This window comes from Gimesia sp., assembly GCF_048262075.1.
Lineage (GTDB): Bacteria > Planctomycetota > Planctomycetia > Planctomycetales > Planctomycetaceae > Gimesia.
The window spans coordinates 1-230686 of record NZ_JBLXFK010000006.1 but is presented as its reverse complement, the minus strand read 5'-3'; the positions used below and the strand labels follow the sequence as shown (position 1 = coordinate 230686).

The following is a 230686-nucleotide window of genomic DNA, read 5'->3' as shown; positions in this document are numbered from 1 at the left end:
ATGCTGCTACAACACGATTGCGAAATGAGGGATACGCTCGTCCCATCATCGCGCTAACCGCACATGCGATGGCAACAGATCGAGAGAAATGCCTCGAGAGCGGCTGTGATGATTATACCATCAAGCCCATTGATCGTAAAAAACTGATTCGGTTGGTTGCTCAATACGCTTTTCAGGACGGACTTCTCAGAGACAACACTGACCCGGGAACGTAAGCGCAAAGGGCTTGTCTCACGAATTCGGAGTCGTCCTTTTTAAGATAATGCAATCGCCAGGTTCTATCTTGAAAAGACGCCTGTCGCTGCAAGTGGTTTAAAGGCGATTCGCTTCGTTTCTCTCTGCTTGAACGCATCACAGTTTAGCATCGGGTCTTTCATGCGGTGCTGCTCGGTTCCAATACCGCTGGAGACGTTCTCAACAGCGTAGACCTGACAGTCAAACGCAATCTGCGTGTGACGACTCTGTGAGAGTTTGATTAATCTTGAGATGGTTCAACGAATCATTTTCTTTTTTCTGTAAAAAATATGGTAACATAACTCCGGTTTTTTCGCTCTGTCATGCAGGAGCGAGTTCAGCAGGGCTACTCGTTTTCTGCCAATCCAAACGGCTGTCATTCCCAGAATCATCAAGAAAGGAATTTACAATGTGTAACAACTGTAATCTGAATATCGATGCGGAGCGAACCGACGAATTCGGACAGAAACTGCTGCAGATCGTCAATCACAGTGCGCTCTCATTCATGCTCTCCATTGGTCACCGGGCCCGGCTGTTTGACATCATGAGTGAGATGGAGCACGCCACCAGCGAGGCCATCGCAGAGCAGTCCGGCTTAAATGAACGCTATGTTCGCGAGTGGCTGGGGGCAATGGTCACCGGTGGAATTATGGAATACGACCCGGTGTTGAAGACCTTTTTTCTTCCCGCCGAGCATGCCGCATTGCTGACCCGTGCCGCTGGTTCAAATAATTTTGCCACCACGATGCAGTGGTTTTCCGTGCTCGGCTCCGTGGAGGATCAAATTGTCGATTGTTTCAGTGAAGGGGGCGGAGTGCCTTACACCGAGTTCTCCCGCTTCCACGAAGTCATGGCCGAAGAGAGTTATAATTCGGTCGTGTGTGGCCTGTTCGAACATATTCTGCCACTGGTCCCGGGGCTCGAAGACAGGCTGAAAGCAGGCATTGATGTGCTGGATATCGGTTGTGGCAGTGGTCTGGCGTTGATTGAAATGGCCGCTACTTTCCCTCAAAGTCGCTTTACTGGTTTCGATATCTCCGAAGAATCGATCGGACGGGCCCAGGAGTCAGCCACGAAGCGGGGTGTCTCCAATGTGACTTTCCGGGTGCAGGATGTTTCCCAGATGAACCTGACCGACACCTTTGATCTGATTACCGCCTTCGATGTGATTCACGATCAGGCCAAACCGGATCAGGTTCTCCGCGAAGTGAATGCGGCTTTGAAACCGGGGGGCACCTTCCTGATGCAGGACATTGCCGCCTCCAGCAATGTGGAGCAGAATATCTCAAATCCACTGGGGCCGATGTTCTATACCATCTCGACGATGCATTGTATGACCGTCTCTCTGGCCCAGGGCGGGGCGGGGCTGGGGACTTGCTGGGGCAAAGAACTGGCGTGCTCAATGCTGGAAGAGGCGGGCTTCAATAATATTGATGTTCAGGAGCTGCCTCACGATATTATGAATTATTTTTACACAATGACGAAAATGAGTTGAACGGGTTGCTGTGAATCGTGTCTCTACAGGGAGTGGGAACCCATCGGTTTCTACTCCCTGTTTTCATTGTACTTAGGGCAAATGATTACGTTGACCTTAATCTGAAATCAGCCGGGGAATTAAAACAGGATATCCGGGTTTAATTTAAGTTGGATGACAGGAAAGGCTGCCTATAATTTGATAGGAGTGCTGGTCTGCTTGCATCTCATGAGAGAAAATCTGAAGAATCAGCAAAGAATGTGATGTTTAAGGCCTTTCCAAGTGTTGAATATAGTGCAAAAATGCCGATTATAAGGAATAAATCTGTTGCGTTGAGTTTGCCGTTCAAGGGAGTGGTGGTAAGCAGGCCGTGATGGAAAGCACGGATGTCTGGGGCCGGAACTTCAATGCTCGCAAGGGATTGAACGGAATCGCCCGACAGACAAACTGATGCATGTAAATTGTGAAAACCAAGTGTTGCCTACTCCTGCGTCTTTCCCTCCTGCTTGAGGGTCTGAAGCAATTCAGTCCCGAACCATGTCTGAGAGAGCACATCGCGTTTTCCACGGTTTCAACTTTTCAGTGATGAAGTGTCTGGTTTTTCGATTTCGAAGAACAAGATCAGGCCCGCAAATCCGTCTCTTATTCGGACGGCTGTTGCGATCACCGGGAAGACAGACCATTAAAATATTTTTTCATTCAACTGAGATTGTATCGCCTGAACCCAGGCGACTACCGGGGAGTAAACAAAAGAATGTCGACCACTGATGTGTCTGGTGCTAATGGCAAGATCAGCGAACAACTGGATGCTGTTGTTATTCGTTTTTGTGGTGATAGTGGCGACGGAATGCAGCTGGCCGGCACGCAGTTCACGAATGTGTCCGCTGTATTTGGTAATGATGTGAAAACATTACCCGACTTCCCAGCAGAAATCCGCGCACCCGCCGGGACGCTGGGCGGCGTGAGTGGCTTCCAGATCTGTTTTTCCAGCAGCGATGTTTTCACACCCGGTGATGAAGTCGATACACTGGTTGCCATGAACCCGGCTGCCTTGAAAACCAATGTGGCAGACCTGAGACGTGGCGGTACGCTGATCGTCAATGAAGACGCCTTTGAAAAAAGCAACTTATCAAAAGCCGGCTACGACAGTAATCCGCTCGACGACGAAGAAGCACTCGCTGCCTACCAACTGCAAAAAGTACCGATGACCAGCCTGACACGGGATGCCGTTGCGGAACTGGGACTTTCGCCGCGTGAAGCCGAACGCTGCAAAAACTTCTTCGCGATGGGACTGGTTTACTGGCTCTATCAGCGCGATGCTACGCCGACAGAAGAATGGGTCAAATCCAAATTCGCCAAGAAACCCGAACTGGTGGAAGCGAACCTGAAAGCGTTACACGCCGGTTATAACTATGGCATCACCACTGAAGCGATTACCGTACATTACCGCGTTGATCCAGCGGAATTGCCTCCAGGAAAATATCGTAAAGTTACCGGAAACGAAGCTTTGGCCTTTGGTTTTGTCACCGCCGCCAAGCTGGCCGGCAAGCAACTGTTCTATGGCGGTTATCCAATTACCCCCGCCAGTGATATTCTGCACGAACTTTCCAAACTGAAAAATTTCAATGTCGTCACCTTTCAGGCGGAAGATGAAATCGCCGCGATCACCAGTGTCGTCGGTGCCTCTTACGCCGGCGATCTGGCGATTACTGCCAGCAGTGGTCCCGGCATCGCCTTAAAAGGCGAAGGCATAGGACTGGCAGCGATTATGGAATTGCCGCTGGTCGTGGTCGATGTACAACGCGGCGGACCCAGTACGGGGCTGCCCACCAAAACCGAACAATCAGACCTGTATATGTGCATGTTCGGCCGCAACGGTGACTGCCCGATGCCTCTTATTGCACCTGCAACACCAGCAGACTGCTTCGAGATGGCACAGGAAGCTCTGAGGATCGCAGTTGAATTCATGACTCCCGTGCTCTTGCTCAGTGATGGTTACATCGCCAACGGAGCCGAGCCCTGGAAAATTCCGGAAATTTCCAGCTTGAAGCCGATTCCGGTTTCTCATGAGAATAAGCAGGGTGATGAACCCTTTATGCCTTATCTGCGGAATGAAAAGAAGACCCGTCCCTGGGTCGTTCCCGGCACACCCGGTTGCGAACATCGTGTGGGCGGCCTGGAAAAATCGGATGTGACCGGAAATGTGAATTACTCACCCGAAAATCACCAGTTTATGACAACACTCCGGGCAGAGAAAATTGCCGGGATTGCAGACTTCATTCCCGAACAGACCGTCGAAGGTCCTGAATCAGGCGAACTGCTGGTAATCAGCTGGGGGGGAACATACGGGGCGGTTCACACAGCCGTGAAACAGTCGGTCAAGGAAGGCTTGTCGGTGGCGCATGCCCATATTCGCTATCTGAATCCGTTCCCGAAAAATCTGGGCGATCTGATCAAGCGATATAAGAAAGTCCTGATTCCCGAGTTGAACACCGGGCAATTACGGATGATCATTCGTGGTACTTATCTGGCTGATGCGGTTGGCTTGAATAAGGTCCAGGGAAAACCGTTCCTGATCAGTGAAGTCAAACAGAAAATCAGAGAGATGCTTGACGAGAAATAATTTTCCAGCTCCCTCTGTTTTCCAATTTAATAATCTACCATTTTAAGAAACAGCAATTGCGTTTAAGGATAGAAATAAATGAGCGTTGATATCCCACTGCCTGTCCTCTCGCCAAAAGATTTCGCCAGTGATCAGGAAATTCGCTGGTGCCCACGCTGTGGCGATTACTCCATTCTCGCCCAGATGAAAAAAGTGCTGCCGACTTTGGGGATTCCCAAAGAGAAGTTCGTGTTCGTTTCGGGAATTGGCTGCTCCAGCCGTTTCCCGTATTACATGGACACCTACGGCATGCACAGTATTCACGGTCGGGCTCCTGCGATTGCCACCGGCGTCAAACTGGCCAATCCGGATCTGCAGGTCTGGGTGATCACCGGTGATGGCGATTCGCTGTCGATTGGCGGGAATCACTTCATGCACGTACTGCGTCGTAACGTGGACCTGAAAGTGATCATGTTCAACAACCAGATTTATGGTTTGACCAAAGGTCAGTACTCACCTACCAGTCCAACCGGAACGAAAACGAAAAGTACGCCCTTCGGTTCGGTCGACCGGCCTTTGAATCCACTGTCGGTTGCCATCGGTGCCCGGGCCACATTTGCCGCCCGTTCGGTTGATGTCGACGTTAAGCATCTGTGTAGCGTGCTCGAACGTGCTGCCAAGCATAAAGGCTCCGCTTTCGTTGAAGTCTATCAGGACTGCAACGTGTTCAACTCCGGTGCATTTGAGTTTGCCTCCAAGAAAGGCAAGAAAGAAGAGAATTTGATCTACCTCGAACACGGCAAACCGTTGATCTTTGGTAAAGAGCGGGATAAAGGAATCCGGCTCAATAGCCATGATCAACCGGAAGTGGTCGAACTGGGTAAAGGGGTCTCAGAAGATGATCTGCTGTTCCATGATGAAAAGTCAGAAGATATGAATCTGGCGTTCCTCCTGGCAAGCATGCGGCATCCCGAAATGCCCGAGCCGATGGGCGTCTTCCGAGCCGTTGATCATCCAACCTACAACGAAGCCGTCTATCAGCAGGTGGACGCTGCCACCGAACGTAACGGCGAAGGGGATCTGGAAGCACTGTTCAGCACCGGTGATACCTGGACCGTATAAGCAGCGGGAGTGGATCACATATTAGCATCGCGTCTCCAGGGCTGTTTGGCCCGAGTAGATTAGATTGAGAGACGCTTTCGTAACAGTGACACAGCCTAAGATTCGAAAAAAGAAAGGCGTTACAGACTCAACTGTAACGCCTTTTTATTTTTTAATGGCTTCTGTTTTTTCAATCGAAACAGATTACTGCGAGGCTTCTTCGCCGAAGGAGAGCCGCATCTGGCGCGACTCCGCCGGGTCCAGTTCTTTGAACAGCAGGCTGGGTTGAATGCCTTTGTTGTTCTGGTACTTGTCACTATTGTATTCGACGATTTCTCCGATCGCCGTATTATAGATAATCTGGCAGATCGCGACGCCGGCGTAAACCCGAACCGGCTGCGCTACCGTGATTTCCAGAGTCCAGTAACCGCAAAAACCGATATCACCCACACCTGCCGTGGCGTGTACGGAAATTCCCAGACGCCCGATGGAAGAGCGTCCTTCCAGCAGGGGTACCAGATTGTGGGTTTCAGTCCGTTCGATGGTTCGACCCAGGTAGAGTTGACCGGGATAGAGCACCATGCCTTCTTCAGGGATGACATATTTGCCCAGTCGATTCGGGCGGGCCATATCCAGTACGATTTCCTCGTAGACCATCAACTCGTTATGCAGGCAGAGGTTATAGCTGTTAGGGTTCAGATATTTTTTATGATAGGGTTCAATGACAATATCTGTTCCCAGGCGTGATTCAATTTCTTTCCCGGTCAGGATCATTGGCTTCTCATTATTGTGAAGGATGGAAAAAGACTCTGCATACTGGAACCATAAACCGACGCGTACCGGCTTTCAACGGTTCGGGCAAACCTTTTCGGAAACAGAGCCAAGTACCAATACTCCACTGGTGAAAAGCGTTCACTCTGTCAGCGGCTTCAACCCGATCCGCGGGCAGATTTTCAGCAGACTACATTCCGTGCAGCGGGGTCTGCGGGCTACGCAGGTGGCGCGACCGTGCAGGATGACCCGATGGGAAAAGTCGATCCATTCTTTTTTCGGCAGGACCTCTATCAAATCGCGTTCGATGATCTCGGGGTTCTTACTGGCGGTGAGCCCGAAGATGTTGCAGATGCGTTTAACGTGCGTATCCACCACCACGCCGCTGGGAATTCCGAATGCGGTTCCCAGAACCACATTGGCTGTCTTGCGCCCTACCCCTGGTAATGCCACCAGTTCTTTGAGTGTGCGGGGAATCTCGCCCTGGTGTTCTTCCGTGACTGCTAGTGCCATCTTGCGGATGTTTGTAGCCTTGGCCCGAAAAAAACCGAGTGGATAGACAATCTTTTCGACATCTTCCTGCTTACTGATCGCCAGTTTTTCCGCGGTCGGATATTTTTTGAACAGGGTCGGCGTGGTTGCATTCACGCGTTCGTCGGTGCACTGTGCAGAGAGAATTGTCGCGACGAGCAGTTGAAACGGCGAATCATGGATCAATGCACATTCGGGTTCCGGAAACAGACGTGCCAGTCCCCTTGCGATTTTGCGGGCATGTTTCTTTTTGTCATCAAGTGAGTCGCTATAACCGGAACCTGCTTCGACTTGCGATTTTTTTTTAGCCATATTCTGCGTGACAATTCCCAAAATGGAGTGCTACTCTGGCTGACATAATTTGAACCAGACAGCTGAGTTTCATGAACGGACTCAGTATGGGGGACTCGGAATGGTTTTTCAATGTACGGAATTGGAATATAAATAATGCTAACAGACAACGCAGTGATTGAGCAGCAGCTAAAGACCATCTCCGGAATGGTTCCCGTCTTGAAGCTGGAAGAATGCATACTTCTGCCACATGCGGTCATTCCACTCCGCCTCACTGATCCCGCTGACTGTCAGTTGGTTGACGAAGCACTCGAGACCCATGGTATCATTGCCGTCGATCTTAAACAGACGTGTTCCGCTACGGGAACCGAACTTTCTACTGAATCCCAGATTCGCACTGTTTGCGTCGCTTCTGTACTGACACCGTATCAACTGCATTCGGGAGCCCGCTCGATTCTACTGCAGGGCCTGTGTCGCGCACAGATGGTCGTCTTGCAGAAATCAGAGTTGCCTTATCAGAAGGCGCTGCTTGATCTGAAAGCAGATTATTATGCGGATCAGCCTGTCATTCACCGCGAACATCGTCAATTGGAACTGCTCGAACACTTCTCTCGCATTTATATGGATAACGCTTCCAATCCGACGTATTACCATCAGTTGCACTGCGAAGTCAGCCTGGGAACACTTTGTGATACACTGGCCGGTACGATTAGACTGGAACCGGCATTAAGTCAGATGCTCCTGAACGAACGGGATGTCGATCTCCGCAGTGATCTTTTGTTGAGATTCCTTAAAAACAGGCACCGCGAACGGCAGCAGAACCCCGTTGCCTGTGGTCTTTCGACAGACTTCAGTTGTAACTGAGTCGCGCGGGCCATTCTTTCTTGAGGCTGCTTCTCTGGTCGCGTAAGATAAATGATCCATCTTACAGTCGTCACTGCTTCCACCCTGGATAGCTCTACCGGAGAACAGTTGAAATGAAAACCCGTTTGACCGCAGTATTATACCTGTTGCTTTTCGGAATGCTCTGCACCGGAGTTGTCAGAGCAGAGTCGAACGTGGCGGAAGACAGCCGTCCGAATATTCTGTTCTGTATCGCCGACGATGCCTCGTTTCCTCATATGGGCGCGTATGGCTGTTCCTGGGTCAAGACGCCCGGCTTTGATCGGGTGGCGCGGGAAGGATTGCTCTTCACCAACGCTTATACGCCGAATGCCAAGTGTGCGCCTTCACGGGCCTGCATTCTCACCGGTCGCAATTCGTGGCAGCTGAAAGAAGCCGGCAATCATATGGCGTTTTTCCCTCCGGAGTTTAAAACCTACGTCGAATCACTGGCAGACGCCGGTTATGCAGTGGGTAAGACTGCGAAAGGCTGGGCGCCGGGTGTCGCCGTCGATGCGAACGGCAAACGCCGCGATCTGGCAGGACCCGCGTATAATCAGAAACGCACAAAACCGCCGGCGAGCGGAATTTCACCCATCGACTACGCTGCCAACTTTGAACTGTTTCTCAAGCAAAGTGCTGCAGAGAAGCCGTGGTGTTTCTGGTATGGCGGATTCGAACCGCATCGAGGTTATGAGTACGGGGCAGGCATTAAGAAAGCCGGTAAGAAACTGACAGACATCGATCGTGTTCCCGCTTACTGGCCTGATAATGAAACCATTCGCACGGACATGCTCGACTATGCTTATGAGATTGAACACTTCGACCAGCATCTGGTGCGCATGCTGAATCTGTTGGAGCAACGCGGCGAATTGGATAATACGCTGGTGGTTGTGACCGCCGATAACGGAATGCCGTTTCCCCGGGTCAAAGGGCAGGAATATGAACGCTCCAACCATCTGCCGCTGGCCATCATGTGGAAGCAGGGGGTTCTCACCGGGAACCGGGTGATCGAAGATTATGTCAGTTTCATCGACTTTGCTCCGACGTTTCTGGAAGTCGCGGGTCTGACTGTGAAAGAAGCAGCCATGCAGCCGATTACCGGACGCAGTCTGACGGATATTTTCCATTCAGAAAAATCTGGCATAGTGAATCCAGAGCGGGACCATGTATTGATCGGTAAAGAACGCCATGATATCGGCAGGCCCCATGACCAGGGATATCCGATTCGGGGTATCGTTAAGCAGGGGATGCTCTATCTCAAAAATGACGAACCCGGACGCTGGCCCGCTGGTAATCCCGAAACCGGTTATTTGAACTGTGATGGCAGCCCGACCAAGTCGGTCATCCTGCAACTGCGTCGCGACGGGAAACAGGAAGAATTCTGGCAGTGGGCATTCGGCAGACGACCAGCAGAAGAACTTTATGCCATTAGTGAGGATCCGGAATGCATGCAGAACCTGGCAACTCTGCCCGCACATCAGAAGATTAAGAATTCTCTGAAACAGCAACTGCAGGACGAACTGGCGGCGCAGAAAGATCCGCGGGTTCTGGGAAACGGTGCGCTCTTCGAGAAATATCAGTACTCCGATCCCCGCACGCGCAGCTTTTATGAACGCTTTATGCAGGGAGAAAAGATTAAGGCAGGCTGGGTAAACGAAACGGACTTCGAGTCGCAGCCACTTGACTGACAGCGCTGATTATGGCTCGTCTTTGTCCGCCGACAGATAACCGGCGGAAGACTGGAAGTATTTCTGACGACGTCGATTTGAATCCTGAGAGGCCGCGGAGAGCCCCGCTTTCAGGTCTTCCAGATTCGCCTCGCAGTAACGACAGCCGGTTTCCGTTAAATGGAACTCGATAAATTCGTGATAATCGGGGGGCAGTGTTTCCAGCAGATAACCTCCCAACTGGCTGCGCGAAGGGCAGCTCAACCGATTTCGCCTCCAGATCTCGCCCACCGAATGCACGCCATCATTCCGCTGTCGTAATAAGGAAGCCAGGCGGACCCGCAGTGAGTCAGACTGGCGCAGTGCCTCTTCGATCTGAGACACGAGTGCTACCGAGAGATTTTCATCCAGGTAGGCCAGCAGTTCCTGGTCTGTAAACGGTTTTTCTGGCATGACTTGAGAGTCTCACTCCTGATGGGATCTGCACTGATTTGGCTGAGAGAACTTTTTCTATTATGAGTGAAGCACCACAGGCTTTAAAGACTATTCGTGTAAACAGTTGTGTATTTCAGAGAAAACGGAGACAGAACTGATCCCGGATGAAAGTTCGAGGAGAGATTTGTGAATTTAACGAAAAACAGGGTCAGGTAAGCTCTTTTTCCAGTTCGTCAAACGGGTTTCTCCTGCTGGAATGGTTGTCGCTGGCAGCTTTGCTCGTTAGCATACGCTTAATACATCGACGCGCTTAGGTTGCGCCTGGTGGCGCGTGAATGCTGTCGCCGCTCAAATCTATGGTTACCCGGTTTCAGCACCGCACTTCTTCTGTCATGTAAAGCCAGTTCATCAGTTTACAGGCTGAAGGAAGATAAGTCGGTTGAGAGCGGGGCAACTTTTTGTCTGTCTTGAAGAATTGAAGGAAACACAGTGGCTGCTCAAGCAAATGCCTTATCATTGGAAGAGTTGAAGGAAAAAGGGAAAGTCCTTCGTCGTCTGATTATCCGTATGACCACTGAAGCGGGCAGCGGACACCCCAGCAGCAGTCTGTCTGCTGTGGAAGTTGTCAACGCACTCTGGTTTGGTGGTTTCATGAAATACGATCCCGCAAATCCGACCTGGGAAGCCCGCGATCGTTTCATTCTGAGTAAAGGTCACGCCGTTCCCGTGCTGTACGCAGCGATGGCAGAAGCAGGTTACTTCTCCGAAGACGATGTGATGACCCTCCGCAAACTGGGCAGCCCCTTTGAAGGTCACCCCAACATGAAACGTCTGCCCGGAATTGAAGCCTCAACAGGCTCACTGGGACAGGGGCTTTCTCTGGGAATCGGGCAGGCCCTCGGCGCGCGTTTAAACGACAATGGTTCCAACGTCTTCGTCGTCATTGGTGACGGGGAGATGGGAGAAGGTCAGGTCTGGGAAGCATTAGCTGCTGCCGAAAAGTTCAAGTTGGGTAACCTGACTGCGATTATCGATCAGAACGGATTTCAGCAGACCGGTGCGACGCACGATGTACTCGATCTGGGTTCCTTCCAAGAAAAAATTGCAGCGTTCGGCTGGTATACACAAACGATTGAAGGCAACGATCAGGCAGCGGTTGTCGAAGCTCTGGAAAATGCAGCCAAGGTCACAGATCGTCCCAAGGCGATTATTTCAAAGACGAAAAAAGGTTATGGAATTCTCCCCGTCCTGGAAGAGACCGGCGATGTGAACTATCACGGAAAGCCGCTTTCACCGGAACTGGCTGAAAAAGCTCTGGCGTTTCTTGCTTAGAACCTCTGCCAGCAGGTGTCCCTGAATGGAAACGGTTCCAGGCAGTCGAACACCGCTGGAGGATCGAATCAAATAACATCTAAAGTAAACATATACTAAAAGAGACAGATTATTATGTATTTAGGCGAACTGAGTGGATTGAAAATCGGACAAGCCACCCGCGATGCGTTTGGTGATGCATTGAAAGAGTTGGGTGATAAATTTCCGGGAATCGTGACGGTGGACGGTGACGTCGGGAACTCAACCCGCACAGAAGTCTTTGCCAACGCCTATCCGGAACGGTCCTTTAATGTCGGGATTGCAGAAAGCAATATGGTCAGTGTAGCCGGCGGTCTGGCTTCAACAGGACATATCCCGGTGGTCGCCAGCTTTGCCGCATTCCTGCTATGTAATGCCTACGACCAGATCAGAATGTCTATTTCCTTCCCTAACATGAACGTCAAACTGGTGGGAACCCACGCCGGTATTTCCATTGGTGAAGATGGCCCTTCACAGATGGGGATCGAAGATATTTCCCTGGCCTGTAGCCTGCCGGGCATGGTGGTGATGGTCACTGCCGATGCCGTTTCTACCAAAGCAGCAACTGCTGCGATGCTGGAATACGATGGACCTGTTTACCTGCGTCTGGGACGCCCCAAAGTATCTGAGATTTATAAGGAAGGTGATACCTTCGAAATCGGTAAAGCCAATACGGTTCGTGAGGGTGACGATGTCACCATTATCGCGAACGGCCTGATGGTCGCCGGTGCGATTGATGCTGCTACCAAACTGGCTGAAGAAGGTGTCAGTGTACGTGTTATCGACATGCATACTGTTAAGCCACTGGATGTGGAAGCCGTTCAGAAAGCAGCTCATGAAACCGGCGCGATTGTCGTAGCAGAAGAGCATCTTGCACACGGCGGACTCGGTTCTGCCGTCGCCATGGCGGTTTCACAGACGAATCCGGTTCCCATGGCGTATGTCAACGTGGGCGACTGTTTTGCAGAAAGTGGAGATCCCCAGGGGCTGCTGGACAAATACGGTCTGACTGCTGCTGCGATTATTGAAGCTGTTAAAAAAGTAAAATAAGGAATCAGCAAGCCCTCTTGGGATTTCGCAAGAGGGCTTTTTCTATTCCTGTTTCAGAATATCTGATTCTAAGTCCCGTTCACATATTGTGAGAGAACTTTGTGACTGAGTTTCGCGCGTTTCATAATACCGACCCACCGCAGCTGCTGAAATTATGGCATACTGCAGGACTGGGTAGAGGGGCCGCGGAATGTCTCAGCAACGATGCCTTCGAAGTTCTGATTTTCTCGCAACCCTACTTCGATCCCGATGGTCTGATCATTGCAGAAGAGGATGGCGAAAGGGTCGGGTTTATTCTTGCCGGTTTTGCCGCCAATGAAGCAGGGTCTGCGCTGGACTATACCCAAGGCGTGATCTGTGCTGTCATTGTTCACCCTGATTACCGCCGCCGGGGAATCGGTCGCGAACTGGTTCGACGGGCAGAGGAATATCTCAAATCCAAAGGTGCCACGGAAATTACAGCGGGACCTTCCGGACTGCGTTCCCCTTATCTGGTAGGCCTGTATGGGGGAACCCGACCCTCTGGTTTTCTGCTGTCAGATCCACTGGCGGCTCCCTTTTTTGAGTCAATTGGCTATGAAGCGATTGGCTCAACACGCATTTATCAACGCGATCTATTGGGGCAAAAACCCCCGATTAAATTTCATCTGGTAAATATCCGCCGCAAAATGCAGTTGAACATTTCCGATGATTTCCAGGCACCCAACTGGTGGTGGCTCACCCGGATGGGACGACTCGAAACGCTGCATTTTGAACTCGCAACCAAAACAGGTGAGCCGGCAGTCGCCTCTGCCACCATCGTCGGGCTGGACCTCTATATCCCCAAATGGGAAGAACGCGTAATCGGACTGACCGATGTTTACGTAAAAGAAGACGAACGAGGCAAAGGGTACGGTCAGTCATTATTGCTGGAAATCGCCCGCCGACTGCAGGATGAACTGATCACCAAACTCGAACTGCATGTCGATGAATCCAATACGGTTGCCTGGAATGTCGCAGAGGCGGTTGGCTACTATCAGGTTGATACTGGTATTGTATATCAACTGATTTCACGTTAGCGTGTAATAAGATAGTGATGTCGACTTTTCAGGACGACATTCTGGGAATGCACCAGCGATTTTTAAACTTGCAAGGGTAACCGTACATGGCGGCACTGTATATCACCGAAGATGACGTTCGTTCCCTGATGGACATGGAGAAATCCATCCTGATTACTCACAAGGTATTCAAGGAACTGGCAGCGGGCCGCGCAAAAAATGAGCCCCGGCAACGAGTCAAAGCTCCCGGGATCATGCTGCATACCATGTCTGCCTCCAGTGAATATCTGGGTTATGTTGGCTGGAAAGCCTACACGACCACCAGAGAGGCTGCCCAGTTCCACGTTGCCATCTATGATCAGGAAACTGGTGAAATGAAGGCTTTGATCGAAGGGGATTTTCTCGGTCAGCTTCGCACCGGCGCTGCCAGTGGAGTGGCAACCGAATATATGGCGCGACCCGATTCCAAAGTGGTCGGTCTGTTCGGCACAGGCCTTCAGGCACGCACTCAGTTACAGGCGGTCTGTTTGACCAGAAAAATCGAATTCGTTTCAGTCTACTCGCGGAACTTTGAGAACTGCAGCCGCTTCGCCGAAGAAATGACCGAGCTATGCGATGTTGAAGTCACCGCCTCACACTCTCCCGATGAGACGGCTGCGGAAAAAGATATTGTCATCTGCGCCACCAGCAGTAAAAACCCCCTGTTTGACGGGCGTGTACTTGATGAAGGTACGCATCTCAATGTGATCGGGTCCAATCACCGCACGCGACGGGAAATCGACCGCACCACCATTAAACGGGCGGATGTGATCGTTTGTGATGACATTGAACAATGCAAAATTGAAGCAGGCGATTTTCTGCAGCCCGTCGACGAAGGCATTACCGACTGGCGGTTAATGCATAACCTGTGTGAGATTGTCGCAGAACGTGAAACCGGCCGGGCCACCGATGATCAGGTCACCCTGTTTAAATCAGTGGGGCTGGCAGTCGAAGATGTTGCCATGGGCGTGAAAGTTTTTGAGCTGGCACTTGAGGAAGGACTGGGAATTGACCTGCCATTTTAATCACATGATTACTGCTGGCAGGTCAAAGTATCAGGAGTTCTGCTTTTCCTGTTGCTTGACCGACTGATAGATCTGCTCCATTTCCTGCAGCGATGCTTCCTGGATGGAACCACCATGACGCTCCAGTTCCTGTTCAATTTTCTGCACACGCTGCTGGAACTTGCTGTTGCTTTTACGGAGTGCTTCCTCGGGATTGATCTTCCAGCGGCGGGCGATATTCGCAACCACAAACAGGATGTCTCCCAGTTCCCCTTCCACCCGTTCCCGCAGTTCCGGATCAGAGAGTTCCGTATCAGCAACAATGTCTGCCTCAACCGTTGCCCGTGTGTGAGGAATCTGACCATCGGGGAAAATTTCGTCCGCCAGTTCCTGAATCTCTTCCCGCAGTTTATCAAACAGCATATCACGATGCGGGAAATCGTATCCCACCTTGGCTGCTTTCTCTGCCACACGGGAAGCGCGGGCCAATGCCGGTAGCGCGACAGGCAGCCCGTCAAAGATCGAACGCCGCTGCTTTTCCTGCTCCTTGATCTGGTCCCAGTTGCGACGCACCTCCTCGGGGGTCTCCGCAGCGACGTTGCCGAATACATGCGGATGGCGTTCAATCATTTTCTGAGTGAGTCGATCAACGACATGCGTCAAATCAAATCGACCTTCATCGGCGGCGATCTGTGCATCGAGTACAATCTGCAGCAGAAGATCTCCCAGTTCTTCAATGATATGCTCATCATTGCCCGAATCGATGGCTTCCAGCAGTTCGTAGGTCTCTTCCAGTGTATAAGGCTTGATTGTTTCCAGAGTCTGCTCCCGATCCCACGGGCAGCCTTCCGGTGAACGCAGACGGGCGATTACATCACAAAGCTTTTCAAAAGCAGGGGTTAAGATGTTATAATCAGGGGGAGTTCCCGGCAGCGGTGATTTCGCGCCGGTCGTTTCAGGAGGCTGTGATTGCTGATCAGATTCTGTCATATCTTCGACCGGTTGATTCACCTGTGAGTGGTTATCGTGTAGGATTAAGGTATCGTAGCGAATTCACTTCGTTCTGAAAATTCACAAAGAAAATGAGAGGCCGAAATCATGAGTTTTCTCAAGAAAAGTTTTATGACAGCGTGTGTACTGTTGCTGGCAGCTGTGACGGTATCTGCGGCTCAACAGGCTGAGGAGAAGGAGGCAGACGCAACCGCACAGGCGAAACTGGAACAAAAGCTGGAACAGCAGATGAGTGGGGCAACGCTCGTGGGGCATTTTAGCGTCGATGGAAAACAGAACGGCAAACCACCCCGCGAAGAACGCTATGAAATCGCTTCCATGAAAAAAATGCAAGGGGATCAGTGGCTGATTACTGCCCGCATCAAATACGGCGAGAATGATGTCAACGTCCCGATGCCTCTGAATGTCTTCTGGGCAGGGGATACTCCCGTCATTTCTCTGACCAACATGACCATCCCCGGACTGGGTACGTTCACTTCTCGTGTGATGTTCTTCGAAGGTCGTTACGCCGGTACCTGGCAGCATGGTAAAGTAGGCGGAAACCTCTGGGGCCGAATTGAATACGCCGACCAGAAATCAGAATCGCAGGAAGAGAAATAGTAACTGTGTTGTATCAAAGAACTGAGGAAACTGCATCCATGTCAAAATTCGTATTGTTTTTTTTCTTCGTGTCAGGAACCTGCTTCTTGAATCCGGAATGCCTGTCAGCAGCAGAAAAAGTCGCTGAAACGAAACAGAAACCGGCAAAGCCGGGGCTCATCCAGGTCAAAAGCAGTCTGGATCAGAGTCTGCAACCCTCTCTGCTCTGGGCTCCCGCTGCGGCGAAGACGACTCCGACTCCCCTGTTTGTCTTTCTGCATTCCTGGAGTGGCAATTATAAGCAGAATAATGCGAAGTGGTTGAAAGAAGCCAAACAGCGCGGCTGGATTTATCTGCACCCTGATTTTCGGGGCGTCAACCAGCAGCCCGAAGCCTGTGGTTCTCAACTGGCACGACAGGATATTCTGGATGCCATTGATTATGTCATCCAGCACTACAACGTAGACCAGTCACGTATTTACCTGGCTGGTTCTTCGGGAGGCGGGCACATGACGATGTTAATGGCCGGTCATCATCCAGATCGTTTCTCTGCTGCTTCCGCCTGGGTCGGTATCAGCGATCTGGCTGAGTGGTATCGCTTTCATCTGAAAGACGGTGTACCCCAGAATTATGCCCGCATGATCTTAAAATCTTTGACGGACAAACCCGGTTCCTCTGAAGCCATTGATGTGCAATACCGCGATCGCTCCCCTTTATACTGGATCGGAAATGCGACGGAATTACCCCTCGATCTCAATGCCGGCGTGACGGATGGTAAAACCGGTTCGGTCCCCTTCGCGCATACGATTAATGCCTTTAATGTTCTGGCGAAAAAGAACCAGACGACTCCTGTGTCTGAGGCCGAGATTGAACAGTTGTGGGAGCTGGGAACACTGAAAAACCCTCAGCCCACTGATCAGGTGACCGATGAAACCTACGGACGGGATATCCATCTCAGGCGAAAATCGGGCAATGCACGCGTGACGATTTTCCAGGGAGGCCATGAAGGCTTGCCGGAACCCGCCTGTGAGTGGTTGTCAAAACAGTCACGCGATACTTCTGGTTTCAGTAAGAACGCTGCAGAACCGCGATAAAGCGAATGGTATCTGGCTTTCTGGTGAAGCGGTGTTAGCCGGGTAGAATGAGTAAAGGCTGTGGGCTGCGTGTATTATAAGGATTCTTTCACAGCGGCAATTGAATCAAAGGCTCACAGCCTGATTCGGTCGATTGAGTATTCAAACAGGGTACTTCAATCGCATACAATGGAGCCTGCCTCAAAAACTTTTGATGTGCGTGCGAATATTTCAACCTGAGAGCCAGTAACTTTGGACCGTCAACAGCAACGAATTGCAGAAGATCTTTCCAGTCTGATTGCAGGTGATGTGCGATGCGATCCCGTTGCGTTGTCAATTTATGCCAGTGATGCCAGCCTGTACCAGGTGCCTCCACTGTGTATTGCCGCTCCCCGTGATCGTAATGACCTGATCTCAATTGCCCGCTACGCTTCTGAAATGAATGTCCCCATGATTCCGCGCGGGGCAGGGACCGGTCTGGTTGGTGATGCCATCGGCAGCGGAATTGTCATTGACTGCGCACGCTACATGAATGCTTTTGAGTTGATCAGCGATAATCTGGTCCACGTTCAACCGGGGGTGGTGCACGCACAACTCAATCGTTACCTGAAAACACAAGGCCTCTATTTTCCTCCCGATCCCTCCAATACCGAAGTGACGACGCTGGGCAGTATGCTGGCGATCGACGCTGCCGGATCTCGTGCGATTCGTGTTGGATCAACCCGGGACTATGTCAATCGACTGGAATTGATTCTGGCAGATGGAACCTGTTTCGAAGCCGGAAATGAAAGCCTGTCGATTCTGAACCAGCCTTCTCCCATGGGGTCCGGGACCTCACTCCTGAGCGAACCGACTCCTGAAGCACGGGGAGAACACGCCAAGCGTACGATTTTGAGCAGACTCTCCAAGCTGTTGACTGATCACGCCGCATTGATTCAGGAAAAACAGCGGTCCGGGATCCCCAACTGCAGTGGCTATTTTCTCAAAGGAATTAAAGGTCGACAAAATCTGAATCTGGCGCGGATGCTGGTGGGATCGGAAGGCACACTGGCTCTGTTCTCCTCGGCCCTGGTACATGTCTCCCCGTTGCCCGCGCATCGGGGCGTGGCGCTCCTGCTGTTCGGAGATCTGGCCTCCGCCATCAAAGCCGTACAGACGATTATTCCCGAACAGCCATCGGCCTGTGATCTACTGGATCGGCGGCTGCTGTCGCTGGCACGCGACGCGGATCCTCGCTTCGCTTCCCTGATCTCCCCGGCAGCCGAAGCAGCATTGCTGGTCGAGCAGGTGGGCTTCAGTGATACCCAGGTGCAACAGCGACTGCATAATGTGATCCTCGCTGTCAAAAATATCAATTCCCGTGTGGTCGTCGCCATGGAGTCGCATCAGCCGGACGAGGTGGACTTTCTCTGGTCATTGCCACAGAAAGTGGTTCCCTCTCTCAGTCGCCTGTCAGGTGAATCTCGGCCTCAACCGTTCGTCGAAGATATCGCTGTCCCCCCCGAATGTCTGTATGAATTTTCGCAAAAGGCCCAGAAGGTCTTTCAGAAACATCAGGTCACAGCGACCTTATATGCCCATGCCGCCTCCGGGCAGATCCACTTGCGTCCCTTTTTACCAGAGTTGACTGATCGGAATGCACCTATCCTGGAAACCATCGCCCGCGAACTCTACCAGACGGTATTTGCTCTGAATGGCACGATCAGCGGTGAGCATGGCGACGGATTGGCACGGACTGCGTTTATTCGTTCTCAGTACGGCGATCTGTATCGCGTGTTTCGTGAGGTCAAAGATATTTTTGATCCGCACAATCTACTCAATCCGGGCAAGATTATCAGCGATGATCCGCATGTCACTATTCGAAATTTAAGACCGATTCCGGAAAAGTTTCCCGAACTGGTCGATCTTCAGCTTGCCTGGTCACCACAGGAACTGCAGGACGAGGCGTCACGCTGTAACGGTTGTGGTTCCTGCCGCCGACAGGATGCCGGCTCGCGGATGTGTCCGATCTTTCGGATTGCCCCTGAAGAAGAGGCCTCGCCCCGCGCCAAAGCGAATCTCTTCCGCGGACTGCTTTCCGGTGCACTGCATCCGAATGAACTCTCCTCGGCAGAAACCAAACATCTGGCAGATACCTGTTTCAACTGCAAGCAATGCCAGCTGGATTGTCCTTCATCCGTTAATATTCCTCAGATGGCAATTGAGGCTAAAGCCGCTTATGTCTCTGCAAATGGGTTGGATCATACCGACTGGATCTTGTCGCGGGCACATTCGTTCGGCGCATTCGGCAGTACACTTTCGATGGCCGCGAACTGGGCGATCAATAATACGACTGCGCGTTGGCTCATGGAAAAAATGATGGGTATTCATCGCGATCGCAAGCTCCCTTTCTTTTCGCGGCGGTCATTCTTGAGATCAGTCCCCAAGAAATATTTGAAACGGCCGCGTCCAGGCAGTGATCCGAATCTGGTCATCTTTTTTGTCGACTATTATGCCAACTATCATGATCCCGAACTGGCACATGCGATGCTGGCAGTCTTACAGCACAATCAGATTCCCGTGTATGTCCCTCCCCAGCAGCTGGCATCGGGAATGGCGATGGTTTCCGCCGGCGATTTGATCGCGGCTCGCAGCTTTGCGCAAGAGAACATCAAGATTCTCGCGGAATTTGCCAAAGAAGGGCATCAGATTATCTGCACAGAACCCGCAGCAGCAATCTGCCTGAAGCAGGAGTATCCCATGCTGGTACCCGGGGAAGACAGCCAGATTATTTCCGAACAGGTCAGTGAAGCGGGCGCGTTCCTCTGGCAACGATATACAGAACAACGTTTAAAGACCGATTTTGGGAGACTGGATCTGGAGTTGGACTATCATACACCCTGTCATATCAAGGCATTATCTTCCCGTTCGGCTTTAAATGCGCTTCTCGCTTTGATTCCTGAGCTGCGGGTGAATACAATTGAAAAAGGTTGTTCGGGCATGGCCGGTACCTATGGTCTGGCCCGCGACACCTTTGAAACCTCTAAACAGATCGGTCGGGAGCTGATCGATCACATGAAAACAACAAACGTTCATGCGGGTGTGACTGAATGCAGCAGTTGCAAAATGCAGATGGAGCAGGAAAGCCGGATTCCCACCATCCACCCTCTCAAATTACTGGCACTCTCTTATGGACTGATGCCTGAACTGGGACGGGCATTGCAGCCGCAAAAGAAAAAACTGGTAGTGTCATGACAGTCCAGCAGATTCAGGTCAGGTTATTTGCCCGGGCTCGCGAACTGGCAAACAGCGATTTGATTTCGGTCCAGGTAGGGGAAGGCACAACGGTAGCCCGTCTGCGACAGGCGATCGCCGAACAGGTTCCCCAGTTACAACCATTGAGTGGACAGCTCTTAATCGCCGTCGACAACGCCTACGCCGGGGAAGACCAGTTGCTGATGGCTTCACAGGAAGTGGCCTGCTTTCCTCCGGTCAGTGGTGGCTGAATTGAATCTTACAACCAGGTATTTTGGTTTCCAATCATGAAAACAGACTCCATTTCCATTACAGATCAACCAATCGATTACGCCGCCATTACCGAGCAGGTGCGTTCCAGGGAATGTGGCGCCGTGGTCCTGTTTATGGGGACTGTTCGTGAAATGACTGCAGGCAAACAGACCGTGGCATTGGACTACGAAGCCTATCCGGAGATGGCCGATCAGATGATGCAGCAGTTAATCGACGAAGCACGCGACCAGTGGGACGTCCACGGGATCGCCATTGAGCATCGGGTCGGGCATCTGACGCTGGGAGAAATCAGTGTCGCCATCGCCGTCAGTTCCGCGCATCGAACAGAAGCCTTTGCAGCAGGACGTTTTCTGATTGATCGTCTCAAGGAGATTGTGCCCATCTGGAAAAAAGAGAACTGGTCCGATGGCACAACCGAATGGGAGCATCCGGAAATCAAAGCAAAATAAAGCAGTCTCTGTTTTAGGACTGCCTATAATAGAGGTCGAGAACCAGCGGGATGCAGCAGACTGGCATTCCCACTTTGATCGTAAGAGGCACTGATGGAAAATCTGACTCAACTGATTGATACCTTTGGACGTGTGCATAATAATCTGCGCATCAGCGTAACCGATCGCTGTAATATTCGCTGTTTTTATTGCATGCCTTCCGAAGATGTGCAGTTCGTGCATCGCAGTAAGATTATGTCGTTCGAGGAGATCGTCCGCTTCATCCGCCTGGTGGTACCGTTGGGGGTCGACAAAATTCGTCTCACCGGCGGAGAACCCCTGGTTCGAAAAAACATTCCCGAACTGGTGAAAATGATTGCCGACATTCCCGGTATCAAGGATATTGGCATTACCACGAACGGGATCCTGCTGCCAGGGCAGGCACAACAGCTCTATGATGCCGGCTTGAGACGGATCAACATCAGCCTGGATGCGCTGAATGCCGCCAAATTCAAACAGATTACTCGTCGCGACGATTACGAAAAAGTACTGGCTGGCATTCAGTCTGCCCATGACGCCGGCTTTGATCCCGTGAAAATCAATGCGGTTTCTATTCGCAATCTGACGGAAGAAGAAATCGTTCCCTTCGGAAAGCTGGCCCGGGAAACAGGGGCCGAAATTCGTTTTATCGAATTCATGCCTCTGGATGCTGATAACCAGTGGGAACGTGAAAAAGTACTGTTCGCCCATGAAATTCAGGAGATCCTTTCGCAGGGGATTATGCCTCTGGTATCTGAGGAACAGCCTGATAAGAGTGCACCCGCTTCCAATTTTGTTTTCGAGGATGGCGTCGGACGGATTGGATTCATCTCCTCCATCAGTGCCCCGTTCTGTATGAGTTGCAATCGCTTTCGCTTAACCGCTGACGGGAAACTGCGCAACTGTCTTTTCAGCCTGGATGAAACGGATATCCGTGGACTGTTCCATGCGAATGCTCCCGACGAGGAAATCATCGCGGCAGTACGCAGCAGCATTACCGCGAAAAAAGAGGGGCATGAGATCAACACAGCACGATTCATTCAGCCGGATCGCCCGATGTATTCCATCGGTGGCTGAAAACCGAAAGTGGATTGAGTCTGAAACATGAGTAAGCGACCATTGATTTATCTGGACAACGCAGCCACCAGTTTTCCCAAGCCAGATTCCGTTTACGCGGCGATGGATCATTATCATCGGAATATCGGTGCCCCCGTTGGTCGGGGAGCGTATCGGAAATCCATCGAACTGCAAACATCCATTGATCAATGTCGAAAACTCGCTGCCAGGCTGCTGGGGGCAGCGCGTCCTGAAGAGATCGCCTTTACCTTCAACGGAACAGACAGCCTGAATACGATTATTCACGGCGTGTTGCAGCCCGGGGACCATGTCATCACTTCGGATGTGGAACACAATTCAGTACTCAGGCCGCTTCAGACTTTAAAAGACCACTGGGGGCTGGAGACCACAGTCATTCCCGCTGATCAGACTGGACTGGTCGAACCGACGGCATTCCGGGATGCAATTCGAAAAAACACGCGACTTATCATTCTCAATCATGCTTCAAATGTGACGGGCACCATTCAACCCGTGAATGAAGTCGGCGAAATCGCGCGGCAGGCGAAAGTGCTCTTTCTGGTCGATGCCGCGCAGACAGCCGGCCATCTGCCTTTGGATGTGTCTAACATGCCTGTTGATTTTCTGGCGTGTCCCGGCCATAAAGGACTGCTGGGCCCGCTGGGGACAGGGTTGGTCTATCTGCGTGCGGAGCTGGCCGATCAGGTCGAGAGCTTACGCCAGGGGGGAACTGGTAGTCAGAGTGAAGAAGAAACACAACCAGATTCCATGCCTGAAAAATTCGAATCAGGAAATCACAACGCCCCGGGACTGATTGGATTGCGCGCCTCCCTTGAGTATGTGCTCGAACAGGGTGTCTCTTCACTCCGTCAGCATGAGCAGCAATTAACCGCACAACTTCTGGAAGGTCTACAGCAACTTCCCGGGTTTCAGTTGCCCGGGCCCCCTGCGGTCGAAAACCGGGTGGGTGTGGTCAGTCTGGTAAGTGAATCCGTTGAACCACAGGTGCTGGCCTCTATTCTGGATGAGAATTTCGGGATTCAGGTCCGGGCTGGTTTACATTGCGCGCCACGAATTCATACCTGTATTGGCTCAAAAGAAGCCGGGGGAACACTGCGATTCAGTCCCGGGCCTTTTTCAACAGTGGAGCAAATTGACACAACTGTTGTTGCCATGCAGGAGCTGGCACACTCCTTTTCGGGATGAGTTTTCAGAGACAGTAACTTCGGCAGCAGAGATCCTGCTGTAAAGGGGGAATGTGAAAACTCTCTCAAGTATTATCAGTATCGTGATTTACATCCTTGACACCCTTTGGCGTCTACCTCAAAATTAAAATAGACTGTTCTGGTTGATTATAGAGTTTCCCGTCAACGCGATTCAAAACGTGTTTCCGGGAAGTTGCTCTTTTGGCTCAGGGCACGTTGAACAATTCTCGCTCGACATTTCTAACGTCTTATTTCCCCAATCGTGCATTGGAAAATCAGAAAGCATTCGACTCCGTTGATATGAGTATGTCGAACGGTTTCAGCAGGAAAGGGGACTGCTGAATGGTGGAATGCCGCCTGGAGTTCATATAATTTTCATAAACCAGATTTGACCGGAGTCTTGATTCCAGCTGATTGATATGGGAAAAACAGACTCCTCGCAGTTTAAAACTGATTCTATTCCGTGGAGAAATTGAATGGCCGATGATTGGATGCAGCAGTTAGTAGATGATGGGTTTCTCGGTCCGGCGCAGCTGGATGAAGCCTCGAGTCTGGCCGGCTCTATGGGAATTTCCCCCGGAGAAGCACTTGTCAAGTTGGGATATGTAGGAGCCGAAGTCATTGCACAGGCTCAGGCGTCCATGTATGGATATGAGTTCGTCGAACTGGAAGGACTCGAAATACCCCAGTCCGTGATTGAACTCGTACCGGAATCCATGGCGCGGGAAAATACCGTGATTCCCGTGGGGATGGATGGAGATTCGCTGCAGATTGCTTTGCATGACCCGATGAAATACGAAGTACTCGATAAATTGCGGTTCATTATTAACCGTGACATTGATGTGGTCATGGCGCCGATTGAGTCGATTCAGGCCGCGATTAACCGACATTATGGTCAGAGTGAAACCGAGTCGGTCGACACGATGTTAAAGGAGTTTACGGAAACTGCCATTGATATCACCGCGACCGAACTTGCTTCCTCAGATAACGTTGCAGAAGAAGACGACAGCGCCCCTGTGATTCGGCTGGCAAACCTGATCATCAGTGAAGCTGTTAATATGCGGGCCAGTGATATTCATGTTGAGCCCTTTGAAGACCGGATTCGTATTCGTTACCGGATTGACGGTGTACTGATTGAACGTGACAGTCCTCCCCGCCGCCTGCTGATGGCACTTGTCTCCCGTTTCAAAATTATGGCGACCATGGACATCGCTGAAAAACGTCGTCCTCAGGATGGTCGAATTAAAACCACAATTGCCTCTAAGGATTATGACTTACGAGTCAGTATTCTGCCGACCAACCATGGGCAGGCAGTGGTCATGCGTATTCTGGACCGAGATAATATTAAGGTTGGGATTCGTAACCTCGGCTTTTCGGAAGAGAATTATCGACGCTTCCAGACAATCATTCGTCGACCAAACGGTATCTTCCTGGTGACCGGTCCCACGGGGTCTGGAAAAACGACTACTTTGTACAGTGCCCTCGGTGAGCTGAACCGGCCGGACCGCAAGATTATCACGGCGGAAGACCCGGTCGAATACTATCTGCCCGGTATTAATCAGGTGGAAGTAAAGCATAATATCGGGCTCGATTTTTCTCGTATCATTCGTGCGATGTTACGACAGGCACCGAATGTGATTCTGGTAGGTGAAATTCGAGACAAGGAAACGGCAGAGATGGCGATTCAGGCATCTTTGACAGGACACTTGGTATTCAGTACGCTACACACGAACGATGCGCCCGGTTCTATTACACGATTGATCGATATGGGGGTACAACCGTTCCTCGTTGCTTCTAGTGTAATGGCAGTAATGGCGCAACGTCTGGTGCGTGTTGTTTGTGGTAAATGTGTGGAAACTTATGTCCCTGATCCTGGCGAACTCGAGTACCTCGGGTTTTCCGAAAGTCAGCTTGCGAATGCCATCCATCATCGAGGCAAAGGATGTAACACCTGTTCACACACTGGGTACAAGGGGCGTAAAGCCGTTTTTGAGTTGATGATGATGAATTCCGCTATACGTGAAATGACTTTCCGCAGTGAGGCCGCACAGAACATCAGGAGACAGGCCCGACTTCACGGCATGAAATCGCTGGCTGAGGATGCAGCCGACAAAGCCCTGCTCGGCATCACGACTCTGTCAGAAGCAATGAAGCTGGCGAAGGGGTTGGAAGGGTCATAAACAGGGGAGAAGAAGCGAATTCAATTGGTTTCGTTCAGGGGGAACACTGGAAAAACAGCCTCTGTTTTCATGTGAAGACTTTGATCTATTTTCGTGCATTTGTTGAGTTTTGCAGCAGAATACCGGATAATTACGTCAGGAACGCCAAATGAGCGGCCTGATTTCATATTACATTTCTAAATTGTCTTATCTTTATTTCTCTAGTTTTACTGATTTTCGTTTCACTAAATTCTTGTTGGACCCGGTTGTTCAGGGAAAAGATCCAGGAGCTGATTCGTTCTGGGAAATGGAATAACTCAAATCGAAGAATGATGCAGACTTCTGGCGCAAATCCTCGTTCCCGCGAACTATCGGTGACCGCTCACTTTTCAATCAAAGAGTTTTCAGAAAGTACTTTGGATGGCAACAGTTCAGATTGACAAACTGCTGGAGACGGTCGTTAAAGAAAAGGTGAGTGACCTGCATATCACCACAGGACAGCCCCCCGTTGTTCGCGTAGGTGGACACATGGTGCGTCTTGAAACCAAAAGCCTGGAGCCCGATGATACCGTCGCCCTGATGAAGAGTATCACACCCGAACGAAACCAGCAGGAACTGCAGGAGGTCGGGGGGACTGACTTCGGGTTTGCCTTTGGTGAAAAAGCCCGCTTTCGGGTTTCGGTCTTCAAACAGCGCGGCCAGATCGGCATGGTGTTACGCCGAATCCCCAACGAGTTTCTGACATTCGAGCAACTGGGCTTGCCTTCGGTGATTTCCGATCTGCTCGAACGCCCGCGTGGCCTGTTCCTGGTAACAGGACCGACGGGTAGTGGTAAGACAACCAGTCTGGCCAGTATGATCAACCACATGAATAATACGATGGACCATCATATCATCACGATGGAAGACCCCATTGAATATTATCATCAGCATAATAAATCCACGATCAACCAGCGGGAAATTGGCGTCGATGTACCTACATTCCCCGAAGCGTTACGGCGTGCTCTGCGACAGGACCCCGATGTAATCCTGGTGGGGGAAATGCGTGACCTGGAAACCATTTCCGCTGCGATTACTGCGGCGGAAACCGGGCACATCGTGTTCGGGACATTGCATACAACAGGAGCCCAGGGGACGGTTGACCGTATTATCGACGTGTTTCCCACCAGTCAGCAGGACCAGATTCGAACTCAGCTCTCCTCGTCTATTATCGGCATTCTCAGCCAGGCTCTCATGCCGAAAAAACCAAAAGGCCTGGTGGCCGCGTATGAGATGCTGGTAGTCACACCGGCGATCGCCAACCTGATTCGTGAAGCCAAAACCTATCGTATTAACTCCAGTATTCAGACCGGACGAAAGTTCGGTATGCAGCTGTTGGATGACGCGCTGTTTAATCTCTGGCGCGATGGGCTCTGCGAGGAAAAAGATGTCGTGATGCGGTCGAATAATCCCGGCGAGCTCAAAGCCAAAATCGCCATGGCCAAGAAGGGACTGCTCGAAGATGAGGATGAAGATGAGGATGATGATTTTGAAAATTAATGATCGGGAGCAGGGATGCACCAGGTCGCGTCAGTCATTTCGGAAAGAAAAATCAAACTGAAAAGGTAGGCATACATGGCAGCGAGACGCCTTGGTCAAATCATGGTCGATCTGGGATATATTTCAGAAGACCAGTTATGGGATATCCTGGAAGAGCAGAAGCAGAGCCCGGGTGAGGTCATCGGTCAGGTCGGCATCCGCATGGGGCTGGTGACTGATGAGCAGGTCACGCAGGCACTCGCTGAGCAGTGGGGGATGCCCGTCATTGAGCTGGAAGAGACCAACATCCCTTCCAAGGTGCTCGAGCTCGTGCCCGAAACGATGGCTTCCATCTACAAGATTATGCCGGTTTCGCTGAAAGATGGCGTACTCACCGTCGCGATGGCAGATCCCCAGAATGTAGCTGCGCTGGACGACCTGCGTAATTTTCTCGGGTATGATGTCCGGGGCGCCGTTTCCAATCTGAAAGATGTGGAAGAAGCGATTACCCGCCACTACGCGGAGCATCAGGACAGCATTGAAGATGTCATCGGTGCCATGGAAGACGAACTGGGGGAGCATAAAACAAAAAATGTTTATGACCTCTCTTCTTCTGAAGAAGTTGCCGACGCCGCTCCTATCCGAAAACTGTTGAACATGGTAATGCTGCTGGCGATTAAAGACCAGGCAAGCGACATCCACCTGGAACCCTTCGAAGACGAATTCAAGATTCGCGTGCGTGCCGATGGCGTGCTCTATGAAATGGTGCCACCACCACGCCACCTGGCCAATGCCATTGTCTCGCGTGTGAAAATTATGGCTGACCTGGATATTGCAGAACGCCGTATGCCGCAGGACGGTCGTATCGAACTGAACGTTGGTGGTAACCCGGTTGACTTGCGCGTCAGTGTGCTGCCTACCCTCTTTGGCGAAGCGGTTGTTATGCGGGTGCTGGACCGAACCGTGGTGCAGCTGGACCTCAATAAGATCGGCATGGATCCCACCACTCTGTCACGCTTCCGGGAAATGATTCACCGCCCCAACGGGATTGTACTGGTGACCGGACCCACGGGAAGCGGCAAGACCACAACCCTGTATTCCGCTTTGAATGAACTCAACGTCATCGAAGAAAAAATTATTACGACCGAAGATCCCATCGAATACGATATCGATGGTTTGATTCAGGTTCCCGTGAATCCCGATATTCAGGTCACCTTTGCTTCTGTTCTGCGGGCAATTTTGCGACACGATCCCGACCAGATTCTGATCGGCGAAATTCGCGACTTTGAAACCGCAGAAATCGCCGTGCAGTCGGCTCTGACAGGCCACCTGGTATTCAGCACGCTGCATACCAACGACGCGCCCTCAGCAATTACACGTCTGCGCGATATGGATATTCCCAAGTTCCTTATCACTGCAACCGTGGAAGCCATTCAGGCACAACGCCTGGTGCGTACGATCTGTAAGGAATGCCGGACCGAATTTGAACCCAGTGATGAGCTGTTGATGGAACTGCAGCTCCCGATTGAACAGGCCCGCCAGTACAGCTTCTATTATGGCAAAGGTTGTGCGACCTGTAATAACTCGGGCTACAAAGGTCGTACCGGCCTGTATGAACTCATGGATGTCACCGATGAAATTCGCGACCTGATTACCGAAGATGCTTCGGTGGATGATATACGCAACATGGCCCGCAGCCAGGGGATGACCACTCTCCGTGAAGCGGGGCTGAAACTGATTTTTGACGGCGTCACCACGATTGACGAAGTGGTCCGCGAAACCGTGGTGGAAGACATCGCATAATCGAGAGCCATCTGGCTCAGAAACAGAACAAACCATTTTTTAAGACGACTTTTGACGGAGTAACGCCATGCCGGTTTATCAATATGAGGCCATGGACAATACTGGACTCGAAGTGAAAGACACGATCGAGGCCCCTTCTGAAGCTGATGCGCAGACACTCATTAAAGAGAAGGGCTTTTTTGTTACTAAAATTGCCGAAAAAGGTCGCGGGAAGAAACAGAAAAAAGGAGCCGGCGGAAAAGCAGGCGGCGGTGCAGCAAAAAAAGCCAGTGCCAAAAAAGGGGGCTTCTCCATCGGGGGTGTGCGGCCTAAACAGCTCTGTACTTTTACCCGTCAGTTGTCGACGCTGCAGGACGCTGGTCTGCCGATCCTGCGAAGTCTGCGAATTCTGGAAGCACAGGCTAAACCCGGCCCGCTCAAAGCGTCTCTGGATGGTGTGATCGAAGATATTGAATCAGGAAACACGCTCTCCGAAGCAATGGCCAAACAGCCGAAATGTTTTGATAATCTCTACGTCAACATGGTGAAAGCCGGGGAGGCCGGTGGTGCTCTCGAAGTCATTCTGCAGCGTCTGGCTGAGTTCAAAGAACGTGCCCAGAGTCTGAAGAAAAAGGTGCAAGGTGCCATGATCTATCCAGTCGCCGTGATCACGGTGGCCGGCCTGATTGTCGGTTTCATCATGTACTGGATCATACCCAAGTTCAAAAAGATCTTTCTGGATTTCGGTACCGAACTGCCCGGGATTACCCTGTTGCTGATGTCGGTTAGTGATATCGTCGTCTCCTACTTTTACCTCTTCCCGGCGATACCGCTGGCCTTTTATATCTTCATTAAGATTGTGAGGAAGAATAAGAAGGGGGCGTTCGTGGTCGACTGGATATCGCTGCGCATACCGTTATTAGGGAAGATTATCAGTAAGTCGGTGACGGCACGTACCTGCCGTACCCTGGGGACACTGATCGCCTCCGGGGTTCCCATTCTGGAAGCGATTATCATCGCCCGTGATACCGCAGGAAATATGGTCTTCCAGCGCGCGTTCGATACCATTTACGCCGCGATCCGTGAAGGGGAAACGATGGCGGTTCCCTTAAGGGAAGCGAGAATCGTCGATGACATTGTGGTCAATATGGTGGACGTCGGTGAAGAGACCGGTGCACTCGATAATATGCTCTATAAAGTCGCCGACGTGTACGACGAAGAAGTAGCCGTCCTCGTAGACGCCCTCGTGAGTCTGCTCGAACCACTGATGGTCATCGTGCTGGGGCTGATTGTGGGTTTCATCGTGATTGCCCTCTTCATGCCCTTAATTAAGCTATTGAACGATCTTTCGTAGTGTTTTGGATAAGGTGTTGCAAAATAATACAGTATTTTCCAGCAAAATCACCTGTCTGTAACGTAATGAAATAGCAATATAGTAAGCAGTCACAACAGGTTACGTTTATCATGGATATCAAGGCATGAAATTTGCCTCTAATATAATGTAGAAAACTCTCTGCTGAAATTACTCTCAAGCACTGGCAGACAGGGTTTTCCAATCTCAAACTGTTGTTCCGTAAAGAGTTAGGAGTAAACAATGAAACGTCGGCCGCCAATTACCCTCTCGGCGTCAAAGTACAGCAGGCGTGCGTTCACTTTAATCGAACTGATGATCGTAATTGTCATCATCCTGATTCTGCTCGGCCTGATCATCCCCGCCATCGGATCTGTCCGCCTGCGGGCACAGCAGGCACAGGTGCGTGCGGAAATCGGAAACCTGGAAGCATCAATAACCGCCTTTAAAGCCGACTTCGGCATGGATCCACCCAGTGGAATTATCCTCTATGAATCTGGTTCCGCTTCTTGGGATCAGCGCAGTAAAGGACTGATTCGCCAGTTGTGGCCCCAGTATAATTTCTCACTTTCCTGTGACATTAATGGTGATGGCGATACCTCGGATACAATTCTGCTGAATGCCGGCGAATGTCTTGTCTTCTTTTTGGGGGGAGTCTATGAAAAAACCAGTGATGGGAAATTCCGGGTTTATGGTTTCTCTAAGAACCCCGCACGTCCTTTTTTGAATCCAGGACATGCTCTGGGCGATCCAGGTTATTCTGCTGGGGACGGATTGTCAGCGACAAACTCCGGTCGTCAGGGGCCCTTTTTTGAATTTGATATCAGTCGCTTCGTCGATACTGATGGTGATAATGCACCGGAATATTTAGATTCCTTTCCCAGTCAGCAGGTGCCCTATGTTTATCTCAGCAGTTACGGGGGGCGCGGATATCGCTCGGGTGAATATAATACCATTCTGACTGACATTTATCGCTTGGGAGACCCGGCTACTACACCACCTACAAGTGATCCCCCATACAAGCCCAAGTCATTTCAGATCATTTCACCAGGCGCTGATTATCAGTTAGGAACTGGTGGTAATTATACTCCTGGTAAAAACCTGCCGGGCAACCGCAGTGTAGAAGCGGATAACATTACGAATTTTGTCAGCGGGTCTCTGCAGTAATCACGGTTTGTTTTTAAGAAGTCAGGTTTTTTAAAATGCGACGTTTAACAGCTCCACAATCTGTTCGATCTCAGCGCGGCGGTTTCACCATCGTCGAACTGTTGATGGTCGTCGGCATTCTGCTGTTTCTGATTGCCACGTCTGCGTTCGTGGTGCGTAACATCGGCAACAAGGCCCGTGAAAAAGCAACCATGGCGACCATCGTTAAGGTCAATGGCCTGATGCTGAATCGCATCGAAGCCATGCGGAAAGCGCTCGACGCTTCGAAGAATCAACATCAGCTCGAATCGCTGGTCGGGCAGAAATATACAGCGCTGGTGAATAATGATGGAAAATACCGCGGCCTGCCCAGACCCGTCGTGGAAATTCTGGTGCGCAAAGATATTTTCCGCGAGAACCTGCCGCAGTACATCGCTGAGAATTCCGATATCAATGCCGCCATGGATGCCCAGTCTGGTGTTTCCCCGGGAACCGCAGGAAGTCTCGGCTCCGACGCCGGTGCCAGTATCAGTTCAGAATACCTCTACTATGTTTTAACGAAACATGAAACTTATGGCGTGCCGCCTGTGGGGGAAGATTCCTTCACCACAAATGAAGTCGCCGATACCGACGGCGATGGCCTGAATGAATTTGTGGATGGCTGGAGAAAACCACTCCGCTTTTACCGCTGGCCCACGCGCCTGATCAAGCCGGATGGTTCAACTATCAACCGCACCGTTGCCGGTTATTTCTTTAGCGGGCTGCCTCCTGTACCCGCTTCCGACTTCAATGAAGCCGATCCATTAAACGTCGATGCAGATGATCCACAGGGGCGGCTTCAACACGAAAATGACCGTTCGGGGAGTATCTTATCTCCTCTGTTTAACAATAATTCTGTTTACACTACCGGGCAATATGCCACGATGAATACCTTTTGGATGCCTCTGATCATTTCTGCCGGGGAAGATGGTGTTCTTGGGCTGTATGAGCCGCACGATGAAACCAACAATGGGGTCTTGGCACAGCCTGTTCTCCCTATTGTGGACGGCGTATTCGATAACATCACCAATCACAATCAACGAGCCGGAGGAAGGTAAACTTATGCCAGCCTTTCACACGAACAATCAGTTCACTCAGCGATCTTCGCGTCGGCCCGGCTTTACGCTTGTCGAGTTGCTGGTCGTGATTTCGATTATGGCAATCCTGGTTGTCATGACGGTGTCTTCGATCAACTTCGCACTCACCAGCGACGTCACCCGTGGCGCCTCACGCCAGGTGCAGTCGTACCTCGCAGGAGCCCGTGACCGCGCCATCTACGCCAAAGAGCCGCGGGGTGTCCGCTTTCTGGTGGATCCCAATAATCCGACCGCTGTCACCAGCATGATTTACATCGCCCCCAGCCCCGACTGGAATCAGGGAGTCATTCGCCTGGAACGTATTGATACGAATTCAGACAGTGTTCCGGATACCACCCTGCATGTCCGTGGCGAAGGAACTGACTGGAGGTTCCTCTATACCCGCGGGCAGTTGAAAAATGGCGCACGCATTAAAATACCCGGCGATGAGAGTGGTTCCTGGTACACCGTTGATCTGGACAATTCACCGGTTTCCGAACCCGTTCCCCTTATCCCTTCATCTCCTGCACCGAATGAATATAATTACAAAACCGATGTTGTACTGCGGCTGACCACAGCCTACCGTGATCCGGGAACGTCCGATCCCAGTCAAGTCGTGGCATTCGCACCCGGCAGTGGACCTTCCACTTATCTGCTTGAACTGCCTCCCGTGGTACTGTCAGGCGAAGAGCCCACACTTCTGCCCAACAACGCCGGGATTGATCTGGATCGTTCCTATCTGCCCGTCAGTTGGAGGGTAACCGGAGTTTCAGAAGGCGAGGATGGTTCCCCCGGTAAAGCCGGTATCGATGATGACAGCAGTGGAGGTGCCGACGATGACGGCGAATTACTCTGGCCAGGCACCGATGACTATCGCCTTTATTCCAGCCATTTAGATCTGATGTTTTCTCCTCGTGGTACCGTATCCGGCAGTGAAGCAGGAGGCGGCAAAATTCACTTTGTCGTTGATACACTTGAGAATATTCGGTCGGGCTGGCGTCGTGGCGTCAACTATGCAGACGGGGATCGAGTTCTGCTCCCCGCACGAGGAACTTACGAGTTCACCCCCTACGATCGAGCGTTTGTATGTACTACTTCGGGACAAAGCGGTGCTGATCCCTCTGTCTTTCTGACAGCAGCTGCGAGAGTAGAGGGAGCAACTGTAACAGACAATGGTGCTGTCTGGAGAACAGAGCTGAATACGACACCTTCTCTGTTAACAATCTTTACGCGAACCGGGAATGTCAGTGCCTATCCCCTCCACTTCGATCAGCCAGGGATTGTTTCCCCTGATGTGTTCTACTATGCAGAAACAGGGGAGACAGCCAAATGAAAACATTTCGTCTGAAAACCTGCAAGACACCTGTTGGATTTCTGTCCGTTTCGCGGGCCGGTGTCACCCTGATGGAAGTTCTCATGTCTGTCATGATCATGAGCATTGGCGTCGTTTCACTGGCGTCCCTGTTCCCGATTTCGATTGTTCGGGGAATACAGGCAACCAAGCTCACGAACGCAACCGTACTGCGTTATAATGCCGAAGCGTTGATCGATGCGTTCCCGCAGCGTTTTGTATTTGATCCCGATGGCACCTTAAATGCTGATGGACAAATCGCCCATCAGCGCAGAAACCGGAAATACATCGTCGATCCCATCGGCAGCTATTACGCCTCATCGGATGGTACCGGACTGGAAGGCAGCTTCGGTAACGACGGTTCCAGCAGTCCGGTGACCCGCATTCCCCGCTATGACGCCGGCCTGACTTCGCAATTACAGGCGACCAATTTCTTCTCACAGCAGGACAACTGGTCTCTGTTGTTTGAAGGGATTCCTAATAGTATCAATGGTGTAGGAGATACGATTACCATTCCTGATGCTGATTTTAATTACGGCGATAACCCCACCGGTACTAATACCTTGGCAGAATTGCAGGCCACTCTGACAGATGCTGCAAGTGGGAGCCGGATTCTGATTTATGATACTACAGGCAAGCAGGTTCAGACGCGTACGATTACCGGTGTGAGTAGGAACTCAGGGTCTAAGACTTTCGATGTCAGTTTCAGTCCTCCACTTCCCGATAACGGGCTCTATACCAGCATCGCCAAATTTCGGATTGAAGTACTGAGTACACAATATTCCTACCTGTTAACCGTCCGTCGTTCGATTGCTACCGATGTCGCTTCTGTTGATGTTGTGGTGTTCCACCGTCGTAATTTTTCTCCGGAATCTGAAGCCATCCATCAGGTTGAAAACTTTGTGGCGGAATGGCTCCCTGGTGCGGATGGTGCCTGGGGATTTGCTGGCGTAGATGACGACGGGGATAAGGACGATGGTGGTAACACCGATGAATATGCAGGCGAAGCAGGCTGGCCCGGGTCCGATGACTATCGGCGGCGTGCCTTCAAGCTACGTTACAATACCAATGTCGATAGACCAAACCTGAAAAAGGGAGGGTACGTCTTCGACGCCATCAATGCCCGCTGGTATCGGATTCAGCAGATTGTCGATGAGGAAGCAGCCGAGGCCCCTGGTGCCACCACTGCCGACTTGATTCTGGATCAGCCCATTATCCAGTCCATCAACAATCCCAGCAGTGCTGACACACCCGTCGCTGGCCTGATTGTGATGCCGAATGTCGTACAGGTTTATCCCCTGGGAAACAAAGCAAGATAAACAACAGGTAACATCTCCCGGGCCGTAGTAAAGTGAAGTGTTTTATGAAACCGAAAACATCAAATCGAATCCAGAACAGGCAGTCTGATCGCAGTTCCGCTGCGTTCCACACTGGTTTTACGCTCATTGAAATGATCGTATCCGTGGCCCTGGTTCTGCTCATGATGCTGATGTTTACCGAGATCTTCCAGATTTTGTCCGGTTCGATGACCACCCAGCGGGGGATTTCCGAAAACGATCAGCGCGAACGTCTGCTGGTCACTGTTTTACAGGCCGACTTGGATAACCGTTCGTTTCAGTACCTGCTCCCCTTTGCGAATGACGTATCATTTATACCGACACCAGATGATCCCCGTAATCCGGCTTTTCATGAAGAAGATCGACGAGGCTACTTTTATATTTCAGAGAACGATCCCAACGATGACACGGATGATTTTCTGCAATTCACAGTCTCGCGTTTTGCCAATCCGGATCAGGGAGATACCGAAGATTTTTACTACGGTCGGGCTACCGATCTCAGTAGCCGCACACTGGATAGCGGGACCCTGCTGCGCAATCATCCCAATCAGCCTGAAGCCGACGATGGACGCATCACCGCTGATGGAGCATCACAGTCTTCTGCAGCGGAAGTCTGTTACTTCCTGCGAGGCAGTAACCTCTATCGTCGTATCATGCTGATCCGCGAACCGTTAGCACTCTCCAGTACACAGAACACGCAACCCATCTCTTCTGACTCAAGCAGTTCACCGTTTTTTCAGCGGACCGGTAGTCCACCCAATCCGCTCTACGGAGAAAGTTACAGCGTCGATGACAATTTCTGGCGCGACTTTGATTTCTCCGCTTTTATTGACAACAGTGGGAATGTTTATGCCCGCTTCCACGACCTGAATGATTTGAATAATAATGATACCAGTGTACTGTTCCCTCTGGGAATACCCAAATATCGTTTCGGGTTTAATCACGATGATACCCTGGGGGGGCTTTCGCGGGAATTTGTTCCCAGCTCTGCAGATTCCACCAAGCAGCTGTTTCTCGGCCGATTTACACATGAAGAAACTTCACACCGTAATTTTAATTATCCACACAATTCTATGCATTCTTCTATTGGCGGAGGCGGTAATCCCATGGATCCTGCCGGTCCCAGCCTGCTGCTTAATCAAGAGGACCGCGTAGTCGATTTATTACGCAACGGCACGCGTCGCTCCGAAGACCTGGTACTCTCCAACGTGCGTTCATTTGATATCAAACTCTTTGATGACGGGGCCCAGGATTTTGTGGACATTGGGGGTTCCGCCGCAGTCCGCTTCGCAGCGGGAGCCAAACAAAACGTGGAACACGGAAACAATGTCTGGAAAAATGTGTTTGATACCTGGCATGTCCGGGCTGAATCCGCAGGCGGGGATGGAGATCCACCTTATCCGATGTTGTCAGATAAATCTGTTTTAGAATACTTAGCACAGACACCGGAGTATGATGTTGTGAATCAAAGCCCGGTTCCACGTGCGTCACCATTATCAGCCATTCGCATTTTAATTCGCTATGAAGACCCGACTTCCGGTCAGGTCAGACAAATGACACTGATTCATCCACTCAGAAATAAGAGTGACGAATAAACGTTTAAGATACCACAGCAGGCACTTTTCCCCATTGTGCCGGACCGGGCCACGGCCATTGGTCACACTGGGAGACTTTGAAATGAAATTCACTTGTATGAAACAGACCACACTCAATGACAGTCGGTTACAGCAGCTGCAGCAGTCGCGACGCGGTTCGACGTTGCTCATTGTCATTGCCTTACTGGCGATGCTGTCGTTGCTGGGGGTCGTCTTTTATACCTTTGCCTCTCAGGAAGAACGCAGCGCGCAGTACTTTGCCGAAGCCGCCGTCAACGAAGCCGACCCCGGTCTCGATGCCGACGTGCTGTTCAACTGGGGACTGCGCCAGCTGATCGTCGGCCCCGATGACGGCCTCTACAACAGTGCCCTGCATAGTAAAAAACACTCCCTGTTATCAACCATGTTTGGCAATGACATCCACCCGTTCAACGGGCAGGGTATAAATGTGTTGATGGACTCTACAGGTAAAATCGGCGTCGATCAGGATTATGACGGTTCTTTTGATGGGGACCAGAACCTGCTGGCATTAAACTACAGTCGTGCCGCTCACGGTGGTACTCTGCCATCAATTCTGCAGGAGGGCAACCGACCGCTACCGGACGTTGATTATACCGCACCCGATATTAATAATCTGTTTCTGGCCTACAATGGCTACACACTTGAGGGGACTACTCTCAGACGCGTTGTCATTCCTTCATTCCTGCGACCTCAGCACTTAAGAGATGCCAATACGGGAGTTCATATCCCTGACTGGTATGAGAACGATGGCAGCATTGTTCCAGAAAAAGATACTCGCACCATGGTACTCAGGCCACACCCGGCGCACGTATTTGTCGATCCGGGTGGAACCGCATCTACCACTGCCCGCTTTACGAGTTCGTTCCCGTTCCAGCCCACAACGAACCCCAGTGGAAATGCAACGAACCATGGGGAATTAGGGATCTTTACCAACTCCTTTAATTCCGGTGCGCCGATTGTGGAACTGGATGTGGATAATGATAATGACGGCCTGGTCGAAGGGATCTGGATGGATCTGGACTTTCCTCCGGTCGAAAATCCCAATGATCCAACCAAATTCATTCTGCCGCTCTTTTCCTTTACCGTCTACGACATGGACGGTCTGATCAACCTCAATGCCAACGGTAACATGCGGCGACCCGATGACATTAATCTGAATTACAATTCCAGCAACAATTTTTTCGGAGAAGATGATTCAGACTTTACCGACAAGTACCTGTTCCTGTCCCGTTCCAATATGGGGCTCTCCTCACCGGGAGAAATCAACCCGCAGTGGGCGCTGAACGCACGACCTGAGAAAGTGGCCTCCGGTGGAGACATGGTCGATTCCGCCAGCGCCACCAGTGTGCTGCTGCAGCATCGTATCTTTTTCGGCGACTATCCTTATCCCTATGGCGCGATCGGCGCACCTCGGACTTACGGGGGAGCCGGTGATTTCAAGGACGCCTATGAAAGCACAGTCGCATGGCGGGAAACTTCCAACATGGAATATTTCTTCCTGAACTTTGGTCGCCCTGAATTCCGTATTCCCAGTCCTCTGGCTAACGGGACTCAAAGTGATATTACCGACCTCTATCCCGGTCGCTGGGGCGAACCGAATCTCCTGTATAATTCCCAGCGGGTTAGTTCCTCAGATCTCATCTATCTGCTCGAACAGGTTGCCGAACCCACGAAATCGTTTCCCCGTCCCGGACAGACCCTGGTGGACGATAACGGGAACCGCTACGAAGGAGGTACCCTCAGTGGCTCACTGTCAGGAAACCGTTCCAACGTGCATTCCTTCATGCATCCCCTGTCTCACAATGGAGCTGGCCGCACAAATAAAACCGGTACCAACTACCGATTGCCTTCGATTGGATATAATGGTTGGAAAGGTTACGAAGATTTTGAGTTTGCCGGTACGCCTCGCTATAACGGCGGCCTGACCTTCTTCAAAAACCCGATTAATACTGTGACTGCTGTGGATGGATCGCGCGGGACTCTGGTGGACGAAGCCGACGAGATGACTGTCGACCTGGAAAAAGTCCAGCGTCCCTATGATGAACCATTTACTGCGGCTGACCTGGCCTTTCTGCATATGTCGCAGTCCGATCAGGATGATACCGGCATCAATTCGCGACTCGAAAACCTGCTCCCCTTTAACTTCGGGCGTGCTTCAACCGTCAATGCCCGCGGTAATTCGATCCGCAAAACATTTACCACGATGAGCTGGGGACGCAAGCAGTTCAGCCTGCCTACCATTCAAAACTTCCGTACCTGGGAGACGGGAAATGGAAATGAATTTCCTCCGTTTACTTCCTATCCTGCGAATACGAATCCATTCAGACCGGCATTAAAGACACTCCTGACGGTCAAATTTGGAAATACCACTTCACCTCAGTTGCAGATGAAATTGAGCCTGAATGAACTGTTGGTGTTCGACCAGACAGGCACGGGTAAGACAGTGACCACACGTACGCTCACTCCCCATCCCGGCGAAGATGTCGATGATGATGGTGTGCTCGATCCCGGTGAAGACTTGAACGGGAATGGCGCGATCGATAGTTTAACCTCCACTGTGATTAATACTTCGTGGAATGGTACCGGTGTTAACTCATCGACGGCAAACAGCGTGACGTACCCCAACCTGCCGAGCTATCCTCCCACGACAATGGAGCAGCAGGAGTTCTGGGCACGCTATGATCGTCAGTTGAAAGCCCGTGATATCTACGTACTGCTTTACACATTAGGGGGTGGAAATGACGCCCTCGATTATGGCGGTGATAATTCGGCAAATGTTCGCTATAGCAATACCCAAATGAAAGAGATGGCACAGTTCGCAGTCAACCTGGTCGATGCTCTCGACCCTGATGATGTGATTACCCGTTTTGAGTATGACACTAACCTGGGCAACGGCTGGGATCTGGATGACAACCCTTATACGACCAGTGACAGCGATCGGGCAGAAGTCTTTGGTGTCGAAGCCCAGAAGCTGACGCTCAGCGAATTCCTGGCGATCAAAACCACCAAGGTCGAAGATTCTTCGATGAATGAGGTGAACCACGATGCCACTGAATACAACGATGAAAAGGCCCGTTATTTCTCGTTTATCGAACTGCGAAATGCCAGCCACCAGACGGTCAGCTTTGCCAACGATGCCTGGCAGATTCGACTGGAACCACGGACTGATGCTTCCGGAATCAGCGGTGATTATACAAATCTGGATAACCTTGATGTTTCACATCCAGAACCAACTTTGAATGATACGCATAAGCGGCGTCTTACATTGCGGAGTGGTTCTGTTGGAGGAGGGGGGATTTTCAATATTCGCTCCGCCGGCGATAATGAGAATACCGATCCGATGACGTCGATGCCCCGTCCCAGTTATTTCCAGGTCGATCCAAACTTTTCCGGGGGAACGCCCGCCTATACCAGGATTGCACCTCGGGATATATCCACACCTGCCATCGATCTGATCACTGATGATGATACCACTGACTTCCTGCTGACATCGGAAGCAGACACGATCACACCGATCTCGACGCGGGGTGATTTCCTGAATGATTCCAATACAGATCCGTCAGGTACTCCTTTTGGAACTATGTCTTTCATTGTCAGATTAATGCGACGTGCTCACCTGGGACGGAACAAACCGTCAATGAGTAATGCCGTGGATAACGCAGATAACCCCTGGGTGGAAGTCGACAGCATGGTCGTGACTGGCATGAATGAGTTCGAACTGCAGGAATCGAGCATGTCTGCCACTATTCAGTCTCAATTGAACCAGTTGCAGAGCTTGGAGCGCGAGCAACCACTGTATGCCCGTGGTGCAGGTGAAGCAAAACACGCCGCCGGTAACGCTGGTACCAGTTATCGCGCCAATACCGTCGGCACGATCAACTCCAAGACACGTAATAAATACAAGGGATCCGATCTGGCCATCTTGCAGGGCCCAGATGGCGCTCCAGGGATTACCGGCGTCAATGATGATAATGCTGGTTCAACAGATGATGTAGAAGAGGCAGGTTGGGCGTTCTCTGACGACCGCCCCCGCTTTGATATCTGGCAACCGCATTTCGATCGTGACTTCGCATCGAAGGTTGAGCTCCTGAGCATTCCCCTTGTCGGTCCCAACCGGATCACCCGTGATCTGGCCACCGAAGATGGTGTGCAATCTCGTACGGACACCTCGACGACTACAATTGATCGTGCGAACGATGTTCGCTTTGCCGGCGTTCAGAAATTCCTGGATCCCAGTGGGCCTGAGGAAAGTGTGAATACGGATGATAACCGCTGGTATCGTCTGCTGGAATTTGTCGAAGTGCCTACTCGATCTCATCGACAGTTAGGGAATCCACTGAATGACCCTCGAGTTCCGGGACGCATCAATTTGAATACGATTCGGCATCCCTCCGTCCTGGCAGCATTGCTGGATGACTCCGATGCTTTCACAATGGACATGAGTGGCAGTGCCGTTCATCCTCAACTGGATGCCCCTCACCTAGGTGGTGGAAACTGGTGGCAGGAATTTATCGACTCTCGTGATGCGAAATGCTATGGGATTCCTGGAGTGACACTTGGAGATGAGCCAAGAATTCCCGGGAACCCCAAATCGACTGTGACTACAGATTATCCCTCACAGCCGTTCCGCAGTCTGCATACCAATGTGCCCACGAGCAGCTCGGCTCAGGTTCGTGACCTGCGTGAGAAGACGATCTTCCGCAGTCTGCCTTATGATGTACTAAACATTTCGGTTAACAATCCGCGTCTGCTGTTTGAATTGACTTCCAGTGCCGAGCACCAAGGGACGGCTGGTCTTAATAATGTCGACGTACATACCCGCAATCGGATCTTGTCGAAAATCGAAGCCAATACAACGACGCTCAGTAACACATTCGTCGTCTTCATGTCGGTGGCTTACTTTGAAGCTTCCGGTGATGGGACAACCGTCTATGGCGATCCTGTATCGATCGGGGAACGGATGTCACCGGAAGACCCGGCTCGGACAGCCAATCAACCGGATTATCGAGGATTTTTTGTAATTGACCGGACTCGAGCCGAGCAGGCATTTGAACCAAGTACGGGACAATTTGACCACTGGAAACGTCTGGTTCGTTATCGCCATCAAGTGCAATAAGTGATATCGGCCGGGAAAACTCGACAGCATTGTTTTACCTGACCAGCATAACTGGACAATCGGGTATAATGGTTAATAGTGACACAGGAATGAAGGGGATCGACATGTAGCCTAAGTAACCAGCTCTGGTCGCGGGCCTGTGAGTAGAGTCTGTGGGACATGGACGATTGAAACGTCTATTCCTGTAGAGTGGATTAGTCCGGGAATCCTCTGGTTTCCTGTGGAGTTGAGATGTTTTTGAGTTTGTTTTTGATACTTGACCACAAGTAATATATAATCTGTTTGAACCGTATTTCTAAGTGAGGAGAATGACATGAATACACGAAAAATGAAACAAAAGCTGCAGAAGCGTAAAGGGTTTACGCTGATCGAACTGCTGGTGGTGATCACCATCATCGGCATCCTGGTGTCGCTGACCCTGCCGGCCATTCAAAGTGCCCGTGCGTCAGCGAGAAAACTGTCCTGTCTGAACAACATGCGAAACGTCGGACTGGCCGTCGTCAACTTCTCCTCCGGTGCCAACTCACAGTTGCCACTGCTCGTGGATCCCAACATTGAAACTGGACATACCAATGCCAGCAATGACGATCTGTCATGGTGTACCACATTGTTACCCTTCCTGGATAACGTTGGTTTCCGTCAGCGTTGGGATCAGGCTGCAAATGCTGCCGCTCAGACAGGCGCTTCTGCCACTGACCTTAGCAATCTTGCGTCTCTCAATGTGATTCGTTTTCCAGTCTTCACCTGCCCCGACGATCAGTTCTCTACCGATCAGGGAGCATTGTCTTACGTCGTGAATGTGGGATACGTTTCCGCCCTTTATAATCAGACTGGTGTTGGATACGATTCTACCGCCTCCATTGGATCACAGGGGCATCACCCGGTAGGCGATGGGGGATTTGATGCAGATGCTTCTACCACCGGTGATATCCCCATGAAGTTTGGATCAGGCGTATTCTGGCGTCCTCACACTTCTCGTATGTCTCTGGATTACATTTCCGCTGCCGATGGCATGACACAGACACTGATGCTGTCTGAAAACCTGCAGGCTGGCGAATGGTTTGACCAGGATACAGGCAGCCTGGGATTCGGCATTGATTACGAAGATCTGTACACAGGCTCATTGGCTCTGCCTGGTGGTTTCAATCTGCAGAATGCCACGAATTCAACCGATTCACGTATTGGTTCTAATCTGACCGCCGCCAAAGCAACTGCATGGCGTCCCAGTTCGAACCACCCCAGTGGTGCCGTGAATGTGATCTTCTGCGATGGTAGTGGAAAATCACTCACACCACAGATGGATGCAGGCGTCTACGCTCGTCTGCTGACTCCCGCTGGTCTGCGTTATGGCCAGGCTGTGGTTGACGGGACTTCTTTCTAAGCGACAGAAGTTAACTGCAACCATGATTTGAGTCATTGTTCTCAAATCGGTTCAAACATTGCGGGCACCAGGGATCTCCGGATCTCTGGTGCTTTTTTTATGGCGGGTTCACAGACTGTTCTCATGTCTCGGGCTGAAAAGGAGCATCTCATGCAGATCCAGAAAACCAGACAGTCTCCGCTGCAGCGCAGCGGGTATTCGTTGCTTGAGCTGGTGGTGACAATCGTAGTTGCAGGCATCGTGGTCGCGCTGACCCTGCCCGCCATCCAGAGTTCAAGACACTCGTCAAAAAAATTATCCTGTCTCAACAACATGCGCAATATCGGTCTGGCTGTGGTCAACTACTCCAGCATTGACAATTCTCAGTTGCCACTGCTTGTGGATACAGACCGCATCTGGTCTACCCACGGGAACGCGCATCACTCAAACCGGTCGTGGTGCATTGCTCTTCTGCCCTATCTGGATCAGGTCGGTTTCCGTCAACATTGGGATATCACTGCCGCGATTGCAGCAGGACCCACTTCCGCGGCACAAGTTGCGGCGGAAAAAAAACTGTCGCAGTTAAAGGCGACCCGCATTCCCGTCTTAACCTGTTACGACGATGATGCTGCTGCCGATCCTGGCGCGCTCTCTTATTGTGCGAATATTGGCTACGTCACTTCAAATTATAATGCCGCATCCGATACATCACATTACGCGGACAGCGCCGATGGCGGCTTTGACTCCGATCCTTCAGTCGACACCGATGTTCCCCTGAAATTTGCCTCGGGTGTTTTCTGGCGACCCCATACCTCTCGCATGTCGTTGGACTTCATTTCAGCCGCCGACGGAATGACACAAACGTTAATGCTCTCTGAAAATCTGCAGGCCGGGGAATGGCATGCAACGACTACAGGTGAGATCGGCTTCGGTGTGAACGCGGAAGGCATCCTGAACGGTGCTTCGCTGAAACTGCCTGCAAACTTTGATCTACGAACAGCGACCACGGATTCCCGCATCGGTTCCAAGTTGTCTGCGAAAAAAGGAACCGCCTGGCGGCCCAGTTCGAATCATCCCAGCGGTGCCGTGAATGTCATCTTCTGTGATGGCAGTGGAAGATCGCTGACGCCCCGCATCGATCCTGCCATTTATGCCCGCCTGCTGACTCCCGCCGGGCAGCGATACCAACAGGTGGAAATTGAGGATGGCTCTTTCTGATCGAGGCAGGGTACCGTACTCCTTATAAAGCGCCTTGCTCACCAAAGGGTTCCCCAGATCACACCAATGTTCTCCAGATCCCAGGTGTTTTTTTACCGTTATTCTGGATACTGTATGTATGTTCGCTTTTTGCTGGGGTGCTGACAACCTAAGCTTTCTTAGAGTGAGACAGAGAGCGATGTTGAGACTGCTGCGAAAGGGAACTTTGCATAACGTCTCTTGACGAATCACAGGGAAATAAGATAAGGAACGATATATAATCTTCAATTCAACAGGAGGGTCTTCCCGTGCGAACGCGTTCGGGTCAGAACAGGCTCTCTTTCTCCCTGTCAGGGAACAGAAATAACGAGCTGCTGCTTGACTGCCTGTTGCAGGCCAGCCATAGTCGTCGGTTCAAAATGATGTGAGAGTTAAATCAGAATTAACCTCGTCACGAGTCACTATAGCAACCATTACATCTCAGGATCATACCATGTTCGACCCCATTTCCGGGCAGATGCCAACGCAGGCAAATCAGCGTGCCAGAAATTATTCACAGCAGCGTCAGATGGGGATTGGCGATCTCCTGCTGGATAACCGGATTATCTTTCTGGACAGCGTGATCAACGATGCCAGCGCGAATTTAATCGTGATGAAACTGTTGTATCTGCAGTCTGAAAATCGTCACCAGGACATTCACTTGTACGTCAATTCGCCCGGCGGTTCGGTAACTTCCACGATGGCCATCTACGACACGATGCAGTTCATTGAATGCGATGTCGCTACCTACTGTGTTGGCCTGGCAGCCAGCGGCGGAGCGATTCTGGTCGCCGGCGGTCAGAAAGGCAAACGCTATATTCTGCCTCACGCCAAAATGATGATCCATCAGCCTTATGGCGAAGTGGGCGGACAGGTTTCGGACATCGAAATTCAGGCCAAAGACATCCTCGATACACGTGAAGTCTTGAACCAGATTCTGGCCAGCCACACCGGGCAGACCATCGAACAGATTGCCCTCGACACCTCGCGCGATCGCTTTTTGACCGCTCCCGAATCGGTCGAATATGGCCTGGTCGACGAGCTGCTGGTTCGCGATAAAAACAAAGATAAAGACAAAGCATAGAAGCCAACAAAAGTCGGCAGACAGACTGTCGAATGATTATCAACCATCAAATTTATCATCAATTGAAGTGAGTTTTATATGACGGTCCTTACTCCTTATGTGATCGAAAAGAATGGCCGCGATGAACGGGCCATGGATATCTACAGTCGTCTGCTGCAGGACCGCATCGTGATGATGGGGTCGCAGGTTAACGATCAGGTGGCACAAAGTCTGGTCGCCCAGCTGCTGTTCCTCCAGTTCGATGATCCCGAAGCAGACATCCATTTTTACATCAATTCGCCCGGCGGTTCCGTAACCGCGGGAATGGCCATCTATGATACGATGCAGTATATCTCCTGCGATGTGGCCACCTACTGTATCGGCCAGGCTGCCAGTATGGGCGCACTCCTGCTGACCGCGGGGGCTCCCGGAAAACGCAATGCGTTACCCAACAGCCGCATCATGATTCACCAGCCACTCGCCGGGATGCAGGGAACGGCAACCGACCTGGAAATTCATGCCAAAGAAGTACTGAAGATGAAGCGGCGTCTGAATGAAATTCTGCTGCATCACACTGGCCAGACGCTCGAAAAAATTGAACAGGATACAGACCGCGATAACTTCATGGACGCCCAGGAAGCCAAATCGTATGGTCTGATTGACAACGTTCTGGAGCACCTTGAGCTGCCTGGAACCAAAGAATAATTTCAATCTGATTTAGAGGAGGGCAGAAGAGACGTCTTCTGCTTTTATTGATTTCCGATGAAGCAATACCTTACGACATGGATGTCGTTGTTGTTGATTCTCACCCTTGCGGGGTGTGGAGGTCGTGGTAATTCTGATTTGCTGGAAGCCCGACTGCGTCAGCAGGAAGACAGTATTTTTGCCTTGCAGCGCGATTTGAAAGAATCGCAGCACGCGCTGGACTCGGCACGTCATCAGTCTGAGGCCATGTCGAAACAGCTGGCGAAAGCAACCAACGGCAGTCTGCTGCCTGAGCAGACCAAGGCCCTGTATCAGGTTACCGGAGTGAAGGTCAACAGCCTGCTCACCGGTGGCGTTGATCTCGACAGCAAACAGGGTGATGAACTCTGGACGACGGTCATTACTCCTCATGATGCAGATGGGGAAACAGTCAAACTGCCCGCTGAAATTGAACTCGAACTGGTGGATCTGAATCAGCCGGAAGAGAATCGCCGGGTCGGTTTGTGGACCTTCGACAGCCAGGAAGTACGCTCCCACTGGTACTCAGGCTTTGCCGGTTCCGGGTTCCGTTTTGAACTTCCCTGGCAAACCACGCCGCGCAATTCAGAACTGACTCTCGTGGTCCGCATGAAGTCACCCGATGGTCGCGTCTTTAATACGACTTCGTCAATGAAAATTGCAAAGATCGAAAATGACTCTCCAGTCAAACAGGCTGTCTCCCGTGCGCAACTGACGCCCGCGGAGCCGGCACGAATTTTGTTTGAAGAAAAGCCAGCTGTCATTCAGCAGCAGTCCGCGACCGTCTCTGCAGAAATCGAAAATCCCTTTGCAGAAATTCGTGATGGTCAGCCTTCAGCCCCGTCACCATTTCCGGCGGAAGAAAACTCACCGTTCCGTGTGATCACAGACGAGTGATCCAGCCGGGACATGCAAATCAAAAAAGCCCTCACTCGAATTTCGGGTGAGGGCTTTTGTATTTGATCAGATCTGACTCTGCCGGGCATTATTTGCGCTGCCCCATCGAGTGTGCTTTCGCCAAAGCATCTTCTGCTTCCTGAATGCGTCCGCAGCGCTGGCAGATTACTGAGAGCTGGAGGTACGAGAAATGATCGTCCGGTTCCAGTTCAGTCACTTTCGTGGCATGGGCAATTGCTTCATCAAACTGGCCGAGTTTCTGGTAGTACACAGCAATCGCCGAATGGGCCAGGGTATAGTTTTCATCCAGCGCCAGAACTTCGTTCAGCTTCTCAACAGCTTGCTCAACGTTACCAGCTTCATAGGTTTTGACTGCTTCATCATACAGGCTTGCTGGAGTACTCATCCGATTAATCTCTCTTCTGATGCCAAAAATGTTCGGTTGTCGTTTGCAGATCCCAGTCAGACGAGGCTGTCTTCCTGGTTCAAATTCGATAATATCACTCATTGGATTATAGGCAGTTCGAACTGGATTCCAATTCGAGTTTTCGATGATTCGCCCAGTTTCAGATTTGCAGTTCAGGTTACCGCAGGCGAGCTGTCTATGATAATTCACGAATCAGTCGGATTGATAGGCATAATGCCGCGGTTCCTGTAGAATTTAGAAACTTGGATTCTGACCTTCATCGACATAATTATTGAAAGCAGGACGTGGCACCGCTCAAGCAGACAGCATTAAATACGACATCGATCCCGCGGTCAGAAATGATTGTGGTCATCCTGATTCTGATGGCAGGCTGCCTGCTGCGGATTCTGTATCTTTCCGAATCTGCGATCGAACATTTCGATGAAGGAGTGTATGCATCGAACTTATGGTTTTCAGCAGAGCAGGGGGGCGCGTATCCAGGGCGCCATTTCTATGCTCCTCCGCTGTTTCCCTTCCTGATCGAATGGTCGATGATCTTTCTTGGCAGTGGCGTCTGGGGAGTATTTTTGCCCTCGCTATTTTTGGGTATACTGACGGTCCTGCTGATCTGGTGGGTGGCCCGCGACTGGTTCGGTCCTGCTGCGGGGCTGGTGGCGGTGACACTGGCCAGCCTGAGCGACCTGCATTTGCTCTACAGCAGGGTGGCGCTTACTGATGTCGGATTGGCATTCTGCCTGTTGCTCGCGGTCTACCTGACCTGGAAAAGTTTCCGTTCTGATGACTGGAAATGGCCCGTGCTGGCGGGCATTGCTACGGGGGCGGGCTGGTCGATCAAATACAATGGCTGGTTACCTCTGGCGGTCGGTCTGTCCGGGTTGATACCCTGGGTTCTATTTCGTCGACGCCAGCTGCAGCGACCTGCCGGATATTTTCTCCGGTGGCTGGTTATTGCCATCGTCGCATTTCTGGTCTGGTCTCCCGTCCTGATCGGGCTGCAGAAGTCAGGCGGGTATTCTGTCGTGGCTGCCAATCACAGCCGTTACGTCGTTGGTTTCTCCGGCTGGTTTCATTCCTTCTGGCGTCAATGCGAGAACCATCGCATGCTGGAAGGTACTTCAGGTTTCTTCAGTCTGGGGGGCGTCTGCCTGGTGCTCTGCCTGATATCTGTCCGTTGGAAATTGTTGAAGTCTGGAGCTCAATCTCCTGATGTATCCGGCAATCAAATTCCGGGTTTCACGTGGAACCTGATCCTGCCTGGTCTGTTTGCCACGATTCCCATTTTACTCGCCGCGTTCATGGGGATCAGTCCCGTGCTTGGTCTACTGGCAAGTGCCGGTATTCTATTGCAGTTAATTTTCCCTTCCGGTGCATTTCGGCTCCCCCTGTCAACAGAACAGAACCAGGTGACGGAATCGGAATTGAATCGCGAACTGGCTGCCTGGTTGCTGGCTGCCTGGTTCTGTGGACTGCTGTTGGCGACACCACTTTACTATCCCTATCCGCGCCTGACGATTCCCTGGACCGTGGTGGCCTGGCTGGGGACTGCTGCCTTCGCTGGCTGGCTGGAACAGCGGGCAGGGGGAACGCTGTTTGACCTGCTTTCCTCTTCTTCCGGATCAGAGCAGAATCGCTTTCGCTCCGCTCCGTCTGTCGGCATTGTTATGGTAGCTGTGTTGATGGTGGTTTCATTTAAACCCTGGACTCTGGTCGCCTGGCAATCGCGTGATGGACTGGAAGTGATCGCGCAAAACATACTCGCCGACCTCCGCTCCGAATCGGGGGGCAGAAGCGGGGAAGCCATTCTCTATACCTATGCCGAGCCTGCTCTGTTCTATTACCTCAAAGCCCAGGGGCATCCCTTGACCGGTCCGGTAGCTGATCTGGGATTTCTGAATTCGCTCTCTGCTCAGAATCCTGCCTACCTGATCGCTGGCCCCCATGCGGCTACGGACCCGAACTTTCAAAAACAGTTCGCCGCTGTACGAGACCGTTTTGAACTGGTTCATTCTTACGATTACTCTCCCAGCCTCCTGGTCAGGTTAAATCAATCTTCGCCTGGTGACGCATCTGAAACTGAGCCGGTGTTGCTGTATCGCGCCAGGTAATTCTGGCAAGGCAGGCGTTCCACGTGAAACACCCGCTTCTGATAATTCACTGCGCAGACCTGTCTGGCATTCCCTGACTGATTCGGCTGGTGCTTGTGTGGCGTGACAAGTAACCCAGGCAAGGTGGGTGTTCCACGTGAAACACCCGCTGCAGTCAAGTCGCGTGGTCAGTATTTGGAAAGCCCTCTTGCTTCATTTCGGAATTCGAAATAGAATCCCGCGCCTTGTGTTTACTACCGTTATTGTCAGGCAGTTTAATAATAAGAGAAGAAAGTCATGGAAGATCAAAACCAGAATCCAGAAGATCAACAGATTGATCCCACAGAAACTCCGGGTGCGCCCCGTCGCAGATTAGGTCGCGGCTTGAACGCGCTGCTCGGACGAGGAGCTGACTCCGATTCGGATCAGCAGGATGGCAACCCGGCCGCGGAAGGGCAGGATGTATTCGTGCCAGCCGAACAGGATCAAATAGACATCGATCTGATCGAACGCAATCCTTACCAGCCTCGCCAGGATTTTGCGGCCGACTCACTCAAAGAACTTGAAGGCAGTATCCGCCAGCATGGTGTCTTGCAGCCGCTGCTCGTCCGACCTTTCGAAGGGGCCTACCAGTTAATAGCCGGTGAGCGTCGTCTGAAGGCAGCCCGCGATGCAGGTCTGAAAACAGTGCCCTGCCGCGTCCTGCATTTGGAAGAGCGACAGGTCTGTGAAGTTGCGATTGAGGAGAACCTCAAGCGGAAAGATCTGAATGTGCTCGAAAAGGCGCAGGCCTTCAAAAACTATCTGTCGCAATTCGACAGTACGATCGAGCAACTGGCCCAGCGACTGAGCCTGGATCGTTCGACCGTCAACAATATGATCCGTCTGCTTGATCTGGCGGAACCTGTCAAGCAGGCGCTGCAAGCGGAAAAAATCTCCGCCGGCCACGCGCGGACGCTACTCAGTCTGGATACCGAGAAGCAGATTGCTGTCTGCGAGCAGATCCAGTCAGAGTCGCTTTCCGTTCGTAAGACGGAAGCTGAGGTACGAAAAATTCTCAAAGGGGATGTTGACACGGTCCCCTTCGAGAACACAAAACAGGCAGCGGCGGCTCCGCAGATGACCAATCATCTGGTGGACCTGCAGCAGCAACTGCGAGAGATCCTGGGAGCCCAGGTGGAGATCAAACTCAAGACAGAACACTCGGGCCAGATCCTGATTCCTTTCGACTCCAATGAGACCTTCGAGCGGATCACAGGGGTTCTCAGAAAGTCAGCCTGACAGGTTCGTCAGCCGATTACTTACACTCAGCCACAGACCCGGGATGCATTCACTTGCCTTCCGGGTTTGCTTTTTGATGCATGTTCAAATAGATCTGGCGGAACTGTTGGTTGTTCGGCTGGAGCCGAACCAATGCTGCCGCTGATTCCCATGCCAGCTTCCACTGCTGCTGTTTCTCATAAAGCAGGGTCAACATCAATCGGAAGTCCGCCGACTGCGGTTCCAGCTCACAGGCTTTGGTGAGTGCCGTGACTGCTTCGTCTTCGCGTCCCAACAGATAATAGAGCAGCCCCAGACGATATTGCAGCATGGGATTATCAGGAAGCAGCCGTGCGTCTCGCGCCAACAGCTCTGCTTCTTTGGTACGTAATATTTTAACTTCGTCGGCTCTTCCCTGTTGCTCCAGTAACTGCGCCAGGTTGGAACGCGGACCCGCGACGGCAGGCGAGAGTTTGATTGCCGTCCGGAATTCGGCTTCAGCTTTTTTCAGGTCTCCTTGGTTTGCATAGAGAATCCCCAGGCTCATATGGGACCCGGACTGGTCCCCGTCCGCAAGCAGTCCCGCCTTATATTCTTCCAGCGCCTGTTTCAGGGCTTTCTGATTCTGGCTGGTATCCGGCATGATTGGCAGACCGGAAAGAATACGGGCGACTTCTGTCCGCACACCGCGCGAGGAATCCGTCAGTCCTTCCGCCAGCAGTTTGCCGATCTGGCTGGCTTCCTGTTCGGAACCGGGAGCCCAACCTTCAAAGCCTTGCAGAGCTGCCAGGCGGACCAGTTCTTCCTTTGACTTCAACGCCCGTTCGACCACCTCGCGACTTTCGGGTGTGTTGTAGCGGGTCGCCAGTAAGGAGACGGCAGTAGCACGAACAACCGGTCCGACTTCTTTTTCCCGCGTCAGTTTGATGAGCGACCGTTCGGCTTCCAGATTGCCAGTACGTCCGGCTGCCAGGATCTCTCCGTAATGAGGGTCATCCCGGCGCTTCGGCCCGTACCATTCCTCAACTTTATGTGCCGCCCATTCTGCATTCTCTTCCGGCTTGGTGTGACATTGATTGCAGGCATTCGGAGTTCCCAGCTTTACCGTCAAGTCAGGGCGGGGGATCCGCAGGCTGTGATCTCGGCGCGGGTCGACTCCCATATACGTTTTGGATGGCATATGGCATTCCACGCAAGCGGCTCCTTTGGTGCCCATCTTGTGATGATGGTGGCTGGGGACATCGTACTTGGCTTCCAGATGACATTGAGTACAAAGCTTGTTGCCTGCAAACTTGAGCTTCAGTGAATGGGGGTTGTGACAGTCGGTGCAGCGCACCCCCTTGCGATACATCTTGCTTTGTGTGAAGGAGCCGAAGACATAGACCTCTTCATTGATCTGGCCATCAGGGTGGTAGAGATGATCATCCAGCAGGGAGAGGGCATAGTGATCGTGGAAACGTTCCAGGGGAGTATGGCCGGGAGCGACATGCCGCCGATGCGAATGGCAGGGAGCACAGCTCTCGAGTTGAGCGGTCGCGTCCTTCCCTTTCAGTTTCGCCAGTCCATACCCGTAGCGACGATCCCAGAACACCGAATGCGAGTTGGCCAGTTTTACGTGAATCGAACCCGGACCATGGCAGGCTTCACAACTCACACGCATCTCAGAAAACGAGAAGTGATGTGAATCGGTCGCGACGTCATAGTTTTTCGCCCAGTTCGTCGTATGACATTCCGCGCACATGTGATTCCAGTTCTGGGCAGATCCGGTCCAGTGCAGCGGATCATCAGGGCCAAACGGTTCGTCGGGACTGACGTAATACCAGCGTTTCATTTCCGTATCCCAGGTCACGGGGAGCACCTGGATTCTGCCCCGTTCCAGTTCCGCCAGATATTGTTGAAGAGGTCGTACACCGATCACGTACTTGACTTCAAACCGCGCCTGGTTGCCATCCGGACCCTGAGTGGTGACATAATACTTGTCCCCTTCATGGGTCATGCTTGACATAATACCGAAGTGTTCCAGTTCAGTATTATCGAAATCCCCGAGTACAAATTCGGGAGTAGCCGGATTCATGGCCAGATCGTGATCTGAGCCTTTCCACTCCGCGGCTTCTTTCTGATGGCATTGGAAACAGGTTTGGCGACCGACGTAGGTTGCCTGTTCGCCTTCAGGCAGAGCCGACCACCAGTCGATCGCCAGACCAATTGAAGTAATACTCAGAAATATTATGATGCCGTAAATCCATCGTTTCTTCATCGCGCTGGTGCTTTGTCAGTCTGTCTCGGGAAGTCTGGTGGATAATATTCCGGAGTTTCAAGTTCCGATAGAAGCGGTCATCACTCCATTCACGTCTGAGAACGTTTCTGTATGAATCAGTAATACACAATTTTTCTGGCAGGGGAAAGCGAAGCGGGACGGGAACCGTCCTTAGTATTTGTTGACGCTTTCTTCCGGAATCATCTCACCAGAAACAGAACGTTCGTCTTCATGGATCTTGAGCTCGGTATCAGGGCCGGTTTTCAGCATTGGTAGAAACCGTCTGGCGATACGAGCATGGTAAGTCACCCGGGTATCATCATGGGAATACACGCGCGACAGAATCAGAGAATGATCCTCCAGCTGCGAAAGCAGTTTACCATTTCCGACCGGCGTCTCCAGTTCGACGATGACATAACCGGAGGCCAGGCGATCAATGACGGCCTGGGAGAGTCGATCGAGTCCTTCACCTGAGACCGCACTGACACTGATTGCGTTGTCGTATTTCAGTCGCAGTACATCCAGTTTCGACCGGTCTTCAACCTTGTCCGTTTTATTGAACACCAGGATGGCGTTCTTATGTTCGATCTCGATTTCATCCAGAACCTTGTTGACGGTTTTGATATGGTGTTCTACTTCCGGATTGCTGCAGTCAACGACGTGCAGTAACAGGTCCGCCTGGCGTGCTTCTTCCAGCGTGGACTTAAACGAAGCCACCAGATGGTGAGGAAGATCGCGAACAAAACCGACGGTATCGCTCAATAAAATTTCGCCCCAGTGGGGAAGTTCCCAGCGACGGGTGCGTGTATCGAGTGTGGCAAACAGCTGGTCCGCGATATACACGTCGGCGCCAGTGAGCGCATTCATCAGCGTGCTTTTGCCAGCGTTGGTATATCCCACCAGCGAAACAGTCAACTGCTGGAATCGATTGGAAACGGTTCGCTCTCGGCGACGTTCGACCTCCCCGAGTTTGCGCTTGAGTTCAGCCACACGCTTGTCTAACAGTCGACGGTCTGTTTCCAGCTGCTTTTCACCAGGTCCACGACCTGCGCCAACACCCCCTTCGATACGTTCCAGGTGGGTCCACAAGCGTTTCAAACGAGGTCGGAAATAGAGCAGTTGTGCCAGCTCAACCTGCAGTTTGGCTTCATAAGTTTTTGCATGTGTTGCAAAAATATCGAGGATTAGCTCGCTCCGGTCAACAATGATCGTGCCTGTTTCCTCTTCAATATTCCTTCCCTGGGAGGGAGAAAGATTGTTATCAAAAATGATGAGTTCCGCATCGAGGTGCTTCACCATTTGTTTGAGCTCGTCCAGTTTTCCTTTTCCCAGACAGGTGGCCGGATGGGGATGCTCGCGGTTCTGCACCAGGGTACCCACCACTTTGACACCGGCAGTTTCCACAAGGCCTTTTAATTCATCGAGGGCCTGATTCTTATCGATATGATTGGAAGGAGAAACAACGGAAACCAGAATGGCTCGTTTTGCTTTAACTTGTAGTTCTTCTCGTTTTGGATCCGCCAAGGAGCTGTAACCTTATGTAATTGAAAAAAGAGGAGAATAAAATTCGGGCGTAACGAGTGCCCTGCCTCCTACTCTCTATTTTAACAGGTTGTCCTTGAGAGAATAGGCTATTTATCTCAGGGACACCATTTCCTGTCGGGAAGTTCAGATTTCGATTGACAACTGTAAATCGATAAACTGGGACCCTGGAAAGAGACAGGTGTTTAATTTCCCTGTTTCATTAAGACGATATCCAGCGCGTCGGCCCGTGTACAGGATTCCCAGTATTCTTTGAATGCGGGATACTCATTCTGTAACACGATGCCACCCAGATGATCAACCTGCCGCTCACAGATCAGGAAAGATCCTTCAACGTGGACCGTTGCCCGGTAACGTCCCCATTGGCATTCAAAATGATGATCGTAAGGCAAGCCGTAGCCGGAAAATCCAGAGGGAATCTGTATCTGATGGCTGTCGGAGAAACGGATCGGGCTGGGGGTTTGCAAGGCAGAATTTCGTTTTTGAACGTTAATCAGGCCGGCAGTCTGCATCGACCCGATCCAGGGAATTCGAAACAGAATGATCTCTTCAATCTGGCGCGCCCATTGATCCAGAGTCGTTCGGCAGCTGTAGCGGACCGGTTCTGCAATATCTTTCAAATTAAGAAATCGCGGTTCTTCGATGCGGGCACCCGTCCATGAGGCAGCCAGTTCTTTTTCCAGAGTCAACGATGTATAGTCCTCGTTGCGGTTCACATATTTCAATCGAAATTCCATCGCCGTATCACCGGATGTTGTGACTTCCGATGTGAATTGATAGCTGCAGTCCTCTGCAAGAATCCCTTCGCAAACGCGATTGATATGATGCCGCTCGGGACCGCCTTCCGGTATCGTTGTGAGTTCGCCACCTTCACGATTCAGAAGTAGAGCCTGTGTCCCCTGATCATTAAATGGAATGTCTTTGAAGGTCACCGGTCCTCCGGCGGGATCCAGCCACAAGCGTTCGCCACAGGCAGTGGTGACGCTGACTATGGCATGATCGAAACGCGCACCGGGCAGCAGTGCTGCAGAACCATTCATACGTGTCAGAAGAATGGCGATTGAAGATTCAATACCCAGGTGCCTGAGCAGGGAAACCAGCAGCGAAGATTTATCTTTACAGTCGCCGCGCATGTCTTCGAGCATTGATCCCACTTCGCGGGTTTTTTCCAGAGCCAGTTCGTTTGGATGTCGCCCATACCTGACATCCTCTGATGCGTACTTGTAAGCGGTGAAGATTTTCTCTTCTTCGGTCTGTTCCTCCTTGATCAGTTCCTTTGAAAGTTTCTGAATCTGGAGCGGCGTCTTTTCAGGTGGCTCAAGATCATTCAGATAAAAGCGATTGATTGGTTCCCATGAAGTGAGCGTCGTGAGATCCACCCAGGGTAGTACCTCGCGCGGATGAGGCGTGCCATCATCGGTTTCATAACCGGGCAGGTCATGCAGGTCCCACTGATAGACCTGGTAAGATCCATGCTTCCAGGTTTGTGGCTCCAGATCAGTGAGGTGCAAATGGTACTGGAGAGTAAATGGTTCCGCGATGGCGACAGTATAGCGAAGTCTTCGACAGGGAATGGAGAACTGAAAATACTCCTGTCCCCACAGGCAGGCAGCGATTCGATCCGGGATAAAGTAGTCTTGCTGTTCCTCCAGTTCGACTATGACACCAGGACGGAGTGGATAAAAATTAACCGCTGTCTGGCCGTAAGGCTGTACTACTTTCTTTGCTTTTCTGACACTGCCGTCAGGAAGATAAACTTTGGCAGTCTGGATTTTATGCAGGGCTGTCTGGCGATCATAAAACCGATAGACTTCATCCCATTGTGCCAGGGATTCATTGGCGTATAGCGCGGTCACGTTGTGAGCGCGTCGTGTTATAGTTCCATCACGATGCAATACTGCGATGGAATCGGAGAGTAAAAGAGATTCGCCCCAATGCTGTAATTCTTCTTCAGAGACCGTGGGCTGAGAGACTGCGTCATAAGAAATCCGTGGTGCAAAACACAATGTGTTTCGCGCCATTTTTAACCGCGTACGCCACAATTTTCGTTTCGGTTTTACGGACCGTTCTATGCTGAGCTGATTCAAGGCAAAGGCACTTTCCGTCTCATCAGAATCACGAGTGAATCGAGAATTGATTGTAGCGTTAAATCAAGTCATAGTGCCAGCATAAGAGTAACGGAAGTGTATTAATGAATACATATACTGGGCGGGTGCAATATCGGAACTGACGTTCGTGCAATAGGCAGTTATATAAATAGAAGAAGCGATCGAAAAACCGATCGCTTCTTACTCGTTATGGCTTGTTGTTTCCTGCTGCTAACAGAAATAAGATTATTTCTTCTTCTTAGCAGCTTTTTTCTTTGGAGCAGCTTTCTTTTTAACTGCTTTTTTCTTTGCAGCTGCCTTTTTCTTTGGGGCGGCTTTCTTCTTAGCAGCTTTTTTAGGAGCAGCCTTTTTCTTTGGAGCAGCTTTCTTCTTCACTGCTTTCTTCTTTGGGGCTGCTTTCTTTTTGGGAGCAGCCTTCTTCTTTGGTGCTGCCTTTTTAGGTGCTGCTTTCTTTGCCTTTTTCTTTGCCACCGCAAATCCTCCTTTGAGAGTTAAACGAGGGCTGCCTTGCCGCTGGCTCCGGGCTATAAGTCGGCAAAGGTCTGCCACAACGAATAAGAATTTGAAGTCTGTCAACCTTGACAAACTCCGATGTTTGTCCCTGTTTAAAATGAATGATTTTTCAATCAAAACGAATTCTGAATTGACACTCATTACGCACTAAGGACTTACATCTATTTAATGGCCATCATCGTAAATATTTCGAAAAATTCTGCAAGCCAATTCTCTTGTGAAAAGCATCTTTTCTGTTCGTTGTAAAGCCACTCGTCAAGGGTGTTTAAAAAAGAAAATGCAAATAACGCGCGTTGTTCTTACTGTGCTATGTTTGCGGTGTAGATAACAAGAGATCGGTTTCACCCTACAAAAATAGGGTAAAACCGATCATTCTGTATTTGCGACAATGTTTTTACCTTGAAAAGACACTGTTATAAAACACGCGCGTTGCAATTCAAAACCAGCGCAAAAAGGGGGCAGAATTATTTTGAGGTTTTCAAAAATAAATTTGTCTCATCGCTTGTTTTGAGTCGTTCAGACGCTTTCCCAGACCTCTTTCATATAACGAAAACTTTCGCGCGCGATAAATTCACAACCAGGTTTGTAGTCAAAAACCTCCACCGAGATCCATCCGTCGTATCGACTTTCTTTCAGCGCTTTGAAGATCGGATGGTAGTCGGTCTCTCCCATGCCGGGACCCAGAAGGTTGGAATCATTAACATGAAAGTGACCGGTTCGTGTGTCGTATTTGTGAATGAGTTCCGGGATCGATTCTGTTTCCGCGCCGAGCATTGCTTTGACATCCTGATGCAATACAAAATTGTCGGCTCCGACCATGTCGATCAGTTCCAGCGCCTCGGCGCAGGTATTCACAAAATCCGTTTCTTTAGTCGTCAACGGTTCCATACAGATTCGTACGCCACGTTCACCAATGGCGGGCAGACAGTTCCGAAAAACTTCTGCAGCATTCTCATAAGCCTGGGCGCGCGACATGCCCTCTTCGACGTTCCGCTGGAAGGGAGAACCAAAGACCATTAAATCGCCTCCCAGATCGGCACAGAGTTCCCCGAGTTCAACGAGATAATCAGCCGTTTTTTTCCGCACGGCAGCATCTGAGGTAGTGAGATGCAGACCTTCTGTTTTCGCCAGAAGCCAATGCAGGCCAAAGATTTGCAGTCCGCGGTCTTCTGCCGTTTTTCTCAAGAATGCCCGCTGTTCTGCAGAAATATCTGAGGGGCGTTCGGCAAAAGCAAACGGTGCCAGCTCAATTCCCGTGTAACCGATCTCAGCGATCAAATCACATTGTTTCTCCCAGTCCCAGTCAACAAACAATTCCTGACAAATGCCAAACTTCATTTAAATGTCTCACTTTACTATTGAACACAGATTAGAGGTTCCTTGAGTCATTTGAGGATAGCAGGCAGGCATTCGTTGATCGAGTCTTAGCCGCAAATCTTCCAGCAGCTTTTAGAGATTGCCAGCCAGGCACTTAGATCATTTATATCGGTACAACACTCATTATCGTTGGAGGAGAACCGGGGAACAGGCCAGGCGAAAGTCTGACCGGTATCGATTGTAGTGATCGAATGGTTTGTGGTGACCCCGGGGAACGGGATGAGTGGTAAGCTGTGGAGAAATGGGGGTATCGGTTAAGCAGTGCCAAGTTTGATGACGAAGTAGATTCTAACTGTTTCCAGTTTTCAATTTTGTATGCTGAATTACTCATGTAGAGGAATAGACCAATGAAGAATGCAACCTGGATTCCCCTTCTGGCGGCCGCTATGATCATGGCCTGCTTCGGGGAACAAGCCCAGGCAGGTTACCTGGGAGCAGGTAGATACAAGTGTTGCCCCACAGAGGCATGTACTTCTTGTGGCGATTACTGTGCTGCCAAAGAGTGCTCAAGTACCTGCTATAAAACCGTTGTTGAAACTGTATGGGAAAAGCAGAACTACACCTGCCAGAAGACAGTCTATGATACTGTCTGTGAAAAAGTTCCCGTCCAATACTCAAAGAATGTGTATAAGACCTGCTACCGTGATGAATGCTACACGGTCTGCAAGCCTGTGTATCAGACCTGTTACCGAGACGTCTGCTATAATGTATGTCGTCCTGTTTACAAAACCTGCTATAAAACTGTGACCTGCAAACGTCGTCGACCGGTGTATAACACCTGCTATCGCGATGTCTGCTACTCAGTCTGCAAGCCGGTTTATAATACCTGTTACCGGGATGTCTGCTACACCGTCCGCCGCCCGATCTGTGAAACACACTATCGTGATGTGTGCTGCACGATCTACAAAACAAATTATAAAACCTGCTACCGGGATGTCTGCCGCACTGTCTGCAAACCCGTTCATACCTGGCATGATGTTGAAGTCTGCTGTGGCGAATGGAAAACAACCACAGAGCACTGCCCCGGACCGGTTGTTGAGAAATGTGTCTGTGAACCAGGAACCTGGGAATACGATTGCAGCTCATGCTGCCCGATCTATAAACCCGGTTGCTGCAAAACAGTCAAAGTACAGTGCCCCGGCACTACAATCTGCCGACGAGTCTGGTGCCCTAAGACGGTCACCCGCAAAGTCTGCTGCACAACATACGAACGCGAGTGCAAACATGAACGGGTTCCTTACACAGTATGTGAGCGAGTTCCCTGCACGATTACCAAGAAGGTACCGTACACCTGCGTTCGCTATGAGTGCGAAACACGAACCAAGAAGGTTCCTTATACAACCTGCAAGATGGTCCGTGAATGCCGAACCCGCAAGGTTCCTTACACGACCTGCTGCTGGAAAGAAGAATGCGTGACCAAACAGGTTCCTTACACCACTTGCACCATGGTTTCAGAATGCCGGACCCGCAAGGTTCCCTACACCACCTGCAGCTATGAGCAAAAAACCTGTACCCGCAAAGTTCCTTACACTACTTGTGAGCAGGTCTGCTGCACACGGTATGTGACTCGAACCAAGTGTGTACCTCGAACTGTTTGCGTGACCAAAACACGATGTGTCCCGAGACAAGTATGCCGCAAGGTACCCGTGCCCACCTGCTGCCCCGAGCCAACCTGTACGGCTCCAGCACCTAAGACTTGCACGGCACCTGCTCCGACTTGTTCGAACTAGTCAAAGAGACGCCAGAAGAGTTTTCAGTAATTGAAAATTGAAACTGCGAGAGGGCGGTTGATCTCAGATCAGCCGCCCTTTTTTTGTTTTTATCATGGATCTATTTTATCGACTGGGAATTGTCTGATAAAATCAGAAAAGCTGGTAGTGATCTTCTGTTGTTTACGTTAAAGCCTCAAAGTCGAAGGAGACAAACGCTGGTTTCAAGTCAGGTGGAAAAGAGGAATGGGAAAGAAACAATATGTAATTCGAGGTGGAATTGAAGGTCGTGAACGGCTCCGGGTTCTGGGGCGTGTCATGCAGGAGAGTACTGCAAGACTGATGGATCAGGTCAATCTGACTGAAGGGATGGCCTGTCTGGATGTGGGCTGTGGCGGTGGTGATGTGACGCGTGAACTGGCCCGCCGCGTGGCACCGGCGGGAAAAGCGGTTGGCGTCGATATTGATGAGACCAAACTGGAGATCGCCCGCCAGGAAGCAGCAGAGCTGGGGCTCACAAATATTGAATTCCGTCTCTCCGATGCCCGCGAGATTCCAACGGTGCCGGAGTACGATCTGGTTTACTCCCGATTTCTGCTCACCCACCTTAAGGATCCGGTTTCCGCTGTCAGATCATTTCTGAAACAACTGCGACCCACCGGTTACCTGGTTCTGGAAGACATCGACTTCAGCGGTTCATTCAACTACCCGGAGAGTCCCGCTTTTCAAAAGTTCTTTGATTTGTACAACACCGTCGTTCGTCACAGAGGCGGCGACCCGAACATCGGGCAACGGCTACCTTCCATATTGAGGGATTGTGGTTTACAGGACATGAATGTCTCCGTCGTTCAGCCCACGGGAATGCATGGTGAAGTCAAACAGCTGAATGGCCTCACCATGGAAAACATCGCTGACGCGATTCTCGAAGACGGGCTCGCTACTCCAGGGGAGATCGATGAGATTGTCAGACAACTCTATGACTATGCCGCAGACCCCAATACATTATCCGGAGTCCCCCGTGTCATCCAGGTCTGGGGGCGACTCCCTTTTGCCTGACTTAATGATTCAACCATCAAAAAAATTGAGGTACTGCAGAAGATCCGGTTTTCTTCACACATCAGCTGTCTCGTTGATTTTTCTCGCAGCCAGGATCCAGGGGCACTGGCTTTCCTACTTTGTCAACCGGTTCGGTAAACAGGTAACGCCAGACTGCTTCATGAATGTACTGGCCTTTCGCGTTCTTCCCTGCATTGCCCCCAGGGACCACAGAGGAATGGGCGCGACGGGTATTGTTTTTCACATCGAAGTCGGTAATCAGGCGACGTGTATTTCCGTAGGGGGGCTTTGCTTTGTCCACATTCACAATGGGGCCAAATTCATTGAGGCCGATCAGTTCCCAGGAACGACAGTAATGGTCGGCAGTCCAACCGCCATCCAGCACATGAGAAAAACCGAAGTAGCGATTCGTGGGAGTCGCTGAAGGCAGCATCTGCCAGTTCTGCAGTTGATCGCGCGGTCCACAGAACATGACCACGCGACTCACCTTCTGATGTTTTGCAAACCGGGCCGCCGTTGTGGAACCGTGCGAGCTGCCTGCCATGATCACGTCTTCCCAGCGAAGATCTTTACCATCCGGGGTCAGGTAATAATTCCACTGACCCTGCGGATTTTCTTTTGCCAGCCATTTCACAAACTGTAATGCCCGTTCTTTCATGCCATCTGGGTGGGGGATCGAAACCTGGTCGCTGTAATCTTCACCGGTCGCTGCTTCCAGGCGAACATTTCCCCGGCAGGTTTCACCCACCGGATTTTCACGACAGACTTTGGAGAACCAGCGATTGGCATAATGTACCTGAATGGCGTGCAGTCCATAGCTGGAGAGCCGGTCAAACAACTGGCTGTTATAACCCATCAGCCAGATCACCAGTTTGCCTCGTGGTTTGACGCGGGTATCTACCACCGCGTGTTCCAGATCCTGTGGTTTTCCCTTCGCTTCGAAAACATAATCGATTTCCGGATGCTCTTTCGTGCGGGGATCAATTTTGCTGGCACGGGCCGTCAGCTTGTATTCCTGTGGTTTGCGATCGCGATAACGAAGCGTACGCTCAGCCGCTTCCAGTGGAGCGCAGATAAGAAGAGTCAGAAGAACGAAGAGACACAGGGATTTCTGATACATATTCTTTCACCAGTTCAAAGCAGATAAAGGCAGGGCGGGTATCACGACATGGTTTTCATTATAGAAACCTGACATGCCCGAGTCCCGACTACAAAGCTTACATCTGGTAAGATGTCGGAAAAAACTGTCCGTAGCTGCTGCGCGTTGGGGAATGTCAGCGCAGCAGACTGTCTGCCAGTTGAAATATCTGATCTCGCTTAGCAATAAGCGACAGCGGACTTTGTTTAAAACAGTCCGCGGACCATTTCCAGTAAGGACGAACTGACGGCAGAAGGATCATCATAATGCCACATCGTGCGGATGAGATCGTACATCATCAGGCCGCAGATGCTCATTAACAGTGTTGAGATGCCCAGAGCCACGAATGTCCCCACTCCCCATTCCGCTTCGGGAACCGCCATCGCAGCGCCTCGTCCACCGGCAAAGGAAGCAGGCGCGACAAACTCGGCATGGCTTTCACCACTCTGGAAAGAGTCATCGAAATCATCATCGTCGGCATCATAGATATCGTCGAAGTCATCTTCGTCATCGAAGACGTCTGATATGCCGTCATCACTGGCGAACTCATCGTCGTCGTCGAAGATCGCCGACTCACCATCATCGTCATCTGAATCCAGAATCACAGAGCCTGAAGAACCACCGGCATCACCATCTTCATTCAGCATCAGAACACTGGTATCGGAATTTGAGTCTTCCAGGTCAAAGCTACTATCGGCAAAATCGTCGTCATCCAGGGCGGGAATTTCCATGGTCGCATCTTTTCCGGCACCGGCTGACATCATGGGAGAAGTTTGGTCAGCATCTTCTACATCAAACGGCTCGAGTGAGATACCGCTGTCGGCGGTGATGGAAATATCACTGCCGGTATCATCTTGCAGCGAAAGTCCGCTGGCATCATCACCCATGAGGGAAATTCCGCTTTCATCAGCCGATTCCAGGGAGATGCCGCTGTCCAGTGGTCCTGCCAGAGAAATACCGCTGTCGGATGCCAGGGAGATGCCGCTGTCTTCAGCCAGGGAAAGCCCGCTGTCTTCTGCGAGGATCGATGATTCATGACCTTCATCAGATACTAAGGCTACATCACTGTCGCTGCCCAGATCAAAATCTTCACCAATCAGGGCAACGTCGCTCTCACTGCCCATCGAGCTGGAGTCGTCGGCGACGAGTTTAACATCACTGTCACTGCCTGAATCCAGATCCAGAATATCAAAGTCCGGTTCCGAGTCGGTGTCAACCAGTTTCACGTCGCTGTCACTGCCCAGGTCAATGCTGGAATCGTCAGTCAAACGCACATCACTGTCTGAGTCTTCGCCTACGGCAACCAGTTCCGGTTCACTATCCAGTTGCAGATCGTCACCATCGTCAACCACGAGCCGTACATCACTGTCGGAACTGCTGAGTTCGACTGGTTCATCATCGTCATCGTGTACGCTACCACGGATCACAGTTGCCTGTTCGCCGACTTCATCTTCATCAATGACACTGTCTGATTCCAGAGACACGCTATCGTCGTCCAGAATGGCTGAGTCGAACAGGTCGTCATCTTCCAGATCTTCATTGTTGAACAGGGGAATTGCAGGGTCGGAATCCGCCTGGCGGGTACGTCCTAATTCTTCTACATCCTCCATGCGAAATTTCCAGGCACCTCTATCGGCAAAACCACGAATATCTCCTGCTTCTCGCAAGCGGTTCAACTCTTCTTTTTCCATGCCCAGCTCGGTGGCTGCTTCTTCGAGGTTCAGATATTTTTTGGCCATGGTGGCACGACTCCGACATCATTGATGTAAATTAAGAATAGAGGATGTGTGTAAATCGTCATCGGACAATTGACTGGGAAATTTCAGCGTAACAAATCTGAAACCCGATAGACAAAAGCCTTTGAGAAGAACTTGCGGGTTCTATTAATCATATCATCGCTCCCAGAGCCTTCTCCGGAAATCCTGATCAGAACCAGAACTTGGGATCAAGAAGTACTCCAAGATCCGCCAGTTATCTATATTTAATTCTAAATTAGAACTGATCGGTTGCAAGTACCATCTTGTTGAATGATCCATTCTTAAGCAACTATTTGAACCTCAAAGCGTATGTTCACTTTTGTTGGGGTTGAGATTCCTTAAGACAAATCGATTAAACGGGTTATAGCGTATTCCACTTCAAGGTCCAGGAATTGGGATCAGACAACACCAACACTCCCGGCTACTGGCCCAGTTCTCGCTTTAATTCAGCCAGTTCCGAATCGATTTGCTCCGAGCGGGAGGGTGTCAGGGGAGACTCAGTAACTGTAGTGTTCGGGGGGCTTTGTGACGATGTTTCTGACAGTCCGGCCTGTTCCGTTAATTCCAGCTGCTTGCGTCGGGCTTCTGCTAATCTGGCTTCCAATGCATGCAGGGTCGTGGTCAAATGCTCGCAAGTCGCGACAGCCGCCTGGTGCTGCTGCTCGAGGCCTGCTTTCAGGTCTTCCACTTCCTGTTTGCGAACGAGTGAGTTCCGTGCTTTAGTTTCATCACCCAGGGCCAACTCGTTTTTCGCTGCTTCTTTCCACTGAAAAATCTGGCGTTCGTAATCAGACAGTTCCTGTTGAATCGCCTGTTCATTGGAAGAAGCTGTTTTCACACTGCGGTTCGCGCCGGCAATTCCCTCTTTCATCTCAGAAATAATCTGCTCGATCTCCTTAACGGGATCTTCCGCATGATTCAGCAGGTGAGTCAAATTACAGGTAACAATGTCAGTGAGCCGACTGAAATAGCTCATCCCCTCTACTCCGTACTGTTGCAGGTGTTAGTGAAAAGAAAGCAATTCTGCTGGCCCGCGGGAGTCAACGTAAATCGCTTTGATCGGGTTCAATTCTTTTTGAGATTCTCTATTATATCAGTAACTTAATTTTTTTGAGGTCCCGTAACGCCCATCAGCGTTAATTTCTCTCGCAGTTTTTCCCGGGCCAGCCGAAGCCGACTCTTAGCCGTGGCCAGATTCGTTTCCATGACCTCAGCGACTTCATTCAGTGTCAGTTCTGAATAATGATGCAGTGTGAATGTTAAACGCTGGTCTTCCGGGATCGTTGCCAGCAGCCGGTCGACAATCAACGCCAGTTCTTTGATATTGGCTTTCTCTTCCGGGGAGACGACTTCACTGGCCAGACGATTGAGTGAATCATCTTCATCTGCCTGCTTGCCTGTATAGGCTTTAATCAACGCATCGTGTGACTGACGTCGGATATTGTCGATCAGCAGATTACGGGCCACACGGTACATCCAACCCCGGAAGCGTCCCTGGGGCAGATAATCCCAAGACTGGTTATAAACACGTAGCAATGTTTCCTGGGACAGATCCTCTGAAAGCTGGGAGTCGCGAGTATTTCTGAAAAAAAAACCAATCAGAGGGCCCTGATATTTCTCCACCAGCTCATCAAATGCGCGCAGCTCACCACTTTGAATTCGAATCATTAATTGATCGTCTTCTGTCATGGTGACCTTCCTGTAGCGAGCCCGGCAAAATCCCTCAAACCGGAATGTGACTAATGATGCAATCTGCAGTGACTTTATAATATTGTGATCAGATATCCTGTAGAAATCACCTCTAAACCGCTAACATTCCTGTGTTGGTTCCTTTTTAACGGAATTCAACTCTCCAATTCGTAAAAAACACGATTCTCAGTTGAATCAGTACGAAACTAAGTCGAGTCAAGCGGGATGAAACAGCTTCGATGACGGAAACGGTCAACATAGAATTGAATTATGGCTTTAACGGTACATTTCAATGTGAAATCCCGACCGAGCGTCTGATCCATTATCACCAGGCGCCAGCTGACATCAAAAACGTTGCATCCCGGATGCAGCAGGTATTAAACAGTCCCCTGGAATTACCCCCCCTGGACCTGGCAGTGGTACCGGGGGATAAAATCACGATAGCCGTCGATTATCAGGCGCCGGCGGCTGCGGAAATCATTAATAGTGTGTGGGACTATTTCAACGAGTGTGGAATCGAAGCCGGTGATGTGACGATTTTGCAGACACGTGCAGAATCGAGTGTGCTTCAGGAAAAGCTAAAAGCAGCTGTGACGTCCGAGTTGCAGGAACAGGCAGCGTGGGTGATCCATGATCCGGATTCCAAAGAAGGAGTCGGTTACCTGGGGACCTCCGCCGGGGGAGAACGAATTTATCTGTCGCGGCATCTGCTCGAAGCGGATTTCATTCTACCGATCGAAAAAGTCGGTTTTGATCCGTTAATCGGATATGCCGGTGGCGGCAGTTCCATCTATCCGGGATTTTCTTCTCAGGAAGCGATTATCAAGAGCCGAGGACAGTCGCATCGTGAACTGACTCCTGCAGAAAGTCGTCCACTCCGTCAGCTGATTGATGAGATTGGCTGGATGTTGGGGCTGCAGTACAGTTTGCAGGTCGTCCCCGCTGGTGGTCAATCTGTCGCAGAAATTGTATTTGGCAGTAGCGAAGCCACGTTCCGAAAAGCCAAGCAGTTATTGGATGAATACTGGAAACTGGAGCCGGAATACAAATCGGAGATGGTGGTGATTGCGGTCGAAGATGGTCCCACTGGCCATCAGTGGAATCAACTGGGCAGCGTATTGGAGACCGCCCGTAATCTGGTGACTCAAGATGGGCGCATCGTGCTGCTGACACAGATTGACGCCGAATTAGGTGAAGGGCTGCAGATTCTGTCCCGCTGTCATGAACCGTTAGACGCGATCAAACCCCTGCGCGATACCCAACCGGGAGACCTTCTGGCAGCAACACAAATGGCGTTGACCGGTGACTGGGCGTTGATCTGTCTGCTTAGCAAAGTCAGCAGTGATGAAGTGGAAGATCTGTTTGTCATACCGCTGGAAGATGAGGCGGAAGTGCAGCGACTGTTGCAGACCGATGAAACGGTGTCTGTCATCGCCTCCGCACAATATGCTTACGGCCATTTGAAACAGGGATGATCTGACTAACGGCAGATCAGGTAACAGGCAGACTGGCTGACTTTAAGACGGTTTCCTGAACGTCGTAGTCATGTTGGTATGAAAAGTCGATATCTTTTTCGCGGCGGATAATCTTCGCCATATCTGTGACATCATCTGCATAACGGGTGTAGCCTGAAAACGGAATCTCCTGCTGACCTTTACGGTACTTCCCTTTTGCCTGCGAAAGCGTCAGGCTCACGGAGGGTTTACCAAACGGTTGCAGATGGAAGGTTCCTTCTGAGCCGCAGACAACGATATGTCGTCGATCGAATCCCTGGACTTCATTGCAGCTCGTTTTTACCGTTGCCAGCGCCCGCGGGTAACTTAAGACGGCCAGCATGTTATCCTGCAGAGTATCATCAATGTCTGACGCATGCTGTGCGAACGGCGTGACCTGATCGGGGCGACCCAGAATCTGCACGACCAGATCGATCACATGACACGCAAGTTCAAACATCATGCCACCCGGCTGCGATTCCATTTTTTTCCGACTGGTCGCATCCATTTTTTTACTGATGACGGTATGCACTTCAAATGGTTCGCCAAGCCAGCCTTTCTGCAGTAGATCTCGCAAAAGAACAATACCCGGATTATATCGATACATGTAACCCATCTGCAGCAACAGATGCTTCTGTGCCGCCTGATCCAGAATACGTTTAAAGTGAGGCAGGGATAAGCCCGCGGGTTTATCCAGGTGAATATGTTTGCCAGCTGCAATACAGGTCTCCGCGGTCGGCAACAGATCCGGGACCAGTGTCTCGACGGCGACCGCCTGCAGTCCGTCGATGTTGAGTAACTGTTCCTGTGTCAGAAATGGCAGATCTTTGTAGATACCCGTAGACGCAGCATAAGCTCGCAGCGCTTCATCGGGTTCGACCACGCCGACGACTTCGTAGTCATCCGATTTACGAAACGCCTGCATTTTTCCACCCGCGTGCGGATGACCCACTCCAATCTGTCCTACTTTGATTTTCTTCACGACAGTCTTCCTCACAGGAGATTTCAGGTAGTTGAACTTATGCTGTACTCTTATTTCGCGGTTGGCGGGAATTAAAGCTTCAGGCAACGACAGCAATGACAGGGAACCTGCAGATGCTTAGAATGATCAGCAGTCATTGATCGTAAACAAACCACTAACGAAAAACCACTCCTTTTCATTTTCATTCTGAAAGGAAATCCGATGCCTCGTACTCTGGTGGTCTTGCTGCTGTTCTGCTGGTATCTCGCAATGTTGCCACAAGCCAATGCTGAGAATCAACGGCCTAATATTGTCCTGTTTTTTATTGACGATCTGGGCTGGCGTGACATGGGCTTCATGGGCAGCGATTTCTTCGAGACACCACACATTGATCGACTGGCAGACGATTCAATGAAGTTTACCGCCGCGTATTCAGCAGCGCCCAATTGTGCTCCCAGTCGTGCCTGTCTGATGTCGGGGCTCTACACTCCCCGGCATGGGGTCTACACGGTGGGCGACCCCGCCCGTGGCAAAATTCGATATCGAAAGCTGATTCCCGCTGAGAATAATACCGTGTTGGATGACCGGTTCACGACAATTGCCGAACGACTTTCGCAGTCTGGTTATCGTTGTGCCAGTGTGGGGAAATGGCATCTCGGGAAGTCCCCTCTTTCGCAGGGCTTTCAAGTGAATATCGCCGGGAATCCTTCCGGCAGCCCCCGGGGCGGTTATTTCAGTCCGTTCAAAAATCCACAGTTGAGTGATGGAGAGCAGGGCGAATACCTGACAGATCGCCTGACCACGGAAGCCTGTCAATTCATCAAAGACAACGTGAAGTCGCCATTTTTTCTGTTTCTGACACACTATGCAGTCCATACTCCTTTACAGGCAAAAGAACAGGATATCGCGTATTTCAAATCCAAACCGGCCGGGCAACTGCATCAGCATGCCACCTATGCAGCGATGATTCGCAGTATGGATGAAAGTATCGGCCGTGTGCTGCAAACCCTGCGGGAGCAGCAGCTTGATCAGAACACGATTATCGTTTTCACATCCGATAATGGCGGATACGGTCCGGCTACCAGCATGCGACCGTTACGAGGTTCGAAGGGCATGTTGTATGAAGGGGGGATTCGCGTACCGCTGTTAATTAAGTGGCCTGGTGTAACCCGGTCTGGTAGTGCCAGTGATGAGCCCGTGATTAATGTCGATTTGTATCCGACTTTTCTGGAAATGACAAACATACCGGTTCTGGAAAGTAAGTCATTGGATGGGAAAAGTCTGGTGCCACTGCTGAAAGATCCTCAAAGTAAGCTGGAATCGCGGAGTCTGTTCTGGCACTTTCCTGCCTATCTGCAAAAATACCAGGTCATGCAGCAGCAGTTTCGGACCACGCCCGTTTCCGTGATTCGTCAGGGAGACTGGAAGCTTCTGGAGTTTTTTGAAGACGGACATCAGGAACTCTACAATACGCGGCTCGATATTGGCGAATCAAAGGAGCTGTCTGGTAGTCACCCCGATAAAGTGCAGGAATTATCACAAGCACTTCATCGCTGGCAGAAACTGGTTCAGGCAGCGATCCCGACTGAGTTAAATCCCAAGTACAAGCCGGAAAATTGAGAATCCGAATTCAACGGAAAGACGAGACAGAACATGGAGTGGGAGGATATTCTCAGAGATTTTGTTTATCTCTGGGCCGTCATTGATCCGATTGGTTCGATTCCGGTATTCATCGCAGTGACCGCCGGCACCAGTAGAATGGTGCAGAAGAAAATTGCGTATCAGGCAATCATTACGGCCGGCCTGGTGCTGCTGTTGTTTATCGTGGGCGGGCAGATCATGCTGGAACTGCTTGAGATCCCACTTTCCGCATTTCAGATTGCAGGAGGGCTCGTCCTGTTTCTGTTTGCTTTAACCATGATTTTTGGTGAAAGCAAACCGGAAGCGGAGATTGAAGAATCCACGCACATGAATGCTCATCAGAATAAAGCCGTTTTTCCACTGGCAATACCCTCCATTGCCTCTCCAGGGGCTATGATGGCAGTCGTGCTGATAACCGATAACCATCGTTTTAATATCGGGCAGCAGCTGATTTCTACCGTGACGATGTTGACGGTGCTTGTGATCACCCTGGGTTTTCTACTGCTGGCAGGAAAAATTCAGAAAGTGATTGGTGATGCAGGGGCGAGTGTGGTCAGTCGGATAGGAGGGCTGATTCTGGCATCGGTTGCCGTCGACAGTGTGTTGAGTGGGATCAAGACCTATTTCGAGATCAGACCGAACGGTTGATTTCTCAAGCAGAATCAGCATCCTCAAATGAAAACAGACTCGCTATCAACGAGTCTGTGTTTCCATGTCGGTTTGCTCGTTAGTTTAACAGCGTGGGATTCGGATCCCAGCCGGCAACAACGGCATCAGGTGCGAGTACAAAGATTTCCACACGACGGTTTTTCTGTCGTGCCGAGTCATTCTGGTTAGGCACAACCGGCTGGAACATGCTGTAACCGGCTGATCCCATTCGATCCTGCTTCACGCCAAATTTGGAGAGTGTGAGTACAACTGAGTTCGCCCGGTTCGTCGATAGATGCCAGTTAGTACGGTGCTGACGCTGTGTGCTGGCTTTCGAGATCGGTTTATCATCTGTGTGTCCGACAACCAGAACATTCAATCGCTTGGCATTTCCGTCATTCATAATGGCGGCAAACTGGTTCAGGATTTCCTGAGCAGCAGGTTTCAGATTATCACTACCTGAGGCAAACAGGATGTCTGAGTGAAATTTGCTGACGCCCGTATGGGGATCGAATTCGAAATCGGGATATTTGTCAGCCAGTTCCTGAAAGCGACGAGTGGCTTCGCCATCCAGGGGGCTGGGTTGGCCTTTGGCTTTTTTCATCAGACTGACATAGCGCTGCTGCATTTCTGAACGTTCGGAGTTCAGATTATCGAGCCGCTTGTTGGCGATATTCAGGTTGGATTCCAGCGACTGGGCCCGCATTGCCAGCTGATCCCGTTCGTGCTGCAATGCATTCGCGGACTGCTGAAACTGATCACGCTGCATGGCCAGTTCCATACTCTGGTCATACAGTTGCTGGGAGCGGTACATGCTCTGGCGCATCTGGGCGTTTGGACCACGCTGACAGGCTGACTGTGTGAAGGTGAATAAACTAACTGCGGTAAGCAGGCATACCCGTACAAGGATGGGCATCTTAAGTGCTCCTTTATCGATCTCTGAATAGAATCACGTTTTCCGGGAGCGAGATTCCAGAGAGCTGAGCTGCTGCGAAGGCGTCAGTCACTTTCTGAAAATTCACACACCCTTGAAAAGCCACGCTGATTCAAGGAAAGATGAATGGCATAAAATCAATTTTGAATGGGATGGTAGGTTTTTGGAGATATGATATGCGGCTGCATATCCTGTTATGCTTGAGAATGAATATGGTGAAGTGAGAGAGTTTTACTCATTCGGAAGTCAACAGAGGCGGATTTATAATGCGTCTTCTTTTTTCTGCCAAGAGCAACATCACAAAAAAAGAGCGCTTTTTAAAAGATTGAAATATCTACAAAACCAGTTGGAAAAGTAAGGTTTTGGAACGCGGGAAAAGAAAAAACAGGTGAAACCTGATAACCATATCAAGCCCCACCTGTTTTGCTGGAGAGTCGTTTTGAAAGTAGTCAGCCGAACCGAAGTCCTGATTAGAGCGAATCACATTTAAGTATAGTATTTCTCAATTTAATATACTCGGGCCAATCAGCCCTGGAGACGCTACAGTAAAACTGGACATAGTCTAGTCTTGTGATTCCAGTCGTTTTAAATCGTTCTGTAACTGTTCGATTGCATCTGCCAGGTTTCGTCGTGCGACCAGCGAAGCAGTATTCTGTGTCAGATCAAATTTAAAGTTTTTCAGGGCCCGTTTGGTTTTCGCAATTTTCTCTTGTTTGGAGAGTTTCTGATCTCCAAATTCGATAAACGGTTTATGCCAGACAGGAACATGTTCCGTCTTTGTTTCTTCTGTTTCAGCAGGTTTTAAAGCGATAGTGACAGTATTATCGTCTCTCGCCTGTTCCAGCTGAGCAATCTGCTCCAGCTCCAGTTCATTCTGTTTCTGCTGTTTTTTCAGATTGATCGCATACATATCCAGGATTTCCTGAAGTGAATGCTTATATGTTCCGGAAATTTCGGAGATCACAGGGCCACCCGCGTATTCGTATTCACGGTAAACCCAGTAGGGACCATCTTTCTGGCTTGATTTCAGTGAGGCATCCTGGGCCTTCTGAATCTCGGGTAAGAGTAATGCAATCAGTACAGCGATCGTTGCAATCGCTACCATTAGTTCGATTAGTGTGAATCCTCTTCTCATTCCTCTTCTTTTAGATGGTAAGTGGGACACCATCTCTCCTTTTAAAACAGGTTGGCAATATGCTCATCAAACAGTTTCGAGCACATTCTTTGAACGCCCGGAGTTATAAGGGCACTTGTTTAAGAGAATGTTTCTGTTTGATGATTATTGTGAATTACTGAAAAGCGAATCACGTGCCAAACCAGTTCTGTGGAAATTTTGATAACCGTCTACAAAGGCTTATCTCGATTCCTAATAACAAGATAACGCCATTCAGACTAAACCAGATTCATGGTATCTTATTTTTTGAATCATCAAACTCCCGCAGTCAATCCGGGGAAATGCCTGATTCTTGTGCATACTGTTTCAGCAGGAAACTCGTTTATCTCTTTTTGTTCACTGGGTAAAAAGCTGACTGATCGGCGAGGCAAACAACCCGGTACTGTTTTCGAGCCTCTTTTCCAGCAGGATGTCTGGTGCACAGTCAGGATTACTACTGTCTCTATCTGGATTAGAGTAAGATGCACTCAGAAAGTTTCAGGCAGCATATCAAAAGAAATAGAGGAGTATGTTGATGTGTGCCCGGGAACTGTTTGACTGCTAACCATGAGGTAACCCACTTGAAGAAGATCGCAGGATTAATCGTTGTTGGTGTGGCGTTGGTTATGGCGCTGGTATTCAGCCAGAATCGTCATATTCCGCTGCGGGTTTCCGGTTTCATCGAAGCCGACGATATCAGACCCGGGTCGCGTGTGGGAGGACGCGTGAAACAGGTATTGATAGAAGAAGGGCAGTCTGTCTCTCGAGGTGACCTGCTGATCGAACTTGAACCCTACGATCTACTGGAACGACGTGCCGAGGCAATTGCCGGGCTGGCCGAAGTCAAAGCGAAACATGAAGAGCTGGTGGCTGGATTCCGATCCGAAGAAATTGACGAAGCCGCAGCCAGAGTTGATCAGTTGAAGGCTCGCTTGACACTACTGATCAATGGACCCCGACAACAGGAAATTGACTCAGCGATCGCAGAACTGCATCTGGCAGACGCAGAATATCGGCTGGCAAAAGCCAAGCAGATGCGGGTGGAAACTCTCTTCGGGCAGAAGTCAGCATCAGCGGATGAACTGGATACCGCCAACACGGAAATGCAGGTAGCTGCATCAAAAAAAGAAGTCAAACAGAAAACCCTGGATCTATTGAACGAAGGGACCCGTAAAGAAGAGATTGATGAGGCCAGGGCACTGCTGAAGCAGGCAGAAGCAGCGTTGGAGCTGTTAAAAAACGGAAGTCGCAAAGAAGACATTGAACAGGCCGCCGCGAGTGTCAGAAAAGCGGAAGCGTTCCTGCAGACCATTGAAGATCAGATCAAAGAGCTGAAAATAGTTGCTCCTCTCAATGGAACGATTGAAGCAGTTACCCTGCAGCCCGGTGACCTGGTGGGCAGCAATGTGCCCGTGGTTTCCATTCTGGACTGGAATCAGCTCTGGGTCCGCTGTTATGTACCGGAAAATCATCTGGACATCAAAGTCGATCAGGAAGTCGAAGTCACCATCGACAGTTATCCAGACAAAACGTTCAAAGGGCGCGTCAGCTTTGTGTCCCGCCAGGCTGAGTTCGTGCCCCGCAATGTGCAGACCCCCGAAGAACGTTCCAAGCAGGTGTTTCGTATCAAAGTCCGAATCAAAGATAAAGACAAATTGCTCCGTCCCGGTATGGCTGCCGACGTCTGGCTGCATGGGAAGGAATAAACTTCATGACAACAGTCATAAAGATAGACCAGCTTTCGCGAGATTTCGGCTCTTTAAAAGCCGTTGATCAAGTCAGCTTTACAGTTCAGCGTGGTGCCATCTTTGGCTTGCTGGGACCCAACGGCAGTGGGAAATCAACAATCATCCGAATGTTGTGTGGCGTGCTTGAGCCGACGGCTGGTTCCGCACAGGTCCTGGGTTATGATGTTGTTCGTGATGCAGAACGGATCAAGCGACACATCGGTTACATGTCGCAGAGCTTCAGTCTGTACTCAGATTTGAGCGTACGGGAAAATATTGAATTTTATGGACGTATTTATGGGCTCAGTCCTGAAAAACTGGAGCAACGATTTCAGGAAATCATTGAGCTCACTTCATTGCAGGATCGACTGGATCAACTGGCTGGCAATCTGTCGGGAGGCTGGAAGCAGCGCCTGGCTCTGGGTTGCGCGCTGATCCACGAACCGGAAGTGGTGTTCCTGGATGAGCCGACGGCCGGGATCGACCCGGTGGCCCGTCGCGATCTCTGGGACCTGCTGTTCCAACTGGCGGGGCAGGGGGTGACCCTGTTTGTCACCACTCACTATATGGACGAAGCAGAACGCTGCAGCGATGTGGGGTATATTTATGATTCGAGATTGATTGTCTGTGGTAAACCGGATGAACTCAAACGCTTACCTGCCGTTACTCCAGAAGGAACCGCACGCTGGGAAATTGAAACAGTGAATCCCGCCACTCTCCTGACTACTTTTCGAACCATGCCAGGCGTACAGGATGCGACCCTGTTCGGACAGACGATTCATGTGCTTGCAGATCAGAGTCTGTCTGAACATGATTTAATCAGGCATGTGCCAGGCGAATCAGAAGCCGTGCAGGTCAGGCATATCACACCTTCACTGGAAGATGTGTTTGTAACCTTAAGCCGGGCGGAAGAACTGAATCATCAGGATGTCAGTCTCCCGACCACTATGACAGTGAGCCAGCAACAGCAGGCGTGGGAACCAGAAGAAGATTCGCAGCCCGAACAGAAACCACCCGTCAAGCGGCCTGCAGTAGAACAGATTACTCCGGGGATTCTGGCCGGGTTCTGGGCGATCCTGATTAAAGAGTTCTCGCATGTCCGCCGCGAACCATCGACTTTGCTGTTCGTATTTGCCGTTCCCGTGTTGCAGACGCTGATTTTCGGATTCGCCATTGATACACAGATCGAAAATATCCCGACTGTCATTTTCAATCTGGATGGCCGCGCGAGTTCCCGCGAACTGCAGGATGGTTTTGCCAATACGCGCACGTTTCGAATTGTAGAACACGTATATAACCATGAAGATTTTCGCAATGCATTCGAGTCGGGACGTGCCAAGGTGGGCGTGACAATTCCCCCCGATTACTCTGACCGTCTGTTAAAAGGGGAGCAGGTATCGGTACAGGTGCTGATTGATGGCAGTGATTCCCAGGTGGCAACCACGGCCCTGAATGCATCCAATCTGCTGGGATTCAATTTCTCCACCAATATGACCAGAAATTTTGCAGAAAACCTGAACGTCGTACCTGCCCGCAATGCCGACGGCCAGCCGGCGCTGCCTGTCGAAGTCAGACCGCGATTGTTATACAACCCGGATCTGGACAGCTCGCATTTCTTTGTTCCCGGCCTGGTAGGAATTATTTTGCAACTGGTGACTCTGTTTCTGACCTCCTTCGCAATTGTCCGGGAGCGTGAGTTGGGAACACTTGAGCAACTGTTTGTAACTCCGGTCAGTAAATCCGGTCTGTTGTTGGGAAAACTGGCGCCTTATGCCCTGATCGGATTTGTGGAAACGCTGATTGTGCTCACTCTGATGGTTTTTTTCTTTGGTGTTCCCATCCATGGAAATCTCTGGGAATTAATGCTGTTGTCTCTCCTGTTCCTGATTTGTGGCCTCGGGCTGGGCATGCTGGTCTCTACGATGGCCCGCACTCAACTGCAGGCCATTCAATTTGCGTTTCTGATTATGCTGCCTTCTGTTCTGCTGTCGGGTTTCATGTTCCCCCGCTCCCAGATGCCGCTCCCTATATATCTGGTGACCTTCATTATACCGGTGACTTATTTCCTGGAGATTCTCAGGGGAATTGTCCTCCGCGGTGCAGACCTGGCTGACCTGCTGCCTTATGTATTGGGACTCAGCCTCTGCTGCATCGCGATCATCGGCATCAGTTTAAAGAGATTCCAAAAGCAGCTCTCATAACTGCCGCTGAGAATTGGTCTGTCAACTCCTTTTCGGTAGGATGGGGGAACGGCTGCCAAACCAGATGGCATGACGCGAGAAGAAAATCGCTGGACCGGAAGCTACCTCCCACTTGATCTCACCGTACAGGAGTCCAAACAGTATGAGACTTTGTCGCTATCAATTTGAAAATCAAACATCCTGTGGTTTCTACTCGGAAGATACCATTATGCCCTTTAATGCAACTGCGGAGCTGGCAGGGGTTCTTCTGGATGAATCAGAGGGGCTGCTTCCGTTTCTTCCCGGAGGCGCACAACGGGAATTGATACTGGCCGTCGAAACCCAACTCAAGCAATCCATGGATGAAGAACTGTTTCCACTTTCGATCCAGACCGATGAGGTACAGTTGCTGGTTCCCATTCCGGAACCCTCCAAACTGTTACTGCTCGCCGGTAATTATTCCAAGCATATCGAAGAAGGAGGGGGCAAAGCAGAAGAACGACAGAAAACGTTTCCTTACGTTTTTATGAAACCCCCTCTGACAACGCTGACTGATCCGGGACAGCCAGTCAAAATTCCAGAAGTCTCTCCAGATTACATCGACTGGGAACTTGAACTCGGAATCGTGATCGGTAAAACCTGCAAAGGAGTTTCTGAAGCGGAAGCGCTGGACTATGTCGCCGGCTATACGGTGATTAACGATATCTCTGACCGAAAATTTCGACCCAATCCCGGGCGGACGTTACGTGAGAAAGATAGCTTCTTCGACTGGCAGCATGGCAAGTGGCACGATACGTTCTGCCCGATGGGACCTTGTGTCACACCTGCGGATGACATTCCTGACCCGCAAACTCTTAAGATGAAACTGTCAGTCAATGATAATGTCGAACAGGATGCTTCTACAGCAGAGATGATCTTCCCGGTCGCGGCGATCATCGAATTTATTTCCAGTTTTGTACAACTCGAACCCGGGGATGTGATTTCAACGGGGACCCCCAGTGGCGTCGGTGCATCGAAGAATAAGTTCCTCAAAAACGGTGATGTCATGAAAGCGGAAATTGAAGAGATTGGTGTATTAACCAGTCCGGTTGTTTAAACCGAGCGAGGAAATTGACACTCACAATCTGCTGGATCAGTTTCAGTGAAGTGTGGTCGATGAGCGACTTTGTTGTTCTCTTTTCGACCACACTTTTTTCATTCTACAACTGATCAAGCCTGCAATAATTTGCAGGATGAAATAAAAAAATACGCAAAACTCCGCTGTTTCAAGAGGTTTGATTCCTTTGGACTTAAATTCCCTACGATTGGCACACCTCTTGCATATTACCTGAAGTAAGAAACGAAAATTGAAACATCGTCAGTTGCCGGATTGATTCAATCGGGGATCCATCCGGCAACAGGTTCTTATCAGGGAGACAAGACCATGAAACGTGCACTGACCATTGCCACGCTGGCATGTAGTGTCTTATTTATAGGCGCCATCGAATCATCAGAAGCCCGGCCACCAGCCTGGAAGCGGGCACGCAGCAATTATCGTCATTTCGAGCGTGACTATAATCGTGCTCGACGAAATTACAGACACAGTTACAACAGATATCGGAATAACTATCGACACTATAACCGCCGCTACAACCGTGGTTATAACAACTACTATTATCGCGGATATGGAAGCAGGTATTCTTATCCCGGATTTGGTTTCTACTATGGATTTTAATCCATGTTTTTAATAAATCCGCCACGATCAGGAATTAGCTGATCTAGTCGGGCCGGTTCCTCTCAGCAGGTTCACGCAGGCAATTACTCACAAGTCTCTTATTCTTATGGTTCGGCCCGACCATTTGAGTGAGAGACTTGTTTTTTTTTGTATTCACTCCAGCAGATCCTGCCGGTAAATCAGTTTTTACTGACATCAGACTGATCTCAACTGACGCGATTTTGAGACGGTTTTCAAAGACTCAACAGGAACGCAAAAAAAATGTAACTGTTTAACTCTTTTATTTGGAAGGGGTTAAGAGCTTATGGTGGCAAACAGCTGATTCTGGCATGCTTATAGCGATTCTGTTAGTTACGGCAGACGGAGAAACAGATGAATGATCAAATCACAACCGTACTGCATTCGAGTGACAGAGAAGCTAAGAGGACGCTTACCAATATTCTGCTGCACTCATTTATGGTTCATTTTTCCAAGGAGCGAAACAATGCGAAATACATCAGATACGGTTGACCAGACACGATCAACTCCCAACAAAAAGCGAAAAGGTCTCAAGCTGGCAGTCTGCATGGGACTGGTTTTGGGCGGAGCTCTGTTAGTCATGCCAACCCAACAGGCAAACGCCGGTCATGGCTGCTATTCAGGCTACGGATACGGGAGCGGATACGGCGGTTACGGTTACAGTCGCGGCTATTCTTATCCCTCCTATGGTTCTGGAGGATTCTATTACAGTAGCCCCTCCTTCGGGATCGGGATTTACAGCGGTGGTTCCCGCTACGGTTACGGACGCGGCGGTAGCTATGGTGGTTATCGTGGCGGCTATCGCAGCGGCTACCGTGGACATGGTGGACATCGTGGCGGTCACCATGGACATCATGGGCACCACTGATACCACAGGATCGCTTGAATAAGTGGTCTTCCAGGCTCTGTTTTCACGAACAGGGCCTTTTTTTATAGTCACTTGGAACCAAAGACGGGCTTTTAGTGTCAGACATTTCAGATCTTGAAAAGATCAAAAAACGTTGATGGAAGTGAGTCTACAAACCAGATAAACGTTATTTTCAGCAGGTGGAGTGGTTGAATTCTGGTGGGGAGCTGGTAAAAAGATTCAAATCCAGCTTCCGAAAGACTTTAAAAGGGAGAACCCCCTCGCTAAAATACGCTTTCCCATCCGGGACAGGCACCCCTAGCTCAATTGGATAGAGCATCGGTTTACGAAACCGAAGGTTGCAGGTTCGAACCCTGCGGGGTGTACTTCATATCTCACACTGAGAAAACAACTTACAAACCAGAGGCCTTCGTCTCACTGGCGAAGGCCTTTGGCATTCCCCCCACTTAACTGTATGACTTCCACTTTAATTCTAGAACGCAACACATTTAAGTACAGCGTCTTTCGATCTAATATCCTCGGGCCAAATAGCCCTGGAGACACTACAGTAAAACTGGACACAGTCTAAGAGATAAGAGAAGAAAATTGCGTGCCCGCTTGAAATGAAAACGTGACGAATCGCTCTGTGAAGTTAAAAGATGGTTCAATCTGCACCGATTCAGGTCATCGCTGGTCGTTAATAATTGATGAATCCAGTGGGAATGGCTGGAAAATCTCTACATCGATCACTAGCTTGTGTCCTGGTTTCAAAACCAAGTGCTTCGAAAATTTCGGGGGTAGTTTTGATGGATCTCTGTCAGTCCATTTTATAAGAGACTGTTTCTGGGAGACCTGCAGCCCCAGGTTCGTATCTCGTTATCAAGGGGCTGATGAATGTTTCACAAGAAGTTCTTCTTCGCCGTCTTGCTGGTGCTGGCTAGCAATACTTTTCCTGGTCTGGCTCAAGGCGTACATCAGACTCCTCTGTTCCAGGCGCATGCCCACAATGATTACAAACAACGTCAACCGCTGCAGGATGCGTTGAATAATGATTTCTGGTCTGTGGAAGCGGATATTTTTCTCGTCGATGGAGAATTACTCGTTGGTCACAGTCGTGACGAATTATCAAAAGAGCGCACACTTCAAAAGTTATATCTCAATCCGCTGAAGAAATACTTCGAGGAAAGTAAACGGGATTCAGACAAGAAAGCTCCCCCATTCACTTTACTCATTGATATCAAGACTGACGGAGAAGACGTTTATCAGGTTTTGCGAAATCAACTGCGGGAATATAAAGAACTCCTTTGTACCTCTCAGGATGGGAAAATAATTCGTCACCCTGTACAGGTTGTGATTTCGGGGGATCGACCTATTGAAATGATCGAAGCGGATAACCCGCGATACGCAGGGATTGATGGCCGTCTGAGTGATCTGGATTCTGACAAACCGTCACAGTTGATGCCGATGATCAGTGACCGCTGGACGTCACATTTTCAATATCGCGGTAAGGGAAAGATGCCCGAAGCGGAACGCACCAGACTGAGAGAGATTGTCAAACAGGCACATGCAGCCGGACGACGAGTGCGTTTCTGGGCAACGCCGGAATCAGAAGCACTCTGGCAGGAACTGGTCGCTGCAGGAGTCGACCACATCAACACCGACAAACTTGAAAAGCTGCATAATTTTCTGACAAAACAAACGAATGAAAGTCCTTAAAAGTCGCTGCAAATCTTACGCGAAGCACCTCTCATTCTGCCCTCCACAACTCAATAGAACGAGCAAATATTTGCACACATGAGCAAATTCCTGCAGAGCCCCATCAGCATGGCGGAGAATAGTGCTTAACATTTTTAATCTCAGGAATAGCAGTTCTGAAGGTTGGGACTGAAAGCTCCCTTACCATTAAGTGTGATGTAACCGGTCCTGTTTTCATCACTTCCACTTAGCAGTGGCCTCTTCAAGAAGACCTCATTGCCAGTTGGGTCCCGGTCGATTTCCCATGACAGGTCCAGGTAAATCGACCTCTCTCATCAGAGCTGGCATGACGTTTGCGAATTACCTGGTTAACGCGGTCAGGAATGATCATACAATACCTTAAATGAAAGGAAGGTGTTCACATGAATGCGCTCATTTTAAAAGCATTGACCGTTGCAGCAGTGTTGGGAATCAGCCCCCTCTTTTTATCAGCACAAGTCCAGGCTGATACTTCAGGTGCACAGGCAGATGCAGTTAACAAGGCGTTACCGGCACGAGCAGTCACACAGATCGATTCGATCGTACGTGCAGGGACCGCGCATCTGAATATTGATGACGCCACCCGCGCCCGGTATCGCTACCACAATGGACGCTGGTGGTTTCTGACGAAACAGGGACAATGGCTGGTCGAACACAATGGAATCTGGATAGCCTTTGATCCGATGGACTTCAACAATTCGGAACAAAGCACGACCTACTCAGGCAGCGATTACAATGGAACCCAGTATATTGGCACTGGCTCTCATGCTCATGGCCACCATGATTTCTCCGGAATTCACTATGGTCACTGGGGCACCGGGTTCAGTAAAGGACACAATTAGCAACAGGAAGCAGCGTTCAAAGTAGCAGGCACTAAAGCAACCCTGGTCGGCAAACGCTGGTCAGAATCGTACTGCGATAAAGGCAGATTAGCGAAGTTTTTAGCTGATCTGTCTTTTTTGTTGCGCGAAGCGATTTTACTGTGACTTGGCCTGCGTGTGCTTGCGTAAACCGTTGGCGGAAATTCAGCGTTTTTTTCTCTTATCAACGCTGTTTTTGGCGTAGTAAGTGAATGGCGATGCCTTTGTCTGGTTTATATGATTGGAACAGCAAAGCATCCCTGCTCTTGTGTAATCGATTCTGGTTTCACTCCCTGCAAGCAATGATGGAAATTTATGTCACTCAAAGCCCGCGCGCTCATCCTGCTGGTCCTGATTATCGTTATTCCAATCGCCACCTGGCTGGCTCTGCCAACGTTACCTTCGCTGGGACAACCTGCAGAAATCTTCTCGGGGGGAACGACATACCCTGCTTCTCCGGTGAAATTTAAGCGGGCAACCGTCGGTTCCAAACCAGTAGGGTTACCGCTGATGACGAACGTGCAGATACTGGATTTCGACGGCGACGGTCAAAACGAAATTATCGGCTGCGATGCCGGGCGGGGCATTGTTTCACTGTTTAAAAAAGATGGCTCCGCCTCGTGGCAGGAAGAAGTATTACTCACGGATCTGGCGGCACCCGCTCATGCGACCGTGGTCGACATCGATGCCGACGGCGATCAGGATATCATTGTCTCTATTCTGGGAAATCTCATGCCTGATGATCGTGTGATCGGACGTGTCGAGCTCTACGAACGAGAGGGAGACGGTTATCAAAAGCACGTGATCCTGAATGATGTCCGGCGTGTGGCTGATGTGCAACCCGGTGACTTCGACGGGGATGGCGATCTGGATCTGGCCGTCGCCGTGTTCGGATACAGTCGCGGTTCTGTCTTGTGGTTAGAGAATCGGGGAGACCTCCAGTTTCGCGATCATGAACTTCTCAATGCCCCGGGGACCATTCATGTGCCTGTTGCTGATTATGACGGTGACGGCGATCTGGATATCGCAGCGATCGTGACCCAGGATGAGGAAGAGCTGTGGGGCTTTGAAAACCTCGGCAAAGGTAAATTCAAGAAAAGGCGACTCTGGTTCACCGTCAATCTCGATCTGGGTGGCGCAGGTCTGATCCACGCTGATCTGGATCAGGATGGGGATCAGGACCTGATATTACCGGCGGGAGATAACCTGGAAGACCTTGACGCTTATCCGCAGCCTTATCACGGTTGCCTGTGGTTCGAGAATAAAGGTAACTGGGATTTTGAGCCCCATCGCATTTCTGATCTGGGGGGCACTTACGCTGCAGATACTGGAGACATCGATGGTGATGGTGATCTGGATGTGGTCCTGGTCAGCATGACCAATGACTGGTATGACCCGAAAACGGCCAGTGTGGTCTGGCTGGAAAACGACGGCAAACAGAATTTTAAAACCTGGCAGATCGACAGTGACCCCATCCATCTTGTCACAGTCGCCACAGGTGATCTCAACGGGGATGGTCGTGAAGATCTTGTCGCCGGAGGATTAAATTTGCGAAAGCCCTTCACAAGAATCGGGCGCATTGATGCCTGGCTGAATCTGCAGGAGGACAAGCCATGATTCAACTCATTCGTCTCCTTCTGATTTTGCTGGTAGTGGAGCTGGGATATTGTGGATATCTGATTGCGGATCGACTGGCTCGTCCGGTCCCCGTTCTGCCATCAGGGCAGTTTATCGACCCACTACTGATGGCCGATTACCGTGAGCTGGCTGCAGATGCAGAAACCGGATCCAGCCGCGAGTGGATTCGGCTCGGCCAGGCTTTTCTCGGCCAGGGGTTTTATGGATATGCAGAGAACTGTTTTCGACAGGCGACCCGGATCGACCCGGATGATGCGCTGGCTCAGGCCAGCTATGCATTCTGCCTGGAACGTACGGGACGCATGCAGGCCAGTACCCGTGAATATGAAAAGCTGAAAGACTACTCAGGTAAGACAGATTTCCCCTTTGCCAGTCCGCGTCATTATCTGTATGCCATAGGCAGGAATTATCTGCGGGAAGAAAATGCAGAGAAAGCAGAGGAAGTGTTCCGTGAAAATAACGGGTTCCAGCCGGCAGACTATCAGCTGGCAAAATTACTCGTCCGGTCAGGACGTGCTGAGGAAGCACTTCCCTATATTGAACGGAACCTGGCAGCGACTTCCAATTCACTGGTCTTCAATCAGCTGCATGCACAGGCATTGGAATCTCTGGGGCGTATGGAAGAGGCAAAGCAGGCGGAGGATCGTGTCGAACGTTCGCTGTATGTGATCCCCTTGAATTTTAATACCAGCTTTTTAACTCCATACAGCAAACGTCATGGCATCCTAAAAGAGGTGGAAGCTTATAATCAAATGCTGGAACGTAATGATATGGATCACCTCGCGAAAAAACTGGACGAGATATTGGAATTGATGAGCGAACGCCGGATTCCGCAGTATAAATCAACCCTGATCAGCATGCTCGAAGTGGAATTTCAACGAAACAATCCGGAACGGATGCTGAAACTGATACAGAAACTAAAAGAGTTCGGGATCGAGAATGCAGAGACACTGCAGTTTGAGGCTGGAGCTTACATGCTTTCAGGAGAAATGGAGAAAGCAGTTCCCTTGTTGCAGCGGGTTCTGGAGATGTCGCCTACCATTGAAGTGCATCAGGCTCTGGCTAACTATTATGATCAGCAGCAGAATCCGGCAAAACGCGATTTCCATCAGGCGAAAATGGCGCTGTTATTTGCCATGATCAATTTTCGGAATAATCAGTTGAAACCGGCAGAAGAGGCCATTGCACGGTCGGTGGAACTGAATCCACGAGATCCTCAGACATGGTTCTATTATGCAGAAATCAAGCGACTGCTTGACGATCAGGCCTCTGCCAAAGAGGCTTATCAGAAGTGCCTCAAGCTCAACCCGAATCACGGGCGGGCTATCAGAGAACTCGCATTGCTGAATCAATCATAGGCTGGGTTGGTTGGAACCAAGTGGTCTCTGACTGTCTGAGTCCATTAAGAGTATCAAATAAAAAAACAGGCGGCCCATCAACAGTATGATGAGTCGCCTGTTTTCTTTATATCAATTTGAATTCTGTGCTGTTAAATCGCATCTCATTTGACCAAAGCGTCTCTCAAACTAAGATACTTAGGCCAAACAGCCCTGGAGACGCTACAGGAAAACTGGACACAGTCTAGAATTCACCTACTATTTCGCCGCCATTGCGGGTGACAAGTTTGTGGTATGTAGTATTGGAACCACCACTACTCATGTTTTCGCTGACAAAACGGACGCGTCCGTCTGTAAACAGCATATGCACTCCACCGACATGTGAACTGGATGCACACCAGTCATCGCCCCAGCTTGCCGAAGTGCCATTGATCAGATAAGTGGAGTTGCCACCTCCGAAGTTGGTCACGTCATAATGCAGAACACCAGGATGCCAGGTTGAAGTGGATGAGGTATAACGGGGACCGATCCACAATCCACCCTGCCAGTTACAGGCTGTCCCGCCACAGTTTGTGGAGTTGGAACCATCATTTTGTGTAGTACGCTCGGAAACCAGGACCGTATTGCTGGTACCATCTGTAATATCACGAATTTTTGTAGCGGAGTTGCCATACAGAATTCCGTTGCTGGTAGTAGCTGCTGCCGTACCATGACTGCCAAGGTAGTTCGATTTTCCAAAGCTGCTTTTGTCGGTATTTACGCCGCCCATCGGGTCTGAAGGACAGATGTAGGCTGGCAGAACCGTTTTTGCCAGATCGGAAGCGCTGACACTCCAATGCTCCCCGAACTGGTTGGTCTGGGAAGACAATTGATTGTAGAGCGGCGCCTGATCCATGAAAGGCAGAATGAATCCACCCCAGCCCAGACCGTTATTGTTCGCACTGGGGTCTGCTGTTTTTGAACCAGTGAAATCCAGTTCGTTGTCAATAAAGCCAGGGGGGAATACACGGTGTGTCTCATGATAGTTATGCATGGCGAGACCGATCTGCTTCAGATTGTTTTTACAAGTGCTGCGTCGGGCAGCTTCTCGTGCCTGTTGCACTGCCGGCAGGAGCAGCGCAATTAAAATAGCAATGATGGCGATAACCACCAGCAGTTCGATCAGCGTGAAACCACGCTGCCACATAGAGCGGAATCGGGACGGTAGACGTTTCATGATCTGTACCTTCTATGAAATAAATAAAGATAAAATGTGATCAATAGATTGTGTCTGATAAGACAGGATTTGCTTCGCAGTCAGAAATATGGGAAGAGACTCCCAGGGAAATCAGCATCACTGAAAAGAATGATCGGCGGGCCAGTATGTTCCTCTAATTACCTGAAGCATCCAATTTGAATTCTAGAGAATTCAGAGGCAGAACTTCCAGTGAACAAAGTCATTCACAAATCAACTTCGTGGGTATTACACTGGTATATCTGGTTGAACACGAATAATCCGATGTGAAAACTTCGTTTCTACTGGACTGGTCTGGGTGGACACTTTCCCGGGTCGGGAAAGGTGGATGATTATTAAGAAAGCTAAGGAAGATGTGGTTAATTAAGAAAGCCCGATCACTTCTAAAAGAGGCGACCGGGCTTCGTTTTTATTTAGCTGATTCGTTGGTATCGAGCAGTATTAAAACTCGCCAATGATTTCCTTTTTGTTTGGTGTAACCAGGGCCAGATAAGTACCCAGGTTGATGTTCTCTGACAGGAAGCGAACACTGCCATCGCCGAGAACGATATGGATTCCACCCTCATGACTGCTGGATGCAATCCAGGCACTACCCCAGGTCGCAGACGAACCATTAATGTTATAGGTAGTACTTCCGCCACCACTGCTGCCGACATCCAATGAGGAAACTCCGGGGTGCCAGGCGACAGCGCTGCTAATCAGACGAGGACCGATCCAGAGACCGCCACTCCAGGAGCAGGGAGAACCGCCACAGTTGGTTGAAGTACTGCCATCATTTTCAGTCGTACGTTCCACAACGAAAATTGTGTTGGTAGAACCATCTGTAATAGTCTTCATTCTGGTCGTTGAGTTGGCATACATGACACCATTGCGTGCATTGGCGCTGGTTGCTGAACTGGCCAGGTAATTGGACTTTCCAAAATTGCTCATGTCCTTGTTGATCCCTTCCATCGGGTCGGTCGGACAGATAAATGCGGGAAGAATTGTTTTTGCAGCGTCAATCGCATCACTGGTGCTGCCGCTGCCATCATGATTGGAATCCATCCAGTTATAGGCGAAACTGCCTGTTTGAGTTCCAATCTGGTTATATAACGGTGCTTGATCCATGAAGGGCAGAAGCATGGTACCCCAACCCAGCGCATTCAGATTGCTCGAAGCATCCACGGGACTGTTAGTGGCAGGGACATTATCAATGTAAGCCGGTGGAAAAATACGATGCGTTTCATGATAGTTGTGTAACGCCAGTCCGATCTGCTTCATGTTGTTTTTACATGTGCTGCGACGGGCTGCTTCACGTGCCTGTTGTACTGCCGGCAGGAGCAGTGCAATCAGGATGGCAATGATGGCGATCACAACCAGCAGTTCGATCAGTGTAAAACCGAACTTAAAAAATGATGTGCCTTTTCGTTCAACTTGTCTCATTAGTATCGTTTCCTCCAGAATAAGAAAATGAAGTGGTAATAGAAGTGGAAAAAGATCGAATTAAAATTCGAACTAATCTAGCTCGTGAAACATTGAAACTAAAGTTGTATTAATTTTAAAAGTGGCGGGACAATACTATAAACACGTCTTTCAATTAACTGTGTAAAGCGGCGGGCAAAAGACTCTACTAATTACATCGGGTTTAAAAATCGCAATGGCGAGCCCGAACACATCTATTATGACCGAAGCATCAAGGAATTATAACGGGAAAACGCTCGGGATTTGAGACGTCACTAAGAAAATAACTCATTGATTTAATACTGGTATCATATGTGCACAATGATTGTACACTGTATTAGGTGATGTTTATGTGAAGATGATACACATCATCACTTCGGTCTAAATAATGTTAAGTTAGTTACTTGGATTCCAGCTGGAAATCAAAGTTATTGGCTCCGGCTTTCACATCTGCTGACAGGGTCGTTTTGGTATTGTATTTGGAAGGAACAGGATCCTTGTAAACCTCTCCCGGAGGTGTCGGATTTTCCTGCGGTGTGGCGATGCTGACGCTATGTTTGCCGATCACTGCGCCTTTGGCCTCAGCCGTATATCCCAGTTCATAGTTGCCGGACTCATCAGTACGGGCGATGGAAGGGCGGCCATTTTCCGGACTGAAAGTAACCACTACATTCGCCAGTGGTTGACCATCCATTGTGACCACGCCAGTCACGGTACCCAGATCGGGTTGATCACTGCCACCGCCGCCACCACAACCTGCAGCAATAAATAAAGTGAAAATTGACAGACTCACGATTTCGAACGACTTGAGTAACTTCATTTTGACTCCTGATACGCTATAAGATCAACTGCAATCCGAAGAAACAGATTGCTATAATTAAGAACGGAATCATCAAATCATACTCATGTGTTTGTCTTAATGTCAAACTTGACAGAGTCTGTTCTCGCGGACACCAGCATAGAATACTGCAAAAACAGCCTCAATAAATATCAGGGCTATACAACGTTCATATACTAAAGTTTTGCTCGAAATGGCAACGCCGGTAGCGACTGTCGATCAATTGAATTTATGATCTCTTTGAAAATCGAACTCAACGAATTACTTAGACTGTGTCCAGTTTTACTATAGTGTCTCCAGAACTGTTTGGTCCGAGTATATTAGACTGAGAGACGTTATCGTTAATAGTGATGAGCTCTAGAAAAGAGGGAGTTAACAGATGCAGGTCTGGGTGGATGCAGATGCCTGTCCGGCAGAAATTAAAGAACTGCTGTTTCGCGCGGCAAAGCGAACGCAGATTAAAGTCACGCTGGTGGCCAATCAGCCGATGCGCACCCCGCGTTCCGAGTTCATCGACAGTCTACTGGTTCCTGCAGGATTGAATGTTGCCGATCAGCGCATCGTTGAGCTGACTGAAGAGGGAGATCTTGTGGTGACCGCGGATATCCCGCTGGCAGCGCAAGTGGTGGAGAAAGGCGGACAGGCCCTGAATCCGCGCGGTGCACTTTACACTGCCGAAAATGTTGGCCAACGGCTCGCGGTTCGTGATCTGATGGACGACCTGCGGGGGGAAGGGCAAATCACAGGGGGTCCTGCCAATTTCAACGCCAAAGATCGTCAGGCGTTTGCCAATCAGCTGGATCGCTGGTTGACGGCTGCCAAAAAACAACGCCCGGTAGAATGATCGACCGGGCGTTGGTTGTCTTGGGTTGAATGCGATTTAGAGCATCTTTGTGATGTGGTAGTGCTGATCTTCTGAAATATCAACTTCCGCCAGATCGCCGGCACGTTCGATCATCCGTTTGCAGTCGGCGTTCAGATTACGCAGATGCAGGCATTTGCCTTCCTGGCGATAGCGTTCTGCAATCTTGTTGATCGCTTCAATCGCCGACTGATCGTAAACGCGCGAAAAGTAAAAATCGATGGCAACAATCGGCGGATCATTTGCCGGATCCAACAGTTCACGGAAACTGCTGACCGAGGCAAAGAACAGCGGGCCATGCAGCTGATACACTTTTTTATCATCGTCTTCGAAGTGAATGTCAGCCATCATATGCGTCGCATGATGCCAGGCGAAGATCAATGCCTGCACGATGATTCCCAGTAGAACCGCGACAGCCAGATTGTGGAACAGCACCGTATAGCCGGCAACCAGGACCATTACCAGTACATCACTCTTAGGAACCTTGTTCCAGGTGTGCAGCGTGCTCCATTCGAAGGTCCCGATCACCACCATAAACATCACACCCACCAGCGCCGCCATAGGCACCATGGAGATGACGGGTTTCAGCAGTACAACCAGAACCAGTAATCCCACGGCTCCGACGACGCCTGAAAGACGCCCGCGTCCGCCGGAATTCACGTTGATCAGCGACTGGCCAATCATTGCACAGCCACCCATGCCGCCAAACAGGCCACAGACAATATTTGCCGCGCCCTGACCAATACATTCCCGGTTTCCGCTTCCGCGGGTCTCGGTGATTTCATCAATCAAAGTCAGCGTCATCAGTGATTCAATCAAACCGACCCCTGCCAGAATCAGCGAGAACGGAAAGATGATCATCAACGTTTCCCAGGAAAACGGCGCCAGTACATAACGCGAGTCCATGAAGAATAACATTGGTAAAGGCTCTTTGGTGGGCTGCACGGAAGCGACTGCTGTCGCAATCTGTGTTTCATTTAAAACCGCTGCGTCAGCAGGCTGTTCGGTCGCCTCTGTTTCAGAAGTCGCAAGGGCTTCCTGCTCTGCTTCCGAAACGGCTTTCGCTTTCAGATTATTCATCATCAGGTCGTCTACAGTCTGGACGACGTTGTTCTGCCCGGTGGGAACCCAGCTCTCGGGGGCGAATTTATTAATGCCGACGGCGATTACAGACACCATGATAATCGCGGCCAGCGAACTCGGAACCGCTTTGGTCAGTTTGGGTAGCAGCACAATGACAGTCATCGTTAGTGCCACCAGGCCGATCATGATTGTCATGGGAAGACTCGGCAGAAATGTCATGCTGCCATCGATGCCCAGCGTTTTAAAACTTCCAATCTGTGCCAAACCAATCACGATGGCCAGTCCATTCACAAACCCGAGCATCACCGAGTGAGGGACCAGGCGAATCAGTTTTCCCAGCCGCAATACACCCACGGTGACCTGTAACAGGCCACACAATATGACGGCGGGAAACAGATATTGAATGCCATGCATGGCGACCAGGGAAACGATGACGACAGCCATCGCGCCGGTAGCTCCGGAAATCATACCGGGGCGGCCACCCGCCAGTGCACTGACAAAGCCAATAAAGAATGCGGAATACAGACCAACGGTCGGGGGGACTCCTGCGACAAACGCAAAGGCAACCGCTTCTGGCACCAGCGCCAGAGCGACGGTTAAACCCGACAAAACATCATCCTTGACGGAAGCGGTATGCTTCGAAAAAAACGCTAACATCAAAACTCCAATAACATGCTCAAGGTTGGTCTGCACAGTCAGCCTGGAAGGCGAACCCTTCGCCAGCAGACTCTCCGTGCCAACACGGAAACGGGGCGCACTGGAAACTGACCGCTCGAGTGCAAAAGCAGACTTGAATCTCAGACTTGCTGTCTCGCAAATCCAAAAAACTCAAGATTCAGCAACACAAACTATTGGTCCATCAATCCTGTATTCGCAGGTGGTCAATGTCAGGCGAGCACGCCAACAAGCGTGCGGACCATTTCGGCCAACGTGCCATTTTAGGTCTGATAAGACACTATTTACTGTTCAGATTCAAACAGAACCTTTCGACGATACGCAGGACCATCTCAGGGAGCGCGTTGCAGGATACTCAGGTGGGATGTTGAGGGGATCAACATTTTGAATTGAAGGCGTACTATCCCTCAGTTCTTTACAAATCCACGACCTCTTTTAATGCATTCTGCCATCTGTCACAAGCGGGAACCTGCAGGAAACGCCGATTTTATGACAGTTTCATCTGTTATTCACGGTTAACAGTGTTATCTGACACAGGTAATTCACCTGATTTCAAGGGAGAAGGGGTCATCAGGTTTTAAAATTCTAACAGCACTCCACACAGGAAAATCCAAACAGCATACTCGAATATGCGTCCTGTTGACGCTGAATGTACACACTCCTCTTGACACTGTTTACAAATGTAGTTATTTACGTTTGTAAACATTCACGGAGGAGAATTTGCTATGAACCAGGTTTCCATTTCTGATGCCGAATGGCAGGTCATGAATATTATCTGGGACGGTCAGCCGCTCGCCGCCCAGGAGATTGTGTCTCGTCTTTCCGACCAGGCCGAATGGGCTCCCCAGACGATTAAAACCATGCTGCATCGCCTCGTTAAAAAAGACGTGCTCACCTTTGAAGAGCAGGGCAACCGTTACGTCTACCGCTCCCGCGTCAAACGCTCGGCCTGTATCAAGCAAGCCAGCCGCGCCTTTCTGGACCGGGTTTTTTCCAGTGAACCGGCACCACTGCTCGCACATTTCATGCAACATACAAAACTCTCTGCAGAGGAAATCGCAGAGCTCCGCCGCATTCTCGATGACAAGGAACGTTGATCATGAATGGATTCCTGTTGGCTTCAGATCTCTATGTTGAAATTACGGATAAAATCCTGGAACTGTTGATCATCCCCACGATCACCGCAGGCCTGCTGGCGGCCCTTGTTTTGCTCGTGAACCTCTTCGCCCGTCAATGGCTGACGGCGGGGCAGATGGGACTACTCTGGGCATTGGTTCTCATCCGACTCGCCATACCCTACGGTTTTGCTCCCGAAAGTTCGTATAGCCTGACGAATCTGTTTGTTGAATTCATGGAGGAGTCTACTCCTGCTGAGCCGCCCCGAGATATTTATACTCCTGAACCCTGGCCTGTCACTGACACCAACTTGACGACTGCGGCTTATGTGCCCCCCATGAATCAAATCCAGTTCCTCGAACCGAAAGCCCCTGAAGTCAGTTTCACCGAAACGCTTCAGGAATATCTCATAGCCTTCCTGGAATGGTTCTTGCGCATCCTGCCACCACTCTGGTTTGCGGGTGCTGTCTTTATTCTGATTCGTATGCTGGTCACTCATTGGCGATTTTCTCGAAAAATCAATCGACTTGTCGAATCCACAGATCAACGACTGTTACAACTCTGGAACACCTGTCGTGAGCAGGTTCGTTTCCATTGTTGTGTTCCGGTGATTGTCTGCGACGACATTTCCCAACCCTCTGTCATGGGAGCCCTGCGACCGAAACTGCTGCTCCCCACCGATCTCACAGAGTTGAGCGACAGTCAGCTTCAGCTCATCATGCTCCATGAGTTAGCGCATCTTAAGCGGCGGGACCTGTGGGTCAACTGGTGTTTGTTTGGTTTGAAATTGCTACACTGGTGGAATCCCCTCTACTGGCTGGCAGCCACTCGTTTCGGCAGCCTCCGCGAACAGTCCCGCGATGCCATGGTCCTCTGCTGGCAGGAACAGCAAGACCGCAATAACACTCAGAACGATTCTGCCCGTGAATACAGCGAACTACTGCTGACCCTGGCGCAACGACCGAATGCGGAGTCTCGCTGGCGGGTCTCCCTGCCGGTTTCGATGCTCGGGTTTCTGAAAAACCCGTTACGAAAACGCTCGCTCGCCAACCGACTGAAAGCTCTCCGTAGCGCGACGGTGAAAGTCCATCCTCTGCACACAACAGCCGTCCTCATTTTCATTGCGATCTGCACTGCAACCGGATTGGCTGACGTGAAAGATTCAACCGACCGACCACAAATGCAGGTGCAACATGAACACCGGCCGAACTGGACTGCGGAACTGCCTTTGGCAGAGCCTGCAAACAATACAAGTTTCGAGCCGCACTACACGCAAAAAATTCAAGTTGAAAAAGTAATCGAGAAAATTTCAGAGGAACGCTCGATTTCTCAAGAACAGGCACGGCAATACCTCCTGGGACACATCGATTTTCTCCTGAAAATAAAAAACCATAACTATTGGCCGATTGGTAAGTCAGCGGAACAGGCACACGCAAAATTCGATGAGCAAAACCGTCTGGTCGTCCATGCATCGAATTTTCTTCACGAAGAATTGGGGCAGCAGCTCCGTGCCTGGGAACAGAGTGGCCTGGGACAGATCTCCCTGGAAGCCCGGTTCATTGAATTGTCTGCTGATCTTGTTGCCAAGTCTAATATCACATGGAATGTACTGGAAGCCGATGTTGCTCCCGCATCACGCACACAATTTGAAAGTCTGTCCGATTCAAGCGAACCGATGGTCCGATCTAGTGCGATTGTCGAAGAATATTTTCCTGTGCGTGTCGCTGTGTTGACGAAAGCCCAGGAAACCCAATTTATTCGAATGGCACAGAGGGACGTGCGCAGTAATATTCTGTATGCACCAAAAATGGCGGTGTTTAACGGGCAACGTGCCACAGTTTCTGATATCGTCCAGCGTCCGTTTATCATTGGACTCCAGAAAACTGAAAATGCGAAACTGCAACCCAAAATTAAAACTATTGATGAAGGCAGAAACCTCACACTCAGACCAGTCATCTCAGACGAAGGTTCCGAGGTCAATCTCAAAGGGCTGATCGAACTGAGCCAGATTGTTGACGTTAATTTCTATACAACCGAGGTGGCAGGAAGAGAAGCGACCATTCAAATTCCCCGCGTCCATCGCAGAAGTATCTCCGTAGCTTCACATCTGAAAGACCAGCAATCTTTACTCATTTGTATTCCTCCCACATTTCGGCAGAAACTCTTTCAATATGTGATGCTCAAAGTGCATATTATTAAAGACACTCCTCAGGTGGATTCAAGTCAGCTCAGTCTGTCGGGTAATTAATCGGAAGGAATGAGTTCGGATAATCTGTAGAAGAAATCAGAAATCTCCCCGTATTCTGGATGAGAAGGAACGTTGATCATGCACGGAATTGAGCAGGTCTTACATTCTCTGAACAGCGTTGCGGAAACGGCCCTCATGTCGTTGTTTGCATCAACTGTCACGGCTTCTTTTCTGGCTCTGTTTGTGATAGCGATCAATCTGCTGGCTCGTAAATGGCTGGCCGCCGGACAGATGGCATTGCTCTGGGGCCTGGTGCTGATTCGACTGGCCATGCCTTTCGGACCGGAAAGTTCTGTCAGTCTGCAAAATCTGATCCAGGCGATCGATCAGAAAATCCCAACGGCTGAAAGCCCAGTGGAACCCTGGCGTCCTGTCATTCACGAATCTTCCACTACTGCGCGGCTGAGTGCGACTGGGTTGAAAACGCCAAACTTCAATCCTACCTCTGATTCTGAAAGCAGCTCCGAAACGACTTTGTTCCCGATGTTCACACGCATCTTAAATACCATACTTTTATTCCTGCCGTTGATCTGGCTGGCCGGCGCTGTCTGCCTGCTCGTGCACACACTAATCAGTCATTGGCGTTTTACTCGAAAACTCAACATGGTCACTGCTTCGACAGACGAACGAGTCTTGCAGCTCTGGTCTTCGTGTTGTCAAACTGTTTCCTGTCGGGGAACTGTTCCTATAGTCGTGTTTGATGAAATATCACAGCCGGCAGTCATTGGCCTGATTCGTCCCCGATTATTACTGCCCGCTGATGTCGCCGGCCTTGAAGAGAACCAACTTCGCCTGATCATGCTGCACGAGTTAGCGCATCTTATCCGTCGGGATCTGTGGGTCAACTGGATTCTGTTTGGCGTGCGCCTCTTACACTGGTGGAATCCCACCTACTGGCTGGCTGCCACTCGTTATTGCAGTCTTCGCGAACAGTCACGCGATGCCATGGTCCTCCGTTGGATGAAACAACAGCATAAAAGCCAGAGCCAAACTGACTGCTCTCGTGAATACAGCGAACTCCTGCTGACCCTGGCCCAGCGACCGAATACGGGGTCTCGCTGGCGGGTCTCCCTGCCGGTTTCGATGCTCGGGTTTCTGAAAAACCCGTTACGAAAGCGCTCGCTCGCCAACCGGCTGAAAGCTCTCCGCACTGCAACTGTGGAGACTCACCTCTTACAAAAAGCAATCGTGCTGACAGTAATCATCCTCATCGCTGCCAGTGGATTGACCGATGCCGATTATCCGCCAGTAGAAAAGGCGTTCGATGAAAACTGGTTATCTCAACTCGACGTTGATTATAATTCCCATCCCTCGCCGTCTGGCCCGTTGATTCTCCAGGTATTTGATCTTACCAGACCGCTTAACAAAATCAGGGAACTCTCTCAACGTACTGAAGAGCAGGCCCGACAGGACATGCTCCTGCTGGCACAATTCCAGCTTATTATGCTGCAGGAAATATCGAAGGCCCCGGGAGAAGGTTCTTCTCTTTCAATTCATGAACGTCCGGTTGCAAAATATCATGAAGGAAACCAATTAGTCATATACGCTTCGGAAGATTATCAGGCAGCCCTTCAAAACCTCTTTGACGTCTGGGCCCAAAGCGGCTTGGGACGGATAAAATTTACCAGAACCGAATTGACGACACTCGACGATGTGGTAGATCCATCAGTTTTTGTTGGCGATTCACAGGACACTGTTCCTCACGCTCTGAAAAAGAAATTGAATCTGTCTGACGATGCTCGACCGGGAAAAATACGGAATTCCTCGCCTCGTTTAGCGGTATTGACTCCGGTACAGAAACAGGAGTTGATATTAAAGGTTCGAACTCAACCAAATCAGAGGATTGCGGATCATCAGCAATTGACGCTGTTTAATGGTCAGAATGTTCTGCAAACTCTGGTTTATCATCCACTGATTGGACGTCTTTATGTGGTGAAAGTGCTGGAAAGGGAATCGCCGGAACCCAGACTCAAGGAAAGAATCTTTGAGGAAGGCGTCAGAATCTCGCTGAATCCAACAATAACGGCCAGTCAAAACATGCTGCACATTCAAACGATCATCGAATTAAGCGAAATCACCAATGTCGAAACCTTTAAAACACAGGTCGCCGGTAAATCCGTTTCTATCAAAACTCCTGATGTGACAACCAGACGTTGTCAAGCCAGGGTAGAAATGAAAAGTGGACAGTCTCTGTTGATCGCACTTCCTCCCACACAGAAATCAAAATTTTACCACTATGTCTTATTCGAGGCAGAAATTCTGCCGGAAACAGCTGCGAATTAAGTATTCTGACAGCGTCTCTGTCTCTATTAAACCCACACTTAGCTGGAAACAGCTGCCCATCCCCGGCTGTTTTTCTTTTAGGATTCTCCAATCATTCCATGGATCCCCCTGCAAACCATACCCTCAAAGTTTAAAATGCAAAGGACACAATAAAACGTCCCTGGTTTGTAATAAAACTTCTATTAGAGCAGGAGAATCAGATCATGTCACAGAAACCAACCTTAAACCTGTTTCTCAAGACCTTGAAGAAAGATCTGATTCGAAAATACTGCACCATGGGTCTATTCGGCCTGATTATGCTGGGGCAGCTTATTTTCAACAAAGAATTGGATTCCATTTCACTGGCATTGTTTGTGCTTTTCACCGCTGATGCCAATAGCGAAGATCGTCTGATCAAAGCTCTCAAACTGCTAACAGGGAACTCGGCTCCTCAGTCCGAACCCGAAACTGTGGAGACCGTAACATCCTGAGTAAAGCGTATTACCATCACCCTGAAACGATGCAAATGCATTCTGCCTTTCACTCACTTTATTCTCATTCACCTCGTCAGCATGGCATTGAATATAAGAAGGATGAAGAACCTGCCGACTGATGTATTTATTAACCTCCCGAATAAATCCCTTCCCATTTTCTCGCCGCATGCCGACTGGCATCTGACCCTGCCAGTCGGTATCCTGAAATCACCTGCCTTCGTAATTCTGATACCGATCTAACTCATAGGTGCTTTCATGATTCGTGCGCTCGTGTTGCTCTGTTGTCTTGCTCTCTCTTCGCTGGCTCATGCTGCTGATCGACCTAACATTCTTTTTCTCTTCACCGACGATCATGCGCCTCACGCTATCGGTGCTTATAAGGGAATGCTCGAACAGATCAACCCCACTCCCAACATCGACAAAATCGCCTCTGAAGGCATGCTCTTCAAAAACAGCTTCTGCACGAACTCTATCTGTGGCCCCAGTCGTGCCGTCATCCTCACCGGCAAACACAGCCACATTAACGGCTTCATGAGGAACGGTAACCGCTTTAACGGCGACCAGCAGACCTTCCCCAAACTCCTGCAGAAAGCCGGCTACCAAACTGCCATGATCGGTAAGTGGCACCTCACCTCCGATCCCCAGGGCTTCGACTTCTGGAAGATCCTTCCGGGGCAGGGCTACTACTACAATCCTGAATTCAAAACCGCCCAGGGGCGCGAACGCATCGAAGGCTACTGCACCGACCTCGTGACAGACATGGCTCTCGACTGGCTCAAACAGAACGCCAACTCCGGCGAACCCTTCATGCTCATGTGCCAGCACAAGGCTCCCCACCGCACCTGGATGCCCGCACTCCGTCACCTGCATCTCTATGATGATATCACCATTCCCGAACCAACCACCCTCTTCGACGACTGGAAAGACAACGCCAGCCCCGCCCGTCACGCAGAGATGTCGATCGAAAACTACATGAACCTGGTCTACGACAATTTCGGCCCCAAACTAGAAGGCTGGGATCCCAAAGCCGGCAAGTCGCTCGACAAGTCCGGCTTCCGCAACCTCCAGTTTATGACGCCCGAACAGCTCAGAGTCTGGAATGCCGCCTTCGATCCCAAAAACGAAGCCCTGCGTAAAGCGAATCTCACAGGCAAAGACCTTGTCCGCTGGAAATATCAGCGCTACATGAAAAACTACCTCCGTTGTATCAAAGGCGTCGACGAAAACATCGGCCGCATGCTCGCTTACCTCAAGGAAACCGGCCTCGATAAAAACACGATCGTTGTCTACTCCTCCGATCAGGGCTTCTACCTCGGCGATCATGGCTGGTACGACAAACGCTGGATGTACGAAGAATCCTTCAAGATGCCTTTAATCGTCAAATGGCCCGGCGTGACAAAACCGGGAATCGTCAACACCGATCTGGTCCAGAACCTCGACTACGCGGAAACCTTCCTCGACATCGCCGGTGCCGACATCCCCCACGACATGCAGGGCCGTTCGCTGGTTCCCCTGCTCAAAGGAGAAAATCCCCAGTGGCGCGACTCCCTCTACTACCACTATTTCGATTTCCCCAGCGTCCACAAAGTCGCCAAGCATTTAGGCATCCGTACCGATCGCTATAAGCTGATCCGCTTCTACGAATTCGACGAATGGGAATTCTATGATCTGCAGCAAGACCCCAAAGAGATGACCAACCAGTACGGCAATCTCGATTACAAAGACACGATCGCTGATCTGAAAACTCAGCTCACTGAACTCCGCAAATCCTACAAAGACGATACCGACGTCAGCGTCAAACCATTAAAATGGCAGAAACAGTTTCGCCCCGAATGACAGTGAATCCAAGTCTGCGAAGTATACTCTATTGGGTGAGTGTAGCCCTTTTCACGGCCGGACAAGCCGGACCGTGGCACACGGAAAACTCTACAATAATAGATTCTACCCCACTGAATCCGCCACTCTGGGTGCCACTGTCGGCTTGCCCGACAGTGCTGATAAAACGCCAGAAAAACAGTGTCATCTTTGTAAAATGAAAGGCAGAATCTATCATCTGTCAGCCTTTCTGATTCCTGCTCCTCAGCGACCCGTCTGATCTTCCATCAGGCGGCGTGCTTCCTGCGTCGCGGTTTCCCAGTTTCCCTCATTCGCTGATGCCACAATCGCATTCAACCAGCCTGCTTCCCTCTCATTGATCTCTTTTTCTTTGAGGGAACTGTCAATCAACGTCTGCACGGATTTCAGACGGTCTGTACTCTTCTGATTACAGACCGAGTACAGCGCTTTGGAAATTTCATACGTCTTTGGCGAAACAGCCGGATAGCCACAGCCACTCAATGGCAGCAGAGTGAGTAGAAGCAAGCTTGTCAAAAACAGGGTATTTTGATTTCGCATTAAAATTCTCCCGTCACTTCACCCTCATTGATACTTGAGAGTTCCGCCCAGAGCAGCAGATCGATATTTTCAGAAACGAACCGCACTGAACCGTCCCCCATGCAGACATGTCCGCCTCCCGTGTGCTCCGAATACATCTGGCCGACGTGGTAGGTAGGGAAATTGACAGGGTGGACGATCGGAAAACCGGTGATGTCCAGTTCGCCGCCGGAAGGACCTGCATGAATTAACGCCAGTGTCGCCGCTGCGTCTGGACCATTTTCAGGTGAAGTGAACCGGGGGTGTGTAAACGCACCGGGCACCACGCCCACCCAGGTTTTATCACTCAGTTTCGACGAATGCTCGCCCAGGAAAATGGTATTGGACGTTCCGTCCGTCACGTCTCTCATCCGCGTTCGCGAGTTACGAAAGAAGGGTCCGTCTGCCACTTTGGAAGCATCGCCGTTAATAGTCACCGTTTTGGTAGTCTTGGTGTAGATGTTCGTGAAAACAACGCCCGTCGTACTCGAACCGCATTCCCCCCAGCACGATTCCTGACCATGACTGGCCACGTAATGCGAACGACCAAACCGCAACTGCGAGCCCCCTTTCACGAGCGGGCTGCCACTGGCATCCTGCACGAGAAACGGTTCATCTCCTCCTGACGAAGTGGGACAGAGAAAGACAGGCAGCTTCGTCTGGGCGGCACTGGCGTTCGACAGATCCCAACAGGGACGATTCAGATCCAGCGCGTTATAGAGTACTGCCTGATCCATGAAGGGGAGAATCATCGTTCCCCAGGTCCAACCCGGAGCTGCATCCCAGGTATCCGGGTCAATGGCTGCCCAGGCAGGTCCTGATCCGGTACTGGTTCCGTACGAATAATAGCCGGCGGGAAAACAGGAATGCGTATCGTGATAATTATGCAGCGCAATACCCAACTGCTTCAGATTGTTTTTACATTGACTGCGTCGCGCTGCTTCGCGTGCCTGTTGTACCGCGGGTAACAGCAAGGCAATCAGCGTTGCAATGATGGCAATGACGACGAGGAGTTCAATCAGCGTAAAGCCGGGGCGGGACATTCGGGAGGGCGGTAATCTCATCTCGATCAACCTTAACAGGAGTGTAAAAACGGCGTGTTCAAAAAGTAGCCAGCGCTACAAAATGGTTTGTGAAAAATGTAGCATGTGCTACATTTGCGTGTTATTGTAGCCAGTGCTACATTTCTGTCAATCGAAAACTGGAAAAAAATATCCCGGGATCTAACCGGATCGTCAGGCGTTCGCGTTGAAACCTGAAAACAGGGCACTCCTGCTCAGATTCCCCCTCACGAAACAAATTCGACTTGACCCGCACGCGCCAATCGCGACCCTCTTATAATCTGCGTCGCGCGCGTGTCCAGTTTTTATTCAACTGCATGTTTCTGAACCTGTTTGTTCCAGCACCATAAAACCCCCTTGAAAATTGCAAAAATGATAGCTTCCTGTTTTCACTGGTTCCTGATTAACAGTCGATTTACCTGCGGGTCGACGCACTTCACTCCGCTCCCGCCTCGACATCGACCAGATTCATGCTTATCTCGTTTCTGTATCGACAAATATCGCCACAACCAGTTCCCGTTGTTCACCGCCAGTTTTCCACTCAAAGCAGACATCATGATTAAACTCCCACTTACCAAAACAAAAGCAGAAAAGAGAAGACAGTTCCACAGCATACAGGCTGTTAAAACAGAAGCACTTCCGCCTCTGTCATTCTTAATCACAGAGCGCAACCTCCACCAGCTTATTTTATGGAAGGGCACCGGTCGTGAGAGAGGAATACCAACCGGTTTCGCGACGGGCAATCAGCGTCGTTGTAAAACAATCGTTGCAGTCTGATTTCTCAACGATTCCAGGGTGATCCCCTGCTGACGCTGCAACTGTCCCAGTCTGATATCACCCTGGAAATCGGGGTGACTCACTTTTAACCCCAGTTCAGGCGCGGAAGGTATGGCGGCGCGCACACGGGGATGAAAATTTAGCTGGTCATCGGCTGGAACATTATTGAGTTGCCAGCGACCGTCTGCATCAGTCACCACATCGTCCTCTTCAGCCAGCCAGTGGCGCGGCTCAGGGCGAATTCCTGGTTTAAGTGGAGTGTTATCGAACATCCCCAGTGGGGTAATTGATGTGAGGTTTTCAACGGCAACCCGGACGCCGGCAATTGGTTGTCCCTGTTCGTCGTTGATCGTGCCACCAATTGACGTTCCCCGTTCCAGTTGAAACGTGAATTCATCCGGAACCTGACCACCATCGGTCTGATAGTCTCGCGCCCACCAGGCATGCAGCGGACTGTATTTGTCTTTACTGACCCACAGCCGCAGATCGTCGTTCTTGCCCTTCAGTTCCAGAACGGCAATTCCCCGTGCATCCGTGGTGTGCTGGCTGTTCTCGAGTAAATGTTTCTTCGCCGTTTCCGCGATAAAGATATGGTTCTGATAGATTCGGACCCCGGTAATCGGTCGTCGGTCTGCATCAATCACGCGAATGGTTAACGTTCGAATCTGAAAGGGTTTGACAGCACTCACCGGCTGTTCTGCGGTCAGGAATCCGGGAGTCAATACCGTAAACAGACCGGCAACGGCAGTGATGAGCATCATGAAAAATCGACGTGCCATAACTTTTTCAAATCGCTGCATAATGAGAACTCCCATATGTGAACTGATCGAATGACCAAAGGTATCACTGCCCCTCAATACGGTCAAGATGAGTTACAACCAGGACGTCATGAGCCCATTTCAGGGGCGTCGTCAGCTAACAGGAAACGATCAGAGTTCTTTGCCGAACAGGTAAACAATCACCTGCTTAAATTTAATGGTATCCTATTTGTTAAATCTAATAATTGATGTCACCCCGAGTCCATGATCATATTTTCAATACCTATACTTATACAGGCACACCAATTCGATCCAGGTGCAACAGATAGACGACTGGTTGCGACTCTGGTTAGAATAAAGCCTTGAGTTTTTGCAACCGGGAACAGCATCGAAAGGACAAAGGTATGAAGGCGGCTCAGTTACTCGCGTTGATCTGGATTTTGATTCCTGCACTGGGGTGTGCACAATCTGAACCTGCGAAACCGGAATACTTCAATCAGCGTGTGGCCGATTCGAATCCGTTGCGGACGGAACAGGCCGGGGAACTCGATGAATATATCAAAACCATTGCCGCGGATCGCCGGCGTTTCGAACAATTGTTCCAGCCCGATTATTCTTCTTCTGCTGCCTTCGAGAAATCCGCGGAACCTTTGCGGGCCGCGTTTTGTGAAAGCATTGGTTATCCGCCCCCCGGGAAACGGCCCGATCAGCCTGCCACTTATAAACAGATCGGTGAAGACAGCATCGGCGTGTACTATCGGGCGATGTTTCCGATTCTGCCGCACGTGCATTCCGAAGGAATCTTCATTGTTCCCAAATCCGCGAAAGGAAAAACGCCGCTCATCATTTCCATGCATGGGGGCGGCGGCTCACCTGAAGTCGCATTGTTCAACGGCGGAGCCAATTATCGCGACATGGTTCGCGGCGCAGTCAAACGGGGTTTTATCGTCTATGCGCCCCAGCATCTGTTTAAAGCAGACGGCTATCCCAAAGACATTCGCCGACAGATGGATGACCGCATGCGACTCATCGGCACCAGCATTACCGCCGTGGAAATCGCCAAGATCACTTATGCCATTGATGAATTGATTAAGCGTCCCGATGTCGATGCCAGCCGGATCGGCATGGTCGGACTTTCCTATGGTGGCTACTACGCACAAGTGACTCCCGCCGTCGACCCGCGGATTAAAGTCTCTGTTTCCAGTTGTTACTTCGGCGTACAGGAAGGTCGCTATGCGAAAGAGGAACTTTCAGTTCCCAGCGACTTTCGATTCATGAATCGTATGACGCTGTTTAACGACGCTGACCTGGTCGCACTCATCTGTCCGCGGGCGCATCAGATCCAGGCGGGCTCACGCGATAACGCATCCCATCGCGAAACAGGAAAGCAGATCGCGCCCCGCGCTGCATCATTTTATGAACGGCTCAACCTGGGTGACCGCTTCGAACACGTCGTTTTTGAAGGGGGACACGAGTTCAACGATGCAGCAGCCTGGGCGTTTGTGGAAAAACATCTGTGATCAGGTTTCCGGAGCGTTTAGCATTCCACGATGCGAAATACTGTGAGCTTCGCATCGTCATCACTGACCACATACAGACGCTCTGAGTCCCTGTCCACGGCGATGCCTTCTGCAAAACGGATCGAACGGCCGCATGCTTTTTTCTTCAGTTCAAGTCGCTGCATGACCTGAGTCTGCCGCCGATCAAAAATGAATACGCAACGTGCGTCCTCACTTAAAATCCAGAGCAGTTCACGCGTCGCATCAAAGCACATGCCGGAAAAATCAATCTTTTTTCCCTCGGCAGTAAACCCCGATTGTTCGTCGAGAACTTCCACTGAGGTAATCCGTTCCAGGTCGGCAGAGACGGCGATCAGCAGTCCCGGATCTGCTTCCTTAAGCAGTAACAGTTCGTTATGCATTGAATCGAAGGTAATACCTTCCAGCCCATTACCGTCAATGTCTTCGAAGTGTGTGGCGATGGAAGTGAAGCCTTCCAAGTCTTTCAGCCGCCGCTTTAAAAATTTCTTCCCTTTTTTTGGTTTGTAAACAATAATCTGGCTGACGTCCTCATCGACCACGCAGATCCGGCCCGCCGCATCAAAAGTGATGCCTTCCAGTCCTTCATTTTTAATCTTCAGAGTTTTCTGAACCTGCCCCTTTTTATCAATCTGAAATAGTCGGCGGTTCTCATCACAGACCGTCCAGAGAGAACCATCGGGCGCCAGCGCCAGCCCCGAGGGCTCCAACAGCCCGGCTTTCTTATCCTTTATCGAATAGCGAGATTCAAATTCCAGTTTCAGCATGGGTGACATTTTCACTGATACTTCTTGTTGAGTTGAGAATTCCGTGTAAGTCACATGATATATAAAACGCAGAAATAATCATCCTGAACACATCAGTCTGAGAAGAACCGATGAATGCTGTTCAATACTCAAAACTTTGTACCCTGACATGATACATTTTGTGAGTGTCCTTTACCCTGAAATTAAATGGCATTCGAATTATTTCCACATGAGAACGGTCTGGCTGCATATTCTCGCGGTCGGTGGTGTCATATATTGAGAAGGATCAAGTAAAGCAGCTCTAACTGAGGAGTCGGGGAATGAGTACGGACGAAGTGCTACTGCATCGGTACTACCAAGAAGGCGATCCAGCCGCATTCCGGGAACTGATAGACCGGTATGCGGGAATGGTATACAGCATCGGTCTGCGCGTCACGGGTGACAAGCACACGGCGGAAGATCTGTGTCAGGAGTGTTTCCTGGAACTTTCCCGCAAAGCGTACACGGTGCGAGAAAATATTGCCGGGTGGCTACACGCACTGGCGACAAGCCGATCATTGAACATTGTTCGGTCCCGCAGGCGGAGAACAAGTCGGGAACAGGCCGTGGCAAATTCCCCGGCCGTCATCACTGAATCATCCGAGTGGAGCGAACTGCAGCCGCTCATCGACCGGGCCCTCAATGGGCTCAGCGATGATCTGCGGTTGCCCCTTGTCCTGCACTACCTGCAAGGTAAGTCTCAGCAGCAGGTGGCAGATCAACTGGGGGTGAATCAGGCGACAATGTCGCGCCGGCTGCAACGTGGTGTGGAACAACTCCGAAATCGACTCCAAAGCTTCGGTTTGATGACGACCATCGCGGCTGTGACATCGTTCTTCGGAGAAAATTCGGCACAGGCCGCGTCGAATTCACTCACCGCATCCCTGGCGAAGATCGGCATTGGTGGGGTGGGCGTGACTGTCGCCAAGTCCGCGCCGGGGGGCCTGCTTCCGTTTGTCGTAACGCTCGGGGCGATTGCCGGTAACATATTGTTGTTTCTATTCCTGAAAGGCTGGGTTCTGCTGCTGTTCGTGGTCATCGGGGTTGTGCTGTTAATGCGACCGCCGGCCTGGTTCCGTGAACTCTTTCGAGCGCAGGCCTTCGGCCGCGATTATGCCGCTCATCCAACCTATCCCTTCCGACGCTGGACCTGGACGATTCCTCCAACCGACTGGAAACAGCAATTGTTTGTGTTGTCTTATGTCGGGATTACGTTCGGTCTTGCGGCTTTAAAAGATCCCGCAAAAATCTCGACAGAACCTGGTTTTGTAGTGGCATTTGGATTGATGGCCATATTGTTTCTGACGCTTGCGGTGCGGCTTGCCTGGCACATCTGGACGCTGCGCAACCAACCGCTGACTGCCACGGATCAGTTGACCGAACAGCGGCCTCCGTGGGCCTTATGGGAGATTCTGCTCGGGGCCTCTTTTTTCATCGTCATTGCCGTAAGCTGGCTGTCGAGTGGGCCGCGCGAAGAACCCTTCAGTTTCTCGAAGGAAGCAGTTCTGTTCTGGTTCTGGTTCGTCGCCAGCTCCGGTCTGGTTGTCTGGGATCTCATTGAACGCTGGCGAAAACGGAACAATCGTGATGTTTCATTCAGTAACGTTGTTTCCAGCGAGGATAGTGTCGACATCAAGCCGGTCGCACGGCGCTATCACGTCATCTTGATTGGCGGTCTGGTATCGGGGGTGTTCGCATTTTTGTCATTGGCCATGCTGCAGTCAGTGATTTTGCCCGAGCGACCGGTCAAGAATGAGCCGGTTGTTTATCGTTACACGCAGGACGGCACGCGTGTCAGAGTCGAGGTGCCGGCTGCCTTCAAACCACCAGTGCCGCCGAAAGGCCTGCCCTCGCAACTAGTGATGACAGCCGGCATGGGATTCATCTTCAGTCTCCTGTTGCTGCGACGAGTCGTCAAGGTACGGCTCGTATTACCACGACTCGCCTGGCTGCCGCTCCTGGCGGTCAGTAGTCTGGCAGTCGCACTGGGGGCAGGTCTGACGGCAAACGCAATCTGGGCAACGGAAACCAGACAGAAAGCCCAGACAGCAGTCGACATACCGGAAATCCTTCCCCATCAGAAGCCGGTGTTCAATCCGAGTCCTTCGCAACGGGCGCGCATCCGGAAATACGCAGCCGAGTCAGCCATCATCACGCTGCCCGAGGAACGAATTCCTGACGGCTGGTACCTCATGCGGTATGACAACGGCTTCCCGATGCCCACGCCGAATGAAAGATCGCCTGCGAAAACTGTGATTCAGCTTGGATTAACTGATGTTCCAGAACTGAAATTTGTCGACGCGACTCTCATGCGAATCTATATGAATCCATTCACTTTGGGAGACGTCGATAGCTTCTGCGTTGTTTATGCATTCTGCTGCAGCAACGCGGAAGAATCGCGACGACTCAACAGTGCATGGAAAAACAGAGGCCTCTGCAAGGGGCGTTTAGTGATCTTCGTCTACGGACGCAAAGGACTGCGGGCTCCCAGTGCCACCGATCAGATACCTGTTCCCACGCTGCTGAAACAGATTCAGCAATCTCGCTGAGCAGAACGCTGCCCATTTCCTCAAAGCACGGCAGTTTCTAAATGAAATGATCGGAGGGGGCTGAATTCCTGGAATGCTTCAATATAAAACACACCATAAGGTCTTGAGCACATGGGGTCTCTGTGCAGGGTTCACAGTTCCGCTGCTCAGTGATGTGTAGAAGTCATCCCCCCGAATCGATGTATATGTAACCTCTGAAACTTTACGGCTCCTCCTCTATTTTCAAATTTGGGTAGTATGGGGTGTTTAATTGGTTGCGTGTCGATGAAAGTGCGTACGAATCGTTCCCAGACGAACAGCAAATGACCACCTCAAATCTTGAGTTGCAGTAAAGCTGTTGAAGTGCTGCTGACGATAAACAGGGTATTCATTGAGATTCGCTTTGTGGTCACTTTGATCACAGTTTTCCGTGCGTGCTCCTCGGAACAGAACGAATACATACAGTCAGTCTCTGTCGTTACGATTTAAGTGAAATTACCCGATGAAACTGCTTCGTCTGTTTTTGATCGCCCTGTTACTGCAACCGTGCCCCGTCTGCTGGGCACATGGAGTGGCTGCGATCGGCGAACTGGGACAGGCGGAACCGGCACAGGAAACCTGCGTTGCGAGCCGTCCTGCGTGCTGCTCCCATGCCTGTCATCTGCATGATCACCATGAGCCGCTTGAACACGATGAGCACCATAATTGTCCCTGTGCCTGCCATATTTCTGAAATCGTATTTGCGCAAACCACACCCGCCGTGAATCTCCGCAGCATGACAGCCACCCCCGGCATGCTGATCGTCGAGAATCATTTACCGGGCCGTATGACCGTTTTCAATACCGTCGCCATCGATACTTTACAAGCAACCATAACAGTACCATTGCGCCTATAGATGTTCTTTCCGGGCCCGCTGGTCCACCGCCTGAATTCAGCCCGCTGTCCCGCCACTGGTATGAAGATTGCGTGAGACAGCATTTACCATCAGTTACGTTCCGCGTCAGTCAGTCTCCTTTTGAGGACGCCACTTCGGAACTTCCATTTGAAATAAATACAAATCATTAATACAAAACAGGGGACTCTTAACATGTTCACACGTTCGAATTTCATTTCGTTCAAAAATAATCGTCTGCAGTTGTGTATGGTATGTGCTTTCGTGATGGCATTGTCGTCGGCCAGTTCTGCCCAGGAAGTACAAAAAGTTGCATCACTCAGTAAAGTTGAAACCTCGCGAGCCGCGGCTGCGAAGGAGAACAAATATACGTTCATCATGTTCTGGAAAAACCAGGACGATGCCACCAAGGCCATGTGGAGCACTTTGCAGCAGAATCTCTCAGGCAAAAATGATACGACCACGTTCGTCGCCGTTAATACCAGCGATCCGGCGGAGGCCAGGCTCGTCGAAGAGTACGGCGTTTCCCGCGCACCGATGCCGTTAACACTGGCGGTCGCTCCCAATGGCGCGATTACAGGATCGTTTGTGAAACAGATCAACGCCGACTACATTCAGCAGTCATTCGTCTCTCCGGCCAAGTGCCGTTGCATGAAGACGCTGCAGAGTCGCAAGATGGTACTGCTGTGTGTCAACGCGGGTTCCAGTTCCGCAATGCCCCAAGGCGTGCAGGACTTCAAAGCCGTTCCCTGCTATCAGAATGTCGTGGAAGTGGTCAACGTCTCACAGGCAGAAGCCGCGGAAGCCGACTTCCTGAAAGAACTCGAAGTACCGCAGGACGGACAGAATAGAAAGGTTGTCTTCATGGCACCTCCCGGTGTGATGGTGGGCATGTATAACGGAAATGTGACAAGCCAGCAGTTAATCGCCGAACTGAAAAAGGCCGGTAAAAGCTGTGGCGTTGAAGGCTGTAAGCATTGTAAATAATTCGTCACATTTGATAAGGAGGCTGTCTCATGACCATGAGATCAATTATCTGGAAAGAACTGCGGGAACGTCCGACCGCGTTGATTGCCAGTCTGCTGGCAATCATGCTGAGTGTCACTGCATTAGTGGCAATTCGCAATGTGACGATTTTCTCTGAGAAAGAAGTCGCTGGAAAACTCGATAAACTGGGAGCCAACGTGCTCATTCTGCCCAAAGGGGTCACACTCCAGGATTACTATTCCGCCGACATGCACGCGGAAACCATTCCTGAAGAGCACGTCGCGGAACTGGCACTCGCCGGTCTGACAGGGGTAGAAGCCATTTCTCCCAAACTGTGTGTGCCGACGGAAATCGACGGGAAAAATGTGATTCTCACTGGCATCCTGCCTCAGGAAGAAATTCAGAAAATGGCGGCCTGGCAGGGGGGGATAATTTTTAAGAAGCACGAAGGGTGTAAAGCGAAGATCAATGTGATCGATGAAAATCAGGATGCCCCTGAAGCGCTGGCAGAACGACGGGCGTTGCAGAATCTGAATGAGAACGAAGTGATTCTTGGCTCAGACTATGCTGCCAGTAACGGAATCGCTGCTGGCGATTCCCTGGAACTGCTGGGCGAAAAGTTCCAGGTGTTAACCACACTGCCATCAACGGGAACTGTGGACGATGGTCGCGTCTTCGCACATCTGCATACGGTGCAAAGACTTTCTAAGTCAGGTGAAGTTGTCAACATCATCGAAGTCATGGGCTGCTGTGAAGACGTCGCCAACGGTCTGGTCGGGGATCTACAGTCGCTGCTGCCCGGTACGAAAGTGGTTACGATTGCCAACGTGGTGGAGACGCAGGTTTCCATTAATCGCATGATGACCAATCTGTCGTACCTGTTCCTGGCGATACTGATCGCTGTCGGTGGTGCGAGCATGGCCAGTGCCAGCTTTGCGAATGTGATGGAACGCCGTCGCGAAATAGGCACGCTGATGGCATTGGGGGCCACACCCCGCTTCGTCACACAACTCTTCCTGGCCAAAGCGGCTCTGCTGGGGCTCGCAGGGGGAATCACCGGGTTCATTGCAGGCAGCGTCCTGGCGGTATTCCTGGGACCTGCATTCGCTGACGTCGCCGTTCTGCCTGTTCCCAGTCTGGCATTTATTTCGGCAGCGATTGCCGTGCTGGTGACAATTGCAGCCAGCTATATCCCCGCACGACAGGCAGCCAAACTCGATCCCTGTATGTGCTTCAAGGAGGTCTGAAATATGTTAACTTTAGAAGCAGTTCGCAAAGTTTATCGCAAGAAACAGGATGAAGTGGTAGCCCTTGATTCCACCAGCCTGGAAATTGCCCGTGGTGATTTTATCGCCATCATCGGACCCAGTGGGAGTGGAAAAACGACACTGCTCTCGATGCTGGGAGCGATGTCGGCTCCTTCGGAAGGACGGATTCTGCTGGATGGGGAATCAATCTATGACCTGCCCGTCAATCTGCGTGCAGAAGTGCGGCAGAATAAAATCGGTTTTGTCTTTCAGACGTTCAATCTGATTCCCTATCTGACGGCAATCGAAAATGTGCAGATTCCGATGCTGCTGGCGAAGAAACATCGCGGCGCGCAGCAGGAGAAAGCGGAAGCGTTGCTCACGAAAGTCGGCCTGCAGGATCGCCTGCATCACAAGCCGGCGGAATTGAGCGTCGGTCAGCAGCAGCGTGTCGCCCTGGCACGCATGCTGGCCAATGATCCGTCCATCATTCTGGCCGACGAGCCGACGGGCAACCTTGATCCTGATACCAAAGATCAGGTGATGGAGTTCCTGACGCAGTTCAACGAAGAAGGGCGTACGATTATCATGGTGACACACGATCTGTCCGCTGCTAACTGTGCCAGAAAAACGCTGATGCTTACAGAAGGAACGATCAGCGATACACAGCAGTCTCAGTTACTCAAGACGGCATAAGCCAGTTTTGAGTTTTTAAAATAGAATCCCGAACCGGTACAGATCTCTGAACCGGTTCGGGATTTTTATTGATCACCCGGAACTGAATTTCGAGGCACGCTATTCTTTCGGCTCTTCTATTTTCGGGAGCGCCTCATGTGAAATCACGCACTGATAGAATTTCTGCCGTTTAAGAGAACGCTCAAGTGCTCCGCGATTGTAAGGGCCCGTGGTCTTGAATGAAAACTCTTTCTTCTCGGCATCGAATTGTAGAGTTTTAAGATCGATCCAGGAAAATCCGTTGAGTGCATCACGGGCACTGACCTGTGGTTTCCCCTTGGCTTTGTCGCCATACAGACCATATTTTACTGTCACTTTGACCTTTTCCTTTACCAGTGCAGGTTCAGTAGACCGTTTTGCAGTCATCCCCGACTGCAGCGGATTCCCTTTTCCACTCGATTCAGGCAGCGTTGTACTCAAGTGCTTACATTCAAGCTTAATCGCTGCTAATGCATTGGTAACATATTCGATTTCTTTGGTTTCATCTCCGCCGACCCGTATCTTAAAGTTTAACGTTCCCTGCTCATGATCCATGTGGATCGTATGAGGAATATAGCCTTCAACACCGCACAGATTAGTATTTGCTGAATGCGTCTGGTCGATTTCATCAAACTCAGGCCGGTGTTGCCCAGTGTCGGTAAAACTGAAATACATGGTTTTTTCAAAGGATTCCGGATCATATTCGACATCCTCAACTGAAACCAGTTCGTCAGCAACGATAACACCCAGGGAGCGAATTCCATTCACCATTTTTGTCAGGTCAACAGGAGGGACACGATCAAGCAGAAAAGCGAGTTCCATGGTTTTAAAATTTGCTCGAACCGTTTTTTCGAAATACCCGGGTAGGCTACCCCTGAGTCTGAAGTTGAGTTCAGAATGGATACTTTGAAGCGTAAAAGAGTCTAACGCTTTGTTTCGATAAAAGGGACTTGTGAGTAATTCGTCGGCATTCTCGATTTTCAGAGTAACCCGTTTCATAGGCCTGTTAGGAGTCCTGAATACCGGGCCGGGTGGCTCAATCAAAATCGGTGTGTCTGATATCTTCAAGTTGACGAAGAGCTCTTCATTGCAACCCTCACTGAGTCGGTGATCGGGAACATGATCCAGTTGAAACGTAACAGTCTTATTCTGCAGATTGATGTCCAGGCTGCCAGTTATATACCCTGTTACTTTCGTTTCCAGGTAATTGATCAGGTTCGATATCAGAGAACCGCGTGCGGTAGTGTAGGTGTGTATGTCATTGATTCGATTGTTTTCAAATTCATCAATGGAAGTAATCTGGTAGGTGACTTGGGTCGGTTTGAGTTGCTGTTCTGTTCTTAATTCGATGGTCCGGTAAGGCGCCCCGCCGATTGTGACAGGAAGTTCATAAAGGCTGTTGATCTGGGTACACAGGTTGAAACTGGGATAGGTGATGACCTGAAAGATGACCCTCCGATAGTTCATGTTCAACCTGAGGGAGTCAGGAACATATTCGGGTACCGAGTTCTTAAATCGCTCATTCAGAAGCAGTCGTAACGCTTCCGAACCGATCTGATAATTCTGGTCCAGTTGCGTCTGATATTCCGGACTGATTTTGTAAATGCCACAATGCAGTTCCTGCTTGACCAGGGAAGCTTCACCTGATTCCGACACCAGTGTCTCGCGGAGCGTCTGTTCCAACGGTGCTATGGTCACCATTTGAAAACCACTCTCATTAATCTTTCGAACCAGATCGGTGGCTTCCGTCGACGTCAGTCGGAGGGAGAGCGTCTTCTGTTTCAAATCAATGCGTACGGAACCAGGTACATAAAATGCAAACTTCTGTTGCAGAGTTGAGTCCACTGATTTTTGCACAATCTTCGCTGTTTGATCGTAGTCATTCTTGGATCTCTCTAGGATTTGATGGACATTCCTATGAAAAGCAACAATTTTAAATGCCAGCTCGGTCGAATTCTGATTAGTCCGCATTGAGGTAGAATTGTCAGTACGGGAAGTTTTCAGAGACCGACGTTTTAGTGAACTGCCAGAGGGAGAAGTCTTTTTATGAGAGCTCTGAAGTGGCGTCGAGATCGTTTCATGTAATGGGGTCATATTCGGTTTCTCTTCGGGAGTCGAACTGCCACACGAACTTGCCAGACAGACACACAGCCCCAGCATTAATCGCGAAATGATTAAAGGCTGCCAGCGTCTGCGCTTTGAATTTGTATTTGGCAGGCAATCAGGAGAGAGAGTAGAAAAGTTGAATTGGCGAAACATAATAGACCTCTGTATTAATTATTCTGGCATGCAACATTAGATTAAGTTGAACAGGTACTGTAAACAAGCTTAGTTGTCAGGAATTTATCCCAATTTCATTTAGTTTTGGAGCGGATTTGTTTCCTGAAGTCAAATGAAGCTGCTTTGTGTTTTAAGAGTGGAATTCGCTTGCACTTCGACTCCAATTCCGTCTCCCTAAGGCTGTCAAAGTCAACTCGATTTCGGTACCATGGAACGCCAGAAATCACTAACGACACTCAAGGCGAGACAGGATGGCAAAGAAGCAGCAACCTAAGAATCAACACGAGCGCACGCGTGTGGATCATGCAACAGAAATTGCTGAAGACTATGTTGAAGCGATTGCAGAAGTCATAGAAGAGCAGGGCGTTTGCCGGGTGAAAGATCTGGCGGAACACTTTGCTGTGAGCCACGTGACCGTCAATCGTACCGTCGCCCGTCTGCAGCGAGATGGTTATGTCACGACCGAGCCTTACAGCCCCGTTGAACTGACCACGCAGGGGGCGCGCCTGGCGAAAGATTCCCGTCGCCGCCATGAAATCGTCCTCAGCTTTCTGATTGCGCTCGGCGTCAGCGAAGAGACGGCTGCCACAGATTCCGAAGGCATTGAACATCATGTCAGTCCGGAAACATTGGCGATTATGGAATCATTCGCATCCAAAGTGCAGGGGTGACCCATTCCCTGAATCGATCACAGTTTTTCCTGCTTCGCGAAAAATTATTAGCTGAATTCGATTGTTGAGTCTGCTAGCATGCATTGAACTATCAGTGTCATTCAAGTCATTTATAACGGAGCGCATTCATGATCAACAGCCTCGGTCGATTCATTTCCTGCACCATCTGTTTGCTTTTTTGCATTGTTATACCGATCCAGCCTGCTTCCGCTGCGGATTCGAAACCCAATGTCCTGTTTCTGATCTGCGACGATCTGAATTGTGACCTGGGCTGCTACGGTCATCCACAGGTACAGTCTCCGAATATCGATCAACTGGCAAAGCAAGGCGTTCGGTTTGAACACGCTTACTGTCAGTTTCCCTTATGTGGACCCAGCCGGGCTTCATTTATGACGGGCATGTATCCCGATCAGACACTCGTGCATCGCAATGGAATTTACATTCGGGAACATGTACCCAATGTAAAAACCATGTCCCAGATGTTTCGTGATAACGGCTACTTCGCCACCCGCGTCGGAAAAATCTATCACTATAACGTCCCCAAGCATATCGGCACTGGCGGACATGATGATCCCTATTCCTGGAATCAAACGTTCAATCCCCGAGGTCGCGATGTTGATGACGAAGACCAGATCTTCAGCCTCGTCCCGGGAAGCTATGGAGGTACCCTCAGCTGGCTGGCTGCCGAGGGAACCGATGCCGAACAGACCGACGGGATTGCTGCCGACATCGCCATTCAGCAGCTGAAAAAATTTGCTGCTTCAAAAGAACCATTCTTTCTTGCTGTCGGCCTGTATCGGCCACATACACCTTATGTCGCTCCTAAAGCCTATTTCGAAAAATATCCCGTTGAGCAGATCAAAGTGCCACAGATTCCCGACGGCTACCTGAAAACAATTCCCGTAGCGGCGCGGAAATCGGTAACCCGCAAAAAAAATCAAATAGATCTGCCTGACAAGCTGGCCCGCCAGGCAATTCAGGCCTATTACGCTTCCATTACATTTGCCGATGCCCAGTTAGGGCATATTCTAAAGGCCCTCAAAGAAACGGGGCTTGATGAAAACACAATTGTTGTTTTCACTTCTGATCACGGCTATCACATGGGCGAACATGGGCACTGGCAGAAAACCACGCTGTTCGAAAACGCGGCTCACGTGCCGCTGATCATCGCCGGACCCGGTGTCACCGCGAAAGGGCAGACTGCCGTTTCTCCTGCAGAAATGATCGACTTTTATCCGACTCTGGCTGAACTGTGTGATCTGAAAGCACCAGCGTCTGTTTCCGGGATCAGCCAGGTTCCGACCTTAAAAGACGCCACGACCTCATCCCGCAAAACAGCACTCACGCAGTATGCTAACGGTTACAGTCTTCGCACTCCCACGTTCCGCTACACCGAATGGGGCAAGAACGGCAGTGAAGGGATGGAACTCTACGATCACACATCCGATGCTGCAGAAATGCACAACCTGGCGAATCAGGCTGATACTCAAAAATTGCGGGACGAACTGGCAGAAATTCTTCACGAACGCATCGAACAGGCCAGTGCTGCTCCCCAGGGCGTCAAGCAGATTTCATTCGAGAACCGCCGCCGCGTTCCCAAACAAAAATGAATTCCAGACTTGTATTTCCCGCGAAGGTCGTTTTGAATGGAATCAACGCGACCCGATCCCTCCATTAAATATCTGGAACGAAATATGAATCTCTCCCGCCGCGAATTTTCCAAATCACTCCTGCTGGCTGGCCTCAGTACCGCCGCCGGCCAATGGCCCACCAGGGCAATCCGGGCAGCCGAACCCAATATTAAAGCAGGGACCGGTTTCATTGACGTCCATACCCATATCGGCACTTATACCGACCCGAAAAAAAATCTGACGGCGGAAGGTCTGATCAAGTGGATGGACGAAAACCAGATCGAAAAATCCTGCGTGCTGCCTTTGACTTCACCCGAATCAACCAAGTATCTGCAGACCACCGAGTCCGTCCTGGCAGCTGCAAAAGACCATCCTGATCGTCTGGTTCCGTTCTGCTCCGTCGACCCGCGTACCACACATGCCGGCAGTGTGAAAGCGCTGGTCGGCATGATTCAAGGCTGGGTCGATCAGGGGGCAAAGGGCTTCGGCGAACATAAGGTGGGGCTCAACTTTGATGATCCACTGATGATGCGCGTCTACGAAGCCTGCCAGGAAGTTGGCATTCCACTGCTGTTTCACATCGATAACATTCGCGGTAAAGATGTTCCCGGACTGAAACGCCTGGAAAACGCCCTCAAAACATTTCCCGAACTGAATTTCATCGGCCATGGACCCGGCTGGTGGGCTTCCATTTCCGGAGGCCTCACTCCCAAAGAACTGGGGGGTTACCCTAAAGACAAAGTCAAACCGGGCGGTGCCATCGACGATCTGATGAGCCGCTACCCCAATATTTATGGCGATCTCTCAGCAGGTTCCGGTGCGAATTCCATCTCCCGTGATCTGGAGTTCGGCACGGAGTTTTTAATCCGTCGTCAGGATCGGATTCTGTTCGGTACCGATTACCTGGCACCAGGACAGAATGTCCCGCAGTTTGAGCTGTTCGAAAAACTGGAACTGCCGACTGAGGTCCGCGCGAAAATTAATCGTGAAAATGCCATCAAACTCCTGAAACTGACTTAAGTTAACGTTGAAATGCCATTCTGACTTGGTCGGTTGGCAGGTTTTGCAGGAATTATACCGCCAGTGTACTGTTTTAATGAACATGATGATGAAGATTCTTAATAATTCTCAGGAACTTCGCGTTGTTATTTCCGATCATATTCGTGTATGCTGATAATACTTAAAAGTCCTGCCTGAGCTGCTCACCACAAAGGATAGGATAGAAGAGGGTTTGTTTTTTATTTCAGAAACCGTTTTTTATCTAACCTTAATTAATAATCGACCACTCGATTGAACTACGGGAGAATTCGGATGTCCCAACCACTCAACCGTTCCAGTGTTTCCCACGGACAACATCACGAGTCTGGCAGCGGATTTTCCGCCTTCGCACCTGGTTCTGACCTGGTACATGTCGGCAGTCGTCGCTGGTTCCTGCAGATGGGGATGGCCGGTCTCGCCGGTCTCTCAATGCCGGAGTTACTCAAACGACAGTCGCTGGCAGCACCGCAGGCACAGCTCACGCATCCGGTTCAGGCCAAGTCTGTGATTATGATCTGGTTGTCTGGTGGACCGAGTCAGCTGGATATGTGGGATCTCAAACCGCAGGCACCGAAAGAAATTCGTGGGCCTTTCAATCCGATTCAGACTTCGGTCGGTGGGATTGAAATTTGTGAGCATATGCCTCAGCAGGCTGCGATGATGGATAAGTTTGCCATCATCCGTTCCATGGATGCCACGGCCAGTAACCACACGCCAACGACATTCCAGGCCTGTAACCCCAAATCACGTCGCACCAACGATAATCGGGATGGCGGCGGATATCCTTCCATGGGTTCAGTTGCTGCGAAATTCCGTGGACCCAATGTGCCCGGCATGCCCGGCTTCGTCGCTTTAGCCGACAGCATGGCCGCCGATATCTACGGTGCCGGCCATCTCGGACATCGTTATGAACCTCTGGACGGCGTCAAGTCAGCCGGAAAATTTGGAATGCCTGCCGGTGTGCAGACTGCCCGTCTGACAGACCGTGAAGAATTACGTCAGCAGTTTGATCGACTGCGAAAACATACAGAGCTCTCGCCCGAACTTTCCCTGCAGGATCGTTATGTGCAGGAAGCATACGACATGGTACTCTCGGGCAATGTTGCCAAAGCCTTTGACGTGAACCAGGAATCAGCCCAGGTTCGTGAGAAGTATGGCAAACATTCTTTCGGACAGAAATCACTGCTGGCCCGCCGACTCGTCGAAGCGGGCGTGACTTTCATTACGATGAGCGATGCCTGGGGCCATTGGGACCATCACGGCGATGAAGTGAAATGGGGCGGCATTAACAAAGGCCTCAAGCCGATGCTGCCGGTTCTCGATCACGGCATCGCCACGCTGATCAGCGATCTCGACGAGCGGGGCTTGCTCGATACAACACTGGTACTCGTCCTCGGTGAGTTCGGTCGTGGTCCGGTCATTACCAAAACGGATGGCCGCGGTCACTGGACTCCCGTGATGTCGATGTTGGCAGCGGGTGCAGGTGTGCCAGGCGGGCAGGTGATTGGTGCCACAGATCGTCGTGGTGGTGAAATCGCAGAACGCCGACTGGGCCCCGGAGACCTGGGAGCCACCGTCTTCAAGAAACTGGGCATCGATCCCTACGGCCACTGGATCAAACCGGGCGGACGTCCCACACCATTGGTCGAAGGTCCTTCTGCTCCGATTGCCGAGCTGGGTTAATTCTTCGTTTCACTTGAAGAATCTTCGTTCGCTGCAACTGGCATCCGCGCCTGTTGTGCTTTCAGACGCTGTTTGAGTTCAGTTTGCAGTGCTGCTGCTTTTTCCGGATAAGTACTGCTGAGATCGTGTTGCTCGGATGGATCTTTACTCAAGTCGTACAACTCACTCTGGTTCGTTTCATAAAACTGCAGCAGTTTCCAGTTCCCCCTGCGAATAGTAGAGACCGGCTTCGTTTTGCTGACGACAGTATCGTTGACGCCAATCTCGGGTTTTGCGTTCAAGTAACCTTTCTCCGGATGGTAATAGGGGAAATGCCACGTTAATGCACGTTCGGGCCAGGCGGCGGTTGCTCCGTGGAACAGAGGAAGCAGACTTTCGCCATCCAGCGTCAGGTTGGAGCAGTCGACGCGGGCCACATCACAAAACGTGGGAAACAGATCGGTACCGCTCACAGGAGTTGAACAGACAGAGTCAGCGACAACATGCTGAGGCCAGCGAACCAGTAGAGGCACACGGATGCCCGCTTCATACAGGTTCCATTTACTGCCCCGCAGTGGCGCGTTGTCGGCGTACTCGGGATGTCCCCCATTGTCAGACGTGAAAACAACGAGTGTCGACTCACGTAATCCCTGCTGGTCCAGCGCAGCCAAAACCTGTCCCACATACGCATCCAGCGTTTCAATGAATGCACCATAATGTGTGTGCAGAATCTCATCCCCTGAGCCCATCGCGGCACGCTTCTGATATTTTTTCACCAGCCAGTCGGTCGGTGCGCGGACCGGCGTATGTACATGGAAGTAGGACAGATACAGGAAAAAGGGCTGCTTTCGTTTCTGCTTGAGAAATTCAATCGCATGTTCTGTCACCGCATCAGGCGGGAATTCTCCCTCCGCGAAATCGCCGGACTTCCAGTCGAATTTCTTTGCATAGGGATGACTGCCAAACGTTTCTTTCGACGACTGAAAGCCCTGCTGCTGTGGGCCATGCGTGGGGCTCCAGCCCAGGTAGCGGTGATAATGCTCACTTACGTGCCACTTCCCGAAGAAGCCGGTCGCGTAATCCGCCTGTCGCAGCTTTTCCGCGATCGTCACTTCATTCAGAGGCAGATCCCGTGTGTACTCAGGTGGTTGCAGTTGACGCGCGGGAGGCTTCACACCGGCCGGCTTCGTCACAAATTCAAAATGCAGCCGCGCAGGACTGCGACCAGTGAGAATCGATGCCCGCGACGCACTGCAGATCGGCGCGGGAGAATACGCATTGGTAAATCGCAGTCCCTGTTTCGCCAGTTGATCCAGATGGGGAGTTTCTGCCAGAGTGCCCCCATAGCAGCCCAGATCCTTCCAGCCGAGATCATCGGCCAGGATGAAGACGATATTGGGCGGGTTCTCGGCAGCAGAAACCGGTAGACACAAACAGAACAGGAATAGAACTGACAGAGCACGCCACATCTAAAAACCTCGTCTTCGAAGAAGAATCGATTATTTAATTTCAAACGGGAGTGTAACAGACTCTTCGCGGGGACTCGAGTCTGGCTGCTGTTTCGAAAGATCTATGGCGAACGGCTGTTGTAGACTGTTGCCGGCCAGGTCTTCCAGTACTGTCCCCACCACAAGTTGATATGCGCCCGACTGCCACGCGGCTTCCGGAATGAATTTCCAGACCGATTCCGCTTCATCCAGGTTGATCTTCCCTGCGATCTGTTTCCCGTTCTCTGTCTGTACGCTTACCTGGCTATGCAGCAGGGCATAATCCAGTGACTCACCCAGCTGGCAGATCAGTGGTGTGCGGGTTCCCTCTGCAGGGGGAATCAACTTCCAGTCGCCGATCACAGGCTGGCGTTCGTCCATTGAGATCGCTTTGAATGTTTTTTTGACATCGCTGCCCAAGATTTGTCCCGACAACGCCGCCCAGTGGGGGCTGATTCGTAATTCATATTCCTGTCCGGAATTCAGAATCGCGCCCAGTTCGATATTCAGGTTCACTCCTGTTTTCTGGCGTCCCGGATGAAACCAGAGCGTCAGTTGCTTCCCATCGCGCGACCAGAGTTCCGTGTGACGAAACGGGCGGGGAACTGCCTGCTTCTGGGTTTTGTTGTACAGCGAAAAATGTTCGAAGATATCTCCCTGCTGCATTGGCTCAGAGAATTGAATATAAAATTTGAGATGATTGGCGGGCAGTTGGTTTCCTGAAGGATAAATCGACAGCACGCGCGGCGGTTTACTATCGGCCAGAGGAATTTCATAATTTTCTTGTAGGCGTTGATCTGGTTGTTTTGTCGGCAGTTTTAATGCGGCGGGATCAAAGGTCGCCTGGTAACGGTTGCCTCTTACCAGCGGAAACGCCGGTTTGAATTCCAGGCGATCGTCTTTCAGTTGATAATTTCCCAGCATGGCAGGCAGCTTCTGATCGCTTTGCGACTCCCGCTTCAGTGAGAGTACCCGCTGAAACTGCGTTTCGTCCGCGTCGATAAGAGATGCCCAGAATCGGACACTCTCTGCGGTCACCACCACGCGGCACAATCGAGGATCTTTCGCATCTGCTTCAAACGCGAGGTGAAATGGCTCCTCCTGTGGCATACCAGCGGCGCAAACCAGTAGATCCATTAAGAGAACACAGACTGTAAACTGCATAATGCGCCGGCTGAATGACCAGCCTGCTGCAGATGATGATTTTAACATCAGAGATGCATTCCTCAAAACTTGGACGGTGCTACATGCAATCGACAGTAGACTCGAAAAAAACAGACTCTTTTCCATTCCCAAACCTGAACAGAAAAGAGTCTGTGAACCAGAGGAGGTCACTCGTTATGGCAATTCGGTAATTTCCAGATCGAGGTGCCCGTCGTTGTCACGCAGCACAACGATTTCTTTTTTCTGCAGCTTATCGATATGGACGGCACCGGAAAGCTGATCGACAATTTCGATGCCATTCGGGCCGGTCTTCTGTTTTACATCGCGGCGGGCCGCTTCTTCGTTGATGTCTTCCGCGTCCAGGTAATCCATGTTGACACGCACGCCCCACCATTTACTCGGGCCATACATACTCTTCTCCCAGTGGAAGCGGAATGTGTTCGTCAACAGCCATTCCTTGCCGTCACTTTCATAAGTCAGCATGTCGAGCGGTCGGTTCCCGGAGCCCAGTTCTACCACGCTGGTTCCCTTGACCTTGCTGCCGGACTGTAATTCATCCAGCGGGAACTTGGCGATCGGTGTGCAGGCAAAAGCACCAACGATGTAGTTCTTCCCTTTGTTCGAGTAAGGTACGAACGACTGAATGGGTGCCTTGGTTTCCCATCTACGGTGTGCGACATGATACGTTTCCGCGCTGTAGATATCGGCGGAAGTTCCATGTGTTAAAGGCAGGGGAATCGAATAAATTTTGTTGGCGAACTCTTCGTTCGACTGTGCAGCCGCCAGCAGACGGTCACTGGCCAGAGCGACGCCGGTGATGTTGCGGATTTTGGATTCTTTTCCGCCGGGCAGCGCAACCTGAATATAGTCGACTTCCGACAGATCGAAGTTTTTGACCTTGCCTTGCGCATTGATCATCAGAATCGCCGCCTGTCCGTCGGTCTTGCGATTGACAGAGAGATACACATTACCGCTTTCTGAATTAACGGCCATATCGGCGATGTCAATCTTTGCGGGTTCAACACCCAGGCTGGATGCGACTGCCACATCCACTTTGGGAACTTTTTGTTCCAGCTTCTTCAACGGCCCGATATCATGAGTATCGATCACCGTAATTGTTGCCTTCGCAGGGTCCGCCACCACCAGCAATCCGCCGGGTCCAAATGTAATTTTACCAACCGACTTGAAATCGGGATTTCCTTTCTGCACATCTTTGAGATACTTGCTCGCCGCATCTTTGGTCACACCGGCCTGTAGCAACGGATCGCCTGCCAGCAGCAGCAGCAACGCCAGAATACCGACAGTGCCTTTCATGAGTCTTGATCTGATCATCAAACTGGTTCCCTGAAAAAAAAGAAAATGTGGGTCTCCACTCCCAACCAACTGACTTTAATCGTAATTCTCTGAAATTTGATAGTCAACAAGATTGTCTGCAGATGCCGCTTTTGCGTCGATTCTTCACAACGGGAAAACAATCAGGCCAGGAGAACAGAAACCTGGGAGTGAATTGCCAGACCTGGCGTTAAGTGCTTGACATTCTGACTGCAAATTCGGCTATAATGGAAATATTCCGGGATGCGGGCCGCTCTCCGTAATCGGAATACTTACCTGCATGAGTAACAGGACAATCAGACCTGATTGTCATCCTCCTGACGAATCCTTCCTCAATCGCGAGAAACAACAGCAATGGACGTTTCCCGGCGTAAGTATTTTTGTCTGCTGCTGAACTGCCTGCTGTTCTCTTTTCAGGGATCACAGGTGGCTGACTCTGCAGAAAAAACGAGCCCCACTACAGCCTCGTCTCCCCTTGTTTACGAAGACACGATCCTGCCAATTTTTCAGGCTCACTGTCTGAAATGCCATAATACCAAAAATCGGAAAGCGGAATTCGATTTGAGTTCCACCGCCGCCCTGCTCAAAGGGGGCGAATCGGGAGCCGGCCTGGTCGCAGGTAAGCCGGATGAAAGTCTGCTCTATGAATATCTGCACGATGGTCAGATGCCACCCGAAGGTTCCCAGCCACTCTCTGAAAAAGAGCTGCAGTTGATTCACAAGTGGATAACGCAGGGAATGAAGTTTGAACAGAATCCGCAGGTCACTACCGAGGCACTGCTGTCCCAGCATGATGTCCTGCCGATTCTGTATCGTCGTTGCGTGATGTGTCACGGCCCTGAGTATCAGGAAGGGGTACTCGACGTGCGCACCAGAGCCGACATGCTGAAAGGGGGCGGAGCGGGAGCAGCCGTCATCACTGGCAAACCGAATGAGAGTCTGCTGGTCAAATACATCGTGGAAAAAAACTGCCCGCCTAAAGCAGAACTCAGTCGTGCCGGCATTGAACCGATGACAGCGGAAGAATTATCGACGATCAAAGACTGGATCGCGCAGGGATTGCAAGTCGTCAAAGAGGAACCCCTGGATTTCGATAACGGACAGGACCCGCTGGTCACAAAAGAAGATCGCCAGTTCTGGTCCTTTCAACCTCCTCAGCAGGTAGAACCACCGCAAGTAGAGCATCAGTCACTGGTGAAAAATCCGATTGATGCGTTTCTGCTCCGCAAGCTGGAAGCAAAGCAGCTTACCTATTCACCGGCAGCAGACCGGCGCACGCTCATTCGTCGTGCGACCTATGTGCTGACCGGCCTGCCTCCCACACCCGAAGAGGTGCAGTCTTTCCTGGCCGACAACCGTTCGCAGGCTTATGAACGGCTCATCGATCGGTTGCTGGAGTCTCCCCGTTACGCAGAAAAGTGGGGGCAGTTCTGGCTTGATCTGGCCGGTTATGCCGACTCCGAAGGAAAACGGAGCGCCGACCTGATTCGCAAATATGCCTGGCGTTATCGTGATTATGTTGTTCGTTCCTTTGGTGAAGACAAACCATATGACGTCTTCCTAACCGAGCAACTGGCCGGCGATGAACTGGTCGACTACGGAAATCCGGAGAACGCGACGCCTGAAACGATTGAGAAACTGGTGGCGACCGGATTTCTGCGAATGGCACCCGATGGGACCTCTGCCAATCCTGTCAATCGGGTTTCGGATCGAATGGAAGTCATTACCGATGAAATCGATGTGCTCTCGCGCGGCGTTATGGGCCTGACGATGAATTGTGCCCGCTGTCACAGTCACAAGTATGATCCCATTCCGCAGCGGGACTATTACCGCGTCGTCGCGATCTTCAAAGGCGCGTACGATGAGTACGACTGGATGACGCCGCAACCTTTCAGCAATCAGTGGAAGCGGGCCCGCAGTCGTTTGATGACGGTGATTCCCCAATCCGAACAGGCCGCCATCGATGCGCACAACGCGCCATTGGAAAAACAGATCGCCGAGATCGAAGCGAAGCTCAAGGACAAAAAACTGGCGAAAGACCAGAAGAAGTCATTGGAGAAACAATTCAAGGAAGTCAAGTCTTCACTCAAAACACCCCCCATGATCCGTGCCCTGTGGGATCGCGGTCGCCCATCCCCCACTTACGTTTATCGACGCGGCGATGAGAATCAGCCAACTCGTCTTGTACAACCCGGCCCCCCGTCTGCCATTGCCGATGGCATTTCAACCTATCATATAGAACCGGTTCAGCAGACAAATTTCAAAACCGGCCGCCGACTTGCTTTCGCCCGCTGGCTCACACAGCCCGATCACCCACTGACATCGCGTGTGATCGTGAATCGAATCTGGAATAAACATTTCGGCACCGGAATCGTGGAAAGCCTCGACAACTTCGGCGCCCTGGGAACGCCTCCCAGTCATCCGGAACTGCTCGACTGGCTCGCGGTCAACTTTGTGAAAAAGGGCTGGAGCATCAAGCAACTGCAGCGGCAGATTATGACTTCGCAGGCCTATCGCCAGTCCTCAGCCGTCACGCCTCTGCATCAAAAGTCGGACCCAGAAAACAGATTGATCTCTCGAATGCCCCTACGTCGACTGGAAGCCGAAGAGATTCGCGATGCATTAATCTTCACCGCCGACCAGCTCGATGAAACTCAATATGGCGAGCCCGTTGATGTGGAACTTCGCCCGGATGGACTGGTGACGTCCAAACGAACGGCTGCCGGCTGGCGCAGGAGCATCTATGTACGTCACCGCCGCAAGGATATGCCTACAATGCTGGAAGTCTTCGACCTGCCTCAAATGAATCCGAACTGTACCGAACGCAAAAATTCCAACGTGGTTTCGCAGCCCTTACTGCTGGTAAATAACCGGCTGGTACACGATCTGGCCGATCATTTCGCCCGACGTGTACGTGCCGAAGCAGGGGAAGACCCGCGTCAGCGAATCGAACTGGCTTATCAGCTCGCCTTCCAGCGGGCTCCCACACCGGCAGAAACCGAACTGGCTCTGAAGTCAATTCAGTTATTAAGCATGCCCGGAGAAGACGGAACAAAATCCAAGCCTGTCCAGAATGGTTTCACCGAATATTGTCACGTCCTGCTCAACTCCGCCGAATTTCTTTACCTCGATTGATACGACTATGACTGATTCCACAGCACCACCAGAGTTGATGTCGGAAATCTCGCGGCGTCGTTTTTTTGACCGCATGACCGACGGTCTGTATGGTGTCGCGCTAACATCGCTGCTCGGTCAACAGGCGCCGGCATTCGCAACTGAAGAAGAACTTCATGCAACAAAACTCCCGGAAAACCTGAAGCCCAGGCGTCCACATTTCAAACCTCGCGCCACCTCAGTCATACATCTCTGCATGCAGGGAGGACCCAGCCAGGTTGATCTGTTCGATCCCAAGCCGGCATTGAAAAAATATCACGGCCAGACCGCGCCCCGCGAACTGACGGGCAACGCCGTCTTCGAAACGGACCGGACCGGCAAACTGATGCAGAGCCCCTTCGAGTTCAAACGTCACGGGAAATCCGGTGCCTGGGTCTCCGATGCCCTGCCGCACATCGCGCAGGAAGTTGATCAGATGACGATTGTACGTTCCATGTACAACGTGCATCCCAATCACGAACCGGCAATTTACAAAATGCAGTCCGGGCAAACCTTCCCCGGTCACCCGGCATTCGGCTCCTGGATTACCTATGGCTTAGGGAACGAAAATCAGAACCTGCCCGCTTACGTGGTACTCGCCGATCCCAGTAACCGTCTGCCTGTTAACAATGTGGATAACTGGATGTCCGGTTATCTTTCGCCCCTGTATCAGGGCACACGCATGAAAGCCACCGGATCGCCGCTGCTCAACCTGGCCCCGGATTATGCACACGCCGAACAGGTCAGCCGCAATAAACAACAACTGCTCAAACAGCTCGACCGCATGCATCAGAAGCAGCGACCCGGTCAGCAGGAACTGGAAGCCCGCATCCAGAATTACGAGATGGCCGCCAACATGCAGCTCGAAGCGACCGAAACGCTTGATATCTCACAGGAAACCTCAGAGACATTGGCGATGTATGGTATCGATCAGAAAGAGACCGACAGTTATGGCAGACGTTGTCTGCTGGCACGACGCCTGGTGGAGAAGGGGGTTCGCTTCGTGCAACTCTACACGCGAGGCCAGATGTGGGATAACCATTCCAAGATCCAGAAATCGTTACAGTCTGCCTGCGGTCAAACCGACCTGCCTGTCGCGGGTTTATTGAAAGACTTGCGGCAGCGGGGCCTGCTCGATTCGACGCTCGTTCTCTGGGGCGGCGAATTCGGTCGCCTGCCCACTGCACAGATCACCGCTTCAGCAAAGATGAACGTCGCGGGCCGCGATCATGGTCCCTATGGTTTCTCCGCCTGGATGGCGGGCGGTGGCGTGAAACAGGGGCTCGTCTACGGCAACACCGATGAGGTCGGCTATGCCTCGGTGGAAAACCGCGTCAGCATTCAGGACTGGCACGCCACAGTGCTGCATCTGCTCGGCCTGGATCACGAACGGCTGGTTTACGAACGCAACGGACTCGGCGAACGCCTGACGCATCAGTTCGAAACGAACGTCGTACAAGATATTATCGCCTGAGTGAATTTCGTCCCCGCTTCTTGAGATGTTCATCCCCAGTCGATAGCATGGCCTTCTGTTATTTAAAGGAAGTCTCTACTGATGAAGTCCACGTTTGCCATTCTATTCGCTCTGACTCTGACGACACTGCTGTCTGCTGCGGAACCTGTTTTTCTGCAGAACGGTGTCACCGCCCATCGAGGGAATTCGGGAGCGCATCCCGAGAACACAATGCCCGCCTTTCGCAGTGGAGTTGCCGTCGGCGCAGACTGGATCGAACTTGATATCTTCCAGACCAAAGATGGTCAACTGGTCGTCACGCACGACAAAACCACACAACGCGTCGGCGATAAAAATCTGGACGTCGCCAATTCGACTTTTGAGGAACTCAAAACGGTCGACGTCGCAACCGACTTTCGAAAACGGCATCAGCTGTCAAAAGAAGAATGCCCGCCTCAGCAGATGCCCTTGTTGAAAGAGGTGCTCAAACTGATAAAGCAGCAGCATCAGACCCGCGTCTCGATTCAGCCCAAGGCAGACTGTGTGAAAGCAGCGGTCTCGCTGGTCAAACGTCTGAATATGGGGCCCTGGGTTGGCTTCAATGACGGGAACCTGAACTATATGTCGCAGGTCAAACAGCTGGCACCCACGATCCCCGTCTTCTGGGATCGGGGAGCCGACACTGATCTCGACGCCGACATCAAGATCGCAAAGCAGCGCGGCTTTGAAGCACTCGTCCTGCATTTCAAAGGCATCACTCCCGACAAAGTCCGAAAGATCAAAGCCGCCGACCTCGAACCGGGTGTCTGGACCGTCAACGATCCCGCATTGATGAAACAGCTGCTAACACAGGGCATCGAACGCATTTATACCGATGAGCCCGCTCTGCTACTCCACCTGAAACAGCATCGCTCTGATTGATCTATCTGGGGTCAGATCAAATAAAACTGTGAATAGTTCACATATTGGTCTTGATGTTCCTCCCAATGTGTGAAAAGATCACAGATAGGAATGGCGTTTCCCTTTTTGGACAGAGGCCCTCTTATGGATCAACCCAATCAGAATGAACTGGAAGTGTTGCGGCTGTTATGGAACAGCGCACCGCAAAAACCGGCTGAGCTTCAGGAATCGTTTGGCTGGGAGATCGACAACGGCACCCTGCGCAGCGTGCTGGTCGGCATGGTCGAGCGGGGGTTGCTGACGCGGAAACGCAACGGGCGGGCTTATCTCTATTCGCCGAAAGTCAAACGCGAGACCCAGCTGCGACAGACGGTCCGGCGACTGGCGGACGTTTTTACCGGTGGATCAACAGGACAGCTGCTGATGGAACTGGCCGAGAAAGAAACTTTGAGTCCTGAAGAACTCAAACAATTGAAAAAAATTGCCCGCGGAGAATCGTAACAGACGCTAGTTGGCTCCCGTCTGAAATTCAAAACTGTAAAGGACCTGGAAATGGATGACGTCTTTTTCATCATACACACGCTGGTCCGACTTAGTCTGATATTGGCACTGGGTTGGGTGACGCTGAAACTGATCCGCAATCGCAATCCGCGCTGGTCCGTTCTGCTCTCACGTTGTCTGATTTCCGCAGCCCTGCTCATGCCATTGGCCTGTCTCTGTCTGCCAGTCACCAGTCTGGCGGTTCTACCCCCGATTGAATCAGAATCTGACGTTTCAGCAGAGACATCTATCGAAATTGAGACTCCAATGCTCTCAGAAATGATAGAACCAGAACCTGCTGTCCCCTTGCATTCCGCTCTCCCCCAGATCTCGGACACACAGCCAGAACGGAATATTCCCGTGGCGAACCTGGCATCAGAACCTTTAATCACCGAGGTTCCCCCTATCGCATCACCAGCGTCTGTCCAATCAACGGCGACAGCCACTCTCGTTCAACAGGATGCCGAAACTGTCTCCGAATCAATCCCGCAGGTGTCCCCTTCGGTTCATTCTGAATTCCACTGGTGGCTTTTCTGCTGGATCGCCATCAGCTCGTTCTTACTACTGCGTATTGCCTGGCAGATTCAAAGGGCGAGAAAACTGTTACATTTTGCAGAAACGGCGCCTGCTTCCCTGCAGTCAGAATGTGACGCTCTGGCGCAGCAGTTAACACTCAAACGTGTGCCCCCGGTTCGATTGAGTCAGCAGATTGAAGGTCCCTGTACCGTGGGGTTGTTTCTGCCAACGGTGCTGCTGCCTGATTCCTGGGTCAATGACCTTTCCCCGTCTGAACGCCGCGCGATTCTGATGCATGAATTATCGCATGTGGCCGGATTTGATTCACTCTGGGATCTGCTTTCGCGCATTGTGCTTTCGTTCTACTGGTTTCATCCACTCGTCTGGCGATTGCCGGCACAACATCGGCTGGCGTGTGAGCATATGTCCGATGCGCTGGCCGCGGACTCGATAGATGGGTTTGAAACCTACCGACGTCTGCTGGCAGGCTGGGCGCTCCACCGTCAGGGAGCAGAAACCCGCGCCGCGGCACTCGCGATGGCAGATCGCAGCTTCCTGCTCCGCAGATTGAAATGGCTGGAAACACCACGGGCTTATAAGACATTGAAACGTTCCCGCTGCTTTGCCTTTGTGTTATTTGCCGTTCTGCTCTCTGTCAGCTTCGCTTCCATCCGACTCAGTCCCCAGGTGATCGCACAGAAACCGGAGCCAGAAGCAAAACAGGCGGCACCTCTGATCGCCGAAAAACCACAGGCCAAAAAACCAGACACGCCGGCTGCTCCCAAAATAAACCGACCGAATGTCGCAGATATTAATCTGAAACAGACCACGCCTAAAACGGTCCGGGTCGTGGATGAGAAAGATCAACCCATCGAAGGTGCTAAAGTCAGTGTCTTTTCGTGGGAAGATAATGACGGAGACTCTTTATATCTTCTGGTGAGTGATCCTCCGGAGACCAATGGGATTGGAGAAGTAACGATTCAGGTTCCCGCGGGGGCTGTACGTGCTCATATTTCTGCAGTGGCGCCCGGTTATGCAAAAGCAGGAACTCAATACTCACTGAGTGGCAGCCCGACTTTACAGTTGAAACCAGGTCGCATTCTGCACGTCAAAGCCGTCGATACCAAAGGGGGCATCCTGCCTGACGCGTATCCTCTGCTGGAAGATTCCCATATTCATGGTCGTGAATTCAAACAGGACAAAGACCGCAACGGATACTTCACATCCCCCGTCGTGAAACCAGAACGTCGCTGGATGCGGGTCGTGGATGGCAGTAGAGAAGGGCCCGTGTTGTTCAGCGATCTGATTGATGTGTCGAACCCGGAAAAGGTCGAACAGGATGGCACCATTGTCGCGACTCTGCGACCGGGCATTCGTCTGGAAGGGCGACTGGATGACTCGGTACCCCGACCAGTCAAATACGGGTGTGTTGAGCTCTATATCAAAGAAGGGGAAGACCATCAGATTGGCGATGGATGGACGTGGCAGGATACGGCTATCGTGAAGGAAGATGGCACATTTGAGTTCGACTCACTTCCCACAGGCGGACATGTGCAACTGTTTGCTCTGGTCGACGGCTATCAGTCAATTCGACCGTCGGCAGAGTCGCTGAAAAATTATTTGATCACGCATCAGGCCGGCGATGTCTCCTTGATGGACAGTCCCATTGAACGTCAGGACTCATTCTGGCCACATCTGTTCCCACTGACCCAGGGCCTGTATAAGGTCGACGTCGTGCTTCCCTGTACTCCCACAACATCACTGGATGTGTCGGTCGTTGATCCCCTTGGTCAGCCAATTGACGGGGCTAAAGTGAAATTCAGTCCCAATGGTTATTTCATCGGCGGTGAATTATTTATTCCCACGATTGAAGTATGGTCTATGGCATCCGTCATTCGTCACAAGGATACTGATCAGCTAAGGCAACTTCGAGAGTGGTCAACGGCGACATTTCTGGGCGTCAGGTCAGATGCAAAGGGCGTGGCGCGCGTTCGTAACCTGCCCGCCGACGGTCGCGATTCCTATCGCGTCTCAGCCGACGGTTATGAGATGCCGCTCCACCCTACCTCTGATTTAGCTGAGGGCATGCGGTATGCTGTAGTCGAGATGGCAGGGGGCAAAACGTTGCGGCGGACGATTACCATGGAAAAACTCCTGCCCGGATCGCTGAGAGAAATTCAGGTCGTTGATCAAAAAGCCAAGCCCATTGCCGATATTAAAGTCACTGTGAGCGAAATCGCTTTTCGCGATGCACCCGAAGATTGGCAGCTATGGGCCTCACAGCGGTTTGGTCCCCTGGCGACGGGCAAAACCGGTATCGATGGAATTGTACGACTGCAGATTCCCCTGGAGGTCAACGGACAACCCGTGTCAAATCTGCGGATTATGGTGCAGGGACGCGTCGGAAAAAAAGGAGTGGTACGGAAAAGACTGACCATTCCGCGAATATTTGACGGGCGAATCGTTGTCTTGACTCCCTCCGATCAACCACCGAAAACGGAATATCATTTTCGCGAGGTGAAGGCAGATTATCTGCAGCCAAAAGAGGTATTAAATGATTCGCCCAAAAAACTGCTTGCACAATTACAGGCAAAGCCTTCACTGGTGGTTCTGAATCGGTTACTGGAGCTTGCCGACTTTGATGATGTGACGCTACTGGGTTTTCACCCCAAGTCGAACCTGCTTGATTTTACCAGGCGAAAAGAATCGGAACGGGGCCCCGTGGTCTCGCTCCCGACTAAAAAAGGAACACGCGTTGTCGTGTTGTGTACGGTTCGTCCCAGGGATGCAGGGTGGGAGACGAAGCCTCCCCTTAGTTCTCCACCGGAGGCCGCTTTCGTGTTTGATGCCAGTGATGGTTCACTGATTCGCATGATTGGTGGCTGGGCGTCTGCCAAGGGGGATTATTGTGATGTCATGCTTACCAACCAGGGGGGCACTGATGATAATTTTGTATCCACATTTGCATCTGAAGATCATGGTCCTTTCAACAAACTGCAGCAATGGTTCCACCTGGGGGAAGAACAGCAGCCCGCAATAACGACACATAATTATCACAATTCGACTGGCTGGTATGGGAAGGACGGCCCGTCTACTCCCCTGGCAGAACTGGGCTATATTCAATTCAATTTGAACACAATAAAGAATACAGATCGGATAGCCGGCACACTGTCGAACGGTACAGAGGCGCCGCGCAAAATCTACTGGGACGGCGCACGGGATCTGTTCATCGGCCCCATTATGGAAAGCGTTGATGGCAAACCCCTGTATCAGGTTGTTCTGGAAGAATCGTTTCATTTTAAGCCGCTCATTGTCCAGCCGGGCGAACTGGTGGCAGGGGGGGGCCGACGCGATTATCAAAACTGGCACTGGTGGGAGTGTGTTGTGCCCGCAGGCAAGTCGGCAGAATTGCGTTTGTTTTCTATCGACGAAACAGGCGAAAAACCGGTCGAAACAGAATATCGAAAGCAGCTACTGCCCGCCGGCGAACACATGCTGCAACTGCAACTGACGGACAGTAAACAGGATGACCAGTTGTCTGACGTCGAGATCCGTATTGATCAGCAGAAGGAAAAACTGACGGCACCCCGCGTCCCGGTTGCCGACGTTCCCTCCGTGCAAGGCGTACCCATCGCCCGCACTGCAAAAGAGAGCCTGGACCTGTTCAACCGCCCGACTGCCCAACCACAACAGCGACTCATCTGGCGCGTGACACTCAAATAAACTGAACCGGAATCAACTCACAAAGTCAGGCACAATCCGGTTCGGCTGGTTCCACTTAATCCGACCGAGCAGGACATCGCCGTTCACACACGGGATGATACACACACACATTTAATCTGAATTCAGTAGCTAATCTGTGAATAGATTTCGTACGACTTATTTTCCGCAATAGAAGAAGTTATGTAAGAAAGACCTGGTCCCTGTGTTTTTGCAGGCATTCCTGATCTGGACGGAACCGCAATGGAAAATGAATGCTCTTACCCTCATAGGGTTTGAAGAATTGGTTCATACAGTCGATCGTGAGAGATTCGTGTAGCAGTCGAGAATAAATAAGACGGTATTCCTCATCCAGTGTGATCAGCCCACGATCGAAAGCTTTGTCGTGGAGTGCGTTCAGGCAGAGACCATTGTGGGGATCTGCTCTTTTGGTTGAGTCCTCACTCCAGGGAATGATATGGCTCGCAATAAGCAGTTCCTTGAGATTAATATTAGTGATACAGCAACGGTATTCATAAGATGCCAAAACTGTCGAGCGAAAGAATCTTTGGGCACGCCGGACTTTTGTTACGCGAGTCGATTCCGTTTCGCCTGAAAAAAGCGGCTGTTCCTCAAGAGAGTCTTCGGCGGGCTGAAGGTGATATTCACTTTCGAGTCGTAGGCACTCATCCGCCAGTCCTTCCCAGTCAGAATGGAATTCCTGCCAGATTTGTCGATCTGCTTTCGAAGCATTGGGAAGAGCTTTAATACCTCGTTCCTGATGGAATGGATCAAGTGAGGCCAAATTGGAGAGTTTCATGGCTACACTTGAGTGCGTTCTACCAATGGTGTCAGCCAGTTGCATGACATCGGGATTTCCTTTGTCAAACTTTCCAAATGGTAAGCGACAGTAAAGGCTCATGGCTAGAATCAGTTCGTCACGAGTCCAATTACGCGCCATAGTGTATTTGCCCTGGAAAGGTTATCAGGAAGTATCTGCATTATATTCGATTCTCTTAACTTTGCCAGGACTGGACATACACGACAAATGTCACTACACCACACGTTTTATCACAGACGAGGGGCGTGATTTTCGGGAGGTGTCGAAGGGGGGTTGGGTATTTACTCGACGAGCAGGCAGCAAACTGCGGCATTTTGTCGGACCTGATGAATGGTTTGCCCACGTGTCGGCTCAGAATGGAATGTGGTTTTGTGACCTGTTTCCCGGAAGGATGAGTCGCGATATTTCAATGGCCTGGGGGGGCGAGATTGTCGGTTTACAAGCTCCTGATGAGTCCATCGCTGAGTCAGCGGAGAGACTGTATTTAGAATTATGGCAGTCAATTTCATCAAACTGTTCAGTGAACCATTTGGATGAGAGTGTCCACTGCCGCCAGGAAAAATAGAGGATTGAGAAAATCAAAACGACTGTATACACTAACTCACAATCTACTTGTCGCAGATTGAAGGCAGCCAGTTTGTGGTAATGGCCGGACAACGTCGAAGCTCTGAGGTTTTGTCCCCTGTCTTCCCGGTGAATCAACGTCGCGAAAGTGATGCCATGGGTTTGCCAAAAGGAGCAGGTCGGGGAGTCAGCAGCGACAGTGAGTCCCCGTCGTGGGGGCCTGTAGTGAAAAGCGTCAAATGGGTAGCGTACCTGCGATACCGGGGAGAAAGCTGAGTGGATGGTTGAGTTCTTTTCGAAGCTCTTTGATACATCGGACTATCCTGCTCGCTGGAATTGTGGTGCCTGGACCAGTGGCGAAGGCTGGTTGCATATTCTTTCCGATGTGGGTACGTGGTCCGCTTACACTGCGATCCCTGTGGTACTGCTCTATTTCACTTTTAAACGACGGGACATTCCCTATACCAGGCTGTTCGGCTTATTTGCTGCTTTCATCCTGTTGTGTGGCGCAGTGCATCTGGTCGAGGCGATCATTTTCTGGTATCCGATTTATCGGATCTCGGGATTGTTGAAGCTGGCGACAGCCATTGTTTCCTGGGCAGCTGTGATCGTGCTGATTAAGTATATGCCGCATCTGTTGAAGTTACCTACGATTGCAGCAACCAATACGCGTCTGTTGAAAGAAGTCGAGCAGCGGAAGGACATCGAAAGAGACTTGCGCTGGATGCAGTCTCGCTATGAAGCCTTCCTAAATAGTACCAGCAGCATTATCTGGACCACGGATCCGCAGGGCAATTTTATTGTGCCGCAAATATCCTGGCAGCGTTTTACCGGGCAAACCTGGGAGGACCATCAGGGAGACGGGTGGCTGAAGGCCCTGCTGCCTGAAGATCGAGCTGAACTGTCTGCGCTGTGGAATAAGCCAACCGAGAAGCATACCAGTTACCGTGTGCATGGTCATATCTGGCACGCAAAGAGCGAATCGTATCGCCCCGTGATCACAGAAGCCGTTCCGGTCTATGATCAGGAAGGACAAATTCTGGAGTGGGTTGGTACGGTGAGTGATATTCATGAGCAGCGGATGGCAGAAGAAAGCCTGATCGCCGCCGAGGCAGAGTCCAGTCGCCAGAAGCGGGAGCTGGAACTGATTTATGATACGGCACCTGTTGGAATGGGTCTGGTTGATCGTGAATACCGTTATCTGCGAATCAATGATACGCTGGCCCGCATCAATGGGATACCCCGGGAGGCGCATCTGGGGAGAGTCTATTTTGACCTGGTTCCCGGAATTGCCGACCGGATTAAACCGCTCTACGAAAAAGTCTTCCGGACAGGTAAGGCTGTGAAAAATCAGGAAGTGCGAGGAACCACTCCTGCCAGTGAAAAAGAACGTTGCTGGCTGGTAAATTATCACCCTCTCTCGCACAAGAACGGCGAGGTCTGGGGGGTAAGTTCCATCGTGCAGGATATTACAGCCCGTAAAGAGATGGAAGAAGCATTACGCGACAGCGAACAGCAGGCATCGCAGGCTAATCTTGCCAAGAGTGAATTTCTGGCGAATATGAGTCATGAAATTCGCACTCCGATGGCTGCTGTTTTAGGATACGCCGATGTACTGCTCGGACATCTGAAAGATCCCGATAATTTGAACTGCGTCATGATCATGAAGCGGAATGGGGAACATCTGCTGGAACTGATTAATGACATTCTTGATTTATCGCGGATCGAAGCGGGTAAGCTTGAAGTCGATTTGAAAGAAACTTCACTGCGTGAACTGATTGCGGACGTTCAGACGCTAATGCAGGTACGGGCCGACGAAAAGAACCTGATGTTGAATGTCAAATTTGCGGGAAAGGTGCCCGAACTGATCATCACAGATGCAACCCGTCTGCGTCAGATCCTGATCAATCTGATTGGTAATGCCATCAAATTTACCGATCATGGCGAAGTACGTCTGGTGATCAGGCTGCTCACAGATTTTGAAAAGCCAATCATCGAATTTGCCGTGCAGGACACGGGCATCGGCATGAGTGAAGAGCAGATCCAGCGACTGTTTAAACCGTTCTCCCAGGGAGATTCTTCGGTCACACGAGCCTATGGGGGAAGCGGGCTCGGGCTGGCGATCAGTAAACGACTGGTGCAAATGTTAAAAGGTCAGCTGAAGGTCAAGAGTGAAGTCGGGCAGGGATCTGTCTTCCGTGTGCGTCTTCCCGCCGGCTCCATTAAAGGGATTCCGCTGATTGAATCTGGCATCCTGGAAAGAAAAACAGATAGAGCAGAGTCCGTTCCCAAAGTTCACCGTCTCAATTGTCGCGTACTGGTGGTAGACGATCGCCGCGAAGTCCGGCATATCAGCCAGCATTTTCTGGAGAAAGCAGGTGCCTCGGTAACCTCAGCCGAAGATGGTCAGCAGGGAATTGACTTGGCGCTGATTGCCCGTGATGCGGGTGATCCGTTTGATGTGATCCTGATGGATATGCAGATGCCCCAGGTGGATGGCTTACAGGCGATTGCTGAGCTGCGGGCTGCAGGACTGGATTCACCGATTATCGCGCTCACCGCCGATGCCATGAAGGGGGATCGAGAACGCTGCCTGCAGGGAGGCTGTGACGATTATCTCTCAAAACCCGTCGATCACGCGCAGATGGTTGAGATGGTCTGGCGTTACTCTGAGGAAGTCACTGCAGAAGCGCTGCATGCCCAGCGACAGAAACAGACGGAACGATTTCAGGATTAACTCTGATTGCTCATTACCCCTCTGCCTTGAGAACTGCAGTGTCTGCTTTCATCTACGAAAAAAATATACAAACCTGTGGGCAAAAAAAGTCAGGCCTCTGCACACGAGAGAGACCTGACTTCTATTTGAAACTGACTCAATATCAAAGCTGCTGATCAGTCTGCCTGAACCAGTGATTCACTTTTGGTCGTAATTACTTCCATCAGGTCGTTCCAGGATTTGACGAAAGACTCTGCTCCCTCTTTCTGGAGCCGGGCAGCTAACGCCTGATTGTCAACTTCTGCCTGTGCGAATTCATTGAGTAAGGCCTCACTGTCACCTCCCTTTACACACAGTACGTTTCCAACTTCACCATGATCGTCAAAGGCCTTCAGGGTTTGTTCCGGCATGGTGTTGACGGTAAAGGGAGACGCGAGGGAAGTAATATACAATACATCGGATGCATTGGGATCTTTCGAACCGGTACTGGCCCAGAGCAGACGCTGTGGTCGGGCACCAAAGTTTAAAGCGCGCTGCCAGCGTGGTGAGTTGATCAGATCCAGATACGCTTTGTAAGCTTTCTGTCCGATGGCAATTCCCAGGCGGTTGTGGAGTGTTTCGGGAACCTGGTCCACGATGGCACGGTCCCAGCGGCTGATAAACAGAGAGGCAACTGAACCGACGGCGGGATTGAGCCCTGCTTCAATGCGTCGTTCGACGCCGCGCAGATAGGCTTCTGCAGCAGCGACATAATGCTCACTGGAAAATAACAGTGTTACGTTCACGGGGATGCCGGCGAAGGTGGCTTCTTCAATGGCGGGTAGTCCCTCTTGCGTACCGGGAATTTTTATCAGAACATTGGGACGACCGGCACGGGCATGCAGATCTTTCGCTGCTGCCAGTGTACTCTCAGTGTCATAAGCGAGCAGGGGAGAGACTTCCAGGGAAACCCAGCCATCCACACCATCGGTGCGATCCCAGACAGGTCGAAACAGATCGGCAGCCTGTGTGATGTCTTCGAGCGCCACCTCAAAGAACAGTTCCTCGCCTGCCTTACCATTCTTAAACTTTTCCTGGATGACACTGTCGTAAGATTGGCTGTTATTAATCGCCTGATGAAAAATTGTGGGATTGGAAGTGAGTCCGCTTACCGAGAGCTCATCAATATAACGTTGCAGGGTTCCGCTGGTGAGCAGGTCACGCGTGATGTTATCCAGCCAGAGGCTTTGTCCCAGGTTATGAAGTTGTTGAGTTGCTGACATAATATTACCTCCGAATCTGGTGGTGAAGGATGCATAGTTTTTGAGACCAACAGTGACAGGCCTCATTGTCGTCAAATTCTCAAGTCAATGGAAGGCTGAGTCCGACTGCATCTCTGCGGGTGCGACAATATTTCATCGTTTGACTCCATTCCACTTTATGATTGATTTCAGTCGACTGGGCAAAATACTCAAGAAGAAGTATATTGAACTGTTCGAAATCTAAGACTCTTCAATGTGTAGTCAGTATCGTTCCGAACTGTCAGGAACTCAACTTGCACTTCAGATTAAATTAGAGATGAGAATCAATGAAGAAACGACTGTTTAGCGTCCTGTTTATCCTGTTACAGATATTGCCAGCCGGACTTTCTGCCCGAGAGCAGGCGGCCGGGCATGTCGTCAGTGCTGACGTCGTCATTTATGGGGCAACACCAGGTGGGGTCTGTGCAGCGATTGCAGCATCACGAGAAGGTGCGACAGTGATTCTTCTTGAACCGACAGATCATATTGGTGGCTTGAATACAGGAGGTCTGAGTTTCAGTGATTCCAACCAGACGGTCCGCAGTACCGTGATGGGGCTGTTCGATGAATGGCATACACGCATTGAAAAAGATTATGCTTCCCGGGGGATCAAATTACCTTATCAGGTTCGGGTCAAAGATCAGTCTAAATGGACTTACGAACCACATGTGGCTTTGCGCGTGACGAAACAGATGCTGAATGAAGCGCACGTCAAAGTTCTGCCGAAACAAGTCCTCCAATCCGTTAAAAAAGAAGGGACACGAATCACCAGTCTGGTCACTGGCAAGGGGGCTTTTTCTGCTAAAACATATATTGACGCAACGTATGAAGGCGACCTGATGGCAGCCGCTGGAGTCAGTTGGACGATCGGCAGGGAAGGGAAAGCGAAATATGGTGAATCCCTGGCGGGTAAACGTTATCCGAAAAGCAGAATGAATATAAATGGTTTCGACAGCGATGGTCAAATTCTTCCTCTGATCACCACGACAGATGCCGGCCCGGAGGACGAAGGAGATTCCAACGTCATGGTCTACAGCTTTCGGCTCTGTCTGACGGATGATCCTGAAAACCGCGTGCCGTTTCCGAAACCTGATAACTATGATCCTGCCCGTTTTGAAGTGATGCGGCGTTTTGCAAAAGCAGGCGGCCGTCTGGGATGGGATCTTTATCCACTGCCTGGTGGGAAGTTCGATGGTAACAATTCGATAGGCGGGCAGTTCTCGCTCGGGCTGGTCGGTGGCGGGAATGGCTGGAGTGAAGCCGACGAAGCGGGGCGGGAAGTCATCTGGGAAAAGCATAAGCAGTACACGCTGGAGTTCTATCATTTTCTCACCACCGACCCGGCAGTGCCTGCGAAAGTCCGGAAAACATATGCCCGGTTGGGACTCTGCAAAGATGAATTCCCAGGGTATGGTCACTTCTCTCCCGCGCTGTATGTACGCGAAGGGAGACGCATGCGAGGCATGTATGTGCTCAGTCAGAAAGACATCTTGGAAAAACCGGAAAAGCAGGACGCTATCGCAGTCTCTTCATTCCCGATCGACTCTCATGACTGCCAGAGGATCGCATTGCAGGAGGGAGGCGTGATCAATGAAGGGACCATCTTTCCCGTCAGAAAATCCAGTCCCAAGCAAGGGTATGCATATCATGTTCCCTATCGTTCCATTCTACCGCAGCCGGAAGAATGTTCTAATTTACTCGTTCCTGTGGCACTCTCCTGCACGCATGTCGGTATTTCTTCACTCCGCGTGGAACCGACCTGGATGATTCTGGGCCAAAGTGCCGGTATTGCTGCAGCATTGTCTGCCAGGAAAGAAATTGCCGCGCAAGACCTGCCTTATCCACAGCTTCGTGATCGTCTTCTGGCACAGGGGCAGGTACTTGAATTGCCTCCCCCCTCAGAGACTGCAGAGGTTAAGTTTTCAATCGATCCGAAGACTCTGCCCGGGATTGTTCTGGATGATACGAACGCCGAACTTTCCGGTGACTGGAGCCATTCCACCAATTTCAAGCCACACATTGGTAACGGCTATGTTCATGAGGCAAAGCGGGGGGATGGAAAGGCGACTGCCATTTTCCGCTTTAAGGTTCCCCAGGGGGGGCGCTATCAGCTGCTGATGGCTTATTCTGCCCATGAGACACGTGCGAATAATGTTCCGCTGAAAGTTATCTCCGGGTCAGAAAATTCTACCATTATTGTCGATCAAACCAGAGCACTACCTCGGGGTAAACTCTTTCGTTTGCTGGATATCATCGAATTGCAAGGCAATACCGAAAGCACGATTGAAATTTCCAATGATGAAACCAATGGGTTTGTTATCCTGGATGCAATTCAGTTACTGCCTGTCAAATAAGACGAATTCCTCAAACCGGGCTATTTTGGAACACGGTTGAGAGGAGACTCGCTTATGAATTGCCTGTGCCCGTTGTGGTCAGTTTTGCCGGTTGCTGCGAGGTTGTCGAATCAACAGTTGTGGCTTGGGTCGGTTTTCGTGCGAAACGTCGCAATACGACATAGAAAACCGGGGTGAGAAACAAGCCGAAAAACGTCACACCCAGCATGCCACTAAAGACTGCCGTTCCGAGCACGCGACGCATTTCAAACCCGGCACCTGTGGCGATCAGTAGTGGAATCACACCCAGGATGAAGGAGAACGCCGTCATCAAAATCGGGCGTAATCTCAACCGACACGCATCGACGGCGGCCTGGAAACGATCCTTGCCTGCATCTTCTTCCGCCTTCGCAAATTCGACAATCAAAATTGCATTCTTACAGGCCAGTCCCACCAGTACGATGAAACCAATCTGTGTCAGAATATTGTTATCCATGCCACGAAACCAGATGCCAATAATCGCAAACAGCAGGCAGAGAGGAACAATCAAAATAATTGCCAGTGGCAGCAGCCAGCTTTCGTACTGTGCAGCCAGGGTTAGAAACACGAACAACACTGCGAGCGGGAAGAGAAACACAATCGTATTGCCAGCCTGGCGTTCCTGATAAGCGATCTCTGTCCAGGCATATCCAAATCCCGGTGGCAGATTCGCATCGGCCAGTTGTTCCATTGTTGTCAGCGATTGACCTGTACTGTAACCGGGGGCTGTTTGACCATTGAGGTCTGCAGCAGGAAACAGATTGAAGCGAACAATCCGGTCCGGTCCGGACGTACGTTTCAATTCCACCACTGCTCCCAGGGGGATACTCGTCCCGCGGGCGCTGCGTGTTCGCAATCGCAGAATGTCATCCTGCTCGTCGCGGAACTCCGGTTCTGCCTGTGCAGTCACGCGGTAGGTTCGTCCGAGAAAGTTAAAATCATTGACATAGACCGAACCAAGATACACCTCCAGGGCATCAAACACATTACTGATCGGGATATCAAGCATCTGGGCTTTGGTACGATCCACTTCAGCATAAATCTGGGGAACACTCACCCGGAAGTTTGAGAAGATCTGCACGAGCCCGGGTTGCTGATTCGCTTCCATCACCATTTGTTCGGTCACCTGGTTCAACGCGGCAACACCAGCTCCTCCCTGGTCCTGCACATACATTTTGAACCCGCCACCTCGTCCAATTCCACGTACGGGAGGGGGAGCAATAATAAAAATCTGTGCCTCATTGACCGATGCAACTTCCTGGCGCAGGTCGGCGATGATCTCATTGATACCCCTTCCCCGTGCTGCCCGCTCCTTGGCATCTTCCAGTGGAAGAAAGGATACAGCGGCATTCGAACTGATCGTGAAGGTGGAACCAGACAGTCCCGCAATTCCAACAGAGTGCGCAACACCATCAATCTTGCTGCCGATCGCCGCGACGCGCTGGGTGACGGCATCTGTACGTGCGAGTGACGCACCATCCGGTAAGCGGATACTGACAATGATATAACCCTGATCCTGTGCGGGAATAAATCCTGACGGAACCATTCCAAAGCTGTACCAGGTCGCAACGAGCAACCCGCCGTAAATGAGCAGAGAAACACCGGAAACTCGAATGATGCGCGAAACAATGCCGGCATAAATGTTACCGGTGAAGTCGAAAAAACGATTAAACAGCCGGAAAAACCAGCCAAACAATAAGTCGACCAATCTTCCCATTTTGTTACGTTCCGCGTTTTTCGGTTTGAGCAATAAGGCACACAAGGCGGGGCTCAGCGTCAATGAGACAAATGTTGAGAACGCAGTGGAAATCGCGATCGTGAGTGCGAACTGCTGATAAAAGCGACCGCTGAGGCTGGGGACAAACATGGTGGGAACAAAAACCGCGATTAATACCAGGGTGGTGGCGATCAGGGCCGAACTGACTTCGTCCATCGCTTTATGCGTCGCTTCGCGCGGAGAAAGACCTTCGGCAATTAATCGCTCCACATTTTCGACTACCACGATGGCGTCATCTACCACAATACCAATCGCGAGCACGAGCCCAAACAATGACAGCGTATTCAAGGTCACACCAAACACCTGCATGGCGGCGAATGTGCCGATCAGCGAAATGGGAATCGCAATCACGGGAATAATCGTAGGACGCCAGCCATGTAGAAACAGAAATACGGTCAGTACCACCAGAATGGTCGTGATATAGAGTGTTTCGAACACCTCTGCGATTGATTCTTCCACATAATCGGTCGGGTTGTAGGCAATTTCATAACCTACTCCTTCTGGAAAATCTTTGTTCAGGTTGGCCATCGTCTGCTTAACTTCATCAGCTGCATCGACGGCGTTCGTTCCAGGTCGTTGATAGATCAGGATGGCAACGGCGGGCTTGCCGTCCAGGTAGCTGATTCGTGAGTAATCCTGTGCACCGAGTTCGATCCGGGCCACATCACTTAAACGGGTGACACGACCATCTTCGCCTCGCTTGACGACAATTTTCCCGAATTCATCCTCTTCCTGCAATCGTCCCTGCGTGGTCACATTCAATTGAAACGCGCCGCTCTCATCGATGGGAGGCTGTCCGATGACGCCGGCTGCCACCTGTGCGTTTTGCTCACGAACCTGCTGCACGACATCGCCTACCGTAAGACCGACATGGGTCATCTTTTCGATGTCCAGCCAGATTCGCATCGAATACTCATTGCCGCCAGCTACACGGATATCGCCGACACCGTCCAGGCGCATCAGCGAATCACGAATCCGCAGAAAGGCGAAATTACTGATATAAAGCTGATCCCGGCTGTTATCCGGCGAATTCAGATGCACCACCATCAGCATGTCGGGAATCTGTTTACGGGTTGTTACACCAATCTGCCTTACTGCTTCAGGCAGGCGAGATTCGGCTACCGCGACACGGTTTTGAACCATCACCTGGGCATCATCCAGGTCGGTGCCCAGTTTAAACGTAACCGTTAACTGCATGGTCCCGTCACTGCTGGATGACGACTCCATGTAAAGCATGTTGTCGACACCATTCATTTCCTGTTCGATGGGAGTGGCCACCGTGTCCGCAATGACCTGGGGTGTCGCGCCGGGATAACTGGCACGCACCACAATCGTCGGCGGTGCCACATTCGGGTACTGAGACACCGGCAACGCGAAATAAGCAAGTGATCCGATCAAGACAACCATGAACGATAAGACTGAAGCAAAGATCGGACGTTCGATGAAAAAATGGGGAAACTTCATTGAGAGTCCCCTTGTGGCTCATCTACCGAAGTCACCTTTTGCGTGCCCGATTGGGGAAGCGGATCGGGGTCAGGCGAGATCCATTGCTCAGGAGGCAGGGGTTCATAACTGTCAGGCAACCCGTCTTCAACAACTTCGATCGTTCCCGGCTGCGAGGTGACCTTCATCTCCGGTCGTGCCTGCAATAATCCTTCGATGATGAGCGATTCGCTTCCCGATAATCCCTCGCGTACTACGCGCAGTCCGTCTACGATCGGACCGAGTTTTACGATGCGACGCTGCACAATGTCGTCAACAACATGATAGACATATTGTGAAGACTGGTCAGTGCCGACCGCGGAATCAGGAATCAGGACTGCGTTATAAGAATCACTGCCGGGAATACGAATACGTGCAAACATTCCCGGAATCAACACCTGGTCTTTATTCGGAAACACACACCGCGCCCGCATACTGGCCGTGTCGGGATCAAAGCGGTTGTCAACGAAGTCCATATGTCCCTGGTGAGGGAAGCCTGTTTCATCAATCAGACCCAGGAATACGGGGTTTTTGGCCTCGCGCGAACTGGCCCGTTTCCCGGCCTGGGCCGATCGAATGTATTTCAATACGTCCTGTTCGTTGGCATCGAAATTACAATAGATAGGTTTCACTGAGGTAATCGTGGTCAGCAGACTGGAGTTGGTTGTGCCGCCATTGATCAGGTTGCCTTCAGAGACGTTTTTTCGACTGATCCGGCCGGCAACCGGGGCATAAATTCGCGTGTAATCCAGGTTGAGCTGTGCCGTATCGATTCCCGCTTTGGCAGCTTCGATCACTGCATGCGCGGTTTCAATCGTGGCTTTCGCAGAACTGATTCCCGCCTGGCTGGCTTCATGATCTGCCTTGGCCTGCAGATAGGCAGCTTCCTGCTGATCCAGCTCATCCTGGGTCGTTACATTTTTCGATTTTAGCGATCGCGCCCGATTCAGCTGTGCGGTCGACAGTACCAGTTGTGCTTCTGATTGCTGGTATTGAGCTTTTGCCTCTTCCAGCTGCGCCTTAGCCTGAATCAATTGTGAGTTAGCCTGGCTCAGCGAGGCACGGGCTCCGTTGAGTTCAGCCTGATAGGGGCGTGGATCGATGATGAACAGCAGGTCCCCCTTGTTGACGATCTGACCTTCATCAAAATGTGTCGTTTTCAAATACCCACTGACACGCGCCCGGATCTCAACGAAATCAATCGCTTCAAGTCTCCCCGTGTAGGCGTCCCACTCCACAATCTGCTTGGTGACTGGTTTTGCCACAGTCACAACCGGTAAGTTTGGAGTTGGAGCCGCGGAGTTCTGCTGGTTACAACCGACCAGACAGACAAAAAAACTGAGCAAGAGGACTGTCATTAATTTCTGCGGAGGTTTTAAGTGGCGTTTCAAGGTAACAATGCCTCCAGTAAGCAGGTATACCCTGCTGGATGTCATGGTTAGTCGCGTTTAACTGCATTCTGGTGAGCGGCGCGGGGGGAGTTCATCAGGCCGTAAGCCTGGCTAATAGTCTTTGCGGTAATAATTTACATGTAGTCTATGTCTGAGGTCTGAACAAGGCAACTTATCAAATTGGAATTTGAGGCAAAAACATCAAAAGTCGGATTCTTGTGAGGTTGCAAACAGAGTACCCGCAACAGATTACAGGTGACACATGTACTGGGGCTAACCTGTTTACGGTATACTCAACAGGTTTTTTCCTATAGAATCGATGCTCACAATACGCACCATTTCCGTGGCACATCCAACGCCACCAGTGGTGTCAACGTACTTTTCTATACAGGACTTCTGATAAATATCTCCAAGAGGAAAACGCTCGATGTCAACATCTAAAAAAATTACACGCCGCAATTTTATTCAGGGAGTCGCCTTCACAGGTGCTGCCGCTGTTTTCAGCCCTTCGACACATCGAGCATTCGGATATCAGTCGCCTAATGACCGTCCTGTTTTTGCGACGATCGGCTTGCGAAACCAGGGTTGGGCAATTACCTCGAAATCATTTAAGTTTGCAGATTTTGCGGCACTGGCTGACGTTGACGCGAATGTGCTTGAAAAGAATGTCGAAAAAACGAAAAAGAAACAGGATAAGAAACCGGACGCCTATAAAGACTATCGCAAAGTCCTGGATCGAAAAGACATTGATGCAGTCATGATCGCCACGCCCGATCACTGGCATACAAAAATCGCAGTCGAAGCGATGTACGCCGGGAAAGACGTTTACTGTGAAAAGCCACTGACGCTGACGATTGACGAAGGCAAGTTAATCGAAAAAGTCGTTAAAGAAACAGGCCGCGTCTTCCAGGTGGGCACGATGCAGCGTTCAGAATCAGGACAGCGGTTCCTGCAGGCAATCGCACTGATCCGCGATGGTCGCATCGGCACAGTGAAAAAAGTGACATGTGGCATCAATGGAATGGAAGGCTCCCCGGTTATCCCTGTAGCTGCTGTTCCTGAGGGACTGGACTATGAATTCTGGCTGGGGCCGGCACCCAAAGTGGATTATCGTGCACTCCCGGAAATGCGCGAAGGGTATGGCGGAGGCGTTCCCCTATTCAGTAATTGTCACTATTCCTTCCGAAACTGGCATGAGTACTCTGGTGGAAAATTGACCGACTGGGGTGCTCATCATGTCGACATCGCCTGCTGGGCACTCGGGGCCAGTGATACAGGGCCGAGTAAAGTATCGCCGGTTGAATATAAGTTACCCGTCAAATACAAGGACGGATTCCCAACGGTCAACGATCAGTATAACGCCGCCACGGAATTCAAAATCAAGGTCGATATGCCCAACGATGTGGAAATGATTATCACCAGTGAAGGTGATAATGGTATTCTCTTCGAAGGTACAGAAGGCCGGTTCTTCGTTAACCGAGGCAAGATCGTCGGGGCACCTGTCGAAGCGTTGAAAGACAATCCGCTGCCGGAAGATGCGATCGAAAAGGTTTATGGTGGCAAGGTCAGCGCGAATCACACTGCCAACTTTATTGAAGCCATGAATTCACGCAAGCAGCCGATCTCCGATGTCTGGTCGCATAACCGCATGCTGGAAATCTGCCACCTCTCTAATATCTCCATGCGTCTGGGGCGTGACCTCAAATGGGATCCCAAAAAACGGGAAATCATCGACGACACACAGGCAAACTCGTTCCTCTCGCGTGAAAACCGCAAGGGTTACGAAATCAACATGTGATTTGCAAAATAACAGAAGACAAAATCCACTGAAACCGGAATCCCCATCGCAGGGACTCAATTCCGGTTTCAGTTGTCTTTCTCTGCTTCATCCGGCGAAATCAGGCTGTCATGGTTCTGATCGAGTCGATCAAAGGCAGTGGGGGAACCAGTGAATTCCCGGCGTGAGACATCTCCATCCTGATTGCGGTCCATCAATCGGAACCACTCGACCTCTGATGTGGAAGGCCTGGCAAGACTGTCGGGATATCCCTGGCTCACAATGAACAGTAAAACATTGGGAACCCGATTAAGTTCTATATGATTTTCTGCAGTGCAGGATGCGGATTCCAAGGTTTGCCAGGCACTCCTCAATTCGCGAACGGAAAGTCCGGCATCATGATTGGTATCCAGTAATTCAAACAGGCCACCTCCATGGTAAACACTGATCAGGAGCTGACCATGAATCAACTGCTGTTGAACTTCCAGCCAGCGATCAATTTCCTGCTGAGAGAGTATTCCATTTGAGTCGCGGTCGGCCAGTGGAGTCAGCCATGCGCGCGAGGAACGCCGAGTTCGCGAACCCTTTTCCGTTGATTCTGGAGGTGGTTCGGCTGCTGCATTGGCAATCTCTTCCCGCAACTGCTTAAAGAGGTCCTGTTGCGGACCTGCAACACTCCAGCTCTTACAGTGCGCATTTGTTGTGACTTTCAGTGGTTGATCTGCAAGCTGGTCGGTAATATTGATTCGCCAGTCGGTTTTCTCAATCGCGTTCTCAGCGGGGCGAGTCAGTAAGTGCTTCAAAACAAGACTGTTGTCGCTCGCGGAGGAGAGATCGATTTCTAGGCCAGGCCGCAGCGCCTTGGCTGCCCAGTTTCCCGGGTAAGTGGCATTGGGGACCAGCTCACCCACTCCAATAAGTTCATCGTCGTTGGTATCAAGGCGTTTCAGTGCCGTTTCCGCTTTCTGAAGTTCAACCTGCGCAAGTCTGCCATCCAGGTCTGTATCGAGCGTCTGAATCAACGCCGCGGTGAGGGCCGCGGTATAGGCGAGTTTACCAGAGCCGATCTGCAACCTGCCCGCACCGTGGTTTAGATAATACGTTCGGAGTTGTTCCCGGGAACACTTCTGATTCTCTTTAGCGGCGATTTCATTGAGAGATTGAATTGATGCGACAGGTGGAGTAAAGGCACTGCCCAGTGACAGCCGCACTGCACGGGCGGAGGGGACCAGCCTGAGTTCTTCCTCGCTTAATACTCCGTCAGAATTACAGTCGGCGAATTTGAAAATGGCATCGAATGTCTTTGTCCAATATGCGTCGTAAGGCAGTTGGTCTACAGTTACCTGAATTTGAATTAAACGGGGGTGGTCAGCTTCACGGAGTTCCAGCAGCGCAGTGGGACTTTGTGCCGGTTTAACCAACTGCGCAAACGCTTCCCTCTCTGTCGCAAGAAGGGACAGCATGACAATCAGGAACATTCTCATAGTAACTCCTCAATCGCTTTGCCATCCGGGTCCGCCAGTCGAATTGGTCGACCTACGTTGGACATGTTTTGTTTTCTGGGATCGAGTCCGATGCCGCGGAAGACGGTGGCCATCAGATCCGCGGTTCGTGTCGGCTTCGATTCGATTTTCGTGCCGTCTTCGCTCGTCTTACCGATGACCTGTCCGCCACGAATTCCGGCACCCGCGAGCATCATGGACCAGGTCGAAGGCCAGTGATCGCGTCCCGACTGGCCGTTGATACGGGGAGTCCGGCCAAACTCTCCCTGGCAGACAATCAGGGTATCCTTAAGTAACTCGCGCTGACGCAGATCATTCAACAGAGAAGCACAGCCACGATCCAGTTGTTGCGATAGCTCCTTCACCCGTTCAAAGTTATCGGAATGGGTATCCCAGCCATTGAGTGAGACCTCCACGAAACTCACGCCTCGTTCCACCAGGCGACGTGCCATCAGGCAGCCCTGGCCAAACGAACTGCTGCCGTAGGCTTCGCGAAGCGCCGCATCTTCCTGCTGCAGGTCAAACACTGACGCTGCTTTGGGGTTCATCAGTCGCAGCGCCCGGTCGCGAGAGGAATCCAGAGTATCAGTTACCAGGGAAGCAGGCATGGTGGAAAGTGATTTCAGTCCCGTTTGCAGCTGTAGTCGTTCGGCCTGCTGTTCTACAGAGATAGGAGTAAGGTCGGCAACTTTCAGATCAGAGCTGTCAGGCCCACTTCGACGACTGCGCCCGCCGACAACAAATGGCGCGAACTGTGGCCCCAGAAAACCTCCTCCACCAATCGCCGGCCGTCCGCCGATGTGCACATAGGAGGGAATATCATTTTCGACATTAAATTCATTAGCCACCAGCGAGCCGAGTGCCGGAAACTTGATGGCACCCTGGGGTGTGTAGCCGGTCATCGTGACAAAGCGGGCGCGGGAATGATCGCCTTCGCGAGTCGACATGGACCGAATGATGGAAAAATCAGACGCCTGTTTCGCCAGGGAAGGCAGATGCTCACTGATCTTCATTCCTGGCACTTGTGTTTCGATTTCCTGAAAGGGTCCCCCATTTTTATTTCCGGGTTTCAAGTCCCACAGGTCGATTGTTGCCGGGCCACCGTTCAGCCAGATCAGGATCACAGACTTGGGCTTACTGCCTGTTTCTGCAGCTGCTTCTGCCAGTGTGGGCAGCCAACTGGAAGTTGACCAGGCAGAGACTCCCAGTGCCAAATGTTGTAAGGCAGTGCGTCGTGAAAGATGTTTGCGCGACATGGTAAAACTTTGCCTCAATTAGTGGTTGGTGTTGAATTCGGAAGAATTAATGAGCACCCAGAACAGATTACCTAAATGTGATTCACGGGTTGTATTCGTATAGGAATCAAAACTCTGCTTGACTACCTTCAGTTCGGCGTCCCGCGCGTGACGGCCCAGAGCGGCAATAAAGACAGTATCGATCTGTTCGTCGGAACTCATAAAGGGAGAGCTAAGAATAGATGCCAGCATCAGGTTTCCCTGTTTCGTTGTCAGTTCATTAACAAACGAGCCATTCATTAATGTCAGTGCCTGCGAAATAGATCGCTCCGCGCTGAATGAGTTTTCGATGTAAAAGCGAGATGCGAACTCGCTCCGCTGGCTGCGTTCAGAACCGCCGCTTCCGACATCGCTGCGTTCCGAGGGCAGGCTCGCCGCCGTCAGCAGGCTGTCATATAACTGCTCACCTGTGAGTCCACGTACGGTGGCTCTGGTGATTCTGAAGGGACCAGGCGCATCTGGGTCAGGCTTTGATCCTTTATTGGTACTTTGGGGTGAGGATGACAGGCGATAAGCGTTGGAGCTGACAATCCCCTCGGTCATCATATCCAGGTCGTAACCGCTGGCGATGAATGCGGCAGACAGATCATTCAGCAGCTGGGCGCGCTCACCAGTTTGAACCTCATCGCGACTGAGATCATCAACGGGTTCAATGATGGCTTCCCCGAAGTAATGTGCCCAGAGGCGATTGACGGCGTTCTTTGCCAGCAGCTGTTCTTCATTCGCTCTCATCCAGTCAACCAGTATCAGACGCAGCGAAACGGAATCCAGTTTTTGAGGCCATTCAATTTTTGTTTTTGTCAGCAATGCGGGTTCATATTCCTTTTTGGTATCGGGAATGCGAACTTTAGGAGGTTGTGACTTCTCATTTGTATGGGGTTGTGCAAAAAACGCCGCCGTCTGCCAGAACTGCTCACGAGTCCAGCGGGAAAATGGATGGTCGTGACACTGGGCACAGTCCAGATTGATTCCCAGAAATGCACGGGTAGCACTGGCCGCCAGATTCTCCGGCTTGGACAGGTTGGCATCATAAAATCCAACAGGCGTCGTGCTCGCCTGGACATTGTTGTCATGGTCCAGCGTGAGGATTTCTACCACCAGCTCGTCGTAGCGAGTCCCTTTCTGCAGGCGGTGGACCAGCCAACGCTCAAAGTCAGCGGTGATGGTGTCGAACTCGGGTGTATCGGCCTGTGGGACCCACGCACGTCGCCAGAATGTCGCCATATTTCGATAATACACTCCCGAATGCAGCAGGCGATCAATTGCCTCGATACGTCTGGATTCTGAAGTGTTACTCAGATAATCATGCACTTCGACGATTGTAGGAATGCGGCCGGCCAGATCCAGAGTGACGCGTCGCAGGAATTCCGCATCGTCGGCAAATTGACTCTGATTGGTAGTATCGCTTCCCAGACGCTGGTCGATCAAACGGGAAATGACGAGCGGGCTGACATCCGCTGCGTGGCTGGAAGTCGCAGTGGTCACCACGAGGAATAGAAACAACCAGACAGGTAGCAATCGCATCATGGGTTGGGTTCGGGTATTTTGATCGGCCACAGATACTTCCTGGTGAATTCTCGGCATTGAATGATGAGGTTTGTCTATTTCAAAAATCGTCATGTTCGATCAGATGCCCATCGTCTCGAATTGTCAGGTAGGCGAAGGTCAGTGGATCCAGTTTCGTTCCGAAGAATCGCACACTGCCGTCACAGAACAGTACGTTGCCGCCGTCCTGGTGAAAACTGTAAATGCCGAGCCAGTTGTTACAGTTCACACTGCAGTCCGTGCTGTCTCCCCGTGGTGGTCTTTCACCTGTTTCCGGGTTTACGGCACCAAAGGAAATCGATCCCCAACCCGCCCAGGCACCGCGGGCATTCGGGCTCATGCCGAACTGTCCATCTCCTGGTTTTTTCGACTTATTTCGCCATGCTGCCGGGCGCCCCGCCTGCTCAATCAGGAGCAGGGTATTGGAGAGGCCGTCTGTGATCTTAGATATTGGCTGATCTTCATTGTCGGTCATCGGCTGACGCTGGTTTCCGATTCGGCCTTCTCTTCCCATTGCGTTAATGCCATATCCGTTCCGAGCCATTTGCACGCCATTCGAGGTAATGAAATCGATAGCGGCAGCTTTGCAGGTAAAGACGGTCGCTTTATCCGGATTGAGCGACTTGGTCGAAGCCTGGGACTGAATTTGTACGAATCGCTCAGCAGAACTCGCTGGACAGAGAAAGACGGGCAACTGTGCTTCGACAATCGCCTTGTTTTTGGGATCAAAAAAGTCATAGCGACTGTCATATAGGTTCGCCTGATCCGCCAGCTCCAGGTAGGGCAGAATATAGCCTCCCCAGCCGCCATACGGGTTTCCATCATTAAACCCACTTCGTCGCGGTGGCAGGCCCCGATGTACTTTTTCGTATTGGATAAAGGCAGAGCCCATTTGCCGCAGCCGATCCTGACACGACTGCTCTCGTGCGGTATCCCGCGCCACGAGCATACCCGGCAGCAGCAGGCTCGAGAGCACCAACAGACAGACAGTAAAAACGACGACTTCAAGAGGATTAAGCCAGTCTCGCATAGTTTCTCTCAGAATAAAGGACAGCAGAATAAATCCCTGTTGCGCTTTCAAAAGTTGTTTGACATTAGTTCAAGACCAGAGTCCTGTTAGACTGTGTCCAGTTTTGCAATAGCGTCTCCAGGCCCATTTGGACTGAGTCTCTTAAATAGAGAGACGCGATGCTTAAATATGATGCGCTCTAGAAATCCTGGTTGATAATTTCTCCACCGTTGATTGTAATCAACGCGAACAGAACATTGGCGTCGATGGATTCAGACAGCATGTGTACCGAACCATCAACAAACGAAGCATGCGCTCCCCCCGTATGAAAACTGTAAATCCCCTGGCTGTTATTACAGTTAATGGAACAGGTTCCCCCCGGTCCGTCTCTTGTGACTGCGTCCGAGCCAAAGACCTGTACCTGAAATACCTGGTAGGAAGGCCAGGACCCCCAGCTGGTTGCCTGACTCAGCCCGGCATTGGAAGCCTGTTTTATGCCACGAATATAGTAGTCCGCGCGGCCTGCCTGTTCGGTGATGAGCATGGTATTGGTTGTGCCATCGGTAATATCGCGAAATCGGCGTGTTCTAGGCAGGTCATCCATGGCTGTAATCTGATTGTTCCCGCTTAACGACGCCACACCATATTCATCCGAACGAAAACTGTTCGGACCGAAATAGTCACCTGCGATGCCTTCGGATGTCACCCCACTCTGAATGACTGTGATTAATCTTGGTCCTGGAGCAGATGGGCACATGAAAACAGCAAGCGGAACTCGAATGTTTTCTTCGTTCTCAGGATCATAAAAATTCTTATTGAAGTCATAACGTCCCTGCAGATTCGCCTGATCCAGATAGGGGAGGATGGAGGGGCCCCAGCCTCGACGATTTCCCGATGACAAAATCCTTCGAGGTGGCATCACTCGAAAAGCCGATTCATAGTTATGTGCGGCCAACGCGATCTGTTTCAGATTGTTCTTGCAACTCATCCGCCGGGCCGCTTCACGCGCCTGCTGCACTGCAGGCAGAAGCAGCGCAATCAGTATGGCAATGATCGCAATCACAACGAGTAATTCGATCAACGTAAACCCCGGGTGTCGTTTTCTTGTGGACGTTCTAGCCACGACGTATTTTCTCCTGTAAAAAGCTGTATGGACTTTTCTGTTGTTACAATTTCTGTAGCAACAGCTGTGCCGAACCACGTTTCGCAAATTCAGGTGAGATATGCCGTTTCTACAGAATGCGTTCGAAGGGCGAGGTGAAAGAATCGCCACTTCGGTCGAAAATATCGACAGGAAGGATGTGCCCGACATACCCAGATACTGTGCCCGACAGTACAATCAGGTCAGAGTCGTCGCCAGAATATAGCTGATCTGCATTAAGCATTACGGCAAATTCAGGCAGTTTGCGAATGCCGGACGCAATTGCTTTCTGCGTCACTCACTCGATTGCGTGATGATACCCGCGACGCAACTGGTGGTTTCTGTTCGGGACGTTTCTTTGTTATATTGCCCTGATGCAAGTCAGAAAAACGTATCTGTTTTATAAGGTGTTACTTTGATGAATCTTCTGATCTCAGGTTTGGTTGGAGGATACCTTTTTTCAACTCCTGTGACCTTTGCTTAAATCACCTTTGAGACCAGTGTAATGCGGGCTAATGTAACGTGATCCAGAAGATCTGAACCAGTAAAAGAGAAACCAGGGACCCCATGAATCAATCAAAACACAAACAACATCGGCACAGTGGCTCGCAAGGGAACGATCACTCTCATAACCATCCCTCTTACTTAAAACGCGCGCATCGTGACTGGCGTACTTATGTCGCCGTGATTCTGATGCTTGCCGGTATGGTTGTCTATGTGATGACCATGGATTTGTCAGAGCAACCCGCCGACACTCCCCCACTGCCGGCACCAATTGAGGCCGGAGAATAGCGGGAAGTCAATATGTTTTCAAAACCTGTCGTGAGCTCAGTTATGCGAAACAGCTTCCATAGATCCAGGTAAGTCTTGGCGTCACGATCCTGGCATTCCGCTCTGGAACGATTGTTGTCACGCAAGCAATTGTGAAAGATACCAGTTATGGTATAACAGCTCTTGGCTGCCAGTCTGTGCGAATTCTCTCTCAACTGCACCATGAGCCCGAAACAAATTCTGGCCTTAACACAAGGAAAAATATGAGCGAACGCAGTTTTCAGACGAGTTTTCCCCCGTTCTCGCCAGAATACCGGGCTTCCGGTGTGCTACTGCATGTTACATCGCTACCTTCGCCGTACGGGATTGGTGATCTGGGTCCGCAGGCGCGGGACTGGGTTGACCGTCTTCAAAAAGCCGGGCAAACCTGGTGGCAAATCTTGCCTCTGGGGCCGACAGGCTACGGAAGTTCGCCATATCAACCCCTGTCTTCGTTCGCCGGCAACTGGCTCCTGGTCAGTCCGGACGATCTGATCGCATAGGGACTGCTGGAGCAAAGCGATACTGCCGGATACTCCTTTTCGCAAACTGCCGTTGACTATGACGCTGTCAACTCGTTCAAACTTCGGCTACTCAAGACTGTCTGGGCACACTTTAACAATGAAGGCGGACACGTTCTCAAGCCCGCCTTTGAGCAGTTCTGTCAGGAAGAGCAGCACTGGCTGGAAGATTATGCCTTATTCCAGGCGCTGCAGAACAAGTACAAGGGTGCGAATTATCTCAACTGGCCGAATGAACTGATCCGACGGGAGCCCGCTGCTCTGGAGCAGGCGAGGCGTACTCTGTCGAATGAAATTGATCAGATTCGTCTGGCACAGTTTCTGTTTTTCCGGCAAGCGAACTGCCTGAAAAAATATGCTCAAAGCAAAGGCATACATCTGATCGGCGATCTGCCGTTTTTTGTTTCTCCCGATTCAAGCGATGTCTGGGCTCATCCGGAACTGTTTCTGCTTGACGAAAAAATGCAGCCGCGATTTATTGCCGGCGTCCCTCCTGATTACTTCAGCGAACATGGTCAACTCTGGGGTAATCCCGTCTATGACTGGGATGCGCTGCGTCAGACTGGCTACCAATGGTGTATCAACCGTGTGCGTGCTTTACTGGTCCATGTAGATTTGATTCGGCTGGACCATTTTCGTGGATTTGCCGCTGCCTGGCATATACAGGCAGGATCTGCGACGGCCTTGTCAGGCGAATGGGTGCCAGGACCTGGCAGTGATTTTTTCAAAGTGGCCCAGCAAGAGCTTGGGGGGCTGCCATTCATTGCAGAGGATCTGGGAATCATCACCCCGGATGTGGGTGCACTTCGCGATCAGTTTCAATTGCCTGGAACACGCGTGCTCCAGTTTGCCTTTGACGGTACAACTGATAATCCCTACCTTCCTCACAACTATGTTTCGAATACCGTTGTGTATACCGGTACGCATGACAATAATACCACGCTCGGGTGGTACGAGACATTGAGCGACGATGAACGAAATGTTGTATGCCAGTCTCTGCGACGTCCCCTGATCGAGAGCAGCGAAGTCACACAAACATTACTGCAACTGGCATGGTCTTCAGTGGCGGCGCTGGCAATTTCTCCCCTGCAGGACTTGCTCAACCTGGGAGAAGCTGCCCGGCTGAACATTCCGGGAAGTGCCGAAGGAAACTGGTGCTGGCGGTGCACGGAAGAAATGCTCTGCCCGTCTGCATTCCAGGCGTTACGGGAGATGACAACAATCTCCCGACGTCTGCCTGCTTTACTGCCAACACTTGATTCCCTGCCTGAACCTGAGGTAACATCTTGAGAGCATCTCAGTAGCTCCATGATCTGGAACAATATCTCTGACTCTACTATGATTACGCGCAATTCGCTCACCCGCGCAAAGATTTCAATACTGGATTAACAAAACCCCGATGGCAGGGCTACACCTCGAACTCGACAAATTTCTCAGGCCGCCTGATGAATTTCACTTCTTAATTTGAGAAACAAAAAGGAATACACTTATGACGACCGGTGACCAGTTACTCTCAGAGTGTACGGCCTGGAAGAACCTCGAGGCTCATTATGAAGAAGTACAGGGTTTGCATCTCAAGACGCTCTTTGCCGACGATCCTTCGCGTGGCGAGCGCCTGGCGGTTGAGGCATTGGGTTTCTATCTCGACTATTCGAAGAATCGAATCACTGATGAGACCTTTCAACTCCTTCTGAATCTGGCAGAGGAAACGGGCTTGCGCGCACACATTGATGCCATGTTTCGGGGAGATAAAATCAATCTCACTGAAAATCGGTCGGTTCTGCATGTGGCGCTGCGGGCACCTGAGGGGGCAAGTATCCTCGTTGACGGTGAAAACGTGGTTCCCCAGGTTCACGCCGTACTGGATAAAATGGTTGATTTCGCGCATCGAGTGCGGAGTGGCGCGTGGCTGGGACATACCGGGCAACAGATCAAAAATATCATCAATATTGGTATCGGCGGATCAGACCTTGGACCAGTGATGGCTTACGAATCATTGCGTCATTACAGCGATCGCAATCTTACTTTCCGGTTTGTTTCCAATGTCGATGGGACTGATCTGGCGGAAGCGACTCGCGACCTTAATCCCGCGGAAACCCTGTTTATTATTTCATCAAAAACATTTACCACAGCAGAAACGATGACCAACGCGCACAGTGCACGCGACTGGTTGCTCGCAGGTCTCGGCGGTGATACAAAGGCAGTAGCTAAGCATTTCGTTGCCGTTTCAACTAATGCAGCGAAAGTATCTGAGTTCGGCATTGACACTGGAAACATGTTTGAATTCTGGGACTGGGTCGGTGGACGCTATTCCATGGACTCGGCAATTGGACTTTCGACGATGCTCGCGATTGGCCCTGATTTTTTTCTGGAGATGCTGGACGGATTCCATCAAATGGACGAGCACTTCCGCACGGCGCCGTTCGAACAAAACTTGCCGGTCCTGTTAGGGTTGTTAACAATCTGGAACACCAACTTTTTGAAAGCACAGACTGTTGCCATTCTCCCTTATGAACAGTATTTGAAACGATTCCCGGCTTACCTGCAGCAATTGACGATGGAAAGCAGCGGTAAACATGTCACTTTGAATGGAGTCCAGGTTGATTACGATACCGGACCGATTTACTGGGGTGAACCTGGCACGAATGGCCAGCATTCATTTTACCAGTTAATTCATCAGGGCACCCGACTCATTCCCTGCGATTTCATTGCGTTCGGACAACCGCTCAATCCACTGGGGCGGCATCACGATATGCTGCTGGCGAACGTTTTTGCTCAAGCGGAAGCTCTCGCCTTTGGCAAAACGTCCGAGCAGGTCAAGGCGGAAGGCACACCGGACTGGCTTGTGCCCCACCGGGTATTTGAGGGCAACCGCCCGTCGAATACGATTCTGATCGAGAAACTCACGCCGGGAACTCTAGGCAAGCTGATTGCGCTCTACGAACATTCGGTTTTTACTCAGGGCGCCCTCTGGAATATCGACTCATTTGATCAGTGGGGTGTCGAACTCGGTAAGGCGCTGGCCCAGCGTATTACCCCAGAGCTTGAAAGCCAGACAGAACCAGAACTCGCGCACGATTCCTCAACGAATTGCCTCATTCGTCGCTACAGGAATCTAAAGAAGAACTGAGAGCTTTCTGAAATTGATCAGTCACAGCGCCTGCAATCGCTGTGAACAGAGAATATAATGAATTTAACTTCAAACTTTTTTAAGGCTATTTCATATGACCCCCTCCGCTAATTCATCAGAGTCTCTGGATGAGCTTTGTGTTAATACGTTACGTCTTCTGTCAGTAGACATGGTACAGAAAGCCGGCTCTGGTCATCCTGGTTTGCCGCTGGGATCTGCTGCCATGGCCTATGCTTTGTGGGACCGCTTTCTCCGCGTTAATCCGGCCGATCCGAACTGGCCCGACCGCGATCGCTTCGTCCTTTCTGCGGGCCACGGTTGCGCTCTACTCTACTCTCTGCTGCATGTCACAGGATATGACCTGTCACTGGATGAACTGAAACAGTTTCGACAATGGGAGAGCAAAACCCCAGGCCATCCGGAGTACGGTATGACACCGGGCGTGGAAGCCACTACCGGACCACTGGGACAGGGATTTGCCAGCGCAGTCGGGATGGCGATTGCTGAGACGCATCTGGCGGCCCGGTTTAACCGCCCCGATCACATCGTCGTGGATCATTTCACATACGTGCTTGCCAGTGACGGAGACCTAATGGAAGGCATTGCGTCTGAAGCGGGTTCCCTGGCCGGACACCTCGGGCTTGGTAAACTGGTCGTATTGTATGCCGACAATCATATCACGATTGAAGGGAATACCGATATTGCGTTCACGGAAGATCGCGGCGCCCGTTTCGAGGCCTTCGGTTGGCACGTCCAGCATGTTGCAGACGGAAACGATCTTGCGTCTGTGACAGAAGCAATCCAGGCAGCGCGGGAACAGACAGACCAGCCTTCGCTGATTGCTGTCAGAACACATATCGGCTATGGCAGCCCGCACAAGCAGGACAGTGCATCCGCTCACGGTGAACCACTGGGAGTGGATGAAGTGCAACTGACTAAAGAACGCCTCGGCTGGCCCGCAGAACCTGCTTTTCATCTCCCCTCGGAGGCCCTGGATCATTTCCGGCAGGCAGTCACCCGCGGGAAGGACTGGCAGGCCGCTTGGGAAGAAAAAATTGCAGCGTACGGTAAAGCACATCCTGATTTGGCTGAAGAGTTCAAACGGATCATGGACGGAACGCTACCTGCAGACTGGGACGCGTCGCTGCCGACTTTCACGGCCGAAAACGGGGCGCTGGCAACCCGTGCCGCATCGGGAAAATGTATTAACGCGATTGCACCACGATTGCCTGAGTTAATGGGGGGCTCCGCCGACCTCGCTCCCAGCACACAGACGTTTATGGATGGCGTGGGTACCTTTCAGTCAAACGAGCGAGCGGGGCGCAACATGCATTTTGGCATCCGCGAGCATTCCATGGGCGCCATCCTGAACGGCATGGCATACCACCAGGGACTGATTCCTTACGGTGCCACTTTCCTGGTATTCAGTGATTATATGCGTCCCCCAATGCGGCTGGCGGCGATAAACGACTTACCGATCATTTACGTTTTCACTCACGACAGCATCGGCATGGGAGAGGATGGTCCGACTCATCAGCCGATCGAACAACTGCTCTGTCTGCGTTCCGTGCCCAATCTGTTTGTCATCCGTCCCGCTGATGCGAATGAGACGGTTGCCGCCTGGCGCGTTGCAGTGGAGCGTCAGAATGGACCAGTGGCGTTGATTTTGACCAGACAGAAACTTCCGATTCTCGACCTGGAACACTATCCCAGTCTTACGTCCGGGGTATCACAGGGGGGGTATGTTCTGGCAGAGGCTGCCGGAAATAGCACACCCGATCTGATCCTTGTGGGCACGGGGTCTGAAGTTCATCTGGCTCTGGAAGCACAGAATCAGCTGGCCAGTGAAGGAGTCCGGGCGCGGGTTGTCAGCCTGCCGTGCTGGGAACTGTTTGCAACCCAACCGGAAACCTATCGGCATCAGGTCGTCGTACCGGGTGTGCCTCTGCTTGCCATTGAAGCTGGTTCAACTTTGGGCTGGGAGACTTATTTCGATTCTCAAACCGCTGCCATTGGAATTACTGGCTTTGGTGCATCAGCGCCAGGAGCGACCGTGATGCGGGAATATGGTTTCACCGTTGAAAATGTCTGCGAGCGGGCGCGTGCTTTGGTGGAGCTATCCAAGGATGAGTAATAATGTTAGTGAGGCGACAGAGGGTCGCGTCTTGAGCGAGTAACGACCTTTCGCGTGCCTGTTTTAGATTAGTGATGTTCCGCCACCGGCTTCTTTCACGATCATCTGAATGAAGTGCAGTTTACGAAGTACGGTGCGCGACATCACGAATGGGTAGAAGTCCTGATGGCCCATGCTGCGCGCGAGTTCGTTCAGAACAGTAGTGAGCTGAACCCACGAGTTCACCAGCAGGATGACTCGATCGGCATCAGGGGCATTCGGGTCGTAAAGATCATTAACAGTGAAGGGCTCGACTGTCTGCTCGACGTCTTCGCCATGCAATCCAAAACGGAGGGCAGTGTCGAGGCTGTCGACTACATGCAGATAGTGTGCCCAGCACTCGGCCCAATCCTCCCATGGATGAGCTGAAGCGTATGTACTGATATGATTTTCGGTCCAGTTTGCAGGAGGACCCTGCTCGTAATTTCGTTTGAGTGCAGCAGAATAGTCTTCTCGTTCATCTCCAAACAATTCACGGTACTGATCCAGCCATGCTGTGTCTGCTACAAGACGATCCCAGTAATAGTGGCCGATTTCGTGACGTAAATGCCCCAGGAGCGTGCGATAAGGCTCATGCATTTCTTTTCGCATTTTCTCACGAATGGAATCTTCTGCTTCTTCGATATTCAACGTGATCAAACCATTGGCATGACCGGTAAGGACACGCGACTTCTGTTCTGTGGATCGTAGAAAATCGAACATGACACCGTGTTCGGGGGACTCGCTCACTCTCGATTCCACCGGTAAGCCCAGATTCAATAATTGCGCGACGAGGCGACGTTTGGCGTTTTCGATTTTGCGCCACCACAGACGATTATCTGCGTCGTCCAGGTTGGGAATTGTGCGGTTCAGTCGGCAGGATTGGCAGAGCGTTACGTCTTCGTTAGCTTGCACCAGCCAGTTACACCCAGCCGGGGAGTCAAAGTTTTTACAACGTTTCCAGATGGTCGGATTCTCGGGAGCCCCGTCAATGACCCAGGTACCAGGGTCTGGTCCTTCTACCAGTGCATGGATTCGTTGTAACGAGGGTGAGTATCCCAGCGGCGATTGACAGCCAAGACAGACACTGTTTTGAAAATAAATGGGACGTCCGCAGCGACAACTGGATGAGCTTCTCAGCTCAGATGGTTCATCCGACTTCCAGACTTCAACCAGACGACTGGTGACCGAATCGTATATATTTCGCATCTGCTGACCTTACGTGCCACGATGGCGCTTACATTGACTTGACCTGAGCGAGGGCCAGTGTCTGGAAGAGATTCACTGCTCTATCGATGTGTGTCTAATGTATGCAGATGAGCTTCGGATTGTAAAGGATCAAGTGGCACTGCAGATACGGCTCAATTGTGAGCCAGTACCAGCTCGAATTTTGCCCTGTTTTCATTATTCCATTAAAAGTAGCTTCGGGATGTTACCTCTGCCAATCGCTACGAGTGCCGGTAGCGAACTCGAACGAGGTCTCGGTGCGATTATTCTCGGTGCGATTATTGTGGTGGGGTTGATTTGAGCAACGCTGTTTGCGCTGCTTGTCATCGTATTACTTTCAGCCTGGAATTTGATGCAATGGTCTGGTTGAAACAGGCATACCTGGAGTAATTTTAATAAGTGATACAGATGTCTTTTATCAGAAATAAAACAACCCAGCATAGGATATACATAAACACGATTAAAGACTGATTCACTCTTGGAACCTCGTAAAATAGTACTTAGAAAGCACCAATTTTACTTCTTAACTTAGCTTTTTACTATAAATTACTTGCATTCAAATATTGGTATGATTACGCTCGTGATAGTTTTGAGACTCAGTATCAACTTTTCCCCGCCGTCGCCAGGAACAGGTTGTGTTTTGTGTTGCCTGAGATTTGTAATCAACAGGACCACTGAGCCCCACCAATAACCTTTCCAGGAGACAATCATGTTTTTCCCTGCGCGCGAACAGCGCAACCGGTCTGCATTCACCTTGATCGAACTACTTGTGGTGATTGCCATTATTGCGATTCTGATCGCTTTGCTTCTACCCGCTGTGCAGCAGGCACGTGAAGCCGCCCGCAGAACACAGTGTAAAAACAATATGAAACAAATCGGCCTGGCCATGCACAACTACATGAGTACCTGGGCTGAATCGATTCCCAATGCGGGGGGGACCCTTTCCGGTTATCCCAACGACCATTCCCCGCTGGCAAAACTGCTGCCTTATGCGGATCAGGCCAATCTGCAGAACCTGGTTGACTTCAATATTCAGATGGGACATCCGGCTCTGGGTGATCTGCCTGTCTCCATGCATGAAGTCGCTAAAACAGTTGTGCCGATGTTCCTGTGTCCCAGTGATCCGGCTCCTGCTGTCAATCATATTCCGACCTATCCCACCGGAACCGTTTATGCGGGTACCAACTATGCCATGAATCAAAGCAGTGGCATTCAGATTCCAGATCCCGGTCAGGTACACCCCATGCGTACCGGCGATGGTCTCTGCTGGGTGGGGGCCAACCTGAAAATGCGAGATATCACCGATGGTACTACCAATACGATCGCCTTTGCTGAATCAACACGTGGGAATGGAGCCCGGACTTCCAATAGTGATCCCATCACGAATCCTCTGCTGTATCGACGGATGGTTTCTTCCGATGTTTATACTGGGTCACAGACTGACTGGGACAGTGGTCGCCTTACCACCTGGTTGCGGGGAACCGTTCCAGAAGGGCCTGTCATGAATGGCTATTATACACCTAACAGTGATACAGCAGACGCCATTAATGGCTCTTCAAAGCTGACCGCTGCCCGCAGCTATCACACTGGCGGAGCGAATGTCGTTCTTTGTGATGGCAGTGTTCGCTTTGTGGGGGATTCCATTGACGTAAACCTCTACCGCGGACTCTGGACTCGCAGTGGAGGAGAAGTCATCGGGGAATTCTGATGAGCTAACGGAAATACCAGTCGTTCACGAACAGATGCAGACCCAGGTTTGCATCTGTTCGCTTTGAATATGAGTTGCTCCATCAGAGATACAATAGAAATTACCCCTGATTTAATCCCTGTTTCCTCTTGAGACTCAATATGTCAGATACAATCACCAACTCGTCAACGGTAGATGAAAATCAAACGGAAACCCAGTCTGCCACAACAGCGAGGCAAGCGAATGCAAAATCGTCAAAAAGCGGCTTATATACGATCGTCTGGCGCTGGCATTTTTATGCAGGGATTCTGTCTGCTCCTATTCTCTGGATGATTACGATCACTGGCGCGATTTATGTCTTCAGTACCGAACTTTCCGAGTGGCGTGACCAGGCATTATTGAATGTTTCACCACAAGAGGAACGAATCAGCTACGATCGCCTCCGCGAGATCGCCTCCAGCCATGCAGCATCAGAAGATCTGGAAGGAATGGTCGTCCGTTCCGATCCGGCGCATTCTGTTTTCTTTCTTGCGCACATCGAAGGGGAGCCCGGCAATCGAGCAGACGATCAGCACCAGCGTATTTTTCTGAATCCCTATGATGGCAGTTTACTGGGAACCCGCATCGCGGAACACGATTTCTTTGCTTTCGTACTCAAGTTACATCGTAACTTGATGCTGGGGACAACGGGCCACATTCTGACGGAACTTGTTACCTGCTGGGGGCTGATTTTGTTAGCAAGTGGCATCTATCTCTGGTGGCCGCGAGGCAAAAAGAATGCAGGAGTCTGGCTGCCGCGGATTAAAGGAAAATTCTATGCAGTGCTCCGCGACTGGCATGCCGTTTCGGGTTTTTACCTGGTACCGCTCATTGGGATTGTCGCCATCACCGGATTGCTTTTCACGCAGATCATGGGAACCGGATTTAACACGACGATCAAGAAAATGGGGCACTGGCCACCAGAATGGTTTCTGACTGCGGAGGCTCCAGCGCCTACACCCGATGCAAAGCCGATGACGCTGGACCAGGTCGTCCCATTATTTATGGAACACAGTCGATCGGCTGAAGACGCTGTCGCCATTCGCTTTGCAGAAAAACCGGAACTGGCGCATAAAGCCTTTTATATGATTGATGACGATAAGAATTCACTGCGTACCGTTTCGGTGAATCAATATACGGGAGAAAAATTCAGTATCCTGGATCCCCCCGATCTGCCTTTTTTGTATCGGGTGCGACTTTGGGCCGTATCGATTCACATGGGTAAAATATTCGGCATGCCCACCAAGATACTGGCGATGATTGCCAGTCTGGGCTTATTGGGATTATCTGTGACAGGCATCTGGATGTGGTGGAAACGCCGTCCTACCGGACGCAGTGGTTTCCCTCGCGCACCACTTCCCCAATCACTGCCCGTCTGGGGATGGGCGCTGATCATTGTGGTAGGAGTACTGCTGCCAGTTGCAGGCGTCTCGATCCTTCTAATCTGTTTACTGGACTGGATCTGTTTTTCACACCTGCGCAGGAAAAACGCAGTCTGAAATTACAAGTCCTGAAACGGAATGTTAGAGGGCATCACATTTAATCATTGTGTCTGCCGATCTATTATCCTCGGTCCAAATGGCCCTGGAGACGCTACGGTAAAACTGGATACAGGCTAAATCGTTCCCCGGCCTTGCTGCAGCAGTGTCAGGGGCCGTTTTTTACCGACCGAGACAGCAGGCCAGACTGCAATCAGGATTGAGAATACCAGCATTCCAGCCAGTCCACTTAGAATGGCAAACCAGGGTACGGACAGATCGGGGTGCAGCCCGCCGAAAAAGCTGAAGTATTGTGCAATCCCGGCACCACACCAGCCTGCCATCATACCGAAACCAAAGCTGATCAAGCCAGCGACAATGCCGATCAGCAGCCCTTCTGCCAGAACGACAAGCACGAGTGACCAGCTGGTAATGCCCAGCGAACGCAGGACACCCATTTCCCAGCGGCGAGATCTGACTGAGACAATGATGACATTCAGTACGCCAAATCCGGCGATCAGAATTGTGATCAGTGGAATCTGGCTCAACATCCAGATCCAGCGACTGGCGGCACCGCGGGTAATGGCACGAATATCTTCAACAGGCATCATGCGCAGTCCACGAGCACCTTCAGAAGATGCCAGGGGATCATCATTGGCTGCTATCGCAGGGACCTGCAGTTGTGTTTGGGCAGCCTCTAAGATCTGATCTGGATTGGCCTGATTCGAAGCATAATTGAACCAGACATACGAGGCGACCGGTTTGTTGAAGTCCTGGGCGACCGATTCATAGCTGGCAAAGACCAGCGCGGCTGCCCGATGGGTCCGGGACCGGAAGCCGGTCAATTTTGTCTGCCAGTGCCAGCCTGGTAACCGCACTGCACCAGCAATGGTGTATTTTATCGGTTGATCCGGATTCTCGGGTGGAACCAGTGTGAACTGATCTCCTGTCGCGAGTCCTGTCTCCTTCAAAAAGTGATCGGGGACTACGCAGGCATTTCCCTGTTGCAACAGAGGAACAGCAGACTCGGGTGAACCAGCCACCCATTCCAGGTCGAACAGGGGACGCTCTCCCAGAAACGCACCTTCCGGATCGATGCCGACGATGACAACATTGTCCTGCCTGGTAACCGAGGCCCGTTCAGCACTATTTGTCAGATCGTTCAGCAGGCGCGGCTGTTCAACTACGATCGGTTCACACCGCTCAGGATCGATGCCGGGAACTGCAGCAAGAGCGGCTGCTTCCTCTGGGGGAATCTCAAGCGCACGAAAGGCGATCAGCGCATCAGGCGCCCAGGGACCAGGAATGAAGGCTTCCAGCATCGTAAATCCCCAGACCAGAATTCCAATATACAGCCCCATGCCTATGGCGATGGAGATGGCGGCTCCTACCGTCCGCCATAGATGGTTGGTGATCTGGCTGCGCAGCAGTTTGGGATCGAGTCCGCACAGTCGCGCCAGTACAGGGCTGCCCCAGCGATCAACCAGAATCACAATTCCTGGTGACAGCAGAACGAAACCGACAGCCATTGAGGTAAAACCAATGACTAGCGTGGCAGTCATGCCACGGGTTTCTCCTGGAGGAAACAGAAATACCAGCAGAGGGTTGATGCAGATCAGAATCAACCCCAGTCCGACGGTTTTCCAGGGCGCTGTCTGCAGCCCAGCGAGTTGCGGACGCGGAGCCATGGCATCGATTGGTTTGACGCGTGTGACCTGCCAGATTGGAATCAGTGATGCCAGAAATGCACCACCAAAAGTCGCGAATGCCGCAAGCAGGAGACTGAATGGTCCCACGGACGAACCGTGGTGCAATAATCCTCCCGACGCACGAACGGACATCCAGAGCAGCAACTGACCAAGCAGAATTCCCCCCACAAAGCCGATCGCTGCCAGCAACAAACCTTCACAGGCAATCAAGGAGCCGACTTCAAAACGTGTAAAACCAATCGCACGCAGGATGGCATACTGTCGAACACGTTCCGTGATTCCCATACTCAAGGTCGAGAAAATGACGAGCATCGCAATCAAAATGGCGATGCCTGTTGCCGCATATGACTGAATCAGAACATTCTGCGCACTGGCTGATTCATCAAGTGCTTCTTCAATATCAATCGATTCCTGAAATTGCACAGGGGTTGAATAGCGACTGAGCCGCGGACCCCAGCCAAAGCGAAAGCGGGTCAGGTCAGCGTCTGGTTGCAGCGCAACGCCGATCATGCTGATCTCTGCCTGTTTGGCGAAAAGTTTTTCGGCGGCAGCAGTGGAAACAAAAAATTCACCAGAGCCGGGAGTGATGATCTGGATTGCTGCTTCTCCGCCAGGACCAATGATGGTGGGAGCATCGACAATTCCGATCACCTGAAACGGCTCTGTTTGATCACCGTCCCCGATGGAAACAGAGTCACCAGTTTTAAGCCCCCATATTCTGGCAACATCGGCTCTGACCACGGTTTCACGTGAGTTCAGCCGGGAAGGATCCAACCAGTGACCAGCGTGCATGTCGAAGGGAGGCTCATGCGAATCGGTTGCCAGTATCATGGAAACCGGTCGTCTCTGCGAGGCCTGATCCGGTGGGGACGATGAATTGTCATCAGGAGAAGCGGGCGGGGCGTCAGTCAGGGATGATTCCGTTTTCTCATTCTTTAGCGAGAGAAGTGGTCGAACTTTCAACATCTCTCCCCAGAAGGGATCGGCGGCTGCAACCGAGGTATCGCTTCTCAAATCGGAAAGCACTTCGGCAGGTATGACCGTTTCGCCATTCAGATCGATGGGAGCGACTGCCAGTTCGTAACGCCCCAAAACCAGATCTGAATAAATGTCAAAGTTTTTCAGAAGCATATCATATCCACTGGCTACCCAGACCACGATGCAGGTTGCTGCAATGGTCGCCAATGAAGTGAGCATCAATCTGGTGGGACGTTCTCGTACAAATGAGAGGGCAACGCGAAAAACTTTTCTCACACCATTACTCCCGTAGCCGAATTCAGAACTCCCTGGTACTGGCTGGCGATTTCCTGTGGATCAAATTTGCCGCTGGGAGCAAATTCCGCGAGGTTCTTTCCATCTTTAAGAACGACGACCCGGTCGGCCCACATGGCGACGTGCGGCTCATGTGTCACAATTACGATCGTTCGATTTTGCTCAGTACAGAGTTCGCGCAACAGTCGACAGATTTCCTGGCCGGAAACCGAATCGAGACTACCCGTGGGTTCGTCAGCCATCAGGATGGCCGGATTGGTGATCAGGGCACGTGCGATGGCGATCCGCTGCTGTTCGCCTCCCGAGAGGGCGTCCGGCTTGTGAGTTCGTCGGTCTGTCATTCCCAGTCGTTCCAGCAAAGCACCCACACGTTCTTTAAGCCCCGGTTCATCCAAGGCAGGCAGACGAATATTGTCTTCCGCAGACAGACTGGGGATGAGGTTAAATGCCTGAAATACCAGTCCGATATTGAGTCCGCGAAATTTCGTCAACTCATAGTCCGAGAGCGAAGCCAGATCCTGACCATCCACGCTGACTGTTCCCGCATCAATGTCCGTCAGGCCGGTCATGGCATGTAACAGTGTGCTCTTGCCTGATCCGGAGGCACCCATGATGGCAACCAGTTCTCCGGTCCGTACAGTGAGGTTGACTCCGTCCAGCGCAGAGATGGTCGTTTTCCCCTGGTGAAAACGTTTGACAACGGATTCGACTTTGAGCGGAGGCGCAGAGGAATGGTCGAGAGTGTTCATGTTGAATATATTTCAGTCAAGGGGAATCAGGAAGAGACTTGATACGCTCTGCCTTACATCGCAGAGCGACCTGACTGCAACAGTTGCAGCAGTTTCATACGACAGATCGAAAACGCAGGCCACAAGGCGGCAATCAGGCAGAGAAACAGCGTGATTCCAAATCCCAGGCCGATCTGCTTCCAGGGGATGACCAGTGAGGGGCGCAGCCCGCCAAAAAAACTCACATACTGTGAGATGCCCGCGCCACACCAGCCCGCCATTACTCCAAAGCCCAGACTCAGACAACAGGCTACCAGTCCGACCAGCAAACTTTCGGCTAGAATCAACCGTGCCAATGCAGAGCGTGAGAGCCCCACGGCCCGCATGACACCAATGTTCCAGGTGCGTGCCCGGATGGAAGCCATGATGGTATTGAGAACCCCCAGGCCAGCGATCAGCAGCGTCACCAGAGGTAACTGGCTCATACCCCAGATCATCCCATCGGCTCGATTATGGATCAAATCCTGGACTCCCTGTCGGGTACTGATACGGACAGCGGAACCAAAGTTGGTGGCACCGATCTTCCAGGTTCCCTGGTAATTAGTTGGCTGCGCTTTACCTGAATATGTGGCGGCAATCTTTTGCAGGGAATTTCCCATGTCATCCAGCGAAGCGTTAGCTTCGGTTTGTGTCCAGAAGAAATTGATCTTCTTAAAGTTAAAATCATGACGCACTGTATTGATATCAGCAAAGACCATGGCGGCAGCCCGGTCTCCGCGACGACGCAGTCCGGAAAGTTTTGTCATCCAGTGCCAGCCGGGAAGTTCAACGATGCCGGCGACTTCATACCGAAAGGCTTTATCAGGATTTTCCGGCAAGAGTACTTCAAAGGAATCTCCCAGTCCTAAACTCGCTTCTGTAGCAAAGTGATCGGGGATGATGCAGGCCCGATTATGTTTCATTTGCTCTGCAGCAGTCTGGGGATCCCCTTCCAGAAAGCGGAGATTCAACAACGGATTAGAATCGCTGATGCCCCGCTGAGGATCGACGCCAATCAGCACGATGGAATCCTGGCGTGAGACGGAAGTGCGTTCCTTACTGCCTGTCAGATCTTCCTTAAGTTTTGTCTGTTCCACAGCCAGTGGCAGACAGGTTTCCGGGCGAAACCCGCTGACATTCGCGACTGTTTGAAATGCTTCATCGGGAATACCACCTTCTTTGAAGTTGACCAGCAGATCGGGCACCCATTGACCGGGGACAAAAGGTTTTAGCATGGAATAGCCCCAGATTTGAGTAGAGACAAATAATCCCAGTCCCAGGGTGAGTGCTACACATGTACCAAGTGTTCGCCAGAGATTGGATGAAAGTTCTGCTGAAAGGAGCCGGGGATCGAGCAATAAGATTCGTGCCACCAAGGGGCCCAGGATGCGTTCAATAATCGTGATTGTAATTGGTGCCAGCAGCACAAATCCGATCGCCATCGTCGCGTAACCCAGTGCCGCGTAAATCGCGTATTGTGACTGATTCTGCATAGGCAAGAGGAAAATAAGAATGGGGTTGATGAGTATCAGCACGAGACCGATGGTAGAAAGTGCTATCAACAAACCACGCGAGATGCCTGCTGTTCCAGAGCGGGCTGACATCGCTTCCAGCGGGCTGACGCGCATTGCCTGCCAGGCAGGGAAAACAGACGCCCCCAGGGCGCCACCAAAAGCGCAGGTTCCAGATAGTATGATGCACCACGGACCCAGACCGGTTTCCTGTGTAAAGAGGGTCGGCTGTGCAGATTGCATCAGTTTCAGAATGCCCCAGCCAGCGGCGAGACCACCCAACCAGCCAATCGCTCCCAATAACAAACTTTCCAGTCCAATTAAGATGCCAATCTGTCCCGGTGTCATAGAGACAGCTCTGAGCACCGCGAACTGTCGGGTTCGTTCATTCACGCCCATGCTCAATGCAGTAAAGATAATAAACAGCGCTGCCAGTAATGCGATGCCGGTTGCTGACCAGGCCTGACTGCGAGCGCCGGATACGGAACGACTGTTACTGATATCTTCGGTGATGTCGCTGGTCGACATGAGTGTCAGGGGGGGAGTCTGACTGGCCAGGCGCGACTCCCAACGAGCTTTGAATTCAGCAGGCTGGGCACCCTCTACCAGGCGAATCTGTGAAATCGTGATCGGGGGAGGCGATTCTCCCAGGACGATTTCTGCAACAGCAACCGGAACATACAGGGCCGCCTGTGCTGGTCCACGCGAAGGACTCGGTCCGCGAAAGCCGCCGATTGATCGTACCTGTTCCACGATGCCGACAATGGTTACCTCGACTTCGCGGTTGACCTGCTGGAGATGAACCTGATCACCTACTGAAACATTGAATGCAGCAGCACTGCCACTGCTGATCACGGCTTCAAGGGCAGCGGAGCCGGGCTCAATCCAGCGACCCGCTTTCATCGGGTAAGGGGGATTAGCAGCATTGGTTCCAACCAGGGTTGGACTGAGAGGAGGTATGAAGCTCGGGCCGCGAGGTCCTTTGGAATCCGGTTTACTGCGTTTGTCAGACTGCGATGTGTCAGCTGGTAGTTCATCTGATGTGGGGAAAGCTGGTTTGTTACGTGGGGATTTATTTTTTAAAGGTTTCATCTGGATCCGACTTTGTATTTCAGAAACCAGTTCCACCACAGATTCATCCTGACTTATTTCCCGTATCATTTCTGCAGGCAGCATGATCTTCGGTTCCGCGCCGACTCCTGTCTGAATTTCTTCCTGCGCCAGGACAAATTGATAGCGGCCCATATAGTCATCAGAAAAATCATCGAACTGTGCAGTCAGCGCGTCATAACCACTGACTACCCAGATGACTACACCGGAAGCAGCGACGATGGATAACGCAGTAAGGAGAAAGCGGGCGGGATGACAGTGAATTTGTCCGAAGAGGAGTTTTAAGATCAGCTTCATGGTGTCTCAATTTCTGGTCCTGGTAACAGAACCGCTTCCTGGTAAAACGCAGCCAGCGCCTGAGCATCGGGAAATTGTTTTGTTTCGAATTCCGTCAGTTTCTGACCATCCCTCAGGACGATTACTCGATCAGCCCACATGGCAACATCAGGTTCATGGGTTACGACAATCACTGTTCGGCCCAGATCGTGGCGGAGTTCCTTCAACAGTCGACAGATCGTCTGGCTGGTGACCGAGTCCAGGCTGCCCGTCGGTTCGTCGGCCAGTAGCAGGGCAGGGTCGGAGATCAATGCCCGGGCAATGGCGATTCGCTGTTGTTCTCCTCCACTTAAAGCATCCGGACGATGGGCACCCCGATCCTGTAAACCAATTCGCTCAAGTAATTCGTCAACGCTCAATGGTCCCTGTTCACCTCCTGCAAGGACCGGGAGCAGAATGTTATCGCGGGCAGTCAACGTCGGAATTAAATTGAAGGACTGAAAGACCAGTCCGATCTTCCGTCGACGGAAGCGAGTCAATGCGGGATCATTCAATGACGTGATTTCGGTTCCATCAATCAGAACTCGTCCCTCGTCGGGCTGAGTGATGCCCGCCATCAGATTCAGCAATGTGCTTTTACCTGATCCACTGGCTCCCATGATGGCGACAAATTCGGATTGATTGACCTCAGCGGAGACTCCATTCAGAGCCAGAACACGTTTATCTCCCTGTTGAAAACTCTTTGTCAGATTCTCGATCAGGAGGGGGTGGGATCCAGTATGACTGGTTATAGTGGTAGATTGTGGGCTGGCCACGGATTTGGTTGTCACTGATTCTGATTCCTGTTTCTCTCGACACAAAAAAGCAACTTATTGTTTAGAATCTTGCAAATCATCTGAATGTGGTTGGTCAGGCTTAGAATTCGCCGATGATTTCACCTCCGGCACGTGTCCAGAGCCCATGATAGAGAGTCTGATCGATCGAATCCCCGACAAAGCGAACACTGCCATCGCAGAGAACGACATTAGCACCACCGCTGTGATAGCTGCGAGCCGCCGTCAGTTTGGATGAACCAGTAACAGCGTCCGGAACTTTACTGTTGGGTGTCAGATAGCCGTTCATGACCGGTCCAAAGGGAACACTGCCGCGCAACCAGGAGAGCATTCGCGAGCCTTCTGTGTTCGGATAGGGAGGCGCAGCTGCAACCTCGGGATACCCTCCTTCCATGCGATACATTCTCACGTCATTATTGGTTCCGGTTGTGTTGGTACCCGGGCCGCGTGTTGATTCGGCAAAGGCGATCGTATTCGTCGTTCCGTCAACGATGTCGCGCATTTTGTTTTTCGCTCCTACCCAGAAAAGACCATTGCCAGGAGCCAGCGGATGAATAGGGTCATAGGTACTGCCATTGTCGAAATCGACGCCGTCTCCCTGATTAGCTGCGTAGTTACAACCGGCATACTCATATAAATTCTGGTAAGGCTCGATTGCCACCTGGGGGCCCGGGTCACTGGGGCACAGAAACATGGGAATAACCGTTTTGGCCACAGGTTGCAGCTCAGCAGGCAAGGGTTGAAATGCGGGGTGTCCCAGATGAAGGTTGAAGTCAATCAGATTATTGAGGTTTGTCTGATCGGAATACGGCAGCAGACGAGCCAGAGGTGAGAAGTCATCGGGGTAGCCACTGGTCAGCGGGTTACCCGCATTGGGAAGCGTCTCACCATAGGTACTGACATAATTGTGCATCGCCAGACCGATTTGTTTCATATTATTTTTACACTGTGTTCTACGGGCCGCTTCACGCGCCTGCTGCACAGCGGGTAAAAGTAAAGCGATCAGAATTGCGATGATGGCGATCACCACAAGAAGTTCAATCAGGGTAAAGCCACGTCTTAAACGCATGGAAGTACCTTCCTCAATATAAATAACTCATTTGTGAAATAGACGGACGAGTGGATTGAGAAGGTGATCCGGAGGCTGGCTGCTGGCTGGCGAAGTCCATCGGCGTACGAACTGTTTATTACTGCAACAATCGTTCCAGCGAGTTTCAGACCGGCATTGTCTTTGATCAATACCTGATACAATGCAGGAAATATGAGATGTGAGTGCAGGGTTAACAGAGTGGCTGTCAGTGAAACCGACATCGGTGTCGAAACGATAGCCATGGGCGTTTTCGGAATGATAGGTCCGAAAATGCTTTATAGCAGCTTGAGTCAATTGATTCTCAGGGGTATTGAGCTAAGATAATTCAGAGATCGATTTCTGGGTCGGGCATTGAAATATATTCTGACATGCAGCGTCGATCCAGCTACGACGACCAATCCATCCAGCCATCGCACGGACTGTCGCTCCACAATTTCCATTGTCTGGGGAGCCTTCCCCAATCTATCCTGATTCGACTCGCATTCTGATTTATAAAGGTGACTTCGATGGCCGGAAACCAGTTTCACACCACGTTAGTAAATGCTGCCATCTTCCTTCTGATCCTCTTTACCAAAACCACCGCCGCAGAACAGCCAGGGCAAAGCGAAGTGGGATCGCGGGGATTGAAATCTGGTTCGATCAGCCAGTTATCCGGCTACGCAACCACAAAAGGCAAGCTTGATTCTGGACAGACTCAAGTTTATGAATTGAATGCTGCTGAAGGAGATTATGTGCAAGGCCAGCTGGCAGGACCTCAATTATCTCTGGCATTATTGAACCGCGAAAATCAACAGGTGCGGATGCTGGCCAGGGGAGAAGCTATGCGGCAGGATTTTCGGTTCATTGTAGAAAATAAAGGTCCCTACAAACTGGAGGTCTCGGCAGCAGAACCCGCGTCATTTTCGATTCAGCTGAAAGCATTTATACCGCGAAATGAACAGTTTCCTCCCCCCGATGTACTTCAGAGTCCAAGGCTCCGTGAACTTGAGGAAACAGTTTCGACGAGTGGTTCTACTGAGCAGTTCTGGCAGGAAATGCAGAAACAGGGTACACCACTGATTGAAACAGCAAACGTTATACCCCCATTGTCAAAGGGAACCGCGCTGGTCACTTTCCTCTGGCGCGGCGCTTCTCGGAACGTACGTCTGTTCGGTGCGCCTTCAGGCGATCACGATGAGCTGCGGCGGCTTAAAAATTCGGATGTCTGGTTTGGCAGTTATCGGGTACCTCTTTCGTCACGCATTGGATATAAACTGGCCCCCGATGTTCCTGAATTTAAAGGTACATTCTGGGAACGACGGCGCGCAATACTGGCGACTGCCCAACACGATCCATTTAATAAGAAGTATTTTCCTGAAGATGCAGTCGACCAGTACGACGGCGAATCATTTGTCGAACTCCCGGGTGCTTCCAAGCAACCATGGATTATAAAAAACAATGACACTCCTGCGGGAAAAGTAGAGACTCATCGATTCAGTAGCAAGATTTTCGGAAACATACGTGATCTGTTTGTGTATCGACCGCACGATTATCAGGCCGCTTCAAAGCAGAAATGTCTGCTGCTGGTGTTTGATGGTGAAAAATACCTCAATGACATCAAACTGCCAGTAATTCTGGATAATTTGATTGCGATGAGGATGATCCCTCCGACGGCAGTCGTTTTTATAAGTAATCCCAGTGGTGAAAGCCGATCACTCGAGCTACCCTGCAATCCTGATTTGGCCCGTTTCCTGGCCGAAGAACTATTTCCCTGGATCAGGCAGCAGAAGCTGGATACAACCAGAGAAAAGACAGTTATTGCCGGTGCCAGCTATGGTGGTCTTGCCGCCGCGTATGCGGGATTAAAACATCCGGAGCTGTTTGGCAATGTCTATTGTCAGTCCGGTTCATTCTGGTGGTCACCCCGTTCCACCCCGGAGATGTCGGAAGTAGAGCCAGAATGGTTGACCCGACAGTTTGTGACCGCTCCTGTAGAAGACGTTCATTTTTATCTTGAAGCAGGCCAGTTCGAATCCAATCCGCGAGGCGGGGGGAGTATTCTCGGTACTACAAGGCATTTGCGTGACGTGTTGCAAGCAAAAGGCTACCTAGTTCAACTGCATGAATACGCCAGCGGTCACGGTTATTTCTACTGGCGATATAATGTCCCTGATGCTCTGATAAGACTTTTGGGAACGCAGCATACAACAACAGATTAATGCTGGTTTCGTTTTCAGTGATACAAACTCTTTGGTTGATCTACCTAGAGCGCATGACATTTAAGTATACTGTCTCTCAATCTAATATACTCGGGCCAGGCAGCCTTGGAGACGTTACAGTAAAACTGGAGACAGTCTAGAGAAACTCTATGTTATCAGGCGTTAATTCAATTCAACAGGAAGACGTACTGCCAAAATGTCTCAGAATTATCTGGGAATTCACAATGAGGCAGTTGAGTTTCTTTAAAAATCTAATCAGGTACGGATTGCGTGATCTTTGACCTGAGAGTTTTAAGGGCCATGCCTGGAATGCGTGCAGCGGCTGCCTGATTATATTGACATCGTGACAGGATCTCATCAATACAGACATGTTCAATCTCACTTAGCAGTTCGTCATGCAGTCTGGCTCGATCTTTAAACAAATCCAGATGTTCCACTCTCTGATTCAACCAGCGATTCCGAGAAGCTTTCCATTCGTAAGACTCTGATTTTCTGCCTCAGAACTTCGAGGATGGGGAAGATGTTCCAGGGAACTGGGAGCCCTTGTCCCGTACAAAACCCTCTTCGTAACGACTTTTGCACGGGCTGATTCCGGAACTTGTGAAGTCAGTGAAACTTACAAAAGTGAAAGTCCACAGCGACTCGGAGGTAACTCGTAGCTTTCGAAGATTTGACTGGCAGGTTAACAGCAGCCGCGACACCGGTATTAAAGGTGAGCTGAGTCAACTCTGCGGCCCTGCAGAGTACTGAAAGAGGTCGTCAATCGAATGTAAACCGTGTCTCAGCGGGCTACAAATATAGTGACATCACCTTATTTTACAGCATGTTACCAATGTGACTGATTTTACCACGATGATCCAACTTTTTCATCCCCTGCCGACACTGATTGCGACTGCTTTTGACAGCCTGTTGGCCAAATATGTCCTCTACTTGAAAAATGAGAACCGGATTCTGCAGGATCGTCTACCAGGTGAGATTCACACAAAACCACACGAACGTGCGCAGCTCTTGAAATATGGTAAGCCGCTCGGAAAATCGATCAACAAACTGATTACGATCGTCACTCCCGGGACCTTTCATCGCTGGATAGCCAAGCATACTTTGGCAGCATTGCAAAATGTATTTGATGCCTATGTCGAGCAGGGGCCGTTTCTGCGAATTCTTATGACCATTGGGAGCGACTTTGATCGTGCGCAGATAATGGACGAACTCTTCTGCATGTCCGACCTGGAATAGTGATGTTTTCGAAGCGACTCCTTTTTGCGCGATGAAGTTAATCAGGTGAGTTGTCGCAGCACGGTAACGGCGGATGGTCTGTAATGAGGACCGCGATACCTGTTCGTGATGGTTAAGCCATCTGGTTTGCAAATCATCGATTTGAACCGGTTCAAAATTGAAGACTGAGTGAGTATGTGTCTCCAACTGGGAATTGATACGCGCGGCCATCTGCCGCGCCTCTTCTTTATCCGGTCCTATTTTGGGTCGCAAACGCTTTCCATTTTCATGGTAGGTGAGATACCAGATTTTACCGCGGAGATCGCCACGAACTTTACCGATTCGGAATGATGCCTTACGGTTTTGCTTTGATGATTGCTTCATCAACAGAGCCTTTCAGAGAACCCCCGTGCCACAAAACGCCACAAAATGTGCCACAAATGGGAAGCTCTGGAGCGGTCCAGATAAAGCAAATGCCGCTGAGTTATAGGGTTACAACTCAACGGCAATCAAATAAGCGGAGAGAGGGGGAAACTCGGCTCCCTGTTTTTATCTTACTCTAGCATAGTAGCGTTTAAGCGTCAAACCCCTATTTTTGTAGGGGAAGCAGCCTTATGGTTACTTCTGGTTAGTGTTGGTTGTTTTCTGTTATTTGTCAATCGTTTCAGCACACTTTCAGCACAAATCGATTTTAGCCATGCTCCTGCCCCAGCCACCAGCGAATCAACTGCTGTGTATGCTCGAAAACGACGGCGCGGCAGAAAGAAGTCGGAATCCCCGGATGTCCCGGTAGTAGCCGCTGATTATTCTCGCTTCAGTTCGAATAACCAACGCGATGAAAGTATCGATCAGCAGCAACAAAAGTGCCGGGAACACGCCTCCCGATTAGGCCATACTATTCTATCTGCTAACGAATTTGAAGACAGGGCCGTATCCGGAACAAAACTTGAAAGAGAGGGCCTGAATGAAATGCTGGAGGCAGCGAAGCAGGGAAGATTCAATGTACTTTATTTGTATAGCCTGAGCCGACTGGCTCGAGAATCGGTGATTACCTTACCGATCCTCAAGAAGCTCGTCTATGTCTACGGTGTTCGTTGTATTTGTGTGACTGAAGGTATCGACACTGATACAACGGGCTGGGAAGTTATCGCTGCGATTTTTGCGCTGATCCATGAACAGTTCATTAAAGATTTAAGTGCAGCTGTTATCCGGGGGCAGGAGGGGGCCCTGCTCAGTGGTTATTCTGTGGGCGACTGGTGTTTCGGTTATGGCTCTGAGCCAGTACTGGGATCGGAACAGAATCGCGCAGGCCGTAACAGTAAGCCGCGAAAAATATATGTGATCAACCAGGAGCACGCAGAGTGGGTCAGTCAGATCTTTACCTGGTATGTCGATGAAGGAATGTCAATTGGCCAGATTGTCAAAAGACTCAATCATTTAAAGGCGCCTAAAGATCATCGTTCTTCGAGTAAAGAGTGGCACCATGACCTTATTGTGAATCTGTTGTCGAATCCGAAATATGTTGGTGACTGGCCCTGGGGAGAGATGCAAAACGTGCGTGACCCAGAAACAGGTATTGTTTGTCAGAAGCCACGTTCGGAAGAAGAGAGTGAACAATGGAAACGTGAATTTCCCCATCTACGTATCATTGATGACAGCACTTTTCGGAGAGCACAGGAACAACTGGATGCGAATGCACAAAAGTGGGAAAAGCACCGCCGTACTAATGGTAAGTTTACCGGCTCTTCCACCGAAACGAACGGTCGCCGCAAAGTCAGACTGTTGCATGGGCTGTTGAAGTGTGCCCAGTGTGGTAGCCCGTTCCATTCTGATGGCAAGCGAGCCCGATGTCGCGGCGGTAAACGTGGTACCTGTAAATCTATCACCTCTGTGCCATTAAAGCTGCTGGAATCGATGATTCTCGAAAGAATCGGGACGGTCATTCTGGAGGATGATCAGTGGTTTAAGTGTGTCTTCAATGATCTTCTGAAGCTGCATCGGGAATACGAAAACCGGGTCCCTGCGACGATCAGAGAGAAAGAGCGGGAGTTATTCCAGGTGACTCAAAAGATCGAGCGCCTTGTCGATCTGGTCGAACAGGGGGATGCCCCAGAGGATTTGCAGCGACGTCTCAAATCCAGGAAGGAAGAACAGAAAGAAATCCAGTATGAGCTGAAACAGCTCCGGCTGGAACGGAACCACAACCTGGGAACACCTTCCAAAGCATGGCTCAGGGAACGGCTTAAGCAGTTGTTTGGTGTTCTGAAGGAATCTTCGCCTGCCGCCAACAGGGCCCTGAGTGCCCTTGTTGGTGGGGAAATCATTCTGGAAGAAAACGAGATCCCTCTCAGAAAACGGAATTTCTTTCGAGGGAGATTCCGGCTCAACTTCAGAGGCATTTCGAGTTTCCTTGCTGACACCTCAGCTTCGGTTGAGGGGACTGGACAGGGTGAAGAAGTCGTGATTGACTTCATCCAGCCGGATAAAGCAGATCAGCAGCGCGAGATTGCCAAACGGATGTACGACGCTGAAGAACCGGAATTCATAATTGCTGAAGCATTAGGCGTCAGCCGCAGCAGGGTCACGAAGCTTATAGATGAAGTCTTTGAACTACGGGGCGAGAAAAAACCGGATGGACGTTCCCGTCGATCGCGACTTGCTGTGAAACACAAAGAACCGCCCCCGTATCAGGCGATCGCGGAGGAGGTCATGAAACTGTTCAGACAGAAAGTGAAGTATGGAAAGATAGCCAAAGCTCTGAATGTCGACCGGAATACGGTGACCAGCTCAGTCAAATACTGGCACGAGCAACGTGGGTTACCTGTACCCGACGGACGTACTCGCAGAAAATTACTTTGACAGTCACTGTTTTTTATTCCGGTCACTTTCAGTATGCCGACCACCTTTGCGGGTGGTCGGCCATATCATTTTTTTAGATATCAGGGCGACTGACTGTCTGCGTAAAAAGAGAACAGGAATGGGATCTATTCACTTGTTTGGTCTGTACTTATCTGTTTTTACATCCACGGAAACATCATTCTCTGCCCCCTCTGTTTCTGTGATGCATTCCCCTGAACCTGAAGGTCACACTGAAAGAGTTTTCATAAGAATGTCTTATACCTGGGACATGCCTTCCCTGAATCACAGTTGAGACGAGGGAGAAATTGACTCCAGCAATTCGAAATCACGGATTTTTCAGATTTCTGGTGACAAGATTGCAAGATCCTCACACTTTGCATCTTAAATCTCTTTCAGCAGCACTCACTTTCCCTCAACCCGATCATCAAGGAGAACACCAATCATGTTCAAACTGCTTAAGTGGTTTTTGGCCCTCTTTTCGATGGAAGGCCAGATTTCGAAACAGAATCTGCAAAACGTGACTGCAGAAGAGATTCGCCGTGAGCGCATCAAAGTCGAACAGACAGAAGCCCGTGTCAATCGGGAGATCGAAGAACTGGAAAAACAGAAAGAGGCCTTTTTCGCAAAAGGTGTCCAATGTGGCTCAGATCGTCAGAAACTGCAGTTCGCGCGGAAAGTCAAAGAGCTGGATGCCCAGGTGGAAGCCCGCGATCGGCAATTGAACCTGGTATCGCGTAACCTGCGGATCCTGCACGGTGTAACTCAGCTGAAAGAGAATGAACGGGTCCTGCGTGACCTGGGCATGGAAGGTCTGGTCAACAAAATGGACCTGACTGAACTCCAGGAATACGTCGAGAAGGCTACCGTTGAAGGTCAGTTCCAGATGGACAAGTTTAACGAAATCCTCACCTCACTGGACAGCGCTGAAGGCGTTTACCAGGCAGAGGCAGACGATGCCGATACGCTTGCGATTCTGGATGCCATGAATCGGGCCTCCGAGTATGCTCCACGAGAAACCGTTGCCGACATCGAAGAGAAAACCGAGACCTTTGATGATGATGATTGCATGATGATGTCAGGTTGAGAGAGTAATCAACTGGCACAATACCACGCTCGCACTCCTGCGGCGTGGTTTTTTATTTCAATTGGTCACACCCGGATTAGTTCAGGATCGGAACTGAGAGGAGTGAACGACATCGGTACAGACATGGAATTTACCTCTAATCGTGCGGGTGAGACTGAAAAAGCACTGCCACTGGCCAATGACCAGAAATGCAAGAAACTCTCATTAATGTGACATTGCTGCATTGAGTAAGTATACTGATTTACAATTCTTCAATGAACTGAAACCCTGAATGCCTGGCGGAGAAACGTTGGTGTCTGATTATAACCCCTCCCAATATCCTACCCGTAAGCCGCATGGGAAAAATGCAGCAGAACCTCTGATTAATTCGGAGTTTGCGGAACCTGGTTCCGATCCCACCCGTGGTTCTCAGTCCAAAGTAATTCAGTCTGCTTCCAGCAACGGGGATCATTGGCGTTTTTCAGAGGGAGATGTGGTCACAGAGCGATTTACTGTCACCGAACGTCTGGGACGTGGAGGAATGGGAGAAGTCTATGCGGTTGTCGACCAATTGAGAAACCAGGCTCGTGCGCTCAAAGTGATGCGGGCTTCGATCGATAGTGCTGACTCCAGTCGGGAACGATTTTTAAATGAAAGCCGCGTTGATGATCTGCGGCATCCCCATATCGTACGGACCATCGATATTGGGGAGTGGAAAGAGCGAAAGCTGCTGTATATTACGATGGAATTGGTGGATGGTCAGAGTTTGAGGGAACTGATGAGTGCCTCTGAGCGGCTGACTGTCGTAGAAAAACTGACCATCTGCTATCAAATCTGTGAAGCACTCCAGTTCGCTCATCAGCATGGCATTATTCATCGAGATGTTAAACCGGATAACGTACTGGTGCAACGGAATGAACAAGGCTTACATGCCTGGTTGACCGATTTTGGGATCGCACGGTTACAGACCAGTGGTATGACTCAGACAGTGGCTAGTATGGGAACACCAGTCTATGTAGCCCCTGAGCAGCAGGGATCTGCAGCAAAAGTCACCGGTCAGGCAGATCTCTACAGTGTCGGAGCCATGTTGTATGAACTACTGACGGGAGTCCAACCGGTTGGCTTTTTCAAAACACCTTCGGCTTATGTAATCGACCTTCCGAAGGGGATTGATGAACTGATCTCAGATGCAATGGAGAGACTGCCCGAGCACCGCATCATTGATGCGGGTACGATGGCCGCTCGTATTGGGAAAATCCTGAAAGATCTGAACCAGGAGTTGAAGCTGGTATCAAATCCGCAGGTCGATCCGGCATCAATCAATCTCGGAGACCTGGTCTTTGAAATCCAGTCTCGCAAGGCACCGCAGGTGACCATAGATGGGGTTCCCGATATTCCGGAAGTGATCTTGGAACTGGAGGGGAAACGAGACCAGTTACAACAGACGCTGGAACTGATTGCAGCGGGAACGCATCCGTTAATGAAGGAGCACCAAGTAGGGCTACAGAAGCTGAGTGAGCGGGTCAACAGCTTACAGGATCAATGTCAAGTTAAACGACCCGCAGGGATCAGCGATTCTGAAGACGAACAGCTCAAAGCGTTGATCCTGGCTGGTGAAAGGGGGCCCTCGAAAATGCTCAAGGTCGTTCCTGAGGCAAATCCAGAACAGTTGTTTCAGTATGTAGAAGTCCTGATCAATTCGCTCAATGCTGAACAGGCCTTGAAAACGACTCAAAAGAAATATGAAACGCAGATCGACTCTGAAACACAGCGTCTGGAAAAGGAACTACAGGAGTCAAAGATTCAGCTTGTAGTCAAACGAAAGCAGGATCTGGAAACCCAGATTCGTGCTTTCTTTGAAACATTCCATCAACAGCACCCGCAAGACGAGAGCTTTCCCTATTCTGCCTGGGGCAAATTCCAGGGGGATGTGTTAGCAAAACGAAGGTATCAATTGACGCCTTTAGAAATGACCATCCTGGCTGAGCGGTGCTTTGATGATCCACAGAATATTCAATCAGACGGGGATGCTTTAATTAAGGGAAATCTCGTATCCGGGACATCTTCTCCGGAGTTGCTGACTACTCAGTTTGATGCCGAAGCTACTTCCCAAACTCAGCAAGACTGTGCTTCTGAGCTGGGTTTGGATCTCGAGATCAGTAACTCAATAGGCATGAAGTTCCGTTTGATTCCTCCTGGCATATTTCTGATGGGGTCTCCGGAATCGGAGGCGAATCGACGTAGCGATGAGCTTCAACATGAGGTGCGGATTACGAGTCCCTATTACCTGAGTTCAACGGTGGTGACCCAGGGACACTGGAAATCGGTGATGGGGACGACTCCCTGGAAGGGAAGGGAATATGTGAAGGAAGGAGATAATTATCCGGCAGTGTATGTAAGCTGGAAAGAAACTCAGAAATTTATCAATAAGTTGAGTGCACTAGAGGGAGATTATTATCGCCTACCTACTGAGGCAGAGTGGGAATACGCGTGCCGAGCAGGCAGCCTGAGTGTGTATTATTTTGGAGATGATCCAGAGTGCCTGTCCGAATATGGCTGGTTCAGAGATAATACATGGGACAAAAATGAGAAATATGCACATCAGGTTGGTAAAAAAAGGCCGAACCCATTTGGTTTATATGATATGCATGGCAATGTCTGGGAGTGGTGCCGAGACTGGTATGGTAAATATTCAATTGGTGCAGTTAGTGATCCAACTGGCCCTGAAGCATGCTCGGGCCGGGTATATCGAGGTGGTGGCTGTATCGGCGGCTCCAGTAGTTGCCGGTCAGCTATCCGCAGCAGATACTCTCCTAAGAACCGGGATTACTACCTCGGCTTTCGTGTGCTCCGCAGTTCCATCAAGTAAGCTGAAGGTAGCTGAAACTAGTATAAGCAGAGCGTAATCCGCAATGGAGACCCGCAGGGAGCGAGGCGGAGCCACGACCAGAGGTGCCGCAGTGGAGGATCGAACCAGTTTAACCGAAGAGGAAAGAGCAGGTTTAATTTATGTCAAATGAGTATCATTCTCACGGCCAGGAACCTTCTTTTCATGGGCAAGCTCCTGCAGCTAATTTACAGCCGGGGCAACAAGCGGACCGTTTTGAGTTAGTACGAATGCTCGGTCATGGGGGAATGGGCCAGGCCTGGCTGGCCATTGACCCTCGCCGGAAGGATGAGAAACGGGAGGGACACGTCGTTCTGAAATTTCTGCCCGATGCATTGCGTCACCATCCGGATGCCACTCAGGATTTTCGAGCTGCATACCGCCGCGTCCAGGCGCTGCACCATGAATCAATCTGCCCGCTCTTCGACCTGGGTGAATCGCGCGAACTGGGCTGTTTCCAGGTGATGCAGTTCATTCCGGGCATCACACTACGCGAACTGATGCGGTCTTCTGATCCTGATCGAACGGGCTTGGAGCTGGGACGAGTGATTCGATACTTGCAGCCCATAGCTCGGGCTTTAGACTATGCACACCAGAAGAAGATCATCCATCGCGATATCAAACCGGACAATGTGATCGTCGATCCTGAAACAAAAGAGGTACATGTGATTGACTTCGGGTTGGCAGCCGAACTGCGAACCAGTATGTCCCGCTATAGCCAGCAACGTCTCTCGGTCTCGGGAACCGAGTCGTATATGCCGCATGAACAATGGCTCGGTCAACCACAGGATGGACGCTCCGATCAGTACAGTCTGGCAGTCGTTGCCTGGGAACTCTTGACCGGTCAACTTCCGTTCCAAGGTAGTGGCAAGCAACTGGCCTACGCGGTGGAACAAGCTCCCGTGCCAGCTTTGCCAGAACACTTGCAACAATTGCAGTCCGTATTTGAACGTGCCTTTTCGAAGGAACGGGATCAACGCTTCGAATCGGTAGAAGCCTTTGTGAAGAGTTTATCTGACAATCAAATTATTGAAGCCAGGGGAAGAGATCAGATCGAGGAAATCGTCGATATAAAATCGCATCGCGATGATTTCGCACAGCAGCTAGAGAATTCATCCCGGGAACCAACCAACCCTAAGCAGCCTGCTATGTTGATAGCACCGTTTGATGCCAAAGCTGCAAAAGCAGGTCAACAGGCATGGGCTGCACATCTGGGATTGGATGTGGAAATCAGTAATTCCATTGGTATGAAATTTCGTTTGATTCCTCCCGGGGAATTTCTGATGGGGTCTCCAGAATCGGAATCGAACCGAGGTGAAGATGAAGTGCAACATGAAGTGAAGCTTACCAAGCCCTATTATGTAGGTACGACCAAGGTCACTCAGGGACAATGGAAAGCTGTGATGGGGACGACTCCTTGGAGTGGAAATCGTTGGGTGAATGAAGGAAACGATTATCCGGCAACGTATTTATGTTGGGAAGATACCCATGAGTTTATTAATAAGTTGAATGAATCCGAGGGAGATGGCTATCGTTTACCAACGGAAGCAGAATGGGAATTTGCATGCCGGGCAGGGAGCGATACTGCCTATTGTTTTGGAGATGATGCAACGAATCTAACAGAATACTGTTGGTTTTATGAAAATGTGAATAGTTATTATGATGAATATGCATGTCAGGTTGCAGAGAAAAAACCGAATCAGTTTGGTTTGTACGATATGCACGGAAATGTCTGTGAGTGGTGCAAGGACTGGTATGGTGATTACCCGAGTGCTGCAGTTACCGATCCGATGGGGCCTGCATCAGGATCGAAGCGGGTGTACCGGGGAAGTGCTTGGTTAAGTGGCTCTGAACTCTGTCGTTCAGCACGCCGAAATAGGGACATTCCTGACCTCCAGGGAAGTGTTTGCGCCTGCATCCTCGGCTTTCGTGTGCTTCGCAGTTACGTCAAGTAATCCACAACGAAGGCTCACAGGAATCAAAATGCAGTCGCAACCAAAGACCCCGCAGAGGCGGATGGAACACTGACCGTATACGCGATTAGACACTTAAACTACAAATTTTCAAAATTCGCTCAATTCTCTGCAAGATTCCCTCTCAAAGTTCCTTATTCAACTGTCAAGAGACTTGAATTACCGTTAAAACTCTTGTCAGGACCGAACCGATAAGATTTTCGTACGTGAATGGTTACCAGATTGTAAGATTCTGGACACTTTATTCACAGTGCGTGACCGCTGCTTTCAGTGAGGTTGTCAGACTCAAAAGTTGACCAAATGAGTATGAATCTATCAGAACTTTAAGCCCAGGGATCATTGCATTATCGGAAGAAAATTCCGGTGACAGGTATCATTTGTTGAACAGGTTAGTAGCCATCAAGAAAATATCAGATGCATCAAACAGGCCTGACTTGAGCCATTAAGTATCATAGCCCCGAAAATTTGGAGAAATCGATCATGTATAAAATATTGACGATTATGCTTATGGTAATGATTGCAGAAAATATTGCTCTTGCAGAAGAATATCCCCACAGTTTTTTTCATGAATCTCAGATGGGAAATAACAAAATCGAAACGTATCACATCTTCATTTGGGCGAATCCCAAGGCAACCGAAGGTACGATTCTCAAGGCGACTCGGATTAATAATAAAGAATGGATGGTGAGAGGTGGCGAGTTGGCTGCCAGTTCTCTTGATGATGGTATTGATCAATATGCGATTGATTGGAATTCCGGCGAGAAAGAAGTAGGAAGTTACCACTTTGGTAAATACAAGATCCTGTCTCACTCTTCAGATGAATTAGCAGTCGGATCTACACAGAAATGGGAACATCGAGCTGTCCCCTTCGATCTGAAGTTAAAAATAAAAATCTGGTTGTCCATTCATGAAGTCAAACCACTCCCCAGAACGAAGTCCAGAAAACGAAAAAGTTTCCAGATTTTGCGATTGCAAGATCCCTATCTGACAAAGCCCTTATAGTCTCATAGGATTAATGATTGAGATCGTTTGACGTTCTGTAACCAGTTCAATTTATTGTATCAGTTATAGATCAATCTAATGCTGGTATGCAATCTGTAGAAGCGTCTGTGTTACCATTCAAGTTGCTTCGGAAAATTATATTGCTCCCGAAAACGTGAATGGAATTCCGGCGATTGCAAACTGGGTAAGGATCACTCAGAATAGGACCATCTGAAAAACTGTAGATGTGTCTATTACCTGGAGAGTATGTATGGCTTCTGGAGAAGATCAAACCAACTCTGATGATAAATCTGAAAAGGACTTTGGCTCCTTCGGATTCATGGATCGGGCAGAACACACGCGCGAACAGATTCCCTCAGAAACTGACGCAGATCTGACTGTTTCTTTTCCTCTGGCGGACCGTTATGAACAACTGGAAGACCCCATTCAGGGAGGGATGGGAGTCGTCTTCAAAGCCCTGGACAAGAACCTGGGGATCAATGTCGCCATCAAACGGATTCTGCCTGAATTCGCCTCTGACCGACATTTCCTACAACGTTTTGAACGTGAAGCCAGGACGCAGGTCCGTCTCAGCCACTCTAGCTTAGTTGGGATTCGGGATTTCGTCCTTGATGAAGCGGGTCCCTATATTGTGATGGATTGGATCGAGGGGCATAGCCTTGATCGGGAACTGAAACAGAATGGCGTCCTTGAAGAGCAGCGTGCCGCTGAAATCATCGCAAAAGTGGCTACCGCCTTGCAGGTGGCCCATGAGGCCCAGATCATCCATCGGGATATCAAGCCCGCCAATATCCTCCTGGATCAAAAGGGAAATCCCTATATTGCTGACTTTGGACTGGTCCGGATCGAAGCGAATGAGGGGCAGTCCATTCCCGGGACATTAAGTGGAGCTCGTTTGGGGTCTGTAGACTTTGTGGCCCCGGAACAACTTGCCGATGCGAGAAATGCCAGCGTCAGGAGTGACATCTGGAGTCTGGGAGCCACGCTGTATCAACTGGTGACAGGAAGATCCGTACGCGGCATGCGAGAATCCCTGATTCCGGAATCGTTACGGGAAATCACGCTGAAAGCGATGGAGCATGATCCGGAAGACCGGTTTGCTTCGATGGCTGAGTTCGCCACTACCTTGTTTTCATCAGGTATAAGCACGAGTCCATCAAGAATAATAAACATATCAAGTCAGCATAAGAGTACTACCAATTTAGATTCTGTAAATGAACGGAAAGATTCAATCAACTTATTTAATGATGCATTAGAAAAATCAGCGAGATTACACGAAGATGGCAAACAGTACATTCGAGAATGTTCTTATGAAGATGCCGTTATTGTATTAGAAAAAATACCTGAAAAATTAAGAAATTCTGAGATGTATTCTGAAGCTATACAAAAAAATGATCGAGTTCACAAGTTAGATGAGCTTATTAGTGAGTATAAAATAAAGTTTGAAATCGAAGAATTAATTCCACTCCTTCGAGAACAGCTAGAACTACAACCACAACGAGATGATATAAAGAGTATGTTAGAGAATGTCTCTAAAGCAAAACGTAATAAAGATGGAACATCCGAGGCATCGATTGAGTTGTTAAGATCAATAGAGAAGTTATCTAAATCTATAGATAATAGACACCAAAATAAAAAATCATCAATTCCTAGCTTGTTTACTCAGCCATTATCAGGCCCCAAAGCACCTGCGTTGTTAGTAGCACCATGTGATGCTGAAGTTGCAAAAGCGAGTCAACAGGACTGGGCTAATCACTTGGGTTTGGATGTAGAGTTCAGCAACTTAAATGATATGAAGTTCAGATTGATACCACCGGGTGAATTTCAGATGGGGTCTCCTAAATCGGAGGCGAATCGCGATGACGATGAAGTTCAACATGAAGTACGGATAACGAAGCCCTATTACCTGGGGTCAACGGTGGTGACTCAAGGGCAATGGAAATCCATAATGGGGACGACTCCCTGGAAGGGAGAGATTTATGCGAAGGAAGGAAAATCTTATCCGGCAGTAAATGTAAGTTGGAAAGAAGCTCAGCAGTTTATCAGTAAACTCAATGCAGAAGAGGGAAATTATTATCGATTACCGACAGAGGCAGAGTGGGAATATGCGTGCCGAGCAGGGAGTCTGAAGGGGTATTGTTATGGAGATGATGCAAAAGCTATATCCGAATATTGTTGGTTTGATCAAAATGCACTTGACATTGGTGAAGAGTATGCTCACCAGGTTAGTCTGAAAAACCCGAATTCTTTTGGTTTGTATGATATGCACGGGAATGTCTGGGAATGCTGCCAGGATTGGTATGGTGAATATGCAATTGGCTCAGTTACTGATCCAACGGGCCCTGTAACAGGATCGCTCCGAGTGAACCGGGGTGGTAGCTGGATTCTTAGCTCTGGTGAATGCCGTTCTGCGTCCCGTGGCAGGTTACCTCCGGTAAGTCGGAGCGAACTTCTCAGTTTTCGTGTGCTCCTTAGTTTTATCAAGTAAGTCTACAGGAAGTGGTATCTGATAGGCGAGGAACGTCATCCGCAACACAGACCCATAAGGAGCGAGGCGGAGTCGAGACCAAAGGTGCCGGAGTGTTGAAAAAATTGAAGAAGTATAATTGAATAGAGTAGGTTTATTTTATGTCAAATGAGTATCACTCTTACGGCCAGGAACCTTCCTTTCATGGGCAGGCTCCTACAACTAATCTACAACCCGGCCAGTTGGCTGATCGTTTTGAGTTGGTACGGATGCTCGGGCACGGCGGAATGGGACAGGCCTGGTTGGTCATTGATCCCTGCCGAAAAGATGAGGAACGGGAAGGCTACGTGGTTCTGAAATTCCTGCCCGATGCGCTGCGTCATCATCCGGATGCCACTCAGGATTTTCGAGCCGCATACCGCCGCGTCCAGGCGTTGCACCACGAATCGATCTGCCCGCTGTTCGATTTGGGCGAATCGCGTGAACTGGGCTGTTTCCAGGTCATGCAGTTTATTCCCGGGATCACACTACGCGAACTGATGCGGTCTTTAGATCCGGAGCGAACGGGGCTGGAACTGGAACGTGTAATTCGGTACCTGCAACCCATTGCCCGGGCTTTAGACTACGCACACCAGAAGAAGATCATCCATCGCGATATCAAACCGGATAATGTGATCGTTGATCCTGCTACCGGAGAAGTGCATGTGATTGACTTCGGTCTGGCTGCAGAGTTGCGGACCAGCATGTCCCGCTACAGTCAGCAGCGGCTCTCTGTCTCTGGAACCGAGTCCTATATGCCGCACGAACAATGGCTTGGTCAGCCCCAGGATGGACGCTCCGATCAGTACAGTCTGGCGGTCGTTGCCTGGGAACTCTTGACTGGTCAACTCCCGTTCCAGGGTAGTGGTATGCAGTTAGCCTACGCTGTAGCTCAGGCTCCCGTGCCGGGATTACCAGAACATTTACAGCACCTGCAGTCTGTATTTGAACTTGCCCTTTCGAAGGAACGGGATCACCGCTTCGAATCCGTGGAAGAGTTTGTAAAAAACTTGTCTGAAGGTCAGAAGCACGATACCAGGGTAAACGAACAGATTTCTGAAGACAAGTCGCGATCCAGTACCGTGTCCCAAGCAGAAGATCTGGCGAGCCTGCTTTTAAAAACGCAGGATGAAGTGACTCGTCAGCATGCCGAAGCACGACGATTGCTGGATGAATACCATTACGATAGGGCTGCTGCGATCCTGGAACAGATTCCCAGTCACTTGCGAGATATGGATTTGTTTAAGACGACAGTCGAGAAACAGGATCGCGTAGCTGACCTGGATGCTGTGATCTCAACAGCCGTCAAAGAGATGCGTCTGGAAGGCTTACACCAGCAGGTAAAGGAGTTATTAGAACTGCAGCCACAGCGCGAAGATCTGGAGCGATTACTGGAGCATTTGCCGAAGAAACCGGTCAGGCCGAAGGAGCCTTCCCCTTTGGTAGCACCGTTTGATGCCAAAACAGCAAAAGCTGGCCAACAGGATTGGGCTGCACATCTGGGATCTGATGTAGAAATCAGAAACTCAATCGGTATGAAGTTTCTGTTGATACCCCCGGGTGAATTTCTAATGGGATCACCTGAATCTGAAGAGTATCGATATGACGATGAAGTTCAACATAAAGTACTTCTTACACAACCCTATTACTTGGCAGAAACAGTAGTCACCCAAGGTCAGTGGAAATCAGTGATGGGGACGACTCCCTGGAAGGGAGAACGTAATGTCATGGAAGGCGACAATTATCCGGCTGTGTACGTGAGTTGGGAAGACGCTCAGGAATTTATTAAAAAGTTGAATGCATCCGAGGGCGATCTATATCGGTTGCCGACGGAGGCAGAATGGGAATTTGCTTGTCGAGTAGGGAGCCTGAGTGCATATTGTTATGGAGATGATGAAGATGGACTTTCTGATTATGGTTGGTTTCAAGACTATAGTTTGATCATTAGCGAGGAATATGCACATCAGGTTGGTGAGAAAAAGTCAAATGCGTTTGGTTTGTATGATATGCACGGTAATGTCTGGGAGTGGTGTGAGGATTGGTATGGTGACTATGTGAGTGGTTTTGTGACCGATCCGACGGGGCATGGATCAGGCTCGGCCCGAGTGTTTCGGGGCAGTTGCTGGCACCACGTCTCCGGTAACTGCCGTTCGGCACATCGTCTCAGGGGCGTTCCTGAGCGCCGGGACAACGACCTCGGGTTTCGTGTGCTCCGCAGTTCCGTCAAGTAAACCCGCAATACAGGGACCGACTCTGCTTAACTGGACTAGATAATTGTAACAAGCCACGTTTCGATCTTGCACTTGAATTTTCTCAGTGGAAATTATCAGTCTCATTTATAGTTAACAACATCAAACTGAATTAGATTGATATTCCTGAATCGCCTCTTCAATCCTTTCTCGAGAAGACCCATTCAGGCGGCTGATACCCATTTCTCGAGCGATCGACAAAGCTGGGTCAGATTCCAGTAACAGCCCTTTGTTGAGATCAATAAAGCCGCACAATTCTGCGATCGTGATTTCATCTACTGGTCGCAGATTTTCTTGCAAATCCGGGAAGCGGTATTCGAGCACGGCAGCTGGTACTTCCTGATTCCAGATGAAACGTCCGGTCGACTCATTCGTTTTGGAAGCTGATGTCAGAAAAGAAAAAACATGCTCCCGAATTTTCTTGCCAGTACGCGCCCACTCATGAGCCCGGGCAATTTTTTGAGCTAAAACATCGTCACGGATTGGCGCTTCCTTTTCCAGAATGGCGTCGATCATCGATCGTAGTGTATCCTGATAGGACGATTCGTAAAATAAATCCGGTTCTGGGTTAAAAGAAGTCAGGTCTGTCTCACAATAAATATTTTGTAGAGTATCCTGGTCAGGCTTAGGATCCTCTATCTGAGATTCTTCGTTTTCGACCTCTGACGATTCGAGTTCCAGTTTTTCTTCTTGGATTTTTCGACTCGTTTGAAGCAACTCCTGGAGTTGCTGTTCAATTTTTGTAAGAGCTCCGTTCGGATCATACCACCAGTCCGGTGACCAGATTCGGAGTATTTCCCATCCCAGATTGCGTAATACCTGTTCGCGAATTTTGTCACGGTCACGCGCTGTTGCAGATCGATGATAGGTTGCTCCGTCACACTCGATTCCTGCCAGGAATGTTCCCGGTCGATCAGGATGAATGACTCCCAGATCTACACGAAACTTTGAAACTCCAATTTGTGGTAAGACTTCCCAACCTTTCTCGGATAATTTCGAAGCAACCGCTTCTTCGAACGGAGACTCAAACTCTCCTTCGGATTCAGCCAACCCAGAGGTCAGAGCAGTATTTCCCTTCTGAGCATACTCCAGGAATGACTTTAAGTCGCGTAACCCCTTGGATCTGGATGACTCTGCTTTGAGTTGTTCGGGTAGAAAGGACACATAGACCATAAGCTCCTGCCGTGCCCTGGTCACTGCCACATTCAATCGCCGTTCTCCTCCTTCTCGATTCAAGGCACCGAAATTCAGAGAAACATGGCCGATTGCGCGACGTGCTTCATCAGGGCCATTTGTGATTGAAAACAGCATCACATCCCGCTCATCCCCTTGAACATTTTCCAGATTTTTTACCACCGTTGGTTCAATGCGCGCATCATCAAAATACCATTCCAGTTCGGGGGAATCACGCAGAGACTGATCGAATAAATCCTGAATTAACGATTGTTGCTGACTGTTAAAGGTGATCACTCCCAGCGTCGGCCGGCTGTCTTCAGGTAAAGTGAGCCAGGACTTCATCCGCTTGACGGCGTCAGCGACAAGCGTTTCAGCCTCGATCCGATTAGTTCGACTTTTTCCACGGTCATAGATTGCGCTTGGCAGATGTTTCATAGAGACCGCCTGATCTGCCGTCACCGCAGAGGGGAACGTGATCAGTTTATTGTCATAATAATTCCAGTTAGAAAAGGAAATGAGCGATTCATGCTGACTCCGGTAGTGCCAGGTTAAATGATTCAGAGGTAATCCAGATGCCGTAGCCTCATCGAGAATGCTTTCCAGGTCACGTTCGTGATCTTCCAAATCATCGTCTTCTTCATCACTTTCAACTCTGCCAAAGAAGTTGGTGGGGGGTAATTGTTTAGGGTCTCCGACAATAATCGTCTGCCTGCCTCGAGCAATAGCGCCGATCGCATCCCAGGTCGTAATCTGTGATGCTTCGTCAAAAATCACCACATCAAACATTGCCTGTTCGGGAGGGAGGTATTGTGCGATCGATAGTGGAGACATCAATAAGCAGGGGGCCAGTTTTGCGAAGGTTTCCGGCATACCAGAGATCACTTCCCGAATCGCCTTACTGGGTCTTTTTAGTCGCATTTGATGCCGCAATAATCCCAGTTCTGATTTCCTGGCGACGGAATCAGGGTCAGGGAGATGATGGACACGTAATTTCTGTACCTGATTCGCGGCTTCGACTCTTGCAGACTGATCTAAATCGCAAAAGTCCCTGATGATTTCCTCATGCTGGAAGCTTTGGAACTGACGCAGAATATCACTGCGGTCGATGGCTTTGGGTAACCACCAGCGGACAAAAGCGATTTCAAATGTCTGTCGTAAGTTTTCGGGTTGAATCTGTTCCCGCTCAAGTGAATCGATAAATACAGTCAAGCCTGCGTTATCTGCTTTTTCTCTGACTTTCATCCACGAAATCCACTTTCTGAGCTCAACGCGATGGGCCTCAATCCCTTCCAGAGTCGAAAGTGTAGCCTGAAGAATATCGGAGACCATTTTTGTGAATGGTGGTGCTCCAGCAATCGTCTTGAATTCATTACAGGATTCGATGAAAGACTGAATAGCGGTAACATAACCCTCAGCGTTTTTAAGAATCGGATGATCCGCCGAATCATCAATGAGGACTGGGGCCAGTCGGGACGAAACGGCTTTCAGGGAGTCGGTCGTTTTTCCAAACGAGATGATTGTTTGCCGGATCCGTTCCGCATCCTCCAAATAACGCTGAAAATCTTCCGTATTGGTTTCAGTGCCTTTCCAATGATGTGTGCGATTAGAGAGAGAATTACCATTAATTTTTTCCAGGCATTTCTGCATCAGTTCAATCTGAGGGAGATCTTTTTCCGGATCAACGATTCCCGAGGTGGCATAGGTTTGTAGTAATTTGCAGACCTGTTTTTTAGCAAAATAGGACAAGGGCCATAGTTTCGATTTTGCCTGCCGCCACTGGTAATCCAGGTCTTTCACAGGGATTTGTTCAATCTCATCCTGCTTATAGAATGCTTCTGTTGATTTCTGTGCCTTGGCGAACGCTTTCAGATCCTTTGAAAGCTGTTTGATCTGCAGAGTAGCTCTGGCGAAATCTTTATCGAAAATAATACGATAGTTTTCCTGCGATGTATCAATGAGAGTTCCGGCAAGTATTCTCAGCTCTTTAAAAAACTCTAAGGAAGCACCTTCAGTTTGGTCTAAGCCAATCGCTGTCATAAATTCCTGATATGGCCCCTGCAGAGATGACACAGCAGACCGAACCTGATTGATACTATTGAGTAATCGTTCTTCCCAGGCTGCCGACCAATCTGTTGTTTTGATCGCCTGCAGTGCAGGTACAGGACTGATCGCTCCATAGGTTAGCGCCAGTTCATCGATCATTTCAACCAGTTTTTCATATCTTGCTTCACTGATCTGAACGGAGCCTTCCCATTCCAGTCTGGGGGCAGGGTGCTGTTTGAATTTGACTGCAATTCCCATTGCCTGGTAGACACTCCAGCCACTCTCGTCAATCTGATGCAGTGCACTCACATATTGATTCAGGGCGTCGCGTTTGATTGTTAGATTCTCATTGACCTTGATCCAATCCGACTTTGCAGCCTTTCTGTTGGCATTCCAGGAACTTTCCATCTGATCCAGAAATTTACGACGTTCTGCAGTACGAGAGTGAAGTTCCAGGCAGATATCGCCTAATCCATGCTGGCACAGCCTGCGATAAACGACATCGAGTGCGGCGGTCTTTTCTGCGACAAACAGCACCGTTTTATTTTCTGCCAGGCATTGGGCTATCATGTTGGCAATGGTCTGGCTTTTACCGGTGCCTGGAGGCCCGATCAAGACAAAGTCATGTCCTTCAGCGGCCGCCATAATGGCTGCTAACTGGGATGAGTCGGCAGGTAAAGGGTGAACCAGATCAAGAGGCTGGTAGCGTTGATCGATTTCAGTCGATTTGGGGATCGAGGTATATACTCCGGACTCAAATGGCTTATCCGGGTTATCAATCAAGTGGCGAACCACTCTGTTTTCTTTTAGATGAGCGGTCCGATCGACGAGATCTTTCCACATCAGGTATTTTGAGAAAGAAAAAGTCGATAACGATAGTTCATCAATCACTTCAAATCCGGGGATTTCTCGAACTGCTCTGCGCATCAGCTCCAGAACCTGGGGAACATCAATTCCCCGCTCATCTGTGGGGAGATCCATTTCAAACTGGGAGAGATCTCGATCGAAATCTTTTTTCAACAGTTGGATTAACGTCGCGTTGAAACGGACTTCATCCTCATGGTGTTTCAGCTGAAAAGCAGATAAGGCACTTTTTCGCACCAGTTTTACCGGAATGAGCAGTAAGGGGGCACGGTATGACTTTTCATCTTCGGGTGCTCGTTTCCATTTGAGAAAGCCGACTGCGAGGAAAAGTGTGTTTGTCCCGCCTTCTGCCAAATCATTGCGTGCCGCGCGATAGAGATTGGTCAGACGATTATCGAGTTCTGTTTTGCTGAGCGGAGATGGCACTTCATGTCGTTCCAGAGCATCCTTGGCAAATTCAGCATTAATATCTTCACCGGTTTCCTGATAGAACAGCTTTGCATCGCGGTCTCCCATCGGGTTGTGTTCGGGTAACGAGATGATTTTCATCGATTTCTGATCTGCCAGAAGATCTTCCAGCAGTGAAACATCAGGGCAATAGAATGGAACCGTTTGTTTGGTGGCCCGGAAGTTTAACAGTCGATTACGTAGCGACAGATCCAGTAATTTCCGTTGCCAGCGTTCTATCCTCCCCTCAGGAGTTTTTGGTTTTTCATCAGTTTGTTCCGGTGGTAGATCATTGAAAACAGGTGCTTGGGGGAGGGGTAATGCGAAGTTCTCCTGTATTTCCGGCGTTTCTTTTAATTGTTTATGATCATGGGATGCCAGCGGCCTGATCTGAGCCATGCGTGCCCGAGTAATATCGATCGCCGCAAGAAAGGCCTCTTCCTGTGATGCGTGAGTCTTTACTTTGGCAGCATCAATTGCGGCCTGAAACTGGGCAGGAGGGCGGCTGGTGACCAGTGTGGTTTCGAAAGTGATCAATTCTTTGGCAGACAGACCTTTTCGCACCTCGGATGAATCCGTTTCGATAAGATTGTTGAAAGTCTGTTCGACCAGCCAGAACCCAGCGAAACAGTGCCCGTCTATGAGAATCAGGACAGGATTCAGACCAACTGCTTCCAGGGCTGCTGCAAACAGGAGACTGGAATCCAGGCAGGTTGCCAGGCCATCGGACAGAATGCTGCCCGGTCGGCGTGTTTTTTGTCCCACGAGTTCAAAGCTGCTCGGTGGATTGGTATAAGTCAGACCCTCTGCCGCGACGGCAGACCAGATTGCAGCGCCCAGCATGAAAGTACGACCTGGATCACGTTGTTGATACCCATCTAACGCTGATGAATGCCCGTGCTGTGCCAGGATATCTCCGGCTCTTTTGAGGATTTTGGCAACAGCAGGATCATTGGGCATCACAAAAGCTGCTAGTAGCTCTGCCATCGAATGAAAGCCACCCCACTCTTCACGTGCCAATACACGAATCTCTGCCACGCGCTCCACAATGACTGAATCGCCGTCCCTCAGAGTGAAACGGACTTCGCCTCGTTCGGCTTCATTGAGTCCACTGAGGTATCTGGGATCCAGGTCAATTTTGAGATCACTGGCGGAAACACTGGTTCCGGGCGAGATTCGCTCAAAAGCCCATTTCTTGGTGCGTCCAAAGCCTGGCTCAGTCTGCATCGTCAGCTCAACTGTGCTCAATGTCTCGCTGGTCGAATTTTCTATTTGCAGAGATTTCAGAACGGGAACAGAGTTCTGGAAAGAGGCATAATTCAAGCAGTCAATGAGATCAACGTGAATCAGGACCTCATTCAGGCGGGTGCTGTTGGAAGAAGTTTCTTCTCCCTGATTTTGAGTCGGCGTTTTCATGGAATCATTTGGGATTGCTTAGAGGTTACGCGGGCAGGTATAGCTTGTTCAGTATACAGAGCCGTATATGTGAATTCATCAGCGAATCTTTCAATTAGCCTGGGAATTGTTTGAATATTCTCTGGGATTCGAAGCAGGAAAAGAAAAGAAGGGCAGCGACCCGAATGTGGTATTGTTTTCTCTTTCTAACCCAATGAAAGCCGCTAACCACCCAGCCCAAAAGAATGGCAAGCGCCCTGTTTCTGCCACGATTTCTCGGAATTTAGGGATCTACCTGAAAGAGTTATTGGAAAAGCGACTTATACCGGGAATATCCCTCTAAGTCCCAATGAGACTGGGGGATAGAGCATGAGTGCTGTCGCTTTCTTGCGCCTGAGAGATCGAAATTTCTCAAGATTCTTGTATCAACATTGCAAGATCTTCTCGATTTGCACCTTAAATCATTTTCAGCAGCACTCACTTTTCCTCAACCCGATCATCAAGGAGAACACAAATCATGTTCAAACTGCTTAAGTGGTTTTTGGCCCTCTTTTCGACGGAAGGCCAGATTTCCAAACAGAATCTGCAAAATGTTACTGCAGAAGAGATTCGCCGTGAGCGCATCAAAGTCGAACAGACGGAAGCCCGCGTCAACCGGGAAATCGAAGAACTGGAAAAACAGAAAGAGGCCTTTTTCGCAAAAGGTGTCCAATGTGGCTCAGATCGTCAGAAACTGCAGTTCGCGCGGAAAGTCAAAGAGCTGGATGCTCAGGTGGAAGCCCGCGATCGGCAATTGAACCTGGTATCGCGTAATCTGCGGATCCTGCATGGCGTAACTCAGTTGAAGGAGAATGAACGGGTCCTGCGTGACCTGGGAATGGAAGGCCTGGTCAATAAGATGGACCTGGCTGAACTCCAGGAATACGTCGAGAAGGCAACCGTGGAAGGTCAGTTCCAGATGGACAAGTTTAACGAAATCCTGACCTCACTGGACAGCGCTGAAGGCGTTTACCAGGCAGAGGCAGACGATGCCGATACGCTTGCGATCCTGGACGCCATGAATCGGGCTTCCGAGTATGCTCCACGGGAAACCGTTGCGGACATCGAAGAGAAAACCGAGACCTTTGATGATGAGGAAGAGTATTCCATCATGTCTCACTAAGAGAATGCTCTGTTTTAAATCGCCACGCTCGCACTTGTGCGGCGTGGCGTTTCTTTCACCTTCTACCCCCAGAATTATTCAAGGACAGGAATTCAGATCATGGCCGTTGATATCAGTCGATTCCAGAGATCAGTACTCAGTGATGCGATCCAGAAAGCGGAAGCGTTACAACTGCAGGGCAGGCTCACCGAAGCAGCTCTGGCATGGATGAAAGCAGCGCAACAGGCTGAGCATTTTGCATCGATGGCATCAAGCGATGCAGAGCGGACTCGTCGATTAAAGACTGCCCGAGATCTTCGCTTAAAGTCTGAAATGATACAGAAACAGCAGGGAGAACAGAAATCGTCCGCCCCATCCCAGACGGATGTCATCGGCGAAATTGACGAGTTTCGTGAAGCGGCCCGTCGCGTGATTCATCGGTCGACGGTAACTTTTGCTGAAATAATCGGTCTGGAAAAGACCTGCCGGGAAATTCAAGCAGCTTTTGCCTTTGGTATGGCTCGGCGCCCCAAGAAGGTCCAGATTCCCCGGATGAATAATCTGCTGTTCTACGGCCCCCCGGGATGTGGAAAAACACTGATGGCTGCCGCTATCAGCAATGAATCCGGTTATACCTTTTTCAGTGTGAAAGTATCAGACCTGATGTCGCGCTATTACGGGGATTCCCCTAAACTGGTGCAGGCATTATATGCAGAGGCAAGACAACACAAAAAAAGCGTCATCTTTCTCGATGAAATCGACGCAGTTGCCAGTGGACGCAGTGAAGGAAGTTCGGCAGCAGATCAGAAACTGCTGGTCAGCCTGCTGACTGAGCTGGATGGACTGAACGACAAAAATACGGATACCGAAATCCGGACGATTGCGGCGACCAACCGTCCCTGGGAATTGGACAGCGCCATTCTCAGCCGCTTTGAAAAGGCCGTTTTTATCCCCCTGCCTGATGAAGACGCTCGCCGTCATCTCCTGGAAATACATCTGCAACAGAAAGGGTATGAGGTCGCAATTCCGGAAGCAGAACTGCTCAAGTTTACTGAAGGGTTCTCTGGCCGGGAAATTGCTCACTTGAGCAAGCTTATGACAGAAGCCATGTTGAATGAAACCAATCCTGAAATTGTCAACTTGATGAAACAGGGGGCAGATGCCATTCAGGACTATGAAATCTGTGTCAGCGCGATCGACCGTCAACACCTTGATCAGGTGCGGGACTATATTCGGCCGCGTACCACCAAAGAAATGATTGAAGTATTTGAATGCTGGTCAGAGTCAACCGGCAAGGATAAATCAAAACACTCACGTAACGAGGAGAAATGACAATGGCATTTTTCGGCTTAATCAAATCACAGGCTGCACGGCAGGCGGAATTAAAAACACGCGTTCGTCAAGCCACAATGAAAATTCATAAATTTGTAAAGCGGCTGACCTCACAGGCGGACGATTATGCGGCCTTGGCCCGCAGAGCCCATGACCTGGATGATCAGTCTCAGTTTCGACAGCTGGTGTCCAGTTATCTGCAGTGTCAGGATGGAATCAACCGTTGGCAGCGTTATCTGATCAAGCTGAAAACGCTGGAATTACGACAGAACGAAATGGACGCCACTCAGGAGTTCCTGTCAGGCATGAATGCCTTGACCAGTGCGATCTTAAATGGAGTCCGTCCAGAGGATGTGAGCGCCATCAGTGCAGATATGGAAGCAGCCCTGGATCGTTCTGAGGAAATGGAAGAGGTTTTGGCGACAGCCATGGAAGATGCCTGTGACCGGATTGAAGGAGTCGAAATGACTCATACTGATATTCTGTTGAAGTCGCTGGAGACTGGACAGGATATCTCCAAACTCACAGATTCAGGTGCTACAGAAAGCGAGCGCGAATTCTGGGCGGCCATTGACCAGGAACGAAAGAATGTTTCATTAAAGTGACATGAGTGCTCTCAGTAAGTATACTGATTTACAATTCCTGAAAACGCTGAGACCCTGATTGACAGTTGGAGAAACTGCGGTGACTGATGATAACCCCTCCCAATATCCTACGCGCAAGCCCCTTAGGGAAGGTGCAGTTGAATCCCAGCTCAACTCAGAGTTTGCAGAACCAGGTTCTGATCCGACCCGCGGCCACCAGTCCCAGTTACCTCAGTCCACTTCAAGCGACAGGGATCACTGGCGTTTTTCAGAGGGTGATATGATTGCTGAGCGTTTTACGGTTACCGGAAAACTGGGGCGTGGAGGGATGGGGGAAGTCTATGCCGTCATCGATCAGCTGAAAAACGAGCCCCGTGCTCTGAAAGTGATGCGGGCTGCCATTGATGGGGCTGGCTCCAGTCGGGAACGGTTCTTGAATGAAAGTCGGGTAGATGACCTGCGGCATCCGCATATCGTGCGGACCATCGATATTGGTGAATGGAAAGAGCGGAAACTGCTGTATATTACGATGGAACTGGTCGACGGCCAGAGTTTGCGTCAGTTGATGGGCGGGCCGGAGCGACTGTCAGTCATCGATAGCCTGACGATCTGTTACCAGCTCTGTGAGGCACTCCAGTTTGCGCATCAGCATGATATCATTCATCGGGATGTCAAACCAGATAATGTACTGGTGAAACGGGAAGGACAAGGCTTACATGCCTGGTTGACCGATTTTGGGATCGCGCGGCTACAGACCAGTGGTATGACTAAGACGGTAGCGGGCCTGGGAACTCCCGTCTATGTGGCTCCCGAACAGCTGAAGTCTGCTACTCAAGTGACCGGTCAGGCCGACCTCTACAGTGTCGGTGCCACGTTATATGAACTACTGACAGGACAGCAACCGGTTGGCTTATTCAAACTTCCTTCAGCTTATGTGAATAACCTCCCTGAAGGGATTGATGAACTGGTCTCAGATGCTTTGGAGAGACTGCCTGAGCACCGCATTAGTGATGTCGGCACGATGGGCGCTCGCATCGGGAAAATCCTGAAAGATTTGAACCAGGACCTGAAATCGGTAATGACATCACAAGTGAATCCGGCATCGATCAACCTCGGAGACTTGGTATTTGAAATCCAGCCCCGTAAGGCACCGCAGGTCACCATTGAAGGGGTTCCCGGGATTCCGGAAGAAATTCTGGAGTTGGAGGGGAAACGGAATCAGTTACAGCAGACACTGGATCTGATTCAAGCGAAAACGCATCCGCTGGTGATGGAGCATCAGGCGGGGTTACAGCAACTCAGCGAACGGGTCAACAACCTGCGGGAACAGTGTCAGGCAAAATTGCCGGCAGGAATCAGCAGTCATGAAGACGGACGGCTGAGGGAGTTAATCCTGGCAGGAAAAACAGGCCCTGCGGAAATGCTCAAGGTCGTTCCAGAAGTTGATCCAGAACAATTGTTTCAGTATGTAGAAATATTGATCAACGCCCTTAATGCTGAGCAGACTTTGATAACGACTCGCGAAAAATATAAAAACCAGCTCCAATCCGAGACTCAGCGTCTGAAGCAGGAATTACACGAGACGATTACTCAACTGGAACTCAAACGTAGACAGGATCTCGAAAAACTGATTCGTTCATTCTTCAAAACGTTTCGAAAACAGCATCCGCAGGACAAGAGCTTTCCCTATTCTGCCTGGGGCAAGTTCCAGGGGGATGTATTGGCAAAACGGCGGTACCAACTAACGCCGTTTGAAATGACGTTACTGGCTGAGCAGTGTTTTGATTCAAAATCGAAATCGAATCATAGGATAGGGGCCGACAATGATTATTTCATTAACACAATGATCTTTCGTGGAACAGTAGTTGTCGGTGTCTTAATTATTATTGTAGTCTTTTCCCTAATTTATAATAGTGTGCCTGAAGCTCCGGTTTCACCTAAAGCTCCGGTCTTATTTGATAATTACCAGAATTCATTAATAGCCCCTGATGGTAATAAGCAATTTATCAATTCGGAAGAACAGGTAATTGAAGCACAAACCAACTGGGCTAAGCACTTAGGAACGGATATTGAGATCAGCAATTCGATCGGTATGAAGTTTCGTTTGATACCACCAGGAGAATTTATGATGGGGTCACCTGAATCGGAAGCGAGTCGAGATAACGATGAAGTTCAGCATGAGGTGCGTATTACGAAGCCTTATTATTTGGGGACAACCGAGGTGACCCAAGGGCAATGGAAATCGATGATGGGGACGACTCCCTGGAAGGGAGATAGTTTTGTAAAAGAAGGGGACGATTACCCGGCGACGTATATGAGCTGGGAAGACGCTCAGGAGTTTATTAAGAAACTGAATGCATCTGAGGGGGATTTATATCGATTACCAACGGAAGCAGAATGGGAATATGCGTGCCGGGCAGGGAGTCTGAGCGCGTACAGTTTTGGAGATGATGCAGGTGAGCTTTCTGGCTATGCTTGGTTTAGTGACAATGCGGACGACATTGGTGAAGATTATGCGCATCAGGTCGGTCAGAAAAGACCGAACCTGTTTGGTTTGTATGATATGCACGGTAATGTCTGGGAGTGGTGCGAGGACTGGTTTGGTGACTATGCGAGTGATGCTGTTACCGATCCTACGGGTCCGACAACGGGCTCGCGCCGGGTGGACCGGGGCGGTAGCTGGTTCGGCGACTCCGGGAGCTGCCGTTCGGCGCACCGCGACGGGAGCTCTCCTGGGTACCGGCTCCTCCTCCTCGGCTTTCGTGTGCTCCGCAGTTCCGTCAAGTAAGCCCGCAGGAAGCGGAAACCAGTAAAAGCGGAGCGTAGTCTGGAACGAAGGCCCGCAGGGAGCGAGGCGGAGCCGCGACCAGAGGTGCCGCAGTGGAGGAAGGAGCGGTCGGACGGTAGGCGCAGTCTTTCCCAACTAAAGAAACAAAATTTCAGAAATCTTTCATTTTTCTGCAAGATTCACTCCAAAAGGTCCTTATTCAACTAATAGTAGACTTACTTGACCGTTGAAACTCTAATCAGGACCGAGCCGATGTTGATTCCCGTACGTGGATGGTTGTTGATTTGTACGATTCTGGGAATATCTTTCTCAGGTTATTATCACATTATTCAGGGATTCTCTCTGTCGGATTCAGAAGACGATCAGGTCCGAGTCCAGATGGCAGAACGCTGGGCTCAACAAGTAGCCTCGAAAGTTAAACGCTTATCAGGGCGACCACTGGTGGCCGTGGCGCCTGTGGTAAACGATAAAGACGCGATTTTAACGAAGCAGTTGCGGACCTGGATTGCCCGGCGGAATGTGCGGATGGATGAACGTCAATGGCCCCAGTCCGTTGGCTATCAACTGGGGCTGCTGTCGGAACCGGCGTCAATCGAACAGGCAGTAGAACCATTTCTGGACCAGGACTTTGATTTCATCATTGCAGCCCGGATTAATAACTGGACCACATATCCCGAATTCGAAGCCAGACTACAGGGGACTGTCCAGATCTTTGAAGGAAAAACCGGCGAAAAAGTCAGTGAATACAGAGTATCACTGCCCGAAATGATTGAAGTAGTCAACCAGGACCAACAAAATCCCGATGTGAGCGAAACAAAACTGTCACAGAAGGTTGTTCCGGTTGCATTAACGGCTTCCAGTACTCCTGAAAAGACTGCTTCGGAAAGTCAACCGCACCGCGCGTCTCCTTTGTCAGGTATGACGATCTGGCTCGCTTCAGTTGTCTTGATTCCGATGATGAGCTCAGCTCAACTCAAACGCTTGTTGCGCCGCAAAAGCAATCAGATCAATACCTGGCTCATTGCCTGCTGGGTGATCGCGATCAGTCTGTTGGCAATCGTACTCTGGATCTTGTACCTGCCCTTGTCACTGGGAATTCCTTCAGGGTTAACCGCAGTGGTAATAGCAACATTTTATTTTGCTTACTGTTGTCATTGGTTGGAAAAGGCAACCTGACGGGCCATAATGAACAAAAGACTCCACCAGGATTTGCTAACATAAATAGAGTTGGTACGTATCATGTCAAACAGTTTTCATTCTTACGGCCAGGAACCTTCATTTCACGGTCAAGCACCTTCCTCGAGTCTGCAACCGGGGCAACAGGCTGACCGTTTTGAGTTAGTACGTATGCTCGGTCACGGAGGGATGGGACAGGCCTGGCTGGCCATTGATCCCCGCCGGCAAGATGAGGAACGGAAAGGTTATGTCGTTCTTAAGTTTCTCCCTGATGCGCTCCGTCATCATCCTGACGCCACCCATGATTTCCGGGCCGCTTACCGCAGGGTCCAAGCTCTGCACCATGAAGCAATCTGCCCCCTGTTCGACTTGGGGGAATCAGATGACTTAGGGTGTTTTCAAGTGATGCAGTTCATTCCTGGGATCACTCTACGCGAATTGATGCGGTCTTCCGATCCGGAGCGAATGGGCCTGGAACAGAAGCAAGTCATTAGATATCTGCAGCCCATTGCACGTGCTCTGGATTATGCTCATCAGAACAATATTATTCACCGCGATATCAAACCAGACAATGTGACCGTCGATCCTGAGTCAGATAATGTGCATGTGATAGATTTCGGTCTGGCTGCCGAACTGCGGACCAGCATGTCCCGCTATAGCCAGCAACGGCTCTCGGTCTCCGGTACCGAGTCTTACATGCCGCATGAGCAATGGCTCGGCCAGCCCCAGGATGGACGCTCCGACCAGTATAGTCTGGCGGTCGTCGCCTGGGAGCTTTTGACTGGACAGTTGCCATTTCAGGGAAGTGGTATGCAACTGGCTTATGCAGTGGCTCAAGCTCCGGTACCAGAACTACCAGAACATTTACAGCACTTACAATTAGTGTTTGAACAGGCGCTTTCGAGAGATCGTGAGAAACGCTTCGAATCTGTGGAAGCATTTGTGAAAAGTCTAACCGGCAGTGATTCCAGTGAAAACAATCTTCCTACGAAAATAAATACACAATCAAGGAACACTTCACAAACCGAAGATCTGGCGAGCCAGCTTTCAAAAACGCAGGATGAAGTCACTCGTCAGCATAATGAAGCAAGGCAACTCATGTCTGAATATGATTTTTCAGGAGCCGCCACAATTTTGGAACAGATCCCTGGTCACTTACGGGATTTAGACTTATTAGCAACTTCAGTCGAGAAACGAGATCGTGTGACTGAACTGGACTCTGTGATTTCAGCAGCGGTGAAAGAGATGCGTCTGGATGGTTTACGCCAGCAGGTGAGGGAGTTACTGGATCTGCAGCCGCAGCGTGGTGATCTGGAGCGATTGCTGGAGCAATTACCCATGCAGTCAGCTTTATTGGTGGCACCATTTGATGCCGAAGCTGCAAAACATGGTCAACAGGATTGGGCTTCTCAGCTGGGATTGGATGTAGAAGTCAGCAACTCAATTGGTATGACGTTTCGTCTAATGCCCCCAGGAGAGTTTCTGATGGGCTCACCTGAATCGGAAGCGGAACGATCATATGATGAAGTTCAACATAAGGTGTGGCTTACCAAGCCCTATTATTTAGGAACAACGGTAGTAACCCAGGGACAATGGAAATCGGTGATGGGGACGACTCCCTGGAAGGGTTGGTTGTTTAACATAGTAAAAGCTAATGTCAAAGAAGGTGACGAATATCCGGCAGTGTATGTGAGTTGGGAAGATGCCCAAGAGTTTATTCAAAAGTTGAATGCATCCGAAGGCGATTTATATCGCTTGCCAACGGAAGCCGAGTGGGAATATGCGTGCCGGGCAGGAAGCGATACTGCGTACAGTTTTGGAGATGATGCAGGTGAACTCTCTGATTATGGTTGGTTTGATGATAATGCCGACGACATTGGTGAAAGCTATGCGCATTTGGTAGGCCAGAAAAAGCCAAATCCGTATGGTTTGTATGATATGCACGGCAATGTTTTGGAGTGTTGCGAAGACTGGCATGATGACTATGAAACTGGCTCAGTTACTGATCCAACGGGGCCGGCAACGGGCTCGGCAACGGGCTCGGCAACGGGCTCGGGCCCGGTGTTCCGGGGCGGTTGCTGGGACAACTACTCCGGTCGCTGCCGTTCGGCGTCCCGCAGCTGGATCACTTCTTGGGGCCGGGGCAACTCTCTCGGCTTCCGTGTGCTCCGCAGTTCCAGCAAGTGAATCCGCAGGAAGCGGAAATCAGCAAAAGCGGAGTGTCATCCGTAACGCAGGCCCGCAGGGAGCGAGGCGGAGCCGCGACCAGAGGTGCCGCAGTGGAGGAAGGAGCATCGGATTTTTTATCGGAAATATCAATTATAAAGATGGAATCAGTAAAAGAACTATTTTTAGGCTTTCGACTGAAGCGACTTAAATTAAATAGACATGGATGAAATGAAATTTCTGTCTAAACGATAGCCCAAGCCAATTAAAACAACATTGTAAACAGACATTACAAGTGATAGGAAATATTTCGGTGCCAGATTACAACCCCTCCCAATATCCTACACGCAAGCCACGTGAGGAAGCTGCAGCAGAACCTCGGCTCAACTCAGAGTTTGCAGAGCCAGGTTCCGATCCGACACGCGGCCCAAAGTCTCAGTTGCCTCCGCCGACTCCGAACAGTGGTGATCACTGGCGTTTTTCAGAGGGGGATATGATTGCCGAGCGATTTACGGTTACCCAGCGCCTGGGACGTGGCGGTATGGGGGAAGTCTATGCCGTTGTTGATCAGTTAAAAAACGAGCCCCGTGCACTGAAAGTGATGCGGGCTGCCATTGATGGTGCCGGCTCCAGTCGGGAACGGTTTCTGAACGAAAGCCGGGTAGATTATCTGCGGCATCCGCATATTGTGCGGACTATCGATATCGGTGAATGGAAAGAACGGAATCTGCTGTATATTACGATGGAACTGGTGGATGGCCAGAGTTTGCGTCAACTGATGAAAGGGTCTGAGCAACTATCAGTCGTGGAAATCTTGACGATTTGTTACCAGGTATGTGAAGCACTCCAGTTTGCGCATCAGCACGGCGTTATCCACCGTGATGTCAAACCGGATAACGTGCTGGTAAAACTCGCCTCAAATGGTCTGCATGCCTGGCTGACTGATTTTGGGATCGCGCGGCTACAGACCAGTGGTATAACTCAGACAGTGGCAGGCCTGGGAACCCCCGTCTATGTGGCTCCCGAACAACTGGAATCTGCGGGACAAGTCACCGGGCAAGCAGATCTCTACAGTGTCGGTGCCATGCTGTATGACCTGTTAACAGGACAATCACCTGTCGGGTTTTTACAACCTCCCTCTACTTTTAATAATGAATTGCCCAAAGGGGCCGATGACCTGATTTTCGATGCGATGTCCCGTCTTCCAGAGCACCGCATCTGTGATGCTGGCACCATGGCCGCCCGCATCGGGAAACTCCTGAAAGATCTGAACCAGGACCTCAAATCAGTAACGACTTCACAGGTAGATCCCGCATCGATCAATCTTGGGGATCTGGTATTTGAAATCCAGCCCCGTAAGGCACCACAGGTGACCATTGAAGGAGTTCCAGGGATTCCGGAAGAAATCTTGGAGCTGGAAGGGAAACGGGACCAGTTACAACAGACGCTGGAACTGATTGAAGCGGGAACACATCCACTGGTGAAGGAGCATCAAGTTGGATTACAGCAGTTGAGTGAACGGGTAACCAGACTGCAGGAACTGTATCGAGAGAAAATGCCGACGAGAATGGTTAAAAAAGGAGAAGATAGACTAAGGCAGATGATACTGGCAGGGGAAACCCAGCCTTCAAATCTGCTGAAAATACTTCCCTCGGTCAATCCAGGGGCGTTCTTTCAGTATGTGGAACTCTTAATTAATACCATCAACGCTGAGCAAACCTTAATACAGACCCAGAAGAAGTATGATCAGCAAATACGCTCAGAAATTATCCGTTTGGGACAAGAACTACAGATAACCAGATCACAATTGCAGCAGCAACAACTACAGGATCTCGAAAAACAAATTCGTTCTTTTTTCAAGACGTTTCGAAAGCAGCACCCGCACGATATAAGCTTTCCGTATTCCGCTTGGGGTAAGTTTCAAGAAGAAGTATTAGCCAAACGACGATATCAATTAACATCCTTTGAAATAACGATGCTTTCAGAGTTATGCTTTGATCCTCGATATGAGTCTGGCATTAGCTTTGTTTATGATGAAGTAGGTGGCAATGGGAGAATGTCTACAGGGGAACTATGGGGGGCATTTTTTTGGTCGTTATTTTTTATTGTGGTCTTTGGAAATATATTCAAACTCTCTCGATTGTTTGCGATTTACCCAGCTTTAATAATCTGGGGCTTACTTTTGTTAAATGTTCTATATTCTCGATTCAAAGGAATACCCTTATTAAGAAAAAAAGTCAGATTTAATGTTAAATCGAATCAATTATTATTTCCTGATGGGACATCAGAAGTAATAAAACCAAATGACAAATTAATAAATGCTCAAACCATATGGGCCAAGCATCTGGAGTGTGATATAGAAATCAAAAATAGTCTAGGTATGAAATTTCGCATAATTCCACCTGGAAAGTATTTGATGGGCTCGCCAGAATCTGAAGAACATCGACAGGAAGATGAGTACCAACATCCCGTTTGGATTACCAAACCGTACTATCTGGCTACAACAGTAGTAACTCAAAAACAGTGGAAGTCAATAATGGGCACAACTCCTTGGAAAAGGAAAGCTCAAGTTGAGGAAGGAGATTCTAACCCAGCAACCTTTGTAAATTGGAATGATGCACAGCAGTTTATTGGCAAGTTAAATCAAAGAGAGGGAGTAAATTACCGACTTCCTACTGAGGCAGAATGGGAATATGCGTGCCGGGCCGGTAGTGCGAGTGCTTATGCTTTCGGAAAGAGTCCTGAAAATTTAAAGGAATATGCGTGGTTTAATACAAAAATATTCAGGGGAACCAGTGAAACCAATACACATCCAGTAGCTCAAAAGCAGGCAAACGGTTTTGGAATCTATGACCTGCATGGAAATATTTTGGAATGGTGTCAGGATTGGTATGAAGATATTTATTATCTTATTTCCCCCACCTATGATCCTTCTGGCCCAAATTCAGGTTCACAACGTGTTACGCGTGGAGGTTGTTGGGGATTTGGTGCTCAGAAATGCCGATCAGCGAGTCGCAATTCAAGTGGTCCGTTGGCTCGTAATCGTCGCTTGGGTTTCCGTATTGTCATGAGTCCGACTGTGGAAGCCAGCGACTCTAAGGAAACTTAAGCGTAACCCAAAATCTCGATCTAGTACCGGGAAGTGCAGAATACTGAAGGATTTTACTTCAAATTACTGAAAGATATATGCAACAAGCAGGGGGATTTTCCCTTATTGATAAAGAGAGAAACATACCCTTGTTTACGAAAACAGATACTCAGCTGTCGGATTCGTCTCTCAAAGTTCTTTTGATTTCTATTTCAAGGGATTGGGTAGTGAGAGACATAAGACGACTAGCGAAAACTATCTGGCAATTATCCAAACAGGATTCCCATGAATCATACAATTGAAAATCAGGTCACTTTCAAAATCCATTCTACCAATGGGCAGCAGTTTGAGTTTGTAGCGAGTGTTTCCTCTGAAGCTATGAGCATCGCGGATTATCTCCAGAAGCTGATGGCACGAGCGCATGGGCTGGAGGGGGGCGATGACCGTCTGATGGGGCAGATTACCAGTCAGGCTGAAGGGCTCACTCAGATGATTTTTTCCGAACAGCAACGGGAACAAATCAGTTCTTTTGCTGAAGGGACAGAGTTGGTTGTGAATGCAACACTGGAATACCAGAGAGTTCCCTGGGAGTTGATGCGCGTCAATGATCAATTCTGGGGACTCTGGTTCTCACTAGGGCGTCTGATTTCTGATTTAGAAATTGCTGTATCCCCTTCAACCCCGATTCAAAACGCGTATGTCTTTAATTCCGATGCACTGGAATTAATCAGTGCAACAACCGAGCAGACCAGTGTGAGCAGAAGGTTGCGGCAGGTTTTCGAACCTGTTTCAAATTCATTGACAAATCCGGCGACCAATGTGGGTTCAATTTCCCGGCAGGAATTTCTGGAGCTACTGCAAAGCCAGGACTGGTTTCATTTCGCCGGTCATGCGGGTGAAAGCGGTCAGACCAGAAAGTTAGTGCTTTCTAAAAAGTCAGTTACCGGGCAGGAACAAGACAACCTGGTATCAGCAACTGAAATTCAGCAGATTCAGATGACTCCAGGTGTGGTATTTCTGAATGCCTGCGGCTCCATGGCAATCCCCTCGCGTGAGGCTGAGGAAAAGTTACCTGATTGTATTGTGGGTAGTTTTTTACAACGAGGCACACAATGGATGATCGGTCCTGTCGTGCCTGTGCCGGATCGACAGGCACAGATGTTTTCTTCTTTATTTTATGATTGTTTGATTGAAGGTCATAGCATCGGTGAATCACTTCGTAAAGCGCGAATCGAGGCCGTGCGAAAACTGGGGGCCACCAATATCATTCCATTGAGTTATGTCCTTTATGGAGCACCCCAATATCGATTTTTTACTGAAAGACCAGTCATGTCTGTAACCAGCATCCAGGGAAAAGCAGAGCTAACCTATCCGCTTATATGTGAACAATGTGGTGGAGAGATTGAAACTCGACACGGCATAGGCAAACGGAATTCTCGGACTGCGTCCCCCTCTGTGATCTGCCGCGAATGTACGCGAGGCTCACAAGCAAATATTGCACGCGATGTTAAGATTCATCGGGGGGGCAGGTCAGATTCATGGGAAGGTCAGAGGCAGTCGCTTCAGGCTGAAGTTGATGTAGAGAACTCTAATCGTGCTGTTGCTTCAGGAAATGCAGATCGTATAGCTTCTACTGAGCAAAACCTGGTACAGCAATTTCAGTTGCATCTCAAGGAGATTGTCGCTCGAAAAGTTTTCTACCTCGATCTGATTACGGGGTTGAATGCAGAGTGTGTGCTGGTTCCCAAAGCAGACGTTGCACAGAAATCATCAGCCCGATTCGCAGTCCTTGATCAAACACGAGGAAAAAGTCTGTCTCAACAGTGCTCTGAATATCTGTTGCAGGAGCCGTCTTCAAAAACCGTTCATGCGGAAGTGGTTTTCATTTTCTGGACACCGGATTCGTCACGCTCTAAACCGAACTCACTGTCCTGGAAAGAAGTAGAAAACCTGGTTGAAGATAACTTCAAATCCACGGCTGATGTATACCGTTATGTGTTTGTCTGTAGCACCACGGGATTTGATCAGGAATCCCTGCAACAGATGAATGAAGGGCAGCAGCCAGTGCTGAATGATTCATACTGCAGTCTGTTCTTGCATGACATCGGTAACTCACAGACTTTTTATTCTGAGACTGATATTGCTGCCTACCCGCTGTGCCATCTTCTGCAACGTGAAAGCCTGGGAAAACAATTCCAGAAAGCCATTACCTGGCTCAACGAGCAACTGCCTCTGGCAACGAGTTTAAGTAGTCACACTGTATCCACTGACCTGGAACTGGAGAGAGAAGCAGTTGAAGCCGGATTTCGGTACATTGCCACCCACAAACAACTGACGCTCGACTCCACTGACCATGCTGGCCTCGTCCTGTCTTCCAAAGACTGGAGTACCCGTGAGACATCACAGTTACAGGAGAAGAATCCTCACCAACATCCTGTTCCCCAGTTCTTCCTGGCCATGATCAACTGGATGAGAAAATTATTGAGAATTACTTAGCAGGCGATTTTGAGTCAAACACTGCAGAAAATGCTCATCCCAGTCCTGTAGAATACCTTTATGAAAGAAACCACTTGTGGCCGTTTCTACTTGACGAATAATCCAGAACTTCAAAACCGAAAACTACATCAAATTGAAATTCAGTGATGATTTTGTGATGCTTTAACGTGAGCCTGTGTTTACTATGAAATAGAAACTTTCAAACAAAACGATTATCTGTACCCATTGTTTGAAATCAGATAAGAGGAAACTATCTATGAACGCTGAAACCTGTCCCCGATGTGGCGTAACTCTATTGGCGAATGCCAAGTTTTGCGGTTCCTGTTCGTTGCAGGTACGATTTGATCAAGAGGCCCCAGGTCTTCAGGGTAGTGAGTGGAAACCTGCCCCGCATGAGTTTGCAGCACGCATCCAGCCGCAGGCTTTGAAAGCATTGCTGACAAAAGGCGTGAACCTGGATGAGAGCCAGACCGGGCTCCTGTTCGAGAGTGGCCGATTTGAGCATGAACTAAAGCCCGGGCGTCAGGCAATAGAGACTCTACCAGATCGGATCCGTCGTTTTATCACAGGAGAAACCGCATCGGCTGTAGTGATTCGAGGAGGACTGTATCCGATCAATGTATCGGGGCAGACACTCAGTTCTGATGGATACGAAATCAGTTTTGGCAGTGAGATCGGGCTCATGGTGGGTGACCGGAATCAGTTTTACGTCAATTTGATGCAAAGTCGGGATGTCGTGACCAATATTGATCTGCTGAAAATATTTGGCGAAGTGGTACGGCAGAAGGTATTTGGAATTATTGGATCCTGTACGAGTCAGGAACTGATTTCGATTCACCCTGAACTGCAGCAACGCTTAACAGATGCCATTTATGAGACAGTCGTCCCGGTAGCAGAACGCTGGGGCTTAAAGGTCGACTATGTTTCACCCCTCTCTTTCAATAACCAGAAGTTGTCGGAGTTTCATCAGGAACGTGCCCAGCTGATTCGCGATCTGCGCGATCAGAAACTACAACAGCGATATGAAAAAGCCCGTGAAAATATTGAACTTGCCAGCTTTCAAACGGGGCGTGCGCTTGCTGAGGCGAAATTCAAACAGGACATTGAAGAGGCAGAACGAACTGGTGAATTTGAGAAACTGACAGCAGAGCTGAAACATCGTCAGGATTACCATCGTCTGCAACTTGATGCAGCCATGGAAACAGCAATCAGAGAATATAAGCAGAATCAGGAACAAGAAAAGAGTCTGTATGAGCACCTGCTGGCTGTCAATGAAGCGAACCGAGAGAAGGAACTGGCGGACCTTCGGTTTAAGATTCGAAAACAGTCACTGGAACAGCAGACGGAATTGGATGAGACGCGTCGTTCCAGTGAGCTCACAGCAGCCCAGCAAGAACTGGAAGCAGAACTTAAACGCGTCGAAACAGAAAAAACAGCGCGACTGAAAAACTGGCGTAGCAAAAAAGCAGCTTTTCGTGAAGAGGCCCTGCTGGATGCAAAGAACCACACAGATATCGATCAAATCAGAGGCGATTCCAGGCGGGATCAGGAGTCAAAAGATTTTGATCAACGAATTCACCAGGAGAGAACGAGTGCAGAGACAGAAATTGAGGGACTGAAGGGGCTTTCCAATTTGCAGGTAGGCCATCAGAAAGGATTGCTGGAAATTGATCGTTTGAAACGAGCCAATGAGTCGGAGTCAGCACGGGCTGATCACGAATTACAGGAAGCATCAAAAAAAAATGATCGACAACATGAGCTGGAAAAAATGAGGCTACTGGCTGAAATGCCTGAAATGGTGCAATTAACGGAAATGGCAAAACTGGCAGTTGCTTCTCCTGCAATGACTGCCTCGTTTGGTGATGTCATGAAAATGGCGATGGCGAAAGGCATGACACCGGAGCAGCTGGAATTAATTGCAGCGCAACAGTCTCCAGAGGTCGCGCAAGCGTTACAGGAACGTTATAAGGCAGAAGCATCAGGTGCCGCTGAGATCGCAGACCAGAAAGTAGAAATGTATGAACGGATCATTACCGAGATGAAGTCTGCCAATTCCATTTCTCATCAACAGTTGTTTGACTTAGTGAATCGAATTGAGCGAATGGGAGTCAACGGTCAAGAGATGCTACGTGATGTCGGCGTTTCTGCAAATAGCAGCAAAGAAACAGTATCCCAGGAAGTGATTCAATCACTGGTGAAGGAAATAGAAAAAATGATGAATCAAAAAAATCCTGGATCACAAGAGGAAGCGAAAGACACTGACGGATCTGGATCTGATAAGCAAGGTCGGATTGGATTCTAATATGAGTCATTTTATAGTCGTTAATATAGAAAAAATACTATAGAAACTTACGGACACGAGCCTTCACGCCACTGACAGTCCAATGATCAACTTACAGGAACAGATCTATTTCCAGAGACTGATCGCTACCAGATGCATGAAAAACTACTCGTTGGAAGTGAGCCCGATACAAAATATAATGATGATTGAAAAAGAAGCAGTTATGTTTAAAAAATAATTGTGTGTGTGCACGCCAGAAGTTCCGGCGACTGATAGAGAACTGTATCCGGGCAGTTACGTCTTGATGTGGTGTTTCATCAAGCTTGAGAACTACACTTAAGCGAATATTATATATCACATGGAGCAAACAGGGTGGCAGAGCATAACTCACGAGAAAATGAAGGGGATACTTCTGACTCGTCTAAAAAAAAGAATAAAATAGCCATGTCGTCAATATTTGAATATGGAAGAGACCCCACCCATATCAATCAGGCTCATGACTTCGAAACCACACTTTCAGATGATGAGGACTGGCGATTTCTCAAGGGAGAAATAATTGATAAACGATATGAAATTAAAAAACCAATCGGAAGAGGGGGGATGGGAGAAGTCTATGCCGTTTATGATCAAAAAGAGAATGACTTGTGTGCAATAAAGGTGATACGAACATCATTGCAAGGCAAAAGGGCAATTCAGGAACGGTTCATAAATGAAGGCAGGTTTAGAAGCTTAAACTCGCCTCCCAATATTGTGAATATTTATGAAACTGCATTCAGTACTTCACAAAACATTCATTATATTATTATGGAGCTGATAGATTGGCCGAGTTTAAGCCAATTACTTAAGGCTGGCCAATCCTTCTCTCCTCATGAGGCTCTTGAAATAGGGAAACAAATTTGCGAAGCGATTGTTTTTTTGCATAATCGTGAAATCATTCATCGTGATATTAAGCCGGACAATATTCTCATTAGGCAAAATCGAGGAAATATATCTGTAAAACTTACAGACTTTGGTATTGCAAAACACCCTAATGGGATGCAGACGATCCCTGATATCGGATTCGGTGCAACGGACTATGCTGCGCCTGAACAATTAATCTCAGCTGCAACAGTCACAGGACAAGCCGATATTTATAGCTTAGGGATAGTATTGTCTGAAATGTTGACAGGGCACTTACGTGTCCGTTCTTCTGACCAATTTTCGAGACTCATTGGTAGCTTACCAACTGAAGTTAAGAAGTTGATCTCTGATGCGATCGCCGAGCGCCCCCAGGACCGAATTCGAGATGCTGGGACCATGTTAGCTCGAATTAATACATTATTTAATGATTTAAATTCAGATAATGAAACAACAACATCAAGCAGTAAAGAACTACCCTCACAATTCATCTTACCTACAATTGTCATAGTAGCGACCTTGGCTGTGTTTGTTTTTATTGTGGCATTATTGATCAAGAATGATTTTTTTTTGAGAAAGGTAGAACACAGTCATAAGTTAGTATTTCCAGACGGACGATCTAAAAAAGGCTATTCATTCAATAATTATAAGAAGTCGCAAAAACTGTGGGCTCAACATGTAAATGAAAGAATTAAGATTACTAACAGTATTGGGATGGCTTTTCGATTGGTACCACCTGGTGAGTATATTATGGGCTCTTCTGGAAAATCGATATATGAAAATCAACACCAAGTCTGTATTACAAAACCATTCTATTTAGCAGAAACTGAAGTCACCCAGGAACAATGGCAAAATCTCATGGGAACAACTCCGTGGCGTGGTCAACGAAATATTGTAGAGGGAAGAGAATTTCCGGCGACTTTTGTGAGTTGGTTTGATACACAGGATTTTATTGCAAGACTGAATAATAAAGAGGGGAAAGAATATCGCTTACCAACTGAAGCTGAATGGGAATATGTATGCAGGTCAGGAAATGTCGGAATGTATGGCTTCGATAACGGTGAAAGTCCAGCGATAGAATATGCATGGTTTAAGGGAAATGCTTATTTGAGAGATGAAAAGTATGCACACTCTGTCGGGCAGTTGGAAGCTAATCCATGGGGATTCTATGATATGCATGGAAACGTATGGGAGTGGTGCCAAGATTGGTATGGTCGATATGATGATAATTCAACTGAAGGCACTGCGAATCCAATTGGACCTGAGTCTGGACTAAGCCGAGTTTGTCGGGGTGGTTGTTGGAATAATAGTATTATCTACTGCCGATCTAGTACTCGAAATTATTTAAATCCAAATACTCGTCGCGATGATGTAGGATTTCGATTGGTACTAACTGTAGAATCCGAGCAAAATAAGTAGCAAGGTTTTAAAAGAGTCGGGCTCTTTATTGCGTGTGAACAACTACTTTTCTTCATCTGCAATTCCGATGAATACACCATTATGTTTCTTTGCCAGCATCTGTAGAAAAAAGCCGAACTCCATTGTTTCTCCGGAGTTGTTGTCTCCGGCCGTCTTGTGAATGTAATCTCCAATTCCCACTGTGTTAATTACAACATTGGGATGTTTTTCGAGAAGCCATGCTCGAATTTTATCTGCCTCAGTTTTTGTTAACTCGCGTCCATTATTATCAGTTGCTCTACCATCTGTGAAGATAACAATCGTATCGACTTCGGGATAATACTCAAAAGTGTTTTCAATCGCTGTTTGAGTTTGAGTTTGCCCATCAGCTTCAATATTATCTTTTATAAACGAAGCTGCTAATAAACGATTATCCTCATCGCATTCGACAAGTTCAGTTCGAAATGGTGATATATTGTTGTCGAAGTCAATGATTGCAAAACGATCCATTCTAAGATTTTTAATCCATTGTGATAGAAGCTCTTTGCTTTTATCGAATCGCCCTGAATCCTTCATGCTTTCAGATGAGTCAAACAGAAAGACGACATTCTGTAATTTTCCTCGTAGTGCGACAATTGAGTTTGCGGTGTTACCGAGTTCTGCGATGTCATCTTTCAGCTCTGTTATCTCTTTCTTCAATTCAGAGATGGTTTTATCACGCTCATTCAATTGCATCTGAAGTTTTTGTTTTTCAAAATTCAATTGTGATATTTTAGTTTCCTTTTCAGAAAGTGTCTTTTTGATTTTGGCTAGTTCAAGTTTGAGTTTCTTGATTTCTTCTTTGAGTAAGTCGACCTCTTCTTCATTGCATGGAGGACAAACAACTGGCGGTGGACATTCAATAGGTGGCGGACAAGGGGAGTTCTTTTTACATTCGCGAAGCTGATCCGACAAAAAACTGGTATAACGCACCAAACCAAAAGATAAGCCTACGATCAGGATTGTGGAAAGCACAAATAGGTCTGTCGTTGCGACCCATCCTATTGAATTTTCATCGGATTCATTTGAAAAAGAATTATGCATATTTATGATTTCAATTCATTATCTTTGGGGTTGTCTCTTCTAAATAATCCACTAAAAAGATTTGGTCTTTTTTCCTGGGAATGACTGGCAGTCCCAGAGTTCTCTAAAATGTGGTTTCTCATTGCTGAAATTATTTCTTCTGGAATATTTGATATCGCGGCCTCAAGTTTAGCAAGAAGATCATTCATTTTTGTAAGCTTAGAATCCAGAAACCTTTCTTTTGTATTAAGTCCCTTAGACGTTTGAACTAGATTCTCAGCGCCAACATTGATCGAACTCAACAATTCGTTGAGCTTTGTGAAACCTTGATCTAAACCATCTGTGGTACTGCTAAGTGAATTAGAGGCGGTTTGCAACTCTTCGGTAGCTTTTTCTGTATGTTTAGCTGCAGCTGAAAATTGTTTTTCAATTTCATTGACCATTTTTGCTGAATCAATGGCTGTTTTCTTAGTGACTTGTACAGAAGCATTAAGGTCCTCCACTACTTTCTCACTAAGCACTTTGATTGATTTATCTAATCCCTCTGTAGCGTTCTTCAACGATTCCAATGTGGGGGCAATGTCGTTGACAGCATTCTTCAGTTCAGGAGATATGTTTTCTAATTCTGAAGTAATATTAGTGATAGAAGTTTCTATATTTTCTCCTGCGTCTGATACTTTAGACTCAAATGATTCAGCACCGTTCTTTAATTTTCCCGCTATGCCCTCATGTTCAATTAGAATTTTTTCAAATTTTATCGCAGTGTTCGTTACTTCCTGTGATACTATATCGAGCGATGAGATTGTCAGTTCTAACATATCATTAAAATTATTCTCGGTATGCGTTCTTATTGCTCCTAATGTGCCTGAGAATTTATCCATTTCTTTCCAGATAGGATCCATTGGATCAAGATTGACTTTTGATTCTGCTTCTAGACGTAAAGTTCCGATTCGATGATCGACTAATTGCATCATGAATTGATTAAATAATGCCAGAAGGGAACCTAGAAAGACACCAATATATAGTGGTTTAAGAGAAAGTAGTATCTCGCTAAAATGAATTTTATCTCCTGCATATAACGTACTTGAATCTAATCCTGGAGCATCTAGAATTAAAAATCCCAGACCAGTAAGTACAACTCCCAATAAGGGGGCCGCAAGTCCAAGTCTTCTCAGTGCACTGGGCCAAAATATTTTTGACAACATTCTATCAAATGTGTCTAAGGCTTCATCCTTGGTAGGTTTACTAGCACCTAAGTTCTTATCATCTGATTTGTTCAGCCAGTCGTTGAAAACAAGTTTCAAATCTCTCATTGAGAGAAAACAGAAAACTAGTTGCACTGCAAAATAGCTAGCAGCGATGGTATATATAAAGAAAGGCTCCATTGATAACTCTTTCAATTAGTAATGTTTTTAAACACAATCAAATGATCAACAATTTACTCTAGAAATATAATTGGGAAGAATTATCCAATTGGTTTCGATCTTTGTGATATATTCGAAAAGTAAGATGATGGTTTTGCGATTATCTCTTTGGTCTATTTTTGTAATCTGCTTCACAGTCAGAGCAGCGGCAACCAAACTGATATCCATGTCCCTTACAACAAGTGCAGTTGACAATGTGTTGAAACCATTCATGAAAGATGACAAAGTTTAAGTCACCTATGATGAGCGTTTCGTCTGGCAGCAATCTTGTTAGATGATTTAATTCTATTTTTGTATTGCGGATTGCAATATGACAATGAGAGTCAAACGGTTCGATCCAGAATGAATTATCAATGAACAGGATTCTGGCATGAATATCCTGTATAGAGTTGTCATGAATTTGCCACGCACAATTACTGGCTCTACCGATCTGAAATGAGTTTTGAAAAAAGATGTATTTCTCAAGTTCGCTCAGATTGTCGTTTCGTTCGATGGTAACGGCAGAATGAGGACCTATCTTCTTGGGCATACCTAACTGAAAATCCCGGTCTGTGGCCAGCAAATTATACGGTTGCTCTGAAACAGGATTCTGAGTAATGCGAGTTTTCAGTATGAGCGGGTTAATTTGGTTCCTGCTGTCCAGTGTACCTGGCTGGATTGTCATTCCGTTGATAAGCAGGCATTCTGGCCTCTCCGTAGATAGTCTGGTTGCTCCAACAGTCGTGCCACCGGCTGAGAAATTCTGAAAACAGACTCCGTGCTCTGTAAATTTCAGAACACCATGCTGACGCGAAATATAACCGTCTTGAGGATTCTCTCTTAGAGTTCTGAGGTAGATGTCATTGGGATTTTGCAATGAATTTTTATCGCAATATAATGTTTTCTGTCGCCCCAAATATGCTTTACGACCCGCTAACAGATTTACATAAGACTCGTCTTGGGATGTACTTCTAGCTATAGTGAGTCTGGCTGTTTTGACTGATCTTGTCTCAACTGTACGACCCTTATCATATGATACTGGACGTTCATAATGCTTAAGGTGTCTAAATGATGCGGAGATATCTGCAGACCGGGCTAATGATTTTGTACCACTGAGGAATAGCGGTATCGATTTCCAGTCATCCTGTCTGACTTTAGTATTGATGTGTACGTTTTGATTAACGTTATTATCCAGACCTTCCAGTACAGTGCTGTTTTGTATGTTCCTTTCATTTGAGATATTGACTGTAATCTGGTTATCCTGCTGTGGTTGGATAGTAAGATATCCCTGCCAAAAAGCGTGTCCCGTCGAACCATCGTCTACCTTGAGATGAAGTAAACCACCCTCGACAGGAAAACTGCTTAATGAGAGAGGAATTATCCAATGTCCTCTATCAGCAGTGAGAGTGAAAGAACCCGGCGTGCCATCGCTGCCACCTTGGGCTGATAAACAGCAGCTACCTGAAATTGTTTCGCGGCCTGCATTTGTAAAACGTACTTCCAGGGTCAACCTCTCTGCTGTCAGAGTAATGCTTCCCAGGTTCACTTCAAAAGAGAAAAGAGGTTTTAACGTGATTGTTTCCGGAGATTCCTGTGTTGATGGAACTTTTGAAGCAAACGAGTCAGTTCCCAGAGAAATATTATGATTGAGATCGGCCTTTTCAGGATGACTATCAGACAAAATGGACTCCACCACTGGTTGTGGCTGGAGTGGTGGGGCCTGTACTATCTCCGAAGTATTATCAGCGGTTGAGGATACTGGAACCCAATTCTGGGCACATTGAGGGCATAAGGGCAGTCCGTCTGGATTATCCTGCTCATGCTGACAATGCAAACAATGATATAGCATCAGACTACCCCAATTCACTCTCAATGGAAATAAAAAGTTCGATGATCTTTATAAAGGTCCATTGTCGTTATCAACACGCAACTCAAGATGGAACCCATCAATATTATTCTGGTTGGCTGCAAATTCGAGGCTATAGCGATCAGGAGCCAGATTTTCGAAACAGACCGTATTGTTCTCAATACGGATGGTGGACACGGTCCCTGTGGTTTCTCCTGCCAATGTCACGTCTATGGAAGCTGAACTATATTTGGGATCAATGTTGGATAGCTCAATGATGATACTGAGTGCATCATTGAGGCCGGTTTCAATGGTGACTGTCAGATCCAGATGTTTCAGACGTTGTGTATGACGAAGTTGAGTTGTCTTTTCCTGGGGGGCACGGGCCATGTCATAGGACCTGACCTGTCCTCGTGAAGGCTTGATCCCATATTCCAGAAATCCCTGTCGGGAGATGACCGTGAAAGCGGGAGGATTCGCTTTCGGAATTGTGAGAATCTGCTCTAACTGTTGTTGAATGATGGAATCAGGAACCGGTCCCAGATTTTCAGTGGCCTCTGCAGCATCAATTAAAGATCGTAGTAATCTGACACTTTGGGGGTCCTGTGACGCGAGTTCGTTCAGTCGCTTTTCGTCGGCTTCGGTAAAATCGTCTGTTCCAAAGACACTCGACTGCACAAATTGATTCATCAGGAGAATGAGTTCTTCTGGGAGATTGTTTTTCAGAGCATTGAAATCTCTGTTTTCATCTGCGATCGCTTCCAGCAGTTCCAGAAATCTGGATTCTTCTGAGGGGGATGACGGGTTGGTCATTTGTTTTATTTCCTATGAGAAAAGTCGAATCATCAGCTTCATTTATGTAAATTCCTGCAAGATTGGCTTGCAGTCTTTTGATTCTATAAGGTCAACTTCCTGAGAATCTTGCATTGAAATTAGTCTGATCTGAAAATTTAGTTCTTTTCCATTTCGAGATGACCACAAATATGATCAGCCAGTATTTGTTGCCGTTGTTCCTCAGTCTGTTGCTCTTTTTCAGTCTGACTCACTGATGAAGATTCCAGCATGTTTTCGAAAGCTTTTCCCAGAGAAGACAGAGCCCTGGACTTCAGCACGTAACAGTTTTTCTTTTCTTCGTTCAGCACATAAGCAATCTGATCTGGAGACATTAATTTCTCTGTTTTGGCTTGATTGAATTGATCGACGAGTTCCAACCACTTTTGACGATGATATTTTTGCTTATAGCAATAAACGGCGAACTTTCGGTCTGGATTTTCAGTCGAGACCTCATCCCTGGAAGCAGGGAACTCCGTTTTTACATTCTCTACGGAATTCTTCTTCACGGCTAAGTAACAGACTCTCTTTAACGACTCAAGTAATTGAGTGGCAGTTTGAGAATTATCTTGCGTAAAGCCTTGAGTTATACGATTGAGAAGTGATTGTTTTTTCCTGTCAAACAGCCTCTGAAGTTCATAGTGGCGATTGAGCCTTTCTGAAAGTGCGCCGATTTCACTCTCGAAATCCAGTTCCATTTCGTTCTTAGAATTTGGACTTGTTTCATTCTTGGATTCCGGTTCCATCTCGTGCATCACTTTTTCCAACCGCTTATTTGCTTCTTCAGCAGTCAGCCCATTTTCTGTTGCCACAGCGACAATATCGAAAAGATATTTATCGCGCCACTCATCGGGTAATTCCTGGGGCCAGATCCATAGGAGAAAAACAGCCTTGGGTTTGGCGGAAAGGGTTGCAAGTATCAATTCTATGGCTGGAAAAAGATCCTCTTTATTATTCTCGGGCTGTGAAATGCTTCCATCGGAACGAGACTCTAAGTGCTCGTCCGCAGTCAACTGATAGTGAGGTTGTTCCCGGTAAACCCTGGCCCAGTCCCTGAGAACATAGTCTCGAATATAGTTGATAAAAAAGACCCACGGAGATGCATCAAAATCATCCGGTCGATATTTTCTCATCCGACTGATAAATGCTTCCAAAGATAATACTCTGTTGAAAACATAATCCCAGGCGTGTTGGAAGGGAGTTAAATCGGTAATCTCATCCCAGTTTTTGTTGTTCTTGGTAGAGAAAGAGGAGGGAAGAAAACCACTCCATACCAATTGATTAAAGATTAATTCGTTAAGCCGATTTATAAAAAACTTACCTTCCGTTGGATGCTGGAAAAAATATCGATGAGCTTCTTTATGGTTATCTAAGCATATTTGATGAGCAATCTGATAGGCTTCCAAGTATTTTTGATCTGCAGTCGGATCGACTTTCGGGTAATCACTATGGCTCAAATCAGACAACCGCTTAATATATTCTGAGTCTGCAGACTGAAAATTAGAGTTCATTACGGATGTTTCTTCGTTGGGGGGAGTATCTGGAATCAGGAATGATGGTGCGGGCGTGCACATAGAGACACTCCAGTCTACCAGTTAAGTTCCAGAAATGCCAGCAAAACTTCTTCCTTTCGATGTCAACATAGGCCCAATTGACGAAGCTGACTTATAGAGTGAAATACCCTGTGAATGTTGAACAAATATGAATAATAAAATACAAAAAAGAGCCAATTATTATGAAAGATCACGGATAATTTCTGCTTATAGATTTGGGGAACCCTGTTGAATCTTATCAGTCTTGAAGGAGCCCCCTATGTCTACAAAATTACGCTGGTCCCTGTTTGTGATTGTTTTACTGCCTCTGATTGTTTACGGCTTGAACTCAGATATGACTCAACACTGCTTTCCCGATCATTCGCAGCAAGATCATGAATCACAGCCAGACATTGACTCGATCTCTGAGATTCGTAGCTCGATCCAAGTTGACTCGGAATCAACACCAGGCATTGTTCTCAGGGAAATCAAGCTGATTCTGGTCCAGTTCAATCAAGCCCTGGAAGCTCATATTGGCTGGTTGCGTCCCCAGTCAGTCAAAGAGCGCGCCTTGTTCTGGCTGGTCCTCTGCGTGGCTGTTCCCTGGCTGTTTGCTGGATTTCTGGATCCCTTTGCAATTACCCGCTCTCGTCTCTTGAGCTGGCTGATAGTCCTGGTCTGGACCGGTCTGTCGATCTGGTCTGCCTGGCACTTCTGGGGAGTAGATGCAGGATCGAAACTGTTTGGTTCGACAATGATCGTACTGGTTCCCCTGCTAAGCTCCTACTTCCATTACGTTCGCAGCTGTTTTTATGAAGAAGATTCCTCACAACAGGACAGAACTGTATCCGGTGCGTAGGTTGCCAACTGGATAAGGATCACTCAGAATAGGACCATCTGAAAAACTGTAGATGTGTCTATTACCTGGAGAGTATGTATGGCTTCTGGAGAAGATCAAACCAACTCTGATGATAAGTTTTCAAAGGACTTTGGCTCCTTCGGATTCATGGATCGGGCAGAACAGACGCGCGAACAGATTCCGTCTGAAACCGGCGCTGATCTGCCCGTCTCTTTTCCTCTAGCAGACCGTTATCAACAACTGGAAGCCCCCATTCAGGGAGGGATGGGAGTCGTCTTCAAAGCATTGGACAAGAACCTGGGGATCAATGTTGCCATCAAACGCATTCTGCCTGAATTCGCCTCTGATCGACATTTCCTACAGCGTTTTGAACGTGAAGCCAGGACACAGGTCCGTCTTAGTCACTCCCACTTAGTACGGATCTGGGATTTTGTCCTTGATGAAACGGGTCCGTATATTGTGATAGATTGGATCGAAGGCCACAGCCTCGATCGGGAACTGAAACAGAATGGCGTTCTGGAAGAGCAGCGTGCCGCTGAAATCATCGCGAAAGTAGCCAGCGCATTGCAGGTGGCCCATGACGCCCAGATCATCCACCGGGATATCAAGCCCGCCAATATCCTCCTCGATCAAAATGGGAATCCTTATATTGCTGACTTCGGTCTGGTTCGGATCGAAGCGAATGAGAGTCAGTCAATTCCAGGGACTTTGAGTGGAGCCCTTTTGGGGTCTGTAGACTTTGTGGCTCCGGAACAGCTTGCCGATGCGAGAAATGCCAGCGTCAGGAGTGACATCTGGAGTCTGGGAGCCACCCTGTATCAACTGGTAACGGGGCGGTCTGTACGCGGCATGCGGGAATCCCTGATTCCGAAATCGTTGCGGGAAATCATTCTGAAAGCGATGGAACATGAACCGGAAGACCGGTTTTCTTCGATGACTGAATTTGCCGCTGCTTTGCGATCTACAGTTAAACCTGTTGAAGTTACAGATCATACTCCCCGTTCAAATCATCAAGACACCCCCAGTCCCTTAACCCCGACAGAGGATCTGGCAAGTCTGTTGTTAAAAACACAGGATGAAGTGACTCGCCAGCATGCCGAAGCACGGCGGCTGCTTGATGAATACAATTACGAGAGAGCAGCTTCAATCTTAGGACAGATCCCCAGTCATCTGCGTGATATGGATTTGTTTAAGGCGACAATCGAGAAACGGGATCGCGTGTCTGATCTGGATGCTGTGATCTCGAAAGCGGTCAAAGAGATGCATCTGGATGGGTTGCGCCAGCAGGTAAATGAGTTACTGGACCTGCAGCCTCAGCGTGATGATCTGGAGCGATTGCTGGAGCATTTGCCGAAAGAACCGGTCAGGCCTAAGGAGCCCGCGCAGTTGGTCGCACCCTTTGATGCTAATGTTGCAAAAGCCGACCAACAGGAATGGTCTGCTCATCTGGGATTGGATATGGAGACCAGCAATTCTATCGGTATGAAGTTTAAGTTAATTCCCCCTGGTGAATTTCTGATGGGGTCACCTGAATCGGAAGCGAATCGAGATGAAGCTGAAGTTCAACATGAGGTGCGGATTACGAAGCCTTATTACCTGGGATCAACGGTAGTCACTCAGGGCCAATGGAAAGCAGTGATGGGGACGACTCCCTGGAAGGGGAAAGATTATGTTAAAGAGGGAGACAATTATCCGGCAACGTATGTGAGTTGGGAAGATGCCCAAGAGTTTATTCAAAAGTTGAATGCATCTGAAGGAGATTTATATCGCTTACCGACAGAGGCCGAATGGGAATATGCGTGTCGAGCAGGTAGTTTGAGTGCTTACTGTTTTGGAGACGATACAGGACATCTCTCCGAATATGGTTGGTTTGATAAAAATGCATGGAACATAAATGAGAAATATGCACATCAGGTTGGTCAGAAAAGATCGAACCCGTTTGGTTTGTATGATACGCACGGCAATGTGTATGAGTGGTGCGAGGACTGGTATGGTGGCTATGCGAGTGATGCTGTTACCGATCCTACGGGGCCGACAACGGGCTCGTCCCGGGTGTACCGGGGCGGTTGCTGGTTCTTTAGCTCCGGGCACTGCCGTTCGGCGGCCCGCGACGGGTACTCTCCTGGGCCCCGGAACGACGATCTCGGCTTTCGTGTGCTCCGCAGTTCCGTCAAGTAAGCCCGCAGGAAGCGGAAACCGGTATAAGCGGAGCGTCATCCGGAACGCAGGCCCGCAGGGAGCGAGGCGGAGCCGCGACCAGAGGTGCCGTAGTGGAGGATCGAATAATTATTAACCGCAGATGGAATATCGAATAGAGCAGGTTTAATTTATGTCAAATGAGTATCATTCTTATGGTCAGGAACCTTCCTTTCATGGGCAGGCTCCTGCAGCTAATCTACAGCCGGGGCAGTTAGCAGATCGCTTCGAACTGGTCAGCATGCTCGGTCACGGCGGGATGGGACAGGCCTGGCTGGCCATCGACCCTCGCCGGCAGGATGAAGAACGGGAGGGACACGTGGTTCTGAAGTTCCTGCCCGATGCGCTGCGCCATCATCCGGATGCTACTCAGGATTTCCGAGCTGCATACCGCCGCGTCCAGGCGCTGCACCACGAATCGATCTGTCCACTATTTGACCTGGGCGAATCGCGTGAGCTGGGCTGTTTCCAGGTAATGCAGTTCATTCCCGGGATCACTCTACGCGAATTGATGCGGTCTTCTGATCCGGAGCGAACCGGCCTGGATCTGGAACGAGTCATTCGGTACCTGCAACCCATTGCGCGGGCTTTGGATTATGCCCATCAGAAAAAAATCATTCACCGCGATATCAAACCGGACAATGTGATCGTCGATCCTGCTACAGGAGAAGTGCATGTGATCGACTTCGGTCTGGCAGCCGAATTGCGAACCAGTATGTCCCGCTACAGTCAGCAGCGGCTCTCAGTCTCTGGGACAGAGTCCTACATGCCCCACGAACAATGGCTCGGCCAATCCCAGGATGGGCGATCTGATCAGTACAGTCTGGCGGTTGTAGCCTGGGAGCTGTTGACCGGACAGCCTCCTTTCCAGGGAAGCGGCATGCAACTGGCCTATGCAGTGGCTCAGGCTTCGTTACCGGTGTTACCAGAACATTTCCAGCATTTGCAACCTGTATTTGAGCGAGGGCTCTCGCGGGACCGAGGTCAACGCTATGAATCTGTAGAAGCATTCGTGGATGGTTTGTCTAGCGACGAACTCAAGGGAAATGAAAATATCTTCCAAAAGAGATCGCATTCAAGCGTCCCTTTACAAATCGAAAATCAGGTTAGACAGTTTTTAGAAACACAAACAGAAGTGGCAAGGCAGCATGATGAAGCAAAGCAACTCTTAGATGAAAATGATTATTCAGGTGCCGCCGCGATTTTGGAAAAGATCCCCGGTTCCTTAAGGAATTTAAATATGTATTCGACAGCGGTCGAGAAACGGGATCGTGTGGTTGAACTGGATACGATAATTTCATCGGCGCTCAAGGAGATGCGTGTGGTGGGTATACGCTGGCATGTTATAGAATTATTTGACTTATTGCCACAACGTGATGACCTTGAAAAATTACTTCAGCATTTACCACAGAATCCTGAACTATTGGTGGCACCATTCGATGCAAAAATTGTAAAGACCAGTCAACAAGATTGGGCTAATCATCTGGGCGTGAATGTGGAGCTAAATAATTCAATTGGTATGAAGTTTTGCTTGATTCCTCCAGGGGAATTTCTGATGGGGGCTCCTGAAACGGAAGCAAATCGAGCTGACGATGAGGCACAATATAAGGTACAAATTACTAATCCTTATTACTTAGGTTCAACTGTCGTGACCCAAGGACATTGGAATTTAGTAATGGGGACAACTCCTTGGAAAGGGAAAAATAATGTCGAAGAAGGTGACGATTATCCGGCAGTGTATGTGAGTTGGGAAGACGCACAGGAATTTATCGGTGAGTTGAATGCATCTGAAGAAGATTTATATCGATTGCCAACAGAGGCAGAATGGGAATATGCATGTCGAGGAGGGAGTATGTGTGCGTATAGTTTTGGAGCTGATTCTGGAACTCTATCTGAATACGGTAGGTATGATGTAAATGGGAGTAAAATTGGTGTGGGATATGCGCATCAGGTTGGTCAGAAAAAACCAAATAATTTTAGATTATTTGATATGCATGGCAATGTTTGGGAGTGGTGTCAGGATTGGTATGGTGATTATCTAAGAAGTTCTATCACAAATCCAAAGGGGCCTATATCGGGATCAAATCGAGTCAATCGGGGGGGGAGTTGGGGACGAAACCAGAGAGACTGTCGTTCTGCAAATCGCGGTAGAAATACTCCTGGTCTCCGTAGTAGTGCTCTCGGCTTTCGGGTTCTTCGCAGTTCCGACAAGCATGTCTACAGGAAGCTGAAAATTGTATAAGCGGAGCGCAAACCGAAACACCGGATCCGCGTGAGTGTGATGAAAGCGCGAACAAGGGCCCCGTAGGAGGGGTATAGCGCACTGACCGCACCCACGCCCGGTCACTAAAAATAACAAATCTCCAGAATTCGCTCAATTCTCTGCAAGATTTCCTCTCAGAGGTCCTTATTCAACTATTAGTAGACTTACTTTGCAGTTGAAATTCTAATCAGGGCCGCCCCCTATTGATTCTGTTAGCGCTGAGACAGTTGTCAGAGCGAGTGTTACCTGCACTCAATAAAACAGAATATCAATCAATAGTGGTTTCCAACATCTATAAGGGGGGGATAGTCTGATTTTCAATCTCAATATACGTTTAAAAAAGAGTCAGAAATGTAACGGAAAAATTCTTAAATTAGTCCAGTTCTTTATGATTTGGAAAATCGACAGTTGGCTCTGTTCATGTAATAGAAGTTCTGGTCATGTTCTCACCAATGAGGATGGAATGAAGAGATATCTCCGGGAACATTTCATTAATGCCACTGTGCTGATTTGAATTGAATGAGGTAGGGCGAAGGGTGCCTGCCCACCCCTCTGGGGCTCTATGCTTTTGCAAAGAACTCCGGAGGGGATTTTTTATATTCAGCCTTCAAAAGGTCTCGTCATTAGGCAATTCTAAGTATCGCATTTCTTCGGGTTGACTTGCTCAACTTTTGAACTAATATTATGTGCTCAAACACGGAAGATAATTCTGTTGTTTGAATGCTGAGTCTTACTTCATTATGTAGTAAATCTCGGCTTCCTTGGTGACATAACCAAGCGGAGAGTGAAGCTGAAGTAAAGTTAGTGAATGCGTTTTTTAAGCTGGTAATATTACAAGACTTAAACATCATTTATCTTCAGCTGTCAGTTTCCAATGACCACTTCTGGTTACGAAATTGATCGTCTTGTCAGCGTCTCCTGCAGATCCAGGTCTATCAGATCCTGCAACCGTCGGCTGGCGCATTTATGTTTCTGATCAATCAACTGACTGGCATAATGATGCCAGTCTTCGTCCCGGTGGGGACAGGTAAAACCGTCGTGCAAATGCCCCAGACCGCCGACGGCCTCGGCAAAGCAGGTTGGTCCGTAACAGTTGCGTTTAACTTCGCATTTCGTGTCACAGATAGGACAGTACAGTTCTGATCTCTCACCCGGTTTTGTGTACAGACATTGTTTTCCGCTGAATAACATTGCCTGTTTCTCCTCGCTTTATCCTGAATTAGAATAGAATCATCACGGGCAACGTAGCGAGCAGTCGTAAGCAGAGAGAGGCCTTACTGAGGTCTCAGAGCCATTCTTTGCTTTTTCAAACCGCATCGTTCTCTATCGGAGGGCTGTGGCACCTTGGTGGCTGAACCAGGTTGCCGGACGTTTCAAAGGGCCATTACCCTCAACGTCACTCGTGATGCAATAAGGTGGGAATTCCCACCGACAGGGAAATCATATAAGACAGAACTCAAAGGTCAAGCCCTGATAGAAAAGATAACTCTGTATCATTGGCTAAAGGTACATGAGGAGCAATTACAATAACGGCGGCAATGATCGTTACGGCGTAGGTCGTGTTTCAATCCGCGCCCCTACGTGAGGGGCGATTATCTGCCGAGCTGGAACGGGTTAAGACTGAGAGGTTTCAATCCGCGCCCCTACGTGAGGGGCGATGCGGTATCACGCGATGGACCCGCTGACAGTCGAAGTTTCAATCCGCGCCCCTACGTGAGGGGCGATATGATCAAAACAAGCACTTATTTGAGCAAAGGGAGTTTCAATCCGCGCCCCTACGTGAGGGGCGATCTCATTGACTGCCAGACCTACATCACAGACCACAGTTTCAATCCGCGCCCCTACGTGAGGGGCGATGCGCGACTGGCCCGGCTGAGACTCCACATTACGGTTTCAATCCGCGCCCCTACGTGAGGGGCGATGCGGCACCAATGCCAATGTAGTTGCCCGATCGCTTGTTTCAATCCGCGCCCCTACGTGAGGGGCGATGTTTCCAAGCCCTCTAGTCGCGCCCATCCAGCAGGTTTCAATCCGCGCCCCTACGTGAGGGGCGATCGAAAATGACAGACTTCAACAACCTTCCAGTAGGTTTCAATCCGCGCCCCTACGTGAGGGGCGATTTCGGAAGCGTAAGCATGGCCCGATATTCAAGCGGTTTCAATCCGCGCCCCTACGTGAGGGGCGATACAAGTCCCGTTCGCCACTCCCGAGACTTCAAAGTTTCAATCCGCGCCCCTACGTGAGGGGCGATTCTCCACCTGCTCCTGTAGTGTTGGCTCGGATAGTTTCAATCCGCGCCCCTACGTGAGGGGCGATAGCGATGTTGTAAACCAATATGCTGCAATTGTCTCGAAGAACTGATCCGCGAAGCAGGTGCTTTTCCATACTGATTTACGAGTTCACTGTTCTTCAAAATACTTAAATCCATTAAAAGTAACAAGTTGGAAGAAGTGCGAAACATCTGGCTCATATGAGCGCGCATTGGGTTCGCAATTTGAAATGAGGTTGCTGGAAACGATTACATAATCAGTGGACCATCAATATTGTAGCCGTCTTTCGAGCCATGATGCTCCACACGTCGCTCCCAGTTATTTCCCAGATTATAAAAGCGAAGGCTATCCTGGGAAAGGTCGGCTATCTCTAAAAGAATGGCTTTGTAAAGCGTCCATTGCCCCGCATCAGCTTTAATCTCAAAAACTGAGTTTTGAACACGCTGACCGATATTCTCAC

Annotated in this window: 152 protein-coding genes, 1 tRNA gene, 1 pseudogene, 1 CRISPR repeat array and 1 riboswitch (1 of these 156 cut by a window edge); of the genes and pseudogenes, 101 read left to right on the top strand and 53 right to left on the bottom strand. The window is 50.0% G+C overall.

Features of this window, described 5'->3' with window-relative positions:
• The 4 genes from ACN0YH_RS14250 to ACN0YH_RS14235 all read left to right on the top strand — a co-directional run.
• Positions 1 to 215, top strand: partial view of an ATP-binding protein gene (locus ACN0YH_RS14250; RefSeq protein ID WP_417380239.1) — the 3' end only. 2005 nt of this gene lie to the left of the window's left edge; only the last 215 of its 2220 coding nucleotides appear in the window; the start codon falls outside the window, past its left edge; it ends in the stop codon at positions 213 to 215.
• 428 nt (positions 216 to 643) lie between these two features.
• Entirely contained in the window at positions 644 to 1729 is a 1086-nt protein-coding gene (locus ACN0YH_RS14245) for a class I SAM-dependent methyltransferase (RefSeq protein ID WP_417380238.1), read from the top strand.
• 733 nt (positions 1730 to 2462) lie between these two features.
• Entirely contained in the window at positions 2463 to 4331 is a 1869-nt protein-coding gene (locus ACN0YH_RS14240; RefSeq protein WP_417380237.1) for a 2-oxoacid:acceptor oxidoreductase subunit alpha, read from the top strand.
• A 78-nt stretch (positions 4332 to 4409) separates the two neighbouring features.
• Positions 4410 to 5432 carry a 2-oxoacid:ferredoxin oxidoreductase subunit beta gene (locus ACN0YH_RS14235; protein ID WP_417380236.1) on the top strand — a complete coding sequence of 341 codons (1023 nt, stop codon included), beginning with the start codon at positions 4410 to 4412 and terminating at the stop codon, positions 5430 to 5432.
• 183 nt (positions 5433 to 5615) lie between these two features.
• Here ACN0YH_RS14235 and dcd read toward each other — a convergent pair whose 3' ends face one another.
• Both dcd and nth read right to left on the bottom strand, forming a co-directional pair.
• Positions 5616 to 6185, bottom strand: coding sequence for a dCTP deaminase (gene dcd, locus ACN0YH_RS14230; RefSeq protein ID WP_417380235.1), 570 nt, complete (start codon positions 6183 to 6185; stop codon positions 5616 to 5618).
• Positions 6186 to 6323: 138 nt separating this feature from the next.
• The gene (gene nth, locus ACN0YH_RS14225) at positions 6324 to 7025 is read right to left on the bottom strand and encodes an endonuclease III (RefSeq protein ID WP_417380234.1); all 702 of its coding nucleotides are present in this window, start codon (positions 7023 to 7025) and stop codon (positions 6324 to 6326) included.
• Positions 7026 to 7160: 135 nt separating this feature from the next.
• Here nth and ACN0YH_RS14220 point away from each other — a divergent pair, with 135 nt between their 5' ends.
• Both ACN0YH_RS14220 and ACN0YH_RS14215 read left to right on the top strand, forming a co-directional pair.
• Positions 7161 to 7868, top strand: a complete 708-nt coding sequence (locus ACN0YH_RS14220; protein WP_417380233.1) for an LON peptidase substrate-binding domain-containing protein — start codon at positions 7161 to 7163, stop codon at positions 7866 to 7868.
• A 113-nt stretch (positions 7869 to 7981) separates the two neighbouring features.
• Positions 7982 to 9577, top strand: a complete 1596-nt coding sequence (locus ACN0YH_RS14215) for a sulfatase (protein WP_417380232.1) — start codon at positions 7982 to 7984, stop codon at positions 9575 to 9577.
• A gap of 9 nt (positions 9578 to 9586) precedes the next feature.
• Here the strand turns inward: ACN0YH_RS14215 and ACN0YH_RS14210 are convergent, their stop codons facing one another.
• Positions 9587 to 10009 (bottom strand): hypothetical protein, encoded by a 423-nt coding sequence (locus ACN0YH_RS14210; protein WP_417380231.1) that lies wholly within the window; start codon positions 10007 to 10009, stop codon positions 9587 to 9589.
• A gap of 471 nt (positions 10010 to 10480) precedes the next feature.
• Between ACN0YH_RS14210 and ACN0YH_RS14205 the strand changes: the two genes are divergently transcribed.
• From ACN0YH_RS14205 to ACN0YH_RS14190, 4 genes are all read left to right on the top strand, one after another.
• The gene (locus ACN0YH_RS14205) at positions 10481 to 11323 is read left to right on the top strand and encodes a transketolase (protein ID WP_417380230.1); all 843 of its coding nucleotides are present in this window, start codon (positions 10481 to 10483) and stop codon (positions 11321 to 11323) included.
• Between the two features lie 114 nt (positions 11324 to 11437).
• A complete protein-coding gene (locus ACN0YH_RS14200) occupies positions 11438 to 12391 on the top strand; it encodes a transketolase family protein (protein ID WP_417380229.1) in 954 nt (317 codons plus the stop codon).
• A 101-nt stretch (positions 12392 to 12492) separates the two neighbouring features.
• Positions 12493 to 13449, top strand: coding sequence for a GNAT family N-acetyltransferase (locus tag ACN0YH_RS14195; protein ID WP_417380228.1), 957 nt, complete (start codon positions 12493 to 12495; stop codon positions 13447 to 13449).
• A gap of 86 nt (positions 13450 to 13535) precedes the next feature.
• Positions 13536 to 14492 (top strand): ornithine cyclodeaminase family protein, encoded by a 957-nt coding sequence (locus ACN0YH_RS14190; protein WP_417380227.1) that lies wholly within the window; start codon positions 13536 to 13538, stop codon positions 14490 to 14492.
• 30 nt (positions 14493 to 14522) lie between these two features.
• On the opposite strand, the gene mazG is transcribed toward ACN0YH_RS14190, so the two are convergent.
• Positions 14523 to 15461 carry a nucleoside triphosphate pyrophosphohydrolase gene (gene mazG / locus ACN0YH_RS14185; RefSeq protein ID WP_417380226.1) on the bottom strand — a complete coding sequence of 313 codons (939 nt, stop codon included), beginning with the start codon at positions 15459 to 15461 and terminating at the stop codon, positions 14523 to 14525.
• A gap of 132 nt (positions 15462 to 15593) precedes the next feature.
• Between mazG and ACN0YH_RS14180 the strand changes: the two genes are divergently transcribed.
• From ACN0YH_RS14180 to ACN0YH_RS14075, 22 genes are all read left to right on the top strand, one after another.
• Positions 15594 to 16082, top strand: coding sequence for a hypothetical protein (locus ACN0YH_RS14180; protein WP_417380225.1), 489 nt, complete (start codon positions 15594 to 15596; stop codon positions 16080 to 16082).
• A 38-nt stretch (positions 16083 to 16120) separates the two neighbouring features.
• Positions 16121 to 17155, top strand: a complete 1035-nt coding sequence (locus ACN0YH_RS14175) for an alpha/beta hydrolase family protein (RefSeq protein ID WP_417380224.1) — start codon at positions 16121 to 16123, stop codon at positions 17153 to 17155.
• Positions 17156 to 17386: 231 nt separating this feature from the next.
• The gene (locus tag ACN0YH_RS14170; RefSeq protein ID WP_417380223.1) at positions 17387 to 20368 is read left to right on the top strand and encodes an anaerobic glycerol-3-phosphate dehydrogenase subunit C; all 2982 of its coding nucleotides are present in this window, start codon (positions 17387 to 17389) and stop codon (positions 20366 to 20368) included.
• Positions 20365 to 20619: a MoaD/ThiS family protein gene (locus ACN0YH_RS14165; RefSeq protein ID WP_417380222.1), complete on the top strand. Its 255-nt coding sequence runs from the start codon at positions 20365 to 20367 to the stop codon at positions 20617 to 20619. Before ACN0YH_RS14170 ends, ACN0YH_RS14165 begins: the two co-directional genes overlap by 4 nt.
• Positions 20620 to 20655: 36 nt before the next feature.
• The gene (locus ACN0YH_RS14160; RefSeq protein WP_417380221.1) at positions 20656 to 21090 is read left to right on the top strand and encodes a molybdenum cofactor biosynthesis protein MoaE; all 435 of its coding nucleotides are present in this window, start codon (positions 20656 to 20658) and stop codon (positions 21088 to 21090) included.
• 93 nt (positions 21091 to 21183) lie between these two features.
• Entirely contained in the window at positions 21184 to 22185 is a 1002-nt protein-coding gene (gene moaA, locus ACN0YH_RS14155) for a GTP 3',8-cyclase MoaA (protein WP_417380220.1), read from the top strand.
• 27 nt (positions 22186 to 22212) lie between these two features.
• Positions 22213 to 23388 carry an aminotransferase class V-fold PLP-dependent enzyme gene (locus ACN0YH_RS14150; protein WP_417380219.1) on the top strand — a complete coding sequence of 392 codons (1176 nt, stop codon included), beginning with the start codon at positions 22213 to 22215 and terminating at the stop codon, positions 23386 to 23388.
• Positions 23389 to 23863: 475 nt separating this feature from the next.
• A complete protein-coding gene (locus tag ACN0YH_RS14145) occupies positions 23864 to 25567 on the top strand; it encodes a GspE/PulE family protein (protein ID WP_417380218.1) in 1704 nt (567 codons plus the stop codon).
• 399 nt (positions 25568 to 25966) lie between these two features.
• A complete protein-coding gene (locus ACN0YH_RS14140) occupies positions 25967 to 27085 on the top strand; it encodes a type IV pilus twitching motility protein PilT (RefSeq protein WP_417380217.1) in 1119 nt (372 codons plus the stop codon).
• A gap of 75 nt (positions 27086 to 27160) precedes the next feature.
• Positions 27161 to 28867, top strand: coding sequence for a GspE/PulE family protein (locus ACN0YH_RS14135; protein WP_417380216.1), 1707 nt, complete (start codon positions 27161 to 27163; stop codon positions 28865 to 28867).
• Between the two features lie 67 nt (positions 28868 to 28934).
• Positions 28935 to 30200, top strand: coding sequence for a type II secretion system F family protein (locus tag ACN0YH_RS14130; protein WP_417380215.1), 1266 nt, complete (start codon positions 28935 to 28937; stop codon positions 30198 to 30200).
• A gap of 240 nt (positions 30201 to 30440) precedes the next feature.
• A complete protein-coding gene (locus ACN0YH_RS14125) occupies positions 30441 to 31364 on the top strand; it encodes a prepilin-type N-terminal cleavage/methylation domain-containing protein (RefSeq protein ID WP_417380214.1) in 924 nt (307 codons plus the stop codon).
• 35 nt (positions 31365 to 31399) lie between these two features.
• Entirely contained in the window at positions 31400 to 32440 is a 1041-nt protein-coding gene (locus ACN0YH_RS14120) for a type II secretion system protein (protein ID WP_417380213.1), read from the top strand.
• A gap of 4 nt (positions 32441 to 32444) precedes the next feature.
• A complete protein-coding gene (locus ACN0YH_RS14115) occupies positions 32445 to 33791 on the top strand; it encodes a pilus assembly FimT family protein (RefSeq protein WP_417380212.1) in 1347 nt (448 codons plus the stop codon).
• The gene (locus tag ACN0YH_RS14110) at positions 33788 to 35128 is read left to right on the top strand and encodes a type IV pilus modification PilV family protein (RefSeq protein WP_417380211.1); all 1341 of its coding nucleotides are present in this window, start codon (positions 33788 to 33790) and stop codon (positions 35126 to 35128) included. The genes ACN0YH_RS14115 and ACN0YH_RS14110 overlap by 4 nt, the downstream gene beginning before the upstream one ends.
• A gap of 44 nt (positions 35129 to 35172) precedes the next feature.
• Entirely contained in the window at positions 35173 to 36741 is a 1569-nt protein-coding gene (locus tag ACN0YH_RS14105; RefSeq protein WP_417380210.1) for a PilW family protein, read from the top strand.
• An 82-nt stretch (positions 36742 to 36823) separates the two neighbouring features.
• A complete protein-coding gene (locus ACN0YH_RS14100) occupies positions 36824 to 41878 on the top strand; it encodes a hypothetical protein (RefSeq protein WP_417380209.1) in 5055 nt (1684 codons plus the stop codon).
• Between the two features lie 313 nt (positions 41879 to 42191).
• Positions 42192 to 43259 carry a DUF1559 domain-containing protein gene (locus ACN0YH_RS14095; RefSeq protein ID WP_417380208.1) on the top strand — a complete coding sequence of 356 codons (1068 nt, stop codon included), beginning with the start codon at positions 42192 to 42194 and terminating at the stop codon, positions 43257 to 43259.
• Positions 43260 to 43409: 150 nt separating this feature from the next.
• Positions 43410 to 44456 carry a DUF1559 domain-containing protein gene (locus ACN0YH_RS14090; protein ID WP_417380207.1) on the top strand — a complete coding sequence of 349 codons (1047 nt, stop codon included), beginning with the start codon at positions 43410 to 43412 and terminating at the stop codon, positions 44454 to 44456.
• Between the two features lie 472 nt (positions 44457 to 44928).
• Positions 44929 to 45558: a ClpP family protease gene (locus tag ACN0YH_RS14085; protein ID WP_417380206.1), complete on the top strand. Its 630-nt coding sequence runs from the start codon at positions 44929 to 44931 to the stop codon at positions 45556 to 45558.
• A gap of 78 nt (positions 45559 to 45636) precedes the next feature.
• Positions 45637 to 46242: an ATP-dependent Clp endopeptidase proteolytic subunit ClpP gene (gene clpP, locus ACN0YH_RS14080; protein WP_417380205.1), complete on the top strand. Its 606-nt coding sequence runs from the start codon at positions 45637 to 45639 to the stop codon at positions 46240 to 46242.
• Positions 46243 to 46299: 57 nt separating this feature from the next.
• Positions 46300 to 47157, top strand: coding sequence for a hypothetical protein (locus tag ACN0YH_RS14075; protein ID WP_417380204.1), 858 nt, complete (start codon positions 46300 to 46302; stop codon positions 47155 to 47157).
• Positions 47158 to 47245: 88 nt separating this feature from the next.
• Here ACN0YH_RS14075 and ACN0YH_RS14070 read toward each other — a convergent pair whose 3' ends face one another.
• Complete coding sequence (locus ACN0YH_RS14070) at positions 47246 to 47563, bottom strand: tetratricopeptide repeat protein (RefSeq protein ID WP_417380203.1); 318 nt, start codon at positions 47561 to 47563, stop codon at positions 47246 to 47248.
• Positions 47564 to 47868: 305 nt separating this feature from the next.
• On the opposite strand from ACN0YH_RS14070, the gene ACN0YH_RS14065 reads away from it, so the two are divergent.
• Both ACN0YH_RS14065 and ACN0YH_RS14060 read left to right on the top strand, forming a co-directional pair.
• On the top strand, positions 47869 to 49689 hold the full coding sequence (locus tag ACN0YH_RS14065; RefSeq protein WP_417380202.1) for an ArnT family glycosyltransferase: 1821 nt from the start codon (positions 47869 to 47871) through the stop codon (positions 49687 to 49689).
• A 276-nt stretch (positions 49690 to 49965) separates the two neighbouring features.
• Positions 49966 to 50949, top strand: coding sequence for a ParB/RepB/Spo0J family partition protein (locus ACN0YH_RS14060; RefSeq protein WP_417380201.1), 984 nt, complete (start codon positions 49966 to 49968; stop codon positions 50947 to 50949).
• A gap of 49 nt (positions 50950 to 50998) precedes the next feature.
• On the opposite strand, the gene ACN0YH_RS14055 is transcribed toward ACN0YH_RS14060, so the two are convergent.
• The 5 genes from ACN0YH_RS14055 to ACN0YH_RS14035 form a co-directional block, all read right to left on the bottom strand.
• Positions 50999 to 53185 (bottom strand): tetratricopeptide repeat protein, encoded by a 2187-nt coding sequence (locus tag ACN0YH_RS14055; protein WP_417380200.1) that lies wholly within the window; start codon positions 53183 to 53185, stop codon positions 50999 to 51001.
• Positions 53186 to 53356: 171 nt separating this feature from the next.
• Positions 53357 to 54709: a GTPase HflX gene (hflX, locus tag ACN0YH_RS14050; RefSeq protein WP_417380199.1), complete on the bottom strand. Its 1353-nt coding sequence runs from the start codon at positions 54707 to 54709 to the stop codon at positions 53357 to 53359.
• A gap of 203 nt (positions 54710 to 54912) precedes the next feature.
• Positions 54913 to 56748 carry a DUF3857 domain-containing protein gene (locus tag ACN0YH_RS14045; protein ID WP_417380198.1) on the bottom strand — a complete coding sequence of 612 codons (1836 nt, stop codon included), beginning with the start codon at positions 56746 to 56748 and terminating at the stop codon, positions 54913 to 54915.
• 312 nt (positions 56749 to 57060) lie between these two features.
• Entirely contained in the window at positions 57061 to 57306 is a 246-nt protein-coding gene (locus ACN0YH_RS14040) for a hypothetical protein (protein ID WP_417380197.1), read from the bottom strand.
• A gap of 558 nt (positions 57307 to 57864) precedes the next feature.
• Positions 57865 to 58686 (bottom strand): sugar phosphate isomerase/epimerase family protein, encoded by an 822-nt coding sequence (locus ACN0YH_RS14035; protein WP_417380196.1) that lies wholly within the window; start codon positions 58684 to 58686, stop codon positions 57865 to 57867.
• Between the two features lie 386 nt (positions 58687 to 59072).
• On the opposite strand from ACN0YH_RS14035, the gene ACN0YH_RS14030 reads away from it, so the two are divergent.
• Positions 59073 to 60455 (top strand): hypothetical protein, encoded by a 1383-nt coding sequence (locus tag ACN0YH_RS14030; protein WP_417380195.1) that lies wholly within the window; start codon positions 59073 to 59075, stop codon positions 60453 to 60455.
• Between the two features lie 225 nt (positions 60456 to 60680).
• The gene (locus ACN0YH_RS14025) at positions 60681 to 61490 is read left to right on the top strand and encodes a class I SAM-dependent methyltransferase (protein WP_417380194.1); all 810 of its coding nucleotides are present in this window, start codon (positions 60681 to 60683) and stop codon (positions 61488 to 61490) included.
• A gap of 61 nt (positions 61491 to 61551) precedes the next feature.
• Here the strand turns inward: ACN0YH_RS14025 and ACN0YH_RS14020 are convergent, their stop codons facing one another.
• The 4 genes from ACN0YH_RS14020 to ACN0YH_RS14005 form a co-directional block, all read right to left on the bottom strand.
• Positions 61552 to 62610, bottom strand: coding sequence for a BPSS1187 family protein (locus tag ACN0YH_RS14020; RefSeq protein WP_417380193.1), 1059 nt, complete (start codon positions 62608 to 62610; stop codon positions 61552 to 61554).
• A gap of 224 nt (positions 62611 to 62834) precedes the next feature.
• A complete protein-coding gene (locus tag ACN0YH_RS14015) occupies positions 62835 to 64367 on the bottom strand; it encodes a hypothetical protein (protein ID WP_417380192.1) in 1533 nt (510 codons plus the stop codon).
• A gap of 439 nt (positions 64368 to 64806) precedes the next feature.
• Entirely contained in the window at positions 64807 to 65361 is a 555-nt protein-coding gene (locus ACN0YH_RS14010) for a PspA/IM30 family protein (protein ID WP_417380191.1), read from the bottom strand.
• A gap of 125 nt (positions 65362 to 65486) precedes the next feature.
• Positions 65487 to 66074, bottom strand: coding sequence for an RNA polymerase sigma factor (locus tag ACN0YH_RS14005; protein ID WP_417380190.1), 588 nt, complete (start codon positions 66072 to 66074; stop codon positions 65487 to 65489).
• A gap of 239 nt (positions 66075 to 66313) precedes the next feature.
• Here ACN0YH_RS14005 and ACN0YH_RS14000 point away from each other — a divergent pair, with 239 nt between their 5' ends.
• On the top strand, positions 66314 to 67549 hold the full coding sequence (locus tag ACN0YH_RS14000) for a lactate racemase domain-containing protein (RefSeq protein WP_417380189.1): 1236 nt from the start codon (positions 66314 to 66316) through the stop codon (positions 67547 to 67549).
• 16 nt (positions 67550 to 67565) lie between these two features.
• Here ACN0YH_RS14000 and ACN0YH_RS13995 read toward each other — a convergent pair whose 3' ends face one another.
• On the bottom strand, positions 67566 to 68549 hold the full coding sequence (locus ACN0YH_RS13995; protein ID WP_417380188.1) for a Gfo/Idh/MocA family protein: 984 nt from the start codon (positions 68547 to 68549) through the stop codon (positions 67566 to 67568).
• 201 nt (positions 68550 to 68750) lie between these two features.
• Between ACN0YH_RS13995 and ACN0YH_RS13990 the strand changes: the two genes are divergently transcribed.
• Together ACN0YH_RS13990 and ACN0YH_RS13985 are read left to right on the top strand one after the other, a co-directional pair.
• The gene (locus ACN0YH_RS13990) at positions 68751 to 70148 is read left to right on the top strand and encodes a sulfatase (protein WP_417380187.1); all 1398 of its coding nucleotides are present in this window, start codon (positions 68751 to 68753) and stop codon (positions 70146 to 70148) included.
• Between the two features lie 33 nt (positions 70149 to 70181).
• Positions 70182 to 70817: a MarC family protein gene (locus ACN0YH_RS13985; protein ID WP_417380186.1), complete on the top strand. Its 636-nt coding sequence runs from the start codon at positions 70182 to 70184 to the stop codon at positions 70815 to 70817.
• A 79-nt stretch (positions 70818 to 70896) separates the two neighbouring features.
• Here ACN0YH_RS13985 and ACN0YH_RS13980 read toward each other — a convergent pair whose 3' ends face one another.
• Together ACN0YH_RS13980 and ACN0YH_RS13975 are read right to left on the bottom strand one after the other, a co-directional pair.
• Positions 70897 to 71733: an OmpA/MotB family protein gene (locus ACN0YH_RS13980; RefSeq protein ID WP_417380185.1), complete on the bottom strand. Its 837-nt coding sequence runs from the start codon at positions 71731 to 71733 to the stop codon at positions 70897 to 70899.
• A gap of 580 nt (positions 71734 to 72313) precedes the next feature.
• Entirely contained in the window at positions 72314 to 72886 is a 573-nt protein-coding gene (locus tag ACN0YH_RS13975) for a prepilin-type N-terminal cleavage/methylation domain-containing protein (protein ID WP_417380184.1), read from the bottom strand.
• A 599-nt stretch (positions 72887 to 73485) separates the two neighbouring features.
• Here ACN0YH_RS13975 and ACN0YH_RS13970 point away from each other — a divergent pair.
• The 10 genes from ACN0YH_RS13970 to ACN0YH_RS13925 all read left to right on the top strand — a co-directional run bounded on the left by ACN0YH_RS13970 (position 73486) and on the right by ACN0YH_RS13925 (position 84980).
• Positions 73486 to 74610: an HlyD family secretion protein gene (locus tag ACN0YH_RS13970; RefSeq protein WP_417380183.1), complete on the top strand. Its 1125-nt coding sequence runs from the start codon at positions 73486 to 73488 to the stop codon at positions 74608 to 74610.
• Positions 74611 to 74615: 5 nt separating this feature from the next.
• Positions 74616 to 76832 (top strand): ABC transporter permease, encoded by a 2217-nt coding sequence (locus ACN0YH_RS13965; protein WP_417380182.1) that lies wholly within the window; start codon positions 74616 to 74618, stop codon positions 76830 to 76832.
• Positions 76833 to 76974: 142 nt separating this feature from the next.
• Positions 76975 to 77907 carry a fumarylacetoacetate hydrolase family protein gene (locus ACN0YH_RS13960; RefSeq protein ID WP_417380181.1) on the top strand — a complete coding sequence of 311 codons (933 nt, stop codon included), beginning with the start codon at positions 76975 to 76977 and terminating at the stop codon, positions 77905 to 77907.
• A gap of 327 nt (positions 77908 to 78234) precedes the next feature.
• Positions 78235 to 78525, top strand: coding sequence for a hypothetical protein (locus ACN0YH_RS13955; RefSeq protein WP_417380180.1), 291 nt, complete (start codon positions 78235 to 78237; stop codon positions 78523 to 78525).
• 484 nt (positions 78526 to 79009) lie between these two features.
• Positions 79010 to 79411 carry a hypothetical protein gene (locus ACN0YH_RS13950; protein WP_417380179.1) on the top strand — a complete coding sequence of 134 codons (402 nt, stop codon included), beginning with the start codon at positions 79010 to 79012 and terminating at the stop codon, positions 79409 to 79411.
• A 291-nt stretch (positions 79412 to 79702) separates the two neighbouring features.
• A tRNA-Arg gene (locus ACN0YH_RS13945) sits at positions 79703 to 79776 on the top strand.
• Between the two features lie 508 nt (positions 79777 to 80284).
• Positions 80285 to 81106: a phosphatidylinositol-specific phospholipase C/glycerophosphodiester phosphodiesterase family protein gene (locus ACN0YH_RS13940; RefSeq protein WP_417380178.1), complete on the top strand. Its 822-nt coding sequence runs from the start codon at positions 80285 to 80287 to the stop codon at positions 81104 to 81106.
• Positions 81107 to 81507: 401 nt separating this feature from the next.
• A complete protein-coding gene (locus tag ACN0YH_RS13935; protein WP_417380177.1) occupies positions 81508 to 81966 on the top strand; it encodes a hypothetical protein in 459 nt (152 codons plus the stop codon).
• 333 nt (positions 81967 to 82299) lie between these two features.
• Positions 82300 to 83601 (top strand): FG-GAP repeat domain-containing protein, encoded by a 1302-nt coding sequence (locus ACN0YH_RS13930; protein ID WP_417380176.1) that lies wholly within the window; start codon positions 82300 to 82302, stop codon positions 83599 to 83601.
• A complete protein-coding gene (locus ACN0YH_RS13925) occupies positions 83598 to 84980 on the top strand; it encodes a tetratricopeptide repeat protein (RefSeq protein ID WP_417380175.1) in 1383 nt (460 codons plus the stop codon). Before ACN0YH_RS13930 ends, ACN0YH_RS13925 begins: the two co-directional genes overlap by 4 nt.
• A 223-nt stretch (positions 84981 to 85203) precedes the next feature.
• Here the strand turns inward: ACN0YH_RS13925 and ACN0YH_RS13920 are convergent, their stop codons facing one another.
• From ACN0YH_RS13920 to ACN0YH_RS13910, 3 genes are all read right to left on the bottom strand, one after another.
• The gene (locus ACN0YH_RS13920; protein ID WP_417380174.1) at positions 85204 to 86175 is read right to left on the bottom strand and encodes a DUF1559 domain-containing protein; all 972 of its coding nucleotides are present in this window, start codon (positions 86173 to 86175) and stop codon (positions 85204 to 85206) included.
• Between the two features lie 459 nt (positions 86176 to 86634).
• Positions 86635 to 87615 carry a DUF1559 domain-containing protein gene (locus ACN0YH_RS13915; RefSeq protein WP_417380173.1) on the bottom strand — a complete coding sequence of 327 codons (981 nt, stop codon included), beginning with the start codon at positions 87613 to 87615 and terminating at the stop codon, positions 86635 to 86637.
• Positions 87616 to 88033: 418 nt separating this feature from the next.
• Positions 88034 to 88453 carry a hypothetical protein gene (locus tag ACN0YH_RS13910; RefSeq protein WP_417380172.1) on the bottom strand — a complete coding sequence of 140 codons (420 nt, stop codon included), beginning with the start codon at positions 88451 to 88453 and terminating at the stop codon, positions 88034 to 88036.
• Between the two features lie 397 nt (positions 88454 to 88850).
• Between ACN0YH_RS13910 and ACN0YH_RS13905 the strand changes: the two genes are divergently transcribed.
• The gene (locus ACN0YH_RS13905; RefSeq protein WP_417380171.1) at positions 88851 to 89315 is read left to right on the top strand and encodes a YaiI/YqxD family protein; all 465 of its coding nucleotides are present in this window, start codon (positions 88851 to 88853) and stop codon (positions 89313 to 89315) included.
• A gap of 36 nt (positions 89316 to 89351) precedes the next feature.
• On the opposite strand, the gene ACN0YH_RS13900 is transcribed toward ACN0YH_RS13905, so the two are convergent.
• Positions 89352 to 91073, bottom strand: a complete 1722-nt coding sequence (locus ACN0YH_RS13900) for a SulP family inorganic anion transporter (RefSeq protein WP_417380170.1) — start codon at positions 91071 to 91073, stop codon at positions 89352 to 89354.
• Positions 91074 to 91816: 743 nt separating this feature from the next.
• On the opposite strand from ACN0YH_RS13900, the gene ACN0YH_RS13895 reads away from it, so the two are divergent.
• The 5 genes from ACN0YH_RS13895 (at position 91817) to ACN0YH_RS13875 (ending at position 99047) form a co-directional block, all read left to right on the top strand.
• Complete coding sequence (locus tag ACN0YH_RS13895; protein ID WP_417380169.1) at positions 91817 to 92188, top strand: BlaI/MecI/CopY family transcriptional regulator; 372 nt, start codon at positions 91817 to 91819, stop codon at positions 92186 to 92188.
• Positions 92189 to 92190: 2 nt separating this feature from the next.
• Positions 92191 to 94455, top strand: a complete 2265-nt coding sequence (locus ACN0YH_RS13890; protein ID WP_417380168.1) for a M56 family metallopeptidase — start codon at positions 92191 to 92193, stop codon at positions 94453 to 94455.
• A 78-nt stretch (positions 94456 to 94533) separates the two neighbouring features.
• The gene (locus ACN0YH_RS13885; protein ID WP_417380167.1) at positions 94534 to 96738 is read left to right on the top strand and encodes a M56 family metallopeptidase; all 2205 of its coding nucleotides are present in this window, start codon (positions 94534 to 94536) and stop codon (positions 96736 to 96738) included.
• Between the two features lie 203 nt (positions 96739 to 96941).
• The gene (locus tag ACN0YH_RS13880) at positions 96942 to 97208 is read left to right on the top strand and encodes a hypothetical protein (protein WP_417380166.1); all 267 of its coding nucleotides are present in this window, start codon (positions 96942 to 96944) and stop codon (positions 97206 to 97208) included.
• 258 nt (positions 97209 to 97466) lie between these two features.
• Complete coding sequence (locus tag ACN0YH_RS13875; protein ID WP_417380165.1) at positions 97467 to 99047, top strand: sulfatase; 1581 nt, start codon at positions 97467 to 97469, stop codon at positions 99045 to 99047.
• A gap of 243 nt (positions 99048 to 99290) precedes the next feature.
• Here ACN0YH_RS13875 and ACN0YH_RS13870 read toward each other — a convergent pair whose 3' ends face one another.
• From ACN0YH_RS13870 to ACN0YH_RS13860, 3 genes are all read right to left on the bottom strand, one after another.
• Complete coding sequence (locus ACN0YH_RS13870; protein WP_417380164.1) at positions 99291 to 99605, bottom strand: hypothetical protein; 315 nt, start codon at positions 99603 to 99605, stop codon at positions 99291 to 99293.
• The gene (locus ACN0YH_RS13865; RefSeq protein ID WP_417380163.1) at positions 99605 to 100687 is read right to left on the bottom strand and encodes a DUF1559 domain-containing protein; all 1083 of its coding nucleotides are present in this window, start codon (positions 100685 to 100687) and stop codon (positions 99605 to 99607) included. Before ACN0YH_RS13865 ends, ACN0YH_RS13870 begins: the two co-directional genes overlap by 1 nt.
• A 740-nt stretch (positions 100688 to 101427) precedes the next feature.
• A complete protein-coding gene (locus ACN0YH_RS13860; protein WP_417380162.1) occupies positions 101428 to 102261 on the bottom strand; it encodes a hypothetical protein in 834 nt (277 codons plus the stop codon).
• Between the two features lie 362 nt (positions 102262 to 102623).
• On the opposite strand from ACN0YH_RS13860, the gene ACN0YH_RS13855 reads away from it, so the two are divergent.
• Positions 102624 to 103739, top strand: a complete 1116-nt coding sequence (locus ACN0YH_RS13855; RefSeq protein WP_417380161.1) for an alpha/beta hydrolase family protein — start codon at positions 102624 to 102626, stop codon at positions 103737 to 103739.
• A 17-nt stretch (positions 103740 to 103756) separates the two neighbouring features.
• On the opposite strand, the gene ACN0YH_RS13850 is transcribed toward ACN0YH_RS13855, so the two are convergent.
• Positions 103757 to 104533: an SdiA-regulated domain-containing protein gene (locus ACN0YH_RS13850; protein WP_417380160.1), complete on the bottom strand. Its 777-nt coding sequence runs from the start codon at positions 104531 to 104533 to the stop codon at positions 103757 to 103759.
• Between the two features lie 290 nt (positions 104534 to 104823).
• Here ACN0YH_RS13850 and ACN0YH_RS13845 point away from each other — a divergent pair, with 290 nt between their 5' ends.
• The 5 genes from ACN0YH_RS13845 (at position 104824) to ACN0YH_RS13825 (ending at position 110892) form a co-directional block, all read left to right on the top strand.
• The gene (locus ACN0YH_RS13845; RefSeq protein ID WP_417380159.1) at positions 104824 to 107091 is read left to right on the top strand and encodes an RNA polymerase sigma factor; all 2268 of its coding nucleotides are present in this window, start codon (positions 104824 to 104826) and stop codon (positions 107089 to 107091) included.
• A 481-nt stretch (positions 107092 to 107572) separates the two neighbouring features.
• Complete coding sequence (locus tag ACN0YH_RS13840) at positions 107573 to 107965, top strand: hypothetical protein (RefSeq protein WP_417380158.1); 393 nt, start codon at positions 107573 to 107575, stop codon at positions 107963 to 107965.
• A gap of 192 nt (positions 107966 to 108157) precedes the next feature.
• A complete protein-coding gene (locus ACN0YH_RS13835) occupies positions 108158 to 108949 on the top strand; it encodes a hypothetical protein (protein WP_417380157.1) in 792 nt (263 codons plus the stop codon).
• A 29-nt stretch (positions 108950 to 108978) separates the two neighbouring features.
• Entirely contained in the window at positions 108979 to 110196 is a 1218-nt protein-coding gene (locus tag ACN0YH_RS13830) for an ABC transporter permease (RefSeq protein WP_417380156.1), read from the top strand.
• 3 nt (positions 110197 to 110199) lie between these two features.
• A complete protein-coding gene (locus ACN0YH_RS13825; RefSeq protein ID WP_417380155.1) occupies positions 110200 to 110892 on the top strand; it encodes an ABC transporter ATP-binding protein in 693 nt (230 codons plus the stop codon).
• Between the two features lie 99 nt (positions 110893 to 110991).
• Here the strand turns inward: ACN0YH_RS13825 and ACN0YH_RS13820 are convergent, their stop codons facing one another.
• On the bottom strand, positions 110992 to 112767 hold the full coding sequence (locus ACN0YH_RS13820; protein ID WP_417380154.1) for a hypothetical protein: 1776 nt from the start codon (positions 112765 to 112767) through the stop codon (positions 110992 to 110994).
• A gap of 674 nt (positions 112768 to 113441) precedes the next feature.
• On the opposite strand from ACN0YH_RS13820, the gene mntR reads away from it, so the two are divergent.
• From mntR to ACN0YH_RS13800, 4 genes are all read left to right on the top strand, one after another.
• A complete protein-coding gene (mntR, locus tag ACN0YH_RS13815; RefSeq protein ID WP_417380153.1) occupies positions 113442 to 113861 on the top strand; it encodes a manganese-binding transcriptional regulator MntR in 420 nt (139 codons plus the stop codon).
• A gap of 128 nt (positions 113862 to 113989) precedes the next feature.
• The gene (locus ACN0YH_RS13810) at positions 113990 to 115471 is read left to right on the top strand and encodes a sulfatase (RefSeq protein ID WP_417380152.1); all 1482 of its coding nucleotides are present in this window, start codon (positions 113990 to 113992) and stop codon (positions 115469 to 115471) included.
• A gap of 36 nt (positions 115472 to 115507) precedes the next feature.
• The gene (locus ACN0YH_RS13805; protein WP_417380151.1) at positions 115508 to 116512 is read left to right on the top strand and encodes an amidohydrolase family protein; all 1005 of its coding nucleotides are present in this window, start codon (positions 115508 to 115510) and stop codon (positions 116510 to 116512) included.
• A 291-nt stretch (positions 116513 to 116803) separates the two neighbouring features.
• Entirely contained in the window at positions 116804 to 118213 is a 1410-nt protein-coding gene (locus ACN0YH_RS13800; RefSeq protein ID WP_417380150.1) for a DUF1501 domain-containing protein, read from the top strand.
• Here ACN0YH_RS13800 and ACN0YH_RS13795 read toward each other — a convergent pair.
• The 3 genes from ACN0YH_RS13795 to ACN0YH_RS13785 form a co-directional block, all read right to left on the bottom strand.
• A complete protein-coding gene (locus ACN0YH_RS13795; RefSeq protein ID WP_417380149.1) occupies positions 118210 to 119661 on the bottom strand; it encodes a sulfatase in 1452 nt (483 codons plus the stop codon). The two genes, ACN0YH_RS13800 and ACN0YH_RS13795, sit on opposite strands and share 4 nt — an antisense overlap.
• 30 nt (positions 119662 to 119691) lie before the next feature.
• Positions 119692 to 120891 (bottom strand): hypothetical protein, encoded by a 1200-nt coding sequence (locus tag ACN0YH_RS13790; RefSeq protein WP_417380148.1) that lies wholly within the window; start codon positions 120889 to 120891, stop codon positions 119692 to 119694.
• A 126-nt stretch (positions 120892 to 121017) separates the two neighbouring features.
• Positions 121018 to 122175, bottom strand: a complete 1158-nt coding sequence (locus ACN0YH_RS13785; RefSeq protein ID WP_417380147.1) for a hypothetical protein — start codon at positions 122173 to 122175, stop codon at positions 121018 to 121020.
• A gap of 354 nt (positions 122176 to 122529) precedes the next feature.
• Here ACN0YH_RS13785 and ACN0YH_RS13780 point away from each other — a divergent pair, with 354 nt between their 5' ends.
• From ACN0YH_RS13780 to ACN0YH_RS13760, 5 genes are all read left to right on the top strand, one after another.
• A complete protein-coding gene (locus ACN0YH_RS13780) occupies positions 122530 to 125310 on the top strand; it encodes a PSD1 and planctomycete cytochrome C domain-containing protein (protein WP_417380146.1) in 2781 nt (926 codons plus the stop codon).
• A 7-nt stretch (positions 125311 to 125317) separates the two neighbouring features.
• Positions 125318 to 126802 carry a DUF1501 domain-containing protein gene (locus ACN0YH_RS13775; RefSeq protein ID WP_417380145.1) on the top strand — a complete coding sequence of 495 codons (1485 nt, stop codon included), beginning with the start codon at positions 125318 to 125320 and terminating at the stop codon, positions 126800 to 126802.
• Positions 126803 to 126883: 81 nt separating this feature from the next.
• Positions 126884 to 127702 (top strand): glycerophosphodiester phosphodiesterase, encoded by an 819-nt coding sequence (locus ACN0YH_RS13770; RefSeq protein WP_417380144.1) that lies wholly within the window; start codon positions 126884 to 126886, stop codon positions 127700 to 127702.
• A gap of 123 nt (positions 127703 to 127825) precedes the next feature.
• A complete protein-coding gene (locus tag ACN0YH_RS13765) occupies positions 127826 to 128182 on the top strand; it encodes a BlaI/MecI/CopY family transcriptional regulator (protein WP_417380143.1) in 357 nt (118 codons plus the stop codon).
• Positions 128183 to 128233: 51 nt separating this feature from the next.
• Complete coding sequence (locus tag ACN0YH_RS13760; RefSeq protein WP_417380142.1) at positions 128234 to 132460, top strand: M56 family metallopeptidase; 4227 nt, start codon at positions 128234 to 128236, stop codon at positions 132458 to 132460.
• 178 nt (positions 132461 to 132638) lie between these two features.
• Here the strand turns inward: ACN0YH_RS13760 and ACN0YH_RS13755 are convergent, their stop codons facing one another.
• Complete coding sequence (locus ACN0YH_RS13755; RefSeq protein ID WP_417380141.1) at positions 132639 to 133397, bottom strand: HNH endonuclease; 759 nt, start codon at positions 133395 to 133397, stop codon at positions 132639 to 132641.
• A gap of 724 nt (positions 133398 to 134121) precedes the next feature.
• On the opposite strand from ACN0YH_RS13755, the gene ACN0YH_RS13750 reads away from it, so the two are divergent.
• On the top strand, positions 134122 to 136578 hold the full coding sequence (locus ACN0YH_RS13750) for an ATP-binding protein (protein WP_417380140.1): 2457 nt from the start codon (positions 134122 to 134124) through the stop codon (positions 136576 to 136578).
• A gap of 155 nt (positions 136579 to 136733) precedes the next feature.
• Here ACN0YH_RS13750 and tal read toward each other — a convergent pair whose 3' ends face one another.
• Positions 136734 to 137819 carry a transaldolase gene (tal, locus tag ACN0YH_RS13745; protein WP_417380139.1) on the bottom strand — a complete coding sequence of 362 codons (1086 nt, stop codon included), beginning with the start codon at positions 137817 to 137819 and terminating at the stop codon, positions 136734 to 136736.
• Between the two features lie 305 nt (positions 137820 to 138124).
• Here tal and ACN0YH_RS13740 point away from each other — a divergent pair, with 305 nt between their 5' ends.
• Positions 138125 to 140191, top strand: a complete 2067-nt coding sequence (locus ACN0YH_RS13740) for an FAD-dependent oxidoreductase (protein WP_417380138.1) — start codon at positions 138125 to 138127, stop codon at positions 140189 to 140191.
• Positions 140192 to 140243: 52 nt separating this feature from the next.
• On the opposite strand, the gene ACN0YH_RS13735 is transcribed toward ACN0YH_RS13740, so the two are convergent.
• Both ACN0YH_RS13735 and ACN0YH_RS13730 read right to left on the bottom strand, forming a co-directional pair.
• Entirely contained in the window at positions 140244 to 143450 is a 3207-nt protein-coding gene (locus ACN0YH_RS13735) for an efflux RND transporter permease subunit (protein WP_417380137.1), read from the bottom strand.
• Positions 143447 to 144826, bottom strand: a complete 1380-nt coding sequence (locus tag ACN0YH_RS13730; RefSeq protein ID WP_417380136.1) for an efflux RND transporter periplasmic adaptor subunit — start codon at positions 144824 to 144826, stop codon at positions 143447 to 143449. The genes ACN0YH_RS13735 and ACN0YH_RS13730 overlap by 4 nt, the downstream gene beginning before the upstream one ends.
• A 460-nt stretch (positions 144827 to 145286) precedes the next feature.
• Here ACN0YH_RS13730 and ACN0YH_RS13725 point away from each other — a divergent pair, with 460 nt between their 5' ends.
• Entirely contained in the window at positions 145287 to 146657 is a 1371-nt protein-coding gene (locus ACN0YH_RS13725; RefSeq protein ID WP_417380135.1) for a Gfo/Idh/MocA family protein, read from the top strand.
• A gap of 68 nt (positions 146658 to 146725) precedes the next feature.
• Here ACN0YH_RS13725 and ACN0YH_RS13720 read toward each other — a convergent pair whose 3' ends face one another.
• From ACN0YH_RS13720 to ACN0YH_RS13700, 5 genes are all read right to left on the bottom strand, one after another.
• A complete protein-coding gene (locus ACN0YH_RS13720) occupies positions 146726 to 148120 on the bottom strand; it encodes a hypothetical protein (RefSeq protein WP_417380134.1) in 1395 nt (464 codons plus the stop codon).
• Entirely contained in the window at positions 148117 to 149394 is a 1278-nt protein-coding gene (locus tag ACN0YH_RS13715; RefSeq protein WP_417380133.1) for a DUF1501 domain-containing protein, read from the bottom strand. Before ACN0YH_RS13715 ends, ACN0YH_RS13720 begins: the two co-directional genes overlap by 4 nt.
• Before the next feature lie 18 nt (positions 149395 to 149412).
• Positions 149413 to 150990, bottom strand: coding sequence for a DUF1549 domain-containing protein (locus tag ACN0YH_RS13710; RefSeq protein ID WP_417380132.1), 1578 nt, complete (start codon positions 150988 to 150990; stop codon positions 149413 to 149415).
• 49 nt (positions 150991 to 151039) lie between these two features.
• Positions 151040 to 152008, bottom strand: coding sequence for a DUF1559 domain-containing protein (locus ACN0YH_RS13705; protein WP_417380131.1), 969 nt, complete (start codon positions 152006 to 152008; stop codon positions 151040 to 151042).
• A gap of 178 nt (positions 152009 to 152186) precedes the next feature.
• Positions 152187 to 153110: a DUF1559 domain-containing protein gene (locus ACN0YH_RS13700; RefSeq protein ID WP_417380130.1), complete on the bottom strand. Its 924-nt coding sequence runs from the start codon at positions 153108 to 153110 to the stop codon at positions 152187 to 152189.
• Positions 153111 to 153695: 585 nt separating this feature from the next.
• Between ACN0YH_RS13700 and ACN0YH_RS13695 the strand changes: the two genes are divergently transcribed.
• The 4 genes and pseudogenes from ACN0YH_RS13695 (at position 153696) to tkt (ending at position 159723) form a co-directional block, all read left to right on the top strand.
• Positions 153696 to 153920, top strand: coding sequence for a hypothetical protein (locus tag ACN0YH_RS13695; protein ID WP_417380129.1), 225 nt, complete (start codon positions 153696 to 153698; stop codon positions 153918 to 153920).
• A gap of 242 nt (positions 153921 to 154162) precedes the next feature.
• Positions 154163 to 155749, top strand: a pseudogene (gene malQ, locus ACN0YH_RS13690) (4-alpha-glucanotransferase).
• A gap of 199 nt (positions 155750 to 155948) precedes the next feature.
• Positions 155949 to 157589 (top strand): glucose-6-phosphate isomerase, encoded by a 1641-nt coding sequence (pgi, locus tag ACN0YH_RS13685; protein WP_417380128.1) that lies wholly within the window; start codon positions 155949 to 155951, stop codon positions 157587 to 157589.
• Positions 157590 to 157683: 94 nt separating this feature from the next.
• Entirely contained in the window at positions 157684 to 159723 is a 2040-nt protein-coding gene (gene tkt, locus ACN0YH_RS13680) for a transketolase (RefSeq protein WP_417380127.1), read from the top strand.
• A 63-nt stretch (positions 159724 to 159786) separates the two neighbouring features.
• Here tkt and ACN0YH_RS13675 read toward each other — a convergent pair whose 3' ends face one another.
• Positions 159787 to 160950, bottom strand: a complete 1164-nt coding sequence (locus tag ACN0YH_RS13675; protein ID WP_417380126.1) for a zinc-binding metallopeptidase family protein — start codon at positions 160948 to 160950, stop codon at positions 159787 to 159789.
• A gap of 727 nt (positions 160951 to 161677) precedes the next feature.
• Between ACN0YH_RS13675 and ACN0YH_RS13670 the strand changes: the two genes are divergently transcribed.
• Entirely contained in the window at positions 161678 to 162676 is a 999-nt protein-coding gene (locus tag ACN0YH_RS13670) for a DUF1559 domain-containing protein (protein ID WP_417380125.1), read from the top strand.
• A gap of 140 nt (positions 162677 to 162816) precedes the next feature.
• A complete protein-coding gene (locus ACN0YH_RS13665) occupies positions 162817 to 164193 on the top strand; it encodes a PepSY-associated TM helix domain-containing protein (RefSeq protein WP_417380124.1) in 1377 nt (458 codons plus the stop codon).
• Between the two features lie 116 nt (positions 164194 to 164309).
• Here ACN0YH_RS13665 and ACN0YH_RS13660 read toward each other — a convergent pair whose 3' ends face one another.
• From ACN0YH_RS13660 to ACN0YH_RS13640, 5 genes are all read right to left on the bottom strand, one after another.
• Positions 164310 to 167135 (bottom strand): ABC transporter permease, encoded by a 2826-nt coding sequence (locus ACN0YH_RS13660; RefSeq protein ID WP_417380123.1) that lies wholly within the window; start codon positions 167133 to 167135, stop codon positions 164310 to 164312.
• Entirely contained in the window at positions 167132 to 167902 is a 771-nt protein-coding gene (locus ACN0YH_RS13655; protein ID WP_417380122.1) for an ABC transporter ATP-binding protein, read from the bottom strand. Before ACN0YH_RS13655 ends, ACN0YH_RS13660 begins: the two co-directional genes overlap by 4 nt.
• A 53-nt stretch (positions 167903 to 167955) precedes the next feature.
• A complete protein-coding gene (locus ACN0YH_RS13650; RefSeq protein WP_417380121.1) occupies positions 167956 to 170838 on the bottom strand; it encodes an FtsX-like permease family protein in 2883 nt (960 codons plus the stop codon).
• On the bottom strand, positions 170835 to 171647 hold the full coding sequence (locus ACN0YH_RS13645) for an ABC transporter ATP-binding protein (protein WP_417380120.1): 813 nt from the start codon (positions 171645 to 171647) through the stop codon (positions 170835 to 170837). Before ACN0YH_RS13645 ends, ACN0YH_RS13650 begins: the two co-directional genes overlap by 4 nt.
• Positions 171648 to 171732: 85 nt before the next feature.
• On the bottom strand, positions 171733 to 172719 hold the full coding sequence (locus ACN0YH_RS13640) for a DUF1559 domain-containing protein (protein ID WP_417380119.1): 987 nt from the start codon (positions 172717 to 172719) through the stop codon (positions 171733 to 171735).
• A gap of 527 nt (positions 172720 to 173246) precedes the next feature.
• On the opposite strand from ACN0YH_RS13640, the gene ACN0YH_RS13635 reads away from it, so the two are divergent.
• Positions 173247 to 174938, top strand: a complete 1692-nt coding sequence (locus tag ACN0YH_RS13635; RefSeq protein ID WP_417380118.1) for an esterase family protein — start codon at positions 173247 to 173249, stop codon at positions 174936 to 174938.
• A 251-nt stretch (positions 174939 to 175189) separates the two neighbouring features.
• Here ACN0YH_RS13635 and ACN0YH_RS13630 read toward each other — a convergent pair whose 3' ends face one another.
• Positions 175190 to 175375: a helix-turn-helix domain-containing protein gene (locus ACN0YH_RS13630; RefSeq protein ID WP_417380366.1), complete on the bottom strand. Its 186-nt coding sequence runs from the start codon at positions 175373 to 175375 to the stop codon at positions 175190 to 175192.
• 415 nt (positions 175376 to 175790) lie between these two features.
• Between ACN0YH_RS13630 and ACN0YH_RS13625 the strand changes: the two genes are divergently transcribed.
• The 8 genes from ACN0YH_RS13625 to ACN0YH_RS13590 all read left to right on the top strand — a co-directional run bounded on the left by ACN0YH_RS13625 (position 175791) and on the right by ACN0YH_RS13590 (position 190674).
• A complete protein-coding gene (locus tag ACN0YH_RS13625; RefSeq protein WP_417380117.1) occupies positions 175791 to 176174 on the top strand; it encodes a hypothetical protein in 384 nt (127 codons plus the stop codon).
• Positions 176175 to 176885: 711 nt separating this feature from the next.
• The gene (locus ACN0YH_RS13620) at positions 176886 to 179012 is read left to right on the top strand and encodes a recombinase family protein (RefSeq protein WP_417380116.1); all 2127 of its coding nucleotides are present in this window, start codon (positions 176886 to 176888) and stop codon (positions 179010 to 179012) included.
• Between the two features lie 442 nt (positions 179013 to 179454).
• Positions 179455 to 180096: a hypothetical protein gene (locus ACN0YH_RS13615; RefSeq protein WP_417380115.1), complete on the top strand. Its 642-nt coding sequence runs from the start codon at positions 179455 to 179457 to the stop codon at positions 180094 to 180096.
• A 292-nt stretch (positions 180097 to 180388) separates the two neighbouring features.
• Entirely contained in the window at positions 180389 to 182944 is a 2556-nt protein-coding gene (locus tag ACN0YH_RS13610) for an SUMF1/EgtB/PvdO family nonheme iron enzyme (RefSeq protein ID WP_417380114.1), read from the top strand.
• 140 nt (positions 182945 to 183084) lie between these two features.
• Positions 183085 to 184917 carry an SUMF1/EgtB/PvdO family nonheme iron enzyme gene (locus ACN0YH_RS13605; protein WP_417380113.1) on the top strand — a complete coding sequence of 611 codons (1833 nt, stop codon included), beginning with the start codon at positions 183085 to 183087 and terminating at the stop codon, positions 184915 to 184917.
• A gap of 498 nt (positions 184918 to 185415) precedes the next feature.
• On the top strand, positions 185416 to 185937 hold the full coding sequence (locus tag ACN0YH_RS13600; protein WP_417380112.1) for a hypothetical protein: 522 nt from the start codon (positions 185416 to 185418) through the stop codon (positions 185935 to 185937).
• A gap of 250 nt (positions 185938 to 186187) precedes the next feature.
• On the top strand, positions 186188 to 188425 hold the full coding sequence (locus tag ACN0YH_RS13595) for a protein kinase domain-containing protein (RefSeq protein ID WP_417380111.1): 2238 nt from the start codon (positions 186188 to 186190) through the stop codon (positions 188423 to 188425).
• A gap of 140 nt (positions 188426 to 188565) precedes the next feature.
• Complete coding sequence (locus ACN0YH_RS13590; RefSeq protein WP_417380110.1) at positions 188566 to 190674, top strand: SUMF1/EgtB/PvdO family nonheme iron enzyme; 2109 nt, start codon at positions 188566 to 188568, stop codon at positions 190672 to 190674.
• Between the two features lie 120 nt (positions 190675 to 190794).
• Here the strand turns inward: ACN0YH_RS13590 and ACN0YH_RS13585 are convergent, their stop codons facing one another.
• Positions 190795 to 196638, bottom strand: coding sequence for a DUF3320 domain-containing protein (locus tag ACN0YH_RS13585; RefSeq protein ID WP_417380109.1), 5844 nt, complete (start codon positions 196636 to 196638; stop codon positions 190795 to 190797).
• Between the two features lie 496 nt (positions 196639 to 197134).
• Here ACN0YH_RS13585 and ACN0YH_RS13580 point away from each other — a divergent pair, with 496 nt between their 5' ends.
• The 10 genes from ACN0YH_RS13580 to ACN0YH_RS13535 all read left to right on the top strand — a co-directional run bounded on the left by ACN0YH_RS13580 (position 197135) and on the right by ACN0YH_RS13535 (position 215985).
• Positions 197135 to 197779 (top strand): hypothetical protein, encoded by a 645-nt coding sequence (locus ACN0YH_RS13580; protein ID WP_417380108.1) that lies wholly within the window; start codon positions 197135 to 197137, stop codon positions 197777 to 197779.
• Between the two features lie 99 nt (positions 197780 to 197878).
• Positions 197879 to 199090, top strand: a complete 1212-nt coding sequence (locus tag ACN0YH_RS13575; RefSeq protein ID WP_417380107.1) for an ATP-binding protein — start codon at positions 197879 to 197881, stop codon at positions 199088 to 199090.
• A 2-nt stretch (positions 199091 to 199092) separates the two neighbouring features.
• Positions 199093 to 199695, top strand: coding sequence for a hypothetical protein (locus ACN0YH_RS13570; RefSeq protein ID WP_417380106.1), 603 nt, complete (start codon positions 199093 to 199095; stop codon positions 199693 to 199695).
• 79 nt (positions 199696 to 199774) lie between these two features.
• A complete protein-coding gene (locus tag ACN0YH_RS13565) occupies positions 199775 to 202462 on the top strand; it encodes an SUMF1/EgtB/PvdO family nonheme iron enzyme (protein WP_417380105.1) in 2688 nt (895 codons plus the stop codon).
• Between the two features lie 252 nt (positions 202463 to 202714).
• Positions 202715 to 203638, top strand: a complete 924-nt coding sequence (locus ACN0YH_RS13560) for a hypothetical protein (protein ID WP_417380104.1) — start codon at positions 202715 to 202717, stop codon at positions 203636 to 203638.
• Positions 203639 to 203701: 63 nt separating this feature from the next.
• Positions 203702 to 205825, top strand: coding sequence for an SUMF1/EgtB/PvdO family nonheme iron enzyme (locus tag ACN0YH_RS13555; RefSeq protein ID WP_417380103.1), 2124 nt, complete (start codon positions 203702 to 203704; stop codon positions 205823 to 205825).
• Positions 205826 to 206117: 292 nt separating this feature from the next.
• Positions 206118 to 208913, top strand: coding sequence for a bifunctional serine/threonine-protein kinase/formylglycine-generating enzyme family protein (locus tag ACN0YH_RS13550; RefSeq protein WP_417380102.1), 2796 nt, complete (start codon positions 206118 to 206120; stop codon positions 208911 to 208913).
• A gap of 264 nt (positions 208914 to 209177) precedes the next feature.
• Complete coding sequence (locus ACN0YH_RS13545; RefSeq protein ID WP_417380101.1) at positions 209178 to 211388, top strand: CHAT domain-containing protein; 2211 nt, start codon at positions 209178 to 209180, stop codon at positions 211386 to 211388.
• Positions 211389 to 211644: 256 nt separating this feature from the next.
• The gene (locus ACN0YH_RS13540; RefSeq protein WP_417380100.1) at positions 211645 to 213690 is read left to right on the top strand and encodes a hypothetical protein; all 2046 of its coding nucleotides are present in this window, start codon (positions 211645 to 211647) and stop codon (positions 213688 to 213690) included.
• Between the two features lie 351 nt (positions 213691 to 214041).
• Positions 214042 to 215985 carry a bifunctional serine/threonine-protein kinase/formylglycine-generating enzyme family protein gene (locus ACN0YH_RS13535; protein ID WP_417380099.1) on the top strand — a complete coding sequence of 648 codons (1944 nt, stop codon included), beginning with the start codon at positions 214042 to 214044 and terminating at the stop codon, positions 215983 to 215985.
• Positions 215986 to 216027: 42 nt separating this feature from the next.
• Here the strand turns inward: ACN0YH_RS13535 and ACN0YH_RS13530 are convergent, their stop codons facing one another.
• The 5 genes from ACN0YH_RS13530 to ACN0YH_RS13510 form a co-directional block, all read right to left on the bottom strand.
• Positions 216028 to 217047: a VWA domain-containing protein gene (locus ACN0YH_RS13530; protein ID WP_417380098.1), complete on the bottom strand. Its 1020-nt coding sequence runs from the start codon at positions 217045 to 217047 to the stop codon at positions 216028 to 216030.
• A 2-nt stretch (positions 217048 to 217049) separates the two neighbouring features.
• Positions 217050 to 218411: a hypothetical protein gene (locus tag ACN0YH_RS13525; protein WP_417380097.1), complete on the bottom strand. Its 1362-nt coding sequence runs from the start codon at positions 218409 to 218411 to the stop codon at positions 217050 to 217052.
• Between the two features lie 139 nt (positions 218412 to 218550).
• Positions 218551 to 220110 (bottom strand): FHA domain-containing protein, encoded by a 1560-nt coding sequence (locus ACN0YH_RS13520; protein ID WP_417380096.1) that lies wholly within the window; start codon positions 220108 to 220110, stop codon positions 218551 to 218553.
• A 216-nt stretch (positions 220111 to 220326) separates the two neighbouring features.
• Positions 220327 to 221088, bottom strand: coding sequence for a hypothetical protein (locus ACN0YH_RS13515; RefSeq protein WP_417380095.1), 762 nt, complete (start codon positions 221086 to 221088; stop codon positions 220327 to 220329).
• A 137-nt stretch (positions 221089 to 221225) separates the two neighbouring features.
• Entirely contained in the window at positions 221226 to 222680 is a 1455-nt protein-coding gene (locus tag ACN0YH_RS13510) for a hypothetical protein (RefSeq protein ID WP_417380094.1), read from the bottom strand.
• A gap of 238 nt (positions 222681 to 222918) precedes the next feature.
• Here ACN0YH_RS13510 and ACN0YH_RS13505 point away from each other — a divergent pair, with 238 nt between their 5' ends.
• The 3 genes from ACN0YH_RS13505 to ACN0YH_RS13495 all read left to right on the top strand — a co-directional run bounded on the left by ACN0YH_RS13505 (position 222919) and on the right by ACN0YH_RS13495 (position 227935).
• Positions 222919 to 223497 (top strand): hypothetical protein, encoded by a 579-nt coding sequence (locus ACN0YH_RS13505; RefSeq protein ID WP_417380093.1) that lies wholly within the window; start codon positions 222919 to 222921, stop codon positions 223495 to 223497.
• 78 nt (positions 223498 to 223575) lie between these two features.
• Positions 223576 to 225675, top strand: a complete 2100-nt coding sequence (locus ACN0YH_RS13500; protein ID WP_417380092.1) for a bifunctional serine/threonine-protein kinase/formylglycine-generating enzyme family protein — start codon at positions 223576 to 223578, stop codon at positions 225673 to 225675.
• A 151-nt stretch (positions 225676 to 225826) separates the two neighbouring features.
• The gene (locus ACN0YH_RS13495; protein ID WP_417380091.1) at positions 225827 to 227935 is read left to right on the top strand and encodes an SUMF1/EgtB/PvdO family nonheme iron enzyme; all 2109 of its coding nucleotides are present in this window, start codon (positions 225827 to 225829) and stop codon (positions 227933 to 227935) included.
• Positions 227936 to 228844: 909 nt separating this feature from the next.
• On the opposite strand, the gene ACN0YH_RS13490 is transcribed toward ACN0YH_RS13495, so the two are convergent.
• Positions 228845 to 229147: a hypothetical protein gene (locus ACN0YH_RS13490; RefSeq protein WP_417380090.1), complete on the bottom strand. Its 303-nt coding sequence runs from the start codon at positions 229145 to 229147 to the stop codon at positions 228845 to 228847.
• Between the two features lie 119 nt (positions 229148 to 229266).
• Positions 229267 to 229368: riboswitch (SAM riboswitch) on the bottom strand.
• A 149-nt stretch (positions 229369 to 229517) separates the two neighbouring features.
• Positions 229518 to 230272: a CRISPR direct-repeat array (repeat unit 32 nt; unit sequence GTTTCAATCCGCGCCCCTACGTGAGGGGCGAT).
• Between the two features lie 202 nt (positions 230273 to 230474).
• Positions 230475 to 230686 (bottom strand): CRISPR-associated endonuclease Cas2 (locus ACN0YH_RS13485; RefSeq protein ID WP_417380089.1); only part of this gene is annotated, 212 nt, incomplete at its 5' end.

Excerpts from the sequence above, each read along its gene's own strand:
- ACN0YH_RS13975 (WP_417380184.1), bottom strand. The coding sequence starts at position 72,886 with ATGAGAAGAGGATTCACACTAATCGAACTAATGGTAGCGATTGCAACG.
- ACN0YH_RS13615 (WP_417380115.1), top strand. The coding sequence starts at position 179,455 with ATGTTCAAACTGCTTAAGTGGTTTTTGGCCCTCTTTTCGATGGAAGGC.
- ACN0YH_RS14245 (WP_417380238.1), top strand. The coding sequence starts at position 644 with ATGTGTAACAACTGTAATCTGAATATCGATGCGGAGCGAACCGACGAA.
- ACN0YH_RS14235 (WP_417380236.1), top strand. The coding sequence starts at position 4,410 with ATGAGCGTTGATATCCCACTGCCTGTCCTCTCGCCAAAAGATTTCGCC.
- ACN0YH_RS13980 (WP_417380185.1), bottom strand. The coding sequence starts at position 71,733 with ATGCCCATCCTTGTACGGGTATGCCTGCTTACCGCAGTTAGTTTATTC.
- ACN0YH_RS13650 (WP_417380121.1), bottom strand. The coding sequence starts at position 170,838 with ATGAAGCTGATCTTAAAACTCCTCTTCGGACAAATTCACTGTCATCCC.
- tal (WP_417380139.1), bottom strand. The coding sequence starts at position 137,819 with ATGTCAGCAACTCAACAACTTCATAACCTGGGACAAAGCCTCTGGCTG.
- ACN0YH_RS14180 (WP_417380225.1), top strand. The coding sequence starts at position 15,594 with ATGACAGCGTGTGTACTGTTGCTGGCAGCTGTGACGGTATCTGCGGCT.
- ACN0YH_RS14095 (WP_417380208.1), top strand. The coding sequence starts at position 42,192 with ATGAATACACGAAAAATGAAACAAAAGCTGCAGAAGCGTAAAGGGTTT.
- ACN0YH_RS13890 (WP_417380168.1), top strand. The coding sequence starts at position 92,191 with ATGAATGGATTCCTGTTGGCTTCAGATCTCTATGTTGAAATTACGGAT.
- ACN0YH_RS13830 (WP_417380156.1), top strand. The coding sequence starts at position 108,979 with ATGACCATGAGATCAATTATCTGGAAAGAACTGCGGGAACGTCCGACC.
- ACN0YH_RS13500 (WP_417380092.1), top strand. The coding sequence starts at position 223,576 with ATGGCTTCTGGAGAAGATCAAACCAACTCTGATGATAAGTTTTCAAAG.
- ACN0YH_RS13825 (WP_417380155.1), top strand. The coding sequence starts at position 110,200 with ATGTTAACTTTAGAAGCAGTTCGCAAAGTTTATCGCAAGAAACAGGAT.
- ACN0YH_RS13560 (WP_417380104.1), top strand. The coding sequence starts at position 202,715 with ATGTTGATTCCCGTACGTGGATGGTTGTTGATTTGTACGATTCTGGGA.
- ACN0YH_RS13575 (WP_417380107.1), top strand. The coding sequence starts at position 197,879 with ATGGCCGTTGATATCAGTCGATTCCAGAGATCAGTACTCAGTGATGCG.
- ACN0YH_RS13505 (WP_417380093.1), top strand. The coding sequence starts at position 222,919 with ATGTCTACAAAATTACGCTGGTCCCTGTTTGTGATTGTTTTACTGCCT.
- ACN0YH_RS13775 (WP_417380145.1), top strand. The coding sequence starts at position 125,318 with ATGACTGATTCCACAGCACCACCAGAGTTGATGTCGGAAATCTCGCGG.
- ACN0YH_RS14145 (WP_417380218.1), top strand. The coding sequence starts at position 23,864 with ATGGCCGATGATTGGATGCAGCAGTTAGTAGATGATGGGTTTCTCGGT.
- ACN0YH_RS13885 (WP_417380167.1), top strand. The coding sequence starts at position 94,534 with ATGCACGGAATTGAGCAGGTCTTACATTCTCTGAACAGCGTTGCGGAA.
- ACN0YH_RS13725 (WP_417380135.1), top strand. The coding sequence starts at position 145,287 with ATGTCAACATCTAAAAAAATTACACGCCGCAATTTTATTCAGGGAGTC.
- ACN0YH_RS14025 (WP_417380194.1), top strand. The coding sequence starts at position 60,681 with ATGGGAAAGAAACAATATGTAATTCGAGGTGGAATTGAAGGTCGTGAA.
- ACN0YH_RS14100 (WP_417380209.1), top strand. The coding sequence starts at position 36,824 with ATGAAATTCACTTGTATGAAACAGACCACACTCAATGACAGTCGGTTA.
- ACN0YH_RS13955 (WP_417380180.1), top strand. The coding sequence starts at position 78,235 with ATGAAACGTGCACTGACCATTGCCACGCTGGCATGTAGTGTCTTATTT.
- ACN0YH_RS13960 (WP_417380181.1), top strand. The coding sequence starts at position 76,975 with ATGAGACTTTGTCGCTATCAATTTGAAAATCAAACATCCTGTGGTTTC.
- ACN0YH_RS13640 (WP_417380119.1), bottom strand. The coding sequence starts at position 172,719 with ATGCGTTTAAGACGTGGCTTTACCCTGATTGAACTTCTTGTGGTGATC.
- pgi (WP_417380128.1), top strand. The coding sequence starts at position 155,949 with ATGACGACCGGTGACCAGTTACTCTCAGAGTGTACGGCCTGGAAGAAC.
- dcd (WP_417380235.1), bottom strand. The coding sequence starts at position 6,185 with ATGATCCTGACCGGGAAAGAAATTGAATCACGCCTGGGAACAGATATT.
- mntR (WP_417380153.1), top strand. The coding sequence starts at position 113,442 with ATGGCAAAGAAGCAGCAACCTAAGAATCAACACGAGCGCACGCGTGTG.
- ACN0YH_RS14165 (WP_417380222.1), top strand. The coding sequence starts at position 20,365 with ATGACAGTCCAGCAGATTCAGGTCAGGTTATTTGCCCGGGCTCGCGAA.
- ACN0YH_RS13780 (WP_417380146.1), top strand. The coding sequence starts at position 122,530 with ATGGACGTTTCCCGGCGTAAGTATTTTTGTCTGCTGCTGAACTGCCTG.
- ACN0YH_RS13695 (WP_417380129.1), top strand. The coding sequence starts at position 153,696 with ATGAATCAATCAAAACACAAACAACATCGGCACAGTGGCTCGCAAGGG.
- ACN0YH_RS13965 (WP_417380182.1), top strand. The coding sequence starts at position 74,616 with ATGACAACAGTCATAAAGATAGACCAGCTTTCGCGAGATTTCGGCTCT.
- ACN0YH_RS14215 (WP_417380232.1), top strand. The coding sequence starts at position 7,982 with ATGAAAACCCGTTTGACCGCAGTATTATACCTGTTGCTTTTCGGAATG.
- ACN0YH_RS14135 (WP_417380216.1), top strand. The coding sequence starts at position 27,161 with ATGGCAGCGAGACGCCTTGGTCAAATCATGGTCGATCTGGGATATATT.
- ACN0YH_RS14125 (WP_417380214.1), top strand. The coding sequence starts at position 30,441 with ATGAAACGTCGGCCGCCAATTACCCTCTCGGCGTCAAAGTACAGCAGG.
- ACN0YH_RS13735 (WP_417380137.1), bottom strand. The coding sequence starts at position 143,450 with ATGAAGTTTCCCCATTTTTTCATCGAACGTCCGATCTTTGCTTCAGTC.
- ACN0YH_RS13880 (WP_417380166.1), top strand. The coding sequence starts at position 96,942 with ATGTCACAGAAACCAACCTTAAACCTGTTTCTCAAGACCTTGAAGAAA.
- ACN0YH_RS13990 (WP_417380187.1), top strand. The coding sequence starts at position 68,751 with ATGCCTCGTACTCTGGTGGTCTTGCTGCTGTTCTGCTGGTATCTCGCA.
- ACN0YH_RS14220 (WP_417380233.1), top strand. The coding sequence starts at position 7,161 with ATGCTAACAGACAACGCAGTGATTGAGCAGCAGCTAAAGACCATCTCC.
- ACN0YH_RS14190 (WP_417380227.1), top strand. The coding sequence starts at position 13,536 with ATGGCGGCACTGTATATCACCGAAGATGACGTTCGTTCCCTGATGGAC.
- ACN0YH_RS14210 (WP_417380231.1), bottom strand. The coding sequence starts at position 10,009 with ATGCCAGAAAAACCGTTTACAGACCAGGAACTGCTGGCCTACCTGGAT.
- ACN0YH_RS13595 (WP_417380111.1), top strand. The coding sequence starts at position 186,188 with ATGGCTTCTGGAGAAGATCAAACCAACTCTGATGATAAATCTGAAAAG.
- ACN0YH_RS13845 (WP_417380159.1), top strand. The coding sequence starts at position 104,824 with ATGAGTACGGACGAAGTGCTACTGCATCGGTACTACCAAGAAGGCGAT.
- ACN0YH_RS14105 (WP_417380210.1), top strand. The coding sequence starts at position 35,173 with ATGAAACCGAAAACATCAAATCGAATCCAGAACAGGCAGTCTGATCGC.
- ACN0YH_RS13840 (WP_417380158.1), top strand. The coding sequence starts at position 107,573 with ATGAAACTGCTTCGTCTGTTTTTGATCGCCCTGTTACTGCAACCGTGC.
- ACN0YH_RS14075 (WP_417380204.1), top strand. The coding sequence starts at position 46,300 with ATGAAGCAATACCTTACGACATGGATGTCGTTGTTGTTGATTCTCACC.
- ACN0YH_RS13730 (WP_417380136.1), bottom strand. The coding sequence starts at position 144,826 with ATGACAGTCCTCTTGCTCAGTTTTTTTGTCTGTCTGGTCGGTTGTAAC.
- tkt (WP_417380127.1), top strand. The coding sequence starts at position 157,684 with ATGACCCCCTCCGCTAATTCATCAGAGTCTCTGGATGAGCTTTGTGTT.
- ACN0YH_RS13665 (WP_417380124.1), top strand. The coding sequence starts at position 162,817 with ATGTCAGATACAATCACCAACTCGTCAACGGTAGATGAAAATCAAACG.
- ACN0YH_RS14110 (WP_417380211.1), top strand. The coding sequence starts at position 33,788 with ATGAAAACATTTCGTCTGAAAACCTGCAAGACACCTGTTGGATTTCTG.
- ACN0YH_RS13985 (WP_417380186.1), top strand. The coding sequence starts at position 70,182 with ATGGAGTGGGAGGATATTCTCAGAGATTTTGTTTATCTCTGGGCCGTC.
- ACN0YH_RS13935 (WP_417380177.1), top strand. The coding sequence starts at position 81,508 with ATGAATGCGCTCATTTTAAAAGCATTGACCGTTGCAGCAGTGTTGGGA.
- ACN0YH_RS13940 (WP_417380178.1), top strand. The coding sequence starts at position 80,285 with ATGTTTCACAAGAAGTTCTTCTTCGCCGTCTTGCTGGTGCTGGCTAGC.
- ACN0YH_RS13580 (WP_417380108.1), top strand. The coding sequence starts at position 197,135 with ATGTTCAAACTGCTTAAGTGGTTTTTGGCCCTCTTTTCGACGGAAGGC.
- ACN0YH_RS13755 (WP_417380141.1), bottom strand. The coding sequence starts at position 133,397 with ATGGCGCGTAATTGGACTCGTGACGAACTGATTCTAGCCATGAGCCTT.
- ACN0YH_RS13585 (WP_417380109.1), bottom strand. The coding sequence starts at position 196,638 with ATGAAAACGCCGACTCAAAATCAGGGAGAAGAAACTTCTTCCAACAGC.
- nth (WP_417380234.1), bottom strand. The coding sequence starts at position 7,025 with ATGGCTAAAAAAAAATCGCAAGTCGAAGCAGGTTCCGGTTATAGCGAC.
- ACN0YH_RS13540 (WP_417380100.1), top strand. The coding sequence starts at position 211,645 with ATGAACGCTGAAACCTGTCCCCGATGTGGCGTAACTCTATTGGCGAAT.
- ACN0YH_RS13910 (WP_417380172.1), bottom strand. The coding sequence starts at position 88,453 with ATGAAGTTACTCAAGTCGTTCGAAATCGTGAGTCTGTCAATTTTCACT.
- ACN0YH_RS13770 (WP_417380144.1), top strand. The coding sequence starts at position 126,884 with ATGAAGTCCACGTTTGCCATTCTATTCGCTCTGACTCTGACGACACTG.
- ACN0YH_RS14175 (WP_417380224.1), top strand. The coding sequence starts at position 16,121 with ATGTCAAAATTCGTATTGTTTTTTTTCTTCGTGTCAGGAACCTGCTTC.
- ACN0YH_RS14085 (WP_417380206.1), top strand. The coding sequence starts at position 44,929 with ATGTTCGACCCCATTTCCGGGCAGATGCCAACGCAGGCAAATCAGCGT.
- ACN0YH_RS13590 (WP_417380110.1), top strand. The coding sequence starts at position 188,566 with ATGTCAAATGAGTATCACTCTTACGGCCAGGAACCTTCCTTTCATGGG.
- ACN0YH_RS14090 (WP_417380207.1), top strand. The coding sequence starts at position 43,410 with ATGCAGATCCAGAAAACCAGACAGTCTCCGCTGCAGCGCAGCGGGTAT.
- ACN0YH_RS13720 (WP_417380134.1), bottom strand. The coding sequence starts at position 148,120 with ATGAGAATGTTCCTGATTGTCATGCTGTCCCTTCTTGCGACAGAGAGG.
- ACN0YH_RS13855 (WP_417380161.1), top strand. The coding sequence starts at position 102,624 with ATGAAGGCGGCTCAGTTACTCGCGTTGATCTGGATTTTGATTCCTGCA.
- ACN0YH_RS14030 (WP_417380195.1), top strand. The coding sequence starts at position 59,073 with ATGAAGAATGCAACCTGGATTCCCCTTCTGGCGGCCGCTATGATCATG.
- ACN0YH_RS13950 (WP_417380179.1), top strand. The coding sequence starts at position 79,010 with ATGCGAAATACATCAGATACGGTTGACCAGACACGATCAACTCCCAAC.
- ACN0YH_RS14005 (WP_417380190.1), bottom strand. The coding sequence starts at position 66,074 with ATGACAGAAGACGATCAATTAATGATTCGAATTCAAAGTGGTGAGCTG.
- ACN0YH_RS13920 (WP_417380174.1), bottom strand. The coding sequence starts at position 86,175 with ATGAAACGTCTACCGTCCCGATTCCGCTCTATGTGGCAGCGTGGTTTC.
- ACN0YH_RS13860 (WP_417380162.1), bottom strand. The coding sequence starts at position 102,261 with ATGCAGCGATTTGAAAAAGTTATGGCACGTCGATTTTTCATGATGCTC.
- ACN0YH_RS13810 (WP_417380152.1), top strand. The coding sequence starts at position 113,990 with ATGATCAACAGCCTCGGTCGATTCATTTCCTGCACCATCTGTTTGCTT.
- ACN0YH_RS13670 (WP_417380125.1), top strand. The coding sequence starts at position 161,678 with ATGTTTTTCCCTGCGCGCGAACAGCGCAACCGGTCTGCATTCACCTTG.
- ACN0YH_RS13715 (WP_417380133.1), bottom strand. The coding sequence starts at position 149,394 with ATGTCGCGCAAACATCTTTCACGACGCACTGCCTTACAACATTTGGCA.
- ACN0YH_RS13800 (WP_417380150.1), top strand. The coding sequence starts at position 116,804 with ATGTCCCAACCACTCAACCGTTCCAGTGTTTCCCACGGACAACATCAC.
- ACN0YH_RS13490 (WP_417380090.1), bottom strand. The coding sequence starts at position 229,147 with ATGTTATTCAGCGGAAAACAATGTCTGTACACAAAACCGGGTGAGAGA.
- ACN0YH_RS14120 (WP_417380213.1), top strand. The coding sequence starts at position 31,400 with ATGCGACGTTTAACAGCTCCACAATCTGTTCGATCTCAGCGCGGCGGT.
- ACN0YH_RS13600 (WP_417380112.1), top strand. The coding sequence starts at position 185,416 with ATGTATAAAATATTGACGATTATGCTTATGGTAATGATTGCAGAAAAT.
- ACN0YH_RS13555 (WP_417380103.1), top strand. The coding sequence starts at position 203,702 with ATGTCAAACAGTTTTCATTCTTACGGCCAGGAACCTTCATTTCACGGT.
- ACN0YH_RS13915 (WP_417380173.1), bottom strand. The coding sequence starts at position 87,615 with ATGAGACAAGTTGAACGAAAAGGCACATCATTTTTTAAGTTCGGTTTT.
- ACN0YH_RS14140 (WP_417380217.1), top strand. The coding sequence starts at position 25,967 with ATGGCAACAGTTCAGATTGACAAACTGCTGGAGACGGTCGTTAAAGAA.
- ACN0YH_RS13655 (WP_417380122.1), bottom strand. The coding sequence starts at position 167,902 with ATGAACACTCTCGACCATTCCTCTGCGCCTCCGCTCAAAGTCGAATCC.
- ACN0YH_RS14070 (WP_417380203.1), bottom strand. The coding sequence starts at position 47,563 with ATGAGTACTCCAGCAAGCCTGTATGATGAAGCAGTCAAAACCTATGAA.
- ACN0YH_RS14115 (WP_417380212.1), top strand. The coding sequence starts at position 32,445 with ATGCCAGCCTTTCACACGAACAATCAGTTCACTCAGCGATCTTCGCGT.
- ACN0YH_RS13790 (WP_417380148.1), bottom strand. The coding sequence starts at position 120,891 with ATGTTAAAATCATCATCTGCAGCAGGCTGGTCATTCAGCCGGCGCATT.
- ACN0YH_RS13795 (WP_417380149.1), bottom strand. The coding sequence starts at position 119,661 with ATGTGGCGTGCTCTGTCAGTTCTATTCCTGTTCTGTTTGTGTCTACCG.
- ACN0YH_RS13570 (WP_417380106.1), top strand. The coding sequence starts at position 199,093 with ATGGCATTTTTCGGCTTAATCAAATCACAGGCTGCACGGCAGGCGGAA.
- ACN0YH_RS13525 (WP_417380097.1), bottom strand. The coding sequence starts at position 218,411 with ATGGAGCCTTTCTTTATATATACCATCGCTGCTAGCTATTTTGCAGTG.
- ACN0YH_RS13835 (WP_417380157.1), top strand. The coding sequence starts at position 108,158 with ATGTTCACACGTTCGAATTTCATTTCGTTCAAAAATAATCGTCTGCAG.
- ACN0YH_RS14020 (WP_417380193.1), bottom strand. The coding sequence starts at position 62,610 with ATGTATCAGAAATCCCTGTGTCTCTTCGTTCTTCTGACTCTTCTTATC.
- ACN0YH_RS13850 (WP_417380160.1), bottom strand. The coding sequence starts at position 104,533 with ATGTCACCCATGCTGAAACTGGAATTTGAATCTCGCTATTCGATAAAG.
- ACN0YH_RS13705 (WP_417380131.1), bottom strand. The coding sequence starts at position 152,008 with ATGCGAGACTGGCTTAATCCTCTTGAAGTCGTCGTTTTTACTGTCTGT.
- ACN0YH_RS14010 (WP_417380191.1), bottom strand. The coding sequence starts at position 65,361 with ATGAGCTATTTCAGTCGGCTCACTGACATTGTTACCTGTAATTTGACT.
- ACN0YH_RS14240 (WP_417380237.1), top strand. The coding sequence starts at position 2,463 with ATGTCGACCACTGATGTGTCTGGTGCTAATGGCAAGATCAGCGAACAA.
- ACN0YH_RS14200 (WP_417380229.1), top strand. The coding sequence starts at position 11,438 with ATGTATTTAGGCGAACTGAGTGGATTGAAAATCGGACAAGCCACCCGC.
- ACN0YH_RS13625 (WP_417380117.1), top strand. The coding sequence starts at position 175,791 with ATGATCCAACTTTTTCATCCCCTGCCGACACTGATTGCGACTGCTTTT.
- ACN0YH_RS14035 (WP_417380196.1), bottom strand. The coding sequence starts at position 58,686 with ATGAAGTTTGGCATTTGTCAGGAATTGTTTGTTGACTGGGACTGGGAG.
- ACN0YH_RS13930 (WP_417380176.1), top strand. The coding sequence starts at position 82,300 with ATGTCACTCAAAGCCCGCGCGCTCATCCTGCTGGTCCTGATTATCGTT.
- ACN0YH_RS13510 (WP_417380094.1), bottom strand. The coding sequence starts at position 222,680 with ATGTGCACGCCCGCACCATCATTCCTGATTCCAGATACTCCCCCCAAC.
- ACN0YH_RS14060 (WP_417380201.1), top strand. The coding sequence starts at position 49,966 with ATGGAAGATCAAAACCAGAATCCAGAAGATCAACAGATTGATCCCACA.
- ACN0YH_RS14045 (WP_417380198.1), bottom strand. The coding sequence starts at position 56,748 with ATGGCGCGAAACACATTGTGTTTTGCACCACGGATTTCTTATGACGCA.
- ACN0YH_RS13785 (WP_417380147.1), bottom strand. The coding sequence starts at position 122,175 with ATGATCAGATCAAGACTCATGAAAGGCACTGTCGGTATTCTGGCGTTG.
- ACN0YH_RS14055 (WP_417380200.1), bottom strand. The coding sequence starts at position 53,185 with ATGAAGAAACGATGGATTTACGGCATCATAATATTTCTGAGTATTACT.
- moaA (WP_417380220.1), top strand. The coding sequence starts at position 21,184 with ATGGAAAATCTGACTCAACTGATTGATACCTTTGGACGTGTGCATAAT.
- ACN0YH_RS13765 (WP_417380143.1), top strand. The coding sequence starts at position 127,826 with ATGGATCAACCCAATCAGAATGAACTGGAAGTGTTGCGGCTGTTATGG.
- ACN0YH_RS13805 (WP_417380151.1), top strand. The coding sequence starts at position 115,508 with ATGGAATCAACGCGACCCGATCCCTCCATTAAATATCTGGAACGAAAT.
- ACN0YH_RS13675 (WP_417380126.1), bottom strand. The coding sequence starts at position 160,950 with ATGCGAAATATATACGATTCGGTCACCAGTCGTCTGGTTGAAGTCTGG.
- ACN0YH_RS14130 (WP_417380215.1), top strand. The coding sequence starts at position 28,935 with ATGCCGGTTTATCAATATGAGGCCATGGACAATACTGGACTCGAAGTG.
- ACN0YH_RS14015 (WP_417380192.1), bottom strand. The coding sequence starts at position 64,367 with ATGGCCAAAAAATATCTGAACCTCGAAGAAGCAGCCACCGAGCTGGGC.
- ACN0YH_RS13870 (WP_417380164.1), bottom strand. The coding sequence starts at position 99,605 with ATGCGAAATCAAAATACCCTGTTTTTGACAAGCTTGCTTCTACTCACT.
- ACN0YH_RS13530 (WP_417380098.1), bottom strand. The coding sequence starts at position 217,047 with ATGCATAATTCTTTTTCAAATGAATCCGATGAAAATTCAATAGGATGG.
- ACN0YH_RS14150 (WP_417380219.1), top strand. The coding sequence starts at position 22,213 with ATGAGTAAGCGACCATTGATTTATCTGGACAACGCAGCCACCAGTTTT.
- ACN0YH_RS13895 (WP_417380169.1), top strand. The coding sequence starts at position 91,817 with ATGAACCAGGTTTCCATTTCTGATGCCGAATGGCAGGTCATGAATATT.
- ACN0YH_RS13865 (WP_417380163.1), bottom strand. The coding sequence starts at position 100,687 with ATGAGATTACCGCCCTCCCGAATGTCCCGCCCCGGCTTTACGCTGATT.
- ACN0YH_RS13545 (WP_417380101.1), top strand. The coding sequence starts at position 209,178 with ATGAATCATACAATTGAAAATCAGGTCACTTTCAAAATCCATTCTACC.
- ACN0YH_RS13875 (WP_417380165.1), top strand. The coding sequence starts at position 97,467 with ATGATTCGTGCGCTCGTGTTGCTCTGTTGTCTTGCTCTCTCTTCGCTG.
- ACN0YH_RS13635 (WP_417380118.1), top strand. The coding sequence starts at position 173,247 with ATGGCCGGAAACCAGTTTCACACCACGTTAGTAAATGCTGCCATCTTC.
- ACN0YH_RS13925 (WP_417380175.1), top strand. The coding sequence starts at position 83,598 with ATGATTCAACTCATTCGTCTCCTTCTGATTTTGCTGGTAGTGGAGCTG.
- ACN0YH_RS13515 (WP_417380095.1), bottom strand. The coding sequence starts at position 221,088 with ATGACCAACCCGTCATCCCCCTCAGAAGAATCCAGATTTCTGGAACTG.
- mazG (WP_417380226.1), bottom strand. The coding sequence starts at position 15,461 with ATGACAGAATCTGATCAGCAATCACAGCCTCCTGAAACGACCGGCGCG.
- clpP (WP_417380205.1), top strand. The coding sequence starts at position 45,637 with ATGACGGTCCTTACTCCTTATGTGATCGAAAAGAATGGCCGCGATGAA.
- ACN0YH_RS13495 (WP_417380091.1), top strand. The coding sequence starts at position 225,827 with ATGTCAAATGAGTATCATTCTTATGGTCAGGAACCTTCCTTTCATGGG.
- ACN0YH_RS14160 (WP_417380221.1), top strand. The coding sequence starts at position 20,656 with ATGAAAACAGACTCCATTTCCATTACAGATCAACCAATCGATTACGCC.
- ACN0YH_RS13760 (WP_417380142.1), top strand. The coding sequence starts at position 128,234 with ATGGATGACGTCTTTTTCATCATACACACGCTGGTCCGACTTAGTCTG.
- ACN0YH_RS13750 (WP_417380140.1), top strand. The coding sequence starts at position 134,122 with ATGGTTGAGTTCTTTTCGAAGCTCTTTGATACATCGGACTATCCTGCT.
- ACN0YH_RS13900 (WP_417380170.1), bottom strand. The coding sequence starts at position 91,073 with ATGTTAGCGTTTTTTTCGAAGCATACCGCTTCCGTCAAGGATGATGTT.
- ACN0YH_RS13740 (WP_417380138.1), top strand. The coding sequence starts at position 138,125 with ATGAAGAAACGACTGTTTAGCGTCCTGTTTATCCTGTTACAGATATTG.
- ACN0YH_RS14000 (WP_417380189.1), top strand. The coding sequence starts at position 66,314 with ATGACGGAAACGGTCAACATAGAATTGAATTATGGCTTTAACGGTACA.
- ACN0YH_RS13905 (WP_417380171.1), top strand. The coding sequence starts at position 88,851 with ATGCAGGTCTGGGTGGATGCAGATGCCTGTCCGGCAGAAATTAAAGAA.
- ACN0YH_RS13605 (WP_417380113.1), top strand. The coding sequence starts at position 183,085 with ATGTCAAATGAGTATCATTCTCACGGCCAGGAACCTTCTTTTCATGGG.